A 175,847-nucleotide genomic window follows, 5' to 3' on the forward strand; every position below is an offset into this window, starting at 1 on the left:
GATGTAGCTCAGCTTGGTAGAGCACCTGGTTTGGGACCAGGGGGTCGCATGTTCAAATCGTGTCATCCCGACCACTTTTTTTGCGGGTGTAGTTCAATGGTAGAACTCCAGCCTTCCAAGCTGGTAGCGTGGGTTCGATTCCCATCACCCGCTTTATATAGATGAAAGAAGAGATGGCTTATGCCATCTCTTTTTTTTGTATTTATTAAGCTATCGTTTCCCGTTAGATTACGACCGCTTATAATAGCTCTTCTTATTAATCCAGTTAATGCACGGGGTGGACCTTGGTTAATATTTATTTTTTGCTCTAAAAAGTTTGTAGAAGGCACGAATGTCCTGAGCTAAAAGCTCAGGCTCTTCCATGGCAGTAAAATGCCCGCCGCGAGCGATTGAAGTCCACGAGTTACATTTAGGTTGCACACGCCCATTCTTTAGGCGTTAACAATATATCTGCTAGGGATAATACAATTCCGGTTGGCACTTTTATGTAGCTCAATGACGGCGAAGAATGTGAATTTTCATAATACATACGTGTAGTAGGTGGCTTCATTGGTCTTATGCGAAAAATAACGGTCATAAAATGAGTCCAATGTTCGATATCTTTGTTCAGCATCTGGAGCAGTCAGGAGTGTCCGATAGGAGCGTATTGGATGGATAAGAAAACAAAGACTATATAGCAGCTTAGAAAAATCAGCGAGACAAGCAGAATTCAGTAAACAGTCAAAGAAATCCCAATTACGATACTGGGTGTTGCTAAAACGGTGGGGATAAGCCCCCCGGATAATCCGGGGGAAAATAGCAAGGAATTAGTTCCTTCCTGATAACTCTGTTCAATGATTATCTTATTCCCCTAGTTAATCTCGACACCTTCTGTAGGCTTCTTATACAGATAGAGAACTTTTTATCTGGTATCTTTTTTGATCAGTCCGTTATATAGAGTATCAAGAAGGTTATCTACTTTACTGTTTGTGAGACTGGTTGGGTAGAGCTGAACAATCGGTCAAAGCGGCGCATCAATCCTTCAAGCGGACCAACAGGACGCTGAGCAATCAATAATCCCAGCAGTAGTGTTGCAACTGCGATCATTACGTTGCCGAACGGAATTCCATCCAGACTGTGCCCAATCTTTGTCAGATCGAGAATCCACACCACTACAAACTGAAAGGCATACATGGTCAGGGCGACACGTCCGACTGCTGCGAAAGGCATTAATACAGCGGAAGTTTTTTTGGATACGAGGCACGTAGCTCCCATTACCAAAAATGAAATTCCTAATCCTATCATCGTCTGGAATGTCGAAGCGGTGTGCGGAGCCGTTCCCAAAAGGAGCTGCCACATTGGTGATTCCGTATTAAGAGGCCAAATTGCGTATTCATCCGGCTGTACAGGAGCAACTCCTTGCACACTTATCAGCCATTGTTCAAAGTGAAGATTCCAATTCGGAAGCACAAAAGCGGCCATTACTTTGCCAATAACAAGCATAACGATACCGCTGCCTGCGAGTGAGAGGGCTGTACGTAATCTGGTGAGGTCAACGCGACCAATGGCCATACCAGCAACAAATGCAGGAGTCAAGGCGAGGGCAGACATCGGACCTCCCGCGATATCACCAAGAAGATAAGCTTTTGAGAAAATGCTTGATCCAAGAATCATTAGCGTCGGGGCCGTTACGAGCAAAACTACTGCTGTTGTAACAATGGTGCGGGTCGAACGACGAAATAACATGAGGGCCAACACAAACATAGCTGCATAGGCAGGCAAAATGATGCCGTATGAAGTGTTCAGCATAATAAGCAAATAACCAATAATATCAACAAACACCGCACGGGCCAGCATTCGTGCACGAAAAGCGGTCGCCTCTGCTCCCCGATCCATCATACGCTGTCCCATAATAGAATAGGAGATACCGCCGCACAACACAAATAATAGGGTGGTATTTCCGGAAACAATTGCAGAAACGCTTGGATTTGATCCGAAATGCTGCAAATACATTCCCAGCACGGCCAGTCCGCGCGCAGCATCAAGCGCAACGAGGCGTCCTTTGATGCTGTGTGTCTTTCTCCGTGGCTCTGTCACAGAGCTTTGGGGGAGATTATCGGTTTCTGTACTGTCGTGAGATGAGGTGGTCCCTGATGTGTCCACTGCTTTATTATCCATGTTATTAGCAACCGGATCTTCAATCTTTGTGTCCCCCTCATATTTTCTGACAGATCTGCTTGTTAGTTTGATGCTACTTAGCAAATTAATTCCTCCCTAAAATATTGAATTCATACATTCCATAAATCCCTGTTGTGAAGTGGATTCATTTCACGTTCTAATCCAAATATAGCCTTCAGATGTCGCTAAAATTTGATCAAGTTGTAAACAAAATGTCACAGAGGACAATAACCCTTATCACAAAGACAACCTTACTCACGGCTGATCACCGGAATAAGGTTGTTTGCAAAATCATTCAGGGTTTGCTGGGAACGGCATTGAAAATCGAATTGGCCAGTAGTCGGAATTGATGCTGCGGATGAGCGCCATTGGTTAGATCGTTGGAGAAAACTGTGATATTCTTTTTGTTTTCCATATAGGTGAAGGCCATGATCTTTCCTCTTGCAGCATCGTGACCTGGCCACCAACCTGCTTTGAAGAAGTTTTCTTTATTGCTAATGGTTGCAAGAACTTTTGCGGCTTTAGGTAGCTTCGTAATGTAAGAACCTGTAACGGTGTAGAAATATTCTTCGTTATCGTAAGGGGCTGTAATCACATGATCCTGTTGGACATTCGCCAGGAAGACCCCTTCGTATCTTTCCCATGTCGGTCCAGCAAACGCAAATTGAGGAATCCAGTTTTTCACGTTACCCATCCCCATATTCCCATAAGCAATGTATGGCTTTCCTTTCTCAACAAGTTTGTCGGAATCGAATGTATTCACGAGCACATCGGCATGCTGCTGATCATCGGTCACTTTAAAACCGAGATTTTTGAGCACATAAGCCGGTTCGCCGAGAGCGGCTACCGTAGAAGGTTTAAGAACTTTGCCAACGGGTTTGTTATTGCCGAATGCCGTGACATCAAGATAGTATTTTGACACCAGCGGATGCAGATCATCATAGGCCACTGCAAAGTCACCCGCTTCATATCCTGTTCCGCTTTTGGATAGCATCGTAACCACTTTGCCGGATTTAAGTAATTCATTGACCGTTTTGATGGCATCGTTATTGGTGTTTCGGATTAAAACATAGGCAGAATCATTCGGCAATGATGTGGCCGGAATCGATACGGAAGTCACCGGAGTCGTTTTGCCCGCAAACACGCCGGCTTCTCTAATCACATCACGTTCAAATCCTCGCATGACGGGAAAGTCTTGCACAATCTCGCCAGCTACGGAAGCATAATCTGAGACGTTAATACCGTCATATAAAACCATGTTTGCAATGCCGTGTTTAGCCTGATGCATATTTATGATAAATGAACCCGCGGGGTAGGTCTTGCCAGCAGTACTTACAGCCTCTGTCGAGCGTTCAACCGTTACTCCATTGCGGATAAGATACTCAATCATCCGATAGGCTTCCAGCGGATTTTTTTGAAGACCTTTATCGATCGGCAAAACGTAATACTCAGGAAAAAAATTCTCATTACCGTGACGGGGGCGACCAATGACTTGATTTTTTGCATTGACTAGATACCGATCTACGGATCGATCATCGATATTGTTGATTCCACGTTCATATACTTTTAACTGATTCAAAAATAACTTTTCTTTCTTTTGCATAACAAAATCAGTTGCTGCAGCGACACTATAATACAATGCTTTGGTCGACTCTTCATTAGATTCAGGTGTTTCCAGCGTATGTCCCATTGCACCATGGTGCATGGCGAAGACAGCTGTATAGGCTGGAGATGCATCATCCCATCCTGAAGCAGTTCCCTTCGAAACATATTTAGGATTTTTAACTGTTTTACGATGCTCTTCATAAGGAATATGGTAGTAATCATACTTCGTGTTTGCTATACCTGCTTCACCCATCGCTTTGGCCTGTTCTACCATGTTATCCATAAGTAGATCGTACTCAATATTCGGATCGTGAGGCGGTGTGGTAGGCTCGATCAGAAAATTCTTATCAAACCCATGCAGATCTAAGAAAGAAATCGGCGACCACTTGGCGATTTGCTCTGTGATACTGCGTGTTTCAGGCTGGGTTTGATATGAATTATCCCGATTTAAGTCAAAATATTCAGCATTATAACGTTCGGTATGAACCCTTCCATCTGGATTTTCTGTATACAGGAACAGGAAAAACACATGTTCAAGCGCATCATCCATATTGAGAGTTACCGTACTCGATTTTCCATTGGACAAGGTGGTCTTGTACGTAACATTTTTATCGAGTGCCATAGTCTTAAAATAATTGATAATCGCATCAAAGCCTGGCGCTTCATTCGGATGAATATTGTTGATCCAGATGGGCACTTGATAATCTCCGAATGCACCGGATTGAATATCGTTCTCCAGCTTTGCAGGATCATTCAGCATGGCAGGGTGAGTTACATTCTGATATTTGTCAATCGTTGCTTGATCTTTGGCAACCATAGTTATAAAAATATCGCGGCCTTCAACGGATTTGCCGATCGACAACGTTTTAATGTATCTGTCGTTTTTTTGAGTTGCCTGTGCCGTAATCGCATCAATCTCCGGCTTCAGTTCATCATAGGTACGGAAGCTGTCGTACGGGACCAACTTAATAGGTGCTTGGGCAACGGTTTTGCCGTTGACTACTGCAGCCAGTTCATAGGTTCCCATCAATGATGCGTACAGTGGACGCTGCAGACTCGGCTCGGCAAGATTCTCCGTACCATAGGTAAGACCGAAATTGATACTGGCAGTGACTTCTGCGTGTTCGGCTTTGACCTGAGTAACGGTGATAAAGGGGGCGCCATTATAACCGCGATTCTTGTACGATTTCCATTCCGATAATGGCTTACCACCATAGGTCCAGCTTATTTTCTTTATATCGGTACCCTTCGGAAGCTTAAATCTAGCCTTAATGGTTCTTTTCTTCGTCATGGATGCCACATGGCTATCCAATTTTAGTGTCGGGGTATTTTTAACCTGCGTTGAAATTATTTTTGTTGGTTCACTCTTATCGTTCAACAACGTGCTTTTTGCACGTTGCGCAGCATCAGCCATAGCCATGTGCGGAGCAGTGATCTCCAGAAGCATGGCGGCGGATATAGTTAATGCCAAGCAGAACCTTACGATCTGTTTTGTACCCATTCTTTTTCCCCCTATAGATAACCGGAAGATCATGTTATGCTCTTCTTTATTCACAAAGAGCATTTAACAGACTATTGTCCGGCAAATACGATCTAATATATTGTCTAACCCTATTCAAAATCTGTTTTCTGCTCCTGCCCCGAAGAATTGTCTGTAATCGAATTTGAGGAGTCGGAATTTATGATACTTTGCACAAATTGCTTCAAATCCGTTCGACTTTTTACATCCAGAACAGCCGCCTTGCCCACATAAGTTTCTTTTAATAGCTTCATTGGCGGTATTTGTTCATTTCCGTTTAATGTACTTTGGTACCCTACTGAAGCCAAATTCCACATATCAGAGACTGACAAATTGGTATCGATATACGGACTGATTTCCTCAAGAATAGAAGGGAATTTCATAATGGAAGTCGTTGTTTTTACCTTCTCGGCTAATGCCGTAATAAATTGCCGTTGTCTTTTTGTTCTGGAATAATCGGACATAGCATCATGACGAAAACGGACATATTGAAGCGCCGTTTTGCCGTCGAAATGCTGCTGTCCTTGTTTTAAATTAATATCATACTCATGCAGATCGGCCTTGCTTTCATAGTACATATCCTTCTCGACATAAAAATCGAGTCCGCCTACAGCATCTACGAGTTTAATAAACCCCTGGAAATCCGTGTATACATAAAAATGAACTGGCACCCCCAGCAATTCGCTGACTGCTTTCATCGCCGTATCGGGTCCATGCGTAACAGCGGTATTAATTCGATTTTTGCCGTGCCCAGGAATATCCGTATAAGTGTCTCGAAGAATCGAAAACACATGAATACGCTTATCGGTAGGATTCAACGAAACGACCATCATGCTATCGGATCGGGGTACACTGCCCTTGTTGTTTTCGCGAGTATCCACGCCCATCAGCAAAATATTTACAGGTTCGGTTCCCTCCCATTCCGGTGCTTTTAGTGCTTCGACTTTATCAGTGCTCACTTTAACAAATGGGGAGTTTCCCGGGGTTTTACTAAGTCCTTCTAACCCTTTGTAAATGGAAAAGAAATAATAAAAGATAAAGCTTACAGCAGCGACCCCAAGTAACAACGTTACAATCAATATCCTCTTTTTCCTCTGTGTCATGTCATTCTTCCTTTCTAGATGTATAGACGCGCAGGCCCCTTTCTGTATTAAGATTTTTGCAAGGCTGCTACGAGGAGTGAAGTGTAATATCGGCTACCATCTGGTTTTAAATGGACACCATCTTTATAAAAGTATTCGTCTTTGCCTACACTGGCCGAATACCAGTCCATCACGCTGACGTTGTTAAACTCATCGGCGACCTGTGCAATCGTGTCATTCACCGTGTTTTGCCATCCTTTCGGAACCCGGGTGGTGACCAAGATTACCTGTCTGGCTCCGGAAAGGGATTGCAGTACGTCGTGCAGTTGGTTTTTGCTAAACGGACCATTGGTGCCGAGTTCGATAATGACCTGGTCTCCCAGTTTGCCTTGGGCGGCCAATTCATTAATGACTTTTACAGCTTGAGACATCTGCCGGCCAACCTTACCGTCAACCGTCATATTCGGAAGCTGCTCTTTTAAATAAGGCTCAATTCCGACCGTAACCGAATCTCCAATCATCGTGACGCCCTCGCCGTTTAAGGAAGCAGATGATTGAGCTTGTTCCCCGCTGGTGCTAGAAGCCGCACGCTTTTGTGCAGCAGTCTGCATCTTATCAAGATTGTATAGAGAAGAGTCCTTGCTGCGGGATTCGTGATCATCTGAATTTTGCTTTGCGTGCATATGGAGAACTATGGCACCTAAAAAGATAAGGATAATCATAAATCCCCATAATCCGCTTACCATCCATCCATTTTTTTTGTTCATAGCTAGTTCATCCTTTCCTTTAACATGCTAGTAGGTTTTATCTTGTTTGATAGCATCAATTAACAACGAGGCATAATACTGAGCGCCTTCTGGTTTCAGGTGGACACCATCACCATAAAATAGATCGTCCCGGTTTTCGCTGGCTGAATACCAGTCGATAAGCTGGACATTTTGAAATTCACCAGCAATTTCACGCAGATTGTCATTTACGGTATTCTGCCAACCTCTTGGTACTCTAGTTGTTATCAGATAAATTTGCTGGGAGTCCTGCAGTGAAGCCAGCAAGGACTTCAGTTGACTCTGGTTAAAAACGCCGTTGGTGCCGAGTTCAATAATGATTTTATGGCCAAGTTTACCCTGTTCCCGCAGGCCATCAAGCACATCACCTGCCTGTGACATTTGACGTCCCACCTTGCCATCAATGATCATACCGGGGAGCTGCTTTTCCAGAAACGGGGCGGCATCCAGAATAACGGAATCTCCGATCGCAGTGATCCCCGCTCCTTCTGCGGAGTGGCTTGTATTTTCAGAGGGATGATTTTCATCGGAACAGCTGCATTGCAGTTGTTCTGTCTGGACGGGGTCCCGGCTTACGGCTGCTGGTGCATGAGGTACAGGATCTGGAGCTGGTGAATCCGTCTTCCATGATGCCAGGACGAGAATGATGGCGATAACAATGACGACAAGGCCTAGCTGGCTGCCAGCGCCTGACCTGCGGAGTGATTGCAGGCCAGTCCAAAAGGTTCCACGGCGGATGGGCTCTTCGATGTATCTGTAGGAAAGACCCGCCATTATGAAACTGGCCGTTACCTGCAGAGCCATGCGCATATAGCTGGCATCATCGGTATTTACCACGGGACTTGATAAAATAATGATTGGATAATGCCATATATACAGACTGTAAGATCGTTTACCGATCCAGCTTAGAGGCCGGCAGCCGAGTAATCGTTCCAGTCGGTTGGCTGGATGAACCAGTACAGCGATAACAACCGCAGTAATGAGTGATAAATAAAGAAAACCGCCGCGATACAGCGAATCATCATACTCGTTGGTCTGAGCAATCAGGATAAACAGCATTACAATGCCCAGCACGCCAGTCATATCCAGCATGGTGCGGGATGAAGAAGATACATTGTTGCTCAGTCTCCAACTGGGCCAGACAACCGCCAGAGCCGCTCCGATCAAAATAGCAGACGCCCGCGTGTCCGTCCCGTAATACACCCTGCTCGGGTCTGTTCCGGGTTCATATATAACGGCCATGGCTATGGCGGATACGAAGGCGCAACCCAGAATGTATAACATCAGTCTGCCTCGTCGCGGTGCAAGGCACAGACCAATCAGTAGAACAAGCGGCCAGATGACGTAAAACTGTTCCTCAATGGAAAGTGACCAGAGGTGCCCAATTGGAGAAGTCGGACCAAAGCTCTCAAAATATGAAACATGATGAAAAATGAGATACCAGTTGTTTACGTAAAAAAGCGAGGATACAAAATGGCCTTCTAATGCTTGCAGTCTGGAGAAATCGGTAATTAAAAGCCACAATGCCACTGCAGTCAGCATAAAGAGCATTGCCGGCAGTAGTCTGCGCATTCGTTTGATCCAGAACCGCACAATGAAAAAACCGTTGCGTGTCCTCCATTCATAAAGGATCTGATCCGTAATCAGATAGCCTGACAGGACGAAGAAAATCTCCACTCCTAGCAGCCCACCCTCTGCCCATCTAAGATGAAGATGATAAGCAATAACAGCAAGCACAGAGATGGCCCTTAGCCCATCCAGACCGGTCATATAACGTTTTATGGGTTGATTTAGGTGCAGATTCGGATTTTCATTCACTATGGTCCATTCCTTGTCCTTATAGGCTAATGATCTTGCTTCATTTACTATAGAAAAAAGATGTCGCGAAAGTTTGATCAACATGTAAACAAATTGTCACAAAGGTTGCAAAAAGAAAAACCTTATTCCGGCTGAACAACCGAAGTAAGGTTTTTGACATCCACAAATATAGAAATCCTAATCGCTATTTCAACTCAATGATCAATGACTCCTTACTAGGAGAATCCGTTGGCGCAGTCTGCGAGGAATCCAACTGTTTTTGTCCTTGAAGTAGTACACTTTTATTGTTCGGATTCCAATACATATGCGTTGGCACAATTCCGCGATATACCGGTTCGTTGTACAGTATATTTCTTCCCTGCACCTTGGCTACGTAAGTGACATTTTGATCATACACGGTGTATGCGATATTTTTCCTGTCAGGCGAAAATTCAAAATCAAGCACTTTTTCCAAAATGACAGAGAGCTCGCCGTTTCGCTGATCATATTCGTACAATGAATTATCCGTTCCGAGAAACACAAACTGGTCGTTATTCATCCAGGCTACTGAATCTCCACCAATCTGACGCTCGTATTGAAATTCAATATTCTTTCCTGAAATCTTCCCCAGGGTTAGCACCTTTTTCTGACCTTGTTTTGCACCAAATAACTGTAGCAGTACGCTGCGGCCATCATTTGCAAGGTTAACACTCAAAAGTGTGTCTTCCTTTAGGATCCCTTTTAACTGATATTTGCTGGAAGTTTGAGACCCAACATCGTAGATGTATAGGCTATCAGCTCCATGATCAACCAGGTTTTCTACCAGGTAGCTGATATACGAACTGTTGGACGACCAGGAAACATATTGTACATAAGATTCGTTCCTGGTGCTGATCCTGTCTATTTCCTTTTCCTTGCCATCCTGCAAGGAAATAAGCTTTAAGGTTGTCTCCGAGGAAGAAGGGGAAACTTCGCAAATATATTTCCCATCGGGGGAAAGTATTGTATTGGAAGTTACCTTGTCGATTTCGGATATGACCTTGCTTTGCTCATACGGATAAGTTAAACGTTCCAGCGTGCCTCGCTTCAGTATGGTCATGGCCCCGAACGATGCGATGATGGCATCTCCAGACGACCAGCCCAGCAGCTGGCCCCGATTTGCAAAACGATCCGGAAGCCGATATATTTTTTGGACCTGAAACGGACGAGAGCTTTGATCGGTACTGGAAACTTCATTGCTGTCGGCGATGACGACAGTCTCTGTTTTTGGTTCTGAACCGCATCCTGACAGCAGTAATATCACGAGAGATACGACCAGCGGCATTACAACATATTTATATTTATTGCCCATTATTCATTCTCCGTTCCCCGCGGTTTCCAGCGCTTTAAATTCTACCGTAACGATAGTTTCATTATGCTCATTTGTAATTAAGATGGAACCCGCAAGTTCTTCAACGATAGATTTCACAATGCTGAGTCCCAATCCTACACTGCCTTCTTCGGCGCTGTCGGAATGAGCCGGATAAAACGGCTGTAATAGGCGTGACAGATGTTCTGCTTCAATTGGATCGCTTGGATTGCTGAAGATCAAGCGAATCTTTTCTTCTGCCCGCACCGCTTTTACCGATACTGCCGAAAAAGGCAAACTGTATTTAATCGCATTATCTATCAAATTGATGAACATCTGTCTGATTCTGTCCCGATCGGCCAACATGATCAATTCCTCATTAATCTCATATTCAATGGTTTTTTTATAGCGCTGAGAGCGGATCATCATTGATTCACACACATCCTGCAGGATCAGCCCAATATCCACCCGTTCAAGCTCTTGAAGCATGATATTTTTGCGTGAAACTTCCAGTAGTTTTAGCACCATCGCATGCAGGCGCCTGCTCTCCTCGATAATATGATTCATTCCTTTATCAAAAAAAGCACGGTCTTTCTCACCGTTAAGCCGGATCAGCTCCGCATATCCCAAAATGGAGGTTAACGGCGTTTTCAGTTCGTGAGTAATATTGTCAAAAAAGCGCTTTTCCTGCTGGTGAAGCTGCTTTAAATGGTCCCGATCCTTCTCAATAATATGAATTTGTCTGCTAATTTGACCAATCATATCGTTAAAATTCTCAGCCAGTCGGCCAATTTCATCCCTGCGTTTAAAATGTAGGCGTATATCCAGATTTCCGTTTTTTACCTCGGTGGAGGCCTGCGTCAGTCTGGTCAGCGGGATGGTAATATGCCTGGAAAGAATATAGGAAAACAGAAAGGCTGCCGCAAAAATCGCTAGGGCAATATAGAGGGTAATCTGTCGAATCTGTCCGGTTTGTTCGTAAAGTGAACTGAAATCTTTGTAAAAACGCAGGATGCCCACCTTTGAACCGTCTATAACAACCGGATAGGAGAAAAGAACAGTCGTCTTATTACGATCATAAGTAATGCTGTACGCTGTATTGCCATCAATCGCTTGCTGCAGATCGCTTTGCATTTGCTGCTGAAATATGGAGCTGTCTGGGGCATAAAGCAATTTGCCTTCCACCGTATACACGCCAATACTGCTGTCCGTGGTATGGTTCAGATTAGTGGCTATCTCCCTGGCGATTTCTCCAAAATACAGCTCATTGCTGCTAAAATGGTTAATCAGGAAAGCCTGGCGTACATACACATTGCTATTATTTTTCAGTCCGACGAGTTCGGAGGTAACCAGATTCTGATTGCTTGTCCGGATAAATTCCTTGACTGTCTGATTAAGCACGACAAAAGAAAGCGAAAAAATCAGAAAAAAACCGATCAGAAATTTGATGCTGATTTTACGTATCATGCTTAACCACCCATTTTTTAAAATTTGTATCCGGCTCCGAAGACGGTAGTAATGCATCCGGTGGTCCGTACGAAAGCCAGTCGGTAATCGGAGCATCATTTTCAATAATAAGAATCTTTGCTTTATTCATCGTAATCCTCATCTCTAATTTTAATACGGCAGGTTCATAACATCGTCCATTATATTAATCATTCAGGAGAAAACAATCAAATGTATAAAGAGAGAACCGACAGCCCCCGATAGACTAAAAAGACCAAAAAGACACGGTTCCTGTGGGGAGAACGTGTCTTTTTGGTCTATACAGCAACATGCGAGTGTGCACGTTAAATATCCGTTGGTCAGATGCGGACTTCCGTCTCGTCCGGAACGAACTGACGATATTGAAAATACATACGAAGCCGCCAGTGTAACAAGGTCCCGAAGGCTAGGATGAAAAATAGCCCTGCTGTTTGCGGAATGGTAATGTAATGCTGAATAAATTCATGCAGCAGCAATCGGACGATCAGTAGGCTGATCAGGATAAAAAAGAAGGTGCGTGAGCGTTGCACGAAAACCAGCCCTTCTTGCAACTCAAATTTAGTGCTGCGGATCAACGGGTAGGAAAAAATAAACCAGCCGACCAGAAAAGCGCCCAGCGCCCAAAGCCAGGGAACCCGTACTTCCGGTACCACGAACATCATAAAACCGGTGCTCATGCCGAGCGGAGGAATGATGATTTTTTTGGCATTAATCGGGCGATGACCTGTCTTCATACGGATGAAAATAGCCGATATAGCGATTAAGATCATACCGAAAGTTGCGCCATATTGCAGCAATGGGGTGCTGATATGAAACATGGACTGGCCCCCTCTATAAGGAATATAAGCGTTATTGGACAGACTGCAAACCTTTTACATTATAGCACATATGCAATGGATATATTTAGTTACAGTCTTTCCTCCGGCAAGCGGATTATACGCCTCTTGGTGGTCACCGGCCCTATAATCGGGTCTCTTTCATCTTATGCGAGTTCTGTTGCTTGTACCTCTCCCGTAGCTGATTTTTTCTCCTGACGTATGATATAACCCATCGCTACAATAATAAGGATAAAAGCAATGAGTGCGAGCAAAGGAATGGTGATGAAATCCAGCCAGTTCAGATAATCCTGTTCACAGGATACTCTACCGCAAGCCGTCGAAGTTTGCGTGGCTGCTTTGGCGGCTGCATGGATACGCTGAATGATAAAATGATAGGCCGAAATCGCACCTCCAATGATAGCTAACGGCATAACGTAAATCCGTATTTTTGTGTCACCTCGAAAATATGCGATTCCGAGTAGAAGGGTCAGGGGATACATCAGAATACGCTGAAACCAGCACAGTTTACAAGGTTCATATCCCAAGATCTCGCTGAGATACAGACTGCCCAATGTCGCCACACAAGCTACTACCCAGGCGGCAAATAAAGCAATATCCGTTTTTTTAAACGATCCGATCATAGTAACGCTCCTTTTTAAATTCAAATGAGAACAGTATGAACTCATCGTGTCTTGTCCCATCGGCAGGCATTTGCCGATATGCATGTCTTTATCCGTATTGTACTGTATTTTGAGTGCGGGGTCATACTTAAACATATTGACATCATTCACTATCATTTTTATAATTGCAGTAGTTTGGGAAGTTAATGAAGATTCAAGATATATATTAAGAAATTAGGAGTGTGCCCAGAATGTCGAGCAGCCGGAAAAATGAAACCTTATCTGTTATTAGTGAAAGACACGCGGTAAAAAGCTATGTAAAGGATTTTAAAATGCCAGAGGAAGATCTGGAAGCAATCTTGACTGCCGCGGTAGAAGCTCCTTCCGCATGGAACCTTCAACATTGGAAATTCCTCGTTATCGAAAGCGAAGCAGACAAACAAAAATTGTTGCCTATCGCCTACAACCAAGGTCAAGTAGCAGAGAGCTCTGTTACGATTGCCGTACTGGGTGATCTGGAAGCGAACCGTAATGCTGTCATTTATGATCAAGCGGTAGAAGCAGGAGCATTGCCAGCGGAAATCCGTGACGCATTGGTAGGACAAATCAATGGCGCGTACCAAAACCCGCAGGTAGCTCGCGATGCAGCGATTCTGAACTCTGCTCTTGCAGCACAAAACATTATGCTGGCTGCTAAATCTTTGGGCTACGATACTTGTGCAATGGGCGGATTTATTCCAGCACAATTGATCGAGCAATTCAATATTCCGGCACGTTACCTGCCGACCATGCTTATTAGTGTAGGTAAAGCACAAGTACCAGCACGTCCATCAGGACGTTTCCCACTGTCTGACGTTGTTGTAAAAGGCAGCTTCTAAGACGAATAGTGAATATAAAAGGGTGTTCCTGCAACCATTGTGGCGAGGAACATCCTTTTTTTACGTCGTTTTGAACTGTCAAAATCCTTTTATTTCGTACCTCGTTTAGTCTGAGCGTTTGGACACGAGATACACCAGTTCCAGCGTCAGGATCGGTAGAAAAACAGAAGCTGGATAGGCTAGATAGCGCGGCTCCCACTGCGGCTTGAACTTATCCTTGAAGCGTCGGAGCCCCTGGAAGCCGTAAAAATGTCCCCCGTATTGAAAAACGAGTCGAGCCAGCTTTTCCTCGCGCAGTGCCTTTTCGCTTTGTCCTACCTGGGACAGCGGTGCCATGCCCAGATTAAATGTCGTATATCCACTCTCCTTGGCCCACTCGATGACCCGTGTGAATAAGTAATCCATCGTTCCATTGGGTGTGTCAGGCAGGTGACGCATCAGATCGATAGAGACCGTCTGCCCATGATCATAGGCAGGGGCCATCGTGGCGAAAGCAATAACCTTACCTTCAGAGTCTTTCAGCAATGCAATTGGAGCCAACTGAAGGTAAGATTCCTTGAACCAGCCGAGTGAATATCCCTTCTCCTTGCGCCCGTCCAGCCAAATATCCGAAATATGACGCATCTCCTCAATCAATGACGCCTCTAGAGGAGGCTGGATCATTTCGAATGAATAGCCTTCGCGGCCAAAGCGATTTTTGGCGCTTCGCAGCGCCTGATTGCTTTTGCCCGTTAGTGTAAAGGACTCCAGCGGCACGAGCGCTTCCTCGCCCAACTTAAAAAAGCGATAGCCGTTCTCGTGATAGATGGACAAATATTCCGGTGATGCTTGATAAAATACAGCCGTCAAAGCATAGCGATCCGCGAACCGTTGGAATTCCTGAATGGCTTCACTCACACGTTCCTTTGGACCGAGGGGGTCACCTAATACAATCAGTTTGTCCCGACTGCGAGCATAGGGGAGAACTACCTGTTCGTCCTTGGTCCAATACAGATATTTATCGCCGAGAAAAAGCATATGAGAAACGAGATTACCACCCTGTCGTTCCAAAAATTCTTTTAGCTTAACCAGTTCCTGTGCGTCGGGTAGATTGCTGATGCTACGTTGAGGACGAAGAAAGAAATACACCGTCAAGAATACCCATGCCAAAATCAAACTAAATACGGCTGTAACTCCGTAATCGCTGCGGTTCATAAAAAAGTCCAGGTGGACCTTGGCATGCAAATGACGCATAAATGGAGTATTGGAGCCTGCCCCGATTATAAAATAAGCACCAGTTACGAGTAGAGATAATCCGCCCCATATTAAAATGTTGTGCCGATTCAGCGGCGCACTGACCCGATAAAACCGTGAACGCGAAATCCACAGCATTAATGCCACGAACAGCAGGAAAAAGGCTTCTTCAAAATCCAGACCTTTAGTGAAGGTGAAAATGGCTCCTGTCAGCAGCAGTATCAAGGTCAGCCGCAATGCTCTGCGAATACGCAGAGAGATTCCGTGGGACAGAACGACAAGCATAATTCCGATGATGACCGAGATTTCGTGCGATAAGCGCATAACGGGCAGGCTGAGCAAATGTTCAGCAAAACGGAGCCGATACAACAGACCAGGCGTAGCGGCCGACAACAGAAGCACCACGCCGGAGATGAGTACCAGTTTCCCAAGTGCCCATACCCCCAGATCGGCCAAAAACCGGAATTGACCAGGCCAGCCCCATACCTTCTGCCAGGCATTAAGGGAGTAATCCCAGCCTGTCTCAGCGAGCTGGCTCAAGCGCTCATTACGCGGAATCATTTCCAGCGCCGCTAATACCAAGCCGATGAGCCACGGAATGATGTAATAAAAGACGCGAAAGACCAGCAGCACAGCCAGCGCCCGGTCCGAGTTGGCTCCTGCCATTTGCAGCCCGAGCAGGGCGATAATATCGAATGCGCCGACGCCTCCGGGTGCAAGACTGATTAACCCCGCAATTGCGGCTATTACATAAATACCGAACACAGCATGGAGCGGCAGCTCATGGAGCAAGTGCGAGCCGATCCATGCAAAGGTAAGACCAGCCAGCAGCCATTCCAGCAGAGAGGCGCCAATGGAGGCAGAGATGGTGAACCAGGAGAGCTGTCCTTCTCCCTTGTTGAACCATGTGGCATACCTTTTGGAGCGCTGCATGATCAGAAATAGAGGCAGGTAAAGTGCCATTCCCCATAGCGCCCAATGAAGCCATGGGTGAGCATCCAGCACAGGCTGCACCGGATACAGATGGACAATAGCACCCCAAGCTAGCAAAGATAGTCCGGTAATGACGACAGGCGAAAGAAATACGACTGCCGAGGTAATGACACCCAATGGCACACCGCTCTTTTTATACAGCACAGTGCGCAGTCCAGCTCCTGTAAAGCCGGCGAAGCCGAAGACATTATTGAAGGTATTGGAGATCCAGGCGTACCGGAATGTCGTTCCAGGCATAACCTGAAGCTTGAAATGATGCCTGATTACATAATCGTAAGCACTCATAGCAGCCACGGCTACCAGTGAGAACAAGCCAATTTCGATGAGAAACGTGGCATCCATTCGCCGCAGCTCATGAAGCATCCGTGCCAGATTAAAGTCTTTTAGCTCTCGTCCAGCCTCCCATATAATAAAAGCCAGTACAGCCAGCGGTAGCAAAATACGCGTTAATCGCTGCCTATAGATGGTCATGATGTACTGTACGATTTTAAAGGATTGGATCGGTTTGTGATTTGACTTCATAGATTCACCTGCTTGAAAAAGGATAAGATTGAGACTGATAATGCGCGAAAAATTTCCTGCCCAAATAAAAGGCTTCGTTATATTATACCTGTAATAATAGCTTGAATAACAACAGAAGGGTTACGAAATGGGAGTTCAGATTGATTGCTGTAAATAATTCCAATATAATGATGGAATACCTAGTAAATTGCTTGGCATTGGAGCTGACTGAACATGAGTATATGGGATCGCAATCTTTTTATACGTCGATTGGAGCTATTGTGGCCTCCAGATGCTGACAGGAGCCAATACCCTTTTAACTTAAAGGCTCTTCAACAGTGGAATGAACTCAAATTCCATCCTTCCGTTACCTATATTGTTGGAGAAAACGGTGTAGGTAAATCAACGCTTATGGAGGCAATCGCGGTCGCGTGGGGTTTTAATCCAGAGGGTGGCACTAAAAATTTCAACTTTTCTACACAAGCCACGCATTCCTCGCTGCATGAGCATATTCGGTTGGTGAGAGGGGTTGAAAAACCGAGGGATGGCTTCTTTTTCCGGGCGGAGAGCTACTATAATGTGGCGACTCATATTGACGAGCTGGATCGAGAAGGAGGAGGGCGACCCATTCGGGATTCGTACGGGGGGAAGTCGCTGCATGAGCAGTCGCATGGCGAGTCTTTTTTTGCTGCATTTGTGCATCGGTTTGGAGGACAAGGATTGTATATTTTGGATGAGCCAGAGGCAGCGCTATCGCCTTTGCGTCAGATGGCCATGCTTGCCCGGATTCATGAGCTCGTGCAACAGGGATCACAGTTTATCATTTCTACCCATTCCCCCATCTTGATGTCTTATCCAGATTCGGTCCTGTATCATCTGACACATGAAGGGATCGACACACGGACGCTGGAGGAAACCGATCATTATATCATCACCAAACAATTTCTGAATAACAAGGAAAGGTTATTGCAGGAGCTATTCGAAGATTCACCATAAGGATATAGGAAGTTTGGTAGTATCCACTTGATGAGGAGGAAACCGTATGAGTTCAAATCTCGATGTAGTTATTCAGCGGATATCGGCTTTCAAGGTAGCAGCGCTGACTGCGCAAGCCCCTTTTGCCGAATTGGGTGATGAGGTACGCAGACAGTGGCAACAAGTGCAACAGAACGTCCCAGAGAACCACTCAGGTCGTCTGGACGCGGATATGGGCTATGTGTTAACTCCCCAATGGACAGTTGTTGAGGAGAACGGAAGTACGGCGGTCAAGGTGGGCGTTAAAGTGTCCTCGTGGAATGAAGTACCGGATAGTCTTGAACGCATCGAGGTGCCTGAAGGAGAGTATGCGGTGACCCGTTTTCAGGGAGATCGGGAACGATTAAATACGATCTATGATGACCTATTTGCTTGGTTGGATCGTAATGGCTATGAGCGTAATACGACAGAGGGGGTATATTGGATCGAGTCGAATCGGCTGAAGCCGGTGAACCCTTTTGATATTCCATCCGCAGAAATTCAGAAATTTGATTATGATATTGCGATCGCTATTGTACAAAAATAAAGGATGGTGAAACGTTATAAGAGGGACAACCTCATGATTTAGTGGTTGTTCTTTTTTGCTACCTTGTCAAAGGTAACATTCAGGGTTATCGGAAGTATTTTATGATTGTTATTTGTCTCCCGCTCTATTAATATAATGAAGAGTTTTGCGGAAATGGTTGCAAAATAAGAAATTCGTATACGAAATAAAGAACCTGAGGAGGACAAAACGCAACATGTCGGATTCACAACAGTTGAAAATGGGGCCGCTCGTCATTTTGATGATTAATATGTTTATTGCCATGCTGGGGATTGGACTCATTATTCCGATCCTCCCCAAGTTCATGGGTTCCTTGGGAGGCAGTGGTGAAACGGGAGGCTATCTGGTTGCCGTGTTTGGCTTGACCCAGTTTATGTTTTCGCCGTTAGCTGGGGAATGGTCCGATAAATACGGACGTAAAAAAATGATTATTATCGGTTTGGTCATCATGACGGTATCTTCTGTATTGTTTGCGATTGGCAACTCGTTGACGATGCTGTATATTTCCCGTTTGCTCGGAGGCGCAGGAGCGGCATTTATGATTCCTCCAATGATGGCTTATATTGCCGACATCACAACCGTCCATAACCGAGGCAGAGGAATGGGGCTGTTGGGGGCCGCTATGTCGCTTGGTTTTGTGATCGGTCCTGGTGTAGGCGGTTTGCTGGCAGATATCTCGCTTCGTACACCCTTATACGTTTCGGCGGCGGTATCCGGTTTAGCGGCACTGATTTCATTGATTTTACTGCCCGAAACCCTGTCGTTGGAGAAGCAGTTGAAGTTTCGAAATGTTAAGGTGAAACGGGACAATGTGATTAAACAGTTTGCGCTGTCTTTCCGCAAGCCGTACTTTATGTTGCTGATTATGATATTCACGTTAACTTTTGGCCTGACGCATTTTGAAACGATGTTTCCGTTCTTTGTAACAGGCAAGTTTCATTACAATGAACGTGATATTGCTATCATTATTACGGTAGGTGCATTGGTCGGGACCGTGATTCAAGCTGCGGTCATTAGTCCGATGTTGAACCGTTTTGGTGAAAAAGGTGTGATTATCGGTTCTTTTCTGTTTTCCGCGATTTCCCTTGTGCTTATGCTGCTCTCAGGGAACTTTTATTATGTACTCGGAGTATCACTTATCTTCTTTACCGCTACATCGTTGCTGCGACCAGCCATTAATACGGCCTTATCCAAAATGGCAGGAGATGAGCAGGGAGTTGCAGCCGGGATGAACAATGCTTATATGAGTATTGGTAATATTCTGGGACCTGCGCTTGCGGGTACATTGTTTGAGGTGCATATCAATTTGCCGTACATTTTTGGGGCGGTCATTCTCATGCTTAGTTTGGGGCTGGCTGTAAAATGGAAAAGTAGAGATACGCAATCCACAGCGGTTTAATGTTATTTTCTCTGTAAACATAGTCTCTTTTGGTGTGAACTGTGACGTTCTTATGAACCACAGATTGCAGCGAAAGAGGCTATTTTTTTGCATACATAGCCACTTGTTAATGAAACGGCAGAATCTTGGGTAATAATGCATGATAAGTTTATAACCAGATAAAAAGTAGAACTTAAAAGTCGGATAACTTGTGAGTAATACGCTAAAAGGAGCTGAGATCGGATGGAAGAGCTGAATGAGCAGTTGTTTTATATAGGAACTTATGCGTCTCGTGAGGAAAGAGGAATTTATATAGGCTCTTTGCATACGGACAATGGTGATTTGCGTATGGTTGGAGGTGTGGAAGGAATCGAGAGACCTTCTTTTCTGGCACTGCATCCGAATGGGGCGAAGTTGTATGCTGCCAGTGAAACAGACCAAGGCGAACTGTACACATATCAGGTGAACACCCAGACGGGGGAATTGCATCCTTTGGATCGAAAAGGAACGGAGGGAGCACATACTTGCTATGTATCCGTAACAACAGATGGACGATATGTGCTGGCTTCTAACTATTCTGGGGGCAATGCCGTTGTATTCCCTGCAACAGAAGCTGGAGGGTTGGGAGACATGTCGGGGCAGGTTCAGCATACGGGGTCAGGGATTCGCCAGGACCGCCAGGATGCGCCACATCCACACTCGATTATTCCTGATCCTTCAGGACAGTATGCTATGGTATGTGATCTGGGGCTGGATCAGATTATAGGTTATCGTTTGACAGAGGATGGGAAATTGGTAACCCACCGTGAGACAGATTTGCCACCTGGTTCCGGCCCACGTCATCTGGTTTTTCATCCCTCGGGTCGATATGCCTTTGTCGCCAATGAATTGAATAATACCGTCGCTGTGTTTGGTTATAACGAACGTAATGGTAAGCTTACCTTGCTGCAAAGTCTGTCCACACTGCCAGAAGGCATTATCGATGTAGAAAATACAGCAGCGGATATTCGGATTACACCCTGTGGACGTTTTCTGTATGTATCCAATCGAGGACATGACAGCATCGTACTCTACCATGTCGATGTAGACAATGGTAAGCTGAAGACGATTGAATGGGTCGAGAGTTTCGGCAGTACGCCGCGTAACTTCAACATCTTGTCTGGTTATTTGCTAGTGGCGAATCAGGAGGGAAACAACATTGTATCCTTTACTATCCATGAGGATGATGGACGGCTGACCCGAACGGGATATGTATTGGAGGTTCCTTCACCGGTATGTATTGAACCTGTACGTTAATTACACAGCGCATGGCAAAAAAGGGTCGAAGGACCAGTAAAAGAGGATAAAGTAAAACACGGCGCTTTGTCTCCCAAGAAAGGCATGGGCAAAACGCCGTGTTCAGGTTTTGAAGGAGTCTAATGATTACTTGCTGCTCTCGCCAGCTTCTACCGTTGCTGTTTTGGTATGGTTTTCCGCAGGTTTGTAGTACAAACGGAACAGGATATCCTGGTTATAGTTACCGAATCCAGTACCGAACAGGGTTACCCCTCCAATATGCTGAGCATCATCCAAAATAGCGATACGGAATTTCCATTGCTTCTGGTCAATCAGCACGTCGCTTAGAGTCACATCGGATATCTGCTTGCCATCCATAAAGGTGCCTTCAGACGTAACGCGAAGTCTCTTAAGTAGGCCATACTGATTGATAAAATCAGGCCACCATGAAGGTGTATATTTACCACGATTATCCCCAAAATCCCCTGGACTGGTCCAAGTGCCTAAATTCACATCATTTAGGAAAAACGTGATGTCTGAAGGCCAATTATCATTGGTAAATGGGGCTTCTGATGATAATTCCATTGAAATTTCCAGTTCCTCAGCTTTTTGACTGGACAATAGGAAATTCGGCACTTTATAATCCATATACCCTTGGCTAAACCACAGAATTTTGGAATTGAAGCGCTCAGGGTCCAAGAACGAACGAGGCTCATCAAATTCTCCGATAATCTTTTCGACGGTGGCTAGACCGCAGGTGGACTGAATCTCAAAATCTGTAAAGTGTCCGACGGAAATCTCCGTCTGATGAAATTGCCGTACATCCTGCTGATAGCGTGGCATGGCGATTTCAATTTTGTCCGTAGCCAATGAGCATACTTTCTGAACCCCGCCTCGTCCGGGCAGCATTTTAGTCGAAATAATGGATGCTCTTTCCAGTTTCTTGACATGCATTGTCATAATCGCACTACTGAGTCCCAGCGCTTCCGCTAGCTCACGTATATTCATCGGTTTCTCCGCAAGCAGAACAATCATATTCAGCCGAACCTCACTGGCCAGCGCTTCATAAACGGGAAGTGATTTTTCAGAAATGTCCAGTTGCATAATTCCTCCAATTCTAACGCACATCATAAATTGATGGTAGTTTAACATATATGGATTTTTTTCAATATTCATACATATAAAACGATATGATTTACATTTATATAAACAATATACCCTTTCCTTGATCGCTGGCACAAGCCTAACCCGGCAAAAAGCCAAAAATTGTTCAAAAAACAGGACACCCCATGAACTCTTTCTTTGTGTGTTGGGATGTCCTGTGATGGTATGTGATTTGCGGGATGTATACGGGATCTATTTCAGGCGCACCTGGTGTTTAGGACCGCATATGTTCATCAGCCACAGAAGAATCAGCGGTTGTATCTTTGTCAGTTGTGTGTAATTCCTGGTGCTGCGAACCATCGGACTTCATCAAGCCGGGATGACCCACATAAGGACGATCACTTCGCGAGCGGCCTCGGGTAAGTCGGAAGCCAATCAAGAACAGCACAAGCTGTACAGTCAGTATGTAGGGAGATGCTTCTGGCCCGAGCCACTGAAACAGGGCGACAACGGCGATGACCATGCACAACAGACTTGTTGGGAAATGGGATGCCGTCACGTCCAGATCATTTTGTCTACGCAGGGTCATCAGCCGATAGACATACAGCAAGGCGATTAAGCCAGAAACGAACCTTATCCATGCATACCCTATAAGCCATGAGGCAGATTGTGTGGTGTCGGGTAGACTAACATCGACATGACTGTAGGTTATCAGTTCTATAACCAATCTTGAGATTAACCAGACCATTCCCGCCAGCGCCAGCGGACCGGCCGCTGGGCGCAATAGTTTCCATAATGCTGTTCCCCAGCCTGGAGCATGGGATTCCAGTAGAACAAGTCGTCGTTCCTCGATCAGTTTGTTCATTTCACGCTCCAGTGATTTGAGAAGCAATTCCCGGCGGAATGGATCACATTCCCGAAGGGATGCTTGAACCTGCTCTTGAAGGTGAGGGGTCAAATAGGGGGCGGCCTTAGCCTCCTGAAGAGCATGGATTAGTCCATTCTGGTGCTGCTGCTTTTCACTGTTGTTGATCGCGTTCTGGGTAGCCGTTTGGAGATAACCAGCTAACCGGCCATAGATACGCAGTGATTCCTGTAATTCTTCGAGCCGCTGCTGACGCGAATTGCGAAGCTGGGCTGCACTGTGAACATACAGCCATACCAATAAGGATAACGCCAGCAGGAAGGCGATCAGACCGGGTGAGATATATGCGGCTAATGCCGCGAAGTCCGTCGGGGACACCCGCAATCCCTCCTTCCATTGTTCTTTCTACACTATTGCACAGACCACACAGGCATTTCAAGGGCTTGTATATCTCTAAACCAAGAACTATGAAGTATTTTTTGGTAAAATAGACAAGATTACAGCAGGAAGGAAGATTCGGCATGAATAAAAAAATTGAATTTGCAACAGAACATCATGAGACATCGAATCAACCGTACGAGCTGCTTCGCGTAGATTACGCCATTCCAGCCGTCGAGGAATATCGGGCTTTACGCAAGGAGGCTGGTTTATCGCAAATTACGGAAGAAGCGGCAGCTAAGGGCCTGCCGAACAGCCTATTTGCTGTAACGCTACGTCTTGGACAGGAATTGATCGGGATGGGCCGGGTGAGCGGTGATGGCGGTGTGTTTTTTCTGGTTACGGATATTGCAGTCAAGCCTTCCCATCAGGGGAAGGGCTATGGGCGTAAGCTTATGGAAGAGATTATGGAGTATTTGAGACGGGAGGTTCCGGCGGGCAGCTTTGCAACGCTGATTGCGGATAAGCCAGCCGACCGGTTATATGCGCAGTTCGGCTTCCAACTGGTCAGTCCGGGGTCAGAAGGGATGTACTGGCGCCAGCCGGGGGGACTGTAAGCTGAAATCCTGTACGAGTTTGAGCTGGTTATAAAACGGATAATTAACAGTAAGAAAATTATAGATAGGAAGAAGGCAACTTAATATGAAAGTAATTATTTTTGGAGCGACAGGAACAATTGGCAAAGCGTTAGTAAAGGAAGCGATCAAGCGTAAGTATGAGGTGACGGCGGCAGTGCGCGATCCGCAACGAGTGACGGAGCAAAGTGAATATTTGACGGTGGTTCAGGCGGATATTCTAAACCCGAATTCCGTTACAGAGGTAGCCAAAGGGCACGATGCTATCATTAGCGCCTATGGTCCCAAGTTTGGAGCTGAGGAGGAACTGCTCGAAGCAACTCGTTCTTTACTGGAAGGAACACGGCGTTCCGGCGCGGAGCGCATACTTGTCGTTGGCGGAGCGGGCAGTCTGAAAACAGAATCCGGTGAGCGTCTCATGGATACCGCTGAGTTTCCGGAGGAAGTGAAGCCGCTGGCGGCTGCGCACGCTGATGCCCTGGAGCTGTACCGTGCTGCGGATGTAGACTGGACCTATTGCAGTCCTGCCGGAATTATTGAACCAGGTAAACGTACAGGACAGTTCCGTATTGGCTTGGATCATTTGGTAGTTGATGAATTAGGTCATAGTCGCATCTCTGTCGAGGATTATGCGGTAGCCCTGATTGATGAGTTAGTAGAAGGGGAATTTGTCAATTCCCGCTTTACAGTCGGATATTAATCAACAGGGATGGCTATATGGGAGGCGAAAAAGCATGTATATGGTGACCGCCGAACAAATGCGGCAACTGGATCGGTACACGATTGACAAGCTGGGAATCCCGGCCCTGATCTTGATGGAAAATGCCGGGCGAGCAGTAGCTGACGAGGTACTGAAGCTTTGTGCGGAGAGACGTGGAACAAGCGATGGCATAAATGAGGTCACACACACAGGACCGGGGGATGTACCAGGACATGGCGGTGTTATACGGACGGATTCATCGAGCGGTGGGCAATATGACGTACGTGAACGAGCACACTGGTATATCCTCGTAGGTAAAGGCAACAACGGCGGTGACGGACTGGTGGCAGCCCGCCATCTGACCGATGCAGGTCTGCGCGTCACCGTTGTGTATGCCGAGCCGCCTGCAACGCTGCGCGGTGAAGCGGCTGCCCAGCGCGATATCATCGCGGCGCTGGATATCCCGGTTATCCTCTATGGTCGGGATAACCTCGACCTGCGCGGTGCCTCTGGGATCGTCGATGCCCTGCTGGGCACAGGCACGCAAGGTCCACCGCGCGAACCTTACGCCTCGCTGATTTGCGAGGCTAATGCCAGCGGCGCGCCGATCGTGTCGGTAGACGTGCCTAGCGGACTCGACGCCGACACAGGTGCGCTGCACGAGCCGTGCATTCATGCGCGTGTCACCGTATGCCTTGCCTACTTGAAGTGTGGGCTCGCCCAATATCCGGGCGCCGGAAACGCTGGTGATGTGGTGGTACGCTACATCGGTATCCCGCCCGGCCTTGCCCGTGAGCGTGGCGTGCAGCTGCGGCTCCTGACCAGCGATACGCTGCGTGACGCGCTGGACGTGGACGTCAGCCGCAGCCGTGTGCCGGACGGGCACAAGGGCACCTACGGCCACGTTCTGGTCGCAGGCGGGAGCCTGCGCATGAGCGGTGCGGGCCTGCTGGCCGCACGTGCCGCCTTGCGCATCGGCAGCGGGCTTGTGACGTGGGCGGTGCCAGAAGCGCTGTTGCCACGCGTCATTGGCGCCGCACCAGAGCTGATGCTCGCTGCCGCAGCAACAGGCAGCGACGGCGAATGGAACGCCGACTCCGCAGATGAGCTGCTACAGCTCGCGCAGGCGCGCGATGTGCTGGCCGTCGGGCCTGGCCTCGGCCGCTTCGCAGGGGACACTGGCTGGCTGCGCCGCCTGTGGGAGGAATACAGCGGTCCGCTCGTGCTTGATGCGGACGCCTTGAACATCCTCGCCTCGGCGGGGCCTGAGCTGGATGCCTGGAAGTCGAGAGATGCGGCAATCGTGTTAACGCCGCATCCCGGTGAAATGGCACGTCTGCTGGGCATATCGACAGCGGAGGTGCAGCGTGACCGTATCACCCATGCCCGGGAGTACGCCCGGACACATGGAGTCACGCTGGTGCTCAAGGGAGCACGCACGGTCATTGCGTGTCCCGACGGAGCGACCTACGTCAATACAACAGGCCACGCCGGGATGGCGACAGGCGGTGCGGGCGATGTGCTGACAGGCATCATCGCAGGGGTGTTGGCCCAAGGCTTGAACGCTTCACAGGCAGCAGCCTTTGGCGTGTATCTGCATGGTGCGGCTGGAGAAACGGCCGCGCGCCATCGCCAGCATCCCGCCTCAGTGGTAGCTGGCGACATCATTGAAGCCCTATAATCCATAGCAGCAGTGGCAGGAGGAAGGCCAGCATGATCTGTACTCCATATTCACGGTTCAGCCAGTGCCTTCCCCCATAATAGAGCAGTGTAATCCCTGCACCTGCCATGCCGTTGCTCCACGAGATGCCCGTTCCAGCAGGCGACATCAAAGATCCTAGCAGAAGAAAGACACTGAACCCTACGGCAAGATATAGCGTGAACTGCTCAGGCTTGCGAAGCCAGGGCAAAAGATCACGTAGTGCATCAGCGGCAAGAGCCGCCGGAAGGGCAAAGCCATAGGCCCATAACTGCGCGGTCAGTTCACCGCTATTGCCTGCTATACTCACAGGCAATCCCGTTATTTCCTCTGTCAGATAGCAGTAGACCCATAACAGACCAAAAACCAATCCTCCACAGGCAAGCTTATTCAGAGCATAACAACCAAGCTCCATCCGCCAAGGCATTTTAGAATTAAATTCATTCCAAGGCTGTCTCATATTGCGACTCCCTCCTCATTTCAATCGGTAAATAAAAACCATTCAAGGAATTTATTCTCAATTACAATCCGCTTACCGTTTGCGACATTTAAGTTTACGTTAGCTGTGTATCATGTTCCTAAGCAAAATAAAGATTGCGGATAGCCGCGGTACGGAAAGGCGGGGATTGCATGATACAGGCGGTTATTTTTAATCTGGAAAGTACATTGTTAGACCCCGGAGGTCGGGGCTTAATCCAGGGAATGTGCGATATCTTTAGATGGAAGGGTATACAGGTAACTGAAGAGCAGGTATCTCATGGACGAGGACTGCCCATCCGGGATCATATTGCGAATGTGCTCGGACTTTCAGAGGTTCGTAGAAAATGGTTGGAGTGCTTTGGTGCGCATCCTGGCAGAGTGGATATTGAGCATATTTATCTTGAGCTTGTCCCTGTTCTTCGCTCTTTGATCCAAGGGGCTGAGACTGCTGTCGGTATAGATAGGGCGTTGCAGGAGCTTCAAGATCGCCGCATTCAGTCAGGCGCTACTGCATCCTGCCCGATGGAAATGCTGAGTCATGTATTCACGCCTGCACAGTCACCCTATACGCTGGATTGTATGGTAGCCCCATGTGAAGTTTCGCAGGGGAGGCCTTATCCGTGGATGATCTATGAAATTGCACATCGCCTGCAGGTATTCCCGCTTAGCGATATTGTCAAGGTAGGAGACACAGCAGCCGATATGCAAGAAGGACGGAATGCCGGCGTTTGGACGATTGGTGTGTTGAACCATAACGAGAGTGCTTTGGCCGCGAACCACACTACAAGCTGTGAAGTGGACGATAGGGTAGCCGAGGAACGACGCAGACAAAGTATATATGGTTTGAAAAGGGCAGGGGCCCACATCGTGATGAACTCGGTCGCTGACTTGCCGCGTATTTTGCGTGAAATTGAAATGCTCCAGCATACGGGAGGCTATCCTTCTTATATGAAGCCAATGAAAACAGTTGCGATTCCCCCATCGTGAGCATAACGGCTATAACTCTTAAGTGCTTAAATTGACCTTTAGGTTATATATGTATGCATCTACCTGGATAAAGGTGTACTCAGCTCGGCTTTCTAACCTCAAAAGGAGCATTCGCTAAGTTAGCGAATGCTCCTTTTGAGTGTACTCCTTTTCGTCTGTAAAATGACCCGTAAGATGGACACTTTCAATCAAGTGTCCATCTTACGGGTCACAGTTCACCGAAATCATTACTGGTCGGAATTTTTCACCCGGAACTGATCAGCATGACGCTGTAGATTGTTGGAGAGTGTGGTCAGATTACGGGCTACTTCGGATAGTTCTTTTACTGCTAGGGCCTGCTTCTGTGCGCTTGCGGATACATCTTCTGTCATTCCGGCAGTTTGCTGCGCCGCGCTGGCTGTGTGCTTCAGATGTTGATCTACGGTGTGACGTACCTCCTGCATTTCTGTAGTCAATTGGGCCAGATGTGCAGCCAGTTCCTCAACTTCCTCTGATACCTGGGTGACTTTATCAACAGACTGTAGACATAATGCAATTTGTTTTTCTTGTTCATTGACAGTGTTTATATTTTCATCAAATTGATCGCCCATTTGCTCAATTTGCTCGACAAAACTACTTAAGATTTCGTCAATTTCACGAATAGATATGGCAGATTGTTGGGCAAGTTGTCCCATTTCATGAGCTACGACAGAAAAACCTTTACCAGCTTCCCCTGCACGCGAAGCTTCAATCGAGGCATTAAAGGATAAAATCTGCGTCTGCTTTACGATGCCCTGTACCTGCTGTCCAATGTTAGCTGCTTCGCGGGACTTTTCAGTTAGCGCGTGTGACATACGCTGCATTTGCTTGATTCGCAGAGCGCTTTCTCGTCCCTTCTCCAATAGCAGTTCATGTTCACTGGCTACCTGATTACGGACTTCATTGAGATGGCGCGCCGTATCCGTAAATTGGTGCACATGGCTTCCGACTTCATCCAGCGTTTGTCCTAAGCGGTCAGATTGCTGAACCGACTCTATCGTCTGATCTGCTTGGTTTGTAGATACATCGGCAATTTGCTGGAGTGTGCGAGACAGTTCCTCAGTCTGATGGAGGGTTCCTTCTGATGTCACGACGATATTCTCGGATGCTTGCTGAAGCGTACTTGAGCTGCTTTGAATGTCCACAATCATATTGGACATGGCTTCTACCATCCGGTTCGTCAGGCCGCTGATTTCACCTAGCTGATCATACGTAACTTGCTGCGATGTAGCCGTAAGATTGCCGTCAGCTACTTGCTCCAGTGTATCTTTAATAAACCGTACTTGATGTAGTATTCGACGTGTTACCAGCATCATTACCGCAATGGAAATGATCAGAATGATGGAAACCACAGGGATAACTAGCCGGTAGGCCTCAGGCAGGGTTTTCTCGTACACTTCAGTTACAGAGGCAAGGGATCTGTCAATTCCTAGATAGCCTATGATGGTTCCATCTGTATCCTTAATGGGTGTAAAGGAAGAAAACATCGTTCCCCAATCAGGGTCCGTTGTGATATCTGTAGTGACCGTCTCCCCTTGTTTCAATCTATCTGCCGTTTCTTTACGGGTGAAACTAACAGGGCTTCCAAAAGGACTGTAGTCTTTGTCGTCCCAAGCAGCTCCGTCCACTGTAAGCTTCCACTCATCGCCAACACGATTGTACATATACATATACAGGACTCCGCTTTGCAGCCTGAGCGTATTTAACTCGTTCCGAAGTTTTTTATACTCATTGCTCTGCTCGGATGGATTCGTGTTTAAGCTTTTGACGGTTGATTTGTCCAGTAGCTTAGCCGTATTCACCGCCAACGCTTCATTGTTTAGCTGCATGGTTGATAGAGAAGCATTCTGAATAGATAGTTTGGTCGTCCACAGAATCATGACGCCAATCACAACTAAAGGAATGAGCAAGATGAAGTAGAGTTTGGTTTGTAATCCCATTCTTTTTTTGACTTTGCTTTTCATAATATGCTCCTTACTGTATTATTTCGCCTTCATATAATATCGTGTTCAAGTAGGAAAATATGAATAGTAATTAATATGTTTCATGAATTTTTTGCATATTTACGCAAGTTTCATCCCCATAGAAAAAAGCCTTAGCTCAGCAATACCGAGTTAAGGCTTGTAGCTTATGATTTACAAATCGTCAAATCCATTGTCATCTCCGACCTTGCCATAATTGCGTGATTTTGCTTCAAAAAAGTCCGTTTTTGTTGCATTCAGCGCTTCATCGGAAAATGGCTTGATCCAAGGCATACAGTTTACATCTACCCCTTCGTATGCTTTGTCCATACCCAGAAGTCTTAGGCGCATGTTTGCCATGTATTTGATATAATCGCTCAGCTCGTTCAAGTCAATGCCGCGAACCTCTTTGAGCGTGTAATGCGCCCAATTCGTTTCCAGTTCCACAGCGCGGTTGATCATACGATAGACATAGTCCGTATTTTCCTTGGTATCCAACTCAGGGAAATCAGCCAAAAGCTGCTTGAACACTTCGGCAAAGAAGTAGCAATGCTGATTTTCGTCGCGCTGAATATACGAGATCATCTGGCTGGTGGCCATCATTTTTTGGTCACGGGCCAAATTGTAAAAGAAAGCAAATGTACTGTAAAAGAATATGCCTTCCAGAATCAAATCCGCTACCATGGCTTGGAAAAAGGTTTGCGGGTTCTGCTCATCGCGGAACTCTTGATAAATGTCCGAGATGAATGTGTTACGCTCCAGCAGGACAGGATCATTTTTCCAGTATTCAAAAATTTCCTTCTGCTCCTGCTCTGATACCAGGGAAGACAGCACGTAAGAGTAGGACTGGTTATGCACGACTTCCTGTTGTCCGATAATGGCCGAAATAGCTTCCAGCGAGGAATCGGTAAAATATCGTTTTACATCTCCGACAAACATGGTTTGCATGGAATCCAGCACAGCCAGCAGGCCGATATTAATTTTGAATGTGCGCTGTTCTTCGGCATCCAGCATAGGGAACTGGGACGCATCCTTGGACATCGGAATTTCATCCGGAATCCAGTGGTTTAGCAGCAGCACCTTATATAGTTTGTACATATGCGGCATCCGAATATCGTTCCAGTTCAGGATACCGGAGTTTTCGCCTTCAATAATACGGGTAGAGCGGTTAGGCGCTTCCGTGTTAAAAATCTTTTGTAACTGCATGAGAGCCTCTCTCCTTTAGTTTAGGATGCGCAGCTTTCGCATTCTTCAATCGTCAGTGCGCGGCTGCGTACATAATAGGTCGACTTCATACCCGATTTCCAGGCATGAATATGCAGCGCTAAAAATTCGGTAGCTTTAATATCTGGGCGTACATACAGATTAAAGCTTTGACCTTGGTCAATATGACGCTGACGTGCAGAAGCCATGTTGATCGAAGCGTGTTGATCCAGCAAGAAAGCTGTTTTGTAGTACCAGATGGTTTTTTCATTCAAATCTGGTGCAGGGTTAGCGATCTTGTAGGTTGTTTTCTCTTCATAGGAAAGCAACTCATACAGTGGATCAATACTAGCGGTAGAGCCTGCGATAATGGACGTAGAACCGTTAGGCGCAATGGCGAACAGCCATGCGTTACGGACACCGTTTTGTTGGACTTCTTCCGCAAGCTCGCTCCACTCGGACGTAGTGACGAATTTGCCTTCACGTGTACCGTCTGTATAGCCACGGGAAGTGAAATAATGCCCGGTCGACCAGTCAGAACCCTCGAATTTGGCATAACGGCCTTTTTCTTTCGCCAGCTCCATGCTGGATTTTACGGCCAGGTAGTTAATTTTTTCATACAAATGATCATTATAGGTTACCGCTTCATCGGACTCCCAGCGGATGCCCTCAAGTGCGAGCAGATGATGCAGCCCAAATGTACCCAAGCCGACTGCACGATATTGGCTGTTTGTGTATTGTGCTTGCAGCACCTCAATGTTGTTGATATCAATAACATTATCCAGCATACGTACCTGAATCGGTACGAGACGATCTAGCACACCTGCCGGAACGGCACGAGCCAGATGGATGGAGTTCAGGTTGCACACAACAAAGTCGCCAGGAATTTTGGAGATAACAATGCGTGTTTGTCCGTCCTTGGTGACCAATTCTTCTTTTTCTACTACCGTTGCAGATTGATTTTGCATAATTTCCGTACACAGGTTGGAGGAATACACCATACCATGGGCGCGGTTTGGATTAGCACGGTTTACTGTATCACGGTAGAACATGTACGGCGTACCTGTTTCCAGCTGCGATTTCATCAGACGCTTCATGATGTCAATGGCAGGGACCGTAATACGGGAAAGAATCGGATGCTGTGATGCCTCCTCATACTTCTCGCGGAAGGAGCCTGAACCGAAGGCTTCATCATAAAAATCCTCCAGTCCCAGTGGACGACCCTTGTCATCCTTCCAGCCCATCACCTTCTTCACTTCATGCGGACAGAACAGATTCCATTCGCCCCGTGCTTCGACCCGCTCCATGAACAGATCGGGCAGACATACGCCGTGGAACACGTCATGTGCACGCATCCGCTCGTCACCGTTGTTCAGCTTCAGGTCCAGGAACGCCAGAATGTCTTTGTGGAATACGTCCAAGTAAACGGCGATTGCACCTTTGCGTGTACCCAACTGGTCTACGCTAACAGCTGTATTGTTTAGCTGGCGAATCCAAGGGATAACGCCAGAGCTTGTATTTTTATGTCCACGGATATCGGAGCCGCGCGCACGCACTTTACCGAGGTATACGCCGATACCGCCACCCATTTTGCTAAGACGGGCTACATCGGTATTGGAATCGAAAATACCTTCCAATGAGTCGTCTACGGTGTCGATAAAGCAACTCGAGAGCTGTCCGGCTACCTTTTTTCCGGCATTGGACATGGTTGGTGTAGCTGCCGTCATGTACATGTTGCTCATCGCCCAGTATGCTTCCTTGACCAGCTCCATACGCTTGTCGGCCGGCTCTTGATGCATCAGGTACATTGCGATAATCATGTAGCGTTCTTGTGGAAGCTCCATTACGCGTCCGTCAAAATCATTGGCCAAATAGCGCTCAGACAGCGTCAACAGTCCAATATAGTCGAACAGCAGGTCATTCTGCGGCATTATGGAATCGCCGAGCTCATCAATCTGCTCCTTGGTGTAGCAGTCAAGCAGTTCCTGACGGTAGATTCCTTTTTGCACTAGATCGGTGATCAGTGGATAAAAAGCGCCGTAAGGTTCGTCTGCATAGGATTTGTAACGGCGGTGAGTAGCCGCTTTTTTATATAGGGAAGTGAGCAAAGCACGCGCAGCGGCAAATTTCCAGTCCGGTTCTTCCTTGCTAACCAGTTCTAGAGCAGCCATTGCAAATGCGTTGCTAATCTCATCTCCAGTGACTTCGTCCCGGCGGAGCTTACTAGTTACACCGCGAATGAGTCGATCTTTATCCAGCTTGTCCAGCCCGCTGAGTACACGGTCAGCATATACGGATATACGTATTTCATCAAAAGCCAACTGGCGATTGTTTGGTTTGGTTACGAGTTGTGGCATAGGATTAATTCCTCGCTTTCTTGATTTGGAATTCATACTTAGGGAATAGGCATGAAAATGATCTGAGAAAAGAAACTGGTGAAAAAAGCGATGGTCAGACAGCATTTTGGGGCTGTATGTAATCCAATAACATAGAAATAGCGATGCGCCTGCCAATGAAGGAAAAAAGATGGTTTCCGTAGGAATCATCGGCTACATCACTATATTTAGAGGTGTTATGAATATTTAACCCAACATATTGTGTATATAAACTTAAAATTTCAAATAAGTGCAAGGAGTATTATAGCAACATTCGAAGCCATACGTAAAGGAAAAGGAATGGAAAATCAAAATATGCAGAGAAGTCGCGGGCTGTATTTGAATTGAGACGGAGTGAACGGTACAATAAATGATAAAGATGTTTCCTACTAAAATAAGCCGTATACATATGGAACTTTTTTGAAGAACAAGGTTGCTTTATCGACTGAGTTTTTAGAATTTTAAAAAAGATGATTTTTTCAATTTAAAGGAGGAACTTGGTGATGGCCATTGCAGAAGTGACAGTAATCCCGATTGGAACGGGGAGTACGAGCCTGAGCGACTACGTTGCTCAAATGCAAAAAGTGTTGAAGACGCAAAAGGGAATTACCTATGAACTTACCTCTATGAGTACGATTATTGAAGGTTCGTTGGACGATGTGTTCACCGCTATTGCTGCGCTACACGAAGCGCCATTCCTAGCAGGAGCCAAACGCGTTTCCACCTCAGTCAAAATTGATGATCGCCGTGACAAGCCTTCCTCCAGTCGCCAAAAGCTGCGATCCGTCGCAGATAAGCTATCCGGAACCACGGCAGGGAATGTTACAGAATTAAATCCAAATCTTAGTTGATAAAGTTGATGTAAGTGATTGATTTTTATGTAACTAAGAGTATAATAGTTTTTGTTGTCAGTCACACTGACCTGCTGGTGTAGCTCAGGGGTAGAGCAACGCACTCGTAATGCGTAGGCCGGGGGTTCAATTCCCTTCACCAGCATTCTATAAAACTCAAGCACAGCGCGGCTTCCAAGCTTTTTGGAGGCTGCGCTTTTTTGTGATTTTGGACAATCTTCTACCATTTTTCTACCCTTTAGTATAGTAAAGTAGATTCTTCAGTGCTAATGCTCTCTCCTGTAATTGAATCGCCAATGTTTTTTAACACTGCTTCTTGGAGATTCAGGCGTTGTATAGTGACAGACTGGAAACGTAAATTGTCCAGCCATAAGTTCTGGGCGTTACTGACCGCATTGATCACGAGCTTGCTTACTGCTTTTGGAGAAAACAATGCCACAGTTATTCAAGTGACCGGCGTTATTGGTGCTTTCGGTGCAGTAATTGCTTACATTCTGGCTGAGGCTTATGTAGGTGGTAAGTCGGCAGAAACGTCAGCCACTGACGATCTGTAAATCTACAAGTGTTTGGAAATACGAAATACCCTGCTGGTATAGTGCCCGTGAGGGTGTTTTGATAGGATTAGCAGTTCCAAAGCCATTTATAAATTAAGTCAATAGGTATATTACTCTAGTATAGCGGGGAGTCTATATACTAATTATCTACAATTTTTAAACAAGGAGGGCTTTTTGCGTGGACCATCTCATTATTTTAATCAGAAGTTTTTCAGCATTTTTTATCCTAATGATAATTGGGAGAATATTAGGAAAGCAAACCCTTTCCAATATGAACTTCCATGAATTCGTAACGGCGGTTATATTAGGAGCTATGGCTGCTAACTTTGCATTTAACGAAAAAATAGAAGTTATCCACCTATTAATAGCGCTGTCCGTTTTTACAATTACTTCTTATGTTTTAGCCAAGATTTTTTTGAAATTCAGAAACTTTAAGATGTGGACAGAAGGAACCCCCACCGTTCTCATCGAAGGAGGGCTCATTCTCGAAGATAACTTAAAAAAAAATAATATGACATTGGATTCTTTAAACCAGCAGCTTCGCGAGAAAGATATTTTTAATATAGAAGAAGTGGAGTACGCCCTACTTGAGATTAACGGAAAACTATCTGCCCAAAAGAAAAAGGAACTGCAAGCCGTGACATTAAAAGATTTGCAGTTGAATGCAGGCAATACCTCACAGTTCCCAATTGAGCTTATAATCGACGGACAGCTTTTGCATGGCAATTTAGACTCCAACCATATTTCCGAATCCTGGATGAACTCCCAACTCAAAGCACGCGGCAAAAAGTTAGAGGACGTATTCTACGCCGTTAAAGGCAGCAACGGCCAGCTCTATGTGGATGAATATAAGGATAAAATCCAGCAACCAATTGATGTGGAATAGTATTAACTTTTGGTCAAAAGTTACTTGAGATTCAACGTAATCAGATAATTGTATTTGGCAGCGTGCTTAAGCTCATCCAAGATGATACCGTACACCGTGTCCTTATAGATGCCAGTAGGCAATCCAAACCAGATGTTGCGGTATCGTTCTACCGCACCTAACTCTCCCATCAAGGCGCGCTGCAGACCTTCTGCATAGGAGTGCACTTTCTCATATTTCTCACTACTGATGCCTGTAATCTCCTGTCCTGTCAAAGCCCGATACATCTCTCTGAACATTTTGTTGTGGCCGCGTTCATCGTTACGGATGCTTTCAATAATAGCCACCTGCTCCTGTGAGGGAGCCAAATTGATCAATTCATCGTAGAACAACTCATCGTTACGCTCCCCTTGTACCGCTTCCTTTATCATTTGTACTGCTTTTGGAAATCCTGTGTTCCAGATCGGTACAAAATCGGCCCGCATATAATATGAATTTCCCCAGTAAGAAGGTACTTGATACAAGTTTATTCCCTCCCAATGCTAGTTTTTAGAAAGTATATGCGCATCTGCCCATGTCGGTTCCTAACATTAGGAAAATGATTGTTCCTCATACTCCTAATCGCCCTTTTCTTGTGAAGAAATGCTGGCGGCTATTTGACTTACCAACATACTGGGTTGATTATACTGATGGTAGCTAACACCGGGGAAGAATTTGTTTGTAGGAATGCTCTTATGACAAACGTAGTATTTCTACATAATTCGCAAAAAAAAGATATTGACAACTGGTTAATTGATGGGTAAAAATAGTAAATAATTATAAAATACTGGGATTTTTATGCGAAGGGTGGCTATGTCATGAAGCATACACCTACGATTCGAGCGGAATTAGATAGATATTTACAACAAGAGGGCATGAGTCTAACGCAGTTTGGGCATGTAGCAGGCATGAATAGGGGAATCGTAAGCGCCATTGTGACAGGGAATAAGTCCATGTCTGTTAACCAGCTTGATTTAATCACTGAGGCTATGGGCTTACCAGAAGGTCACTTTTATGATCTATTTATAGAAAACTACATCATCGATCATCCACCCAATATGAGGCGAATCGAGCCGCTTTTGTTTCGATGTGCGGAGTTGGACAAGCTGGAGGCGATCCGCCGAGTAGTGGGAGCTATCATGGATAATCTACTGTATTCGCCCAAGCTATTTGAAATTGCAGAGGAATTGTTGTCGCAGGGAAGACATGCGGCTGCATTGTTGCTGTATGAGGGGGTAGCTGAAGCGGAGAAATATCAACATTCTGAACGTTTGGCAGTCTGCCAATATCGTATATTCACGATTCAAGTTGGAGACGACCAAAGCCGCAACCACAAAGCAGCTATACTATTCGAGCCTTATGTCGAGCGCCTAGATGATTTAGAACAACTTGATGCGTTAAAGGATCTGGCTAATGTGTACAGGTCATTGCGTAAATGGGACAAGGTTGATGAAATAGCGAGGGTGATGAGAGCTAAGGCTGAAATCCAATACAATTGGAAACATCAACAGAAGAACCAAGAACGCAATGAGGCTGCTAAGAAATTAAGTCGTCCGATGTTCGTGTACATCACGTATGCCGACTTACTATGTGCGAGTGTCTGTGATGCCCGAGGCGATTACCAACAAGCTCTACAATATACATACGCCTATGCGGACTTGGATTGGGTTAGAGAGACTGATGATGATACCCTCTATTGGGTAGAAATGTATCAAGATTGGGCACGATGCAATATTTATGTAAATAAGCTCTTGTCTGGAGATGTCAGCGTGCTCTCAGATTATGTCGAATACATAGCCGAAACAGCAGATACCATGGAAGGTGAGAAACTTTCAAAGCTGTTAAACGTTATGATAGCTGCTAATCAATATAATTTGGATGTTGATGATGTACTTTCAAGGTTTAAAAAAGACATTGATGCCTTTACTCAACTCCCGACATCTACTGATATGTACAGCCAACAAGTAGTACCCGACTACATTGCATGGTTTGGTTACGAACTGGCCTACTATTATTTAAACAGAGAAAGGTACAGTGATGGTTTTAAACAATTGTTATTTGCAATGGTAAAGTCACATATAATAAATAATGAGACTTACTTTATAAATTGTATTGGCTTGTTTATGCGTTTCCAAGTCTATGCGACTCCTGAAATCAAAACAGAGTTCTCCAATCTAATTGAAAAGGTGTGGGTAGGTAATGTTGAGAAAAATAGGACTGTTAATTGTTGCGAGTAGCTTTTTAGTTTTCATGACTGTACCTGGTATCCAGATTCTTGTACAGGTTGGAGGTTCTTAAACGTCATTAAAAAGCTCTGCTAACCTTATGGTCGGCAGAGCTTTTTAGTTGAAAAATTGCTTACAGACGGACATTTAAGGCGGAACTGATATGAATCAACTTTAATTGTATGTTGAAAATAAAGTTTTGATAACTACAATAAAAGAAACAACGGTAGGCTAGGACGAGAAAATATGCCCTAGACTGTCGCTGCTTCATCTGTTTCATTGAACTAACGTTTCCCGTTAGCGTAATGGGTTCATTGTCATTAGCCTCAACCGCTTACCTGTTTGCTCAGACTCCTGGCAACAGCTGGGGCATGATGCTTTTGCCATAATCCAAGACGTACTTATTAATCTCTGAGACAAGTTTTGTGTCCTTAGTTTTGTAGTGCACCTTGTTAATTACGAAGTAACCTGTACTAGAATATTGCTCATCACTCGAAAACATCAACGTAAAACGATAAAACAAAAAGGCCGCTAAAATAGCGACTTCAAATGGGACTATGCTCTTGTCCCCCGACAGTTAATCCAGATACAAAATCTCAATCTCGCCCGGAGCGAAGGATTGCTCTGCGTAATTCCCCCCCCAATCACAAAGCGATCTCAAAATGGGTTCAAGTGATTGACCCAGTTCCGTCGTTGAATATTCCACCTTAGGCGGTACCTGATTGTACATCTTTCTGCGAATTAATCCGTCTGTTTCCAGTTCCCGAAGAGTTTGAATCAGCATCTTTTGCGATATATTATGAACGAGTCGCTTGAGCTCTCCCGTCCGTTTAGGTCCTTTTATTAAATAGTACAGAACAAGCCCCTTCCACTTTCCTCCGATAACCTCTAGTGTAACTTCCAGTTCACAGAAAAATGTTTTCATATCAATGCACCATCTCCCGATCTAAGAATATCCCCTTCATGTATCGCTTGATCCTTCAAGGATCACTGAAGGAAAAATTGAACGTTACATGGAGGGGATAATACAATCGCATTTAAGTTGATTTAAAAATCTTTGTCGTTTGAAAATTATTATGTCTTGGTTAAACTTGAGCTACTCCGCCATCTACGAATAATTCAACGCCGTTCATATAGCTGCTTTCATTAGAGGCTAGGAACATGACAGCATTGGAGATCTCTTCAACCTGCCCCACTCTGCCGAGCGGAATATCATTTTTTGCCTGTTCCAGTAAATGATCTAGTTCAGAGCCAAATAACTCATCGTACGCCGGCGTTACGATTGTTCCCGGACTAAGGATGTTTATACGAATTTCGGTCCCTCTCATATCAAGAATCCAGCTGCGGACCAGCTGTCTGATCGCTGCCTTGGATGCACCATAGATACTAAACGCTGGCATCCCCGTCGAGCCAGCAGTGGATCCCGTTAGAATAATCGAACCTCTTTTATTTGGAAACAAAGCTAATGCCTTTTGTACTGTAAAGATGGTTCCTTTCACGTTGACATCGAAAGTCTTGTAGTATTGTGCTTCTGTAATTTCTCCTAATGGAAGAAATGACCCTAGTCCGGCATTTGCAAAGAGAATGTCCAAGTGTCCCTTTTCTCGCTTAACTGTTTCGAATAATATATCTAGATCTTCCGATTTAGATATGTCACCTCGGACACCTGTAACATTCTTTCCGATCTGCTTTACTGCTTCATCCAGTTCACGTTGTCTGCGTCCCGTGATAAAAACGTAAGCCCCTTCTTTTACGAACTGTTGTGCCGACACGAGACCGATGCCGCTTGTACCTCCGGTTACAACTGCTACCTTCCCGTCAAATTTCCCCATTCTATTACACTCCTTTTATAATGATTTATATGGTATAGAATGCTCTGTCTGCTTCATGAACCTCCTATGAACGATAGTATGGGGGAAAAGTTACAAGAAAAACAGTACCCACTTTTTTGTGATATAGTCACCAAAAAGTGATAATTGAGGCGGCACAAGCGTTTGTTTTTACAGCCTAACAGATGGAAGTGAGCTCCATTAAGTTTGAGATTGTATATGTGCTTTTAATTTCTGCCGGACTTATTTGTCCGGTTCTGTTGACCCAACAGGTGTCAATGCCCGACTGAAGACCACCTTTGATATCCGTATTTAATGAATCTCCAATGACAAGTGCATCCTTTCTATTAAATTCTGAAATATGACTTATGACGTAATTGAAAAATTCTTCCTTCGGTTTTTGATAACCAATGCTTTGCGAATCAAAGATATCCTCGAAAAACTTATATAGCCCAGACTGCTTCAAGCGTTTGATTTGCGTGTGAGTGATACCATTCGTGATTACGAACATTCGATGGGTCTTTGATAAGCGAATGACAGACATCCATTGCGCCTTCCATAAGCAATTGGTTTCCATCTCCCAACAATTCTCTATACAAACCTTCCCATTCCAAGCCGACCACGATTTCCCCCATTCTCAACATTGTAAAAGAGGGCTCCAATTAATTACTCACCACATGATACCACGTATTTGAACTATCCTGCCCGTTAGCTTAACATCGGATGCCAGCTATTAAGGAACTAGAGATAAAGAAGGTGAAGGTGAAGCGCACAGAGGATATAAAAGTTAGGGTGCTTGCTTTAGAGCAAGATAACTATAGTGTAGGGACGGATAATTCCACAATACAGGATATCATTATCTGGAGGGGGGATCACAATCAAAAGAACATCATGCTTGCAGGGGACGAGAAGGGGACTTTAGAGAGCATTAGGGCGAACGTAATTCAATAATTACAGACTTTGGGGGTATGTGGGTACTAACGGGAACTGTACCGGAACGCACTCAATTATATATTAATTTAGTAAGAAAGGTGTTCCCCTTTTAATGAGAAGCACCTTTTCAAAATACTTTAAAACTTTTTGAATTTGTGGTCTTCCAAACCGTTTTTATCTAATCCGGAAGGTTCAGCAGTGATTCCTTTATCAAGTGTCTCCTCAACAAAGGATAGAACAGCCTTTCACTTTATTTATTAACTAAAGCAGACAATTCACCTTCAAAGACTTTCTCTTCTTTGTCATTAAAAGTGGTCAGCAAAACAGTAACTATTCCTGTTTCACTTCGTTTTTCCCTAAGCTCAGTCACCTCCACAATTGTATGTAATTCATCTTCCGGGTACACGGGTTTTATAAATCTGATATTGTTAAAAGCAGTTCCCGCAATGACATCGTCACCATAAATACCTGTTTCAACCCAAAGCTTAAAAGAAACTGCTAGCGTTTGGATTCCTGAGGCGATGATTCCATTAAATCTTCCTTGCATTGCTTTATCTTCGTCCAAGTGCATGTATTGCGGGTCGAACTCAGCTGCAAATCTCTTGATATTCTCTTTAGTTATCTTTATGGACTTGGTTTTAAATGTTTGTCCGACAAAAAAATCATTAAATTTCATAAATATACTCCTTTGCTGAGATTATGTGCTGGGTGGACTCCATTAAAATTTATGGCTTGATTATAACACTTGATAATAGTACTTAGTACTAATTATAAAAATATGCCCATTTTAAAAAAAACACTAGAATATATTGTAGCGACATCAGCGGCTAACGAAAACGAGAAGATATTAAATCTGCTCAATGTTATAATTGCCGCAAACCAATATAGCATAGATGTAGAAGATATACTCCTCGATTTGAAGCGGAGATTAATTCGTTTTCTGAACAGCCTTTATGATTATCGCGGCTAGCTTTTTGTTGTTTATTGTAACTGTGCCTAATCAAGCCTTTAACCACCACCATCGTATCCAGCCTCAAGTTACCGTTGGAGGAGCTTAAACGTAAGCACATCAAATCAAATCCCCGCTAACCTGAACTGGTCGGCGGGGATTTTTGTTGAACAATCTAAGGACAGTATGTTGTACAGTACCCCTTGTACAAATTTGCGATTCCCAGAAGTGGAAAATTTATGTGCGATTAAAAGCAATGCTGCATTACAGATAATACAAAATAAGCTGTCTGGTGCACTTCAATGATATGAAGGTCTTTTAGTTTTATTTTAGAACAGAAACAGCTACAATTATCGGCTGCTGTCTCCTTGTGCTTATTGAGCATCGTTTCCCGCAAGCCCAATAGTTGATGGTTATTTACCCGCTTATTAACCAAAGGGAAAAATAGGCAACTTCTCGAAGTCTGGTCTGTAGTGCACTGATATGCTTGACCTCTGGTATAGGCATGCATGTTTCTATTTCTACTGACCACTTTAACCGTTGCGGCAAATCAACATGTTCGTGACTACAGTAGCTGCTAATTATAAGCCCTTTTCTTCTTCTTCTGAATTAGCATGGTGAGGAAAAGGAGGACAGGCAGTACAATCTGAAAAATAGGCCAGACTCGAACCAAGGCTACATGAAGACCGAACCACAAAAATTCGGTTAACCTAGGGGATAGAAACGTTAGGCCGTATATGATGATGCTTAGCAACAGTAACGCAGGCTTATATCTAAAAGGGGTTATCGTTTGAAGTCCAATGACGGCACCAAACATAAAACCAGCCGTTTTGACTCCGATTCCAATAAATAGAATCATCGAAAACAGGACATCAGCTCTCTCAACAATTTTTGGTAGCTGAATTAGTTGTGTAACCTCAAATAAGGGGTAGGTACTTGATGCTGCCCATTCCGGACCTAAAACCAGGATTGTTAGTTCATTCATTACAATAAGGAACACAGCAGTGATCCAGTAAACAATGACGATCGACCGCTGTAATTTACGTTTATCCGTAACAATCTTGAACAGCACAAGAAAAAGAACTGTCTGCCCGAAGGGAAAAGACACGATCTCGGGAATGGCAGCCTTCACTATGGGAGTTAGACCATTCTCCAATACAGGAAACAAAAATTCAAAGTGAATGAGTCCTGTAAAAGGAGTAAGCAATAATAGAACGATATAACCAAAAGCCAACATGATAATAAATATATGACATAAAAGGAACCAGACCCTTGGGCCAAACCACACCACATCGGCACAGACAAGTAACGCTATAAACGTAATAACCTCGGTAGGGGTTCTGTTCAGCAAAGTCAATGCGCCGAGCTCACCAATGTCCCTAACACTCCTGGAAGCTTCATAAGCAAAGTAACAGATGAACAAAAGCCCACCCAGACTACCAACCCACTTTCCCCAATAATGGCATAAAAGCTCGTACAAATCCCGGTGTGGATCAAGTTTATGCATGGATAAATACATGATTAGCAGTACGAAGCCTGCAAGTGCACCGATCAGCATGGCTAGCCATGCATCCTGCTTGGCTTCAGCTCCCAATAGGAATAACGTTGTACTGCCTACCTGAAACAAGGAAAAGGCGATAGCTAACCCGGATACCTTGGTGACGGTTTTATTCATACTGTTTAAGCCCCTTTATACAAATGGGTTAGGATTGAGTACCGATATGCTTCTGTAAGAGTCCAGGACGCTGAATCCGTGCATCCACTCGAATGTCGAGTTCTATCTTCTTAAACTCCTGATCCCAGTTTTTTTTCACCGTCTCCCACTCCCTTGGGAACCTCCGGTGAATTCGGTCAGCAAAACCAGTTGCGTCTACACCAAGTTCCTGAAGTTTAGTCCAGCCCTCATTTATCGTACTGGTCACTTCTTTTGCAATCTCTTCTTCCAAATCATGTATGATCTTCGTCTTGGAAATATCTTTAGTGCACGTTGTTTCATTTAAAGTTCCGTTAATTTTCACTCTAACCTGCATAGTGTAATGAGAACTCGTTTTTCTGGGTGTAAGTTTTACACCAGCAGAGTTTACTAATATAGAAGAGTACATTTCCCTACCAGGTTGTTGGCTGCATGGGAATGAAATTTCGGTGTTGTTAACCTTTTGAGACAGATAAGATACTCCCAGACTCTCTTCCTTGTCGAGAAACCCTTTGAACTTTCCGTTTTGGAATATCGCCAATTTAGTTAATGCCAGCTTGAGCGGGGCCGAGGTTTTTTTGAAGACATCCAGACTCTCTGCTTCCTTCTCATCCTGATAATCCCTTTCTCCGATTATCTCGGCGACAGGTACTCCAATGGATTTGGAATCCGAGTTCATGCTTAATACGAAATCATAAACCCTAACTTTCGGAAACACCGATAAAATATCGCTCTCTTTGTCGACCAATTCAGCCATGGCGGCGCCTTGAAGTTTATCAGGCGGCAATAATTTCTTTAATAGATCGGATGCTAGTCCGTCCGTTACAATCATATTTACCATCTCTCTCGCTTCCGAATTACGAAGATAAAAATCGATTAGACGGTCCATTCCCTTCTCAGCCGCTCTTTTACCGATAAATACAACACGATTATGTGCTACGTAAATTCGTCTTGATGTTTTTAAATTGCTGTACGCTAACGCCTGGTTATAGGTTTTGGACTTTACAGAGAATACATGGGATGCCGGTTGAGGAGACCCTCCGGTTCCTCCTCCGGTACCACTTGTAATGGCAGAGGGAACAATAATCTGATAGGACACCATCCACTGTCCGTCATCCATCATATCTACTCCTGTAGCTGCTGTTACCCACAGCTCATTCAGTTCGACTCGGTTCCAGCACCCCGCCAAAATGAATAGTATGATCAAGACCAAAATAAACCTGCCTAATTGGGACATATCGGTTCCTCCTTACGCCATAGGGTCTCGGCCGTGTTCCCCCGCTTGTTCTGCATATGATTCCTGTTTCGTTGCCTGCTTTACTGGATTGGAATCCCCAATCATTATAGGCCGCTTCTTCATCTTCCACCTAGGTACACGCACAAACAGGTCTTTCATATTGCTCGTATAGAAAGGTGCGAGCGGCATCATATAAGGAACGCCGAACGAATTCACAGATACTAATCGAACGAGTATGGGAATCAAGCCCGCCAAAACGCCGTATAACCCAAATAAACCTGCTAACAGCATGAGTCCAAACCTGAGCAAACGAACAGCCCCCGCCATATTGATTGCAGGTAGCACAAAGTTGCAAATGGCTGTGAATGATACCACAATGACCATAGCTGCGGAAACCAATCCCGCCTGTACAGCAGCTTGCCCAAGAACCAAAGCCCCAACAATAGAGATTGCAGGCCCTACGGCGCGCGGCATTCGTACACCTGCTTCGCGGATAACCTCGAAGGTCAGCTCCATTAACATCGCCTCAAGCAAGGCTGGCAATGGTGTATTTTCTCTCTGTGCAGCCAGAGTGATAAGCAGTGTTGTAGGCAGCATTTCCTGGTGAAACGTAGTTGTTGCAATGTAGAACGAAGGTAATAGCAATGCCAAGAAAAAGGATGACATCCGAACGATCCGCAGAAAAGATGCCAGATCATAACGCTGGTAGTAGTCCTCGCTGGAAGCTATAAATCGAAAAAAGGTTACGGGAGCAATCAGGGCAAATGGGGTCCCATCAACCAATATCGCTACTTGCCCTTCAAGTAAGCTGCCTGCTACAGTATCCGGGCGCTCGGTGTTAACCATGGTTGGAAAAGGTGTCCATACCCCATCTTGAATAAATTCCTCGATATATCCACTTTCGAGTATACTATCAGTGTTGATGGAGTCTAATCGTCTGGATATTTCCTTAACCACCTCTGGATTTGCAATGCCTCGAACATATGCTACCGATACCTTCGTCTGCGTGTATGATCCGATAATTCGAGAATCAAAGTGGAGTTCAGTTGATTTGATCCTCCTCCGGAGGAGCGTGATATTGGTGGAAATATCCTCTGTAAACCCCTCCTTAGGGCCGCGAACTACTGTCTGCGATGTTGGCTCCTCAACTGCTCTTTTAGCCCCTCCACTGATAGAAGCAGCAAAGGCCTTGGTGCTGCCTTCGACGAGGATAGCCACCTGTCCATAAAGAACGGCATGGATAAGCGATTGCTCATTGTCAAGACAAGTTATACCCCCAATAGGAATACGATCCATCAACCAACTTTCGACATTACGATCAGAGACATCTCCATTTCGAATACCTGCAGTGAGCTCCTCCAGCAGTGTCGTTAAAATTTGCTGATCAATCAGGCCTTGAAGAAAACCTACAGCGAGAACCGGATTGCCCTGCTTATCATTCAAACAACGAAGAATGAAATCCCCGCTATGCCCTATTTCCTGGTTTAGTACGGTCACATTTTCCTTAAGCGTGCCACTCAGCTCTTTGGATATTTTAGTCAATTTTTCGTCATTAACTGGTTCAGAGTTCATGCCATTTTTAGATCGTGAAGGCTGTTTAAACAGCCATTTTTTTAACTTGTCAACCATGCCATATAGTTCCCTTCTAGATATCAGTCAACTGTAATATGCTGCTATTCCACAGTTTATATGTACTGTTCTTGTCAAAAGATGGTCGCATACCAATCCATTGCAACTATGTTTATATTGTGGAGAGGTCCATTAGCTTAACGTCGCCGTTCAGTCTACAAGCTTTCAGCAGACAGCCGTAAGATGCCATCTATTAAGGAGCTGGAAGCGTACAGAGGACATAATAGTTAGGTTTATGGGGGCGGATAACTATACTACGGGATATCGTCATCTGGAGGGCTGGGATTACAATCAAAAGAACATCATGCTCGCAGGAGACGAGAAGGGGACTTTGGAGAGCATTAGGGCGAACGTAATTCAATAATTACAGACTTTGGGGGTATGTGGGTACTAATGGGAACTGTACCGGAACGCACTCGTAATGCGTAGGCCGGGGGTTCAATTCCCTTCACCAGCATCTTATAAAATTCAAGTGCAGCGCGGCTTCCAGGCTTTTTGGAGGTCGCGCTTTTTGTTGGAGCGAGCATTTTTCTAACGTTCCCTTATGGTGGATGAATACCGAAAGCGGGTTGCACCAATGGCTGCCAAGTGGAATGAATAGCGCAAAAGCAAAGTCAATACGGTACCGCCGAAAGATGGGGAGCCAGTAAACGGTCAGCAAGAAGAACAACAACATGACGACGGTGTCGCGATGAAGGAAAGATATGGATGCAGATAAGCATCGGCTTGAGCAGCGGCCAGATAAGGATTCCAAAGCTGGGCTAAAACACAAATATTAACTATGCATTAACGCCTAAGGGAAAATTGAATAGCATACACCGTAACGAAAAAGTTCCTGAGGGAGTGGGTAAAATGAAGAATGCAAATCAAAATAGACAAAGTGGGAAACGTGGGTTAGGAGGACCGACGTATCTACTAAATCCAAATCAAGTGGCCTCGTTTATAAATCAAACGGTTGACTTTACACTTAATAGTGGGCAAAGAGTTTGTAGAGTCTTTATACATTCTGTATCACCCGAGACTAACCCTCAAAACTCAACTTATGGAGACTTCACCTATCTAGTTTTCCAAAATGGGAAGTTCTATATGATATCAAATAATGCAGCTAACATCTCACAAATAGGATTGGCCGGTTCAATTTGTATGTAAAATAAAGTGAGCACTCTAAACGGAGTGCTTTTTCTTTTGCATTTATTCGACAGGATGTAAGCCATTTTGAGTGCTCTTTCCGTTACATGGGAATGCCGGAAGGAGTGCAGAAGAGAACAGAGAGAGGGCATGCACACGCTCTGACAGCCTATTAGCCACCCACCCGAATAGTGGAAACCAACCCCAATAACCTTTTGAACATTTACACTACCTCTTTCATAGTATACGGCAGTTGATAAAGAGAGGAGGCTACTGATGGAAATACCAATAACAGGTTTTGTTGTTCATTCCGGTGATTCCGGTTCTAACCATTCGCATAAGCTTTTTATTAGTTCGTGGGATGGTAGACCAGTTAATGTTCACGTACATCCTTTTAAAGGGAATACATCACTTGATGTGGGACACTACCATCATTACGCTGGGGTAACAGAACCAGCTCCAAGTGGTGTTCCGCATGTTCATAATTATTATGCAGAAACATCATTTAACGATCAACATACGCATTTAATTAGAGGAACTACAGGACCAGCTATTCCCTTGACTGGTGGCGGGCATTACCATCATTTTGAAGGGTATACAACAGTAAACGGTAGAATTCCTCATGCCCATAGGTACAGTGGAAATACTGGAGATGAGAAAGAATATCGATAGTAATCAATTAGAAAAACTCAACCCGCTACAAATAGTGGACTGATGGAGTTGGTGCTGACGCTCAGATAGCAATTTGGATGGGAGTTTCAATTTAGAAAGCACTAGAATTTTAACTGCAAGGACTTATTGATGAAATGAGTGTATATTTAGCTCCTGTAGTAGAGGCAGGTACGAACCAGCAAACAATTGTTGAAGTAATGCCCAAATATGGTGAAGCTGCGGCCGCTATACTGTAACGTCCCCCTGATTATCAGCGTATCCTCCGGCTGAATAGCGGCCCGCCACGCGTGGCATTTTTGCGGACTTCCGCTATTGCCGTGCCCCAGATGAACTTTAATTAAACCAAGCTATCAAACAAAGGAAGAAAGCTCCAACCTTTTCTGGTTCGGGGCTTTCTTTGTTTTGCCAAAGGTCACATCATATTATTAAATAAATTAAAATAATTGCATTTACATTCGTGGGGGTGGTGATTGTGTAACATGGCGAGAGAACGGAGTCCTGAGCGGGACAAGGCAAAACAGATGTGGCTAGAGAGTGACGGAGCGAAGTTAGCATTGGAGGAGCTTAAACATAAGCAGAGTAACTCCTCGCTAACCTTAACTGGTGGCGGGATATTTTCTTTCTATTTACCTGCATGCCCAGTCACAGTGTGTATTCACACATATATTAAGGTGACGACAAATAAAGGAGGGCTAAAGTTATGAGTGGATGCGCAGGTCCAGCTGTTTGCGGTGCGTGGACTTCTACAACAGCAATCTTGGTGCTCTATATCCTTTTGGTTATCATCCTTAAATCATGTTGGGTGTAACTTTTTGAAAAGATTGTATACATCCCGCATTCATCAAGTTTCTTCCGAGATTTGCCCGAAATTAAATTAGATAGAGAGCTCTGCTAACCTTATGGTTGGCAGAGCTTTTTAATTAAAGAAATTGCTTACGTTACGGAGAATTTTAGTTCGCCTGGGTTCGTAGGCGCCGTTTGTTGGTCCCTGTGTTTATGGAAAAGAACGGGGAACAGGGTAATAATTGAGAGAGGACAAGTTAGGGAATTATCTACGAGACAGACCCTATAATCCGAGGTCTAGGATACCCGTTACGGATTACTGCCGGTTAGTTTAACGGTGTACTTTACTTCCAAATTACAGGGCGATGGGCTATTTATTATTTAAGGCAGAACCAATATTGAATTCTATGTCACGCAGGTGACTGATATCTCTCATCGGTGGGCGTCCGAATAAGCGGGCGTATTCTCGGTTGAACTGGGAAGGACTTTCGTAACCGACGCGAAATCCTGCCGTAGCAGCATCGTAGCCTTCCTTGAGCATCAGCCGACGTGCGCTCTGCAATCGAATGATCTTTTGATACTGTAGTGGGCTCATACCCGTTACTCTTTTAAAATGCTTGTGAAAGGTTGTTGGGTTCATGTTCACTTTTTTTGCTAACTCTTCAATGACTAACTGTTCAGAATAGTCACGATTGATTACATGTATTGCATTTGAAATACCTTGTGCATAGCTTCCGATCACAACGAACTGCCTGAGGAGCGCTCCTTGCTCTCCCTCCAGCACACGATAAAATATCTCCCGGATGTAGAGTGGAGCTAGTATCTCGATATCCGTGGGTGAATCTAAAAGATTGACGAGGCGTAGAATCGCATCTAACAGAAAGGAAGTGGACGGATTAACCAAAATGCCCCTTCCTGTGTCTCCCTTTTTCTGTGAACTAGATTTCTTGCTTATATCTATAATGACATCAGGGCTAAGTGTTAATTGTAAACTTAGGTACGGCAACTGCGGAGAAGCATGAGTAATTTTCCCAATCACTGGTAGATGTACGGATGCGACCATATAACTGGACGAATCGCATATGAAGCTTTCCCCAACAAATGTGACGGTTTTAGAGCCTTGGGCAATTACGTAAAGAGAGGGCATGTTGAGGGTATGCGTCGGTTCCGTTTCCGCGGATGTGCGCCTGAAACAAAGCTCTGAAATCGCAGTTTGGTGTAAACCGTCCGTAGACGTATGCCGTGCAATTTGCTTAGCTAACTCCGTAATGAGTTGGTTCAAACTTATTCACCAATCCTTTTTCATTTAAGCTGATATGAATATTGTAACTCAAACTAGACAGGATTAGGCAAGGAACGCGTATGAATCGTCTACCTGCTTTATTTTGATATTTCTTATAATTCAAGGCGAAAGACAATTTCCAGATGAAAGAAGGATTCGACTATGAGATTAATCCAGAATACAACCTTGTCCGGAATCAAAGATAAAGTTGTTGTTATTACGGGTGCAAGCAGTGGGATTGGTGAAGCGACTACGCTTTTACTGGCTGAGCATGGGGCAAAAGTCGTACTTGGGGCACGACGACCTGATCGTCTTGAAGCTCTTGCGGCCCGTATCGCGGAGGCTGGGGGTGAAGTCGTGTATGCTAGCACAGACGTCAGACGGCGGGAGGACGTAAACAAGCTCATCCATTTGGCATGTGAGCGATTCGGCACGATTGACGTTCTCGTGAACAATGCCGGCGTGATGCCGATTTCCCCCCTTGATGACTTGCGTGTAGAGGATTGGGAGAACATGATCGACGTCAACATTAAAGGTGTTTTGTACGGCATCGCCGCAGCACTGCCTGTCTTTCGCAAGCTGGGTTCCGGACATTTCGTCAATATTGCTTCTACAGCGGGACATAAAACTGTACCAAACCAGTCCGTTTATTCCGCCACGAAATTCGCCGTCCGCGCCATCTCCGAGGGTTTGCGACAGGAAGCTGGTGATAAGGTGCGGGTAACGATCATTTCACCCGGTTTGGTTCGGACGAATTTCGCTGAAGGTGTGACGAATCTGGAGGTGAGGACCCGGCTCGAAGAGTCTCGTGACCAGTTCGCAATGCCACCGGAGGCGATTGCCCGTGCCATTGCGTACGCGATCGAGCAGCCGGTTGACGTTGATGTGAACGAGATCGTAATTCGCCCCACATCTCAAGTGTAAGGTATAAGGGGGATGATAAGTAAGCCAAACGAGCAAATGTACTCGTTGAGGCTTGCTTTTTTTTGCCCCTATAGGAGCTGAGCAACCCACATTAAGAACCGGCTGAATGGCTTTTATTTATTTTTAAAAAGGCATTGAAATCTTTGTAACCCTTAGTTATAATACAAGACATAACAAATTAAAGCGCTTACATGAGAGGGGGTGAAGCAAATGAAGATTGCGGGAATGAATATTACGTATAGGCATTTTCCTTTCGAGCACTTCCTAGATCACGTGACTGAACTCGGGATCGAGCACATCGAGTTGTGGGCGGGCGAGCCTCATTTATACGTCTATCGGAATGTTCTTGGCAACTTGAGGCACATAAGGCAGCAACTGAAATCCCGAGACATGAAGGTCGTCTGTTATACGCCGGAACAGTGTGTCTATCCCTTCAATATTGCTGCTTCCGATTCCCAACTGCGGCAGAAGAGTATCGTATACTTCATAGATAATCTGTACGCGGCTCTGGAGCTGGAGACCAACATGATGCTTGTGACTTCAGGAATAGGGGACTTCGCTGTATCGCAATTGGAATCATGGAAATATGCAAGCGACTCCATCTATCAGATATCCAGGGTGGCGGAGAAGGAAGGGGTGACTTTAGCGTTGGAGCCTCTGACCCGATTCGAATCGAATCTAATTATCGATGCTAAGGGAATCAAGAGGATGCTGGAGGAGATTCGTTCCCCCTCATTAAAAGGGATGATCGATACCGTAGCGATGCAGCTCGCTAACGAGACACCCGAAGATTATTTCTCCCTACTTGCGGAGATGGTTCATTTCCACCTGATTGACGGTGACGGCTTGTCTGATGCGCATCTTGCTCTGGATGATGGGGTGCTGAATTGGCGGGAATATCTAACCAGTCTTCAGAGCCATCATTACGAGGGAGCTTGTACACTAGAGATTATGGGGTTCAATTATTATCAGAATCCACAGGAAGTACTTAGGGAATCAGTCAGGAAAATAAGGGGAATGGAAGTCTTATCACCTTGATTTGGAGGAACTCGTTATGAGTAATGACTCTCTTACACGAAAACTGGGCTTTTGGTCGGCCCTAGCCATCGCTGTTGGAACTACGGTAGGTTCCGGAATCTTCGTCTCTTCCGGTGATGTCGCAAAAGCTGCGGGTATGCCTTCGATCTCAATTCTAGCCTGGATTATTGGTGGAGTTATTGCGATTCCTCAGGTCATGGTGCTGGCTGAGTTGGCGACTGCCTACCCGCAAAATGGAAGCGGTTACGTATACTTGAATAAAGCAGGATGGAGGCCTTTGGCTTTTCTATACGGATGGGCAACCTTCTGGGCCCTCGATCCTCCGTCCATTTCAATTATGGCTCTGGCCATTGTTGCATACCTGGCGAGCTTCTTCCCTTTCTTCGTTGGAATTGCCGGTAAACTGCTAGGAGTAGCGATCATTCTGATCATCACGTCCATCCATTACCGTAGTGTTAAGGCAGGCGGTAGTTTTCAGGTCATTATTACGGCTATCAAAATCATCCCTTTCCTGATTGTCATTGTGCTGGGCCTCATGTATATGAACTTTGACAACTTTGCTTACACGCCCGTCGCAGGAGCGACAAGTTCAAGCTTAATTGGTGGCGTATCTGCCACGACGTGGGCTTACACGGGAATGGCCGCCATTTGTTTTATGGCTGGAGAATTCAAAAATCCAGGGAAAGTTCTCCCTCGGGCCTTAATTAGTTCGGTACTGATTGTATTGGGTTTATATACGCTGCTTGCGGTATGTGTCACCGGCCTAATGCCGTTCGATAAACTGATGGGTTCCAGCTCCGCTGTGTCCGACGCCGTCAAGTACATCCCCGGATTATCCGGCATGGCCTCATCTTTTGTAGCTGTTACCGCGATTATTGTTATCCTGGGTTCCTTGAGTTCTTGCATTATGTTTCAGCCTCGCCTGGAGTATGCCATGGCGAAGGATGGGCTGTTCTTTCAGCGTTTTGCGAAAGTTCATCCCAAATTCGAAACACCAAGCTTTTCGATTATTGCTCAGGTTACGTTGGCCTGTATTCTTGTGTTCTTCAGCAATTTAACCGAACTGCTGGGTTATTTCACGCTGATTCAGCTGGTCATTAACATTCTGGACTTTGCCGCGGTCTATAAATGCCGTAAGAGAGAGGATTATAACCCGATTTACCGCATGCCAATGTGGAGAGTAACTACTATCCTGGCTATCCTTGGGGCAGGATGGCTGGCTTGGGGAACCTTTACGTGGGCTCCAGTGCAGGGCATGATTGCCGCGGCGATAGTCATCGCAACGGGGTTGCCTGTGTATTACTACTGGGAGAAGAAGTATGGATCTAAAAGCAGTCATGACAGTAGTAATATAGTGACTTAGTCCGGATGAACTGAAGGGGGGCCGATGCTGACTCGCTGATTTCCTTCAGATTTAACAAAAATAGTTGTTTTAATTGTATTGTCTGATTATGATACTATATATAATAAATAAAAATGGATGATATTGGAGAGGAACCGATCCAGTATAGGGAGGGAACGTAAATGTTGAATTTTGACGAACAGTTATTCCTTAAGCTTGTGGAACAAGAGGGCCTGGCCTTTAGAGGACAAATTGAAGAGATTGTAGACGGGATTGCCAAGAAAGGGTACAGCAATATTTTTCTGATTGGTGCGGGTGGCACAATTGCGATGATGTATCCTTATGAGTATATTCTGAAATCAAACTCGACCATCGATGTGCATGCGGCGATTGCTGCTGAGTTTATGGTGATGAACAACAGACATTTCAGTAAGGATTCCGTATGTATTTTTACATCTGTGTCGGGAACCACGCAGGAGACCGTTGCGGCAGCCGAGTTCTGTAAGGAACGGGGAGCGACTACGATTGCACTTGTGGCAGAAAGGGATACTCCATTAACCAAAATTGTAGATCACTGTATCACAACCGGCTCGGAGAAACATTCCTTTGATACATTCTTCATGCTCCTGTACATGGTTGTGTTCCGGTTCATGTATAACAACAATGAGTTCCCTCAATATGAACAGTTCACGAAGGAAGTTGCCTTATTGCCGCGTGCGATTCTGGACGCAGTCAAAACCTTTGACCCTAAAGCGGAAGCTTTTGCAAAAGAACATAAAGATACTGACTATCATATGATGGTTGGCTCCGGCAACCTGTGGGGGAACACGTACTCCTACGCGATGTGTATCCTGGAAGAAATGCAGTGGATTCATGCGAAGTCGATTCATGCGGCGGAATTCTTCCATGGCACGCTTGAGCTTGTGGTTGAAGATACCAGTGTTATTCTGCTGAAAGGCGAAGATGAGACAAGACCACTGATGGATCGGGTGGAAAGATTCGCTGAGAAGATTACGAAGAAGCTGACCATTATTGATACCAAAGACTTTGCCATGGAAGGCATTAGCGAGGAGTTCAGAAAGCATTTTGCCGTAAGTATCAACTGGTCTGTACTAAGCCGTATCAGCGCCTATCTGGAGCGTGAGAGAAATCATCCATTAACACTTAGAAGATACTATCGCCAAATGGAATATTAAGATACGCAGTCTTTAGTTCATTCTATATTGATGCATTTGATTTGAGCACTACTTCGTAGTGCTCATTCTTTAATAGCAGGGAAGGCGGGAGCAAGATGAGAATCATTACAGTCGGGGATAACTGCATGGATGTCTATCAAGCAAGCGGCAAAGCCTATCCTGGAGGCAATCCGGTGAATGTGGCCGTCTATTTAACTGAAATGGGTGCAAAGACGGCCTATCTGGGCTGGGTGGGCACCGACATTTATGGGGAGATCATGATCCAGGCTATTCAGGACAAGGGTGTGGATACTTCCCGAATTTTAAAAAAGGACGGAAAAACAGCGGTAACCTACGTGGAGATGGTGGAGAATGACCGGAGGCTCGGCGAATACGACGAGGGAGTTATGGCACAGTTTTTCCTTACAGCAGAAGAGATCGATTTTGCTGGCCATTATCAGCTTGTCCACTCAGGGATATGGGGCCATGCCGATCCGTACTTTCCTCTCTTTAAGGAAAAGGGCCTGATCACTTCCTTTGATTTCTCGGATCAGTTGCAGGATGATCAGGTACAGACATTAACGCCCTACGTAGACTATCCATTCTTTTCGTACACTCAGGATGATGACTATATCCGCCAACTTTTGGTAAAGGTCAAGCAAAGAGGAGCGCAGATTGCTGTGGCTACCTTGGGGGAGAATGGTTCGCTTGCTTACGATGGGGAACAATTCTTTCCACACGGCGTGGGTAAGGTGAACGTCGTGGATACGATGGGAGCTGGCGATTCTTTCATTGCCGGGTTCCTTTACGGTAGAATGAAAGGGTTTTCAACAGAGAACTGCTTGGAGCTTGGGACAATTACAGCTGGGAAGACGATAGGTTATTTCGGTGCATGGTGACTGGAGATGATCATCAATGTATAATACTTATTATAATCATTGATGGATAAGGATGAATTTACCATGAATTTGAATCCTTCAACCCCCCAGCCGCTGTACATGCAGATCAGGCAAATGTTGAAGAACGATATCCAGGACGGACGGTACAAACCGGATGAACAGATTCCAACCGAAGCAGAACTCTGTGATACTTATAGTGTAAGCCGAATCACTATACGGAAAGCAATTGAGGAGCTTGTACGGGAAGGAACCCTGACGCGAATTCCTCGTAGAGGCACCTTTGTGGCCTCCAACAAATTTCATAATGAACTGTTATCCGTAAGCGGTTTCTCGGAGTTCAGCCACCAGCTGGGCATGATTCCAAACTCACGGATATTAAGAAGCGAAGTAATCCCGGCATCTGAAGAGGTGGCTGGACATCTTCTTATTGAAGAAGGCAGCCCTGTGTTGGAGCTTGAACGCTTGATGTATGTAGATGACCGCCCGCTTTTTTATGATATAGCCCATTATTCGCTGACCCGGTTTCCGGATTTGGAAAAAAAGATCGCAATGAAAGAATCGACTTACAAGATTCTGGCGGAGGATTATAACACCGAGATCGTGAGCAATGACAAGATCATTGATGTGATCGGTGCGACTAAAGATTATGCGAAATTTCTGGAATGTGATATCGGGGCGAACTTATTCCGGATATTGAAAATTGCTTTTGATGCAAACGATGAGCCTGTTCATCTCTCTACATTTATGTGTGAGACGAATCGGGTCAACCTGACGGTCCACCGGGCAAAATAGGTTATGCCCATCAGCATGGCTTATTTTCCAAAAAGGATTTAGCTTCGAAACGATTATACGGGTACTCCAGGACGTAGCTTTATTCATCAGAATTGCTTCTTTTACTTGGACCATGGAGTCATAGGCTCTGCTGGCTTACCACCGGCAGGCCTTTTTTGTGTGTTGAAATACGAAATCAAGTTTTTGTAAGATGATTGCAGGGGTGGTATAGAATTAGATATTTCAACCATAATAAGACAGCCTGTTTAATCCAAACGTAAGAGGAGCAGAAGAATGTGAAAAATAAATGGTTACTGGCATTGTCGTTAACCTTGGCGCTCGTTTTTAGCATGAATCCACTAGTTGTCGTGCAAGCGAAGGCGGGGGAGGATAAGGGGAACATTTGCCTAAGTCCCAAAATGGTGCAACTGAAAGTCGATATGCAGAAGGTATGGATCGATCATACGATATGGACGAGAAGCTATATTGTCAGCGCCATATCTAATCGTCCAGACCAAAAGGATGTATTGGACCGACTTTTACGGAACCAACAGGATATAGGCAACGTGATTAAGCCTTATTATGGGGAAGCTGCTGGGAATAAGCTGGCTGATCTTCTGAGAGAGCATATTTTGATCGCAGGGAAAATCGTAGCGGCTGCCAAAGCGGGCAATCAGGCGGACGTGAAAAAGCTAGAGGCGGATTGGCATACAAACGCCGACGATATTGCTAAATTTTTAAGTGAAGCGAATCCGAACTGGCAGTTCAAAACGCTACAAGATATGCTGTATACGCACCTTCAGTTGATTACGGAAATAGTCCTTAACTGTATCAAAGGAGACTGGAAAGCAGATATTGCCGCAACCGATAAAAATGAGATCCATATGATTCATTTAGCGGATATCCTGACAGAAGGCATTGTCAAACAGTTTCCAGAAAAATTTTAAGCGAGTGGTGCAGTCGCCGCAAAGCAGATTAGCTTTTTATAATCACCCCAAAGGTGGCTATGAAAAGCTTTTTTCATGTTATGAGATAGACATTACCTGACAGCTAGCGTTTCTTTGGAAAAGCATAATAATTAATGACTTTTAATTAGAGTATGAACAAGGGTACACTAAAAATATGGATCTTAATCCAAATCAAGTTGGAAGGCAAGTGTAGGTTTATTGAAAATAGGCGGTTTACAAATCTTTTGCCTAAAAGGTATATTGTACGTAAAGCAATTTAAGCGTGACTTAGATATGAGTAGATGAAAAAAGGACTTCAATGGCATATTAGCCGATATGAAGTCCTTCATAAAGTTTATTTGGTTGAATACTCACTTACTTCGAATGTGAGAATTTTGTTGAAGATTACGTAGTCTTTGCGATTGCTGAACGGGCCTTTGTTATTATTATGTTTATCGATGGCAAAGAATGAAGCACCTCTGCCCGCATCTTTAGCGTCATACCAAGCGATGAAGGCATTCAATTCTTTTTTACTCAGATCGAATTCTTTATCAAATCCATTGTCCATCGTTACAGTTAGAATGGCGCGGTCACCAGTTGGTTGTGAGGAACCATCTGTATCCGACGGATCTGGCGTTGTGGATGACCCAGGTGTTGTAGATGAACCAGGCGCCGTAGATGGATCAGGTGTTGTAGATGGATCGGGTTTTGTAGATGGATCCGGTGTTGTGGACGGATTAGGTGTTGTTGATGTACTTGATTCTTGGTAAGGCAAAAATCCTTCGGGAATTGGATATTTAAAATCACTTGCCCCAAAATTAGCAGTATAAGTAGCAGGTTGATCTTGAGGGTTTCTTATATAAGGATATACAGTCTTACCTAGTGAAGAAGGAGTATATTTCGAGACCCCTTGTGAGATACCATTTTTATAAAAGGTTAGTGTGTCATTTTCTAGATTTAAAGCAACAGATATAACATCATTTACTGTATACACATTCCCGTAACTATAACTTCCAGCTTTAATAGAGTCATTTGTAGGCCCATAATTTACTCCGTTATACCCTTCATACCTAATTGGTGGTTTGCCTGGACCGAATAATCCAACTTCACCATATCCACCATCAAGCTTTATCTCCCAATACCATTTCCCTGAGCTTTTACCTACATTAGCAATATCGGTTTGGTTCCATTCAGTTATGGTTTTTGTTAGAGATCCATCGGACCAAGTCACATTTGTAGTCTCAGCTTTTGTAACAGTGGGGAACAATGAGAACACCGAAGCTCCAATAAGAAGAGCTAACACTATTGTTCCTAGTTTTTTATAAAGATTTTTCATGACTTCCTCCTAAAATTATGTAATAACAAGTGAATTATAGAACTTGAGTGGGATAATTGTCCAAACATTAAATGATATATATTCAAATATGAGTTATATTATGGAATTTAATTTTTCGTGAGGATCATGGGGGAATAGTAGAGGAGATTAAGCCAGAATCGGCCAAGATAGCAGGTAAAATTTTTATGAGAGACCAGCTTGAGTTTCGGGTAGACTTGGTAGCGGAAGAAAACCCTGAATGATTTAATAACTCCGGCTCAATTTCGGAATTGGATTCGTATGAGACGTTGAACTTCGATATTCATAATGACCTGTCATATCCCATATGACTAAGTAAGTGCTTTTTTGCTCATTTAGAGGAGGGATATCATTGGATGCATTTGTTTCACGCTCATTAGATGAAATACGTTTTTGGTCCAGGATTATGAAGGAGCATTCCTTTTTTCTGGGGTTAGGCTTTAGAGCGGAAGATACTCAACTTAAAACAGAAGCCAATCGGTTTTACGCTATCTTTGAGGATATTGAGAAAAGATCGTATGAATTTAATATCAATACAGATCCTTATACAATCAAAGGGTTTAATACGGAAGTACAGAATGCGGCGACAAATATTTGGGCATTTAAGAGAATGGTATTGGGGCTTATATTACAATGCAAACTTCCTGGACAAACCAATTTCCCCCTGCTGGTAGATCATGTAAGCCGGGAAGCGAATTATTTCAGAAATCGTTTAGGGGAACTCAATTCAGGAACGCTTGAACCATTACCTGATGCTATTATTGATGAAAATATTTTTTTCTTAAAGATCATGGCCGATCACGCAAAATTCATAGGCCATTTGCTGGATCCATCCGAACGCAAACTGGTTGAACAAGCTAGGGAGTTTAGTAATGACTTTGATACACTGATGTTTCAGGCGATTGATTTAAGTTATATGCGTCCACAGTCGCAGACCGTTCCACTTCTGAGTCAATTTGTGGATGAAAACCGTATCTCTGTTAAGTCCTTGCGAGATTTTAAGAAAACAGCGCGTGATTTGATTGACGAGTGCCGAATAAAAAGCATTATCCATCCTCTATTAGCTGATCATGTATTTCGTGAAGCTGAGCGCTTCCTCTTTATTCTCGAAATGTTTGATCAGTCCTTATCCGGCGTTAAGGTGAATAAGAAAGAAATCATGCACTGAGATTCCCAGCAAAACGAATATAGTTTCTGTAAAATGTGCATTGGAAATAAAGTTTTAGATTGAGCAAAAATTCAAACAGCGGCAGAACAAGACTTAAAAAGTAAAGTCTTAGACTGTCGCTGTTGTCATTCAACTAACGCATTCTAATAGGTTGTCATAACTTTTCTTTTCCATTAACTTTCGAGACCAATATTCACTAAACTTAGATATCCTCTGATGGATTGATAATCGCCAGAACCTGATGGTCCTCCCACTTTCCATTAATTTTTACGTTGCTTCGAGAAATGCCTTCTTTGTGAAAGCCAGCCTTCTCAAGCACACGGATGGACCCTGGATTCCGAGGAGAGGCTTCTCCGACGATCCGATGAAATTTTAGTTCATCGAAAGCGTAGCGAACCACCTGCTTCACCGCCTCCGTCATATAACCCTTGCCGTTATAGGCTTGGTCTAGGCTGTATCCGATCATACAGCTCTGAAGTGGTCCCCTTACTACAAAAGATAGACCTATGCTGCCTATAATCTGATTGTCTTCCTTGTGGCACACTACGAAGGAATATTTCCGATCCTCTACCATGTCAGCCTTACTCTTAATAATCGTTTGGAGCTGGTGCTCCTCCGTATAGTGCTCTTCTTGGTGGTTTGGCGAAAACGTATCAAAGAATTCCCGATTGCGTTTGTACATTGCTGTCAATTCTGTGACGTCCACTTCTTCTGGGAACCGGACGTATACTTGCTGCTCCGACATCTGTATCCTCCTTCCATACGATAATACTGAGAGAATTATATCATAGGGTGAAGATGTAGAATTGATTGGATGAGTGGTGTATGCCAGGTAGCATTTCTCAAGATTTCAACTAAAAATATATAGCGAAATGATCATATTGGATATAGTATTTTCTAAAAAAGGGAGGTTAGGAATTATGAATAATGCTTACGAAGTGCTCGAAGAGCGAATATTCGAATGGGAAACTTCTAATGATGAAATATAGCGATTTATATCGTAGGGTCCCGGGCAAGAGAATAAGCCCTTTGATGAGTTTTCTGACTCGATAAGACGGGAAATGGCAACCACATCATCCCTCAAACCACAATAATCCCAGATACTCCTCCGATATCTGAAGAGGCTTATCTACAGGTTGTTAATATAAGAGTATAAATATGCGTATCCGGATGAATTGTTTTCCCATATTCAAACCTAGGGGGGCAACATGATAAGCATAGATAAGAAGTCGGACACCCTCATTGTCGTGCTGCATGAGATTTATGGAATTAACCAGCATATACAAAATTATTGCAGCTTATTATCGGATGAGAATTACGACGTCATTTGTCCAAATTTAATAGGCAAAGAAACGCCTTTTAACTATTCGCAAGAGGAAGCTGCCTATGCCCATTTCATAAAAAATATAGGATTCGAACGTGCTTCTTATCATATTGAAAGTTTATTGTTAAGTATTCAAGCTCGCTATAAAAAGGTATTTATCGTCGGGTTTAGCATCGGGGCAACGATTGCCTGGCTGTGTAGCAAAGAAAAATATGTTGATGGAATCGTAGGATACTACGGCTCTCGTATTCGAAATTATTTGGAAATAACTCCACATTGTCCAACACTACTTTTTTTCCCACAGGAAGAAATATCATTTAATGTGGATGAGCTCATTTCAGCTTTAGACAACCATAATATCCGGGTACATAAATTCAGCGGACAGCACGGATTCAGTGATCCGTACTCTCCCCGATATCACGTACATTCAGCTCAGCAATCATTTATCGAAATGGTAGAGTTCTTCAGGAAGACTGATCAATAAAAGCAGTCGTTTGCTTCCAGCCCACACCTTTTTCACTGTTCTAGGGAAACGCACAGTCATAATGTGCGGATTAGTCATATGTATATACATCATTGACTATGAAAAGGAGATGTATGTGGCTGTGGCTACCTTTTATCAAGCTTTCAAGCTGAAGAGTCGGATATGGCGAACGATGCTCAAACGGAACGGAGTAACAGGGATTGGAGTAGGTTATGCTGATCCCAATAGACCGGCAAAGGGCGCGGCGATTGTGGTATACACCTTGAGAAATCTTTCGGCTGTGACGCAAACCAAATTGCAGGCAGTAACTCATAATATAAGTCAGGCTTCTGCGGTACCTATCCGAATTTTAGGTGTGGGTTCTTTCAAAAGGGAAGCGGCGACTCCTACCCAAACGAACCCACGCCAAAGATGGCGCCCCGTGCCCGGTGCGGTCAGTGTAGGAACAACGGTTCCCACCACTGCAGGAGGAACCGGAGGACTCATTGTTATTAAGAATAATACTTTGTTTATTTTGAGTAATGCCCATGTCCTAGTCCCGACGAATACAAATCAATTTCACAATACCATTCAGCCTTCTCCGGCAGATGGCGGCAGAACGGCGGATCAGATCGGGAGAGCTTTTCAATTTGTCCCGCTTACTACGACAGGTGTTAACTTTCAGGACTCTGCCATAGCTATTGCCAATTCAAATAGTCTGCTTAATCCGAGGTATCTGATTAACCAAAGTGGTGGTCTTATTACCGTGCCTGGGCACTTATTAAGTTATCGTCTGGGGATGACGTTTAAAAGAATGGCTAAAACAAACGGCTTCGCCAGAGGAGTCGTGGAGGCGATTGGCGTGGAACAAAGAGTGAGGGGCGATTCGGGAATCGAGATTTTCCGTGATCAAACCGTCATTCGTTTTACCCAGGGACGAACTGGACCTGGAGATTCGGGTTCCGTATGGCTGAATGACAGTAACGATCGGCTGAACAATTATGCAGCCGCAGTTCATTTTGCCGGATCTACTGATGGAATGCGTTCTGTATCTTTCCCAATTGAACGGGCGATGAGAACCTATGGAACCTTGGTTGCCATTCCGGCTGCTGCTGGAGGATATAAAGCAGGTGTGGCAAAAGGAAAGGCTCCAAAAAACAATTATGCCTATGTCCGGCCATTGACGAGAAAACAAAGGTCCTTGTCTCCAGTCATAACATTCAATGCGGGACAAGAAAAGCATTAGAACTATGATTACTTAGCCGATCTCTATCGAAAATACCTCTTTAAAACCTCTTTTACCCTCGGCTGTAATGCGTATCGCTCGGGTTGTGGGCAGATGCTCGACCCAATGTAATTCGAATAATCTGTCTAGAAGAGCACTTCCTAAAGCACCGGCAAGATGATGGCGTCGTTCACTCCAATCCAGGCATTTATGTGAGAAGGAGCGACGCTTTTGTCTTGTGTTCTTGAGGTTGATCTGAAAGTCAGCAAAGAAAATCTCTCCTTGTTGGGTGATATGAAGTCCGTCCTGATCCTCGGAAAGAATCCCCTTTTGCATGAAAAAACTCATGAGCTGTACGCCTAAATGACCCGCAACATGGTCGTAGCAAGTTCTTGCCAACCGTATGGCCTCGTTTTCGGAGGCTTGCTTGAATGACTTGATTGGAACAGGTGGAGCTATGGACAAAAGTGACTCCATCACCTGGGCAACCTCGGGGTCTTGAATGCCATAGTAACGGTGCCGCCCTTGTTTTTCTACAGTAATGACTTGTGCTTCGGTCATTTTAGCCAGATGGAAACTGGCGGTTTGCGGTTTGATGCCTGCCATATGGGCCAGTTCACTTGCCGTGTGGAATCTGCCGTCTAATAGAGCGGTGAGAATGGCTGCACGGGAAGGCTCGCTGACAAGAGAAGCAATCATGGCTACATTCGATTGGGTGCTCATGGCACGGTTATCCCCCTTTGTAATCCATACTTCGATGAAGGTTGAAATGTTTACATTTTACAATAAGGAGGCAGATCTGAACAGAAGGAGAATAAAACATGGACCCAATGAATCCAATAAATCAGATGAATCGTACCCCAAGCATAAAAACGATAAACCCTAGCATTTTATATTACGGAACCCCTGTGATTTTACTCAACACGCTGAATGAGGATGGAACGACCAATATTAGCCCTATTTCCTCCTCGTGGGCATTAGGAGATTGTGTGGTGTTAGGTATTGGAACAGGTGGCAAAGCATTAGAAAATATGGAGCGTCATCCCGAATGTGTAATCAATGTTCCTGGGCCTTCCATGTGGGAAAATGTAGAGCGTTTGGCTCCTTTTACAGGCAAGAATCCCGTTCCAGCGGAAAAAGAGAAAAATGGATTTTCATATCAAAAAGATAAGTATGAGATCAGCGGACTGGCTGCGATTGAATCGAATAGAGTCAAGCCCACCCGAATCAGGGAGTGCCCTATTCAAATTGAAGCCAAGGTGAAGGAGATGCGGATTCCTGACCATTCTCCTTATTTTGCGATCGTCGAAACCCAAGCCATACAGGTGCATGTTCATCAGGATATCATCCTCGGAGAGAATCATATTGATCCAGCAAAGTGGAGTCCGCTCATCTATAATTTCCGCCATTATTTTGGTCTGGGTGAGCATTTGGGCAAAACCTTCCGATCCGAAACTTGATGTTTCAATAAAACAATAATATCATACCTGAATAATGAGAATTATCTTCCCAAATCGTTCTTTTTGTGCGAGAATAGTTGAAAAATCATCCAAGACTACGCATACAGGAAGAGACGATTCATACAGCACGTATAACAAGGGAGGCAATAATCATGTCAGAAGAACGCAAGCTGTCATTCGAAACCCTCGCTGTCCATGCCGGACAAGAGATTGATCCTAATACCTTTGCCCGCGCCGTTCCGTTGTACCAGACCACTTCATATGGATTTCGGGATGCCGAGCATGCGGCTGATTTGTTCTCGCTGAAAGAATTCGGCAACATTTATACGCGTCTGATGAATCCGACTACGGATGTATTCGAGCAACGAATTGCCGCACTGGAAGGCGGAGCTGGCGCGTTGGCCACAGCTTCGGGAATGGCGGCGATTTCCTTCTCCATTCTGAACATTGCCGGAGCTGGAGATGAAATTGTATCGGCCTCCAGTCTGTATGGCGGTACATATAATCTGTTTTCTACTACACTGCCGAAATTGGGTATTAAGGTGCATTTTGTCGATTCGGATGATCCGGAGAATTTCCGCCAAGCCATCACGGATAAAACGAAGGCCATATTTGCCGAAACGATTGGCAATCCACAGGGCAATGTGCTAGATGTGGAAGCTGTAGCGGCGATTGCACACGAATATGGTATTCCGCTGATTGTGGACAACACGTTCCCAAGCCCCTATTTATTACGCCCTATCGAACATGGAGCGGACATTGTTGTGCATTCGGCAACCAAGTTTATTGGCGGACACGGTACGTCTCTTGGCGGGGTAATCGTGGACAGTGGCAAGTTTGACTGGAAAGCGAGTGGTCGTTTCCCCGGACTGACTGAGCCGGACCCAAGCTACCATGGAGTTGTATACACCGAGGCGGTGGGACCTATCGCGTACATTATCAAGGCACGGGTGCAATTGCTGCGTGACTTGGGAGCAGCCATTTCTCCGTTCAATTCATGGCTACTGCTTCAAGGCTTGGAAACATTGCATCTGCGGCTGGAAAGACATAGTCAGAATGCCCTGAAAGTAGCGCAATACCTCGAAAGTCACAAGGATGTGGAGTGGGTCAGCTACTCTGGATTGCCGAGCCATCCATCCTATGAGTTGGCCCAAAAATATTTGCCAAAAGGACAAGGGGCAATCTTGACCTTTGGTATCAAAGGCGGGAGTCAGGCGGGAAGCAAGCTGATTGCGAATGTAAAGCTGTTTTCTCATCTGGCGAATGTGGGCGATTCCAAGTCTTTGATTATTCATCCGGCAAGCACAACCCATCAGCAGCTGAGCGCAGAAGAACAGGTGGCTGCTGGAGTCAAACCGGAGCTGTTACGTTTATCTGTCGGGACCGAAGCGATAGACGATATTTTGTATGATCTGGAGCAGGCAATCGCGGCCAGTCAACAGTAATAAACAGTAGTTGGCGGCTAGTTAGCCCAGTGAGATAGGGCATTTTTGCAGCAGTCGCAAGTGATTTGTGATTCCAATCGGGTTTTGTTTAGGGTTTGAGCAGGCGGGGGTAACCTCTGCCTTTTTTGTTTGTTGACATCATACCCCCATAGGTATATATTATACCCCATAGGGTATATGAGGAGGGGAAGAAATGGGTAAGAGGATAGTTATTATTGGCGGGGTAGCAGGTGGAGCTTCTGCTGCGGCGAGATTGCGTAGATGGAATGAGGAAGACGAGATTATTCTGTTTGAACGCGGTGAGCATGTTTCTTTTGCAAACTGTGGTCTTCCCTACTATATTGGGGGGACAATTCAGGCACGGGAGAAGCTGTTTCTCCAGACGCCTCAAGGCATTAGAGACCGATTTAATATAGATGTTCGGGTGCTGAAAGAAGTAATACAAATAGACCGCGAGCATAAGCTTGTCCGTTACCGCGATATGATCACAGGAGAGATGGATGAGCAGGCGTACGATATTGTGGTATTGTCGCCGGGAGCCAAACCGATGATACCAGACATTCCCGGACTACATGAAGCTACAAATGTATTTACGTTAAGAAACATTCATGACACCGACCTTATTAAGGCATATGTAGATGAAAGGCAACCCAAGCATGCCACGATAATTGGTGCTGGATTTGTTGGGCTGGAGATGGCTGAAAATTTGCGGGAGCGTGGACTTGCAGTAACCGTTATGGATAAAGGACAACAAGTGTTGAATCCGCTTGACCCTGAAATGGCCAAACTGGTGGAACAGCATATGCAGCTGAACGGGGTGGAGGTGCGTTTAGAGGAAGGAGTCGCAGCTTTTGAAGAACAGGGTACACGGTTACGTTTGACCTCTGAGGAGACGCTTCAGACGGATATGGTTATTTTGGCGATTGGCGTGGTACCTGAAAATGAGTTGGCCAAGCAATGCGGATTGGAACTAGGTTTTCGCGGCGCTATTCAGGTGAATGCACAGCTGCAAACCAGTGATCCGTCCATTTATGCGGTAGGTGATGCCATCCAGGTCAAAGACCGCAATCATGGGTTTGTAACGATGGTATCGCTGGCCTGGGGAGCCAATCGGCAGGGGCGTTTGGCAGCGGATCATATTAATGGTCAGCCGATTTCCTATGATGGTGCGCTCGGAACATCCGTAATTAAGACATTTGCATTGACCGCAGCTTCTACAGGTAACAATGAAAAAACATTGCAGCGGCTGGCTGTTCCTTATCAGACTATTCATATTCATCCTGGTTCACATGCCGGTTATTATCCTGGCGCGTCACCCATTTCTATGAAGCTGCTCTTTCATCCGAAGACCGGGATGATCTACGGAGCGCAGGCTGTTGGGGCTGACGGAGCCGACAAAAGGATTGATGTTATTGCGACGGCGATTCGCGGCCATTTAACCGTCCGTGAGCTGGCAGATATCGAGCTTGCTTATGCACCTCCTTATTCTTCAGCTAAAGATCCAGTGAATATGGCGGGTTACGTAGCTTCGAACATCATGGATGGGCTGGTCCAGACGATACAGTGGCATGAAGTTGACGATTTTCACCGCAATGGTGGTCTTGTTATTGATGTCCGGGATGCGATGGAGCTACAGGGAGGAGCGATTCCAGGTTCTATTCATATTCCACTGGCCGAGATCAGAGAGCGGATGTCGGAAATTCCTCGTGATCTGGAGATCGCGGTATCCTGCCAAGTCGGGTTGCGCGGCTATCTAGCGGCCAGAATTCTGACCCAATTCGGATATCGGGTGAGGAACGTTGATGGCGGCTACAAGACGTACTCAGTTATGGCTAAACGTGATCATCTTTTAAAATAGTTCATCACCCATCCAATTTGATTAAGATGATCCGTTACTTCGCCGTGCAGCGCACCAAAGAAGGTATCTTGTAGCTCTACAGTGATGGTGCCTTTTTCGGATAGTACATGGTAAGCCTGTTTAAGCTCCTCCTCACTCTCACAGTCGAGAATGATTTGGACATGCTGTGCTTTCAGTGGTTTACCGTAGGAATCGGAAAAATGGATATGGCTGCTGCCCAGGTGCAGTTCGGCATGTAAGAGCCTGCCGTCCTGCTTGTTCAGTACTTTGATTTTCCCGCCTAAAACAGATTGGTAGTAGTCAACCGACTGCTGCACATCGTTCACAATGACAAAAGGACTTGCACTTCTCATAAGATCAATTCCTTTCATTTCTTCTATGTAGGGTTGTCTGCTACTATACATTATTTACATTGTCGGCAGGGTTTAGCCCTTTTCTAATCAAATTATGGCTTGGTTCACTGTGTGACGTCTGTTACAATAGAAGAGGTATATATGATGGATAGAAAAGAGGTCGAACAGGTGGGCACTTCAGCGATTTGGGAAGCAGTTATCTATTGGGTGATCTTGGTGATTTCTGCTCTGTGTGTAATTGCAGTATCTGGTAGTCGTAAGACCGCAAGCACAATTATTTTGGCACCCGTTGTTTTGTTCTGTACCATATTTATGATGCAGGGCTCGGTGTTTACTGCTATGAAGCATCCGACCATGGGGGCTAATGTCGGCTTGGGTATGGCGTTTCTGACCACATGGGTAGTCAGCGGAATATTGTTTGCTATAGCGCTTGTGATTGCTTTTATTAAATATAGCAAAAAGAACAAGGCGTAGTTCAGCCTTAACCTCAGATGAACAAAGGCTTTCGGTGATGTACCGAAAGCCCTTTTTGTATTCTCAGTTAACCATAGAGGATGTCTTCGTTCATCTGCGTCTTCTCATGAGCAAAACAACGATCAGCGCAATGATGATTACGATCAATAGAAACTTCATATTCGATAACCTCCTTGATCTGTCTCCTATTTGATATTAACCATTTTTGATAAGTGTGCACCGATGCATCCTAAGCAAGTATCTATTGTCAAATGTTTGGCGAAAATGTGATTGTGGGATCAAAAAGAGGTTTACAGGCTTAGCTGGAAAGTGTATACATAAAGTAAGGAGGCGATTGCCATGAGTGATCGTACATTTCATTTGTTTTATATTATTTTCTTGACGGTTTTGGCGCTTGGAAGCGTTGGAGGAATCTCTTGGTGGTTGCGCTCTATCGGTCGTCAGGAAAAGGAAAAAAACTAAATTCAGCATGGGCATACAAGCCCGTATGCATCTTCCAGTAGGAGGGTGCATTTTTATGTGTTATAATGGGAACATATGTTCTTTAGGAGGGGTAACGATGTTGCCGGATTTGGAACGGAAGCTACTACGTATTTTGTATAATTATTTTGCTCAGCATCGCCATATGCCTACAATGGCTGAATTGTCAGCAAAAACGGGTAAGCGAGACCCTGAAATTACAGCTGCATTGCGACATATGGAACAAGAGCGCTATATCACATGGGAAACTAACACAGGTACCCAGCATATTGTTTTACTGGAAGGATGGGAGCGTCCTTCCAGCTACAAGTCTGCCCAAGTGGAAGCTGGACGCCCTACTACTCAAAAGGTACAGTCCGGTAGTATGGAATATTGGACGAATTATTAGTAGCCATATAAAGCTGGAAAATTAATGAGTTTTTAAGGTGCATATCATTTTGTTTTAAGAAAGCAAGACTATAATGACCCTATTAACCCCTTTTTGATCAAGCTATAGGCCCTGTCGATGTATCGGCAGGGTCACTTTTTTGTTCATAGATGCGTTTTCCGTATATGAAAAATCCCCCGGGGATCATCCGGAGGATCTGCGCAGCTTGCGTATACTGCACGGCCTGCTCAAACTTCATCGTTTGACGGCATAATATATATTTAACCCCTGCTACCTTGTATTATATGGTCAGCATGTTCATAAGGGGCAGTCTGATTCCTCTGTTTATTTTCCAAACGACAAAAGCCCTACCTCTCTTTCGTCCTTGCGGCTCCGATGACCGCGCCAGTGTGAATGTGAAAATCTTCGGCAAAAGCTCAAAATTCTACATTAGGGTTATACATAAAATTTGGAGAAGCTCCATGCGGTGATAGGAGTATAGCTTCTTGCGTGGAATCCTATGGGGTTAATACATACTAATACAGTATAACAATAATGATTCTAAAACACAAGGGATTTTTGGTTTTTTTGATTGTAGACTGGAAATAATGCACTTTCTGCAATGGATTAGACTTATTTTCATTTGCAGAGAATAGAGGCTGTGATAAATTGCCCTGACAGAGCGTACGAATTTTGGAATAGTGTAGTTACACGAAAGATGGAAGGAAACAAGAACTATGACTGCCTCAAGGAAAGACAAAAAAACATCACAGAATAACTCGCCCTCAGTCTGCACATGCATTAATCTGCGTCGTGCCTCGATGGCTGTAACAGGGCTGTATGACCAGTATCTGGCTCCAAGTGGACTCCATATCAGCCAGTTTTCGCTGCTCAAGCACTTAACGGTACTGGGACCGGTAAGCGTAAGCGAATTAGCATCGGAGATGCGACTCGACCGAACCACGCTTGTGCGCAATTTGAAGGCCCTGGAGCAAAGTGGGTATGTGGAGGATACATCCGCTGAGGGAAGCCGGAACCGCTGCCTTACCCTGACAGAGAGAGGAAAAGCGTTATATAACGATGCAGCAGAGCTCTGGGAGGAGGCGCAGTTATTTTTACAGAAGTCACTGGGAAGCGCCGATTTGCAGATATTGACCGCACTGTTATCCAAAATTGAAAAATTGAGACTGTGATTAGCCTTCGCCTAATAAGGGAGGTCATGCTGACCTATTCGTGTATATACACGAATAGGGATTCAGATATGTAACGCAGCCATTCATCGGTAACCGGGTATCCGCCAGGAATTCGAGAGAATCACAATAACTTAAGAAGAGGGATGTGGATAGGATGGTAACGCCCGTACCAGACATGAAAGAACTTATCGCAGCCGAGATGAAGGCCTATGTGAGCGAAGACAAGGGCAATTTCTGCGAAGAATTACAGAGCCCTTACTACGAGGAACCGATTATTCAATTTGCAGAGGCCAATGATCCTTTGTTTGAGGATTATAAAAGAGTGGTGGGCCCCGACCATGCTACGCCGCAGGAAGCCTTCGAACGGACCTTCGGCACAGGAAGTTTTGGTGGAGGCACCGTTGTCAGTGTTGTGCTGCCGATCAGTGAGACGATTCGCAAGGCCAATCGTGCGCAAAAAGCAAGAGCCTCCAGAGAGTGGGCGCTGCTGCGGACCTTTGGCGATGAATATTTTGTGCGGTCGGCAAGGTACCATTTGGCGGGATATCTGACTGGACTTGGCTATCGAGCTGTGGGGCCGCTGGATACGGATTGGTACAACATCCACGGTGCCACAGGTGGTCCGGTCTCTAATTGGTCAGAACGGCATATCGCGTATGCAGCCGGTCTCGGCACCTTCAGTATCAACGATGGCTTCATCACCGAAAAAGGAATTGCCATCCGCCTGCTGTCTGTAGTAACGGATCTGCAGGTGCCGCCTGATGTCAGAGTATCCTCGAACCTGAGCCATACCGGTAACTGTCTGCTGTGCAGCAAAGGCATTTGCGGTGTGTGCATTACCCGCTGTCCTGTACAGGCCATCAGCAAGGAAGGCGGTCATGACAAAATCGCCTGCATGAAATTTGTGTACGGCGAGGAATCTCGAAAGTGGGCAGTGTTAAACGGCGGTGAGGCTGAATCGGGTGCCGGTTGCGGACTTTGCCAGACCAAGGTGCCCTGCGAAAGCCGGAATCCGATGCGGACCGCTCGCTAGTGTTATTTTCCTAGGATTCATGCAAATTGCTCATAGAAGAAGGTTAACTTTTGACGGCTGGACTCCGATATTGAATACAAAGATATTTTATGAGCGTACGGATGAAAAGAGGGGTAGCATTTTGCCGATCTATAAGCGCTTTATTCAGCATGTTATCCTGAACTATATTATAGGTTCATTTATTGCTGTACTACTGGTATGTATGATTTTTGTATTTTCCACGTTAAATGTAGCCCACTATGAGCTTTTGGGTCTTGTCAAAATTGTTGCATTTTCCAGCGTCATTATGATTGTCTGTGAAACCATAGTGTTTCGAATGCACTTAAGACCCGTTCATCGTTTTTTCCAAGGCAATCAGGAGACACTCAAGGATGTAGAAGCGGTGTATATCCGGGTTCATCATCTGCCTAATTTGTCCGTTTTACGTATTGTCGGACCGCATTTGCTAGGCTTCTCTATCCCGGCAGCCGTCATTGCATTATGGATGATACATACTGGACAACTTACCTTTCCCTTTTATTATGTAGGAATCGCCTGTATAGGAGCTTGTTTGGTCGCTTCCATGCATGCACTGGTTGAATTTTTTCTGACCATGAGAGCAATCAAACCGCTGCTGGAGGAGATTCGGGATCGAACCTATCAGCAATATGGATTGAACCTGTCCCTGCGAGGTCGAGTTTTGCTGTCACTTCGGCATAAATTTCAGTTAAGTGCAACGTTAATTGGTGCTTTTCCTCTATTTCTGTTTTGTTTAGCTACGCAGATTCGGCTGGAACATTTGGAGGCGACGGATTCCGGCTCCTATTGGGCATGGGCGGGTACGATTTTAATATCTGGTGTAGCCTTTGCTTATTTGGGAGGCAGGCTGCTAACCCGTGAGATCGAACAGCCGATCCATCACTTGTTGGAAAAAATGAATGAAGTGAAGGAAGGCCGCCTGAACAGTAACGCCAGTGACTTGTATTCGGACGAATTTGCGGAGCTGGTCGAAGGATTTAACATGATGATCGAGGGCCTGAAGGAACGAGAGGAAAAAAACGGTCAGCTATTAGACAGTTACTTTGCCACTTTGGCTGCAGCGTTGGATGCGCGGGATGCCTATACCGCAGGACATTCGTTGCGCGTGGCTGAATACTCTGTACTCATTGGGCGAAAGGGCGGTTTGGGCGAGACGGACCTCGACTTGCTGCGTAAAACAGCCTTGCTGCATGATATCGGTAAAATCGGTGTGGCTGACGCTGTGCTGTTTAAGGATGGCAAGCTGACGGACGAGGAGTTTGACCAGATTAAAATGCACCCGGTTATGGGGGAGAGTATTCTTCGGCAAGTGGAGCCTGCTTATGCTATGGCCCCTTATCTACCCGGCGTGCGCTCGCACCATGAGCGTTACGATGGCAAGGGATACCCTGACCAGCTCTCCGGGGAAGACATCCCACTATTTGGGCGCATCATAGCCGTAGCAGATGCCTATGATGCGATGACGTCGGATCGTCCCTATCGGAAAGGTATGAAGGAAGAGAAGGCGGTTATGATATTGGAAGAGGGTAAAGGAACCCAGTGGGATCCTTACTTTGCCGAATTATTTGTCAAGGAGTGGCGCCGGAACAAAGGCATTCCAAGCTGACTCTATAGATACTCCCACTAGGGCGAGCCGTTGCGGTTCGCTTTTTTTATACACACACGCAAGCCTCTTGGATATGTCGAAAGATGGGGCTTCATGTTATGATGTACGAGTAAGGCAAAATCGGCTAGCATAGGCCTGGCATCCAATTTCTCGCGCAATGGGAGTGTGAATCCATGCAATTTTCAACGATGTTTATAATGAATTTGGGGATGCTGATTGCCGTTGCCTATGTGGCGAACGTGATTTATAAATATGGTTTGAGTCGTACGTCTACGCGGTTCAAATATGTCAGCTCAGTGTTGCTGGTGGTATTTGGCGGATGGGTCAGTTCTTGCTTTGGCTTTAATTTCAATGAAACGGTTATTTTCGATCTGCGTTTTGTTCCGCTCATTATCGCAGCATTGGTGTATCCCCGTTCCTACACGCTGATTATTATTGGGGTAGCAATCGGTCTTACAAGATTTACCTTCGGTCTGAATATGGCGGCGTGGGTCGGCTTTCTGAATATGAGCATTTTGGGCATATTATGCGCCGGTTTGAACTACTGGATGCGCCGCTCCACTTGGCGCTTGATTATTAAGGCATCTGTAACCATTTTAGCGGTTAATATTGTAAATACGTTAAATATTGCCTTCCTGGGCGTCATTCCCTGGCGCTATTATGTAGCAGAGGTCGTTCCTCTTACACTGCCTATCGGCGTTATCCTTAGCTTTTTATTTGCACTGATATTACGTGATTTTCAGATGGAGCAGCAGCGAAACTATCAGATTCAGCAGGCGAATGAGTTGTTGTCAGAGCAGCGTGATCAGCTGCAAAAGGCAAAGATTATTTTAGAGGAACGCGCCAAGCAGCTGATGATGGCTTCCCAGTATAAATCGGATTTTATGGCAACGATGTCGCATGAGTTACGTACACCTCTTAACAGCATCATTAACCTGGCACAGATTATCAATGAGCAGGGAAAAGAGCTAGATGAGGACGAGCTATACCAGTACAGTGATCTAATTTATGCCTCGGGCCATGATTTGCTCCAACTGATTAATGACATTCTGGACTTATCCAAGGTCGAGGCTGGGCACATGGAAATCGTAAGTGAGCCAGTCAGTGTGCGTGAAATTGCGCATGGGATGATGATGCATTTTGATGTCACAGCGAAGGATAAAAACCTGGAATTCAGCCTGAACGTGCATGAACATGTACCGGATGAAATCCGATCCGATTCCAAACGAGTACAGCAAATTTTACGCAATCTATTGTCCAATGCCTTTAAGTTTACTCATGAAGGGCGTGTATTGCTGGAAATCAGCACACAGCATCTGGATCGAAAGGGTCAGGAGGGAGACTGGGTTGTATTTGCTGTAAAAGATACAGGCATCGGTATATCCAAGCTTCAGCAGCATGTTATTTTTGAGGCATTCCAGCAGGCGAACGGTTCGATTAATCGTAAATATGGTGGAACTGGGCTGGGGTTGTCCATCAGCCGTGATTTTTCCCGCTTGTTAGGCGGATTTATCCGTCTGGAGAGTGAAGAAGGCAAGGGAAGTACTTTTTCCCTGTACCTGCCTATGTGTCCGTCCGACAGCAAGGAGGCGGACGAACAGCCGTTTAAATTAACCTGATCACAATCATGGGACAAGGAGCGTTAGGAGGTATATCATGGAACGTAAAGCGGTCGTTGTGGGTGGCACAGGGCTTGTCGGGGGTTATGTTGTACGGGAGCTACTGGTGCAAAAAGAATACACCCGCGTCATGGTTTTGGGCAGGCGTCCATTGGACATCAAGCATCCCAAGCTAGAGCAGGCGCTCATCGACTGGGAACAACCACAGAAGTCGGCCTTCGCCCTCGAAGGGGTGGATGATGTGTTTTGCTGCCTTGGGACAACGATGAAAAAGGCTGGCTCTAAGGAGCAGTTTCGACAGGTGGATCTGGACTATCCGGTTCTGACAGCCCAGTTGGGCAAAGAGGCTGGAGCAGTACAGATGCTTGCGATCTCTGCGATGGGCGCTGACCCGGATTCACGTGTGTTTTATAACCGTACTAAGGGTGAGGCTGAAGAGGCGCTTGCCGCGATCGGATTGCCTGCACTGCATTTGTTCCGTCCGTCGCTTATTTTGGGAGCGAGATCTGAACGACGATTTGGCGAAGCCGCTGCCACGATTGTCATGAAAGCGCTAGATGGCCTAATGACGGGCAGGTTCGCTTCCTATCGCGCCATTCCCGCTTCGTTCATCGCACGAGCTATGGTACGAATTGCTCTCGCGCAGGCGAGCGGTGTACATATTTATCCGAATGACATCATTCGGGTCATCGGTGCAGAACTAACCTCCGATGATGAGGAACCTGGTACAGGAACGACTCCTGATGACAATGTCTAAAACCACGCTTAGGATTAGAAATGATAATAACGCCGCTGTTGCCCGATCATTCGGACAGCAGCGGCGTTATTCGTGTTTTATGGGTGGTTTGTATTTTGTGGCACATCGATCGTAATTTCTAATTCATCGATGTAATGGCGTGTCCAGTTACCTTTAGCATCGAGTAGGGCGCTACCTCCTGATTGGGTTGGCAAGATATATGGCTTGAAAATGATCTTCTGGGGAGTGTCCACAAAAGGAGTAAACAGTGTGATCATTTTGCTGTCACGTTCTTGGGTATGGGGAACTCCAGAACCGCTCAGCAATTGAAGTTCTCTTCCCTGCTCGTCGAATACAGCATAATCGAGTATATCCAATTCCTTTTTGGTGTACTGGTTCGTGTGTCCATTCTTCATGTTATTGTACTCTCGTTCCACGGTGTACTCATCCGGCATATGTGCAATATCAGTCAGCATTTTGAACGATGTTGTAATCTTGGTCGTGATAGGGGTCATTTCTAACTTTTCTACCGTAAATGCAAGATACGGATTAGATTTGCTCATTTGCGGCTGAAGTATCTTGTTGTTTATTTTAGTTTTGTGAACCGTGGTTTGTATGCGGAACGGCTCGGATACACCTTTTAACTTTGCATATACCTCTAGCTCAAACTGATCTGGTAAGGCGGCTTTACCACTGGCAGGGTCACGCATATACGCAATCAGCATAGAATTATTGTCTTTGCCCGGACGACCATACATGAGATTAAAGGCGCTACTGTTGCTGTCGACCGACGTCCCATTGATGAACAGGTCTATTTTCTCCACTATATCCTCTTCCTGCCCTTGCGTATTGGTAGTGGGATACAGGGGTTCATGTTGTGAATCCCCACCGCTTTTTTCCAACGCTACGACCAAGCGTGTCCCGTCAAATATGATTTGAGGTACTTCCAATGTAATACCGCCATGGGTAACGCTGAGATTCGATGAAGTGGCCAATCCTTTCTGATCAGCGGTTTGCAGCCCCAGATCCCCAGCGAGCTTGAAGACGCTATCGACAAGGGGGACCTGTTTCAATGATTCCGCCATTGTAGGCGAAACATAGGCGCTGCCAATGATCATAACGCCAATGAGCGCTGCAGAAGCAGCGGTAATTGCAGTTCTCCGAAGAAACCTTTTAACGGGTCGATGAGAGGATGAACGGTCGGGTAGCAGGTCAGAATCTGATTCCATTTGTGCATAAAATGCGTCTAGGCGTTGCCTTACCAAATCAGGGATGTCTGCCATATCTGCTTCCAAGTTTTCTTTTTCCAATTGTAATTTCTCATCCAGCTTTTGTTCCTGATTCTCATACTCTGAAGGATTCATTGAAAGGTCACCTTCCTTTCTCCGCGATTTTGTAGCAGATCCATTAATGTTCTGCGAGCACGGTGCAATCGTGTTTTGACGGCACCCTCTGATAGGTCCAGTAGCTCTGAAATTTCCCTGATCGGCATATCACGCAAATAGTGCAGGGAAATCACGGTTCGCATGGATTCCTCCAAGTGGTCGATGGCCTCGCGCAGCTCGATTTTTTCGTATCCGCCCGAGGTGGACGGTTCCTTTATAAATTCCGCGACGGGTACAACCCGTTTTTGCTTGCGGATCATGAGATGGCATTCATTAATGAGAATACGAAGCAGCCATGTTTTAAAATAGCGAGGTTCACGCAGCTCACCCAGAGACTTGTATGCTTTGAGCATCGCTTCTTGTATTGCGTCCGCGCAATCCTCATTGCTGCGAAGAATGGAACGCGCCATGCCATACATATCGGATTCCATCTGTTTCATCAAGGCGACGAACGCCTTGCGATCCCCGTGCCTTGCTTGGTATACGTTTGTTTCGAGATTCAAAGGATGGTGCTCCTTTCCCGTCTATACTAGCTATGATCAATGTAATTGTACCTGTATTTGAATTTGTACAATCTATTGTGTAGCAGGTTACAAGAATTAGATGATACATGGGCGCTAAAGGTTACAGCGGAAATAAAATTATGTAGCACCATCGCAATAAGGTTTCTTTAGAGAAACCTAACGTGTCAAACCGTCGCACGGAATAGTGGCTTTGGACTTCACATGCTATAATACGGTGAACCAGTATCAGGAAGGAGAATCCAACCCCTATGAAAAAAACAATTGCTACTGAAAAAGCCCCCGGCGCGATCGGGCCCTATAGCCAAGCGGTAGAGGCAGGCGGGTTTATTTACACATCAGGACAGCTTGGGCTGAATCCAGCAACAGGTGAGTTCGGCAAGGATGTACAGGAGCAGGCTCGCCTGTCCTTGAGCAATGTACAAGCCATTCTGGAAGCGGCAGGCAGCAACATGAACCAGGTTGTGAAAGCGACTGTATTCCTGAAGGATATGAACGATTTTGTCAGTGTCAATGAGGTGTACAGTTCCTTCTTCGAGCAACCATACCCAGCACGGAGTGCGGTGGAGGTAGCTCGTCTGCCTAAGGACGCACTGGTGGAGATTGAAGTCATTGCATTGAAGGGCGAATAAGTTACCAGGGTTCGTTTATTAAATACAAAGTCTGCATGGAACCGGGTGTCACTACTATAGTGGCATCCGGTTGTTTTGAATGTAATGCGTGTTGTTCGGAGTGTCCAATACATAGGCTCTGAACAAGGGATTGAAAGAAAACTGATCTCTGGATTAGAAGATGTGTGTTATTTTAGTGTCGCAACCGGGAAATTACGCAGATATTTTGACTGGAATAATGTTAAGGACCCTTTTAAAGTGCTTAAGGGAATTTCTCAAGCATACCGAATTATAAAGAAAGAAAAACCGAATATTATTTTTTCAAAAGGCGGGTTTGTTTCCGTTCCTGTGGTATTGGCTGGGTGGTTGAACAGAGTCCCCGTCATCATCCACGAATCCGATCTTACCCCTGGATTAGCGAATAAAATTTCCAGCATGTTTGCTACCGAAATTTGTACTACTTTTCCTGAAACAGCTGAATATTTTCGCTCAAAGAATACCCGATATATTGGTGCTGTTGTGAGAGATGAGCTAAAAGAGGGGAAGGCGGCCAAAGGGTTAGCCTACTGCGGTTTTACTCGAAATAAGCCCATCATGCTCATCATGGGTGGGAGTTTAGGCTCCAAGAAGATCAATGAGCTGGTTTGGCTGAATTTAGAGGCTTTGCTCGCTCAATTTCAAATCGTGCATATTTGTGGTAAGAACCAAGTGAATGATTCTATTCGTACGAATGGTTATCAGCAATTTGAATACATAAACGATGAACTGGCGGATGTAATGGCGATGGCAGATATGGTTGTTTCCAGGGCAGGTTCAAATTCCATTTTTGAATTCTTGACGTTGCGTAAGCCTATGCTGTTGATACCTCTTTCAAAAGCAGTCAGCAGGGGGGATCAGATTCTAAATGCAAAATCATTTAAAGCACAAGGCTTGTGTGAAATTTTAGAAGAAGAAGAGCTGGAATCTGAACGCTTTGTCGATATGATTCTTCGTTTGTATGAAAAAAGGTTGGATTACATTCACAATATGGAGAAAATTAATACGGATCAATCGACAAGCAAGCTTTTAGATTTGATTAAAGTCTATGCCTGATCATATTTTAGAAAAAACAAAGCAAGCGAGCTTGGGCTAAATGATTCAGACCCATGCTCGCTTGTGCTTGTGCTAGGAGATGATATTCGTTTCCTTTAATCCCGGTCTCGATTACGGGCAAAGAATAGCCATAGCGCGTACACCAGGATGATTGCCGACAAGACCCATGCAGCCAGCCGTACATTTTCATTGTTTGGATGCTCGATGGCGATGGCGACATAGGCCCATACAAATACAAGTGGGTAGATGCTGTCACGATAAGGAAAGCTGACCAAGATGGCCAATACGGTGCCAATAAACAGGATGATGATCGCCCATAGCGTATCGCTGAGACCCCAGCCACTCCATTCATTCTTTTCCAATGCTACTGCAATGTTGATGATGGTAGCCACAGATACCCAACCGAGATTCAGACTGAAAGGAAGCTTGACGAACCACATTTCTCCGCGAGTTGGCTGCGGTGTACGAGTACGTGTATATACGACGAATAGGGAGAGCAAGTATAAAATAATGACGATCACGCATAGTTCTACGTATACATACTGCCATAGGAAAATCCAGATGATGTTGAAGAGACAGCTCAAAATAAAGAAAATACCGATAGATTGAACGCTTGTCCTGGCTTGCCCTGTAGATGTAGATTGGTACACGGCAAAACAGGCGAGCAGCACGTAGATGACCGACCAGATGGAAAAAGCGTAACCTGCTGGCGTAATTAAGGTAGGGTACATGTTGGATACAGCAGCGGTGCTTCTTCCGCCAATAGGAAGTGTAGAAGCCAAAATATTAACGAGAACGACAGCGATGAATGCAATAATATTCCACCATTTATACGGATGGCTTCGTGACATAGGAATAACTCCTCCTCAACGAATGATATTCAAAATGACCGACTGGTCACTATCTTCTACTATGAATATACCCACTTTGCTTTCAAATATGTCCGAACGGGGAAAAGTTTCTTGATCCCAATAAAATCATAAAAAGTTGTATGTATATGCATTCATATGTAGTACAATGGTAAAAATTTTAAGCACTATATAAGCTGAAGGAAGAGTTCACATGGCGTGCCAACTATGCAGCCAGAAGATGCTTCCGATGTGCATTTTCTTAAATCAGCTTATATAGAAGTAAGGGGATCAGTAGAATGAGAGGATTAGAGAAAGTAGGAAAATTTGTAGGTGGGACCTTTTCCATCTGGGTGCTTTTATTTGCATGTTTGGGATTTTTCTTTCCTACGGCGTTTACAGGGTTGAAAGGATACATACAGTTATTTCTGGGCATTGTCATGTTCGGGATGGGGCTGACTTTATCTGCGGCCGACTTTCGTGAAGTGTTCCGGCGTCCAGTGGATGTGGCTATAGGAGTGGTAGGGCACTATCTGATCATGCCGTTTCTCGCCTTTGTATTGGCATTAGTATTGCAGCTTCCACCGGATATTGCGGTGGGTGTCATTTTGGTTGGCTGTTGCCCGAGTGGAACTGCGTCTAACGTAATGACGCTCTTATCCAAAGGAGACGTGGCGCTTGGCGTATCGATCGCTTCAGTGTCGACGCTGATTGCGCCACTGGCAACCCCAGCGATGATTAGTCTGCTTGCCGGACGCTGGATGAATATTGATGCGAAGTCGCTGATCATGGATATTCTCATCGTGGTTATTGTCCCTATTGTGCTGGGTGTAATCGTCAAATCGCTATTCCGCAGACAAGCGGAAGCCAGTGTCAAGGCGCTGCCGCTCATTTCAACCATGGCGATTGTACTTATCGTGGCTATTGTGGTTGCAGGCAGCAAAGGCAAGATTTTGGAGACAGGTCCGATTATTTTTGCTGTGGTTATTTTGCATAACGGTATCGGCTTTCTGCTCGGATATTGGTTTGCCAAGCTATTCGGCATGGATCTTTCCAAGCGTAAAGCCGTTACGCTGGAAACAGGAATGCAGAATTCCGGGCTGGGAGCTGCGCTGGCAGCGGCTCATTTTAATCCGATTGCTGCTGTACCGAGTGCGATTTTTAGCGTGTGGCATAATATTTCCGGCTCGTTGCTCGCGACCTGGTTTTCCCGCCGGGAGGAGAAAGATAGTATAGCCGGAAGCAAATAAGCGACTGTCAATAGCTGATGTAAAGTGGCTAAATTTCGGACTTTTCGGACAGTTTAAGGGAGGTCAAAAAGGTTGGATTTGACTTTATAGGGGCGGATCATTATACTGTGGTTATTATAACCACTGTATTTAAGTAAGCAACAGCAAAGAGGCTTCGTCATGGAAGGAAAATGACATTGAATTCGTATTCGTTTCATGCTCAATAGCCCTATATGATCTGATCTGACTTAAACTGAAGGAGAGAGAACGAATGAACCCGAAATATAATCCTTTATTTGAAGCTTATACCCTGCCATCCGGTGTTACATTGAAGAACCGCATTACGATGGCCCCTATGACTAACTTTGCTTCCCACGAAAATGGCGAAGTCAGTGACCAGGAACTGGCATACTACCGTGAACGCTCCGGTGGTGTGGGCGCGGTTATTACCGCTTGTGTGTATGTAACTCCAGATGGCAAAGGATTTGTTAATGAGTTTGGTGCGGACAAGGATGAAATGATTCCTAGCCTGCGTCGTCTGGCGGATACGATTCATCAGGAGGGCGCGAAAGCGATTCTGCAAATTTATCATGGTGGCCGCCTGTGCCCACCGGATCAGATTCCAGACGGACAACCAATCAGTGCAAGCGCAGTAGCTGAGGAAAAAGAAGGCGCACCTGTGCCGCGTGAAATGACATCTGACGATATCCACCGCGTCATCCGCGCCTATGGCGAAGCAACTCGCCGCGCGATTGAAGCAGGCTATGATGGTGTAGAGCTTCACGGAGCGAACGGTTACCTGGTGCAACAGTTCTTCTCCCCGCATTCCAACATTCGTACCGATGAATGGGGAGGAAGCCTTGAAAAACGGTTGACCTTCCCGTTGGCGATTGTTCACGAAGTGAAGAAGGTGATCGCAGAGCATGCGAAGCGTCCATTCATCTTCGGATACCGCTTGTCTCCTGAGGAAGGACACACGCCAGGTATCACACTAGATGATACGATGGTGCTTGTAGACCGTCTGGCGGACGAAGGGCTGGATTACCTGCACATTTCCGTAAATCATTTCTTCGGCGGCTCGTTCCGCGACCGTAGTGACGAACGGTCACGTACGGTTCTGATCCATGAGAAGGTTGGGAAACGTGTGCCAGTCATGGGAGTGGGTTCACTGAATACACCGGACGAGGCGCTTGCAGCGCTGGAGACAGGTGTACCACTTGTTTCGCTGGGACGTCCGTTGCTGATGGAGCCGCAATGGGTTCAGAAAGTGCAAAATGGCACAGAAGATACCATTCGCACGACATTATCCAAGCAAGCCCAGCAGGAGCTGGTCATTCCTGATTACCTGTGGGGTGCGCTGACGACCATTCCTGGCTGGATGCCTGTTACAGACTAAATTTTAAATAATATACCCTAGGCTGCTTGTATGTGCCTGGGGTATTTTCTTGTCTCGTGACTGTGAATTACAATTACGTAGGAATAACACAGAGAGAAGGTAATGATAATGTCCCATGAAACGAATGGTGTGATTTCGATGAAGTCCACCCATCCAGGTCTACAGATTCGGCTTTTACAAGTAAAGGATGCAGAACGTTTATTAGAAATTAGACGCCAACATTTTGAGTTTTTCAAACCATTCGAGCCAGAACGACCTGAACATTACTTTACCCTGGAGAACAGGTGCGTCTGATTTCCAACGGCTTGGAAGCTGCACAAGCCGGACAGGGATATACGTTTGGACTTTTTTTACCGAAAAATGATAAGCTGATCGGCAGAATGGAGCTGTCTGGTGTCGCTAGAGGTCCCTTCCAAAATGCCAATCTGGGCTACTTCGTAGATCCTGCATATCATGGACAAGGCTATGCTACCTCCGCAGTGAAGGATATTGTCCGCTACGCCCTGAATGAGTTGGAATTACACCGTATTCAAGCTGGAGTCATGCCAAGAAATTCGCCTTCCCATCGAGTGATGGAAAAGGCGGGATTTCGCCGCGAGGGGCTGGCTCTCAACTATTTGAAGATTAATGGTGTGTGGGAAGATCATGTGTTATATGCGATAACGGCTGAGGATTTGCAGAATGACGCCTTCTGAATTCGCCAGGCGTAACTCCCTCAAGTTTTTTGAACACCTTGCCAAAGTATTTCTCATCCTGATATCCGACCATACCGGCAATATGGTGAAGGCGCAGCTTGTCATTCAGCAGTAACAGCTTTGCCTTGCTCATCCGGATCTGGCACAAATAATCGGACAGATTAACCCCGTACTCCTGCTTGAATTTACGAGAAATGTATTCCCGGCTGAGGTAAAAGCGGCTCGCTATATCCTGTAGGGAAATATCCTCGTCATAGTGAGCATCCAGATAGCGGGCAATATCACGGATCGTCGGGTTGTTTGGGCTATGGCTTGGCGTAAGTGCCTGACCGGCTGCCAGCAATCGATTTTCGATCTGTTTTTTCCATAAAGGTAGGGAAAGCACCCCACGGTTGTCGACTGGCAGGGCAGGTATGGAGTTGGACTCATCTGTCAGCTCCTCGCCTTCGGCATCTCCAGGTCTGTCATTCAGCCAGCGAGCCAGCATCCAATCCAGCTCTTGATTCCAGCCAGCGAGCTGCTCTGCTGTAACCGAAGGCAGCACGGCTACGGCTGCCACCCAGTCGCCTACCGCTGTAGATACGCGACTGGCATTACAGCTGAGCGCACTAAGCCGTAGTTCCTCTTCCATTTCAGACAACTGGGGAAGACGAACGGTCTGCCGGGCCGGAGAACTCTCATGTATCCAGTCGGTGGCCTGCAACATATCCCGTTTCCAGAGCGCTTGCCGTGCTTCTTGGTAGGCTGTGGCTGCCCCCATCGGAAAGGTTCCGAAAGAACCAACCCCGATGTGCATATAGCAGCGCAGCGCCGTTCTAATCCCTGTGTGAATCTCCTGCAAGAGCACTGGCCAACGAGCCGGCTCGGCCCAATACAGCAGAATAATTTCGTCCGTACGCTCCAGATGACGGAATGCAATTCCGGTTTGAGAAGTACCCAGAAATTCGTTGCAAATGTTAATGAGGGAAAAGCCTAGAAGCGCGCGGCGCGTTTTATATTTGTCCAGTATATCGGCATCCAGTTGAGTGGTACTCATCACTGCTGCATTACAGATCTGAATAGCTGTGGGAAGACGTAGCTCCTCACGTAAGGGAGTGATGGATAGCGCCGTACCGGAAATGAGTTCGGTCAGGAGTTTATCAGCATAGTGCGGCCTCATCCGGTTGACCTCCATAGCCTGCATGGTCTGCCTGTTCCGGTCTTGCTCCGCTGTCCGCCAAGCTTGAGTGGCTTTACTGAGCGCCTCATTGATCTCTACCGGATCTACGGGCTTAAGGATATAGTCCATGCCTCCCCGGCGAATGGCCTGCCGAACCAATTCAAAATCATCATAGCCGCTGACCACCACGACTCTGGTAGCTGGAGAATTGGCTTGAATCCACTCCATCAAGGCTACTCCATCTTTACCAGGCATTCGCATATCTGTGAGTACCACAGGCGGGGAAAGTGCGGTAATAACCTCAATCGCCTGGTCGCCCGATTCAGCCTCAATCACCTCGCTCACACCGTAAGCTTCCCAATGTACAAGCATCCGAATGGCGTGACGTACATGCCTTTCATCATCCACAATTAGGACCTTCATTGACAGATCACTCTCCCTTAAAATGAATTTCTGTATGGGGCTCGGTGCGAATTTCAAGTGTGAAACGAACGCCATGAGGCAGAATATTGTCTACACACAGGGTATTAGAACCATCATCCGAGTGAAGCTGGATACGTAATAGAACATTACGAAGACCAATAGAGTTCTGCTCGTCAGTGTCTGATTCTTCATGGGCTTTCAGCGGACGTTGCAGCATATACTGGAGCTGCTCCAATTCGTTCTCTGGAATTGATGCGCCGTTATTTTCCACTTCAATCCTCACAATGCCTTCCCGGATTCGGCAGGCTGTAATACGAATCTTACCGGGTCCCAGCCGGGGATCGGCACCGTGTTTAAAGTAGTTTTCCACCAACGGCTGGAGAATCATTTTAGGCACCCGATCATTCAGGACTTGATCATCCCATTGATAGGTGACTTCTAATTGCTCACCGAAGCGTTCCTTTTGCAAATCAAGATATTGTTTTACATGCTCAGCCTCTTCCTTGAGTGTAACAATCGTATGGTCCCGCATGTTATAGCGGAGCATTTTCGCAAGGGAAGAGAGTAGCGAATAGATTCGCGGCACCTCATGTTGTAGAGCCAGTGTTCCAATAGACTGTAGCGTATTATATAAAAAATGAGGATTAATCTGTGCCTGAAGCGCTTTCAATTGGTGTGTCTTGTTTGCCAGTTCCAGCTTGTATTCCCGCAAAATGAGGTTGTTGATGGTATCCATCATCTGTCTGAAACGACGCGACAGCACTCCAATCTCATCGTTGCTCATGGCCCGGATGTCTACATCCAGCTGACCAGACTGAATCTGGTTTATGTAGCGAGTCAGCCGCTTAATCGGTTCCGTAATTTTTATTGAAATCCATAACGTGGCGACAATAACGAGCAGCAATGCTGCGCCTGTAATGACCGCATTGATCTGGGTCAGTTGGGTAGCTCGCATATAAAGCGTCCGATGAGGGATTTTCTTGACGAGTGTCCAGCCTGACAGGTTGGCATCCAGTTTGCCATATACGTGCAGTGCTGTATCATCTTCAATTACACCGTGCTCGTCTTCTTTAGAAATTCGCTTGAGTAGGCCAGATTCCTTCCAGTGTGTTCCAATGGATGATTCTTTTCCACTATAGATGATCGTTCCGTTCCGATCAATTAAAAACAGCTCCTCTGTATCTGCATCATACAATTGACGGCAAATACTGCGCAGTGCCTCCAGATCAACGTCTATAGCCAGTACCCCAAGCATTTCTGAAGACGGAATGTTCCGAATCGCCCGGTGGAGTGTAAATACCTGCCGCTCTGTGCTGTGCTCCGCATAGGAAACCGCCGAAAAGCCGTACAAATGCTTTATATGCGAGGGTTGTATGAACAGTCCGGAAGGGCCGTAATGGATAGAACCGGTAAAGGGCTCCAGCCGGAACTCCCGTAAAGGAACCGTGCTGGTAATCAGCGTAGATTGCCCAGCCTCAAACGAATGCAAGTACACCTGGTCAATACCTGAGGAAGCATTCATCATCGTTTGCAGCGTGGTGTAAATCTCGGCAACGGCCCGGTAATCATCTGGAATTTTAGCCAGGTTGCGCAGAAAATGAGGGTCATTATAGACTCCGATCGATGCGCGATTTAATCCCTGTAAATAGTTATCCAGATTCGTAATTCCCTGAAAAATAAGCCGCTCATTTTCTTGGGTGGCCTGCTCCCGTAAGGATTGCTTGGTGAGGATGAAGGTCATGGTCATTGAAAGCAGCAACGGAATGGTGACCGCAATGAGTAGAAACCAGATTAGGCGAGAACGAATGCTATGAAATTTCATGCAGGTAGCTCCTTTCACAATTCAAGGCAGGCCTGAGGTCAATATTTTCCCCCTTAATGGTTCACGATCTTGCGTGTTCTCCAGAGCGCTAATTCGACATAATGAACATGTGAATCGCATATCCATACGGATTCAACGTCCACACTGCTTGCAAGGATGCCGTAGAGGAGCGTTCCAGACACCAAAGAGAACAAAGGGGGGATCGGTTTGAATCGCGCCAAGTCGTCGCAATGGCTCCAGCAATGGATTTTTGTAGGGCCATCGACGTTATTTTTCGTTATCATTATTGTAATCCCTTTCATGCTAGGAATGTACTATTCTTTTACAGAGTGGAATGGGGTAGCCAATCAGGCAAAGTGGGTCGGGCTGGATAATTTCAGTCACATTTTATTAAATGACGACAAATTCGGGACAGCGTTCTGGTTTACCGTCCGTTTTACGGTGATTGGAGTGGTGGCAGCCAATATCTTTGGTTTTCTGCTGGCGTATTTTCTAACCAAGCCGCTAAAAACAAAAAATGTGCTTCGAACTATTTTTTTCATGCCTAATGTGATCGGAGGTCTGTTGCTCGGTTTTATCTGGCAGTTTATTTTCGTCAAGGGATTTGCAGCGATCGGCGAGAGTACAGGGTTATCCTTCTTCAACCTGTCCTGGCTGGGAGATGAGATTACGGCCTTCTGGGGCATTGTGATCGTGTTTATCTGGCAAACAGCCGGTTATTTAATGGTGATTTATATCTCTTCCCTGACCAACGTGCCCCGGGATATGCTGGAGGCAGCCGAGATTGACGGAGCGAGCCGGATGCAAATCTTGCGGTCGATTATACTGCCTTTGATCATGCCCGCCATTACGGTATGTCTCTTCCTGGCGATATCATGGTCGTTTAAAATGTTCGATCTCAACCTGTCATTGACGAAGGGTGGTCCTTTTGGTTCAACAGAGTCAGTGGCGCTCAATATATACAATGAAGCGTTTGTCAATAATCGTTATGGGTTGGGAACGGCTAAAGCACTTATTTTCTTTATCATTGTTGCTCTCGTTACGAGCCTTCAGGTACGCCTGACGAAAAGCCGGGAGGTGGAATCGTAGATGGAAACAAACAATCGCTACCGCGTTGGAACCTGGGCGACTGAGTTGGTGATGATCCTCGTCGCATTGGTATTCCTCGTCCCGTTTTACTTTTTGTTCGTGAATTCGGTCAAAAGCTTTGGTGACCTGCTCACGGATTCTGCGGCCTGGCCACAAACATTTGTATGGAGCAACTATGCTAGAGCTTGGAGCATTACGCGTTTTCCTGAAGCGTTATGGAACTCATTCGTGGTTACGGTGGTCAGCAATCTGCTGCTCGTACTGATCAGCTCAATGGCTGCTTATCGAATGGTTAGGCATCCAACACGTTACAATCGGGTGCTGTTCAGCCTGTTCGTGGCCGCGATGGTCATTCCTTTTCAATCGGTGATGATCCCTTTGGTCAAGGTTGTAAGTACGCTGGATTTAATGAACAGTATTAGTGGTCTGGTAATCTGTTATCTGGGATTTGGGGCTCCTATGTCCATCTTTCTCTTTCACGGATTCGTCAAAGGTGTGCCAGTCGAGGTGGAAGAAGCAGCTACAGTAGACGGTTGCACGCCTTACGGGGTGTTTTTCCGGATTGTATATCCGTTGATGCTGCCCATGATGGTAACAGTTATTATTTTGAATACACTCTGGATTTGGAACGACTATCTACTGCCTTCTCTCGTGCTGCAAAAGGCTGAATTGCGCACCATTCCGATTGCAACCTATGCCTTTTTCGGACAATATACGAAGCAGTGGGATTTGGCATTACCTGCTCTGGTGCTGGGTATCTTGCCGGTCATCGCGTTCTTTCTGGCCATGCAAAAATATATTATACAAGGGATTATGGCAGGTTCGGTTAAAGGTTGAGTGTTGATTATGGTGCTATGAAACCTAGAATAGAAAGGAACATAAATATGAAAACGCATACTTTTAAAAAGAAAGCCCAAGCACTGATTTTGCTTTTTGCAGCTTTTGCTCTGGTTTTGGCGGGATGTAACAGCAGCGGGGGGCAAAATGCAAGCAATGAGGAAGTTAAGGAGAAAACCATTCACATTTTTCAGTTTAAAGTAGAGATTGCAGAAGCACTAAATCGCATGAAGGGGGAGTATGAAGCGACTCACCCGGGGATTAAGCTCGACATTCAGACCGTAGGTGGGGGTAGTGACTATGGGGCGGCGTTGAAGGCCAAGTTTGCTTCTGGTGAACAGCCGGATATTTTTAATGTCGGCGGATATCGTGAGCTGGATACGTGGATGGAATATTTGGAGGACCTATCCGACCAACCTTGGGTTGGTGATGTGGTCGATGTCGCCAAAGAACCGATGACCAAGGATGGCAAGCTGTACGGTCAGCCAATGAATCTGGAAGGATACGGCTTTATTTATAACAAGGATTTGTTCAAAAAGGCTGGAATCACCGCGCCTCCTAAAACGCTGTCCGAGCTGGAGGCTGCTGCGCAAAAGCTGCAAGCCGCAGGGATTACACCTTTCTCCAACGGATACCAGGAGTTTTGGGTGCTGGGCAATCATTTGCTGAACGTGGCATTTGCTAATCAGCCAGACCCGTCGGGCTTCGTCAAGGGACTGAATGATGGCACAGCCAAAATTCCGGGCAATGCTGTATTCGCCGAGTGGATCAAGCTGCTCGATCTGACGCTCAAGTATGGCAATTCGAAGCCGCTCACGACTGATTACAATACGCAGGTAACGAACTTTGCCACTGGCAAGGCTGCCATGATGCAGCAAGGGAACTGGACTCAGGTCCAAATTGACGGAATTAATCCGAAACTGAATCTGGGTATTCTGCCTATGCCGATTGGTGAAGATGCAACAGCCGGAGATAAGCTGTTTGTAGGTGTCGCCAATAACTGGGTGGTTAATAAAAATTCGTCTGTCAAAGCTGAGGCCAAAGAGTTCTTAAATTGGATGGTGACATCCGAGCAAGGGAAAAAGTATATCACCAAGGAATTTAAGTTCATTCCAGCGTTCAAGAGCATCAAAGGAGAAGAGGCCGATATGGGCCAACTGGGTGCCGAAGTGGTGAAATACAGTCAGGAAAATAAACTGCTGGGCTGGTTCTTTAGCCGTTATCCTGAAGGAGCGCAGCAAGAATTCGGAAGTCAGATGCAAGCTTATGTGGCAGGTAAATCGGATGCTGGGAAGCTGTTCGAGGATTTCCAGAGAACATGGGATAATTTGAAGACCAAATAATTAAATAAAATACGCAGAAGAGCCTTCGTATGTCAGGGAGATTGCATGATCCTGAACATCCGAAGGCTTTTTTTGTTAACATAATTATACATTATAATAAAGCAGTACAATATCCCCGCGGCGTTCTATTTCTTGGAGTTCAAATGTACTTGGCAGTGTTCCTTCTGGAAATAACGGTATTCCTTGTCCAAGCACTTTAGGAATGATCGCAATGATCGCCTTTTCCAGCAGTCCAGCCTGCATGAAGGCCTGAACTAACTGACCTCCACCTACTAGCCATACCAAACCTTCCGATTGTTTTTGCAGACGCGGAACTAGCTCAGACAGAGCCTCGTCCGTAAATGTAACATGCGGTGCTTGCTCATGCTTCGCTAATGACCGGATGAGTATATAACAAGGCTTGCCAGCATAGGGGAAATCATCGGAAAGCTTCAATACCTCTTCATACGTCAGCCTGCCCATCAGTACCGTACCTACAGTGTCGTAAAAGTCGGCATATCCATTGTCGCCACCATCCCCTTTGACATCAAACAGCCAGTCTACCGAGCCATCCGGCAGTGCAATATACCCGTCAAGACTCACGGCAATATACAATACGACTTTGTTGGATTTTATAGCATCCATGGTTCATCACTCCTTTCTATCACCTATGTTACAATCTATTTATGACATACTTTGTCGTAGTAAAATAATCGTTTAAACTTTATTTTTATTAGAGGAGTACCTTATGAACGAACGCAGAATCGCACTTATGAGGATACTGGATTCCCGAAAAAAATATACGGCACGTGAGCTGGCCGAGCGGTTTGGTGTCTCCGTCAGGACGATTCAAAGAGATCTCGACTATTTGCAGCAGACCGGGTTACCCCTGTATACCGAAACCGGACCTCATGGCGGCTATCGGGCACTTCCCAATCGACTTCTTCCTCCCCTTCATCTTGCTCGCGATGAGGCTTTTGGTCTTTTTCTCATGCTGCAGCTGCTAGAAAATATCCCGGACATCCCCTTCGGGTCGGTGCGGGAGCATTTATCCGAGCACTATTATGCCGAGCTTCCTCAGGATGTGCGGGATAGCATTGATCAATTCAAGGACTATATCGCTTTTCGGATGATGCCGACTCACGCAGAGTCACCCTACACCTCGCTCATTTTGGAGGCTGCGTTGAATAAACGCCGGGTGAACATGCTTTACCGCTCCGCTTCTGGGGACAAGTGGACGAAAGTATATCCGGTGGGGCTCTATTTTGATCACGGATATTGGTACATGCCTGCGCAAAGCAGAGATCGGATCATTTTGTACCGCTCAGACAGAGTGATGACAATGACCATACTGGAAGACACCTTATCCGGCCTTCCCACCCTTAAGGAATGGTTGACTGCGGAGGATTGGCGTACGGGAATTCCGTCAAAAATAGAATTTACACCATTAGGTGCTCGGCTGGCGGAATCAGACCCCCTCTTCCAAAATGTTTCTCATGAGAAATCGCGGGGTCAGGAATGGTACGGACATATCCCGGTCGAAGAGTTTAAATATGTATCCAGACTTCTGTTAAAATACGGGCCGGAGGCCGAGGTTATATATCCGAAAGAGCTGCGTATGCAAGTCAAACGGCTGCTGCAAGACAGCCTGAATCCTTATCTGAAGGATGATGAGGCCGATCAGGAAGGATAAGTCTCTTAATTGTTAATTACATGAATATTTAAGGTTATTAACGTATGACTTTCCAATTATTTTTGTGATAAAGTTTTGAAAAGAGCCCGTTTTCGTATATGATGAAGAGTAATAATTCAGAAGGCTGGACGGGAGACAGATATGAATCAACCGCTTTATGGAATATGGCTCGGAGATGTGTTTTTTTGCTTTTCTGGTGAGACGTCGGAACCACGTATTGATGCGTGGAGCAGTGTGATCCGCAGGCTGACGCTGAAGGGAGACCTTCGGCCGTTTCGGCAGGCTGCGTTGCGTCTTGCCGAGGTGCGGATACCTAACAATGCTCGCGTGGAAACCGCGGGCAGAGGTGGCAAAAGACGTTCCATGCTGGGGCGTACGCTGGAGGGTCTGGCACTGGAACCTCGCGAGACGATGGCTCTGCTGACTCGCATGGACGAGAAGGGCTGTGCGGCTTCGGGCATTACGCTTGGCGAGGAAATGCAATATTGGCAAAAGGCTGCTTATTTTGCGCTAGAGCTGATGCAGCGGGGCGAAATCGTGCCATCACTTACAGAGGCGCGTCCCTCTGGACCGCGACGACGCGGTCCGGATGCGGCGGTAGGGGTGTGGATTCCTCGGCTTCGCGAAGAGGAAGACATCCGCCGCTTTCATGAGCTGGCAGCTGCGATGCCGGCTGTTTGTATGGCAGCTCCGGCCGTTTTTGCGGGCAAGGAGCCAGAAACACGTGAGGATGCAGCCGGAATGGTGCTGTATTCCTTCTTGTGTGCGGTCGTTCATGCAGAAACGACCGCGGTGCTGGCTGCATCAGATCGTGAGCTGGGACGATATCGGGCAGATTATCGGCGCGGAGGATCACCGCTGGCGGAGCTGTGGTGGAACAGTCTGTTGACGGGTTCGCGTCAGGTTGCGATTCAGGGAACGCCTGCTGAGATGGAGGAGTTGGTTCTTCAGGCGTCCTCTCTTGAGGGAAGCACAATGCCTGTCACCGAACGGGAAGCCAAGGAACCCATTGAAGGGCAATTGCGTCTGTGCCTTCGTTTGGAGCCTTCTTTGGAAGAGAGTATCCAGGAATGGCGCATTACCTTTTGGGCAGAAAGCGATGCAGAGCCCGGATTACGACTGCCTGCTCTGGCATTGTGGGCATATCCTGAACGTGATCTGGTTCGCGGTGAAATTGTGTACCGTCAAGTGCAGGCGCAACTGCTGACGAGGCTCGGACAGGCGGCTGAAGCGGCACCTATATTGCAGGAAGCATTAAACCGCCCTTATCCCGAGGGGTTGACCCTGGAGCCGGAGATGTTCTTCCGCTTCCTGACGGAAGCCGTACCTTCTTTACAAAAGAACGGTATTACTGTGCAAATGCCTTCACGCTGGAGCCGGGAGGGGCGAAGACGTGCAGGCTTGCGGCTTAAAATGCGCTCGACAGAGCAGGGGACCAAGCCAGATGGTGTGATCGCCGATACATCGTCTGTTGGCATTAACCGCATGATTTCGTTTGATGCCGAGGCTGTGCTGGGGGATACGGCCTTGACGATGGAGGAACTGGAAAGCATCGTCGCGGCCAATTTGCCATACGTACGTCTCGGAGGGGAATGGATCGAGGTAGACCCCAAGGAAATTCGTCAGGTGCTGCGCTTTATCAAGCGTGGAGAAAACGGTGAAATGAGCTTGTCCGAATGGATGCATTTGGCTGCGGAAAATGAAAGTGCAGGCGAGGCCTCATGGAAGGGCTTGTCTATCTTTGGCGCAGAATCCGCCGGATTGCTTGCGTCGTTGGCTGAGGGAGGGATACTCCGTTCCGTAGAGCCGCGTCCTGTGCCGGAGACGCTGCATGGTGCACTACGGCCGTATCAAGAGCGGGGTTTTCAATGGTTGGCTGCGATGCGCGGATTGGGCTTTGGTGTGTGCCTGGCGGACGACATGGGGCTGGGTAAAACGATTCAGGTTATTACCTGTCTGCTCGATGGTGGCATCGGAGCAGAGGATCAGCGTCCGGCGTTAATCATCTGTCCGACGTCCTTACTTGGCAACTGGCAGCGGGAATTGAAGCGCTTTTCACCGGATTTGTCGCTTTATATTCACCATGGCAACCAGCGACTCCACGGGGAGCAGTTTCAGGAAAATGTACGCGAGTATGATATCGTCCTCACTACCTATCATTTGGCGGGCCGGGACGGCAGCGATTTATCTGCGGTCTACTGGTCTTCCATCGTGTTGGATGAGGCGCAATATATAAAAAATGCACGCACTAAGCAGGCACAAAGCGTCATGAAGTTGTCCGCACCACATCGGATTGCCATGACAGGTACTCCGGTAGAGAATCGCTTGAGCGAACTGTGGTCTATTTTCCAATTCCTGAATCCAGGGTATCTTGGTACAGCGTCTTCATTCCGCCAGCGGTACAGTCTGGCAGGAGAGGAACGGGGGTCCGCGTTGCGTGAGCTTCATCGTCTCGTCTCCCCGTTCATGCTGCGTCGGCTCAAAAGCGATCCGGATATCCGTAAGGATTTGCCAGAGAAGCTGGAGTTGAAGTCCTATTGCGTACTGACACCAGAGCAGGCCGGATTATACCGCGGTGTGGTGGATCAATTGTTGGGAACACTGGATGGACAGGTCGGTATGGCCCGCAAAGGGCTTGTCCTGTCGTCGCTGACCAAGTTGAAGCAAATCTGTGATCATCCGGGTTTAATTATTCCAGGCCGCGCTGACAGCAGTAAAGCCGAAAACTCGGGCAAAATGGAGCGACTGCTGGAATTGGTAGAAACCATTCGCGAGAACGATGAATCGGCGCTGATTTTCACCCAATATGTGTCGATGGGAGAACTACTGGTTTCCCGTTTGGCCAAAATTTTGGGAGAAGAGCCATATTTCCTGCATGGGGGACTGGCGAAAACCAGACGGGACGAAATGGTTCACAACTTTCAGCAGGGAAAAGGACCGAATATATTCGTACTTTCCTTGCGTGCAGGTGGCGTGGGTCTGAACCTGACGCGTGCCAGCCATGTCATTCACTATGATCGCTGGTGGAATCCTGCGGTGGAAAATCAGGCGACAGACCGGGTATTCCGTATTGGTCAAAGTCGCAATGTACAAGTGCACAAGTTGATTTGTCAGGGGACACTGGAGGAAAGAATCGATGAGCTGATCGAGAGCAAAAAGGCACTGTCCGAACAGGTTGTCGGCTCGGGTGAACATTGGCTCACCGAAATGTCTGATGATGAACTGCGTGGTCTGATTGCGTTGCAAAATGATGTATGGATCGAGTGAGCAGAGAAAGGATGAAGGCGATGACGAGACCGCGAGTGAAGCTGGACGTAACTGACGGTCGATGGATCGTGGGATTTGACGGAAATGGGCCGGAAGGTGAATCGACGGGTGTACCTTCCGCACAACCCGTCCAATGGACTGGCCCAGTGCCTGTACTGAACCTGGAAGAGCGAGGGGCATGGCTGGAGCAGCTAAAAGCGGAGCCTTTGGACATCTACCGTCTCCTGAAAGGAGAAGCCTGCCTGTCGATGGATGAAATTATTCAACTCGCAGCTGAGACCGCCGTTTCCAGCAGAGAGAATGGAGTGGGGGCAGTCGAAGACGTGAAGGAAGCTCTTCAGGATGGACTGAAAAACGAGCCCCAACACTGTCCGGCGTTGATCGGAATGACGCCGGAAGAGCTGCTGGAGTACGTGTTTAGTGCTTGGGCTGGAGAGTTATCCCATGTGCAGAGAACCTCCCCCGCGCTTGAGCCTACCTCACGCGCGGAGGGCGGACGCAGCGGATCGGCAGCAATTAGCGAATGGATTGCAGAATCCGCAGCTGAAGGAGCATTGCATCGTCCCGGAGCAGGCTTTCATGCCATTGAAATCCATCTGCCACAGAAACTTGCTTTCAAGAAGGAAACTGATATTACGTCTTTGCTGCCGAGGTTACCCCGTGCTGAAGAAGCATTGAAACTCATACGTGAACGGGTAGCCGAGCGAGCTCGGGCTGCAATCCCGCAAAAACGTCATAATCCGTAACAATTCGGGGATATGCTTCCTTTTTCGAGACTGTTCACCTTCATTGGATAGGATAACAGCTTCGAAGTGTGTCCAAAGTTCAGTTACAATGGGGAAACGGAAAAGTCACTGCAAGTCATGTATCAATTGCAATATTGGAGGAGATACCAGCATGAAACGACATATACAACAGACGCGCACATCTCAGCGATGGACTAAAGCGCTTATTCCGGGACTGATCCTGCCGGGTCTATTGCTAGCAGCGTGCCAGCAAGGAGGATCAGGTGGACAGGAAAGTGAGCCATTAAAATCGTCTACAGCGGTACAGGAGAATGTACAGCCTTCCACCCAGCCGGATGCGGGGAATGGCAGCGCTAGCGCTGGACAAGCCACCGCGGGTACTGGAAGCGGACAAGCTGACCCTGTAATGGCGTTGCGGAGCCAGAGTGCGCTGCAAGCTACGGTTAAGGAAGAGGATGGAACAGCGGTTGTTACCAATGCGACTTCAGATACAGTCGTTGTGAACAAAAAGCGCAGCTTGCCTGTGGGCTATGTCCCGGATGATCTGGTGGAGCCGCAGGTGCCTTTTTCCTTCGAGGGACCGCATGAGAAGCGGCATTTGCGTAAGGAAGCGGCAGAGGCACTGGAGAAGCTGTTCGACGGTGCGAAAAAGGACGGCATTGAGCTGCGTGCGGTATCGGGATACCGTTCCTATAAGCGTCAGGTGTCTATTTTCAACAACAATGTAAAGACAAAGGGGCAGGAATATGCCTCTAAAGTCAGCGCCGTACCAGGTACGAGTGAGCATCAGACGGGATTGTCCATTGACGTATCCAGCCCCAGCGTAGGCAATGAGCTGGAGCAATCCTTCGGTGCTTCTAAGGAAGGTGAATGGCTGGAACAACATGCACCGGAATACGGATTTATTATTCGTTATATGAAGGGTAAAGAAGATGTGACCGGCTATGTGTACGAGCCTTGGCATATCCGTTATGTGGGAGTAGACATTGCAGAGGATGTAGCCAAGCAAGGGCTGACACTTGAGGAGTATTTCGACGAAAGCAATATCAAACTATAACCGCTACAACCAAGCCGTAATCCTGGGGATTGCGGCTTTTTGTCGTATTTTTCTTCCAAATTGAACCTTTTCAAGGTAGAATCTCGTATAGTGAACGACGACAGATGCTTGGATTTATAGTAAACCTCATGACAGAAGCGTACAGGAAGGGAAGGGAATCATCATTTATTATTCATTAACGTATCGCGAATGGTCAGAAGACACTCAAAAGGAACTGCGCAGCCTAACACGGGAGTCCGTATCGGGAGATGAGCTGTTCCTGCGCAAGCTTGTAGACGCTACGCGTCTCCATGACAAGCTGTGGGCGCATATCTCGAATGAAAGTGAGGAGCATACGGATCATTCCGTCTATGTAACCGAATTTACGGGGGAACGTGCGAAGCCTTACGGCGCGTCGATCACAGACCTCGTCCTGGCTAGTGAGGGAGGCTACAGCTCCACATTCAGCGCCTTGTACTGGGTATGGCATGAGCCTGCGTTCCGCAGTATGGATCAGCGGGAAGGCTCGGTATTTACCTTGGAGCTGGCCCAACGGCTACTGGATCACTATACGGTGCTAGGTGGCAAAACATACGAATTTATATATTCAGTATTGGACCCTCAGCTGAAAAAGGTGCATTTGTTTGTGAAGGAGGTCGATCTGTGATGGAGCATTCTTGGGAAACCATGAAATCCAAGCCCGGCTCTCGTGCACGGATGGCGGCTTTTGCCCTGATGTTGGCTGTCCCAGCCGCTCTGACGGGTTGCGGTGACGACGAATATTATGACTGCGACGAGCTTCCTGTATCGGAGCAAACGGCCTGCCGGGATTCAGGCAGCAGCGGGTATTATTATGGCGGATCGACCTATTATAGCGGAGGCTCCTCATATCATAGCAGCCGTTCATCTTCCAGTTCTTATCGCAAGAGCTCGTCTTCATCTTCCAGCTCACACAGTGGTTTTGGCAGCAGCGGCTCACGCAGCGGCTTTTTTTCTGGGGGTTAAGATGAGCATGCGTACGATTCGGCAATTACCTTATGAACATGACGAGCTTTTTCAGGGTGAAATCAGCCGTATGATTCCGTACCATCGCATGTACGGCAAGTCCTATTGCGTGCCGGCCTTAACGGTGTATCGGGAAAGCGAGCTGGCAGAGCTTCAGGCTGCTTCTGAGGCGGTACATCGTATTTATCGCAAGGTTCAGCAATTCATCCAGCGCTATATGCCGGATGAATACCTGGTGGAGCGGTTGGGAATTCATCCAGGCTTGCTGCGTGCTGCACGTATGGAGGTCGCGCCGGATGGGATCACCCGACAGGACTGGATTGTGGGGGAAGCGGGGATCAAGTGCATTGAGAATAACACCGATACCCCAACCGGGATTCCCGAGGTGGCTTATCTCGAAGGAAAGCTGCTGGAGGTGCTGCATAGTGAGGGAATGTCAAGGGATGATATTGCTCTACATGGACCCTCATCTGGAATGGATGAGGCGATTCAGTCTGCCTTGACGGAGCTCATTCATTTTTATAGCCGTAAGGGTTTGGGGGCAAAGGTACACTTCACTTGCTATGATTGGCATGTTGAGGATCAGACGAATACCAAATATATTATGCGTTTATGTGAACAAGCCGGGTTTGAAGTGGTTTATGCACCATTGGAAGAGCTGGAAATTATCCCGAACGAAGGATTGTATCACCGGGGAGAGCAGATTCACATCCTCTATCGCCTGTATCCGCTGGAATACCTGATTGATGATCGGGAAGAGGACACGGGGCTTGAGGTGGGGCAGGCGTTAATGGATATGGTGGCAGACGGGAAAATAGGACTAATTAATCCGCCGCAGCATATCATTACCCAGAGCAAAGGGTTCACCGCAACCGTATGGTCACTGTACGAGCGCAATGAGCAGACACCAGCGTTCTGCGGTTTTCGTTTATTTGACGACCGGGAGCTGGAGGTCATACGAACCTACCTGCTACCTACATACTTTGAGCCATCCGTGTTTCTACAAAATCAAGAGCCTTATGTCGCCAAAGGTATATGGGGACGAGAGGGTAAAGGGACGCATTTGATTGAGCAGCCTGAACCCGAGGAGAGACTGGAAGGCGTCTTGGGAGTGGTTGAAAATGTGAAGGCTGACCAGCCTGATCTGCTTCATCAAGTTGATGCTCCACTAACGCCTGAACAGGAGGAAGCCGCACATATTGCCGCTTATTACGAGGGACAGCCTAAGATTTATCAGCAGCTGTGGCCCATGCAGAGCGCAGAGGTGCAGACGGAGGAAGGGCTATTTCACGGCTACGTGCTGACAGGCATATTCGTGATCGGGGGGCGTTTTGCGGGGGTCCTGCCGCGAATCGGTGAAAAGGTAACAGGGGATATGGCCTATTATTGCGCTGCCGCCGTTGCCAACGAACCTTCTAATCCACCCGCTGTATAAGCTGAATTGCACAATGTACACTATTCGAACAGATCTGTTCCTATTCATAAGTATCATAAGGAGGAAAAAAATTGGACTCTCATATTAGTTTGGGCAACGCATTGGGTAATGTAGGTATCGGCCTGCTTATCTTGTTTGCCATCTTAATCGTAGGTTATTTTGTGTTCAGCTTACTGACACGTTATAACGATAATCAGGAAATCGCACGCGGCAATGAAGCGGCAGGTATCTACATGGGGGCAAAGCTGCTAGGCCTGTGTATTATCGTGGGAATGGTGTCGTATAGCAGCCATTCATGGCTCGATATGCTGACCTGGTCGGCCGTAGGCATTGTAGTGCTGTGCCTGGTCTATGTGATTTTTGATCTGGTAACGCCGCGTACCAAGGTGTGCGAGGAAATTGCTAAAGGCAATGTGGCTCTGGCACAACTGCTACGCTCAATCATCATTGGGGTATCTTTTGTCGTAGGTACATTTTTGATGTAGTCGAAATGATGTAGTTAATATAGAGAAGAGGTACAAAGAATCTGCAAAACCGAACAACGGAGCTGCAGATTCTTTTTTTTACGGGGAATTGTATTCACTTGGTGGGGACTATTCTACAAAGGTAAGGGTGATACTGCATAGCAAAAAGAAATGTGCTCCAGATATCAAACCAAATTGCAAAGAAGGGAATTCTGAACATATGAGTACCTTTACCTCCTCAATCCTACCCATTCGGGTGGGGATCATCGGCTTGGGCTTGATCGCTGAATATCATATCAGATCATTACACAGCATGTCGGGGGTATCGATTGTGGCCGTTAGTGATGTAAATGCGAACCGCCTTCAAGTCATCGGAGAGCAATTGCAACTGCCTGCTTCCAAGCGGTACTCCCATTATGAAGCATTGATCCGTGACCCAAAGGTAGATGCGATTCTGTCGCTGACACCCAATGATGTGCATTTTGACATTATTAGGATTGCGCTGGAAGAACACAAAGCTGTACTGGCAGAAAAACCATTGACGCTCACGTGGTCTGAGGCAGGTGAATTGAAAAAGCTGTATACTGTGAATCCAGTGCCTTTGCTGGTTCACTACAAGCATCGCTACGGAGCGGCCTTCCAATATGTCAAGCAACTGCTGGAAGAGCATAAGCTGGGTAAAATCTACAATATTCAATTCCGCTATCTAATGGATTCATTTTCACCGTATCGTCAGCATCCGTATACATGGCGACACAATTTAGCCAAGGCTGGCTCTGGAGTCGTGGGGGATACTGCCTCACATATTATTGATCTGGCCCGTTTTCTGATTGGTGAATTTAAAAGCGTCGCGGCGCTGCTACATATCATTACACCTGAGCGGCCCGATCCGGTCACGGGTCTGCCTGTAAAAGTGGATGTGGAAGATCTCGCCGCCTTTCATGGCATCATTGGCGATAATACCGTGGGTACCTTCATCACTCACAAAAATGCCATCGGCAAACGTCACGATATTGAAGTGGATATCTACGGCGAGCTCGGTACGCTGCACGCTAGTCTCAATAATCCGGAAAGTATTCGCATCGTGCTGCGTGACCTGGAACACCCGGATGCCGAATACGAAAATTGGGCTGTTCCACCAATCTATAATCATACAGCCGATGGCGATTTTGTTAAGCTGGCAAGGGGGGAGTTCGTGGACCGAGCCCCATTGTTCGATGACGGATACAAGAATCAGTGGGTACTTGAGAAAATACTGCAATCCTGGAGAGAGAACGGGCGTTTAGTAGAAGTGTAAGGAGGCCCTATCTCTTATCTTGTTGCGTTCTTGCCCGTTTAGCCCCGATCAGCCTCCAGCCTGTTAACAATGCCGACACAAGACAGATGGAGGCAGACGTCATAAAGACTACATGCATGCCTGCCAGAAAAATTTCAGGGTGACCCGGAACCAATCCGGTGACCCGATAACCAGCCTCTTTACTCATAATATAAAAGAGAATGGATGTGGCCAGCGTAATCCCTACAACCATACCGACGTTGCGCACCAGCGAATTAACACTTCCGGCTGAGCCGAGCTGTGTGCGGGGTACCTTGGACATAATCAGCGAGTTGTTCGGCGATTGGAATAAACCACTGCCAATACCCAGCATGGCAATCCAAAGACCGACGAGCGGGATGGAGCTGCCTGCATGCAGCTGGGCTAATCCAATTTGGGCAACGACCATAACGACCAGCCCGGCGAAAGTGAGCAGTTCAGACCCGATTTTATCGGAAAGCGCACCGCTGAGCGGGGCCACAATAACCATAGAGATGGGGAACAACATCAGCAGAAATCCGGCATAAAAAGGCGACAAGTTCAGCATATTCTGCGCATAGAAAGGCGAAATGATGTTAAAGCAGAAGTTAGCGACAAACACCAGAAAAGCACACAAAATACTGAGCGAAAACAGCGGATTTTTGAATAGTGCGAGTTGTAACAGTGGCTGTGGACGACGCAATTCCAACCGAATGAATACAGCAAAAGCAACTACAGCCACCACCAGCGAAGCAATAATACGTGGGTCTCCATACCCAACCTGCTGTCCCAGCAGCAATCCGACGAACAAGGCGAGAATAAAAATAGCAAACACCAGGCTACCAGGAACGTCAATCTTCTCCTTCACCTTGATCAGATCCTTCGGTAGAAGCTTCCAGCCAAGAAAGACTGCGACCAGGCCTATCGGTACATTCACCCAGAAAATGTATTGCCAGCCCAGCGAGGAGACAATAATACCGCCCAAGCTCGGCCCGGCGATACTGCCCAGAGAAACGAAGGTTCCGATGAGGCCAAGCGCTTTGCCCCGTTCAGTGGACGGGAAGATATCTGTTACGATCCCTTGGCTGTTCGCCATGGTCATGGATGCTCCAATGGCCTGAATGATGCGCGAAATCAGCAATAGGGAGAGTGAAGAGCTAAGACCGCACAATAGGGAGCCGAGAATGAATATGATTGTGCCGATTTTGAATATTTTGATTTTACCGACCATATCCCCTAGCTTGCCGAAAAATAAAATAGCAGTACATATCGCCATTAAATAGGCGGTTGTCACCCATTCAATTTGTGCCACGGGTAAATGTAACGTGCGAGACAACACAGGAAGAGCAATATTAACAATGCTTCCATCCAAAGTGGACATAAACGTAAACAGATTTAAAACAATCAAAATCATCCAACGTTTCTTCTGAACTTCGATATTCTCTTGATAGGTTGCAACAGTTGTAGCAGTTGAACTCATTATGAACACCTCTTTATCGTTGAAAGCCCTTTTTATTAGTTGCATGCGCAACTAAATGAACGGTTCTAGTGTACAGCAAATTAGTTGCGTGCGCAACAATAGTATTGTAAACTTTGTTTTGGTCCCAGCTGGGGATTGCCATTTTCAAGCCAATGAGGTGTATTTGATGAGAAAAAAACCGATTGGAAAGCTAATTTCCCACCTGTACCGTCGAAATCAAAAAATACTGTCCAAAAAACTGGCTCCTTATGGAATCGGCAGTGGGGGACAACACAGTTTCCTAAAGCTGATTTTGCAGCGGCCGGGCATTACACAGGAGCAGCTGACGAATGAACTTAAATTTGACAAGGCAACCACGACACGCTCTGTAAAACAATTAGAGGAATCAGGCTACATTGAACGTAAAACGGACCCCAATGATCGTCGTTCCCAACTTGTGTCTCCTACGGCCAAGGCGTTAGAATTCGCTCCTGTCTTACAAGGGATATTGGACGAGTTCAATACCGGTCTTGCCCGCAATTTATCCGAAGAGGAAGAGGACCTTCTAATCGACTTACTGCAAAAGATTAGTACAGATCCTGACGAATAAATAAATCAGGAGTTAGCATAGAGGATCGGCGGGTAAAAGAAAAAGGAAAAAAGAAGAAAGAGAAAAGAAAAAAGCAGCCATTCTCAGAGAATACTCTGTGGTGGCTGCTTGGTGCAGTCTGAGGGTTTATTGCACGGGAGAACGGTCGCCGCTTATATGGCATTCGCAATTCAGTCCAAGCTAATGCCTTCAAACGCATTCATGACTAATTGTCGTACATAGGCATCGTCTAATGGATAACCAGTTACCAGCAATCGATAAAAAACCGGCCCATAAATGAGATCGATACATAATTCAACATCGAGATGCTCCTTCAATTCCCCGCGCTCAATTCCCCGCTCAATTAGATGCCTGGCTTCAAGTCTTCGAGGATGGAAATATCGTGTTCGGTATGCCTCTGCTAATCCTGGATCAAGTTGCCCTTCACCAATTAACTCCGTAATGATTTTACCTTCTCGACTGATTAGGAACCGTACTAAATTCGTAGCATGAATAAGAATATCGTCCAATACACGACCTGTGTCGGGTACGGGCAATCTTGCCATGGTAGCTGATAGGAAACCATCCATTACTACGGCAGCTTTGTTAGGCCACCATTTATATATGGTGGCTTTGCTCACTTTTGCTCGCTCAGCAATTTTTTCTACCGTAACAGCCCCAAATCCTTGCTCCAACAGTAGTTCATAAGAAGCGGTAAGGATAGATTTTTGCGACTCAACATTACGCGGACGTCCTCTTTTACTCTGCACTGGAATGCTCACCTTCTTACATAGATATAAGAAAACATAGAAAAGTAAACTATACGTTCAGTATATCAAATATCAGGTAAGAATAAAAATTTGAATTTGCCTATTTACAAAACGAAACGTTCAGTATATTATTTGATTATCGAATTAACGAACTATACGTTCAGTATTTAAATTCTTGAGGAGGATTATCATGCAAAGAGAACAACAAGGCGTAGAAGGTAACCGTATTTCAAATTGGATGATGTTTCTGTTGGCAGCAGCATGCGGCCTTATTGTTGCCAACCTTTACTATGCTCAAACTCTGGTAGGGCCTATTCATGTGGCGCTGAGTCTTTCTTCCACAACAGCGGGCTTCATTGTCACCTTAACTCAAATCGGTTATGTTGTGGGATTGCTGTTTATCGTACCGATTAGTGACATTATTGAAAATCGACGTCTAATGATCGTATCGCTCATCATTACAGTCTGTGCATTGCTCGTTGCTGCCTTCGCCCCCAATGCCACGTTGTTCCTTACTGCATCCTTGTTCATTGGGGTTGGATCTGTAGTTGCCCAAATACTGGTGCCGTATGCTACCTATTTAGCATCCGAAGAGCAGCGCGGCCGGGTTGTAGGGAATGTTATGAGCGGACTCCTGCTAGGGATTATGTTCGCACGTCCATTGGCAAGCTTCATAACCAGCATCTGGGGATGGCAAGCCGTATTTATTATGTCAGCCATTGTTTTGACGCTGTTGACGATTCTCCTGTCGAAAGCACTTCCGGAGCGCAAGCCTGTGCCTACGGTATCTTACAGTAAACTGATTTTCTCACTAGGTACTCTGTTCAAACAAACGCCTGCATTGCGCCGGCGTGCCCTGTATCAAGCCTGCTTATTTGGCGCCTTCAGCCTGTTTTGGACGGTTGTTCCTCTACGCTTGGCGGATGATTTCGGCATGTCTCAGCAAGGGATTGCACTGTTTGCTTTAGTAGGTGTAGGCGGCGCAATAGCTGCTCCGATTGCCGGGAGATTGGCTGACAAAGGCTGGAGCAAAGGTTTAACCGGGCTAGCTATGGTCATTGCCGCCTTGTCCTTTTTGGTCATCTATATTTTTCAAAGTCATTCGACGGTTGCGCTCATACTTCTCTTTATTTCAGCGATTACACTGGATATGGCTGTATCGGGAAATCTTGTGCTTGGACAGCGTGTTATTTACTCCTTGGGAAGTGAAGCGAGAGGGCGTCTGAACGGATTATTCATGTCTATCTTTTTCATAGGTGGAGCGATTGGATCATCATTAGGTGGTTGGTCTTACGCATTAGGTGGTTGGAATTTAAGTGCTCTGATTGGAGTCATCTTGCCTGTGCTGGCTTTACTGTACTTTTTCACTGAGAAAGAAACGAGTGGAGACGTACGAAAGAAACAAAACGGGTAAAGATCATCTTTAGGCTATGCCGTACGCAAAAGCATGATCATTAAAATGGCTGTTCCCAAGAGAGAACAAAGGGGCGAGTAGAGCACGGTGTCCCATTTTGCAAAAACCGTTCCCTTTTTTCTCTTGAAGAACCCAACCCATTTGAAATCTCCTATTGAACGTAAAATAAATAAGCTCGACAACAAGCCTGCACCGTAGGAATAGAAGGAATAGAAGGAATGAAAAAACCGAAATGGTGCAACTCCCCCTAGCTGCAGGACGAACCAAGCGGCTAAAGCTAGTAAAAAGGCAACAATTGATGTCCCTATTTTGGAGGGTTTAAAGAGCAAATCCGTTCCCGTGCTTGGGATCGCTGCCTTAGCGCCTGTTTGTCCGCCGAATACCCAATATACATGCATGCCGCTCAGTATAAATAAAATTCCGCCAACTGCCCATGTAAGTAACTCCAACATCTGACTTCCCTCCTTAATTTGAAATCCACTCTGTCCAAATCATATGAATATGCTGCTGAATGGCTTCTTCACTTAACGTCTCTTGCTTGTGACGCTCATACCAACCCAAGTAGTAATGGTACAATATCCATGATCTCTGAAAGGCTTTTTCTGGCTGCATTCCCTTCTGGATTAAAAGCTCTTTCATAAACTCCATTCTCATCTGTTCAACTTCATCGAGTAAAGCACGGTAACTATCATCCTTCAATGACAGCCTGCGTAGATAAAACAGAAAATCTCCCCGTTTCGTCTTGCCGAACATCTGGGTTAGCACTTCTCGAATCCGCTCATCTGCGGCAGCATGGGTGATGGACGCGGCCATAACCTGTTGCGTCGTCTGTGCCTTCCATGTCTCTACAATCTGTCGAATATAGCTGCTGCGATTGTTAAAATACCAATAAAAACTGCTCTTACTGCACCCTAAAGCAGCGGCCATTTTTTCAACAACAAGTTGATCGATTCCACCCTGCTCAAAACGTTCCATTCCTTTTTGAATCCATTGTTCTTCTGTGACAATAATCTTAGGCATCTCTCGCGCTCTCTTTCTGTACGGTATCGTCTAGATAAAATGATTTTACAATGGTTTTAGTGGTGTGTAAATATAAGCCGATTCGTCTCCACAGCCAGATGATCAATAACGGGCATAAAATTACATAAACGCCCACTTGAAATACCTGTGAATTTGAACTATAATGCTGTAGCATATAGTAATATTCAAGGCATTGACCAAAGACATGATTTCCTTGAAGGGCCGTTCAGAGAGAAAAGCCAAGGCTGAGAGCTTTTCCGGCAACCGCATGTGAAGTTACCCCTTTGTAGCCGTGACGTTGAACATGTAACTGTGCAAGGTGGCAGTGACATCAGTAAGCGCCCACCGATTTATCCCCGTTAACGGATACCAATGGAGGGCCACGCAGGTCGTGCATGAGCATGTTCCGATGAACATGAATGTACGTACAGTAGCGAGCCGAACTAGGGTGGAACCACGAGCTGAACGCACTCGTCCCTTGAGGGAGAGAGGCGTTTTTTTGCGTTCAATTTTGATATAGCACACAATTTGAAATGGAGGCTTTAATCGTGAGTATTCAAGTGAAATTGCCGGATGGAGCCGTACGCGAGTACGAGCAGGGTGTATCCATCGCCGACGTGGCGGGTTCGATCAGCTCCGGTCTGAAAAAGAATGCAGTAGCAGGTAAAGTGAACGGGAAGGCTGTAGATCTGAACACCGTTTTGGATCAGAACGTTGACCTTGAAATTATTACGCTGGACAGTGCGGACGGCCTGGAAATTTATCGTCACAGTACAGCGCATTTGCTGGCACAGGCGCTCAAACGCATTTACGGTGAGAAAAACGTGAAGCTGGGGATTGGTCCGGTCATCGACAGCGGCTTCTACTATGACATTGATATCGAAAACCCATTGTCCGTTGACGATCTGGCGAAGATCGAAAAGGAAATGACGAAGATCGCGCAGGAAAATCTGCCGATTACACGTCGTGTGGTCAGCCGTGAGGAAGCCACTCGCATTTTTGGTGAACTGGAAGATCCATTGAAGCTGGAACTGATCCGTGATTTGCCGGAAGAAGCGGAAATTACGATTTATGATCAAGGCGAATTTTTTGACCTGTGTCGTGGTCCACATCTGCCATCAACTGGTCGCATCAAGGCTTTCAAACTGTTAAGTGTAGCGGGTGCATACTGGAGAGGCGATTCCAACAACAAGATGCTGCAACGGATCTACGGAACAGCATTCCCGAAGAAAGCGCAACTGGATGAGCATCTGCACTTGCTGGAGGAAGCGAAAAAACGCGACCATCGCAAGCTGGGTAAAGAACTGGAACTGTTCATGTTCTCCGAAGAAGCACCGGGCATGCCGTTCTACCTGCCTAAAGGTATGGTTGTCCGTACTGCGCTGGAAGATTACTCCCGTGACATTCAACGTTTGCATGGCTATGAGGAAGTACGTACACCGCTGATGATGAACAACCGTCTGTGGGAACAATCAGGACACTATGACCATTACAAAGAAAACATGTACTTCTCCGAAGTAGACGAAACTACATTTGCTCTGAAACCGATGAACTGCCCGGGGCATATGCTTGTGTTTAAAAATGAACTTCATTCTTATCGCGACCTGCCGATTCGTATATCCGAATTTGGACAAGTGCATCGTCATGAGCTGTCCGGTGCGTTGAACGGTATGATGCGTGTTCGTACATTCTGTCAGGATGATGCGCATATTTTCGTGACACCAGAACAGATTGAAAAAGAGATTACAGACGTAATCAAGCTGATTAACGAAATGTACAGTGTGTTTGGCTTTGAATTCACAGTGGAATTGTCCACACGTCCAGACGACTTTATGGGCGAACCAGCGCTGTGGGATCAAGCGGAACAAGCTTTGCAAAACGTGCTGGAACATCTGGGCATGAACTACCGTATTAATGCGGGAGATGGAGCATTTTATGGTCCAAAAATTGACTTCCACATTCTCGATGCGCTCAAACGCAGCTGGCAGTGCGGAACAATCCAATTGGACTTCCAAATGCCTGAGAAGTTCGACCTCACTTATGTGGGCGAGGACAACCAGAAGCACCGTCCAGTCGTTATTCACCGTGCCATCTACGGTTCGATTGACCGCTTCATGGGCATTCTGACTGAGCATTTTACAGGTGCATTCCCATTGTGGTTGGCTCCTGTTCATGCGAAGCTGTTGCCTGTATCCGAGAACTATATCGAGACTGCCAATGAGGTGCAGGAAGCGTTGCTGAAAGCGGGTCTGCGCGTCGAAGTGGATACTCGGAATGAGAAGCTTGGTTATAAAATCCGTGAAGCGCAATTGGAGAAGGTTCCATACATGTTCGTTATCGGGGAAAATGAAAAAACAACCGGTACTGTAGCTGTGCGTAAACGGGGCGAAGGCGATCTGGGATCATTCAGCATTGCGGACATCGTAGAGAAAATCAGCACAGAGATTCACGAGAAGCAGTAATATTGGATTAAAAAATATATAAAAGAGCCGTCAAAACCATGATCATAGTGGTTTTGACGGCTCTTTATTTATACATCATACATAAGTTCCTAAGCTCCAGCAGAGAGAGGGAACAGCCTCGATTGAATGCTTTAGTTATCCTGTGCCTGTATGCCTAGCACGTCTGCGACCGAGAAGTGGCGTGATCTGCGGGGAGGGAAAGTGCCTTCAAAGCTGACTCCTCGGCTCGTTTGACCGAGGCCTCTTCCACATCCTGTTCCTCGCTAAGCGATAAAATTTCGCCACGCAATTTGAGCATTTTCTGATCCAGTTCGTAGGTTGCACGTGCAGCTTCGGTCAACCCGTTAACTACGTGTTCGGGCACTTTCTTATCAAACTTATAGTACAAAATATGCTCCATACTGGCCCAAAAATCCATAGCCAATGTGCGCAATTGAATTTCGACCTTAATCCAGCGTGTGCCCTCAAACAGAATCAATGGAATCTCCACAATGACATGTAGGCTCTGATAGCCGTTGGGCTTAGGATGGGCAATATAGTCCTTGACCTCTAGAATCCGAATGTCTTCCCGTGTGCGGAGGTGATCCATCAGACGATAGATATCTTTGACAAAAGCACATACCACGCGCATGCCTGCGATATCATGAATTTCACGCAATATATTGTCCAGGGTGACCTCATGCCCTTTGCGCCGAACCTTTTCCACAATGCTGTGGGGTTCTTTGATCCGGGTTTTAATGTGCTCAATCGGGCTAAAACCATCTATCAGTTTCCATTCCGTCTGGATCAGCTTAATTTTATTCTTTAACTCCTCCAGAGCGAGTTGATAAAGGACGGGAATCTTTCTCCATTCCTCTAGTTGCTTGGCGTCAACACTGTTCTGGTCCAGCTGTAGCTGAAATTCCTGCAAGGGCAAAGGGACAGCATTCAAGTGCTTCCAATCCGGTTCATTCACAGAGCATTCTCCTAAATGAGGCTTACGATGTCCTCGATCTATTTCGTAAAAATGGATTACCGTATATATTGTACACTATGTCAAAACGTACAGGCAAAGGAGAGACGGACAAAGAAATAAGAAATAAAATAATAATTATAGTGGTAAAACCGAGTAATCCGATGTATAATTGCAAAAATGCTGATTTAAAGCATTAAATTTTTAAAAAAATAGCACAAATGTTGAGTAGTCGTTATTAGATCAAAAATATAAATTATAGAAAATGAGGATGAGCAAAATGGCAAAAGTAGAAAGCTTTCAATTAGACCACACGATTGTAAAGGCTCCTTATGTAAGAGCAGCAGGAGTAGAGCATGATGAAAAAGGAAGCACGGTACAAAAGTATGACTTGAGATTTCTGCAACCGAATGAAGACGCACTGCCAACAGCTGCTGTACATACGCTGGAGCATTTATTGGCGACGTATCTGAGAGACGAAATCAAAGGCATTATTGATATTTCTCCTATGGGCTGCAGAACGGGATTCTACTTGATTTTATGGAATGAACACGAGCCTGAGGAAATTGCACTTGCTTTGGAAAAAACGTTGAAGAGAATTCTGGAAACGACAGAAGTACCGGCTGTTACTGCTTTGGAATGCGGAAACTATAAGGATCATTCTCTTTTCTCTGCGCAGGAATATGTGAAGATTGTGTTGGAGGCTGGCATTAGCCGCGATCCTTTCAAAAGAGTATTTTAAAATCTATGATTTCAATAGACCTATCTCATCAGACAGCAGTAGTGACAGGTGGTAAGTCGGGTATAGGCAAGGGGATTGTAGAGCTTTTCATTCAAAGTGGAGCTAAGGTGATTTCTGCTGATATTTCATATGAAGAGCCGTATAGAGTGATCAATTCACAGTTGGTTGAAACTCAATTGGACATATCCAAGCCGGATGATATCGAAAGATGGTGCAATCTGCTAATCAGCGAAACGGGAGTTCCTGACATATTGGTGAACTGCGCAGGTACTTCTACGATGGATTATGTCATTGATAGTGAGTTGGCTGATTGGGAGAAAGTATTTTCAATCAATTCAACCGGGCTGTATGTAGCGTCCAAACGGTTTGCCAAGGAAATGGTGGATGCGCGTAAACCGGGGCGAATTATCCAAATTGCTTCACAGGCTGGAAAAAATGGATATCGGGCTATGGGCGGATATTGTGCATCCAAACATGCGGTTCTCGGCTTGACCAAGGTGATGGCCATTGAGCTTGCTCCGCATCAAATTTTGGTGAATGCGGTTTGTCCAGGTATCGTAGAAACGCCGATGAAGCATCGTGAGCGGATTGAAGGGGGCGTCATCCGCGGAATGACCGCCCAGGAGATATATGAAGAAGATTGTTCGCAGGTACCATTGGGGAGAACCGCCGAGGTAGAGGATGTCGCCAATGTGGTGCTGTTTTTGGCAAGTCCGCTCTCCGCATATATGACAGGACAAGCGATTAATGTTACAGGTGGAATGACGATGCACTAGCATACTAGCATGATCTGGGGGAAAACAACATGAAGAAATCGTTCGTTTTACTATTAGGGATTAGTTTATTACTCGTAGCTGCAGGATGCGGCAATAAAAGTACAGACAGTAATGGCTCCAGCTCCGCTTCCGGTGCGGAAACGCAAAAGGTAGTCATTGGATCCATGGGGTCTGACGCGCAGATTTGGAAGCATATTGCTCAATCCCAGGCCGCCAAGGATGCCAAGCTGGATATTGAAGTAAAGGAAATTAACGGTGGAATCGAAACGAACAATGCGACTAGACAAGGCGATGTGGACGTGAATGCATTCCAATCGTGGGCGTATCTGGTGAGCTATAACAAAGAGAGCAAAGCCGATTTGAAGGCGATAGCCACCACCTATCTGGAGCCGATGGGGATTTATTCGCAAAAGTTCAAAAGTATTGATGAAGTGACCGACGGAGCGTTGGTGGCTTTGGCGGACAATCCGGCGAATACAGCAAGAGGTTTGAAGCTGTTGGAAGCATCCGGTTTGATTAAACTTAAAGCTGACTTTAATGATGCTTTAGGTACAGTCAATGATATTACGAGTAACCCAAAAAACTTGAAATTTGAACTAATCGACGACAAAACTGGTCCGCGCGTGATTCAAGATGTAGGCTTGGTGTTGATCGGGAACACGATTGCTTTAGAAGGCGGTCTGAACGTACTGAAGGATTCCTTGTTCCACGAAGAGATCAGTCAGGCGACAAAGAACAATATTAACGTTCTGGTAACTTCAGCGGATAAGGCAAACGATAAGGGACTACAAAAATTAGCGGATCTCTATCATAACGAGGATACTCAAAAGTACATTAAGGATGAATTTGGCGGTACCAAAGTAGAGGTTAAAGAACCTGTTTCTTATTTGGAAGGACAAACTGCAAAATAAACATAAAAGAGGTCAGCCAGTTTTCTGGTTGACCTCTTTTATTCGTTAGAGGCTTCTACTGGTAATTTCAGTAGTCGTTTTGCATTTGAGCATGGGTTTCGGCTCGATAATGTTTGGGAGAGAATCCCTTTACCTTTTTAAAAATTTTTGAGAAGAGTAAAGGGTCATTATAGCCGACTGAACGGGAAATATCGCCTATCGAAAGTTCAGCGTTACCCATCATTTCACAAGCTTTGTTGATCCTGTAGCGAATCAGATAGTCCTGAATGCTGGTGTTTACTCGTTGTTTAAATAACGAACATAAATAACTCCGATTGAGTCCGATAAAATTTGCAATATGCTCAATGGTAATTTTCTGAGCATAATTCATTTCGATAAAATCCTTCACTTTTTCAACATAAATTTCCGCCCGACCTTCCTTTTGTCCAGAGAACGTTGCCGGACTGAACTCAATTAGCTCCGATAACATTGAGTAAAGCAGCCCGGCCAATCTGGTTTCCCGAGCTTTATGATACCCACTTGATTCGTTCATTTGCTGCAAATACTGATAAATCAAATGCTCTCCTTCAAAGTAGAGGATTGGGGACATCATCGTCAGGCCTGCCTGCTTGAGGAGTGTTTCTGCCAGTGACCCGTTAAAACCAAACCAGCAATAAGACCAAGGATTCACTACATCGGCTTGATAATAAGTGATGACTTGCGGGCAGATTAGGAACCATTGTCCTTTCCGTAAGCGATAACTGAACCCACCGACCTCGAAGGTACCCTCCCCGTCCAAAATATAATGGAGCAGATAGTGATCTCTTATAGCAGGTCCAAAAAAGTGACCGGGTATGCATTCCTCTATGCCAAACTGAGTTAGATACAATTCAGAGTGCTGTTTACTACGTGGCAAATACTCAATCACGGTATATCTCCTTATGTAAATTATCAAGCATTATAACATAAATAGTGAGTACCATGCCATGTACTTCATATCTAAAATTAATATATGATTTCTATAGAACCTATTGCTATATCATTGAATCTTATCAAGCTTTACACCATATGGACTTAGTTGATGGCTGTTACAAAAGGGTTGTTCTAAGTGCCATTTTAGGTGTGGATCTCCGATGATTATTATCTAAGAGAGGGGTTATTTTCCCAATGGGTATCATTGTTCAAGAGCAACCGGGGCTGTTTCATTTGCAGTCGTCGGGCATGAGTTATATTATTCAGATTGTCGATGGATTTCCTGTGCATGTATACTGGGGAGACAGGTTGAAGCACCGTGAGCCCATGGCTGATCTATTGCTTCACACTCCCGCGACGGCTGGATTAGATCGGCTGCCGCAAGAATACCCGCAGTATGGGAGTGGAGACTTCCGTACACCGGCGTATCAAGTAGAGCTTGAGGATGGAACACGCATCACGGAGTTAAAGTACGATGGTTACCGGATCATTAAGGGAAAGCCATCTTTACCCGGGCTTCCGGCCGTTTATACCGAGAATGAAGCCGAAGCGGATACGTTGGAACTGGAATTAAAAGATGCCTTTTCAGGTCTTAAAGTGGTTCTTCTTTACACCGTCTTCGCGGATCGAAACGTAATCGCTCGTTCGGCTCGTCTAAGTAATGCGGGGGAACAAAATCTTCGACTCCTCCGCGCGCTAAGTGCCAGTGTCGATTTCGCGGGGAAAAGCGATTTAGATTTCATGTATCTTTCGGGAGCATGGGCTCGGGAAGGGAATATTTCCCGCAAACCGATTCTTCAAGGTGAAACCCGAATTGATAGTAAAAGAGGCATGAGCAGCCATCAACTCAATCCTTTTACTGCATTAGTCACGCAGGAGACCACGGAAAGCCAGGGTGAGGCATTCGGCTTTAGCCTTGTGTACAGCGGGGGCTTTGAGGCGGGAGCGGAATTAGATTCATTTGGCTCTACACGGTTTAGCATTGGCGTAAACTCGTTTGACTTTTCATGGTTACTGAATCCAGGGGAGAGCTTCCAAACGCCAGAAGTCGTTATGGTTTATTCCGGTCAAGGACTGGGAGAAATGTCGCGTACATATCATCGCTTGTATCGGACTCGGCTTTGCCGAGGGACATATAGGGATGAAGAACGCCCTATTCTGGTCAATAACTGGGAAGCTACCTATTTTGACTTCGATGCGGACAAGTTGGTATCGATAGCGAAAGAGGGGGCTGAGCTAGGCATCGAACTCTTTGTCTTGGATGACGGTTGGTTCGGCAAACGGGATTCTGACAATTCGTCTCTCGGTGATTGGTACGAGGATCGTCGGAAGCTGCCAGACGGACTGGCCGATGTCGCGAAACGCATCAATCAATTGGGGCTTAAATTCGGGCTCTGGTTCGAGCCGGAAATGATCTCTCCAGACAGCGAATTGTACCGCAAGCATCCAGACTGGTGTCTTCACGTTCCAGGGCGGCGACGTAGCGAAGCCAGATGGCAGCTGGTGCTGGACTATACTCGCAAGGAAGTGCGCGATTACATCTACGATTCGCTGGCTGCCATTTTCTCCAGTGCTCCAGTCTCTTACGTGAAGTGGGATATGAATCGGTGCCTGACGGAAATTGGTTCCGCTGATCTGCCGCCGGAACGCCAATCCGAGACTGCCCATCGCTATGTTCTTGGATTGTATGAGCTGTTAGAGCGCGTCACCACCGAATTTCCGCATATTCTTTTTGAGAGTTGCTCAAGTGGTGGAGGACGTTTTGATCCAGGCATGCTTTACTACATGCCTCAAGTCTGGACTAGTGATAATACCGATGCGGTGGAACGCCTGAAGATTCAATATGGAACTAGCCTTGTCTATCCTGTAAGCGCCATCGGAGCCCATGTGTCGGCCGTTCCGAACCATCAAGTTGGACGCATAACGCCCCTTGATTTTCGAGGTGATGTCGCCATGTCTGGAAATTTTGGATATGAGCTTGATCTCACGAAATTCACCGATGAGGAAAAAGAGACGGTTAAACGTCAAGTCACAGCATACAAGCAGATTCGTGGCTTAGTACAGAAGGGTGACTTGTATCGCCTAAAGAGTCCGTTTGAAAATAACGAGTCGGCTTGGATGTTTGTTTCCGAAGACCAAGAGGATGCCATCGTCTACTATTTCCAAGTGATGGCTGTTCCGAATGCACCTTGGCGAGCCCTGCGCCTTGACGGACTGAATCCAGAACTCGAATATGAAGTTCAGTCTGGAAATAGCGGGGAAAAGTCTATCCATGGGGGGGATAGGCTTATGAAGTTGGGCCTCCCTCTTGTCTACAGACAGAAAGACTATGAAAGTGGATGGTTCAGGCTTCGGGCCATAAGGTCCAGCAAGGCTTAGGGCTTAAAGGATCAGTACAACAGTACAATTGGCGAAAGATAGAAAACAATTGATTGAGTTATGCATGCCCCTTTTTGTATGAAAAGGGGTATTTTGCGCGTATCAGCGTACTGATCGGGGAGGGCAAGCCATGTTTTTTATACGAATGATGAATGACATGAAACTGAGAAAGAAGATGACGCTTACATTCATTTCGGTAGCTGTTCTTCCCTTGCTGTTATGCGGCCTGTTTCTGACGGGGAAGCTTCGAGAGGCCGTCATTAGGGGCGCTTTTATGCAAGTATCCAACAATGTCGAGCGGGTCCAAAATCGTACAGAAGAACTGATTAAAGTACCACTGGACATCTCGTATCGGCTAACCAATGATAACCGGATGAAAATGGTGGCTAGCCAGAAGTATGACAGCTACATTGAAGTCATTCAGGCTTACCGGGAGTATACAGGTATTCGTGACTACCTCCAATTGTACAAAGAGATATCTGGCATCCGAGTCTATGTCTCTAATCCTGGAGCATTGAACAACTGGGAATTTATTCAGCCGGACGAAAGAATCACAACCGCAGATTGGTACAAGGAGGCCATCGCACAGAAAGGATTGGCTGGCTGGAACTTAATCAAGGATGAGAGGGACGATGCCGATTATCTCAGCCTGATTCGTTCATTCGCAGTGAATTCACTAGGGCAAAAAGGAGTTTTGGTCATCAATGTTAGTAAGCGCCAATTAAATTCAATCCTGAATCAGGAATCGTTCCCTACCTTGATCGTGGATAACCTGAATCAGATCGTCGCGTCCAATGAAGCAGAGTTGTTCGGAAAGAATCTATCTGAAATTCATGCCGACGAGAATATACTTTTCCAACAGGAGGGAAGTTACAACACACTCATTAATGGAAAAGCGTCAAAAGTGGTGATCGCAAATCTAACGCCACAGAACAGCTGGAATGGACTTCGCATTATTTCCGTTTTTTCCGTTTCCGAGATTACCCGAGATGCCAATCAAGTGATATGGCTCGGCGGAGTCGTGATCACGGCCAGCCTGATATTTGCAGCCTTACTTATCTATGCTTCTGCTTCGCTACTATCCAGAAGGCTTCTTCGCTTGAGCAAGCATATGACCCAGGTAGGGGCGGGCTCATGGGAAACCTATCTCCATATCGACGGAAAAGATGAAGTTGGTCTACTATCGAAGGAATTTAACGCGCTCGTCAGTAACGTAAACCATTTGGTCCAAGAGGTTCAAGAAACGAATCGTCAGAAAAGTCTGGTGGAGCAAAGACAAAACGAGATCAAGTTCAAAATGCTGGCAAGCCAGATTAATCCGCATTTTCTCTTCAATTCTTTGGAGTCCATCAGAATGGAAGCCCACATTCGCAAACAGGACGATATCGCCAAAGCAGTATGGCAGTTGAGCGCGTTGTTACGCAGCAGTCTGGAGGCCGGTAACGACAAGATTCCGCTGCGTAAAGAGCTTGAGCGGGTGTGCTGTTATCTTGATCTTCAAAAGTTCCGGTATGAAGAGCGTTTGGAGTATCGCTTAACGATTGATCCGGATTTGGAGGAAATGTTGGTTCCACCTCTGATTATCCAACCATTGGTGGAAAATTCTATTGTACACGGTCTGGATAATCAAGCAGAAGGAGCTGTCATTGAAGTGAAAGTAAAGGAAATCCCAGAAGGGGTCCGAGTTATGGTATGTGACAACGGCGCCGGTTTCACAGGTGATCGTCTCGCCCTTGTACGAGAAGAGCTTGCTGCATCCGTACATGAGCAGGAGGTCCAGCGAATTGGATTGCGAAATGTAAACGATCGTCTTGTCTTATTGTATGGGAACTCTAGTGCCTTAAGCATTGAGAGCGAGCCGGGGAAAGGCACTTGTATTCAGTTTTTCATACCTGGGGGTGAATCCAAATGATTAAGGTAGTTATCGTTGAAGATGAGCCGAAGCTTCGTCAAGGCCTTCAAACGCTGATTCCATGGGAGAGTCTTGGGTTTACCGTTACAGCTACGGCAGCCAATGGAAAAGAAGCATTGGAAGTCATCCAGGAAAAGTCCCCCGATGTCGTAATCGTCGATATCCGCATGCCGGTTATGGATGGCTTACAGTTGATTGAGCACTTGAGATCTGACGGTCATCATTTACATTTTATGATCCTCAGTGGATATGCCGACTTCGAGTATGCCAAGCAAGCGATCAAATACGGGGTGTGCGGCTATCTCCTTAAACCGGTGGACATTGTTGAAATGTCGGCCAGTTTAAAGCAGGTACGCGAGCGGATCGAAGAGGAGCGCCTTCAACGGGAGTGGCGTAAGAAGGAGGTTATAAATCGGGATTTATACCTGCACAGCCTGCTCGTCTCTCAAGAGAGGACGGAAGATCCCACCAAGTTGAGAAGTAAGGCAGTAGAAGCAGACTTGTTGTGGACCCACTACGAAGTTGTGGTCGTGTATCCGCGCGTTTCCGAAGTGGACCGTTCCGATGTCGCATACCAGCTTTCGAATGGATTGAAGGCAACGATCGAGGGGCAGATGATGGGGCTTGTCACAGTAATCCCGCCGTATACGGTCCTTTTGCTCAACGAGCCGCTGCGTGGAAGACAACGACGCGAAACTCTGTACAACGAGATTCGTAACGCTGCGGATAAGGTCCGGTTCGCCGCTGCAACCGGAGGGGGAGTAACTGCTCCCGAAGATATTTGCAAATCTTTTTTAAAGGCCCAGGAAGCGGTAAAACGATCCTTTTTCAGCGAGAAGAACCGACTGCTAGATCCGTATCCTTTCTTTTCTCCTTCGCTGGCTTCCCCCGGATTGTCTGTCGATAAAGCTGAAGAAACGATGGAGGAATTCATCTTCCGCCTGTATTACAGTCTGGAAGTAGGAAACCAGAATGTCATACTACCATTGTTGAACGAGGTGGCAGCATTTTTTCTCCAACAGGGGCAAGACGAGAAGTCGATCAAAGAGTCGTTCTTCTTTCTATCCAATGCGATCATTCACAAGCTGACCGCGGGGTTCTGTATCGAGTTGAAAGAGACGGAGGAAGTTTCCCGTTTTTTGAATGGGATATACCAGCATGAACACCTAGATGACCTTTTGGAAGAGACCTACCGTTTCCTGCTAGCTTTGGCGAAAGATTCCGAACCTCGTGGAAAGGAGCAGGAATTCAAAAAAATGATCGACTTTATTCACAAGCATTATGCAGACAACCTGAGGCTGGAAGCATTAGCAGGACTACTAAACTATAGTACCGCCTATTTGGGCCAGCTCTTCAAGAACAAGACAGGGGAGTACTTTAACACCTATCTGGACAGAGTCCGTATCCACAAGGCAAAGGAGTTGCTGGACCAGGGAATGAAAGTTTACGAAGTCGCTGAAAGCGTGGGCTACACAAGCGTCAACTACTTTTATAGCAAATTCAAAAGGTACGAAGGCTGTTCACCGTCGGAATATAGAAATCCATAATTTGTGGATGATTTTTCCCGAAATCCGTTATCTGGGCTCTGACTCTCCTCTGTTTTATGATGGATTTTAAGAGAGGGGATGAGAAAATGAAAGCGGTAACAGCAAATTCGGAAAACGTATACAAAAAAACGAAGAGGAATGCTTGGAAGGTATTTAAAAGCCAAAGGTATCTTTACTACATGTCTATTCCGTTTGTTATTTGGGTCTTCGTCTTTCAGTATTTGCCGCTATGGGGCTGGACAATGGCATTTCAGAAATACAGACCCGGTTTGAGTTTTTTTGAACAGAAGTGGGTGGGCTTGGAGCATTTTCGTACTTTGTTCCAAGATGATCATTTCTACCAAGTACTGCGGAACACGTTGGCTATGAGTCTTATGGGACTGGTTGCTGGTTTTATTGTACCGGTTGTCTTTGCTCTATTGCTCAACGAGGTCCGCATACAAGTGATAAAACGATTTGTTCAGACCGTATCTTATCTGCCACACTTTGTTTCATGGGTGGTTGCTGCAGGCATCGTCACCAAAATGCTTTCAGCGGATGGCGGTGTCGTAAACGATATGCTCATGGGTCTAGGCATCATCGATCAGCCAGTCCAGTTTATGGCCCAAGGTAAATTATTTTGGTGGGTTGTAACTTTCGGAGACATCTGGAAGGAAACGGGTTGGAACGCCATTATTTATCTGGCTGCCATCGCCGGTATTGGTCCTGAATTATACGAGGCTGCGCGGGTGGACGGCGCTAGCCGATTCCAGCAAATGTGGCACATTACGCTGCCGGGAATCCGGCCGACCATTATCATTCTCCTGATTATGTCTATTGGCCATCTGCTCGGTACGGGATTCGAGAAACAATTTCTGCTGGGCAATCACCTGGTCATCGATTACTCTGAAGTACTTGATTTGTATGCGCTTAATTATGGTCTGGCGATGGGACGTTACTCTTTCGGAACGGCCATTAATATTTTCAATTCGGTGATAAGCCTAGTCCTATTGTTTGCGGCTAACGGAATCTTTAAGCGCTATACCAACGAGAGCATTATGTAAGGAGGAGAATGGACATGGAGGCTGTCAAAAGCACTACGCCGGTCGGCGGATTAAACAACAAGCTTCAGGCGAAATCACCACAAGACCGAATCCTGGGGGTAGTTGTTTATCTTTTCATGATTGTGGTCACCGTTCTGACGATCTACCCGTTCTTAAATGTGCTGGCTATCTCTTTTAACGATTCGGTAGACACCATTAGAGGGGGAATCACCATCTGGCCAAGGCAATTTACGTTGAAGAATTACGATTTGATTTTCACCTATGAGGGGTTAATCACTGGATTCAAGATCTCCTTTCTGCGGACCATCATTGGCACCGTAGCGGGTTTGGTCAGCGGCTCGATGCTTGCTTATACACTTGCCCGAAGTGATTTTCAAGCTAGAAGGTTCATCTCCATCTTTCTTGCTGTCACTATGTATGTTTCCGGGGGGTTAATTCCAGGTTTTATCCTGATGAAGGAACTGCATCTAATTGATACATTTGCCGTCTATATTTTACCAGGTCTTGTAAGTGCGTTTAACGTCTTCATTATTCGTTCCTTCATTGACGGTCTGCCTTATGCGTTACAGGAATCAGCCAAGCTGGATGGTGCCAACGATTTCACAATCTACTGGCGCGTTATACTTCCTCTTTGCAAACCGGCATTAGCGACCGTAGCGCTCTTCTTGGCGGTTGGGCAATGGAACTCTTGGTTCGATACTTATCTGTTTAATGGGTCCAATGAATCGTTGACGACCCTGCAATATGAATTGATGAAAATTTTGCAAAGTACGACAACAAGCGCAACCAATTCCCAGGACGCTGCCAATATGGCGGAACGTATGGCACAGGTATCCCCGGAATCGGTTAAAATGGCAATTACCATCATTGTTACCGTGCCGATTCTTATCGTCTATCCTTTTTTACAAAAATATTTTGTTAAAGGTATGACGCTTGGAGCGGTAAAAAGCTAAAACGAAGCAGCAAACATTCATTATACAGGGAGGGTTCGCTCCATGAAGTCAAGAAAAAACAGAATGATCGTATCTTTCGTAATGTCACTGACTTTAGTGGCTACCCTAGTAGGGTGCAGCGGTAATAATCCGTCTGAGGCTACCAAGGCCGTAACTACAGGTGACATCACGCTTACTTATTTTTCGGAAGACTCCAGCACGAATTGGAATAATATGAAGGATGAAGTCGGCAAGGTCATCGCGGAAAAAACCGGAGTAACTCTAGATGCTGAATTCGCTGTCGGCGACCCGGTCCAAAAGATTTCATTGATTGCAGCCACAGGAAACTATCCTGATTTAATCGCTGCTAAGGCGGATGTCGGCAAACTTGTCGATGCTGGCGCAATCATTGATTTGACGGATTTGATCGACAAACATGCACCAAACATCAAAAAAATGCTAGGAGACAAGCTTGTTCGGGCGAAGTACAGTTTAGATGACCAATCCATCTATGTTATTCCGACCTGGTCCGCTGTCGAAGAAGAAAAAATCAAACCCGACGTAGGATTTAAACTCCAGCACCGTGTCGTCAAGGAAGCGGGATTCCCGGACATTCGTACAGTACAGGATTTCGAAAAAGTCATTAAGGACTATATAACCAAGCATCCGACGGACGAAAATGGCAACAAAAATATCGGACTGTCCCTAAATGCCGACGATTGGCATATGTACCAGGTAACCAACTCAGGCTTCCAAACGACCGGGGGACCAGACGACGGCGAATACTACATTGATCAAAAAACACACCAAGCGACTTATCATTTCCGCCGACCGGAAGAAAAGGAATATTTCCGTTGGTTAAATCACATGAATGCCATTGGATTGCTTGATTCGGAAAGCTTCGTGCAGAAGACCGATCAGTTTAAGGCAAAAGTGGCTTCTGGCCGCGTACTGGGTCTAGCCGATCCAGAATGGGACTATGGCGATGGACAAAATGCACTGAAGGCGGAAGGCAAATTCGACCAGACTTACGGTCATTACCCAGTCACCATGAGCAAGGAGTACAAGGATACCAACTTCTGGCTGCCTGGTTTTGATGGGGGATACGGAATCTCGATCTCAAGCAAGTGCAAGGACCCGGTACGCGCTATTAAATTCCTCGATTATCTGGCATCGGAAGAGGGTCAAGTCCTGAATAACTGGGGAATTGAAGGCAAGCATTACACGGTTAAAGACGGCAAACGGACGATTATTCCGGCTGTACTTGAACGGATGAACAATGACAATGCGGCTTTCCAAAAAGAGTCCGGAATCGGTCTATATTGGAACTTGATGGTCCATTATGGTGATGGCATCAAGGACTCAACTGGCAACTATTTTACTCGTAGTTATCCGGAACTGCTGACGGCGACTTATAACAAGTCGGAGAAGGAAGTTCTGAAGGGCTATAAGATTGAGCACTGGAAGGATCTATTCCCGAAGGAAGATGAATTCCAACCGAGAGCATACGGAGCAGCTTACACGATGTCTCTTCCCAATGACGATCCGGCTGTTATTCTCGGAGCCAAGATGAAGGATATTACATGGAAACGAATTCCGGAAGCTGTCATGACCAAGCCGGAAAACTTCGACAAGGTTTGGGATGCCTACATGGCAGAACTGGAGAAAGCCGGAGTACAAGAAATGGAAGAATCTTTTACCAAGCATATCCAAGACCGAATTAAGCTGTGGTCCACTAACTAACTTGATTCACATAAAAGAACGGGGCCGCTTCCACTTTCCTGCCGGAAAGGAGACGGTCCTTTTTCATAATGGTTTGCCATAGACGACTTTTGCTCAAGGCACAAACAAACAGCGGCTACCCCGGATATTTTAGAGGTGGCCGCTGTTTGTTTAAAGTAGACTACTTCGTTACTTCATGACGCTGACGGGACGGTATAGTTACGGATACGGTAATTCTCATAAAAGCGTCTTACTCCGCTTTATTTTTGGATAAAGTAAGCAGGTCTTGAGGAAGCTCATCCCTCGTGATCACGTAATCGCTGTTGAACACTTTTATGAGATGATCCAGGGAGTTATATTGTCCATTGCGGATGAAGTCGCCCGTCCATGTCGTGAAAAAGAGCCAATGCGCTGAATATGTTTGAAGCAATTCGGGATCGCTAATCGGGCCGTTTTCAGACAGACCAACCAGCTTCTTACCCTGCACGAGATTTACCAAACTGTCGTACTTGCCAATACTTGGGCTATAATTAGCCGCCTGGTTGTAGATATCCACACTTACAATATCGACGACATCATCCCCTGGATACCAGTCGGGACTCTCGGAGTTCCATACCCAGATCAGGTTGTTCAGGTGATGGTAGTGTGTTAGGCGGTCGTACATGATACGGTATAGCTGCTTGGCGGAGTCTGGACCTTGGGCGCCCCACCAGAACCATTTGCCCTCCGCCTCGTGCAGCGGTCTCCACAGCACCGGAACGTGAGCGTCTTGGAGGCGTTTCAACTGAGCAGCAATGGCATCGATATCCCTTAGGATAAGCTGATACTCTTCCGACTCGGGATGACTAAGTGCATATTGAACGTCGAATGTAGTAGCGTCCGTGTAAAACCCGCGCCACCATTCTTTACCGGGAATATCATACAGTCCCTTAGGAGCATTCCAGTGCCATGCGAATGTGACAAGTCCACCTTCTTGGGCCCATTGAATTGCCTTTTCCACCTCAGTTGAGGTGGCGCCATGCTCGATGCGAGAGGGGGAATAATCCATCATGTCCATTGATAACATGGCAGGATACTTACTAGTTTGGTCTTTAATCCACTGTGCATCCTCCAAAGTGTGCTGACCGGAAAGAATGTGGCTGCCGTAACTATCCACGAGATAACCCATGAGTGCCTTGGTTTCCGCAGTCGCATTCGGGTTTACTGGCTTTTTCTCAATTTGATGCAGTTTCGGGGGGGACACTGCTGATAGCTTGACGTAATCGATATGATATTGGTCCGAGTCGACATTGAACTGTAAGATATTGTTTCCCGAATTCAGCATCAGTTTACCGCCGGATACCTCTGTGTAGCTTGCTGTTGTCGGCAGTGATATTTCGCTGGTCTGGCCGTTGACCACCAATTGGGTCTTTTTGTCTCCATTGGGGTTACTGTAACCGATTGCAAGATTGTAAAGCCCGCTTGAAGGTGCATTATAGGCAAAGGTTAACGAACCTGTGCTTTTGAAGGCTGCGTAACCGCTACCCGAATAGCCTGTATCAGCAGCTTCGATCTTGACCTCACCAGTAATGACTCCGTCTTCGGCTTCCATTTTGCTAATTGCAGCAGGCAGATTGGCGAATTCAACCTTCACGTATTCGATCCCGTAATATCCCCAGCCTCTTGCAAAAGTAAGCTCGTTTGTGCCGGCATTCAGCATGATCTTGGTTAATATTTTCTCGTTCACTGCCGCACCTTTCGGAGGAGCAGCCAGCGTTATGTTCTCAGACATTGTGCCATTGACCTCGATGCTGGTATCCTTGGAGCCAGTGCCCGCCGGAATGTAGTAGCCGAGGCTCAGTCTATAAAGACCTGCTGTAGGCACGTTCACTTTAAACGTGGCCGTCCCGTCGGACTTGCCGGAATTTGGGTCGTAGTCATAAAAGAAGGATACATAGCCATCGCCTTTATAAAGCGTATCGCCGGTATAAGGTGTATCCCGTTTTTCTACACCGTAACCTTGAAGAATTGCATCTTTGGAGCTGACGACGATAGAAGAGGAATTGTCGTTAGTGGATGAATCTTGACTTGTATTCATCGTCGTTCGGTCTTCAGCATCGGTGAACAAGTGAGATGATTCTGCTTTTGCTAAGCCTGGGATTAAATTGAGAGATATCAACAAAAAGGATAAGACAACAAAACTGAGAATACCGAAAAACCTTTGTTTCCAATGATCTGGCATATGACTCACTCCTTGAAATTAGTCGTTGTTACCGCCTGAATTGACCTGCAAAGTATAATTCAGAAAACGCTTTCATTAGTGCGTACATACGAAGTACACTTTGAAGTAATCGATGGCGGGTGATTAAAAACCAGCTTGCACTTTTAAGAATTTTTTTCTTCCCTTGTATGCGTTTTCAATATTTGGTATTCGTTTTTTGGCACCTCACCTCTCTTTAATTTCATCATAAATTAGAGGCGAGGCAGGAACCATACAATGAATTTCGGAGAAAATCATCCTTAAATTATGGATTTTTATACTCTGGTGGCAAGCAATCTTCATATATTTTTTGAAATGTATAACCCAAGATTATTAAGGCTATATAGGGTAAGCGGGAAGGATAGTTTCAATTTGTGGTATCATGCCAATAAGAAGATTACCCACATGGAAATGAAAGGGATTAATACATGATTTCTCATCGACTGCTTACCTACGAAACTATTTATCAATTAACGGGCCAGATTCATAGGGATCAACACTTGTTATTCTATAGCTATTTAACTCAACGTAAGGAGCAGGCTAAATTTGTTGGTCAATATGTAGATGACAAGCTGACAGGGGTCTTAGCATACTTTTGTGGGCTCTCCTTCCCTGCGTTTTCTTTCCACTGCATAAACCGAGAGAAACTTAACTTTCCAGCACTTATTGCTTTTACAGAGGAACTCATTCAACTTAAGAAAAATACCGTTTGTGGTACAATCCTGGGTGATTGTGACCTACAACTTTTTCAGTCTCATGGGCTCATAACGGGTAACCCACAACGTTTCTTAACAATGAAGCATAGGGATCAATCGAAACTGCTCGATTCAAACGTGGCTGAGCTAGTTAAGGAAAATGACATTTCAGATATAGTGGATTTATTGCGAAATGGGGGCATGAAATTTTTTACGAGCAGCGAACTTGAACAATATCCTTTCCTTGGGATCAAGGAATGTGGCCATTTTATTGCCGCAGGCGGCTTCCACTTTTATGGTTCTAAGCTCGTGGAGCTCGGAAACATATATACAAGCTCTGCTCACAGGGGGAAAGGACTAGCAAAGCACTTGACGAGCCAACTTACAAAACTGGGTAGAACACTATCATCAGATGTCTATCTGGGAGTACTGGAGGAGAACCAGGCTGCTGTACAACTTTACAAAGGATTAGGATATGAGGTCACGGCTGAGCAAACGATTGTTGATTTTAAACTATCTATTGATTGACGAACTAGGCCAGACTTTGCTTGAATACAATATGGAGAAAAACTCGCCTTTATAGTGGCGAGTTTTTCTTTTTATATCAATCTCATAAGCGTGTTATTCAATTGAATTTTTCGTTGCCTTGTACATATTTTCTACGTGTTCGTCGACTTCATTTCGTGACATGCGTAAGCGAGCCACAGAAGTACCATATCCGATCTCTATTTTCCCCTCTTCTAATCCTTTGAAAATTCCATCTGCGAAGGCATCTAACGGCTCTCCATGCGTATGCAACCCTGCTCCACCTAAATTTGTATTTACTGCTGGCGGGACAACCTCAATTACCTCTACAGACGTATCAGAAAGCTGGTGTCTTAGGCTGATTGTAAAGGAATGAAGTGCCGCTTTCGTTGCTGAATAAATCGGAGCAATCACAAACGGCGTAAAAGCTAACCCAGAAGTGACGTTAATGATAGTCGCCTCTTCTTTTGTTGCAAAATAGGGAGCGAACAACATGGATAGATGGAAAGGTGCTTCAATGTTAGTGGTGATTTCTTTACTGAAATAATCCCAATTGCTTTTTACATCCGTTTTTAGAACGTTAAAGCGTTGCTGGATACCGGCGTTGTTAACTAACACATTTACTTCTGGATAGTTGGCTGTTACCCAATCCGATAAAGCTATACGCTCGGATTCCATATTCAAATCACTTACATGAGTAATAAGGCTAGGCAATTTCTCTTTCGCTTTTTGAAGTACATGTTCACGCCGTCCAGAAACAATGACTTTATTTCCAGCTTTTAAAAATCGTTCTGCAAAGGCTAATCCTATTCCAGTACTTCCACCGGTAATTAGTATTGTATTTCCTGAAAGTTTCATTATATGTTCTCTCCTTTTATTAGTTTTCGTTCTTGTTTCCTGAATGCGCTGTGCCTAAACTGTAACTTTAACTTAGATAAAATTATATATAAAAAAACGGCAGACTAGGATTTTATTCTCACATCCTAGTCTGCCGTTATTTATTTTATTTAGTCTGTCTAAAACTTATTTTCGCAAAAGACAGTTCCATCCGGCTATGTGCGCCTCACATTTATCTGGCCGGGATGTTGCGCGTTCCCTCCGTCATCGGGGAGGAGCAAAGCGGACACACCGGCGGCGTGCCTGCATTGGTCTCCGTTGTGCGGCGTCCACCTACTGTGTCGCGCCGCATCCATGCCTTGCAGGCGGCGTCCGTGCATTTCCACACAGGCACATTGACGCGTGGCTCTGTCTGCGACTTAGCCGCCGCCGAAGCCGTACGTGCTGTAGGGGTTGCTGGGGCTGGTCCCGGCCTGCTGCTCACACGGGTTGCCGTGCCAGACATTGGCGAACCACCGCCAGCCCGGCTGCCATACCCCGAAGTACCCTTCGGTTGGCCGAAGCTACTGCGGCGCGTTTCTGGTTTGGAGACTTCAGGGGTGACCCCATAGGCTTCCAGCAGAAAACGCGACACGGCGGCAGGCTTGCCGTGATTGGAGGCAGGGGAGGTGATATACAGCAGCTCCTTCGCCCGGGTAACGGCTACGTAAGCGAGGCGACGCTCTTCCTCCAGCGCAGCATCGTTATCCACGGCTGTTGCGGGGGCGGCGCCTGCCCGACGATCCTCTGGCAGCTCGCTGTGTAGAGCTGAGCTGTGCGGCAGGATGCCTTCGCTGGCCCCGATCCAATATACGCAAGGGAACTCTAGTCCCTTGGCTCGGTGGATCGTCATGAGCCGAACAGCATCGCTGTCTTCCTCTCTGCGCAGAGATTCCATCTGGCGGTGGCGCTCGGAAAGCTCGTCCGCAAAGTTGACGAATGCCTCTACCGTGTCAAAGCGCTTGGCTGCCGTTTCGAGCTCCTCCAGACTTTCTTGCATCGTTTCCTTATAATGTGTCCATGCGCCTGTATCTCCGCTTTCCAAATATTTGTCATAAAAGACGCGCCGCATTTCTTGAATGGCATAGGCAGGCTTCATGGTAGTGAGACTGCGAATCAATCGAATGCGTTCTTTCACCTGTTCACGCTGAAAATCACGTAGTCGATCCCAACGGCTGAGGTGGATTAGCGGGTATTTTTTAGCCTGCTTCTTCTCTTCACGCATAATCCATTCCATTCCGGCCTCACGAGAGACATACAGCGGTCCAAGGGTGCTTGGAATAGATTCCATTCGCCGGGGATTCAGCGACAGACGCAAGTGGTCCATTAAGGGACGAATCAGAGATTGATCGTAAAATACGGCTCCCGCTCCGTACTGAATAAATGGGACATCCCGCATAATCAATTGCTCAAAAATAGATCTGCTTCCGCTGGCTGTCCGGTGCAAAATAGCGATATCCCGGTAGCGAAGCCGACCTTCCTCTACCTGTCCGAGTAGATGAGTAACAATATGTCCCGCCTCTTCCTCAGGCCCGGATGGGGTGGCAAACTGTGGCGGCAAGCCCTCACGCCCGGCAGCCGCAAGACGTTTGGAACGTCGATGAACATTTTTAGCGACGATGTTGGAACCCAGCCCCAAAATGCGCGCATCACTACGATAATTAATATCAAGGGTGATGACCTTTGCATCTTTATAGACCTTGTCAAATTCCAGAATGGAATCCTGGCGGGCTCCGTTAAAGGTATAGATCGTCTGGTCATCATCTCCGACGACCATCAGATTGCGATGCCTCGCAGCCAATCGCTGCACCATTTCGTATTGCAGGGCATTCGTATCCTGGAATTCATCCACCATGATATAGGAAAAACGCCGTTGAAGCGGCTGAAGCACATCCGGGTCACGCAGGAGAACAGAGGCACGTAGCAGAATATCGTCAAAATCCATCTTATTGCGTTCCTGTTTCCACGCTTCATAGGCGAGCATGGCACGCTTGGCATCCGCTTCCTCGCGCATGGTTTCCGGCAACTCGTCTGCGCTACGGCCTTCCGCTTTCCAGGCGGAGAGTGCGGACAGCAGGCTTTCCGGCTGGAAAGCCTCACTCAGTCCAAGCTGGCGTAGCATCATTTTCATAACGGTATGTTGGGCCTGCGTTTCACCGAACACTTCGTCTTGCACGCCGCGATGACGCAGCATCGCCAAAGCGAATGAGTGGAAGGTACGCGCCTGTACTGCGCGTGCAGCGGCAGGTCGCACACCGGGTAATCCCGCGATGCGCAGCTTCATTTCGGCAGCTGCTTTGCTGGTGAAGGTCACCAGCAGGATGGAAGATGCAGGGACATCCCGCATCGCCATAAGGTAGCCTGCACGGGCTGCCAGCACCGTGGTTTTGCCGCAGCCAGCCCCTGCCAGGGTGAGAAGGGGGCCTTTACCATGGCGTACAGCCTGAATCTGCGGGCGGTTCAGATGAATGCCGGCGTTCTCTATAGCACGAAAATAGGCTGCGTCTTGGTCGCTGTCGGGTACCAGCGTTATACTGGTATCCATAGAAGCTCGACGTGCCTGAGGGCTCGTCGTTGAATAAGGAACCCCGATGGGTCGGGGGTAAAATGCAGGATTTGGGTTCATGATCCTGAAACCCCTTTCGTTCTTAAAATCTTCCATTTTCACAAATGGGGGTAGTTTTTGGTATGATAGAGTTCTAGTCAGCTTTAGATGATGATAAGAACAAGGCGATGGACTAAAATGATACTGAATTCATGCGGATCTAGAGCTGGAGCGTCAGAATGTTAATAGGTTGACGCCAATGCCTATAGCCTTCAAACAGGCAATATGACCGCATTCCATTATACAGGAGTTCGAGGCTTGCCAACAGAAAAAAACTTTGGGATATACGGACGGTACAGTGAAATCCGGCTGGATATGGGGAGGAAATAACGATGAAGCTGATTCAACGTATAAAAGAAGGCGCTAATCGCGCAACAGAAAAGGCGCAGCATGCTGTCGAGATTAGTAAGATCAATTCGCAAATTACAACAATTCAGCAGGAAATGGATGTACACTTTTTACGAATGGGTCAAATCTTTTACGAAGGCTATCGGGCGGCCGATATGTCAGTGGCTGAAACCGAGATGACACAGTTGTCTACTGCTTGTGATGAGCTTCAGGATGAAATTGATGAGCTGCGTAGTAGAATTGCAGAATTGAAAAATGCCCATTTATGTACTTGTGGTGCAGTTGTGCCGCTGGATGCGAACTTTTGCCCCAAATGCGGACGCAAGCTGAATGAAGGGCAGGCTGCCTCCAAGCAAGTAGCGGCCGTGCGGGAAGAGGTGCCGACAGACGCCTATTCGTTTGATCTGCGCAAGTCAGAGGCAGTGAAGGATGCTGCGCCTGCTTACACGGAGTATGCAGTAGATGAAGTCATCGATCGGCATGAACAGGATGAGCGGTATGAAACGCATGATCCAACGGAATTTGACCGCAATTACACGGTGTCTGATTTTACTCCGGAAGAAAAAGCGGCATTTGATGAAGAGTGGGAGCGCCGTCGTCAGGAAGAACTGGAGAAAGAACACCAGCGTCTTGAAGAACTGGAACGTGAGCGGGAGCGTCAAGAGGAGCTGGATGAGCGCATTCGATATTGGAAGGCCAACAATTCCGGGTCCGAGAAGCCGGCAACACCGTCTACGCAAATACGCGAAAATGTAAAATGCCAAATCTGCACAGCGGAACTACCCAAAGGCTCCAAATGGTGTCCGCGCTGTGGAGCTGAACAGATTTGACGCAGCCGAACAGGCTGCCGCAGGACACAGACATAACGCCGGGCAGCATAGGGGGAACAGAACATATGGAGCGTTTGCTGCAACATCTGCGGAATCTGGGTTTTACGGAGATGGAAGCCAAGGTGATGGTCGAGCTTTCGAGACAAAATGCAGCGTCCGGCTATGAAGTGGCTAAGCGTTTGGGGGCATCGCGCTCCAACGTGTACGCAGCTTTGCAGCGTTTGGCCGGACAGGGATATCTCAGAGCGAGTGCAGGAGAACCTGTACGCTACAGCATGCTGCCGCCGGGTGAGCTGACCCGGATGATTGAAGGGCAGATGCGGGAATCCCTGCTGGCGGTGGAGAAGGAGATGCCACGAACAGAACCAGCCAAGCCGACCTTTTATAACGTGGAAGGTGACCGGAAGGTGCTGGAAAGCCTGACACGCGAGCTGGAACGGGCTAAGCATGAGATTGTGCTGGATTTGTGGCGTGAGGAAGCCGAACTGCTGCGGGAAGAGTTGAAAAAAGCCGAGAGTCGGGGTGTGCGACTCCTATGGTCCTGCGACAACGGAGAAAGCATGTTGGGGCCGTGGCTACCGCGTGCATCTGGTACAAACGGCCAGGAACCGTCAGGGCGCAAGTTTTCCTTTGTTATTGACCGGCGTTGGTGCATGCTGGGAATGCGGGGAGAGAATTGCCCGACACAGGCGCTTATTACCGAGCATCCGGTGATGACAGGTTTGCTGCTTGATCATTTTGCTCAGGATCTTATTTTGTATGAACTGGAGCATGATATGGGCAGCGAGCTGTCGACCCGATATGGCTGGCGGTATGAAGGCATTGTCGGCAAATATATGTCAGCCGGAGAATAGGTTAAGGACTACTGGGAGGGAAGTTCCATTAGAGCCCGGCATACAGATGTAATATAGCCCGCTTGATGAGGCACAAATTGATCCGGTGTAATCAGGCGGCGAGTTTTTTCCGGGTTCGGCCCCGACGTAATACCTTGGGCTTCGATAAATGGAATATGGCCTTCAAACAGGGCCAGTGCTTGCTCAAGGTCTGCTTCGTACAGTCCAGCTACTTCTTCCTGCTGGAGACAATAGGCTTCCAGGGGCTGGTTGGACAGCAGTCCAAACACCGAGCTGATCTCCCGATCCCAAAAAGAGGTGCCCTGTGCGGTACCTTTACTTTCATACCGAACGGTCATCAGCGGTGTTAAGGAGGTAAAGGGAACATGAATGCCCAGTTCTTCCTCCAGCTCGCGAGCTGCCTGGGACATATCTTCGCCTGAGGTCAAATGCCCTGCTGCTGTAATATCGTAGCATCCGGGGAAGGTGTCCTTTGTATCCTGACGCTGTTGGAATAGCAAGCGGCGGCCTGTCGAAGTGTCTCGTGCCAGCCAGCAGTGAAAGGTATGGTGCCAGTATCCCTTGGCATGTGCTTCCTGTCGAGAGGCTGTGCCAAGGGGGTTGTCTTCATCGTCATAGATATCCAGAAGCTCGCTAGTCATCGTGGTTCCTCCTATAATCAGCAGAAAATCAAAGTCTTACTTTACAGTATAACGTGTTTTCCACCCTGACGATATGATGGTCGATGTGGAATGTGGAGTAGCTTTTGGGGTATGCTGGGAACATGGAGATTTGCGCCATAACATAGGTTTATGATTGAAAGGAGCGATTTTACATGGAATGTATTGTACATTTCCGAGTGATGCATCCAGAGGAGCCCAAAGAACTGCGCGGGCTGATTATGCTGGAAAGCGGAGGCAAGCCGGGGATTGACCAAATAACAGATATGTTCAAAAATATGGGCTATGATGTGCGTCCAGACAACCCGGAGGAATTGATTTTTAAACCAGTCGATGCCAGAGCGAACTATACATATATCCGGGTTATTGAGCTGGATACGGGTGAGGAAGTTTACCAAGAAGACAGAGATTTGCGCGCGATTTTGGAAAATTTGCTGAATAAACATTAATTAAAGATCAGGAGAGCTAACCGATGGAATGAGATCAAGCGATCCTGTCGCCATTCTTAGGAACGGAGAACCAATGATGAGATTGTATATTATCCGACATGCAGACCCTGATTACCCTAACAACACCATCACGCCGGAGGGACATTTGGAAGCCAAGGCACTGGCCAAACGACTGTCCAGTCATGGATTGGACCGTATTTACGTCTCTCCGTTAGGGCGGGCTTTGGACACAATGCGCTACACCACCGACTCTCTCGGTATGACTTATGAAGTGGAGGACTGGACGCAGGAGCTGGCTCTAAAGCTGGAGGATACTCCATACGGTCGTCTTTCCCATTGGGATTTGCCTGGTGAAGTGATTCGTTCCGGGTCGCCTCTGCCGACTCATGACTCTTGGAAGGAAATTTCCTATTATCAGGGGACGCAAAGTCCCGAAACCTTCGAGCGACTGAAGGTTCATTCTGATGAATTCCTGAAGCGGCAAGGCTTTGAGCGGGTGGAGGGCAGGTACCGAATTTTGAAGCATACCGAAGACAGGGTAGCCGTATTTTGTCATGGCGGCTTCGGGCTGACCTGGCTTGCACATCTGTTGGAACTACCTTTGGCTTTGGTCTGGTCCGGTTTTTGGATGCCGCCTAGCTCTGTAACCACCATCTTGTTTGATGAACGCTCCAAGGAATGGGCAGTTCCCCGTTGCATTGGCTTCGGTGATGTCTCCCATTTGTACGCAGAAGGTTTGCCAGTCAGACCTCGGGGTATTATTACCAACTTCAATTAATGGGATTTCTATACGATGCCAAAACGGCTTAAGACGAACCACCGTCTTAAGCCGTTTGTTGTATTCATAGGAGTGTAGGTTGAGTCAGCGTGATTCAACGAATCCCTCTAGCTTGGATGTGCAATGTGCACAGCGGGTAGCAGCTATAGGAATTTCCGACAGGCAATGTGGGCATTCCTTGATCGTTTTTTCCTCCAGAGGTTTTTCTTCCTCTTTGCGCTTCAGCATGTTAATCCCTTTGACGAGCATGAACACACAGAAGGCCACGATGAGAAAGTCCAGCAGGACATTAATAAACTGACCATAGGCAAGGACCGCAATTCCTGCTTCTTTGGCTTGTGCTAGGGTTTTGCGTGTACCGTCAGCATTTAGAGGATCGGCGGCTTGTAAAGCTACATATAAGTCTGGAAAATTCATGCCGCCCAGAAGTTTACCAATCGGAGGCATAATAATATCGTTCACCACAGAAGTGACAATCTTGCCAAACGCACCACCAATGATAACGCCGACCGCGAGGTCAATCACGTTACCCCGTACAGCGAATTCTTTAAATTCTTTAATAAAACCTTTTCCGCTCATGTGATGTACACCTTCTTTACATAAAATCATTTATTTATAATACATGCTATGCCTACTGAGGGCAATTCCAAATTGATGTATTGCACTTTGTCACAAAACCACATGTTCATTTGTCTTCTATATGTAAACCAATAATGGAGGCGATGTATCGTGAGTTTAAGATTTAATCACAGAGCAGTGAGTCCTAGTACATTCAAGGCAATGATGGAGATGGAAAAATATATTTCCGGCCGTTTTACAGACAAAGTATTGTACGAACTATTGAAAATTAGAGTATCCCAAATCAATGGCTGTTCCTATTGTCTTGATATGCATGCAAAGGATTTGCTAAAACTAGGCGATTATGCTGACCATATTTTGCAGCTTGCTTTATGGCGGGAGGTTCCTTTGTTCACGGAAAAAGAACGTGCTATGCTTGAATTAGCCGAAGCGGTCACTCATATCTCAGAGCAAGGGGTACCTACAGACTTGTATAATCGGGTCAGAGAACATTTTACAGAGGAAGAGTACGTAGATTTGATTACCGCAATTAATGTGATCAACAGCTGGAACCGGATTGCCATAGCGACCGGGATGTATCCAGGCAGTCTTTAATGAATAGGGGGCTATGCTTTGTCTGGCAAAGAATACGGAATTGAACAGGAATCGGTGGATGTAAGTCTGGAGGAGCTGTATCAGAAATATCGCAAATATTCTTTTGCCATTGCTTATCGCATGCTTGGAACGGTTACAGATGCCGAGGATGTCGTTCAAGACTGCTTTGTCGAGCTGGAGCATAAGCCCCTGAATGACATACAGAACCCCAAAGCCTATGTAGCCAAAATGACGATGAATCGGTGTCTCAATCTACTGAATTCTGCGCGCAAGCAAAGAGAGACGTATGTAGGACAGTGGCTACCAGAGCCGTTGGGTGAAAGCGCGGATCTTCCTGCCGATTGGTTAGAACGTAAAGATATGATATCTTACGCATTTCTGGTTCTGCTGGAGCAGCTAAAGCCGATAGAACGGGCTGTTTTTGTGCTGAGAGAAGCTTTTCAGTATGATTATAAAGATATTGCGGAATTACTGGGCAAGACCGAGAGCAATTGTCGTCAGTTGTTCAGTCGCTCCCGTCGTATTCTATCTTCCGGAGACTCTGCTCCTGAAGCTCCAATCAGTCCTAATATAAATAACTCTTCCCGGGTAAAACTGCTGGAACGTTTTACAACTGCTTTTCTCGCCTACGATGTGACTGCTATGCTGGAACTACTGGCTGAACAACCTGTATTCGTGTCAGATGGTGGAGGTAATGTGCATACGGTGATGAGACCGATGGTTGTACGCAAAGGCGTTCTCGCACTGTTGACCTCTCGTCGGGTATTAACCGTTTTACGAGAAAGAGATGTGGTCCACACGGTCATCAATGGTGAGGTTCAGCTGGCATTTCTGAAAGACGGTGAAGTGAGAGAAACCTTGTGTCTCAGACTGGCACCGGACGGGGAGCATATTCAGAATTTTTATTTAATGGTTAATCCAGATAAGCTAGGACACATTCATATAAGGACAGAAGAAGCAAGCGTAAAAGAATGAACTGCCCAAACGGAAAAACCTTGAATCCTTGTTTAGGATCAAGGTTTTTTGCTGTCTTTATAACTGCCGGGCTTGATGAAGAGCCAGATCGCCTATCCAGGGAAGCTTGAGCCACTTTCCTTGTCCCGCACGAATTAACAAGATAATCCACATGGCAAGGCTTGTCAGCGTTAGCAGGGAAGCGAGCAAAGGACCGAGTAGCGGAATGAATCCGACTAGCACATGCCCGATCATGAGGGCTACAAAAAGAAGTATGGATTGCAGTGCGTGAAATAATACGAATCGGCTTTTCTTTTCCAGCATGACAAAGGCCAGCGCTCCAATAAATGCGAACAAATAGCACAGGACAGCTGCTATATTTTCATCCAGTCCTGTGGAAGACTTATAGACTGACATGTCAGGCATATCCTCCTTTATAAATGATTCAAGCTAAGTCTCCGTACTATACAAGCTATGAGGACAGGATTGAAGGATATGCCCGATCTCGGTAAAAAAGTTAACTCTACATATTGAACCACTTTCACCTTACGAATTGCCTGATAGTCTTTCCCGAGAATCCGTTTCTGTTCCCGCCAAACGTTTTAGAAACGTATTTCTCCAGTTTACGGACAATTCTTCCACTTCGAGAATTTGTTTAATACCCTCGATATGATCCTTCTCTTGATGCATAATTCGATTGGCAAATGAAACCGTAATTGCTTTCGGATGGCGATGAAGGAGGGATAGTCCGTCGGCTTTAGAGACAACTCCCTCTTCCAGAACGCGGAAGTAGAATCCCGTGTAGCCTGTTTGCTGTACCTTCAGGGGCATGTCGGGTACGCCGTACTTGAGGGACAACTTGTAGCAAGGCTGTCTCGGCTGGCTAACTTGAACGATAGCTTTGCCAAGCTTAAAGACGTCTCCAATGCAAACGTCGGATTCTAGCAAACCCTTTATCGTTAAATTTTCACCGAATGCGCCGTAATCGAGCGGACTCCGCAATTCATTTTCCCAGAACGGGTAGTGCTCGTAGGGATAGACGCATACAGCTTTCTCGTGCCCTCCGTGATGAACTAGATCGCCCTGCCCATCCCCTTCGAAGTTTAGATAAGATAAATACAGATATTCATCTGTGGCCGACTTGAATATCCCCGTAGAAACATCCTTCTGATTAAACCGGATCTGCTTGGGCATGCCGACATTAAGAGAAAGGATTTTAATAGATGCCATTCGGATCACCTCTACTCCAAATTTTGGTCAACGAGTTTCGCTAGATGCTTCTATATTCGCGTTCCTGCATTCCTGTTCCGCTTTCATCACGTCCATGATGACTCCGCCTTTTTACATTTCGGTAATTCCTCTTGTGACTCTGTTCGTCCCCGTTTCCATTTTACACTTCTCCATGCGCTATTTGCGAATTAGAGATGTGTATAAAAATACGAAAAAGGCTGAACGAAAAAGATTCGTTCAGCCTTTTAAACGGTTATACACATGTTTTGCACATGTTGTACGCACTTTATCCACCGCATAATAGTGTTTATCCACAAAAACAAAGTGGTTTATACACAACTTGTGCACAAACTGTAGACAATATTACAATAATTCATAGTTTGCGCACAGTTTGTCCACAAACTATCAACATATTGGTAGTAATTGTGGATATACTTCCGTAATTATCGGTCGCCAGTTTTTAAATGACGGCGCGGGTGTGTGATTTTACCCATTTTATTCTTGTCATCCTCTTTGGGGATAAGTCGTTCATCGGTACGTCCTTCGTGATGGTTCTCAAAGGCATATTCGGTCATTTTCCACTCAGAAGTACCCAAAACAACATCAGCGGGAAAGTGCTGGCCTCTGTGCAAATGCTGCTCATGTCCATCCTCATCCACATAAATACCATCCACTTCTACCTTTTCACCCGTTAGTGGGAGTAAATCCTTTCCTTTGTGTTCCATTGGTATCCCCTCCGTCTGGCTTATTCTTCGTTAATTTGTCCGGACGGAGGTTCTTTTATCCACAAGCTGCTGTAAAATATCCTCGGCAATCTGGTCTGCGGGATGAGGTTTGCGAAGTAACTCAATCGCCTGCTTCATTTCCTTAGCAAGAGAGGGAGTGGAGATCAGATCCAGACAATGTTGAATCAGTTCCTCCGTTGTGCGAGCAATGCGGGCAGCTCCTTTTTGCTGCAGATACAGAGCATTATTTAGTTCCTGACCGGGTACGGGTTTGAACACCAGGATAGGCAAACCCGATGCGATGCTTTCCGAGAGTGTGATACCGCCGGGCTTTGTAATCACCAGACTGCTTGCTCGCATAAGTGCTGGAACGTAGTCCACAAATCCGTAGGTGTAGATGTCGGGGTGGTCTGCATACAGCGCATCCAATTCTGCTTTCAGCTGCTGATTGCGTCCGCAGACGATCAGCAGTCGAAGCTGCGGCAGCTGGCTTAAATGATGACAGATATCCAGTATGCCGGATAACACACCATACGCACCTGCCATAATGAGCAGCGTGGTCGTCTCAGCTTGTAACGGTGGGATTACCTGTTGCTGATCAGGGGGTTCGTTGACAGATAGGTTATAAAAAGAAGCGTGAATCGGAATTCCAGTCGCGGCAATACGTTCGATAGGTATTCCCCGCTGTGCGGCCTCCTGCTGCAGATCCTCAGTAGCTACATAGTAGCGGTCAATATCGGGATGTAGCCAGCGCCCATGCAGGTCAAAGTCTGTAACCACGTTGACAATAGGCAAATTCATCCCCATTTTGCGGCGTAACGCTGGAAGAGCGAGCTGCGGGAACGTATGGATCACGAGATCCGGTAATTCCTTTTTCAGTGTGAGAGCAAGTTGACGCATTCCGAATGAATGCAACACATGGCCAAAGGCTGATTTAGCCTGCATACCGCGCGTGATGTTATAGACCCAGCCGTAAAGCTGTGGAATGGTTTTGAAACTTTGCATATATACAAATTTGGTCAGCCCATTCAACCATGGATGAGATTCAGCCATCAGGTCGAGTAGTTGTACCTCGCAGTGTCCGAGTCTTCGCAGACTATCCATGATTGCCCGGGCGGCCTGCACATGGCCTTCCCCGTAGCTGGCGTATAAAATTAGAATTTTCGGTGCTGAGACTTTCATGATTGTTTAGCCCCCTATATTCAATAAGCACATGTAGCTCATTTTAGGAACGTTCCAAGTTGAGGGAGGATACGGCTGGCAAGACGAAACGCTCTAGCAGTGTTCGTGGGTTTTTCCAACGGCTCACCTTGCTGTCTGCTGTAAATACCACGACTGCATTCGCTTCCGGTATCAGATATATTTGCTGTCCTCCATGTCCGTGTGCACACGCATAGTCAATGCCGTAGAGTCGTCCAGTCCACCATTGGAATCCGTAATCTCCGAATTCTGGATAGCCTTCAATCTGTCGCTGCGTCGCCTGATGCAGCCAATCGGCTGGAATCAATTCTCTTCCATTCCAGATGCCTTGATGAAGGCAGCAATCGCCGAATTTAGCCATGTCTCGCGACGTCAGATACAGTCCGATATGGCCCATGGTGTAACCCTCTGGATCTTGTGCCCAACCACTTCTCCCGAAACCTAACGGTTCGAATAAATGCTGGAGAGCGTACGTATAGGCGTCCATGCCACAGCAACGGGTCAGGAGCACGGACAGCAGATGTGAATCAACACTGCGATATTGGAATACCCCGATTTGATCCTCCTGTACAGGTAAGCGAAGGGCAAAGGACGGCCAGCTCTTGCTGCGATGAAAACGGTGGATAAAGGCTTCGCCGAGCTTTTTGCCCGTCTGCCAATACAAGCCTGACGTCATAGTCAACAAATGACGAATCGTAATCCGCTCTAGCAGTGTTTCCTTCCGCCGGGGCAAATACTCAGGCAACAGCTTATGCACAGCCGTATCTGGTCCGGGCATATCCCCACGTGCCATAGCCATGCCGACGAGCGTGGAAGTGAAGCTTTTGGTCGCGGAACGCAAATCGTTCAGAGCGCTTGCTTCATGACCGTTGTAATAGCGTTCCCAGATCAGCTTGCCGTGGCGAAGCAGGAGAAAGCTGTGCATTTTCGGAAATTTAGCTCGGATTTCATGATCTGCCTGATCAAGTAGGGAGGCATCGATGCCTTCCTCTTCACAAGTTCCGAGGTTCAGCGCAGACAGACGGGCAACAGGTGCAGTGAACAGTGGAGCATAACGGCTCATCCCTTTCCCCCCTTTTTATGTTTATTTATTTTACCCCAAACACATACGCTCCAAAAGCCGATAAATAAGGTATACCTCTATGCAGCAGCTAATTGAGAACTCCAAATGCTATGAAGCGTAAAAGATAGGTAAAATCAATGTAAATTTACTGGAAAGCTGAAAGCTGTATCTGAATATGGTATAATGGGGTAGTGATTCAGCCAATAGAAAATCGGTTAATAATAGTGTCAGGTACATGCCTCGCGTAAGGCATTCCCGACCTAAGCTGCACTAGACATACTACTTCACTGCATAAGGACATCAATACTTTTCGGCATTCTCTTCAACGGAGCACTTATTTTCAACGTTTTGGGAGGGAGTTACATGGCAACGAAAGGTCACAATGAAGTTAAGGAAAGTCTGCGGGAAATGACTCGAATTTTCCGGCCTAAGGATCCCAAAAAATTTGTAAAGGAATATGTGCGAAAATACCGGATAACAGGAGGGTATGAGGAAGAGTTGACCATGGTGGTGGAAAACGAACTCGGCCGCATCAATTCTTCAGTATCTTAAAGGGTTCGCTTACCCGAACAACTAGAAACACGACTTTTATAAACCGTCTTTCCCTAGAGGAGACGGTTTTTTTGTGTCCGTCCTGCATACAATGGGATAGGTTTAGTGAATTTGTATGCTCAAAGGAGGCGGATTCCAATAGAAATAGCGATACGAACACCGGAGGAAATCGGCTACATCAGGGAGGCCGGACGTATTTTGGCAGATTGCCATCGTGCGCTGGAAAGTCGTATTCTTCCGGGAATCACAACGCTTGAAATCGATGCTTGGGTGGAGCAATTTCTATGCAAGCGTGGAGCTACGCCTGAACAAAAGGGCTACAAGGGGTTCCCTTATGCGACCTGCGCTTCGGTCAATGAGGTGGTATGTCACGGCTTTCCCTCGGAGCGGGTGCTTCATGATGGGGATATTGTAACCATCGACATGGTGGTTAACAAGGACGGATGGCTAGCTGACCGGGGATGGACCTACGCAGTGGGTGACATCAGTCGTCCGGTAGCAAGGCTGTTGCGGCAGACCCATAAGGCGCTGATGCGCGGCATCGAGGTTGCCCGCCCCGGCCGGACATTAGGGGATATTGGGCATGCGGTCGAAAAAGCGGCAGGCTGGCGACGGTACGGTAACGTCAAATCTCTGATCGGGCATGGGATTGGCCGCCAAATACATGAACCGCCGGACGTTCTCCACTACGGTCGTGCTAGAACGGGATTGCCACTGCGCGAAGGGATGGTGATTACCATTGAGCCGGTATTTACCCTCGGACCCGAAGGCGCGGTGCTCTGGGGGGATGATGGTTGGACCATCAGCACAGCAGACGGCAGTTGGGGCGCTCAATATGAGCACACCATTGCGATTACAAAGAACGGTCCTTATATTTTGACCTCATAAAAGAGTATTGTGCCATAGGGAGTCCAATGTGCGGGTTGTGTGCATAAGACTCTCTTGGTAAGTTTTTTTAGGATGGCATATCCGCTTCACCAAACAATGAGCTACTTGTTATAGATCATAGATCGCGATTCGGATCGTCGGTATAATAGGAGGCATAATATTGGAAACTAGGAGTGGAACCCACATGATGATTAGGGAAGCGATGATATCAGATGCCGAAGACATCGCCAAGGTGCACGTAGACTGCTGGAGAACGACATACAAAGATATCATGCCTGCCGAGGTTCTGGAACGGCTCTCCTATGAGCAAAGAACAGAATTGTGGAATGCGAATCTATCTACTGAAGACGGTCATCTCGTATATGTGGCTGAAAATGAGAAGGGGGAAATGATCGGATTTGTGAGTGGAGGTCCAGAAAAGTCAGGGGAATATCCCCCGTACGGGGGAGAGATAACGGCTCTTTATGTTTTGAGTGAATACCATAGTTTAGGGCTCGGCAAGAGACTATTTCTGCGGTTGCTTCAACACTTTAATAGTATGGATATTCACTCTGTCATGGTGTGGGTGCTGGCAGATAATCCAGCGTGTACTTTTTACGAAAAGCTAGGGGCCAAGCCTGTAGTCGAACAGCATATTATTAATATGGGCGGCAAAAACCTGAACATGGTGGCTTATGGCTGGCTGCTATTCTGATAGAATACGCTTTTGTCCTTCCAAGGCGCGAATAGGCGCGATATTTTGCGTGAATTCCAGTGTTCCCAAATAGCGTCCTTCGGAATCACGAACGGCAAAATAACGGATGTAGACAAATTTGTCCTTGATTGGAATCCAAAAATCTTCAACATCCTTGCGTCCGGCCTTAAAATCTTCCAGCAGTTTCTCAACGACATGCACGCTTTGCGGCGGATGGCAATTTTGCACGGTACGACCAATGACGGCCTTTGTGCGGGCAAAGATACGCTCTTTACCGTGAGAGAAATAGCGAACAACATCATTTTCATCGATAAAGGTCAGATCCACAGGCAGGTGATTCAACAGTAGCTCCAATTGTTGTACGGATACAATCCCTGTCTCGAATCGTATGAACCCTTGCGGAGTACCAGAAGTGGAAGTGTCTTCTGTTTGCTCAAGGGCTTCTACAGGTTCCTCTGCCCGTTCAGGTATCCATTCACGCTCAGGAGCGGTCAGGCAGAACCCGATTTCCTCGCTTTCCCGGGCTATTTTCAGCCATTCATCCTCGGTCAGCTTACTGAGTGCCATCGGCAGCAAAATATTCTCTTCCTTGAATATCATTTCATTCACTTCACTCATGATATGAGCAAGCGCCTTCCCAATCTGATCACGATCTCCGTTATATTCGGAAAGCAGCTTCTTCGCATCCTTGATTGCGGCGCGAATGCCGTCGTCCACCCCCCACATCACTTTGGTTGGACCAAAGATTCCATAGCGTTCTAGATAAGGAAATACTAGATTTTCTTTGCGGCTATAGTGTTTGTCGACATCCATCAGCAGACTTAAATCTTCAAGCAGCTTGTAAATAACCTTGGGGCTGTCGTCCTTTTGAAACTGCTCTGCATGGAGGGCCAGCTTAAAGTTGACCAGACGTTCGATCTCACGATTTTCCAGCTTGAAGGTGTGAACAGGATGTCCTGGTTGTTCCTCCGGTCCCGAAGGACGATGAATATCCTCAATAGAGCCCTTGAATATCGATGTATGAACGGAACAGAGACGTTGGACTTCCGACACCGGAATTCCCTCTTCGGTCATCAAGGCATGCTCCATCGCTGAAATTTCCGCCACGCTTACCCCACCAACAGCCTCTGCAAAACGCGCTTTAACTTCCTCCACGCTTTTCCCGGCATGTAGTTCTTTAATAATTTCCTTCAATGTTCGCTGACGCTCCGTTAATTCCTGTGCTGTATGTTCACGGTTGTTAATTAGCTCGCTCATGATCGTTAACCCCTTTATTTTTGAATGGTAAAACCATGTTGCATAAATGTCTGCTGCACAGTTTCCATACTTATTTTCTTCAACGCAATTCCTTTGGACAGTGTCATAAAACGTCCTGCGGTTTGGAGCATGCCGGGCTTGGCAATATCGTGAAAACCCAGTTCTACCATAATGTCCTTCACTTCAGGATAACGATTAACAAGGTTAAATATGGACTCATCCCAATGCAGTATTTTATCCATTTGTTCATCCCCTCAATTGAGAACGTTTTTCATTTACAGAGTAGCATAGGTCCAAACGAGCTATTGTGATTGTACGCACAATATTGTTCAGGTAGTTGACAACGGTAAATCTTGGTTTATATACTGTGTATAAAGATATATACAGTAATAACACTGAATACTGTGGTAACACCTTTGAAATGAAGAGCGAACGAAGTTGTTATTACACAAGCAGTGCAGAAGGGATCAGGATAAGAAAATGACAATCATGAAGCAGGCATGGATGATTACCCGTCAGGATTTTCGCAAGAATCCATATGCAGGACTATGGACGTTGCTGTTTATTGCGTATTTGGGATTTACCATGAGTTTTGCGGTAAGTGTGCAATGGGGTGAGCATGCAGCCTTGAGTCCAGTAGCTGATTTCATCATGCTGACGTTGATTCCGTTTTTAGGGTTCATTTATAACCGTCGAGCGTTCAAATATTTACAGGAAGATTCTTATACGCACATGCTAGCCTTTTTCCGCACCTTGCCTATACCGATGAAAGCGGTAATTATGAGTCGAATTCAACAGGCGGTGTTGGCGTTTGTTGCGAATAGTGTGATATTTTTTGCTCTTTTGTTTACATTGTCAGGTACGCTTCGGATATATGCCAGCACAGGATTCTTTGTATCGTTTGCTCTGACCTGGATAGGCTACGGAATGCTCATTCAAGCCATTTATATTCACTTGGAATTTTTGAAAAGAGGAAAAGAGTACTTCTGGCTATCTATTGTGATCATGCTAATGTGCGGGATGGTTACGATTATAGCTCGAGTATGTGGGGCCAACCTGGTATCGATAACGGCTTCTTATAGTAAGGAATGGTTGCTGTTGTCCCCGGTGATGTGGGGAGCATTGTTAGCAGGAGTTCTGGCTATGTCAGTGTCCTATCGGGTGACACAGCGTAAGCTCATGAAACGGAACTTAACTTAGTAGTATGTGTACAAAAATAACAAAAAAAGGGGGGGAAAGCAGGTGAATATTCCAGTGCAAATTGATGAGAATAGCGCGGAACCGCTGTATGCGCAGATTGAAAAGCAGCTTCGTTCACTCATTGTAACCGGACAGATTGCAGCGGGAACGCTGCTTCCCTCCATTCGTGAGTTTGCGGGGACGCTCCGTTGCAGTGTAATCACCGTCCGGCGGGTCTATCAGGATTTGGAGAACGAAGGCTTGCTTCGTACCCGGCAAGGAACGGGCACCTTCGTAGCTCTGGTCGAGGATGATATGCGCTCAGGTTACCGTCTTAAAGCGGTGACTGAGGCATTGGAAACGGCGATTGCCACAGGCATAGCTGTACAGATGAAAGAGCGGGAATTATTGGAGCTTTTTGCAGAAATGGTGAAAAGAAGGTATGAAGTCCAGGTGAGGGAGTGACAGCGGTGAATAATCATGTGGGAGTTCCTACGGAAATACAGATGAAAGCACCAATTATTGAGATGAGCCAGGTCTATAAAACCCGAGGTGACCGGAAAATTGGACCGATTAATTTAACGGTTGAACCAGGATATGTGGTCGCTTTGGCTGGACATAACGGATCAGGGAAAAGCACATTGATTCATTTGCTGACTCAGCTTGTTCATCCGGATTCCGGTGAGATTCGTTGGTTCGGTCAAGCATACCCCGACGGCATGCCGGCAGATACACGACAATGGGTTGGGTATATACCGGAGCAGCCGGTTCGCGAGGAGGATCGACTAACTGCAGAAGCAGCAGCGGCTTTTCGAGCATTGTGGTATCCCGGCTGGGATGAAACACGTTTTCAGCGTCTAATGGACCGCTTTCAGGTTCCAGCACATACGAAATTATCGAGTATGTCCAAGGGACAGCGCCGGAAATTCGAACTGGCTGCTGCCTTGGCGCCGCACCCCCGTGTGTTGCTACTGGATGAGCCTTCATCGGGTCTAGACCCTTTTGCCTGGAAGATCATGCTGGAGGAACTGCGGGATTGTATGAAGAACGGTAAAACGACGATCATTATTGCTACCCATATCATGGACGAGATCAAGCGTTTGGCGGATTATATTGTCTTGATGCACGATGGCAGGCTGCTTGGCAAGCTGGAAAAAGACCATCTGCTCGAAAATGGCAAGGAAATGTGGTTTGAAGGTACACCAGAGGAGGCATCGGAGCTTCCGGGAGTTGTAGAGACGGAGAGCGATGGGAATTTACAGCGAATTATAACGCTGGCAGCTGGAGAGACCAGTGCCATATTGGAACAAGCGGGTATTCGCCCCATCCGTGTGCGCCGTCTGGAGCTGGATGATATTTTAGTACATTGGTCTGCGGGACAACTATCGACGGATACAGAGACATTCATGAAGAAGGAAGGGGTAAAGCAATCATGAGCATGCTGCAATTGGAAAAGGTCGTGAAGCAATATGGGAATCATACGGCGGTAAACGGAATATCCCTGAATGTGAACGGTGGCGAGATTTACGGACTGCTGGGAGGCAATGGAGCAGGCAAAACGACAACGATGCGCATGGTGCTCGGCCTGATTTACCCTGACGGGGGAAGCATTCAATATGAAGGCAAGCCCTACAGCAAGGAGCTTCAGCGGACAATGGGCTATTTGCCCGAGGAGCGTGGACTGTACCCCAAGGTGAAGGTGAGCGAGCAGATTAATTACTTGGGCAGGCTGCGGGGAATGTCGGCCAAGGAGGCAGACAAAAGTCTACGCTACTGGCTAGAGCGCTTTGGAGTGCCGGAATATTACGACAAGCGGATTGAGGAGCTATCCAAGGGAAATCAGCAAAAAATGGGCTTTATTGCGGCTGTTGTGCATCGTCCGACGCTGCTCATTTTGGATGAGGCCTTCAGTGGGCTGGACCCGGTGAACGTCGAATTGCTCAAGGATACGGTGAAGGAACTACGGGATGAGGGTGCTGCGATTTTATTTTCAACCCACCGTATGGAGCATGTAGAGGAACTGTGCCGACATATTACGATTTTGCACCGCTCGAATACCGTAGTGCAGGGAAGTGTGCAAGAGATTAAGGGCCGTTACCCTCGTGAAAAAGTTCGCCTCATCACTACAGGTGAAGTGAACGGACTGGAACAGCTGCCGGGCGTACGCCGTGTAGAGCATATGGATCGTGGCTGGATGCTGCATATTGAGCAGCCGGATGCGGCGAAGTTAATTTTGCAAACAGCGTTGGGACAAACGGATGTGGAGCATTTTGAGATCAAGGAACCTACGCTCAACGAAATTTTCATAAGAGAGGTGGGGGATTCCCATGAATAGACTGGGTACGGTGATCGGGTTTACGTTTCGTCAGAAGGCGAGGACCAAATCCTTTATCATTACGACACTGGTATTGGCCTTGCTCATTACGCTGGGCATGAATCTGCCGTATTTGATTTCTTTGTTTAAAGGAGAAGGGGCCGGAGGTTCCGGCACAACTGCAGCCGCACATCAACGCTTGGGTCTGATTGCCGGGAATCAGACAGAAGTGGCAAATCAGCTGGAACGATTTACCAAGGAGCAGTCCAATCCGGCAGCCATCTGGGTACGTTATGACAGCGTACAAGCGCCGACAATGCAGCAAGCCTTGAACAACGGAAAGCTGCAAGGTTACGTGCAGTTCACGGAGCCTGCCGCCAAGGGAGACACGTTTCCTAAAGTGGAATACGTCTCTGTAGAAAAAGAGCCATCTCCGGCTGTCATTACATTGGTGCAAACGGGACTTCAGGAAGCAAAGGTCAAGGCTATTATGGGCGACAAGTCGCTGACCAGCGACCAAATCCGTGAAATTAGTACACCTGTATTGGTGGATAGCAGGGAAGTAGACAGTCCGTCTGAGGCAGGGGGAGCTGCGGGGAAAGAGGAAAAAGCGACCTCCATGATTAACTATGGTTTGGTCTATGTATTGATGATTTTATTCTTCACCTCTTCCATGATGACGGGGAATATGATCGCCGCAGAGGTAACATCGGAAAAAAGCTCACGGATCATGGAGATTCTCATCACAAGCGTGTCGCCGTTGACCCAAATGTTTGGGAAGATTATTGGCATCTTCCTGGTAGGTCTGCTGCAAATTGCCGTTTTCGCAGCTGTTATGTGCGCCAACCTCATGCTGCCGCATAATAATGTCATTCTTAGCTCGGTCGGACTGGATTTGTCTCAACTGAATATTGCGGTGCTCGGCTATGGTCTCATATTTTACATTCTCGGCTACTTCCTGTACGCGGTATTGTTCGCCGCGGTGGGCTCCATTGTTAGCCGTACCGAAGAGTTGGGGCAGGCAATCATGCCGATTACCGTGCTGTCACTCGCAGCCTTTTACATCGGGATCTTCAATATTGCCGCACCTGATACGATTTTCATTAAGGTGGCCGGATACATTCCGTTCTTTTCTCCGACCGTCATGCTGCTACGCATCGGACTGGAACGGGCGAGCCTGCTGGAAATTTGGCTGTCACTAGCCATTCTAGTTGCTTCTATCCTATTATTTGGCTGGCTGGCCGCCAAGATCTACCGTACGGGTGTCTTAATGTATGGCAAACGACCTTCGTTCAAAGAGCTAAAAAAAGCGATGAAGGCTTACAAGATTTAATAAATTTAGGTGTAGGAGAACATTGTGAGTAACCATTATAGTTGAGACAAATGTATTAATAAATGAGATTTTTCAATATATGTTTGAGACAAAGTGAGAGCCTTGATTCATCAGAAGTACCGATGGATCAAGGCTTTTCTACTTTATATGGTGATGATTAATAATTGGTGATGTTTTGAGAGGAGAAGTTAGACTTATCATTAAATAAATCAATAAAGCTTATGACTGAGACAAGATTCCTTTAACAAACAATGAGACACTGTGCTTGTAGAACTCTTCCTCGGTGACGAGTTGGGACTGATATTGCCGGTGAATCAGCTCGCTCATCTGAAATCCGTAGCACATCGAGAGGAAAGTCATGGCGGCAAGACGCTCATCCTGTCTAGCTATAACTTTTTTCTTCTGCAGGCGTTCAAAATATTCAACTAGCAAGGAGTGCAGCTTCACCGGCGGATCGGCCAGCACTCTGTCCAATTCGGGAAGCATTCCTTTGTCACGGATGCCAATCAAAATGATGTCCGCATTTTTATGGAAAAACAAGCGGTACTGCTGACTTACATTCAGCAGATCTACTTCCGGATTATCGGTCGCATCCTCTTTTAACAGCTTCTCAAATTGCGGGATATCCGAATGTCTTTCAATGATGGCTTCCAATATGCCTTGCTTGCTTCCAAATTGCCGGAAAATCGTAGATTCATTGACTTTAGCTTCCGTTGCAATGGCTTTGGTGCTTACTCCCCGATAGCCCTTCTTTTTGATGAGCCGTGTCGCGGCTTCAATGATTCTGTCTGAAGTTTGCATTGCATTTCTCCTTTTACATATGTTAAACCTATTCTACTACAAGATTTTGCATATGCAGCAGGGTCGGGGTTCATCATTTTCATAAACGTTTATTTAAGGCAAATCGCTTCTTTTTTCCCAGCGGCTTGGTTCAGTAATCTTGACATGATCAGGCACCAATTGCGTGAGCGAGCCTAATTTATCAAATGTAATCTGGATTCGGTCAGAGGGCAACAGCCATTGTTCGGTCTCGATTGCGCAACAATCCGGTATCGTCCCCATTCCTATAATCGTGCCTGGGAGCGGCGTGAAAACTTTGAGAATCTCCTCCATCACTTTTGCAGGGTGTACAGAATACTCGGATGTGCTTCCCTTCCAATGCAGTCTCTCCCCGATCCGTACATCCACATCCAGTGCCAGCGGGTTGCCGATTTCATCCGGCGTAGCCAGAAATGGTCCAATTCCTTTGCTGCGATCAAAATCTTTGCAGCGCGTCGGTCCAGTCAGCGCCAGGAAATCAGGCCACTGCACATCGCGAACAGTACTGTCGTTAAAAATAACATAACCTGCAATGCAGTTCCCCTTCCCTGTAACAAAGGCCAGCTCCGGCTCGATATCCAGGTAGGAAGAGTACGAAGGCCAATGTATCGTATCCCCATCGCCAATTAATGCGTTATGGTTACACTTGTAATAACTGAAAATTACTTTATTCGGATCTCGCTGGAATTTTTCAGCAATTTTTCGTTTAAGTTCTTCTCTTTCCGGTCCTGTGTATTCTCTTTGCAGCAGATTTACGCCAGCATTTCTCAGATGTCTTGGCGTCAGCCCGAAATCGATAAGCGCAGCCGGATGTGGAACCGGCGGCAGCAATTTTACCGCTGCAATCGGGCAGACTTCATTTTCATTGAATTGATGCGACAGTTCGACAGCATATTGCATCAATTCCTTAGCGGCATCATAACTTGCCGGCAAATAATGAAGATAGCTGTCCATACTTTCAAGACTGTCAACGAATGTTCCCTGCTTTTTCATGATTGCGGCAAAAGACACGACAAATTTCTCGTTAATTACAAGCCCAAATAAAGGTTCCTGAGATGTCTTGATTTGAAAGGTTACTAGCTTCATGTTGCAGCGCCACCATCCATGTTGTTTGATGTTGTTCTGTTACTATCATATTGCATAACATAAATGCATGCAAGTGCTTGCTTGCATTTATGTTTTCGATTCTCTATATTAAAGACATAATCAGTGTGCTTTACCCCAAAAACATATACGCAAAGGAGAATTTCCATGAAGTATGGACGTATTATCCAAAAACCTCGCGTTAAATTTTTTGAAGTCGCAAATGGCGTCTTTGCCGGTATTTCGCCGTATCGCGGCATCAGTTGGGCCAATGCCGGGTTCATCAACAAGGGCGGAGGGCTGGTGTATGACACGTTCTTCGATTTGTTCCATGCGCGGGAAATGCGGGAGGCTTTTAAGGAAGTAAGCAACGGCGGCTCTCCCGCATATGTGGTGAATTCGCACTATAACAGTGACCATGCCTGGGGAAACAAAGTGTTTGAAGATGCTTGCATTATTATGCACAAGGAAGCGTCCAGAGAGCGTCTCACCGAAAATATCGCCTGGATGGATAGCGTCATCAGAAGAGGAAAGAATTCTCCGGAATCGACTTCGGGCGAGCGGTTTTTTGCAGCGGAATTTGAAGGATTCGACCTAGAAGGCGTAGAATGGGTGCTCCCGAATATTGAGATAAAGGACGATATAAACATCCGTCTTGGCGATATGGAAGTTATGATTTACAACGTAGCTCCGGCCCACTCTGACAGTGACTTGCTGCTGTGGATGCCAAAAGAAAAGGTGCTGTTCGCCGGCGATGTCGTGTTTAACGGTTGTACGGCATACAGCGAAGAGGGAACCCTCAATTGGGTTAAAGTACTTGATCGCATTATTGATGAAATTAAACCCGAAATCGTTGTTCCAGGACATGGCGCCATCTGCGGCCTGGACTTCGTGAAGGAGCAAAGAGACTACCTCCTGAACCTGATTAGCGAGTTTAACAAGCATTACAATGACGAAATTGATACCTTGTCCCTGACCAAGCAAATTGATATTTCCCGCTTCCTTCATTGGATTCAGCCAGAACGGTTGTATGTTACAGTGGATATCCTATTGAAAAGCAAACGAGGGTTACCACCCCTTCCAATTTGGAACGAGGTGCCTGCTAAGCTGGAAGACATGAAAGCTTTTTTGGCCGGAAAATATGGCGATCAGATCAAGCCATGGGACCCTATGAGTGTTTGGCAAGAATAGCAAGTTGAAGCTAGCGTACGAAAAACAAAAAACGGCCTTGTCGCAAACGATGCGAACAGCGGCCGTTTTTTTTATTGTTCCACGGAATTTAAATCGGCGTTTAGAACCGATTATAAAGAAATGGAGATGGACTTATGACTAACTTAACTTTCGCAGCTCAATCATGGGAGAAAAAACAGAGAGTGGTAAGGCAAGGCAGTGTCTGAGCTTGGAAGTTTTCCACCCATTCGGATACGGGTCCCGGATTCGCCGCAGTACACACCGCAGCAGCCGAAGAGTAAGGAGCAGTTTATAGAAGGACTTCGTGGTGTAGTGGAGCGGATGAAACGTACTGAAATCACCTTGCGTCAGGCACCCGGATTTGAATAAAATCCTCCATCCCGGTTTCGATGCATTTAATGCTACAGAGTGGTTTTTACTAGTTAAAATGCAATACAGCATCATCTATTGCAGCTAGGGCGTTTGTAACATTTTTTAGAAAATAACGATGTATAAATTGCCAAGTAGAAGTGGCGTAACGATGTTAAATGTAAAAAAACAGCACCAAAGTCGCGGCTGGAATGGCGTTGTATCTGCTTTGAATGTTCTATATGTTGGGTTCGCGCAGCTCTGTCATGGCAAAGCCCCGTCCAAAGTGATTCTTCTAAATTCATATTTTTTACAAGAAAGCAATTCTAAAACCACGATAACATTGTCCCGCTGAAAGTCGCTATTTTAAGTTGAAATTAAACATTGAAAAAGCTTGTCGCTGGCAAGCTTTTTTTGATGTCTTTGAGCTAATAAAGATAATATGAAACCTATACAAGTAGATGTATACTTATCCATTACAGTAATGAGGATATTCTCATTAATTATGATTTTTATGGCTTACATGAGTTGGATAGCGATAATTTTCTCACTAATTATGACACCGCACATTATGAGTAACCATTATAGTTGAGACAAAGTAGGGACCTTGATTCGTCAGAAGCACTGATGAATCAAGGTCTTCCTACTTTATATGGTGATGAATAATAAAACAGCAATTTAGTTTAACCCCAGAAACAATTATGGCGAACAAGTGTTCTTTACATATATTATGTATGAGTATATAATCAAAACGAAACGGAGATCTGATGTGCTAGATAAAGCAATGTAGATGTTCCTTTAGTATAAGCACATTATAAATATATCAATTGGAGGAGTCTGTATGCCATATTGTAAAGTCAAGAATGCCAATATATATTACGAGGAAATTGGTACAGGCAAACCGATTATAATGATCCATGGTTTTACACCAGACCATCGGTTAATGAGTGGGTGTATGGAACCGATATTTGAAGATATCCCCGGTTGGCGTCGTATCTATCTTGATTTGCCTGGAATGGGACAAACAATGGATTACGATCAAATATGTAATTCAAATGATATGCTAGAAGCAGTTATAAATTTTATTGAAACTCTTGTCCCAAACCAAGATTATCTCATAGCAGGCGAATCATACGGTGGTTATATTACAAGAGGAATAATTAATAGACATAAAGATCGTATTGGTGGAGCTGCACTGATTTGTCCATTAATTATTCCTGAACACAAAAGAAGAATACTTCCCGAGCATTTTGTTGTTCATCGTGATCGCGAGTTTATGGGCACCTTAAGTGAAGAGCAAATAAGTGATTTTAGCGCAAATCAAGTCGTTCTCGATGAATATAATTGGAAGAGGTATTCAGAAGAGATCGTTGCAGGTTGTAAGATCGCTGACTACGATTTTCTTAGCAAGATTCAAAGAAACTATGGATTTTCCACCAATATAGATGAATTAGTATTCGATAAACCAACAGTATTTACTCTTGGACGACAAGATGCAGTCGTTGGTTACATAGACGCTTTTAAAATTTTAGACAATTATCCTAGAGCAACCTTTGCCGTTCTAGATCGAGCAGGCCATAATCTTCAAATTGAACAGGCTCTATTATTTGAGTCACTTATTCGTGAGTGGCTTGAAAGAGTAACAGAGTTTGGATTTTAGTTGTATATGAATCCATTGAACTAACGGGCAGGGAATTAATCTGTACTTTATTCAGAAAGCTCTGAAGCGTAAGCTACCGATCTTGGAGCTGGAATCGTTCGAATCTCAACTGGACATCTACTGAAGAATAAAGGCTATGCCGTCGTACGTAAATAAATAGTCACTTCAAAAAGATGAGTCGCTTGGCTCGTCTTTTTTTGTTTTGAATGATTCAAGTTCTCATCTCAGATGTGGATAAGAACTTGAATCGATGACTAAATGCTAAACAGGTACCTCCTCAGTGAAATAATCCAACACCATACAACCAGCTCCTTGAGCCACAATATTGTAGGCTTCAGTGGACTTAATGATTTGAACATGACTATCAGGATAAAATTTTAATCGATCCTGTGCTGTTTTAGCTGCTACCTCAAAAAAACGCGGTTTTGGTACTAGAGTTCCTCCGAAAATCACGATCTCAGGACGTAACAGAAAAATCAGATTACTGAGACCCACACCAAAATAATAAGCTGCATCCTCAACAACTTCTAAACAGAGCGCATCGTTTTGCTCTAAAGCATATAAAATGTGGTGTAAATTGATCTCTTCGAAATCGTTAACTTCGGTCGTAAGCATTGAAGGCTTGCCACGCTTCATGAGCCTAACCATTTCGTCACGAATAGCAGGCAAACTACTGTATGCTTGGAGACACCCATATGAGCCACAAGAACAACGTCGACCATGAATATCAATGATGATGTGCCCAAAGGTATCATCCATATCTCTTTTTCTGCTAACCAATCTGCCTTGAAAAATAGTACCGCATCGAATTCCAATATCACTGGATACAAAGACTAAATTATCTGTTTCTTTCCAAAAGTTCATACGATATTCAGCTAGCGCAGCCAAGTTGGTCCCATTCTCCAGAAATACAGGAGTGTTGGTTTTATGTTTTAAATATTCAATTATATTTATATCCCATCCACCTGCAGGAAAAAGTTGGGGATGTGAAATGACTCCCATTGCCGGATCAAACGAATCGAGAACCCCAATGCCGATGCCCAACAATTTCTCCCTAGGAACGTTATGTTCAGCCAGTAAATCCTCAACGCACTTTGCTACATAATTTAATGTGTACTCTCCAGTACATTCGGTGGTCATCTTTAATTTTTTGACGCCTATAATATTTAGCTTTAAATCAAGCAGCAAGACAGTTGTGTATAAGCTTGTAATCTCAACCCCAATCAAGTTGTAAGCATCCGGTTTGATCACATAGGCCAGAGGTTTACGTCCACCACTTGATTTTCCAATCCCACTATCATAGATAAGATCTTCTGCAACAAGTTCGTCAAGTAAACGCCCACATGTTACATGCTTAAAACCAGTGTGTTCAGCTAACGTGTTAATGGTTACAGGACCTAATTTACGAACTAAGCTATATAACAGTTTTAAGTTTTTCGCTTTGGGTGATGATAACTCTTCAAATTTATTTAACATATAACTTCCCCTTGATCTTTAATACAAGATGTTGTTTTCAGACATAAATATATAGTTACAATTATTATCGGGCTTTTTTGATGATATATCTACTCTGATTATTAAATCTGTACAATTTTGGATGTTTTAGATACACGTTGAGCTAATGAAGAAAACATGAATTAACTTTTGATAATTAGTATAAAAAGAACTGGATATAATGACGAATTATTTAACATTTAATTAGTCTTTTTATATAAATGATAAATAGTTATTTACAAAAGGTAGTTAAGCTATTACACTAATCAATGAAAGCTGTTGGAGCAGCAATTTGAAGTGATTGATACAGATAGCTTACAGCAAACTATTTTAGGAGGAATTAAATATGCATAAAATGCAAGATATTTTGGAAACCAGAGACTTTATCATGAGTAAAACATCATATCGTCCGACGATCGGAATGATTTTGGGGTCCGGATTAGGGACACTGGCTGACGAAATTGAAAACCCTTTCAAAATACCTTACAGCGAAATTCCTCACTTTGCAAAATCTGAAGCGGTAGGTCATGCCAACGAATTGGTCATTGGCGAATTAAAGGGGAAAACTGTAGTCGCAATGAAAGGACGTTTTCATTACTATGAAGGCTATTCTTTGGATGAAGTGACTTTTCCGGTGCGTTTGATGAAGGCCCTGGGTGTAGAAAACTTGCTCATCACCAATGCTTGCGGCGCCGTTAATAAAGACTTTAAACCGGGTGAGTTAATGTTGATTACGGATCACCTCAATTTGGTAGGTACGAATCCATTGATTGGACCGAATAATAACGAGCTGGGTACTCGTTTTCCTGATCTTTCTCAAGTGTACAATGCTGAATTGCGACAAATTGCTACGGAAGTTGCAAAAGCACAAAATACAACTTTACGCGAAGGCGTATATTCCTGGTGGAGTGGTCCAGCTTATGAAACCCCAGCTGAAATTCGCATGATTCGTACATTAGGCGCAGATGCTGTTGGAATGTCAACCGTACCAGAAGCCATCGTAGCTGTTCACGCGAATATGAAGGTTCTTGGAATCTCCTGTTTAACCAACATGGCTTGTGGAATTCTAGATCAGCCTCTAAGTCATGACGAAGTAATTGAGGTAGCTGCCTTGGTAAGAGAGAATTTCATTGCTTTAGTTAAGGGAATTGTAGAGAAGGTTTAGTAATTATATAAAATCCGATGAAGAAAAAGGCGAGGTTATGAAAGGGTATATATATGTCATATTAGGCGCAATTTGTTATGGTTTATTATCGACTTTTGTGAAATTAGCCTATAAAGATGGTTATATCGTGAATGATGTTGTTGGAATACAGCTCCTCTTAGGATCGATATTATTATGGGGCGGAGTGCTGGTTACTAAAGGCACGAAGAGTACAAAACAGAAGAAGTTTGTAACGCCAGGTAAAAGGGAAATAATATTATTAGTTACCGTAGGGGCTACAACGGGGCTTACAGGAATGTTTTATTATCTTTCACTTCAATATATTTCAGCTTCTTTGGCGATTGTACTCCTTTTTCAGTTTACATGGATCGGTGTGTTGCTAGAGGCAATTTTCAATAGAAGAATTCCTGAAAAAGGAAAGTTACTATCCATCATTCCTTTACTTATCGGAACGATAAGCGCAACTAATATTTATTCAACTGGAATTTCAGCCGTTCATTGGCTTGGCTTTTTGTATGGTCTGCTTGCAGCATTATCTTATTCTATTTTTATGATCGTTAGTGGTAGGGTCGCCGTTCAAGCAAATCCGATGATGAAGACAGCTTTCATGACTACCGGAGGCCTCATCGTTTGTTCGATCATTTTACCTCCAACGTTTTTAACAGACGGAAAGCTTTTATTACAACTGGCTGTACAATACGGGTTTGTTTTAGCTTTTGTCGGTCCCTTCCTCTCCACACTGCTTTTCTCTAAAGGTGTTCCGTTAGTGGGATCAGGAATAGCATCAATATTAGGTGCAATGGAGCTTCCAACAGCCTTATTAATGTCTGTCTTTGTCCTGAATGAGCACATTGGTGTTCCGCAATATGTAGGGATCGTTCTTATCTTAATTGGAATATCATTACCAAAATTACTGAAAAAAAGTAAAAAGAACATCTTAACCATTTGAAACGTCCTTAGATGGATAATAATCATAGATTAGGGAGGAATATGGAATGACAAACAAAGATGAACTCTTTATGAAAAAGGCAATTGAGGTTGCTCTACAATCCCGAAATGAAGGAAATGAGCCCTTTGGTGCAATTTTGGTCAAAGGGGAAGAAGTCGTAATGGTTGGGGAAAATAAAATTAATACGTTTTGTGATCCAACACATCATGCAGAAATTGGTTTAATCCGGAAATTTTGTTCTGAAAACAATGTATTTGATTTGAGCGAATACACTTTGTATACAAGTTGTGAACCTTGCGTTATGTGTTCGGGCGCCATGGTGTGGTCTAATCTGGGCAAAATAGTATACAGCGTATCACATGATCAGTTAGCTGAAATCGCTGGGAGCAACATCATGATCGCATGTAATGAAGTATTTGAGAAAAGCCCTCAAAAACCTGAACTGGTTGAACAAGTACTCAACGAAGAAGGTTTAAAAGTATTTGATGGATACAAATTTTCTCATTAAATAACTTTTTAAAAATATGAGAATCTATGAATTCATTGGGCAACTTCACTGAATAGTGAAGCTGTCCTCTTTTATGTATCGTTTTACTGCTTGAAATCTAAAAAATAATGCTTCAGATAAAACAAAGGTGCGTGTTGAGAGGAGAGATTGATATATGAATAAACGATTTCAACGAATTCATTTAATTGTCCTAGATTCAGTCGGTATTGGAGAAGCACCGGATGCTGCGGCTTTTGGAGATGAGGGGACTGATACGTTGGGGCATATCGCAGAAAAAATGAATGGACTGTATATGCCTAACATGGCTGCACTTGGATTGTCCAACATTAAAGAAATTCAAGGAATACCGAAAGCTAATCACCCAGCGGCTTTTTGGACCAAAATGCAGGAAGCCTCTAACGGGAAGGATACGATGACAGGGCATTGGGAGATCATGGGGTTACGTATAGACGTCCCCTTTCAGGTGTTTCCGTATGGTTTCCCTGCCGCTTTAATTGAAGAACTTGAAATCAAATCAGGGAGAAAAATCATCGGAAATAAACCTGCCAGCGGCACTGAAATATTAGATGAGCTTGGGGAGGAGCATATGAAAACGGGGGCTTTGATCGTTTACACATCAGCTGATTCCGTTCTGCAAATTGCTGCTCACGAAGAGATTGTACCGCTGGATGAGTTATACAATGTCTGTGAAATGGCACGTGAAATGACCAAAAACAGTGATTATATGGTTGGCCGAGTCATAGCTAGGCCGTTTGTAGGGGGGCCGGGACAGTTTAAACGAACGGCTAACCGGCATGACTATGCACTGAAGCCTTTTTCCCGGACGGTCATGAATGAATTAAAGAATGCTGATCTGGATGTAATTGCTGTAGGGAAAATTTCAGATATTTATGATGGGGAAGGCGTTACTGAGGCGATCCGAACGGTATCCAACATGGATGGAATGGACAAGTTTATTCAAGTTGCGCAGAAGGATTTTACGGGCTTGTCTTTTTTAAACCTGGTTGACTTTGATGCCCTTTTTGGTCACCGCCGAGATCCGCAAGGGTATGGCAATGCACTGGAGGAATTTGATGCTCGGTTGCCAGAACTGCTAGAAAAGCTTACCGAGAAGGATCTGCTTATATTGACTGCGGACCACGGAAATGACCCGGTTCATCACGGAACCGATCATACACGTGAATATGTGCCGCTACTCATCTACTCCAAAGCGTTTATGGAAGGCCGAGAGCTGCCTCTTCGCAAAACGTTTGCAGACATTGGAGCATCCGTTGCTGACAACTTTAGGGTCAAATTGCCAGACCACGGTACCAGTTTTATGCATGAATTAATGATAAAAAGATAAACGTTGTAGCGTGCTAATCCAGCACTTGGATTAAACGAATTAAACCAAATAACTTCCGCTTCTACGGAGGTCATTTGGTTTGGAAAAAAACAAACTTTTATTATTTTATGTAAAAAGTATAAAATGAATATGTATATTATGAGTCATTTATTATGAATAATTTATTACTTTTTATAAAATATATATTTAGTTCTTTACTTTAATGACTTTACCTATTACACTATGAATAACAAAATGTAAGCCTTTCCAAGTGTGTCCGATAGAAGAATCGACGGAAGAGTATTAACACAACAACTTGAATATTCAAGCTCAAAAGGGGACAGGAAAAATGGCAATGAAAACACGGCTTAGAATAATGAATTTCTTTCAGTTTTTCATTTGGGGATCATGGCTTGTTACGCTAGGCTCGTATATGATCAATACATTACATTTTACGGGCGCACAAGTTGGAATTGTTTATAGCTCAAAAGGATTAGCCGCGATCATCATGCCTAGTCTTGCAGGCATTATTGCGGATCGTTGGATTAAAGCCAATAGATTATATGGAATATTCCATGTTCTAGGTGCGATTTCTTTATTTATAGCAGCACACATTTCAGATCCAATGACTATGTTTTGGGTGATATTTTTCAATTCGTTGGTTTACATGCCAACAAGTGCTTTGACAAATGTTATATCATACGTTGCGCTTGAGAAAGCGGGATTGGATACAGTAAAGGATTTCCCACCAATTCGCGTTTTTGGAACAATCGGGTTCATTATTGCCATGTGGGTAGTTAGTCTTAGCGGATTTGAGTTAAGCAACATTCAGTTATATATAGCCGCGAGTATCTCGCTCTTGCTAGCCCTATACTCACTTACGCTGCCTGATTGCCCAACCTCTAACGAGAAGAGAGAAAAGTCATGGATTAGTCTTTTAGGCTTGGATGCGTTTGTACTGTTCAAACAGAAAAGAATGGTTATATTCTTTCTTTTCTCAACACTTCTAGGTGTTGCCTTGCAAATAACCAATACATTTGGTAATCCGTTTTTGCATGATTTTGGACTGAATCCTGAATTTAAAGATAGCCTGGTCGTACAGTATCCATCTATTTTATTATCAGTATCACAGATTGCTGAGGTGTGTTTTATCCTTGCCATCCCATTCTTTTTACGTAACTTTGGAATTAAAAAGGTTATGCTCATTAGTATGGTGGCTTGGACATTACGTTTTTTATTTTTCGCATATGGTAACCCATCTGGTGTAGGATTCACTTTCCTTCTGTTATCCATGATTGTGTACGGCTGTGCATTTGATTTCTTTAACGTCTCTGGAGCCATTTTTGTAGAAAAAGAAGTCGATCCTCGTATTCGCGCAAGTGCGCAAGGCTTATTTTTAGCCATGGTTGATGGAATCGGAGCGTATGTAGGCGCCATCGCAAGTGGAAAGGTTGTAGACTATTTCACGGTGGAGGGTGTGAAAGATTGGCAAAGTATTTGGCTAACCTTTGGAGCATATACACTCGTACTTGCAATTATTTTTGCTGTAAGCTTCAAGTATAAACATGATCCAAATGCTATGAAAGATGTATCTACAGGCCATTGAAATCAATAACAAAAGAAGCAGAAGCCTTGACTCATTAGAAACACTGATGAATCAAGGCTTTTTTACTTTGTATAGTAATGAATCGTAAAGAATGGTGTTTTGAGCGAAAAGTTACTGAATCGAAATTATACACAATGATACGTCCATTTTACTGTCCAATTAAGTGTAGCCGATTCAGACAAGCAAAAAACCTTCGTTCTATATAGCACGGAATTCCCTTTCATACCATAAGATTGGGATAAAGCAGCAGTTGTATGTTGAGTATAAAAGGAATATAATTTAGATATCTAATATTTAGATATCTAAATAAAATGTCTAAATATATAAATTTTGAGTAAATTGATAATGATAAAAGGAGATATCAACATGAATAGACTGGTAGGTAAAATTGCTATAATCACAGGCGGAGGATCAGGGATAGGAGAACGGATGGTCGACCTCTTCAGTGAGGAGGGAGCTGTAGTTATTGCTGCAGACATCAATGTTCAAGCTCTTGAACGGGCTAGTAAGAAAACGAATGTGTACGGAATGAAACTGGATGTTTCTTCTGACGAGGATTGGAAGGCTCTTTCCGCAGAAGTGAACAATAAATTCGGTAAAATTGACATTTTGGTTAACAATGCAGGAATAACTTCTGAGAAAGGATATCAGGATATCGACCTAAATGACTGGTATAAATTAATGTCGATTAACGGGTATGGACCGTTTGCAGGTATTAAGCATGTAGCCCCGTATATGGCTGCCCAAAAGAGCGGCGCTATTATTAATATTTCTTCTTACACCGCTCAAATCGGTCAGGGATTTAATCATTATTCCGCTTCAAAAGGTGCTGTACGTGCTTTGTCGAAGGCTGCGGCAACAACGTTCGGCCGGTTTGGGGTCCGTGTAAATACGCTTTTTCCGGGCATTATTGAGACACCAATGACTGAAGCCCTTAGCACATCTAAAGAAATGCTTACCCACTTAATTCAAGCGACTCCATTGCAGCGACTTGGTCGACCTGATGATGTAGCTAACGCTGCTTTGTTTTTGGCTTCTGACGAGTCTTCATACATTACGGGATCGGAGCTTGTTATTGATGGCGGTTTTTCTGCCCAATAAAATTAGAATTCACTTTACAGGGGAATGGGTATATGCCTGACCTTCTTTCAGTAAAGAATGACTTTTATACAAGCCCCCTATACAATATAGGGGGCTATTACTTCATTTGAGAAAGCAGGTTAAAGAGTATTAATGAAAGAACAAAATATATTTACGCTGATTCATGCTATGGACCAGGTTACCAATAACCTATTAATTAAGTGGAATAAAATGTTTAATGAGAATCTAGGGGTATCACATATCCTTATTCTTTCGTACTTAAATAATTACGGAAAGTGCCGTCCTTCTGATCTGGCCAGGTTATTGGGGCTAACTCCTCCGACATTAACCCATCTATCTGGAAAGCTTGTAAAAAAGGAGTTGGCTGTACGAGTGGCGGATGAGGAGGACCGGCGGATTGTGTACCTGCAAATAACTGACGCTGGTGTCGGAATGCTAAATAAAGCGCAGGAAGACGGACGACAGCTTAGAAGAGAACTATTTGAAAACCTAACTGAGGAAGAACGAGAGGCCTTGTTGTCTGTTTATGAAAAACTAAATAAGGTCATGAGTGAGGATTGATACAGGTAATCATAAAAAAGCCGCCATGTTGGCGGCTTCTTTTTATTAATAATGTAATCGCTCCGACTTTAGGAAGCAGAGAGCGTACTGCGCTTATTCTTAGCGTTGGCGCGGTCGCGGCGGCTCAGCAGAAATCCGACCAGAGATGCTGTGGATTGCTGAAAAATCATTCCGAGTACAACGGGCAGTGCTACGGGAGCCGGGAAGTAGGTGATGGCTAGCACAGCCCCCGCGCTAATATTGCGCATGCCGCCGTTGAAGACCAGCGCCGTTCGGTCTGCATTATTCCACCGCATCAGCCATGATATGAGGTAACCAATCGCATATCCAGTGGAGGCAAGGATAATGATGGAGAGGCATACTCCGACAAGCTTGAGATTAAAATCAACCAGATAAGGCGCGATGACAGATCCGTTAATCATGACGACCAGAGCCATAGCTAGCTTGGAGAACGGGCCCAGCCGAGGCCCCCATACCTGCTTAATCTTTCCTTTGGTCCATTCGTTCAGCACCATGCCAATTAATGAAGGAACGACAATCATCCAGAACAGGCTTTGCATCATTGCCCAGGTGTCGAGCTGGACATTCGCTCCGATCAGCAGGGACATAATGCCGGGCACAGCGAACGGGGCCAAAATTGTATCGATTAGAATGATCGCCAATGTAAGGGCTGTATTGCCTTTGTAGATATTAACCCAGACGAAGCTGGAAATGCCAGTAGGGATAGCTGCACCAAGAATCAGTCCAGTAATCGTATAAGGATCGTCACTGAAAGCCAGATGCCCAAGCAGCATGGCCAGAAGCGGCATGGCTAGGTGAAGAATAAACAGACAGGCGATCAGCGGACCCGGATGCTTGATTACATGGATAAAATCCTTGAATCCCATGCTGATGCTGCCCGCGAAGGTCATGAAGGCAAATAGCCAGGGAGAAAGCTCAGTATATTGGGACAACGGCGTACCAATCAGGACGCCGATTAGAATGCTGATAGGTGTGATTAGCGGCATAGCTGAATTGAGTCTACGATTCAACGTTAGGAGCATACAAAACTTCCTTTTTTGTACTTAAGTATAGACCTTGCCCCTTGATCCGTAAATGATCCGTGTAGGGGGAAGATCATCTATGGATCAGCCCTTTAAATTATTTCGGTACGCCAGAGGAGAGCAGCCCATTATTTTTTTGAATAGCCTGGAGAAGTAATAAGGGTCCCTAAAACCGAGTTGTATGCTAATTTCTTTAATAGAAGCATTCGTTAAATCCAAAAGCTGACGGGCTCTTTGAATTTTCATTCTTAAATAGTAATCGACAGGGGAATACCCGGTTGATTGCTTGAATATTAGGTTTAAATGCTGCTTGGATACCTGAACATGCTGGCTAAGCTCATCAAGCGAAACGGTGGATTCCAATTGTTCGCCCATATAACGTATGGCCTTATCGACATGGCTCTGGTACGTGCTGTCTTCCTTGCGAGCTGCAACGGATACAACAAAACTCAGCAGATAGCGGATGGTTTGCGATACTTGAACTAAATGTATCATGGAGTATGATTTGTTCAGTAAAAGGTCGTAACACTGATGAAATAGCTCCAGCAGTTTGATTTCATCACTGGCAGCCAGCGAAATATACATTTTAAACGGCTCAAACAAATCCATAAAATCATCCATTTGATCCCCTTTAAGATGAAACCAGTAAATTGTCCATGGATCTTCATCGTCAGCCCCATAAGCATGCGGCATGTCCCTAGGAATGTACGCAAAGCTTCGCTCTTTCAGGACAATGGTTAGGTTATCCTTGGTTCGTATCCAGCCCTTTCCACTCGCACAGTAAATGAATATATGAGAGTCGCAGCCATTTGTTCTTTCACGAAAATGATGACGGGCATGGCTAAAGCAGCCTATATCCGTAATATATAAATCTTTCGTAAGCGGATTCATTTTTAATTTTTTCAGCATATAGGGAGGAAGGACATATACCTTTTTACGTTCAAAATCATCGGCTTTCTTAGTCATAATCTATTTATCTCCCAGCCGTAGGCGGCTCTAATGATGAAATACGTATATAGTCCATCATAAACAGTGGATTGTCAATTGTCTGTGATACCGCTTACTTGTAAGCTTTGATATAAGAGCGATTATGAGGGAGTGATGAATTGAAAATGAAGGTAACCGGTCAGATTGAACAGGCTGTAGAAGGTCTGCGGAAGGCTTGTAGATTAAGGAGCATTGAACCCTATGAACTGGGACTGGGAGGGAAATCACATTAGTAATCTGATGAGAAATGTACCGCGTAAATTGACGATCACGATGTGGGACTTCTCTTGGTATACCATGACACAGGAGAGGGAGCCCTACAGCGACCTGGCAGCTCGTTTTCAGGAAGCGGTCGAAAGAGGCTACAATACGATCCGAATATGCGCTATGCCCTTTATGTTGTTTACGGTGGATGGCAAACGCCCAGGTCCATTGGAGTTTGCGAGTCTTGGAAAAGTGGGCCAGCGTACGCGCTGGTATAACTGTCGCGGCGGTGCAGTGCTGGATGGGCATGCTCATTTGCTCGAACTGTTTAGACAGGCAAAGGCTCATAATTGTTACATTATATTATCCTCTTGGGAATATCAGCAGAGTCCGACCTTCCTGGCCCATGCTGAGCTTAGAGATGAATTAGCTGCGATCCCACCTAAGGAAAGATTCATGACGATTGCAAAATCAATGGATCAGTTGATTCGTTTTGTTACAGCAGCAGGCTATAGGGATCAGATTATCTATACAGAGTTACATAACGAAGTGGAGTTTGGGCAGTTAAACGCTGTCGGAACGTCTGAAGGCATAGCGGAAACAAACATACCAGCGCTTATTGAAGCAATGCAGCCCTACGTAGAAGAAGCGATTGAATATCTTCGCCAAAGCCATCCAGATATTATGATGACAGCCAGCTATACGTTAAATGAAGCCTACCCCAAAGCTTACGTCGCGCGCAATATGCAGGTGGCCCATTTTCATCTTTATATTAAAGGGGTGCTGAATGAGCTGATGGAAACGGCGGGGCTTGATGATGAGTTGGCGCCATTCCCCAATCCATTTGTCCAATCTCTATTGAGGGAAGATGCTCCTCCATTTGCAGAGTGGGACCTGCCCCCAGAGCAGAAATGGCGGATGGAGGGCAATCCCGTTGGGATGAGGCTTATTTATTTACACGACTGGGTAGATCCGGATCAATGGGATTTATTTTTGTACGATCGGTACGGAGATCATAAAATGGCCATGTTGCAGAAGGCCGACTCCCGATTGGAGGAGATTCATGAGTGGACCCGTCGTTCCGGTATTCCAATTGTCATAGGAGAAGGTTATGTAGGCTATACGCCCCTGCATGCCCAATTTGAAGAAGGTCCGGTCGGTAAATATATAGCTGAATATGTGTTGCGAAAAGGAATGGCACTGGGGTTCTGGGGAATGACCCTCTGCTCCAACTGTGCTCCGCATCATCCGTTCTGGAATGATATAGCCTGGCAGCGCAAGTGGAACCAATTTATCCTAAATTCAGATTAGAGGTTCCTTCCTAGACAATCTATTATCTCTGAGATAGCTGGCGTCATTCAATATGAACGATTGAGGGGAGTGAACTTTATGAGAAACTATCGAATTATGGTCCAAGATGATCATAAGCATATTGTGAAAGGCCAACTCAGACTTGGCGGCATCAATCCAAAGGGAGAACAAATCGGATTCACCAACTATTTTATGGAGAAGGATGGAGAGCCTTTTTTCGGGATTTGTGGTGAATTCCATTATGCACGCTATGATGAACGCTGTTGGGAAGACGAAATTATTAAAGTAAAAATGGGTGGCGTCAATATCATTGCGACTTATGTTTTTTGGAATCTACATGAAGAAGTTGAAGGTGTTTTTAATTGGAGTGGGAACAAAAACCTCCGCTATTTTATTGAGTTATGTGGCAAATATCAGCTCTATGTCATTATCCGAATCGGACCCTTCAATCATGGCGAAATCCGAAACGGCGGTATACCGGATTGGCTATTTGGCCGCCCATTTGAGGTTCGTTCTAATGATGAGGGATATTTGTTTTATACGAGAAGAATGTATAACGAAATCGGTATTCAGGTTCAAGGGCTGTTATATAAGGAGGGTGGGCCGATCATCGGCACCCAAATCGAAAATGAGCATCATCATTCCTCTGCTCAGTGGGGATTGACTGTAGGAATTAATGATATGTGGTTAAACTCTGGGAGTGACGGTAATTCGCATATGTTAAAACTTAAAGAAATAGCTCTGGAAGCGGGGATTGATACTCCGATCTATACATGCACAGGATGGGGAGGAGCGACAACGCCTGTTCCTGATATGCTGCCCTTATGGGGCGGATATGCCTACTGGCCGTGGATCTATTATGAAGAGGGACGGTTGGAGGGGAAGGATGAGCATCCTGCGACACCGGAATACATTTTCCGAGACAAGCATAATAACAAGATTCCGAAAAGCTACAATTTTGAGCCCCTATACGCCCCGGAAGACTATCCGTACGCTTGCTGCGAAATGGGTGGCGGTATGGTTCAGTTTTATAAATACCGGTTTGTCTTTCCCTATCGTAGTGTTCCAGCGATGACTGTCATGAAGGTTGCAGAAGGCTGTAACCTGATCGGATACTATATGTATCATGGGGGTTCCAATTCGCAAGGTAAGGTTAACCCGTTCACAAACGATATGGCTACACCTAAAATATCCTATGATTTCAATGCCATGATTGGAGAATTCGGTCAAATAAGGGAGTCATACCGAAGAACAAAGCTGCAGCATTATTTTCTTTCAACGTTTCAAAAGCAATTCTCTCTGTCGAAGACTATTCTGCCAGAGGACACGTCATCAATGGACCCTTATGATGTGGATACCTTACGATATGCGATTCGCTCCAGTGCCGGGGCGGGGTACCTGTTTCTAAATAATTTTCAGGACCATGTTGAAAATTACGACCTGTGCAATTTCAATGTAAGCATTGAGCTGCCTGAGGAAACGATTGTAATCCCTAGTCAAGGTGAACTGACATTAGGACGGGATAGCTTCGCTATTTTGCCTTTTAACCTCAATTTGGATGGAATAAAGCTCGAATATGCAACAGCCCAGCTGATAACAAGGCTAGAAGAGGATGGAGAAGTATATTATTTTTTCTTTGTACCAGACGGGATGAAAGGAACGTATGTATTGGAGTCAAAAGATATCATCCGTGCCACAATCGACAAAGGTTTGATAGAACAATTGGATGGGAATACGATCATTCGGGTTGCTGAAGAAGAAGAGAGTCTCATCCGTTTGGTATCTGAAAGTGGCCAAAAAGTCGCCATCTATACGATGACTGATGAACAAAGCTTGGAGTTTTGGAAGGTCAACCTGCAAGGTCGAGACAGAGTTATCCTGACAAGTGCCAATTTACTTGTATCCGGAGCTGAGGTGAAACTGGAATCAACAGATCAGGAGATTGTAACACTGAGTGTATTCCCGGATTTTGACGACTCAATCACATCCATATCCGGTGGAGAGTTGCTTGCAACAACAGAAAGTGAATTATTTACAACGTATCAGTTAAGAGTTCCTAAGAAGGAAATACACTTCCATCTGAAAAGGGTGAATCATGATAAATTCGTCCTTGATTTTGAAAAAAATGCCCTTGATGGGATCAAAGAGGCTCTGCTGCGTATCAATTATACGGGAGATATCGGTTATGCATTTATTGATGGCGAACTGATTCACGATAATTTCTGCAACTGTACGACCTGGGAAATAGGTTTGAAGTCATTTGAACATCGGCTTATCGAGCGAGGGATGTACGTATATATTTCTCCAATTCGAAAGGGCAAGGTTCTTAATAGCAATACGACCATGGCTGGCTGGAAAGAGACAACGGAGGAACGAATTGCGGACATTGGCACGGTCAGCATAGTGCCTGTGTATGAAATCCAAATCACTGTATAACCCAGAAAGTGTAAGATCAAGACGCTCAGCGAGTACTTTTAATACGAAGTGTAAAAATGTAATAGCTCATGGTGGTTCAGCCATGAGTCTATTACATTTATTTTCCTATAGCACTTTTTAGTAGATACCGGCTTTTTTCGATGTTTCTTTGATGCCGTTGGTTCCTTCTACCACGGTGCGGCCCCAATCGGTCAGATTGCCATTAGATCCTGTTACAAGATCAAGATAAGAAAGGTTGGAGCTATTGCCGTACCAGGACCAAGCTAACCAGCCAATACCTTTGGATTGGCCGTATCTCATGATTTCTGTTTCGTCGACGTCTGCTCCCTGGTGGTAACCGCCAAATTCACCAATAATCAGAGGGAGTCCTTGATTCAGAACGTTATCAATATTGGTTCGAACAGTTGGAACATCTTTACCAGCGAACTCATACATATGGATGGAGAATACCGTATTCTTCAAAGAATCAGCTGCAAATACAGATTTACCGAAATCATTGATAGATTGAGGATATTGTCCCCAACCAGCACAATCGACGATGAGCGTATTTTTGATACCTGCGTTTCTCAGCTTGGGAATCGCTTGCTTATACCCATCTGCCCAACCGCCTCCATTCCAGGAGCCATACCATTCGTTCGCAATGTTCACGATAACCCGATCTTCCTTGCCGATCAAGGCATCTTTTATACTAATCCAGTAATTCACAGCCGCATCCAAAGACGCATAATCGTCCTTACCCGTAGCGTCATGAACCTCAAGTACAGGAATCATTTTATAACTTGTGACTAGGGAGATAATATTTTTTACGGAATTTATGTCATCCTTGGTGTATTGGGTTCCGTTAGAAAGGACAATCCGGACTGTATTAGCACCTGTCTTGGCAATGGCTGGGATGGCAGTATAAAGATCGTTTTTGTACCAAGTGTGAGCATGATTGACGCCTCTCATAACGAACGGCTTGCCTGTAGAGTCATACAATTTGGTACCGCTTACATAAAACCCTGAAGCAGCTTGCGCCTTGGAGAAGAATCCCCCCAAACCAATCATGATAAGCAGACCAGCGAGTCCAGACAATAATGCTTTTCTTAACAATGCTTTCACTTTTATTCCTCCCTAAAATATATTATTCAACTTCCTGCTATGTAGAGGTGGAGTAGGTATGTCATTATGTAAATAGCAGTAAGCTAAACACGATATAAAGCGCTTTCATTTTTAAGATAGTTATTTTTCGTTATTCTATCATTTGCGTGTTTGTTATTCAATTGATTTTTTTAGTTTATTTTTGTTTTCGGAATATTTATGTACGAATTTCTTGCTGTAATAGTGTTTTCAAAGGTTTTATTATGATTATTCTCTCTGAAATGACATGTTTTCTTGTTTTTTTATTGATGAGTTAGCTAAAAACAATAAAATAAAAACTAACTTTTTATTATAATAGATTTGTTTTATATAAATTACCTAACAATATGTTTGGGGAGTTATCGGGAGTCATGTGAGCACCAATGATATAGTCTATGCCCAGCTTCACCCCAGTATTAAATTGTTGTATGATATTCTCGTAATACTTTTAACAGAATAGATAGGGGCAAGAGATGAGAAAACCAATCATAGCAGTCGATATGGACGATACGATCTGTCATCTCGTCAAACGGGCTATATACCATAACAATAGTGAATTTCCCACTCATCCGCTTCGTTATGAAGAAATGTTCGATTGGAATACCGATCATCTACGTCATCCGAAAAGCACACATGATGTATTTTATGGACGACCGGGTTTGTTTGAGGAACTTGAACTGTATGACGAGTATGTCGTAGAAGAAATGGAGAAGCTTTGCAATGCTTTTGATGTCATTATTGTGACAGCGGCAGAACCGAAAACCGTCGTGGAGAAATGGAATTGGCTTCAAAGGCATATGCCATTCATTCCGATCGAGAACTTTTTTCCATGTAAACGAAAGAATCTGATTAACTATGACCTCCTGATTGATGATGGTCCCCACAATTTGGTGCCTGCACTGGAGGAGGGGAAGAAGGTGCTTTGTATTCCTCATCCATGGAATTTGATAGCAAGAGAGCAATATGAGTTCCCGGTCATGGCATCTTGGCAAGGAGCCAAAGAACGAATCGACTCTATTTTGGGAGTTCTGAAGTAAAAAATAGATGCTTTTGCAAAACAGCTAGTTCCCTCGGAGCTGGCTGTTTTGCGAGAAATAATAGGCTCCATAATAGAATAAAATGGTACAATGGATGCATATTCTTCATGGGGAGGGACACGTGTATGACCATAACTATGGGGCAGATGGTAATTTATCTGACAAAGGGAATAGACACACCCAATACAAGCGTAGATTTGCTTGACCCAAAATTTAGAGATATTGAAATCCAAGGAATTGTAACCGCTTTCTGCGCGTCACAATATGTGATAGAGCAAGCTATTTCGCTTGGTGCAAATTTTATTATTACACATGAAGGTATGTATTATAGCCATCACGAGATGCAGGAATGTTTACTTCATGATCCCGTCTATTTGCACAAATCTCGTCTGGTCGCCGATTCAGGCGTAGGGATTTATCGTTTTCATGACACTATACATCGTTACCAACCGGATGGAGTGATGGTTGGACTTCTACAGGCGCTTGACTGGCACCCTTATGTTGTGAAACAGCAGCCTTCTTCCTCCATTTTGGCTATTCCGACTATGAAAGTTAAAGAGATTGCTGAATATATAAAAGCCAAACTTGATATTCGTTATGTACGAGTTGCTGGCGAGGTTTCCATGCCGTGTGAACGAGTGGGAATCCTAGTCGGATATAGGGGAGGTGGTGAACTAGCCATCCCATTATTTTTACATGAAAATGTGGACCTGATCATTGCTGGTGAAGGGCCCGAATGGGAAACACCAGAATATGTGAAGGACGCTGTTTATCAAGGGCAAAATAAAGCACTTATTATGCTGGGACATGCTGAAAGTGAAGCACCTGGTATGAAGCATCTTGCTGATACACTTTCCGTCCAATTTCCAATGCTCCCCGTCTTCTTTGTTGAGGATCGTCCCGTATTCCAAATATTGTAGGCGAGAACATACCTAATGATGATCATCCCGCACTGTTGTTTTTATCCGTTCATCTACTTTATGAAATGGAGGCAAGATAATGGGAAGCAGAGTGATTATGCCGTTCAGAACGGGCTGGAAATTTATAGAAGAGAATTACACGGGCGCTGAGAAGACAGACTATAACGATGGGCATTGGCAGGACCTTCATATCCCTCATGATTGGAGTATTGAAAAATCCTTTGATCCACATATGCTGTATGGCGGCAATCAAGCTTATTTGCCCAGGTGGTCTGTTGGGTGGTACAGAAAGCATTTTAATGTGAAGCCCTCCTCTCCAAAACAGCGCGTATACATACAATTCGATGGCATTCACAGTAATAGTGAGGTTTGGCTCAATGGGCATTTTGTGGGCAAGCGGCCCTATGGGTATGTTAGCTTTCAATATGATTTGACTCCATATATTCGGTGGGACGAGGATAACGTAATTGCCGTCAAAGTGGACAATACGCTTCTTCCGCCTGACAGATGGTATTCGGGGGCCGGTATTTATCGTAATGTGTGGCTGATTTATACGGATTATCTTCACGTAACCGAATGGGGAACTACTATTACCACACCTGAAATTTCGCCAGATGAAGCCAAGGTGAGTGCCAGAATCAAGGTCAGGAATCACCATGAGCATGCCGTAGAGTGTACGATTAAGACTGAAATACTAGATTCACAGGGACAACTAAAAGGAAAAATTGAAAACCGAGTAGCTCTTGCGGGCTTTGAAACAGAGGAAATTGAGCAGAAAACGAGAGTTATAGAGCCAGAGTTATGGTCACCGGACAACCCAGTGCTCTATGAAGCCCAAACGACGATCTATTGCGACAATACTGAGGTGGATCGTTATCGTATCCCTTTTGGCATAAGAGAAGTGATCCTCGATTCTCAAAAAGGATTATTGCTAAATGGAAGCAGCTTGAAGCTGAAGGGAGTGTGCATTCACCATGATTTAGGCTGCCTAGGGGCTGCTTACCATGATACAGCCATGAAGAGAAGGCTGGAGAAGCTGAAGGAAATGGGCTGCAACTCAATCCGTTTTGCGCATAATCCTATGGCGCCCGAATTATTAGACTTATGTGACCATATGGGTTTCTTGGTGGTGGACGAGGCTTTTGACAAATGGAAATCTCTTTCCTATGAGCATATATATGATGAATGGTGGGCAAAGGATCTGGAGGCCATGCTTGTTAGAGACAGAAATCATCCTAGTGTTTTTATGTGGAGCGTTGGTAATGAAGTGGAGAACCAAGGTCAACCGTCCATGCTAAACATGTTGGAGCAGCTCGTTGCCTTTTGCCATGAAAAAGATCCAACCCGGCCTGTTACCTGCGCGCTTGAGCCGCATAATACACCGATCAGCTTGCGTGATGGTTCGATTGAGGCCAAGGTGGAGCATACCAAGCTGCTGGCCCAACGAGTGGATGTACTGGGGCTGAACTATCAGGAGCAGTGGTACGAGCACTATAGAGCGGCCATGCCGGATACGCTTATCCTTGGAACAGAGACGTTCCCATATTATCGGGGTAAAGATAACCGGGTTAAAGGTTATTTGCCCCTGAATCCCTGGTTTGATGTCGCTAATCATGATTATGTGATTGGTCAATTTGTTTGGAGTGGAATCGACTATTTGGGAGAAACAAGCTACCCCTCCAAAGGGTGGTCCTCCGGCCTGATTGACACGTGTGGGTTTCGCAAACCTGTATCTTATCTCCAGCAAAGTCTTTGGTCTGATCAGCCAGTTGTGCACATAGCCGTATTTAATGAGCATATGAAATCGGAGTATAATCCGACTTGGACAATGCACTGGAAATCGCCAGCTATGGAAGATCATTGGACATTTCCAGAATACGCAGGAAAACTGATACGGTTGGTTACTTTTACCAACTGCGAGAGCGTAGAATTGATCGTGAACGAGGAATCATACGGTGAGAGAAAGTTGGCTGATTACCCTAATCATTTAATCCTATGGGAGCTCCCCTATACACCAGGCAAAATTCGGGCTATAGGCCGCAATGGGAATCAGCAGGTTTGTGAACATGAACTGACTACCGCCGAGCTTCCTTATGCTCTAAAAATGGAGGCTGATCGGGCGACTCTACCTGCTGATGGGCATGAGATATCTCATGTGGAAGTAACCGTTATCGATCAACACGGGATCGTTGTACCTAACCGGGATGTTGATTTGAGCTTTGAGCTGCATGGTGATGGCCGTATCCTTGGAATAGACAATGGGGATCTCACCAGTGATGAACCTTTCAAGGGAAAAGGAAGACGAACACACAGAGGAAGGTGTCTTGTAATAGTACAATCCGGGGATGTAGCTGGTGAACTGTTGCTACAAGCCTCAGCAGATGGGGAATTACAGGGAGAAATCAGCTTGAAAGTGGAATAAAGGAGAAAATGAATTTTTGCCAGCTCTTGCAGCTGGCTTTTTTTGCGTGAAAACTGAATATATTTCAGAATTGACATAAAAAAAAGGAAGATTTATAATTTCGTTATTAATATTAAAGTAATTAATTGAATAGTTTAGTGGATGGGGTGTTTAATAGTGAACGAACGAGATTTCAAAGATGGGCTTTTCACCGAATACGCACGGATCGGAAAATGCTTGTCCAGCCCGAAAAGGTTGGAAATTCTTGATATTCTCATACAAGGACCCAAATCAGTTGAAGTTCTTTCTAAAATGACTTCGATGTCCGTTGCCAATGTTTCTCAGCATCTACAAACTCTATATCAGGCTAAGTTGGTTCAATCCAAAAAGCAAGGAAACTTTGTCTATTATGAACTTTCTGACTCATCTGTTTTGCACTTTTTAAATTCATTGTATGACCTGTCTGAAAAGCAGTTAATTGAAGTTCAACACATTAAGGAGCAATTTTTGGGCCAATTCTCAGATGTTGAAGGAGTCACAATGGAAGAATTGGCAATGCGGATGGAAAAAGGGGAGGTCACACTTCTTGATGTACGGCCGCGAGATGAATATGAAACTGCTCATATACCGGGAGCTGTTTCCGTTCCAATTGAAGAATTAGCGGAGCAGTTATCTCTGTTGCCAGCCGACTCGAAGATTGTGGCTTATTGCAGAGGCCCGTATTGCTTAATGGCGGTTAGGGCTATTGAATTGTTGCAAGCTCATGGCTTCGAAGCTAGACATTTGGATAAGAGTGTTCACGATTGGAACGACTTTATTCTTAACGAAGTGACAGGATCATGAAGCTTGGAATGCTTTTCGTTCTGCAAATGTAGCTTGTCGAATGGGCCGATAAGACCGTCGCTTTTTGATGGAAAAAATAGATAACTGTTCTGTAGGGAATCAGGGGAGGATGTTAGCCTTAATGAAATTGACGAATGCTTCGCAGAAGAAGCAAGCGCTTATCAATTCCTATGTGGAATCTTCAGATAAGCAAAGAAAACTGTATCGTCGTACGCTTATCACCGTTATTTTCTCTCAAATTTTTGGAGGAGCTGGACTGGCTGCCGGAGTAACCGTTGGTGCGTTGTTGGCGCAAGATATGCTGGGTACGGATAAGTTCACGGGGATTCCTACAGCACTATTTACACTTGGATCAGCGGTTGCAGCACTCCTCGTCGGTCGGTTTTCCCAAAGATTCGGCCGACGAATGGGATTGGGACTTGGTTTTATCGCAGGGGGAGTTGGGGCGGTTGGTGTCGTTGTAGCAGCTCTTATGGACAGTATTACCCTGCTTTTAATCTCCCTTCTTGTTTATGGATCGGGAACGGCTACAAACTTGCAGGCTCGTTATGCCGGTACAGATCTCGCAAATTCAAAGCAGAGAGCAACAGCTGCGAGTATGGCTATGGTCTTTACAACGATCGGAGCGGTAGCCGGTCCCAACTTAGTTAACGTTACGGGAGAGTTTGCGTTATCCATTGGAGTTCCCAGTTTAGCGGGACCTTTTCTTTTAGCGGCTGTAGCCTATACATTAGCAGGCATAATATTATTGCTACTTCTTCATCCAGATCCTTTATTGGTAGCCAAAGCAGTTGCGAATCAGACAGCACAAGGAAGCCAGTCGAATTCTGATCCTGAGGCTACTCGTGATGGCAGAAAAGGAATTACTCTTGGCGCTTTAATCATGATAATAACTCAAATTGTCATGGTTGCGATTATGACGATGACTCCCGTACATATGAAGCACCATGGACATGGACTCGGCGAAGTAGGATTAGTCATCGGTTTTCATATTGGCGCTATGTATCTTCCGTCCCTGGTTACGGGTATTCTTGTCGATAAGATTGGTCGTATAGCGATGGCGATGGCTTCAGCTGTAACGCTACTTCTCGCTGGCGTAGTAGCTGCGCTGGCTCCTACTGATTCGATGGTTATGCTTATTGTGGCGCTTTCTCTTTTAGGGATAGGGTGGAATTTTGGACTGATTAGCGGAACCGCTTTGATTGTAGATTCGACAACAACATCTAATCAAGCTAAGGTACAGGGATCGGTGGACGTACTTATTGCTTTGGCAGGAGCTTCGGGAGGAGCACTGTCCGGGATGATTGTAGCAAATTCAAGCTATTCCATACTTTCTTATGCGGGAGGAATTCTGGCACTGGCATTACTTCCTATCATGTTATGGATGCGTCCAAAGAGAGCATAGACTAGCAAAAAACGACCATTTGGTCGTTTTTTTGTGTTTATCTAACTGTCAGGGGGAAGGAGCTTGCATGAAAATCGAATAGAGAAAGTCCTCATTTTCATAATTTGCACAGGCTTCTATCTTAAAACTACACAGTTTAATTGCCCTTTCTACTATTAATATATTTTTGTAGGAACGGTGAGGCGCTACTAGGAACAAGTGGTGCACAAGCTAGAGCAGGCAAAAGCATCTACCAAAACTAGATCGGGTCTGGCGATCTATCTAGATGCCCAAATACACCATAGCTATACACCGAAATGCTAACGTTGCATAATTTACCTGTGGTAATCAGTAAAGCAAAATGGTATATTGTTTGAGCTGACAACAAAACAGCCGTTTCAAAAAAAGAATAATTAGGGTGAAATGATTTTCATAAAAAAGAATAAAATAACCCTTGCATTTTTGAAATGAACATGATATGATCTTATAGCTGCTGAAAAACGCAGCGAAAAAGAATTTGATCTTTGAAAACTGAACAACGAGTGAGTACGGATTTTATTTATAAAATCCAATGCTGAAATTTT

General features: G+C 45.6%; 159 protein-coding genes, 3 tRNA genes and 1 pseudogene. 102 read left to right on the forward strand and 61 right to left on the reverse strand.

Annotated features, from left to right (window positions below; translation table 11 throughout):
- Nucleotides 1-82: 82 nt before the first annotated feature.
- Nucleotides 83-153, forward strand: a tRNA-Gly gene (locus HFE01_RS19685).
- Between the two features lie 801 nt (nt 154-954).
- Here HFE01_RS19685 and HFE01_RS19690 read toward each other — a convergent pair.
- From HFE01_RS19690 to HFE01_RS19735, 10 genes are all read right to left on the reverse strand, one after another.
- A complete protein-coding gene (locus HFE01_RS19690) occupies nt 955-2,241 on the reverse strand; it encodes a DUF418 domain-containing protein (protein ID WP_107734758.1) in 1,287 nt (428 codons plus the stop codon).
- A gap of 211 nt (nt 2,242-2,452) precedes the next feature.
- On the reverse strand, nt 2,453-5,263 hold the full coding sequence (locus HFE01_RS19695) for a M14 family metallopeptidase (protein WP_107734759.1): 2,811 nt from the start codon (nt 5,261-5,263) through the stop codon (nt 2,453-2,455).
- Between the two features lie 110 nt (nt 5,264-5,373).
- Nucleotides 5,374-6,384 (reverse strand): LCP family protein, encoded by a 1,011-nt coding sequence (locus HFE01_RS19700; protein ID WP_107734760.1) that lies wholly within the window; start codon nt 6,382-6,384, stop codon nt 5,374-5,376.
- A gap of 47 nt (nt 6,385-6,431) precedes the next feature.
- Nucleotides 6,432-7,130 carry an SGNH/GDSL hydrolase family protein gene (locus tag HFE01_RS19705; protein ID WP_107734761.1) on the reverse strand — a complete coding sequence of 233 codons (699 nt, stop codon included), beginning with the start codon at nt 7,128-7,130 and terminating at the stop codon, nt 6,432-6,434.
- A 27-nt stretch (nt 7,131-7,157) separates the two neighbouring features.
- Nucleotides 7,158-8,966 (reverse strand): acyltransferase family protein, encoded by a 1,809-nt coding sequence (locus HFE01_RS19710; protein WP_167438631.1) that lies wholly within the window; start codon nt 8,964-8,966, stop codon nt 7,158-7,160.
- Between the two features lie 184 nt (nt 8,967-9,150).
- On the reverse strand, nt 9,151-10,296 hold the full coding sequence (locus tag HFE01_RS19715) for a hypothetical protein (RefSeq protein ID WP_167438630.1): 1,146 nt from the start codon (nt 10,294-10,296) through the stop codon (nt 9,151-9,153).
- 3 nt (nt 10,297-10,299) lie between these two features.
- Nucleotides 10,300-11,760: a sensor histidine kinase gene (locus HFE01_RS19720; protein ID WP_113050482.1), complete on the reverse strand. Its 1,461-nt coding sequence runs from the start codon at nt 11,758-11,760 to the stop codon at nt 10,300-10,302.
- The gene (locus HFE01_RS19725) at nt 11,750-11,890 is read right to left on the reverse strand and encodes a hypothetical protein (protein WP_167438629.1); all 141 of its coding nucleotides are present in this window, start codon (nt 11,888-11,890) and stop codon (nt 11,750-11,752) included. The genes HFE01_RS19720 and HFE01_RS19725 overlap by 11 nt, the downstream gene beginning before the upstream one ends.
- A gap of 208 nt (nt 11,891-12,098) precedes the next feature.
- The gene (locus tag HFE01_RS19730) at nt 12,099-12,596 is read right to left on the reverse strand and encodes a CcdC family protein (protein WP_016819434.1); all 498 of its coding nucleotides are present in this window, start codon (nt 12,594-12,596) and stop codon (nt 12,099-12,101) included.
- A 164-nt stretch (nt 12,597-12,760) separates the two neighbouring features.
- A complete protein-coding gene (locus tag HFE01_RS19735) occupies nt 12,761-13,237 on the reverse strand; it encodes a disulfide oxidoreductase (RefSeq protein ID WP_016819435.1) in 477 nt (158 codons plus the stop codon).
- A 230-nt stretch (nt 13,238-13,467) separates the two neighbouring features.
- Between HFE01_RS19735 and HFE01_RS19740 the strand changes: the two genes are divergently transcribed.
- Entirely contained in the window at nt 13,468-14,094 is a 627-nt protein-coding gene (locus HFE01_RS19740; RefSeq protein ID WP_013369121.1) for a nitroreductase family protein, read from the forward strand.
- A gap of 105 nt (nt 14,095-14,199) precedes the next feature.
- On the opposite strand, the gene mprF is transcribed toward HFE01_RS19740, so the two are convergent.
- Complete coding sequence (mprF, locus tag HFE01_RS19745) at nt 14,200-16,842, reverse strand: bifunctional lysylphosphatidylglycerol flippase/synthetase MprF (protein WP_019685960.1); 2,643 nt, start codon at nt 16,840-16,842, stop codon at nt 14,200-14,202.
- A 213-nt stretch (nt 16,843-17,055) separates the two neighbouring features.
- Here mprF and HFE01_RS19750 point away from each other — a divergent pair, with 213 nt between their 5' ends.
- The 4 genes from HFE01_RS19750 to HFE01_RS19765 all read left to right on the forward strand — a co-directional run bounded on the left by HFE01_RS19750 (nt 17,056) and on the right by HFE01_RS19765 (nt 21,074).
- Entirely contained in the window at nt 17,056-17,817 is a 762-nt protein-coding gene (locus HFE01_RS19750; RefSeq protein WP_019685961.1) for an AAA family ATPase, read from the forward strand.
- 46 nt (nt 17,818-17,863) lie between these two features.
- The gene (locus HFE01_RS19755; protein ID WP_019685962.1) at nt 17,864-18,382 is read left to right on the forward strand and encodes a GyrI-like domain-containing protein; all 519 of its coding nucleotides are present in this window, start codon (nt 17,864-17,866) and stop codon (nt 18,380-18,382) included.
- Between the two features lie 214 nt (nt 18,383-18,596).
- Entirely contained in the window at nt 18,597-19,799 is a 1,203-nt protein-coding gene (locus HFE01_RS19760) for an MFS transporter (RefSeq protein WP_016819439.1), read from the forward strand.
- A gap of 222 nt (nt 19,800-20,021) precedes the next feature.
- The gene (locus HFE01_RS19765) at nt 20,022-21,074 is read left to right on the forward strand and encodes a lactonase family protein (protein ID WP_019685963.1); all 1,053 of its coding nucleotides are present in this window, start codon (nt 20,022-20,024) and stop codon (nt 21,072-21,074) included.
- Nucleotides 21,075-21,200: 126 nt separating this feature from the next.
- Here HFE01_RS19765 and HFE01_RS19770 read toward each other — a convergent pair whose 3' ends face one another.
- On the reverse strand, nt 21,201-22,157 hold the full coding sequence (locus HFE01_RS19770) for an ArsR/SmtB family transcription factor (RefSeq protein ID WP_016819441.1): 957 nt from the start codon (nt 22,155-22,157) through the stop codon (nt 21,201-21,203).
- Nucleotides 22,158-22,431: 274 nt separating this feature from the next.
- Nucleotides 22,432-23,400 carry a hypothetical protein gene (locus tag HFE01_RS19775; protein ID WP_019685964.1) on the reverse strand — a complete coding sequence of 323 codons (969 nt, stop codon included), beginning with the start codon at nt 23,398-23,400 and terminating at the stop codon, nt 22,432-22,434.
- A gap of 143 nt (nt 23,401-23,543) precedes the next feature.
- Here HFE01_RS19775 and HFE01_RS19780 point away from each other — a divergent pair, with 143 nt between their 5' ends.
- From HFE01_RS19780 to HFE01_RS19790, 3 genes are all read left to right on the forward strand, one after another.
- Nucleotides 23,544-24,017: a GNAT family N-acetyltransferase gene (locus HFE01_RS19780; protein ID WP_019685965.1), complete on the forward strand. Its 474-nt coding sequence runs from the start codon at nt 23,544-23,546 to the stop codon at nt 24,015-24,017.
- Nucleotides 24,018-24,102: 85 nt separating this feature from the next.
- A complete protein-coding gene (locus HFE01_RS19785; protein WP_016819444.1) occupies nt 24,103-24,735 on the forward strand; it encodes an NAD(P)-dependent oxidoreductase in 633 nt (210 codons plus the stop codon).
- A 34-nt stretch (nt 24,736-24,769) separates the two neighbouring features.
- Nucleotides 24,770-26,416, forward strand: coding sequence for an NAD(P)H-hydrate dehydratase (locus HFE01_RS19790; RefSeq protein WP_167438628.1), 1,647 nt, complete (start codon nt 24,770-24,772; stop codon nt 26,414-26,416).
- On the opposite strand, the gene HFE01_RS19795 is transcribed toward HFE01_RS19790, so the two are convergent.
- Nucleotides 26,400-26,894 (reverse strand): hypothetical protein, encoded by a 495-nt coding sequence (locus tag HFE01_RS19795; protein ID WP_019685967.1) that lies wholly within the window; start codon nt 26,892-26,894, stop codon nt 26,400-26,402. The genes HFE01_RS19790 and HFE01_RS19795 overlap by 17 nt on opposite strands.
- Before the next feature lie 170 nt (nt 26,895-27,064).
- On the opposite strand from HFE01_RS19795, the gene HFE01_RS19800 reads away from it, so the two are divergent.
- A complete protein-coding gene (locus HFE01_RS19800) occupies nt 27,065-27,901 on the forward strand; it encodes an HAD hydrolase-like protein (RefSeq protein WP_113050477.1) in 837 nt (278 codons plus the stop codon).
- A 227-nt stretch (nt 27,902-28,128) separates the two neighbouring features.
- Here the strand turns inward: HFE01_RS19800 and HFE01_RS19805 are convergent, their stop codons facing one another.
- The 3 genes from HFE01_RS19805 to HFE01_RS19815 form a co-directional block, all read right to left on the reverse strand.
- Entirely contained in the window at nt 28,129-29,883 is a 1,755-nt protein-coding gene (locus HFE01_RS19805) for a methyl-accepting chemotaxis protein (RefSeq protein WP_167438627.1), read from the reverse strand.
- 171 nt (nt 29,884-30,054) lie between these two features.
- Nucleotides 30,055-31,086: a ribonucleotide-diphosphate reductase subunit beta gene (locus HFE01_RS19810; protein ID WP_019685970.1), complete on the reverse strand. Its 1,032-nt coding sequence runs from the start codon at nt 31,084-31,086 to the stop codon at nt 30,055-30,057.
- Between the two features lie 20 nt (nt 31,087-31,106).
- Nucleotides 31,107-33,440, reverse strand: a complete 2,334-nt coding sequence (locus HFE01_RS19815; protein WP_016819450.1) for a ribonucleoside-diphosphate reductase subunit alpha — start codon at nt 33,438-33,440, stop codon at nt 31,107-31,109.
- Between the two features lie 521 nt (nt 33,441-33,961).
- Here HFE01_RS19815 and HFE01_RS19820 point away from each other — a divergent pair.
- The 4 genes from HFE01_RS19820 (at nt 33,962) to HFE01_RS19835 (ending at nt 35,749) form a co-directional block, all read left to right on the forward strand.
- Nucleotides 33,962-34,309 (forward strand): MTH1187 family thiamine-binding protein, encoded by a 348-nt coding sequence (locus tag HFE01_RS19820; RefSeq protein ID WP_016819451.1) that lies wholly within the window; start codon nt 33,962-33,964, stop codon nt 34,307-34,309.
- A gap of 73 nt (nt 34,310-34,382) precedes the next feature.
- Nucleotides 34,383-34,454, forward strand: a tRNA-Thr gene (locus HFE01_RS19825).
- Between the two features lie 193 nt (nt 34,455-34,647).
- Nucleotides 34,648-34,863, forward strand: a complete 216-nt coding sequence (locus HFE01_RS19830) for a hypothetical protein (RefSeq protein ID WP_019685972.1) — start codon at nt 34,648-34,650, stop codon at nt 34,861-34,863.
- 178 nt (nt 34,864-35,041) lie between these two features.
- Entirely contained in the window at nt 35,042-35,749 is a 708-nt protein-coding gene (locus HFE01_RS19835) for a DUF421 domain-containing protein (protein WP_019685973.1), read from the forward strand.
- Between the two features lie 20 nt (nt 35,750-35,769).
- Here HFE01_RS19835 and HFE01_RS19840 read toward each other — a convergent pair whose 3' ends face one another.
- Complete coding sequence (locus tag HFE01_RS19840; protein ID WP_044788291.1) at nt 35,770-36,213, reverse strand: ferritin-like domain-containing protein; 444 nt, start codon at nt 36,211-36,213, stop codon at nt 35,770-35,772.
- A 372-nt stretch (nt 36,214-36,585) separates the two neighbouring features.
- Here HFE01_RS19840 and HFE01_RS19845 point away from each other — a divergent pair, with 372 nt between their 5' ends.
- Nucleotides 36,586-38,004 (forward strand): helix-turn-helix transcriptional regulator, encoded by a 1,419-nt coding sequence (locus HFE01_RS19845; protein ID WP_107734767.1) that lies wholly within the window; start codon nt 36,586-36,588, stop codon nt 38,002-38,004.
- Nucleotides 38,005-38,569: 565 nt separating this feature from the next.
- Here HFE01_RS19845 and HFE01_RS19850 read toward each other — a convergent pair.
- The 7 genes from HFE01_RS19850 to HFE01_RS19885 form a co-directional block, all read right to left on the reverse strand.
- Nucleotides 38,570-38,917 (reverse strand): winged helix-turn-helix transcriptional regulator, encoded by a 348-nt coding sequence (locus HFE01_RS19850; RefSeq protein WP_019685981.1) that lies wholly within the window; start codon nt 38,915-38,917, stop codon nt 38,570-38,572.
- Between the two features lie 160 nt (nt 38,918-39,077).
- On the reverse strand, nt 39,078-39,824 hold the full coding sequence (locus HFE01_RS19855; RefSeq protein WP_167438626.1) for an SDR family NAD(P)-dependent oxidoreductase: 747 nt from the start codon (nt 39,822-39,824) through the stop codon (nt 39,078-39,080).
- Between the two features lie 175 nt (nt 39,825-39,999).
- Complete coding sequence (locus HFE01_RS19860; protein ID WP_243208225.1) at nt 40,000-40,398, reverse strand: HAD-IA family hydrolase; 399 nt, start codon at nt 40,396-40,398, stop codon at nt 40,000-40,002.
- Between the two features lie 606 nt (nt 40,399-41,004).
- A complete protein-coding gene (locus HFE01_RS19870) occupies nt 41,005-41,430 on the reverse strand; it encodes a MaoC family dehydratase (protein WP_107734769.1) in 426 nt (141 codons plus the stop codon).
- 850 nt (nt 41,431-42,280) lie between these two features.
- Nucleotides 42,281-43,378, reverse strand: a complete 1,098-nt coding sequence (locus HFE01_RS19875) for a GerAB/ArcD/ProY family transporter (protein ID WP_107734770.1) — start codon at nt 43,376-43,378, stop codon at nt 42,281-42,283.
- 28 nt (nt 43,379-43,406) lie between these two features.
- Nucleotides 43,407-44,633, reverse strand: a complete 1,227-nt coding sequence (locus tag HFE01_RS19880) for a Ger(x)C family spore germination protein (protein ID WP_107734771.1) — start codon at nt 44,631-44,633, stop codon at nt 43,407-43,409.
- Nucleotides 44,634-44,645: 12 nt separating this feature from the next.
- A complete protein-coding gene (locus HFE01_RS19885; protein WP_107734772.1) occupies nt 44,646-46,262 on the reverse strand; it encodes a spore germination protein in 1,617 nt (538 codons plus the stop codon).
- Between the two features lie 235 nt (nt 46,263-46,497).
- Between HFE01_RS19885 and HFE01_RS27650 the strand changes: the two genes are divergently transcribed.
- The 5 genes from HFE01_RS27650 to HFE01_RS27400 all read left to right on the forward strand — a co-directional run bounded on the left by HFE01_RS27650 (nt 46,498) and on the right by HFE01_RS27400 (nt 48,870).
- Entirely contained in the window at nt 46,498-46,626 is a 129-nt protein-coding gene (locus HFE01_RS27650) for a hypothetical protein (protein WP_260631833.1), read from the forward strand.
- 23 nt (nt 46,627-46,649) lie between these two features.
- A tRNA-Thr gene (locus tag HFE01_RS19890) sits at nt 46,650-46,716 on the forward strand.
- 950 nt (nt 46,717-47,666) lie between these two features.
- A complete protein-coding gene (locus HFE01_RS19900; RefSeq protein WP_017428058.1) occupies nt 47,667-48,062 on the forward strand; it encodes a YmaF family protein in 396 nt (131 codons plus the stop codon).
- Nucleotides 48,063-48,541: 479 nt separating this feature from the next.
- Nucleotides 48,542-48,766: a phage terminase small subunit-related protein gene (locus HFE01_RS27395; protein ID WP_017428057.1), complete on the forward strand. Its 225-nt coding sequence runs from the start codon at nt 48,542-48,544 to the stop codon at nt 48,764-48,766.
- Nucleotides 48,763-48,870: a hypothetical protein gene (locus HFE01_RS27400; protein WP_017428056.1), complete on the forward strand. Its 108-nt coding sequence runs from the start codon at nt 48,763-48,765 to the stop codon at nt 48,868-48,870. The genes HFE01_RS27395 and HFE01_RS27400 overlap by 4 nt, the downstream gene beginning before the upstream one ends.
- 345 nt (nt 48,871-49,215) lie before the next feature.
- On the opposite strand, the gene HFE01_RS19910 is transcribed toward HFE01_RS27400, so the two are convergent.
- Nucleotides 49,216-50,127, reverse strand: coding sequence for an AraC family transcriptional regulator (locus HFE01_RS19910; protein WP_107734773.1), 912 nt, complete (start codon nt 50,125-50,127; stop codon nt 49,216-49,218).
- A gap of 162 nt (nt 50,128-50,289) precedes the next feature.
- Between HFE01_RS19910 and HFE01_RS19915 the strand changes: the two genes are divergently transcribed.
- From HFE01_RS19915 to HFE01_RS19945, 7 genes are all read left to right on the forward strand, one after another.
- Nucleotides 50,290-51,051 carry an SDR family oxidoreductase gene (locus HFE01_RS19915; RefSeq protein ID WP_107734774.1) on the forward strand — a complete coding sequence of 254 codons (762 nt, stop codon included), beginning with the start codon at nt 50,290-50,292 and terminating at the stop codon, nt 51,049-51,051.
- Nucleotides 51,052-51,261: 210 nt separating this feature from the next.
- Nucleotides 51,262-52,089: a TIM barrel protein gene (locus HFE01_RS19920; protein WP_017428054.1), complete on the forward strand. Its 828-nt coding sequence runs from the start codon at nt 51,262-51,264 to the stop codon at nt 52,087-52,089.
- A 16-nt stretch (nt 52,090-52,105) separates the two neighbouring features.
- Complete coding sequence (locus HFE01_RS19925; RefSeq protein WP_017428053.1) at nt 52,106-53,452, forward strand: amino acid permease; 1,347 nt, start codon at nt 52,106-52,108, stop codon at nt 53,450-53,452.
- A gap of 161 nt (nt 53,453-53,613) precedes the next feature.
- Nucleotides 53,614-54,627, forward strand: a complete 1,014-nt coding sequence (locus HFE01_RS19930) for an SIS domain-containing protein (protein ID WP_019685995.1) — start codon at nt 53,614-53,616, stop codon at nt 54,625-54,627.
- A 95-nt stretch (nt 54,628-54,722) separates the two neighbouring features.
- A complete protein-coding gene (gene frlD / locus HFE01_RS19935) occupies nt 54,723-55,505 on the forward strand; it encodes a fructoselysine 6-kinase (RefSeq protein ID WP_153794577.1) in 783 nt (260 codons plus the stop codon).
- A gap of 63 nt (nt 55,506-55,568) precedes the next feature.
- Entirely contained in the window at nt 55,569-56,297 is a 729-nt protein-coding gene (locus tag HFE01_RS19940; protein ID WP_016819462.1) for a GntR family transcriptional regulator, read from the forward strand.
- A gap of 275 nt (nt 56,298-56,572) precedes the next feature.
- Nucleotides 56,573-57,223 (forward strand): glycosyl transferase, encoded by a 651-nt coding sequence (locus tag HFE01_RS19945; protein ID WP_025363877.1) that lies wholly within the window; start codon nt 56,573-56,575, stop codon nt 57,221-57,223.
- A 355-nt stretch (nt 57,224-57,578) separates the two neighbouring features.
- Here HFE01_RS19945 and HFE01_RS19950 read toward each other — a convergent pair whose 3' ends face one another.
- Nucleotides 57,579-58,559, reverse strand: a complete 981-nt coding sequence (locus HFE01_RS19950) for an SPRY domain-containing protein (protein ID WP_107734776.1) — start codon at nt 58,557-58,559, stop codon at nt 57,579-57,581.
- Between the two features lie 370 nt (nt 58,560-58,929).
- On the opposite strand from HFE01_RS19950, the gene HFE01_RS19955 reads away from it, so the two are divergent.
- Nucleotides 58,930-59,745: a DUF2935 domain-containing protein gene (locus tag HFE01_RS19955; RefSeq protein ID WP_107734777.1), complete on the forward strand. Its 816-nt coding sequence runs from the start codon at nt 58,930-58,932 to the stop codon at nt 59,743-59,745.
- Between the two features lie 202 nt (nt 59,746-59,947).
- Here HFE01_RS19955 and HFE01_RS19960 read toward each other — a convergent pair whose 3' ends face one another.
- The gene (locus HFE01_RS19960) at nt 59,948-60,490 is read right to left on the reverse strand and encodes a GNAT family N-acetyltransferase (protein ID WP_016819467.1); all 543 of its coding nucleotides are present in this window, start codon (nt 60,488-60,490) and stop codon (nt 59,948-59,950) included.
- A 463-nt stretch (nt 60,491-60,953) separates the two neighbouring features.
- On the opposite strand from HFE01_RS19960, the gene HFE01_RS19965 reads away from it, so the two are divergent.
- Together HFE01_RS19965 and HFE01_RS19970 are read left to right on the forward strand one after the other, a co-directional pair.
- Nucleotides 60,954-61,553 (forward strand): dienelactone hydrolase family protein, encoded by a 600-nt coding sequence (locus tag HFE01_RS19965; RefSeq protein WP_164965246.1) that lies wholly within the window; start codon nt 60,954-60,956, stop codon nt 61,551-61,553.
- Nucleotides 61,554-61,662: 109 nt separating this feature from the next.
- Nucleotides 61,663-62,778 carry a hypothetical protein gene (locus tag HFE01_RS19970; RefSeq protein WP_238799309.1) on the forward strand — a complete coding sequence of 372 codons (1,116 nt, stop codon included), beginning with the start codon at nt 61,663-61,665 and terminating at the stop codon, nt 62,776-62,778.
- A 12-nt stretch (nt 62,779-62,790) separates the two neighbouring features.
- On the opposite strand, the gene HFE01_RS19975 is transcribed toward HFE01_RS19970, so the two are convergent.
- Entirely contained in the window at nt 62,791-63,480 is a 690-nt protein-coding gene (locus HFE01_RS19975) for an ArsR/SmtB family transcription factor (protein ID WP_019686005.1), read from the reverse strand.
- 98 nt (nt 63,481-63,578) lie between these two features.
- Here HFE01_RS19975 and HFE01_RS19980 point away from each other — a divergent pair, with 98 nt between their 5' ends.
- From HFE01_RS19980 to HFE01_RS19990, 3 genes are all read left to right on the forward strand, one after another.
- A complete protein-coding gene (locus HFE01_RS19980; RefSeq protein ID WP_019686006.1) occupies nt 63,579-64,217 on the forward strand; it encodes a flavin reductase family protein in 639 nt (212 codons plus the stop codon).
- Between the two features lie 152 nt (nt 64,218-64,369).
- Complete coding sequence (locus HFE01_RS19985) at nt 64,370-65,662, forward strand: homocysteine synthase (RefSeq protein ID WP_019686007.1); 1,293 nt, start codon at nt 64,370-64,372, stop codon at nt 65,660-65,662.
- Nucleotides 65,663-65,855: 193 nt separating this feature from the next.
- Nucleotides 65,856-67,520, forward strand: a complete 1,665-nt coding sequence (locus HFE01_RS19990) for a CoA-disulfide reductase (protein WP_019686008.1) — start codon at nt 65,856-65,858, stop codon at nt 67,518-67,520.
- Here the strand turns inward: HFE01_RS19990 and HFE01_RS19995 are convergent.
- Nucleotides 67,505-67,873, reverse strand: a complete 369-nt coding sequence (locus tag HFE01_RS19995) for a VOC family protein (RefSeq protein ID WP_019686009.1) — start codon at nt 67,871-67,873, stop codon at nt 67,505-67,507. The genes HFE01_RS19990 and HFE01_RS19995 overlap by 16 nt on opposite strands.
- Nucleotides 67,874-68,014: 141 nt before the next feature.
- Between HFE01_RS19995 and HFE01_RS20000 the strand changes: the two genes are divergently transcribed.
- The 3 genes from HFE01_RS20000 (at nt 68,015) to HFE01_RS20005 (ending at nt 69,215) form a co-directional block, all read left to right on the forward strand.
- On the forward strand, nt 68,015-68,347 hold the full coding sequence (locus HFE01_RS20000) for a hypothetical protein (protein WP_016819475.1): 333 nt from the start codon (nt 68,015-68,017) through the stop codon (nt 68,345-68,347).
- A 339-nt stretch (nt 68,348-68,686) separates the two neighbouring features.
- Nucleotides 68,687-68,809 carry a hypothetical protein gene (locus HFE01_RS27655; RefSeq protein WP_016819476.1) on the forward strand — a complete coding sequence of 41 codons (123 nt, stop codon included), beginning with the start codon at nt 68,687-68,689 and terminating at the stop codon, nt 68,807-68,809.
- Nucleotides 68,810-68,906: 97 nt separating this feature from the next.
- The gene (locus HFE01_RS20005) at nt 68,907-69,215 is read left to right on the forward strand and encodes a LexA family transcriptional regulator (RefSeq protein WP_019686010.1); all 309 of its coding nucleotides are present in this window, start codon (nt 68,907-68,909) and stop codon (nt 69,213-69,215) included.
- Between the two features lie 97 nt (nt 69,216-69,312).
- On the opposite strand, the gene HFE01_RS20010 is transcribed toward HFE01_RS20005, so the two are convergent.
- Nucleotides 69,313-69,453, reverse strand: coding sequence for a hypothetical protein (locus tag HFE01_RS20010; RefSeq protein ID WP_019686011.1), 141 nt, complete (start codon nt 69,451-69,453; stop codon nt 69,313-69,315).
- Nucleotides 69,454-69,931: 478 nt separating this feature from the next.
- Here HFE01_RS20010 and HFE01_RS20015 point away from each other — a divergent pair, with 478 nt between their 5' ends.
- The 5 genes from HFE01_RS20015 to HFE01_RS20035 all read left to right on the forward strand — a co-directional run bounded on the left by HFE01_RS20015 (nt 69,932) and on the right by HFE01_RS20035 (nt 75,420).
- The gene (locus tag HFE01_RS20015) at nt 69,932-70,387 is read left to right on the forward strand and encodes a MarR family winged helix-turn-helix transcriptional regulator (protein ID WP_019686012.1); all 456 of its coding nucleotides are present in this window, start codon (nt 69,932-69,934) and stop codon (nt 70,385-70,387) included.
- A gap of 154 nt (nt 70,388-70,541) precedes the next feature.
- Complete coding sequence (locus tag HFE01_RS20020) at nt 70,542-71,420, forward strand: (Fe-S)-binding protein (protein WP_019686013.1); 879 nt, start codon at nt 70,542-70,544, stop codon at nt 71,418-71,420.
- 121 nt (nt 71,421-71,541) lie between these two features.
- Nucleotides 71,542-73,044 (forward strand): HD-GYP domain-containing protein, encoded by a 1,503-nt coding sequence (locus tag HFE01_RS20025; protein WP_029514805.1) that lies wholly within the window; start codon nt 71,542-71,544, stop codon nt 73,042-73,044.
- Between the two features lie 173 nt (nt 73,045-73,217).
- The gene (locus HFE01_RS20030) at nt 73,218-74,663 is read left to right on the forward strand and encodes an ATP-binding protein (RefSeq protein ID WP_016819482.1); all 1,446 of its coding nucleotides are present in this window, start codon (nt 73,218-73,220) and stop codon (nt 74,661-74,663) included.
- 37 nt (nt 74,664-74,700) lie between these two features.
- Nucleotides 74,701-75,420: an NAD(P)H-binding protein gene (locus HFE01_RS20035; protein ID WP_016819483.1), complete on the forward strand. Its 720-nt coding sequence runs from the start codon at nt 74,701-74,703 to the stop codon at nt 75,418-75,420.
- Between the two features lie 77 nt (nt 75,421-75,497).
- Here the strand turns inward: HFE01_RS20035 and HFE01_RS20040 are convergent, their stop codons facing one another.
- Both HFE01_RS20040 and HFE01_RS20045 read right to left on the reverse strand, forming a co-directional pair.
- Nucleotides 75,498-76,763 carry a DUF4179 domain-containing protein gene (locus HFE01_RS20040; protein ID WP_016819484.1) on the reverse strand — a complete coding sequence of 422 codons (1,266 nt, stop codon included), beginning with the start codon at nt 76,761-76,763 and terminating at the stop codon, nt 75,498-75,500.
- Complete coding sequence (locus tag HFE01_RS20045) at nt 76,760-77,287, reverse strand: sigma-70 family RNA polymerase sigma factor (RefSeq protein WP_016819485.1); 528 nt, start codon at nt 77,285-77,287, stop codon at nt 76,760-76,762. Before HFE01_RS20045 ends, HFE01_RS20040 begins: the two co-directional genes overlap by 4 nt.
- Nucleotides 77,288-77,556: 269 nt before the next feature.
- Between HFE01_RS20045 and HFE01_RS20050 the strand changes: the two genes are divergently transcribed.
- Complete coding sequence (locus HFE01_RS20050; protein ID WP_013308546.1) at nt 77,557-77,937, forward strand: RidA family protein; 381 nt, start codon at nt 77,557-77,559, stop codon at nt 77,935-77,937.
- Between the two features lie 84 nt (nt 77,938-78,021).
- Nucleotides 78,022-79,008 carry an undecaprenyldiphospho-muramoylpentapeptide beta-N-acetylglucosaminyltransferase gene (locus HFE01_RS20055; protein ID WP_019686015.1) on the forward strand — a complete coding sequence of 329 codons (987 nt, stop codon included), beginning with the start codon at nt 78,022-78,024 and terminating at the stop codon, nt 79,006-79,008.
- Between the two features lie 95 nt (nt 79,009-79,103).
- Here the strand turns inward: HFE01_RS20055 and HFE01_RS20060 are convergent, their stop codons facing one another.
- Nucleotides 79,104-79,859 (reverse strand): tryptophan-rich sensory protein, encoded by a 756-nt coding sequence (locus HFE01_RS20060; RefSeq protein ID WP_019686016.1) that lies wholly within the window; start codon nt 79,857-79,859, stop codon nt 79,104-79,106.
- Nucleotides 79,860-80,155: 296 nt separating this feature from the next.
- Between HFE01_RS20060 and HFE01_RS20065 the strand changes: the two genes are divergently transcribed.
- The 3 genes and pseudogenes from HFE01_RS20065 to HFE01_RS20075 all read left to right on the forward strand — a co-directional run bounded on the left by HFE01_RS20065 (nt 80,156) and on the right by HFE01_RS20075 (nt 83,176).
- Complete coding sequence (locus tag HFE01_RS20065) at nt 80,156-81,106, forward strand: bile acid:sodium symporter family protein (protein WP_102998346.1); 951 nt, start codon at nt 80,156-80,158, stop codon at nt 81,104-81,106.
- A gap of 250 nt (nt 81,107-81,356) precedes the next feature.
- Nucleotides 81,357-82,481, forward strand: coding sequence for an NADH-dependent flavin oxidoreductase (locus HFE01_RS20070; RefSeq protein WP_167438625.1), 1,125 nt, complete (start codon nt 81,357-81,359; stop codon nt 82,479-82,481).
- 108 nt (nt 82,482-82,589) lie between these two features.
- A pseudogene (locus tag HFE01_RS20075) lies at nt 82,590-83,176 on the forward strand (GNAT family N-acetyltransferase).
- On the opposite strand, the gene HFE01_RS20080 reads toward HFE01_RS20075, so the two are convergent.
- Nucleotides 83,106-84,758: a response regulator gene (locus tag HFE01_RS20080; RefSeq protein WP_167438624.1), complete on the reverse strand. Its 1,653-nt coding sequence runs from the start codon at nt 84,756-84,758 to the stop codon at nt 83,106-83,108. The pseudogene HFE01_RS20075 and the gene HFE01_RS20080 overlap by 71 nt on opposite strands.
- Nucleotides 84,759-84,765: 7 nt before the next feature.
- A complete protein-coding gene (locus HFE01_RS20085; RefSeq protein WP_117290102.1) occupies nt 84,766-86,580 on the reverse strand; it encodes a sensor histidine kinase in 1,815 nt (604 codons plus the stop codon).
- A gap of 207 nt (nt 86,581-86,787) precedes the next feature.
- Here HFE01_RS20085 and HFE01_RS20090 point away from each other — a divergent pair, with 207 nt between their 5' ends.
- From HFE01_RS20090 to HFE01_RS20100, 3 genes are read left to right on the forward strand one after another with little or no spacing between them, the layout of a single operon-like run.
- Nucleotides 86,788-87,669: a carbohydrate ABC transporter permease gene (locus HFE01_RS20090; RefSeq protein ID WP_016819491.1), complete on the forward strand. Its 882-nt coding sequence runs from the start codon at nt 86,788-86,790 to the stop codon at nt 87,667-87,669.
- Nucleotides 87,670-88,506: a carbohydrate ABC transporter permease gene (locus HFE01_RS20095; RefSeq protein ID WP_016819492.1), complete on the forward strand. Its 837-nt coding sequence runs from the start codon at nt 87,670-87,672 to the stop codon at nt 88,504-88,506.
- A gap of 47 nt (nt 88,507-88,553) precedes the next feature.
- Nucleotides 88,554-89,849: an ABC transporter substrate-binding protein gene (locus HFE01_RS20100; RefSeq protein WP_044787067.1), complete on the forward strand. Its 1,296-nt coding sequence runs from the start codon at nt 88,554-88,556 to the stop codon at nt 89,847-89,849.
- 84 nt (nt 89,850-89,933) lie between these two features.
- On the opposite strand, the gene HFE01_RS20105 is transcribed toward HFE01_RS20100, so the two are convergent.
- A complete protein-coding gene (locus HFE01_RS20105) occupies nt 89,934-90,473 on the reverse strand; it encodes a dihydrofolate reductase family protein (RefSeq protein ID WP_167438623.1) in 540 nt (179 codons plus the stop codon).
- Between the two features lie 103 nt (nt 90,474-90,576).
- Between HFE01_RS20105 and HFE01_RS20110 the strand changes: the two genes are divergently transcribed.
- The 9 genes from HFE01_RS20110 to HFE01_RS20155 all read left to right on the forward strand — a co-directional run bounded on the left by HFE01_RS20110 (nt 90,577) and on the right by HFE01_RS20155 (nt 100,771).
- A complete protein-coding gene (locus tag HFE01_RS20110; RefSeq protein WP_025363901.1) occupies nt 90,577-91,521 on the forward strand; it encodes a helix-turn-helix transcriptional regulator in 945 nt (314 codons plus the stop codon).
- 141 nt (nt 91,522-91,662) lie between these two features.
- Nucleotides 91,663-94,788 carry a DEAD/DEAH box helicase gene (locus HFE01_RS20115; RefSeq protein WP_025363902.1) on the forward strand — a complete coding sequence of 1,042 codons (3,126 nt, stop codon included), beginning with the start codon at nt 91,663-91,665 and terminating at the stop codon, nt 94,786-94,788.
- A gap of 20 nt (nt 94,789-94,808) precedes the next feature.
- Nucleotides 94,809-95,534, forward strand: coding sequence for a hypothetical protein (locus tag HFE01_RS20120; RefSeq protein WP_025363903.1), 726 nt, complete (start codon nt 94,809-94,811; stop codon nt 95,532-95,534).
- Between the two features lie 151 nt (nt 95,535-95,685).
- Entirely contained in the window at nt 95,686-96,591 is a 906-nt protein-coding gene (locus HFE01_RS20125; RefSeq protein ID WP_016819500.1) for a M15 family metallopeptidase, read from the forward strand.
- A gap of 451 nt (nt 96,592-97,042) precedes the next feature.
- Entirely contained in the window at nt 97,043-97,237 is a 195-nt protein-coding gene (locus HFE01_RS20135; protein ID WP_016819501.1) for a hypothetical protein, read from the forward strand.
- A complete protein-coding gene (locus tag HFE01_RS20140; RefSeq protein ID WP_013369194.1) occupies nt 97,237-97,575 on the forward strand; it encodes a hypothetical protein in 339 nt (112 codons plus the stop codon). Before HFE01_RS20135 ends, HFE01_RS20140 begins: the two co-directional genes overlap by 1 nt.
- Nucleotide 97,576: 1 nt before the next feature.
- The gene (locus tag HFE01_RS20145; protein ID WP_107734793.1) at nt 97,577-99,010 is read left to right on the forward strand and encodes a glutathionylspermidine synthase family protein; all 1,434 of its coding nucleotides are present in this window, start codon (nt 97,577-97,579) and stop codon (nt 99,008-99,010) included.
- 71 nt (nt 99,011-99,081) lie between these two features.
- Nucleotides 99,082-99,495 (forward strand): DUF350 domain-containing protein, encoded by a 414-nt coding sequence (locus HFE01_RS20150; RefSeq protein WP_016819503.1) that lies wholly within the window; start codon nt 99,082-99,084, stop codon nt 99,493-99,495.
- A gap of 199 nt (nt 99,496-99,694) precedes the next feature.
- Nucleotides 99,695-100,771 (forward strand): Gfo/Idh/MocA family protein, encoded by a 1,077-nt coding sequence (locus HFE01_RS20155; protein ID WP_107734794.1) that lies wholly within the window; start codon nt 99,695-99,697, stop codon nt 100,769-100,771.
- A 7-nt stretch (nt 100,772-100,778) separates the two neighbouring features.
- Here HFE01_RS20155 and HFE01_RS20160 read toward each other — a convergent pair whose 3' ends face one another.
- Nucleotides 100,779-102,248: an MFS transporter gene (locus tag HFE01_RS20160; protein WP_107734795.1), complete on the reverse strand. Its 1,470-nt coding sequence runs from the start codon at nt 102,246-102,248 to the stop codon at nt 100,779-100,781.
- 166 nt (nt 102,249-102,414) lie between these two features.
- Between HFE01_RS20160 and HFE01_RS20165 the strand changes: the two genes are divergently transcribed.
- Nucleotides 102,415-102,837 carry a MarR family winged helix-turn-helix transcriptional regulator gene (locus tag HFE01_RS20165; protein ID WP_107734796.1) on the forward strand — a complete coding sequence of 141 codons (423 nt, stop codon included), beginning with the start codon at nt 102,415-102,417 and terminating at the stop codon, nt 102,835-102,837.
- 170 nt (nt 102,838-103,007) lie between these two features.
- Here the strand turns inward: HFE01_RS20165 and HFE01_RS20170 are convergent, their stop codons facing one another.
- Nucleotides 103,008-103,586 (reverse strand): TetR/AcrR family transcriptional regulator, encoded by a 579-nt coding sequence (locus tag HFE01_RS20170; protein WP_016819508.1) that lies wholly within the window; start codon nt 103,584-103,586, stop codon nt 103,008-103,010.
- Between the two features lie 190 nt (nt 103,587-103,776).
- Between HFE01_RS20170 and HFE01_RS20175 the strand changes: the two genes are divergently transcribed.
- Entirely contained in the window at nt 103,777-105,000 is a 1,224-nt protein-coding gene (locus HFE01_RS20175) for an MFS transporter (RefSeq protein WP_167438622.1), read from the forward strand.
- Nucleotides 105,001-105,014: 14 nt separating this feature from the next.
- On the opposite strand, the gene HFE01_RS20180 is transcribed toward HFE01_RS20175, so the two are convergent.
- Both HFE01_RS20180 and HFE01_RS20185 read right to left on the reverse strand, forming a co-directional pair.
- On the reverse strand, nt 105,015-105,452 hold the full coding sequence (locus tag HFE01_RS20180) for a DUF3995 domain-containing protein (protein ID WP_167438621.1): 438 nt from the start codon (nt 105,450-105,452) through the stop codon (nt 105,015-105,017).
- 13 nt (nt 105,453-105,465) lie between these two features.
- On the reverse strand, nt 105,466-106,020 hold the full coding sequence (locus HFE01_RS20185) for a TetR/AcrR family transcriptional regulator (RefSeq protein ID WP_016819511.1): 555 nt from the start codon (nt 106,018-106,020) through the stop codon (nt 105,466-105,468).
- A gap of 548 nt (nt 106,021-106,568) precedes the next feature.
- On the opposite strand from HFE01_RS20185, the gene thrS reads away from it, so the two are divergent.
- Nucleotides 106,569-108,482 (forward strand): threonine--tRNA ligase, encoded by a 1,914-nt coding sequence (gene thrS / locus HFE01_RS20190; protein WP_016819512.1) that lies wholly within the window; start codon nt 106,569-106,571, stop codon nt 108,480-108,482.
- Nucleotides 108,483-108,636: 154 nt separating this feature from the next.
- On the opposite strand, the gene HFE01_RS20195 is transcribed toward thrS, so the two are convergent.
- The gene (locus tag HFE01_RS20195; protein WP_016819513.1) at nt 108,637-109,437 is read right to left on the reverse strand and encodes a GTP pyrophosphokinase; all 801 of its coding nucleotides are present in this window, start codon (nt 109,435-109,437) and stop codon (nt 108,637-108,639) included.
- A 277-nt stretch (nt 109,438-109,714) separates the two neighbouring features.
- Between HFE01_RS20195 and HFE01_RS20200 the strand changes: the two genes are divergently transcribed.
- From HFE01_RS20200 to HFE01_RS20210, 3 genes are read left to right on the forward strand one after another with little or no spacing between them, the layout of a single operon-like run.
- Nucleotides 109,715-110,176 carry an S-ribosylhomocysteine lyase gene (locus HFE01_RS20200; RefSeq protein ID WP_013369209.1) on the forward strand — a complete coding sequence of 154 codons (462 nt, stop codon included), beginning with the start codon at nt 109,715-109,717 and terminating at the stop codon, nt 110,174-110,176.
- Between the two features lie 5 nt (nt 110,177-110,181).
- Entirely contained in the window at nt 110,182-110,952 is a 771-nt protein-coding gene (locus HFE01_RS20205) for an SDR family NAD(P)-dependent oxidoreductase (RefSeq protein WP_016819514.1), read from the forward strand.
- A gap of 29 nt (nt 110,953-110,981) precedes the next feature.
- Entirely contained in the window at nt 110,982-111,863 is an 882-nt protein-coding gene (locus tag HFE01_RS20210) for a MetQ/NlpA family ABC transporter substrate-binding protein (RefSeq protein WP_019686030.1), read from the forward strand.
- A gap of 67 nt (nt 111,864-111,930) precedes the next feature.
- Here the strand turns inward: HFE01_RS20210 and HFE01_RS20215 are convergent, their stop codons facing one another.
- A complete protein-coding gene (locus HFE01_RS20215) occupies nt 111,931-112,770 on the reverse strand; it encodes an AraC family transcriptional regulator (RefSeq protein WP_031462782.1) in 840 nt (279 codons plus the stop codon).
- Between the two features lie 239 nt (nt 112,771-113,009).
- Between HFE01_RS20215 and HFE01_RS20220 the strand changes: the two genes are divergently transcribed.
- The 6 genes from HFE01_RS20220 (at nt 113,010) to HFE01_RS20245 (ending at nt 122,370) form a co-directional block, all read left to right on the forward strand.
- Nucleotides 113,010-115,193: an alpha-galactosidase gene (locus HFE01_RS20220; protein WP_167438620.1), complete on the forward strand. Its 2,184-nt coding sequence runs from the start codon at nt 113,010-113,012 to the stop codon at nt 115,191-115,193.
- A 130-nt stretch (nt 115,194-115,323) separates the two neighbouring features.
- Nucleotides 115,324-117,105 carry a sensor histidine kinase gene (locus tag HFE01_RS20225; RefSeq protein ID WP_167438619.1) on the forward strand — a complete coding sequence of 594 codons (1,782 nt, stop codon included), beginning with the start codon at nt 115,324-115,326 and terminating at the stop codon, nt 117,103-117,105.
- On the forward strand, nt 117,102-118,652 hold the full coding sequence (locus HFE01_RS20230) for a response regulator transcription factor (RefSeq protein ID WP_167438618.1): 1,551 nt from the start codon (nt 117,102-117,104) through the stop codon (nt 118,650-118,652). The genes HFE01_RS20225 and HFE01_RS20230 overlap by 4 nt, the downstream gene beginning before the upstream one ends.
- An 86-nt stretch (nt 118,653-118,738) precedes the next feature.
- The gene (locus HFE01_RS20235; protein WP_167438617.1) at nt 118,739-119,695 is read left to right on the forward strand and encodes an ABC transporter permease; all 957 of its coding nucleotides are present in this window, start codon (nt 118,739-118,741) and stop codon (nt 119,693-119,695) included.
- Between the two features lie 14 nt (nt 119,696-119,709).
- Entirely contained in the window at nt 119,710-120,648 is a 939-nt protein-coding gene (locus HFE01_RS20240; RefSeq protein ID WP_016819521.1) for a carbohydrate ABC transporter permease, read from the forward strand.
- A gap of 42 nt (nt 120,649-120,690) precedes the next feature.
- Nucleotides 120,691-122,370 carry an ABC transporter substrate-binding protein gene (locus HFE01_RS20245; protein WP_167438616.1) on the forward strand — a complete coding sequence of 560 codons (1,680 nt, stop codon included), beginning with the start codon at nt 120,691-120,693 and terminating at the stop codon, nt 122,368-122,370.
- A 229-nt stretch (nt 122,371-122,599) separates the two neighbouring features.
- On the opposite strand, the gene HFE01_RS20250 is transcribed toward HFE01_RS20245, so the two are convergent.
- Entirely contained in the window at nt 122,600-124,570 is a 1,971-nt protein-coding gene (locus HFE01_RS20250) for a glycosyl hydrolase (protein WP_126666774.1), read from the reverse strand.
- A 446-nt stretch (nt 124,571-125,016) separates the two neighbouring features.
- On the opposite strand from HFE01_RS20250, the gene HFE01_RS20255 reads away from it, so the two are divergent.
- Nucleotides 125,017-125,811, forward strand: coding sequence for a GNAT family N-acetyltransferase (locus tag HFE01_RS20255; protein ID WP_167438615.1), 795 nt, complete (start codon nt 125,017-125,019; stop codon nt 125,809-125,811).
- Between the two features lie 93 nt (nt 125,812-125,904).
- On the opposite strand, the gene HFE01_RS20260 is transcribed toward HFE01_RS20255, so the two are convergent.
- Both HFE01_RS20260 and HFE01_RS20265 read right to left on the reverse strand, forming a co-directional pair.
- A complete protein-coding gene (locus tag HFE01_RS20260) occupies nt 125,905-126,666 on the reverse strand; it encodes an SDR family oxidoreductase (RefSeq protein ID WP_167438614.1) in 762 nt (253 codons plus the stop codon).
- 211 nt (nt 126,667-126,877) lie between these two features.
- Entirely contained in the window at nt 126,878-129,310 is a 2,433-nt protein-coding gene (locus tag HFE01_RS20265) for a UvrD-helicase domain-containing protein (protein WP_016819528.1), read from the reverse strand.
- A gap of 311 nt (nt 129,311-129,621) precedes the next feature.
- On the opposite strand from HFE01_RS20265, the gene HFE01_RS20270 reads away from it, so the two are divergent.
- Both HFE01_RS20270 and HFE01_RS20275 read left to right on the forward strand, forming a co-directional pair.
- Nucleotides 129,622-130,467, forward strand: a complete 846-nt coding sequence (locus HFE01_RS20270) for a zinc ribbon domain-containing protein (RefSeq protein WP_016819529.1) — start codon at nt 129,622-129,624, stop codon at nt 130,465-130,467.
- A 65-nt stretch (nt 130,468-130,532) separates the two neighbouring features.
- On the forward strand, nt 130,533-131,321 hold the full coding sequence (locus tag HFE01_RS20275) for a TrmB family transcriptional regulator (protein ID WP_017428008.1): 789 nt from the start codon (nt 130,533-130,535) through the stop codon (nt 131,319-131,321).
- Nucleotides 131,322-131,329: 8 nt separating this feature from the next.
- On the opposite strand, the gene HFE01_RS20280 is transcribed toward HFE01_RS20275, so the two are convergent.
- Nucleotides 131,330-131,962 (reverse strand): NUDIX hydrolase, encoded by a 633-nt coding sequence (locus HFE01_RS20280; RefSeq protein WP_016819531.1) that lies wholly within the window; start codon nt 131,960-131,962, stop codon nt 131,330-131,332.
- Between the two features lie 173 nt (nt 131,963-132,135).
- Between HFE01_RS20280 and HFE01_RS20285 the strand changes: the two genes are divergently transcribed.
- Together HFE01_RS20285 and HFE01_RS20290 are read left to right on the forward strand one after the other, a co-directional pair.
- Complete coding sequence (locus HFE01_RS20285; RefSeq protein WP_016819532.1) at nt 132,136-132,429, forward strand: hypothetical protein; 294 nt, start codon at nt 132,136-132,138, stop codon at nt 132,427-132,429.
- A gap of 76 nt (nt 132,430-132,505) precedes the next feature.
- On the forward strand, nt 132,506-133,207 hold the full coding sequence (locus HFE01_RS20290; RefSeq protein WP_016819533.1) for a histidine phosphatase family protein: 702 nt from the start codon (nt 132,506-132,508) through the stop codon (nt 133,205-133,207).
- Nucleotides 133,208-133,291: 84 nt separating this feature from the next.
- On the opposite strand, the gene mscL is transcribed toward HFE01_RS20290, so the two are convergent.
- Nucleotides 133,292-133,786 carry a large conductance mechanosensitive channel protein MscL gene (gene mscL / locus HFE01_RS20295; RefSeq protein ID WP_016819534.1) on the reverse strand — a complete coding sequence of 165 codons (495 nt, stop codon included), beginning with the start codon at nt 133,784-133,786 and terminating at the stop codon, nt 133,292-133,294.
- A 150-nt stretch (nt 133,787-133,936) separates the two neighbouring features.
- Between mscL and HFE01_RS20300 the strand changes: the two genes are divergently transcribed.
- Together HFE01_RS20300 and HFE01_RS20305 are read left to right on the forward strand one after the other, a co-directional pair.
- Entirely contained in the window at nt 133,937-134,380 is a 444-nt protein-coding gene (locus HFE01_RS20300; RefSeq protein WP_016819535.1) for a carboxymuconolactone decarboxylase family protein, read from the forward strand.
- Between the two features lie 18 nt (nt 134,381-134,398).
- A complete protein-coding gene (locus HFE01_RS20305) occupies nt 134,399-135,355 on the forward strand; it encodes a sigma-70 family RNA polymerase sigma factor (protein WP_017428007.1) in 957 nt (318 codons plus the stop codon).
- A 57-nt stretch (nt 135,356-135,412) separates the two neighbouring features.
- On the opposite strand, the gene HFE01_RS20310 is transcribed toward HFE01_RS20305, so the two are convergent.
- The 5 genes from HFE01_RS20310 to HFE01_RS20330 form a co-directional block, all read right to left on the reverse strand.
- Nucleotides 135,413-135,751, reverse strand: coding sequence for a DUF4870 domain-containing protein (locus tag HFE01_RS20310; protein ID WP_016819537.1), 339 nt, complete (start codon nt 135,749-135,751; stop codon nt 135,413-135,415).
- Nucleotides 135,752-135,880: 129 nt separating this feature from the next.
- Nucleotides 135,881-136,564: an MOSC domain-containing protein gene (locus tag HFE01_RS20315; protein ID WP_016819538.1), complete on the reverse strand. Its 684-nt coding sequence runs from the start codon at nt 136,562-136,564 to the stop codon at nt 135,881-135,883.
- 443 nt (nt 136,565-137,007) lie between these two features.
- Nucleotides 137,008-137,289 (reverse strand): hypothetical protein, encoded by a 282-nt coding sequence (locus HFE01_RS20320; RefSeq protein ID WP_016819539.1) that lies wholly within the window; start codon nt 137,287-137,289, stop codon nt 137,008-137,010.
- Nucleotides 137,290-137,319: 30 nt separating this feature from the next.
- The gene (locus HFE01_RS20325; protein ID WP_016819540.1) at nt 137,320-138,471 is read right to left on the reverse strand and encodes an MGDG synthase family glycosyltransferase; all 1,152 of its coding nucleotides are present in this window, start codon (nt 138,469-138,471) and stop codon (nt 137,320-137,322) included.
- A 43-nt stretch (nt 138,472-138,514) separates the two neighbouring features.
- Nucleotides 138,515-139,552 (reverse strand): serine hydrolase domain-containing protein, encoded by a 1,038-nt coding sequence (locus HFE01_RS20330; RefSeq protein WP_016819541.1) that lies wholly within the window; start codon nt 139,550-139,552, stop codon nt 138,515-138,517.
- 363 nt (nt 139,553-139,915) lie between these two features.
- Here HFE01_RS20330 and HFE01_RS20335 point away from each other — a divergent pair, with 363 nt between their 5' ends.
- The 3 genes from HFE01_RS20335 (at nt 139,916) to HFE01_RS20345 (ending at nt 141,686) form a co-directional block, all read left to right on the forward strand.
- Nucleotides 139,916-140,104: a hypothetical protein gene (locus HFE01_RS20335; RefSeq protein WP_007428354.1), complete on the forward strand. Its 189-nt coding sequence runs from the start codon at nt 139,916-139,918 to the stop codon at nt 140,102-140,104.
- Nucleotides 140,105-140,209: 105 nt separating this feature from the next.
- Nucleotides 140,210-140,992 (forward strand): type I methionyl aminopeptidase, encoded by a 783-nt coding sequence (gene map / locus HFE01_RS20340; RefSeq protein WP_016819542.1) that lies wholly within the window; start codon nt 140,210-140,212, stop codon nt 140,990-140,992.
- Nucleotides 140,993-141,176: 184 nt separating this feature from the next.
- Nucleotides 141,177-141,686: a GNAT family N-acetyltransferase gene (locus HFE01_RS20345; protein WP_017428004.1), complete on the forward strand. Its 510-nt coding sequence runs from the start codon at nt 141,177-141,179 to the stop codon at nt 141,684-141,686.
- On the opposite strand, the gene HFE01_RS20350 is transcribed toward HFE01_RS20345, so the two are convergent.
- Together HFE01_RS20350 and HFE01_RS20355 are read right to left on the reverse strand one after the other, a co-directional pair.
- Nucleotides 141,678-142,943: a DUF438 domain-containing protein gene (locus HFE01_RS20350; RefSeq protein ID WP_102998365.1), complete on the reverse strand. Its 1,266-nt coding sequence runs from the start codon at nt 142,941-142,943 to the stop codon at nt 141,678-141,680. The genes HFE01_RS20345 and HFE01_RS20350 overlap by 9 nt on opposite strands.
- 14 nt (nt 142,944-142,957) lie before the next feature.
- Nucleotides 142,958-143,185, reverse strand: coding sequence for a DUF1858 domain-containing protein (locus HFE01_RS20355; protein ID WP_017428003.1), 228 nt, complete (start codon nt 143,183-143,185; stop codon nt 142,958-142,960).
- A 238-nt stretch (nt 143,186-143,423) separates the two neighbouring features.
- On the opposite strand from HFE01_RS20355, the gene HFE01_RS20360 reads away from it, so the two are divergent.
- Genes HFE01_RS20360 through HFE01_RS20380 form a run of 5 tightly spaced genes read left to right on the forward strand, consistent with a single transcriptional unit; the run spans nt 143,424 to nt 147,769 of the window.
- Nucleotides 143,424-144,143, forward strand: a complete 720-nt coding sequence (locus HFE01_RS20360) for a hypothetical protein (protein ID WP_016819546.1) — start codon at nt 143,424-143,426, stop codon at nt 144,141-144,143.
- Nucleotides 144,144-144,185: 42 nt separating this feature from the next.
- Nucleotides 144,186-144,587, forward strand: coding sequence for a GntR family transcriptional regulator (locus HFE01_RS20365; protein WP_025363932.1), 402 nt, complete (start codon nt 144,186-144,188; stop codon nt 144,585-144,587).
- Nucleotides 144,588-144,592: 5 nt separating this feature from the next.
- Complete coding sequence (locus HFE01_RS20370; protein ID WP_019686051.1) at nt 144,593-145,558, forward strand: ABC transporter ATP-binding protein; 966 nt, start codon at nt 144,593-144,595, stop codon at nt 145,556-145,558.
- Nucleotides 145,555-146,457 carry an ABC transporter ATP-binding protein gene (locus HFE01_RS20375; RefSeq protein ID WP_017428000.1) on the forward strand — a complete coding sequence of 301 codons (903 nt, stop codon included), beginning with the start codon at nt 145,555-145,557 and terminating at the stop codon, nt 146,455-146,457. The genes HFE01_RS20370 and HFE01_RS20375 overlap by 4 nt, the downstream gene beginning before the upstream one ends.
- Nucleotides 146,450-147,769, forward strand: a complete 1,320-nt coding sequence (locus HFE01_RS20380; protein WP_126666771.1) for an ABC transporter permease — start codon at nt 146,450-146,452, stop codon at nt 147,767-147,769. The genes HFE01_RS20375 and HFE01_RS20380 overlap by 8 nt, the downstream gene beginning before the upstream one ends.
- Before the next feature lie 219 nt (nt 147,770-147,988).
- Here HFE01_RS20380 and HFE01_RS20385 read toward each other — a convergent pair whose 3' ends face one another.
- Together HFE01_RS20385 and HFE01_RS20390 are read right to left on the reverse strand one after the other, a co-directional pair.
- Nucleotides 147,989-148,570 carry a TetR/AcrR family transcriptional regulator gene (locus tag HFE01_RS20385; RefSeq protein WP_013369248.1) on the reverse strand — a complete coding sequence of 194 codons (582 nt, stop codon included), beginning with the start codon at nt 148,568-148,570 and terminating at the stop codon, nt 147,989-147,991.
- A gap of 93 nt (nt 148,571-148,663) precedes the next feature.
- Entirely contained in the window at nt 148,664-149,674 is a 1,011-nt protein-coding gene (locus HFE01_RS20390) for a fumarylacetoacetate hydrolase family protein (protein ID WP_167438613.1), read from the reverse strand.
- A gap of 165 nt (nt 149,675-149,839) precedes the next feature.
- Here HFE01_RS20390 and HFE01_RS20395 point away from each other — a divergent pair, with 165 nt between their 5' ends.
- The 3 genes from HFE01_RS20395 (at nt 149,840) to HFE01_RS20405 (ending at nt 152,870) form a co-directional block, all read left to right on the forward strand.
- Entirely contained in the window at nt 149,840-150,862 is a 1,023-nt protein-coding gene (locus HFE01_RS20395; protein ID WP_017427997.1) for an MBL fold metallo-hydrolase, read from the forward strand.
- A gap of 198 nt (nt 150,863-151,060) precedes the next feature.
- Entirely contained in the window at nt 151,061-151,231 is a 171-nt protein-coding gene (locus tag HFE01_RS26980) for a hypothetical protein (protein ID WP_155399775.1), read from the forward strand.
- Nucleotides 151,232-152,051: 820 nt separating this feature from the next.
- Complete coding sequence (locus tag HFE01_RS20405; RefSeq protein WP_107734818.1) at nt 152,052-152,870, forward strand: alpha/beta fold hydrolase; 819 nt, start codon at nt 152,052-152,054, stop codon at nt 152,868-152,870.
- A gap of 261 nt (nt 152,871-153,131) precedes the next feature.
- Here the strand turns inward: HFE01_RS20405 and HFE01_RS20410 are convergent, their stop codons facing one another.
- Entirely contained in the window at nt 153,132-154,346 is a 1,215-nt protein-coding gene (locus HFE01_RS20410) for an ROK family protein (protein WP_016819555.1), read from the reverse strand.
- 364 nt (nt 154,347-154,710) lie between these two features.
- Between HFE01_RS20410 and HFE01_RS20415 the strand changes: the two genes are divergently transcribed.
- The 7 genes from HFE01_RS20415 (at nt 154,711) to HFE01_RS20445 (ending at nt 161,578) form a co-directional block, all read left to right on the forward strand.
- Nucleotides 154,711-155,529, forward strand: a complete 819-nt coding sequence (locus HFE01_RS20415) for a purine-nucleoside phosphorylase (RefSeq protein ID WP_107734819.1) — start codon at nt 154,711-154,713, stop codon at nt 155,527-155,529.
- 37 nt (nt 155,530-155,566) lie between these two features.
- Complete coding sequence (locus tag HFE01_RS20420; protein WP_107734820.1) at nt 155,567-156,478, forward strand: EamA family transporter; 912 nt, start codon at nt 155,567-155,569, stop codon at nt 156,476-156,478.
- Between the two features lie 46 nt (nt 156,479-156,524).
- A complete protein-coding gene (locus HFE01_RS20425; protein WP_107734821.1) occupies nt 156,525-156,986 on the forward strand; it encodes a nucleoside deaminase in 462 nt (153 codons plus the stop codon).
- Nucleotides 156,987-157,140: 154 nt separating this feature from the next.
- On the forward strand, nt 157,141-158,331 hold the full coding sequence (deoB, locus tag HFE01_RS20430; RefSeq protein WP_107734822.1) for a phosphopentomutase: 1,191 nt from the start codon (nt 157,141-157,143) through the stop codon (nt 158,329-158,331).
- A 295-nt stretch (nt 158,332-158,626) separates the two neighbouring features.
- Nucleotides 158,627-159,916: a nucleoside permease gene (locus tag HFE01_RS20435; RefSeq protein WP_279287980.1), complete on the forward strand. Its 1,290-nt coding sequence runs from the start codon at nt 158,627-158,629 to the stop codon at nt 159,914-159,916.
- A 366-nt stretch (nt 159,917-160,282) separates the two neighbouring features.
- On the forward strand, nt 160,283-161,017 hold the full coding sequence (locus HFE01_RS20440; RefSeq protein WP_107734824.1) for an SDR family NAD(P)-dependent oxidoreductase: 735 nt from the start codon (nt 160,283-160,285) through the stop codon (nt 161,015-161,017).
- A 132-nt stretch (nt 161,018-161,149) separates the two neighbouring features.
- A complete protein-coding gene (locus tag HFE01_RS20445; RefSeq protein ID WP_017427986.1) occupies nt 161,150-161,578 on the forward strand; it encodes a MarR family winged helix-turn-helix transcriptional regulator in 429 nt (142 codons plus the stop codon).
- Nucleotides 161,579-161,646: 68 nt separating this feature from the next.
- Here the strand turns inward: HFE01_RS20445 and HFE01_RS20450 are convergent, their stop codons facing one another.
- Both HFE01_RS20450 and HFE01_RS20455 read right to left on the reverse strand, forming a co-directional pair.
- A complete protein-coding gene (locus HFE01_RS20450; protein ID WP_025363946.1) occupies nt 161,647-162,621 on the reverse strand; it encodes a bile acid:sodium symporter family protein in 975 nt (324 codons plus the stop codon).
- 84 nt (nt 162,622-162,705) lie between these two features.
- Complete coding sequence (locus HFE01_RS20455) at nt 162,706-163,587, reverse strand: AraC family transcriptional regulator (RefSeq protein ID WP_107734825.1); 882 nt, start codon at nt 163,585-163,587, stop codon at nt 162,706-162,708.
- Nucleotides 163,588-163,836: 249 nt separating this feature from the next.
- Between HFE01_RS20455 and HFE01_RS20460 the strand changes: the two genes are divergently transcribed.
- Both HFE01_RS20460 and HFE01_RS20465 read left to right on the forward strand, forming a co-directional pair.
- Complete coding sequence (locus HFE01_RS20460; RefSeq protein WP_107734832.1) at nt 163,837-165,123, forward strand: cellulase-like family protein; 1,287 nt, start codon at nt 163,837-163,839, stop codon at nt 165,121-165,123.
- Between the two features lie 78 nt (nt 165,124-165,201).
- Entirely contained in the window at nt 165,202-167,559 is a 2,358-nt protein-coding gene (locus tag HFE01_RS20465) for a beta-galactosidase (protein ID WP_167438612.1), read from the forward strand.
- Nucleotides 167,560-167,676: 117 nt separating this feature from the next.
- Here the strand turns inward: HFE01_RS20465 and HFE01_RS20470 are convergent, their stop codons facing one another.
- Nucleotides 167,677-168,660, reverse strand: coding sequence for a glycoside hydrolase family 5 protein (locus tag HFE01_RS20470; protein WP_107734827.1), 984 nt, complete (start codon nt 168,658-168,660; stop codon nt 167,677-167,679).
- Between the two features lie 491 nt (nt 168,661-169,151).
- Here HFE01_RS20470 and HFE01_RS20475 point away from each other — a divergent pair, with 491 nt between their 5' ends.
- The 5 genes from HFE01_RS20475 (at nt 169,152) to HFE01_RS20495 (ending at nt 175,284) form a co-directional block, all read left to right on the forward strand.
- On the forward strand, nt 169,152-169,715 hold the full coding sequence (locus HFE01_RS20475; RefSeq protein ID WP_107734828.1) for a 5' nucleotidase, NT5C type: 564 nt from the start codon (nt 169,152-169,154) through the stop codon (nt 169,713-169,715).
- A 125-nt stretch (nt 169,716-169,840) separates the two neighbouring features.
- Nucleotides 169,841-170,635 carry a Nif3-like dinuclear metal center hexameric protein gene (locus HFE01_RS20480; RefSeq protein ID WP_107734829.1) on the forward strand — a complete coding sequence of 265 codons (795 nt, stop codon included), beginning with the start codon at nt 169,841-169,843 and terminating at the stop codon, nt 170,633-170,635.
- A gap of 79 nt (nt 170,636-170,714) precedes the next feature.
- Entirely contained in the window at nt 170,715-173,057 is a 2,343-nt protein-coding gene (locus HFE01_RS20485; protein WP_167438611.1) for a glycoside hydrolase family 2 TIM barrel-domain containing protein, read from the forward strand.
- Nucleotides 173,058-173,213: 156 nt separating this feature from the next.
- A complete protein-coding gene (locus HFE01_RS20490; protein WP_013369284.1) occupies nt 173,214-173,879 on the forward strand; it encodes an ArsR/SmtB family transcription factor in 666 nt (221 codons plus the stop codon).
- 121 nt (nt 173,880-174,000) lie between these two features.
- The gene (locus HFE01_RS20495; RefSeq protein WP_117290146.1) at nt 174,001-175,284 is read left to right on the forward strand and encodes an MFS transporter; all 1,284 of its coding nucleotides are present in this window, start codon (nt 174,001-174,003) and stop codon (nt 175,282-175,284) included.
- Nucleotides 175,285-175,847 lie beyond the last annotated feature (563 nt).

The sequence above is a fragment of the Paenibacillus sp. EKM10P genome, from assembly GCF_011800655.1.
Taxonomy (GTDB): Bacteria; Bacillota; Bacilli; order Paenibacillales; family Paenibacillaceae; genus Paenibacillus; species Paenibacillus polymyxa.

Bases quoted from the DNA above. Each gene is read 5' to 3' on its own strand.
- HFE01_RS19695 (WP_107734759.1), bottom strand. From the start codon at position 5,263: ATGGGTACAAAACAGATCGTAAGGTTCTGCTTGGCATTAACTATATCC.
- HFE01_RS19700 (WP_107734760.1), bottom strand. From the start codon at position 6,384: ATGACACAGAGGAAAAAGAGGATATTGATTGTAACGTTGTTACTTGGG.
- HFE01_RS19705 (WP_107734761.1), bottom strand. From the start codon at position 7,130: ATGAACAAAAAAAATGGATGGATGGTAAGCGGATTATGGGGATTTATG.
- HFE01_RS19715 (WP_167438630.1), bottom strand. From the start codon at position 10,296: ATGGGCAATAAATATAAATATGTTGTAATGCCGCTGGTCGTATCTCTC.
- HFE01_RS19720 (WP_113050482.1), bottom strand. From the start codon at position 11,760: ATGATACGTAAAATCAGCATCAAATTTCTGATCGGTTTTTTTCTGATT.
- HFE01_RS19725 (WP_167438629.1), bottom strand. From the start codon at position 11,890: ATGAATAAAGCAAAGATTCTTATTATTGAAAATGATGCTCCGATTACC.
- HFE01_RS19730 (WP_016819434.1), bottom strand. From the start codon at position 12,596: ATGTTTCATATCAGCACCCCATTGCTGCAATATGGCGCAACTTTCGGT.
- HFE01_RS19735 (WP_016819435.1), bottom strand. From the start codon at position 13,237: ATGATCGGATCGTTTAAAAAAACGGATATTGCTTTATTTGCCGCCTGG.
- HFE01_RS19740 (WP_013369121.1), top strand. From the start codon at position 13,468: ATGTCGAGCAGCCGGAAAAATGAAACCTTATCTGTTATTAGTGAAAGA.
- mprF (WP_019685960.1), bottom strand. From the start codon at position 16,842: ATGAAGTCAAATCACAAACCGATCCAATCCTTTAAAATCGTACAGTAC.
- HFE01_RS19750 (WP_019685961.1), top strand. From the start codon at position 17,056: ATGAGTATATGGGATCGCAATCTTTTTATACGTCGATTGGAGCTATTG.
- HFE01_RS19755 (WP_019685962.1), top strand. From the start codon at position 17,864: ATGAGTTCAAATCTCGATGTAGTTATTCAGCGGATATCGGCTTTCAAG.
- HFE01_RS19760 (WP_016819439.1), top strand. From the start codon at position 18,597: ATGTCGGATTCACAACAGTTGAAAATGGGGCCGCTCGTCATTTTGATG.
- HFE01_RS19765 (WP_019685963.1), top strand. From the start codon at position 20,022: ATGGAAGAGCTGAATGAGCAGTTGTTTTATATAGGAACTTATGCGTCT.
- HFE01_RS19770 (WP_016819441.1), bottom strand. From the start codon at position 22,157: ATGCAACTGGACATTTCTGAAAAATCACTTCCCGTTTATGAAGCGCTG.
- HFE01_RS19780 (WP_019685965.1), top strand. From the start codon at position 23,544: ATGAATAAAAAAATTGAATTTGCAACAGAACATCATGAGACATCGAAT.
- HFE01_RS19785 (WP_016819444.1), top strand. From the start codon at position 24,103: ATGAAAGTAATTATTTTTGGAGCGACAGGAACAATTGGCAAAGCGTTA.
- HFE01_RS19790 (WP_167438628.1), top strand. From the start codon at position 24,770: ATGTATATGGTGACCGCCGAACAAATGCGGCAACTGGATCGGTACACG.
- HFE01_RS19795 (WP_019685967.1), bottom strand. From the start codon at position 26,894: ATGAGACAGCCTTGGAATGAATTTAATTCTAAAATGCCTTGGCGGATG.
- HFE01_RS19800 (WP_113050477.1), top strand. From the start codon at position 27,065: ATGATACAGGCGGTTATTTTTAATCTGGAAAGTACATTGTTAGACCCC.
- HFE01_RS19805 (WP_167438627.1), bottom strand. From the start codon at position 29,883: ATGAAAAGCAAAGTCAAAAAAAGAATGGGATTACAAACCAAACTCTAC.
- HFE01_RS19810 (WP_019685970.1), bottom strand. From the start codon at position 31,086: ATGCAGTTACAAAAGATTTTTAACACGGAAGCGCCTAACCGCTCTACC.
- HFE01_RS19815 (WP_016819450.1), bottom strand. From the start codon at position 33,440: ATGCCACAACTCGTAACCAAACCAAACAATCGCCAGTTGGCTTTTGAT.
- HFE01_RS19820 (WP_016819451.1), top strand. From the start codon at position 33,962: ATGGCCATTGCAGAAGTGACAGTAATCCCGATTGGAACGGGGAGTACG.
- HFE01_RS19840 (WP_044788291.1), bottom strand. From the start codon at position 36,213: ATGCGGGCCGATTTTGTACCGATCTGGAACACAGGATTTCCAAAAGCA.
- HFE01_RS19845 (WP_107734767.1), top strand. From the start codon at position 36,586: ATGAAGCATACACCTACGATTCGAGCGGAATTAGATAGATATTTACAA.
- HFE01_RS19850 (WP_019685981.1), bottom strand. From the start codon at position 38,917: ATGAAAACATTTTTCTGTGAACTGGAAGTTACACTAGAGGTTATCGGA.
- HFE01_RS19855 (WP_167438626.1), bottom strand. From the start codon at position 39,824: ATGGGGAAATTTGACGGGAAGGTAGCAGTTGTAACCGGAGGTACAAGC.
- HFE01_RS19860 (WP_243208225.1), bottom strand. From the start codon at position 40,398: ATGGAAACCAATTGCTTATGGAAGGCGCAATGGATGTCTGTCATTCGC.
- HFE01_RS19870 (WP_107734769.1), bottom strand. From the start codon at position 41,430: ATGAAATTTAATGATTTTTTTGTCGGACAAACATTTAAAACCAAGTCC.
- HFE01_RS19875 (WP_107734770.1), bottom strand. From the start codon at position 43,378: ATGAATAAAACCGTCACCAAGGTATCCGGGTTAGCTATCGCCTTTTCC.
- HFE01_RS19880 (WP_107734771.1), bottom strand. From the start codon at position 44,633: ATGTCCCAATTAGGCAGGTTTATTTTGGTCTTGATCATACTATTCATT.
- HFE01_RS19885 (WP_107734772.1), bottom strand. From the start codon at position 46,262: ATGGTTGACAAGTTAAAAAAATGGCTGTTTAAACAGCCTTCACGATCT.
- HFE01_RS27650 (WP_260631833.1), top strand. From the start codon at position 46,498: ATGGGGGCGGATAACTATACTACGGGATATCGTCATCTGGAGGGCTGG.
- HFE01_RS19900 (WP_017428058.1), top strand. From the start codon at position 47,667: ATGGAAATACCAATAACAGGTTTTGTTGTTCATTCCGGTGATTCCGGT.
- HFE01_RS27395 (WP_017428057.1), top strand. From the start codon at position 48,542: ATGGCGAGAGAACGGAGTCCTGAGCGGGACAAGGCAAAACAGATGTGG.
- HFE01_RS27400 (WP_017428056.1), top strand. From the start codon at position 48,763: ATGAGTGGATGCGCAGGTCCAGCTGTTTGCGGTGCGTGGACTTCTACA.
- HFE01_RS19915 (WP_107734774.1), top strand. From the start codon at position 50,290: ATGAGATTAATCCAGAATACAACCTTGTCCGGAATCAAAGATAAAGTT.
- HFE01_RS19920 (WP_017428054.1), top strand. From the start codon at position 51,262: ATGAAGATTGCGGGAATGAATATTACGTATAGGCATTTTCCTTTCGAG.
- HFE01_RS19925 (WP_017428053.1), top strand. From the start codon at position 52,106: ATGAGTAATGACTCTCTTACACGAAAACTGGGCTTTTGGTCGGCCCTA.
- HFE01_RS19930 (WP_019685995.1), top strand. From the start codon at position 53,614: ATGTTGAATTTTGACGAACAGTTATTCCTTAAGCTTGTGGAACAAGAG.
- frlD (WP_153794577.1), top strand. From the start codon at position 54,723: ATGAGAATCATTACAGTCGGGGATAACTGCATGGATGTCTATCAAGCA.
- HFE01_RS19940 (WP_016819462.1), top strand. From the start codon at position 55,569: ATGAATTTGAATCCTTCAACCCCCCAGCCGCTGTACATGCAGATCAGG.
- HFE01_RS19950 (WP_107734776.1), bottom strand. From the start codon at position 58,559: ATGAAAAATCTTTATAAAAAACTAGGAACAATAGTGTTAGCTCTTCTT.
- HFE01_RS19960 (WP_016819467.1), bottom strand. From the start codon at position 60,490: ATGTCGGAGCAGCAAGTATACGTCCGGTTCCCAGAAGAAGTGGACGTC.
- HFE01_RS19965 (WP_164965246.1), top strand. From the start codon at position 60,954: ATGATAAGCATAGATAAGAAGTCGGACACCCTCATTGTCGTGCTGCAT.
- HFE01_RS19970 (WP_238799309.1), top strand. From the start codon at position 61,663: ATGTATGTGGCTGTGGCTACCTTTTATCAAGCTTTCAAGCTGAAGAGT.
- HFE01_RS19975 (WP_019686005.1), bottom strand. From the start codon at position 63,480: ATGAGCACCCAATCGAATGTAGCCATGATTGCTTCTCTTGTCAGCGAG.
- HFE01_RS19980 (WP_019686006.1), top strand. From the start codon at position 63,579: ATGGACCCAATGAATCCAATAAATCAGATGAATCGTACCCCAAGCATA.
- HFE01_RS19985 (WP_019686007.1), top strand. From the start codon at position 64,370: ATGTCAGAAGAACGCAAGCTGTCATTCGAAACCCTCGCTGTCCATGCC.
- HFE01_RS19990 (WP_019686008.1), top strand. From the start codon at position 65,856: ATGGGTAAGAGGATAGTTATTATTGGCGGGGTAGCAGGTGGAGCTTCT.
- HFE01_RS19995 (WP_019686009.1), bottom strand. From the start codon at position 67,873: ATGAGAAGTGCAAGTCCTTTTGTCATTGTGAACGATGTGCAGCAGTCG.
- HFE01_RS20000 (WP_016819475.1), top strand. From the start codon at position 68,015: ATGATGGATAGAAAAGAGGTCGAACAGGTGGGCACTTCAGCGATTTGG.
- HFE01_RS27655 (WP_016819476.1), top strand. From the start codon at position 68,687: ATGAGTGATCGTACATTTCATTTGTTTTATATTATTTTCTTGACGGTT.
- HFE01_RS20005 (WP_019686010.1), top strand. From the start codon at position 68,907: ATGTTGCCGGATTTGGAACGGAAGCTACTACGTATTTTGTATAATTAT.
- HFE01_RS20010 (WP_019686011.1), bottom strand. From the start codon at position 69,453: ATGAAGTTTGAGCAGGCCGTGCAGTATACGCAAGCTGCGCAGATCCTC.
- HFE01_RS20015 (WP_019686012.1), top strand. From the start codon at position 69,932: ATGACTGCCTCAAGGAAAGACAAAAAAACATCACAGAATAACTCGCCC.
- HFE01_RS20020 (WP_019686013.1), top strand. From the start codon at position 70,542: ATGGTAACGCCCGTACCAGACATGAAAGAACTTATCGCAGCCGAGATG.
- HFE01_RS20030 (WP_016819482.1), top strand. From the start codon at position 73,218: ATGCAATTTTCAACGATGTTTATAATGAATTTGGGGATGCTGATTGCC.
- HFE01_RS20035 (WP_016819483.1), top strand. From the start codon at position 74,701: ATGGAACGTAAAGCGGTCGTTGTGGGTGGCACAGGGCTTGTCGGGGGT.
- HFE01_RS20040 (WP_016819484.1), bottom strand. From the start codon at position 76,763: ATGAATCCTTCAGAGTATGAGAATCAGGAACAAAAGCTGGATGAGAAA.
- HFE01_RS20050 (WP_013308546.1), top strand. From the start codon at position 77,557: ATGAAAAAAACAATTGCTACTGAAAAAGCCCCCGGCGCGATCGGGCCC.
- HFE01_RS20055 (WP_019686015.1), top strand. From the start codon at position 78,022: ATGCGTGTTGTTCGGAGTGTCCAATACATAGGCTCTGAACAAGGGATT.
- HFE01_RS20060 (WP_019686016.1), bottom strand. From the start codon at position 79,859: ATGTCACGAAGCCATCCGTATAAATGGTGGAATATTATTGCATTCATC.
- HFE01_RS20065 (WP_102998346.1), top strand. From the start codon at position 80,156: ATGAGAGGATTAGAGAAAGTAGGAAAATTTGTAGGTGGGACCTTTTCC.
- HFE01_RS20070 (WP_167438625.1), top strand. From the start codon at position 81,357: ATGAACCCGAAATATAATCCTTTATTTGAAGCTTATACCCTGCCATCC.
- HFE01_RS20080 (WP_167438624.1), bottom strand. From the start codon at position 84,758: ATGAAGGTCCTAATTGTGGATGATGAAAGGCATGTACGTCACGCCATT.
- HFE01_RS20085 (WP_117290102.1), bottom strand. From the start codon at position 86,580: ATGAAATTTCATAGCATTCGTTCTCGCCTAATCTGGTTTCTACTCATT.
- HFE01_RS20095 (WP_016819492.1), top strand. From the start codon at position 87,670: ATGGAAACAAACAATCGCTACCGCGTTGGAACCTGGGCGACTGAGTTG.
- HFE01_RS20100 (WP_044787067.1), top strand. From the start codon at position 88,554: ATGAAAACGCATACTTTTAAAAAGAAAGCCCAAGCACTGATTTTGCTT.
- HFE01_RS20105 (WP_167438623.1), bottom strand. From the start codon at position 90,473: ATGGATGCTATAAAATCCAACAAAGTCGTATTGTATATTGCCGTGAGT.
- HFE01_RS20110 (WP_025363901.1), top strand. From the start codon at position 90,577: ATGAACGAACGCAGAATCGCACTTATGAGGATACTGGATTCCCGAAAA.
- HFE01_RS20115 (WP_025363902.1), top strand. From the start codon at position 91,663: ATGAATCAACCGCTTTATGGAATATGGCTCGGAGATGTGTTTTTTTGC.
- HFE01_RS20120 (WP_025363903.1), top strand. From the start codon at position 94,809: ATGACGAGACCGCGAGTGAAGCTGGACGTAACTGACGGTCGATGGATC.
- HFE01_RS20125 (WP_016819500.1), top strand. From the start codon at position 95,686: ATGAAACGACATATACAACAGACGCGCACATCTCAGCGATGGACTAAA.
- HFE01_RS20140 (WP_013369194.1), top strand. From the start codon at position 97,237: ATGGAGCATTCTTGGGAAACCATGAAATCCAAGCCCGGCTCTCGTGCA.
- HFE01_RS20145 (WP_107734793.1), top strand. From the start codon at position 97,577: ATGAGCATGCGTACGATTCGGCAATTACCTTATGAACATGACGAGCTT.
- HFE01_RS20155 (WP_107734794.1), top strand. From the start codon at position 99,695: ATGAGTACCTTTACCTCCTCAATCCTACCCATTCGGGTGGGGATCATC.
- HFE01_RS20160 (WP_107734795.1), bottom strand. From the start codon at position 102,248: ATGAGTTCAACTGCTACAACTGTTGCAACCTATCAAGAGAATATCGAA.
- HFE01_RS20165 (WP_107734796.1), top strand. From the start codon at position 102,415: ATGAGAAAAAAACCGATTGGAAAGCTAATTTCCCACCTGTACCGTCGA.
- HFE01_RS20175 (WP_167438622.1), top strand. From the start codon at position 103,777: ATGCAAAGAGAACAACAAGGCGTAGAAGGTAACCGTATTTCAAATTGG.
- HFE01_RS20180 (WP_167438621.1), bottom strand. From the start codon at position 105,452: ATGTTGGAGTTACTTACATGGGCAGTTGGCGGAATTTTATTTATACTG.
- HFE01_RS20185 (WP_016819511.1), bottom strand. From the start codon at position 106,020: ATGCCTAAGATTATTGTCACAGAAGAACAATGGATTCAAAAAGGAATG.
- HFE01_RS20200 (WP_013369209.1), top strand. From the start codon at position 109,715: ATGGCAAAAGTAGAAAGCTTTCAATTAGACCACACGATTGTAAAGGCT.
- HFE01_RS20205 (WP_016819514.1), top strand. From the start codon at position 110,182: ATGATTTCAATAGACCTATCTCATCAGACAGCAGTAGTGACAGGTGGT.
- HFE01_RS20210 (WP_019686030.1), top strand. From the start codon at position 110,982: ATGAAGAAATCGTTCGTTTTACTATTAGGGATTAGTTTATTACTCGTA.
- HFE01_RS20220 (WP_167438620.1), top strand. From the start codon at position 113,010: ATGGGTATCATTGTTCAAGAGCAACCGGGGCTGTTTCATTTGCAGTCG.
- HFE01_RS20225 (WP_167438619.1), top strand. From the start codon at position 115,324: ATGTTTTTTATACGAATGATGAATGACATGAAACTGAGAAAGAAGATG.
- HFE01_RS20230 (WP_167438618.1), top strand. From the start codon at position 117,102: ATGATTAAGGTAGTTATCGTTGAAGATGAGCCGAAGCTTCGTCAAGGC.
- HFE01_RS20235 (WP_167438617.1), top strand. From the start codon at position 118,739: ATGAAAGCGGTAACAGCAAATTCGGAAAACGTATACAAAAAAACGAAG.
- HFE01_RS20240 (WP_016819521.1), top strand. From the start codon at position 119,710: ATGGAGGCTGTCAAAAGCACTACGCCGGTCGGCGGATTAAACAACAAG.
- HFE01_RS20245 (WP_167438616.1), top strand. From the start codon at position 120,691: ATGAAGTCAAGAAAAAACAGAATGATCGTATCTTTCGTAATGTCACTG.
- HFE01_RS20250 (WP_126666774.1), bottom strand. From the start codon at position 124,570: ATGCCAGATCATTGGAAACAAAGGTTTTTCGGTATTCTCAGTTTTGTT.
- HFE01_RS20255 (WP_167438615.1), top strand. From the start codon at position 125,017: ATGATTTCTCATCGACTGCTTACCTACGAAACTATTTATCAATTAACG.
- HFE01_RS20260 (WP_167438614.1), bottom strand. From the start codon at position 126,666: ATGAAACTTTCAGGAAATACAATACTAATTACCGGTGGAAGTACTGGA.
- HFE01_RS20265 (WP_016819528.1), bottom strand. From the start codon at position 129,310: ATGAACCCAAATCCTGCATTTTACCCCCGACCCATCGGGGTTCCTTAT.
- HFE01_RS20270 (WP_016819529.1), top strand. From the start codon at position 129,622: ATGAAGCTGATTCAACGTATAAAAGAAGGCGCTAATCGCGCAACAGAA.
- HFE01_RS20275 (WP_017428008.1), top strand. From the start codon at position 130,533: ATGGAGCGTTTGCTGCAACATCTGCGGAATCTGGGTTTTACGGAGATG.
- HFE01_RS20280 (WP_016819531.1), bottom strand. From the start codon at position 131,962: ATGACTAGCGAGCTTCTGGATATCTATGACGATGAAGACAACCCCCTT.
- HFE01_RS20285 (WP_016819532.1), top strand. From the start codon at position 132,136: ATGGAATGTATTGTACATTTCCGAGTGATGCATCCAGAGGAGCCCAAA.
- HFE01_RS20290 (WP_016819533.1), top strand. From the start codon at position 132,506: ATGAGATTGTATATTATCCGACATGCAGACCCTGATTACCCTAACAAC.
- mscL (WP_016819534.1), bottom strand. From the start codon at position 133,786: ATGAGCGGAAAAGGTTTTATTAAAGAATTTAAAGAATTCGCTGTACGG.
- HFE01_RS20310 (WP_016819537.1), bottom strand. From the start codon at position 135,751: ATGTCAGTCTATAAGTCTTCCACAGGACTGGATGAAAATATAGCAGCT.
- HFE01_RS20315 (WP_016819538.1), bottom strand. From the start codon at position 136,564: ATGGCATCTATTAAAATCCTTTCTCTTAATGTCGGCATGCCCAAGCAG.
- HFE01_RS20320 (WP_016819539.1), bottom strand. From the start codon at position 137,289: ATGGAACACAAAGGAAAGGATTTACTCCCACTAACGGGTGAAAAGGTA.
- HFE01_RS20325 (WP_016819540.1), bottom strand. From the start codon at position 138,471: ATGAAAGTCTCAGCACCGAAAATTCTAATTTTATACGCCAGCTACGGG.
- HFE01_RS20330 (WP_016819541.1), bottom strand. From the start codon at position 139,552: ATGAGCCGTTATGCTCCACTGTTCACTGCACCTGTTGCCCGTCTGTCT.
- HFE01_RS20335 (WP_007428354.1), top strand. From the start codon at position 139,916: ATGGCAACGAAAGGTCACAATGAAGTTAAGGAAAGTCTGCGGGAAATG.
- HFE01_RS20345 (WP_017428004.1), top strand. From the start codon at position 141,177: ATGATGATTAGGGAAGCGATGATATCAGATGCCGAAGACATCGCCAAG.
- HFE01_RS20350 (WP_102998365.1), bottom strand. From the start codon at position 142,943: ATGAGCGAGCTAATTAACAACCGTGAACATACAGCACAGGAATTAACG.
- HFE01_RS20355 (WP_017428003.1), bottom strand. From the start codon at position 143,185: ATGGATAAAATACTGCATTGGGATGAGTCCATATTTAACCTTGTTAAT.
- HFE01_RS20360 (WP_016819546.1), top strand. From the start codon at position 143,424: ATGACAATCATGAAGCAGGCATGGATGATTACCCGTCAGGATTTTCGC.
- HFE01_RS20375 (WP_017428000.1), top strand. From the start codon at position 145,555: ATGAGCATGCTGCAATTGGAAAAGGTCGTGAAGCAATATGGGAATCAT.
- HFE01_RS20380 (WP_126666771.1), top strand. From the start codon at position 146,450: ATGAATAGACTGGGTACGGTGATCGGGTTTACGTTTCGTCAGAAGGCG.
- HFE01_RS20385 (WP_013369248.1), bottom strand. From the start codon at position 148,570: ATGCAAACTTCAGACAGAATCATTGAAGCCGCGACACGGCTCATCAAA.
- HFE01_RS20390 (WP_167438613.1), bottom strand. From the start codon at position 149,674: ATGAAGCTAGTAACCTTTCAAATCAAGACATCTCAGGAACCTTTATTT.
- HFE01_RS20395 (WP_017427997.1), top strand. From the start codon at position 149,840: ATGAAGTATGGACGTATTATCCAAAAACCTCGCGTTAAATTTTTTGAA.
- HFE01_RS20405 (WP_107734818.1), top strand. From the start codon at position 152,052: ATGCCATATTGTAAAGTCAAGAATGCCAATATATATTACGAGGAAATT.
- HFE01_RS20410 (WP_016819555.1), bottom strand. From the start codon at position 154,346: ATGTTAAATAAATTTGAAGAGTTATCATCACCCAAAGCGAAAAACTTA.
- HFE01_RS20415 (WP_107734819.1), top strand. From the start codon at position 154,711: ATGCATAAAATGCAAGATATTTTGGAAACCAGAGACTTTATCATGAGT.
- HFE01_RS20420 (WP_107734820.1), top strand. From the start codon at position 155,567: ATGAAAGGGTATATATATGTCATATTAGGCGCAATTTGTTATGGTTTA.
- HFE01_RS20425 (WP_107734821.1), top strand. From the start codon at position 156,525: ATGACAAACAAAGATGAACTCTTTATGAAAAAGGCAATTGAGGTTGCT.
- deoB (WP_107734822.1), top strand. From the start codon at position 157,141: ATGAATAAACGATTTCAACGAATTCATTTAATTGTCCTAGATTCAGTC.
- HFE01_RS20440 (WP_107734824.1), top strand. From the start codon at position 160,283: ATGAATAGACTGGTAGGTAAAATTGCTATAATCACAGGCGGAGGATCA.
- HFE01_RS20445 (WP_017427986.1), top strand. From the start codon at position 161,150: ATGAAAGAACAAAATATATTTACGCTGATTCATGCTATGGACCAGGTT.
- HFE01_RS20450 (WP_025363946.1), bottom strand. From the start codon at position 162,621: ATGCTCCTAACGTTGAATCGTAGACTCAATTCAGCTATGCCGCTAATC.
- HFE01_RS20455 (WP_107734825.1), bottom strand. From the start codon at position 163,587: ATGACTAAGAAAGCCGATGATTTTGAACGTAAAAAGGTATATGTCCTT.
- HFE01_RS20465 (WP_167438612.1), top strand. From the start codon at position 165,202: ATGAGAAACTATCGAATTATGGTCCAAGATGATCATAAGCATATTGTG.
- HFE01_RS20475 (WP_107734828.1), top strand. From the start codon at position 169,152: ATGAGAAAACCAATCATAGCAGTCGATATGGACGATACGATCTGTCAT.
- HFE01_RS20480 (WP_107734829.1), top strand. From the start codon at position 169,841: ATGACCATAACTATGGGGCAGATGGTAATTTATCTGACAAAGGGAATA.
- HFE01_RS20485 (WP_167438611.1), top strand. From the start codon at position 170,715: ATGGGAAGCAGAGTGATTATGCCGTTCAGAACGGGCTGGAAATTTATA.
- HFE01_RS20495 (WP_117290146.1), top strand. From the start codon at position 174,001: ATGAAATTGACGAATGCTTCGCAGAAGAAGCAAGCGCTTATCAATTCC.